The organism is Bordetella genomosp. 9, assembly GCF_002261425.1.
GTDB lineage: Bacteria > Pseudomonadota > Gammaproteobacteria > Burkholderiales > Burkholderiaceae_B > Bordetella_C.
Window position 1 is genome coordinate 571082 of record NZ_NEVJ01000003.1, and the last position, 228946, is coordinate 800027.

General features: G+C 67.5%; 205 protein-coding genes and 1 pseudogene (2 of these 206 cut by a window edge). 112 read left to right on the top strand and 94 right to left on the bottom strand.

From position 1 onward, the window contains the following. Together CAL26_RS13785 and CAL26_RS13790 are read right to left on the bottom strand one after the other, a co-directional pair. Positions 1 to 162 carry the beginning of a transporter substrate-binding domain-containing protein gene (locus CAL26_RS13785; RefSeq protein ID WP_094847472.1) on the bottom strand. Its footprint begins 669 nt before the window's first position, so the window shows 162 of its 831 coding nt (coding positions 1-162); its start codon is at positions 160 to 162; the stop codon falls past the left edge of the window. A gap of 78 nt (positions 163 to 240) precedes the next feature. Beyond that, positions 241 to 3345, bottom strand: coding sequence for an autotransporter family protein (locus tag CAL26_RS13790; RefSeq protein ID WP_143277429.1), 3105 nt, complete (start codon positions 3343 to 3345; stop codon positions 241 to 243). Positions 3346 to 3357: 12 nt separating this feature from the next. Between CAL26_RS13790 and CAL26_RS28100 the strand changes: the two genes are divergently transcribed. Next, the gene (locus tag CAL26_RS28100) at positions 3358 to 3855 is read left to right on the top strand and encodes a hypothetical protein (RefSeq protein WP_143277430.1); all 498 of its coding nucleotides are present in this window, start codon (positions 3358 to 3360) and stop codon (positions 3853 to 3855) included. 367 nt (positions 3856 to 4222) lie between these two features. After that, complete coding sequence (locus CAL26_RS28655; RefSeq protein WP_256988416.1) at positions 4223 to 4627, top strand: CsbD family protein; 405 nt, start codon at positions 4223 to 4225, stop codon at positions 4625 to 4627. A gap of 84 nt (positions 4628 to 4711) precedes the next feature. Here CAL26_RS28655 and CAL26_RS13800 read toward each other — a convergent pair whose 3' ends face one another. The 7 genes from CAL26_RS13800 to CAL26_RS13830 form a co-directional block, all read right to left on the bottom strand. Then, the gene (locus CAL26_RS13800) at positions 4712 to 5728 is read right to left on the bottom strand and encodes an ABC transporter ATP-binding protein (RefSeq protein ID WP_094847474.1); all 1017 of its coding nucleotides are present in this window, start codon (positions 5726 to 5728) and stop codon (positions 4712 to 4714) included. Further along, a complete protein-coding gene (locus CAL26_RS13805; protein WP_094847475.1) occupies positions 5725 to 6732 on the bottom strand; it encodes an ABC transporter ATP-binding protein in 1008 nt (335 codons plus the stop codon). Before CAL26_RS13805 ends, CAL26_RS13800 begins: the two co-directional genes overlap by 4 nt. Then, complete coding sequence (locus CAL26_RS13810) at positions 6732 to 7601, bottom strand: ABC transporter permease (RefSeq protein ID WP_094847476.1); 870 nt, start codon at positions 7599 to 7601, stop codon at positions 6732 to 6734. Before CAL26_RS13810 ends, CAL26_RS13805 begins: the two co-directional genes overlap by 1 nt. Next, the gene (locus tag CAL26_RS13815; RefSeq protein ID WP_094847477.1) at positions 7598 to 8572 is read right to left on the bottom strand and encodes an ABC transporter permease; all 975 of its coding nucleotides are present in this window, start codon (positions 8570 to 8572) and stop codon (positions 7598 to 7600) included. The genes CAL26_RS13810 and CAL26_RS13815 overlap by 4 nt, the downstream gene beginning before the upstream one ends. Before the next feature lie 3 nt (positions 8573 to 8575). Further along, positions 8576 to 10159 carry an ABC transporter substrate-binding protein gene (locus CAL26_RS13820; protein ID WP_094847478.1) on the bottom strand — a complete coding sequence of 528 codons (1584 nt, stop codon included), beginning with the start codon at positions 10157 to 10159 and terminating at the stop codon, positions 8576 to 8578. 74 nt (positions 10160 to 10233) lie between these two features. Beyond that, positions 10234 to 11889: a hydantoinase B/oxoprolinase family protein gene (locus CAL26_RS13825; RefSeq protein ID WP_094847479.1), complete on the bottom strand. Its 1656-nt coding sequence runs from the start codon at positions 11887 to 11889 to the stop codon at positions 10234 to 10236. After that, positions 11886 to 13943, bottom strand: a complete 2058-nt coding sequence (locus CAL26_RS13830; RefSeq protein WP_094847480.1) for a hydantoinase/oxoprolinase family protein — start codon at positions 13941 to 13943, stop codon at positions 11886 to 11888. The genes CAL26_RS13825 and CAL26_RS13830 overlap by 4 nt, the downstream gene beginning before the upstream one ends. A 358-nt stretch (positions 13944 to 14301) precedes the next feature. On the opposite strand from CAL26_RS13830, the gene CAL26_RS13835 reads away from it, so the two are divergent. From CAL26_RS13835 to CAL26_RS13845, 3 genes are read left to right on the top strand one after another with little or no spacing between them, the layout of a single operon-like run. After that, positions 14302 to 14799 (top strand): GNAT family N-acetyltransferase, encoded by a 498-nt coding sequence (locus tag CAL26_RS13835; RefSeq protein ID WP_094847481.1) that lies wholly within the window; start codon positions 14302 to 14304, stop codon positions 14797 to 14799. Between the two features lie 4 nt (positions 14800 to 14803). Next, on the top strand, positions 14804 to 16849 hold the full coding sequence (locus CAL26_RS13840; RefSeq protein ID WP_094847482.1) for a hydantoinase/oxoprolinase family protein: 2046 nt from the start codon (positions 14804 to 14806) through the stop codon (positions 16847 to 16849). 9 nt (positions 16850 to 16858) lie between these two features. Continuing rightward, positions 16859 to 18847 (top strand): hydantoinase B/oxoprolinase family protein, encoded by a 1989-nt coding sequence (locus CAL26_RS13845; RefSeq protein ID WP_094847483.1) that lies wholly within the window; start codon positions 16859 to 16861, stop codon positions 18845 to 18847. Positions 18848 to 18932: 85 nt separating this feature from the next. On the opposite strand, the gene CAL26_RS13850 is transcribed toward CAL26_RS13845, so the two are convergent. Then, complete coding sequence (locus tag CAL26_RS13850) at positions 18933 to 19517, bottom strand: helix-turn-helix domain-containing protein (protein WP_179283360.1); 585 nt, start codon at positions 19515 to 19517, stop codon at positions 18933 to 18935. Between the two features lie 368 nt (positions 19518 to 19885). Here CAL26_RS13850 and CAL26_RS13855 point away from each other — a divergent pair, with 368 nt between their 5' ends. The 10 genes from CAL26_RS13855 (at position 19886) to CAL26_RS13900 (ending at position 32882) form a co-directional block, all read left to right on the top strand. Continuing rightward, positions 19886 to 20239 (top strand): cupin domain-containing protein, encoded by a 354-nt coding sequence (locus tag CAL26_RS13855; protein ID WP_094847485.1) that lies wholly within the window; start codon positions 19886 to 19888, stop codon positions 20237 to 20239. Between the two features lie 5 nt (positions 20240 to 20244). After that, on the top strand, positions 20245 to 21741 hold the full coding sequence (locus CAL26_RS13860; RefSeq protein WP_094849863.1) for an aldehyde dehydrogenase family protein: 1497 nt from the start codon (positions 20245 to 20247) through the stop codon (positions 21739 to 21741). Positions 21742 to 21786: 45 nt separating this feature from the next. Further along, positions 21787 to 23121, top strand: a complete 1335-nt coding sequence (locus tag CAL26_RS13865; protein WP_094847486.1) for an NAD(P)/FAD-dependent oxidoreductase — start codon at positions 21787 to 21789, stop codon at positions 23119 to 23121. 181 nt (positions 23122 to 23302) lie between these two features. Continuing rightward, positions 23303 to 24880, top strand: coding sequence for an ABC transporter substrate-binding protein (locus tag CAL26_RS13870; protein WP_179283361.1), 1578 nt, complete (start codon positions 23303 to 23305; stop codon positions 24878 to 24880). An 18-nt stretch (positions 24881 to 24898) separates the two neighbouring features. Continuing rightward, positions 24899 to 25879: an ABC transporter permease gene (locus CAL26_RS13875; RefSeq protein WP_094847488.1), complete on the top strand. Its 981-nt coding sequence runs from the start codon at positions 24899 to 24901 to the stop codon at positions 25877 to 25879. 8 nt (positions 25880 to 25887) lie between these two features. Continuing rightward, positions 25888 to 26748 carry an ABC transporter permease gene (locus CAL26_RS13880; RefSeq protein ID WP_256988419.1) on the top strand — a complete coding sequence of 287 codons (861 nt, stop codon included), beginning with the start codon at positions 25888 to 25890 and terminating at the stop codon, positions 26746 to 26748. After that, entirely contained in the window at positions 26745 to 27758 is a 1014-nt protein-coding gene (locus CAL26_RS13885) for an ABC transporter ATP-binding protein (RefSeq protein WP_256988420.1), read from the top strand. Before CAL26_RS13880 ends, CAL26_RS13885 begins: the two co-directional genes overlap by 4 nt. A 9-nt stretch (positions 27759 to 27767) precedes the next feature. Further along, positions 27768 to 28703, top strand: a complete 936-nt coding sequence (locus CAL26_RS13890; RefSeq protein WP_094849864.1) for an ABC transporter ATP-binding protein — start codon at positions 27768 to 27770, stop codon at positions 28701 to 28703. Continuing rightward, entirely contained in the window at positions 28690 to 30120 is a 1431-nt protein-coding gene (locus tag CAL26_RS13895) for an NAD(P)/FAD-dependent oxidoreductase (RefSeq protein ID WP_094847491.1), read from the top strand. Before CAL26_RS13890 ends, CAL26_RS13895 begins: the two co-directional genes overlap by 14 nt. Positions 30121 to 30209: 89 nt before the next feature. Next, entirely contained in the window at positions 30210 to 32882 is a 2673-nt protein-coding gene (locus tag CAL26_RS13900; RefSeq protein ID WP_094847492.1) for an excinuclease ABC subunit UvrA, read from the top strand. On the opposite strand, the gene CAL26_RS13905 is transcribed toward CAL26_RS13900, so the two are convergent. The 8 genes from CAL26_RS13905 to CAL26_RS13940 form a co-directional block, all read right to left on the bottom strand. Then, positions 32850 to 33362: a MarR family winged helix-turn-helix transcriptional regulator gene (locus CAL26_RS13905; RefSeq protein WP_094847493.1), complete on the bottom strand. Its 513-nt coding sequence runs from the start codon at positions 33360 to 33362 to the stop codon at positions 32850 to 32852. The two genes, CAL26_RS13900 and CAL26_RS13905, sit on opposite strands and share 33 nt — an antisense overlap. A 41-nt stretch (positions 33363 to 33403) precedes the next feature. Beyond that, the gene (locus CAL26_RS13910) at positions 33404 to 34432 is read right to left on the bottom strand and encodes a hydroxymethylglutaryl-CoA lyase (RefSeq protein ID WP_094847494.1); all 1029 of its coding nucleotides are present in this window, start codon (positions 34430 to 34432) and stop codon (positions 33404 to 33406) included. Then, the gene (locus CAL26_RS13915) at positions 34429 to 36165 is read right to left on the bottom strand and encodes an AMP-binding protein (protein ID WP_094847495.1); all 1737 of its coding nucleotides are present in this window, start codon (positions 36163 to 36165) and stop codon (positions 34429 to 34431) included. The genes CAL26_RS13910 and CAL26_RS13915 overlap by 4 nt, the downstream gene beginning before the upstream one ends. Continuing rightward, the gene (locus CAL26_RS13920; RefSeq protein WP_094847496.1) at positions 36152 to 36952 is read right to left on the bottom strand and encodes an enoyl-CoA hydratase/isomerase family protein; all 801 of its coding nucleotides are present in this window, start codon (positions 36950 to 36952) and stop codon (positions 36152 to 36154) included. The genes CAL26_RS13915 and CAL26_RS13920 overlap by 14 nt, the downstream gene beginning before the upstream one ends. 9 nt (positions 36953 to 36961) lie before the next feature. Then, entirely contained in the window at positions 36962 to 38026 is a 1065-nt protein-coding gene (locus CAL26_RS13925) for a Bug family tripartite tricarboxylate transporter substrate binding protein (protein ID WP_256988421.1), read from the bottom strand. A 70-nt stretch (positions 38027 to 38096) separates the two neighbouring features. Next, positions 38097 to 39293, bottom strand: a complete 1197-nt coding sequence (locus tag CAL26_RS13930) for a CaiB/BaiF CoA transferase family protein (protein ID WP_094847497.1) — start codon at positions 39291 to 39293, stop codon at positions 38097 to 38099. Further along, positions 39290 to 40021, bottom strand: coding sequence for an enoyl-CoA hydratase/isomerase family protein (locus tag CAL26_RS13935; RefSeq protein WP_094847498.1), 732 nt, complete (start codon positions 40019 to 40021; stop codon positions 39290 to 39292). Before CAL26_RS13935 ends, CAL26_RS13930 begins: the two co-directional genes overlap by 4 nt. A gap of 97 nt (positions 40022 to 40118) precedes the next feature. Continuing rightward, entirely contained in the window at positions 40119 to 41069 is a 951-nt protein-coding gene (locus CAL26_RS13940; protein ID WP_094847499.1) for an NAD(P)H-dependent flavin oxidoreductase, read from the bottom strand. Between the two features lie 76 nt (positions 41070 to 41145). Here CAL26_RS13940 and CAL26_RS13945 point away from each other — a divergent pair, with 76 nt between their 5' ends. Further along, positions 41146 to 42429 carry a CaiB/BaiF CoA transferase family protein gene (locus CAL26_RS13945; RefSeq protein WP_094847500.1) on the top strand — a complete coding sequence of 428 codons (1284 nt, stop codon included), beginning with the start codon at positions 41146 to 41148 and terminating at the stop codon, positions 42427 to 42429. Further along, positions 42426 to 43403, top strand: coding sequence for a Bug family tripartite tricarboxylate transporter substrate binding protein (locus CAL26_RS13950; protein WP_179283362.1), 978 nt, complete (start codon positions 42426 to 42428; stop codon positions 43401 to 43403). The genes CAL26_RS13945 and CAL26_RS13950 overlap by 4 nt, the downstream gene beginning before the upstream one ends. Before the next feature lie 13 nt (positions 43404 to 43416). Here CAL26_RS13950 and CAL26_RS13955 read toward each other — a convergent pair whose 3' ends face one another. Both CAL26_RS13955 and CAL26_RS13960 read right to left on the bottom strand, forming a co-directional pair. Beyond that, entirely contained in the window at positions 43417 to 44094 is a 678-nt protein-coding gene (locus tag CAL26_RS13955; RefSeq protein ID WP_094847502.1) for a DUF3313 domain-containing protein, read from the bottom strand. Between the two features lie 98 nt (positions 44095 to 44192). Beyond that, positions 44193 to 44447: a hypothetical protein gene (locus CAL26_RS13960; protein WP_373454478.1), complete on the bottom strand. Its 255-nt coding sequence runs from the start codon at positions 44445 to 44447 to the stop codon at positions 44193 to 44195. Positions 44448 to 44550: 103 nt separating this feature from the next. On the opposite strand from CAL26_RS13960, the gene CAL26_RS13965 reads away from it, so the two are divergent. From CAL26_RS13965 to CAL26_RS13980, 5 genes are all read left to right on the top strand, one after another. Next, the gene (locus CAL26_RS13965; RefSeq protein WP_218831554.1) at positions 44551 to 45255 is read left to right on the top strand and encodes an HAD family hydrolase; all 705 of its coding nucleotides are present in this window, start codon (positions 44551 to 44553) and stop codon (positions 45253 to 45255) included. Between the two features lie 74 nt (positions 45256 to 45329). Then, positions 45330 to 45521 carry a hypothetical protein gene (locus tag CAL26_RS13970; RefSeq protein ID WP_094847503.1) on the top strand — a complete coding sequence of 64 codons (192 nt, stop codon included), beginning with the start codon at positions 45330 to 45332 and terminating at the stop codon, positions 45519 to 45521. Between the two features lie 199 nt (positions 45522 to 45720). Then, on the top strand, positions 45721 to 45888 hold the full coding sequence (locus tag CAL26_RS28345) for a hypothetical protein (RefSeq protein WP_179283363.1): 168 nt from the start codon (positions 45721 to 45723) through the stop codon (positions 45886 to 45888). Between the two features lie 9 nt (positions 45889 to 45897). After that, positions 45898 to 46323, top strand: a complete 426-nt coding sequence (locus CAL26_RS13975) for a universal stress protein (RefSeq protein WP_094847504.1) — start codon at positions 45898 to 45900, stop codon at positions 46321 to 46323. 23 nt (positions 46324 to 46346) lie between these two features. Then, a complete protein-coding gene (locus tag CAL26_RS13980) occupies positions 46347 to 47339 on the top strand; it encodes a zinc-dependent alcohol dehydrogenase family protein (RefSeq protein ID WP_094849868.1) in 993 nt (330 codons plus the stop codon). An 88-nt stretch (positions 47340 to 47427) separates the two neighbouring features. On the opposite strand, the gene CAL26_RS13985 is transcribed toward CAL26_RS13980, so the two are convergent. Both CAL26_RS13985 and CAL26_RS13990 read right to left on the bottom strand, forming a co-directional pair. Next, positions 47428 to 47904 carry a universal stress protein gene (locus CAL26_RS13985; protein ID WP_094847505.1) on the bottom strand — a complete coding sequence of 159 codons (477 nt, stop codon included), beginning with the start codon at positions 47902 to 47904 and terminating at the stop codon, positions 47428 to 47430. Positions 47905 to 48063: 159 nt separating this feature from the next. Beyond that, positions 48064 to 48981 carry a LysR family transcriptional regulator gene (locus CAL26_RS13990; protein ID WP_094847506.1) on the bottom strand — a complete coding sequence of 306 codons (918 nt, stop codon included), beginning with the start codon at positions 48979 to 48981 and terminating at the stop codon, positions 48064 to 48066. A gap of 246 nt (positions 48982 to 49227) precedes the next feature. On the opposite strand from CAL26_RS13990, the gene CAL26_RS13995 reads away from it, so the two are divergent. Beyond that, positions 49228 to 50244 carry a D-cysteine desulfhydrase gene (locus CAL26_RS13995; protein ID WP_094847507.1) on the top strand — a complete coding sequence of 339 codons (1017 nt, stop codon included), beginning with the start codon at positions 49228 to 49230 and terminating at the stop codon, positions 50242 to 50244. A 151-nt stretch (positions 50245 to 50395) separates the two neighbouring features. On the opposite strand, the gene CAL26_RS14000 is transcribed toward CAL26_RS13995, so the two are convergent. Then, positions 50396 to 50869, bottom strand: a complete 474-nt coding sequence (locus CAL26_RS14000; RefSeq protein WP_094847508.1) for a universal stress protein — start codon at positions 50867 to 50869, stop codon at positions 50396 to 50398. 170 nt (positions 50870 to 51039) lie between these two features. Here CAL26_RS14000 and CAL26_RS14005 point away from each other — a divergent pair, with 170 nt between their 5' ends. The 3 genes from CAL26_RS14005 to CAL26_RS14015 all read left to right on the top strand — a co-directional run bounded on the left by CAL26_RS14005 (position 51040) and on the right by CAL26_RS14015 (position 54840). Continuing rightward, a complete protein-coding gene (locus tag CAL26_RS14005) occupies positions 51040 to 51939 on the top strand; it encodes a LysR family transcriptional regulator (protein WP_094847509.1) in 900 nt (299 codons plus the stop codon). A gap of 126 nt (positions 51940 to 52065) precedes the next feature. Further along, positions 52066 to 52677, top strand: coding sequence for a glutathione S-transferase family protein (locus CAL26_RS14010; protein ID WP_094847510.1), 612 nt, complete (start codon positions 52066 to 52068; stop codon positions 52675 to 52677). Between the two features lie 48 nt (positions 52678 to 52725). Further along, positions 52726 to 54840: a 2Fe-2S iron-sulfur cluster-binding protein gene (locus tag CAL26_RS14015; RefSeq protein WP_094847511.1), complete on the top strand. Its 2115-nt coding sequence runs from the start codon at positions 52726 to 52728 to the stop codon at positions 54838 to 54840. Between the two features lie 28 nt (positions 54841 to 54868). Here CAL26_RS14015 and CAL26_RS14020 read toward each other — a convergent pair whose 3' ends face one another. Further along, a complete protein-coding gene (locus CAL26_RS14020) occupies positions 54869 to 55681 on the bottom strand; it encodes an alpha/beta fold hydrolase (RefSeq protein ID WP_373454514.1) in 813 nt (270 codons plus the stop codon). A 75-nt stretch (positions 55682 to 55756) separates the two neighbouring features. Next, the gene (locus CAL26_RS14025) at positions 55757 to 56692 is read right to left on the bottom strand and encodes a LysR family transcriptional regulator (protein WP_094847513.1); all 936 of its coding nucleotides are present in this window, start codon (positions 56690 to 56692) and stop codon (positions 55757 to 55759) included. Between the two features lie 116 nt (positions 56693 to 56808). Here CAL26_RS14025 and CAL26_RS14030 point away from each other — a divergent pair, with 116 nt between their 5' ends. Further along, positions 56809 to 57969, top strand: coding sequence for an acyl-CoA dehydrogenase family protein (locus CAL26_RS14030; protein WP_094847514.1), 1161 nt, complete (start codon positions 56809 to 56811; stop codon positions 57967 to 57969). Between the two features lie 82 nt (positions 57970 to 58051). Here the strand turns inward: CAL26_RS14030 and CAL26_RS14035 are convergent, their stop codons facing one another. Further along, positions 58052 to 58972 carry a LysR family transcriptional regulator gene (locus CAL26_RS14035; RefSeq protein ID WP_094847515.1) on the bottom strand — a complete coding sequence of 307 codons (921 nt, stop codon included), beginning with the start codon at positions 58970 to 58972 and terminating at the stop codon, positions 58052 to 58054. A 129-nt stretch (positions 58973 to 59101) separates the two neighbouring features. On the opposite strand from CAL26_RS14035, the gene nfsB reads away from it, so the two are divergent. Both nfsB and CAL26_RS14045 read left to right on the top strand, forming a co-directional pair. Beyond that, positions 59102 to 59755, top strand: coding sequence for an oxygen-insensitive NAD(P)H nitroreductase (nfsB, locus tag CAL26_RS14040; RefSeq protein ID WP_094847516.1), 654 nt, complete (start codon positions 59102 to 59104; stop codon positions 59753 to 59755). Between the two features lie 69 nt (positions 59756 to 59824). After that, positions 59825 to 60109: an EamA family transporter gene (locus CAL26_RS14045; RefSeq protein WP_094847517.1), complete on the top strand. Its 285-nt coding sequence runs from the start codon at positions 59825 to 59827 to the stop codon at positions 60107 to 60109. Positions 60110 to 60244: 135 nt separating this feature from the next. Here the strand turns inward: CAL26_RS14045 and CAL26_RS14050 are convergent, their stop codons facing one another. The 9 genes from CAL26_RS14050 to CAL26_RS14090 form a co-directional block, all read right to left on the bottom strand. Beyond that, positions 60245 to 61507, bottom strand: coding sequence for a PepSY-associated TM helix domain-containing protein (locus CAL26_RS14050; RefSeq protein ID WP_094847518.1), 1263 nt, complete (start codon positions 61505 to 61507; stop codon positions 60245 to 60247). A gap of 8 nt (positions 61508 to 61515) precedes the next feature. Beyond that, on the bottom strand, positions 61516 to 63909 hold the full coding sequence (locus CAL26_RS14055; RefSeq protein ID WP_373454479.1) for a TonB-dependent siderophore receptor: 2394 nt from the start codon (positions 63907 to 63909) through the stop codon (positions 61516 to 61518). Between the two features lie 132 nt (positions 63910 to 64041). Beyond that, positions 64042 to 65061 (bottom strand): FecR domain-containing protein, encoded by a 1020-nt coding sequence (locus tag CAL26_RS14060; RefSeq protein ID WP_094847520.1) that lies wholly within the window; start codon positions 65059 to 65061, stop codon positions 64042 to 64044. A 5-nt stretch (positions 65062 to 65066) separates the two neighbouring features. Beyond that, complete coding sequence (locus CAL26_RS14065; protein ID WP_094847521.1) at positions 65067 to 65558, bottom strand: sigma-70 family RNA polymerase sigma factor; 492 nt, start codon at positions 65556 to 65558, stop codon at positions 65067 to 65069. A gap of 141 nt (positions 65559 to 65699) precedes the next feature. Further along, positions 65700 to 66416, bottom strand: a complete 717-nt coding sequence (locus CAL26_RS14070) for a hypothetical protein (RefSeq protein WP_256988423.1) — start codon at positions 66414 to 66416, stop codon at positions 65700 to 65702. After that, positions 66413 to 67228, bottom strand: coding sequence for an SDR family oxidoreductase (locus CAL26_RS14075; protein ID WP_094847522.1), 816 nt, complete (start codon positions 67226 to 67228; stop codon positions 66413 to 66415). The genes CAL26_RS14070 and CAL26_RS14075 overlap by 4 nt, the downstream gene beginning before the upstream one ends. Continuing rightward, positions 67225 to 67896: a TenA family transcriptional regulator gene (locus tag CAL26_RS14080; protein ID WP_094847523.1), complete on the bottom strand. Its 672-nt coding sequence runs from the start codon at positions 67894 to 67896 to the stop codon at positions 67225 to 67227. The genes CAL26_RS14075 and CAL26_RS14080 overlap by 4 nt, the downstream gene beginning before the upstream one ends. A 6-nt stretch (positions 67897 to 67902) precedes the next feature. After that, complete coding sequence (locus CAL26_RS14085) at positions 67903 to 69384, bottom strand: AMP-binding protein (RefSeq protein WP_094847524.1); 1482 nt, start codon at positions 69382 to 69384, stop codon at positions 67903 to 67905. Continuing rightward, positions 69381 to 69980, bottom strand: a complete 600-nt coding sequence (locus CAL26_RS14090) for a thermostable hemolysin (RefSeq protein WP_306437096.1) — start codon at positions 69978 to 69980, stop codon at positions 69381 to 69383. Before CAL26_RS14090 ends, CAL26_RS14085 begins: the two co-directional genes overlap by 4 nt. 148 nt (positions 69981 to 70128) lie before the next feature. On the opposite strand from CAL26_RS14090, the gene CAL26_RS14095 reads away from it, so the two are divergent. The 4 genes from CAL26_RS14095 to CAL26_RS14110 all read left to right on the top strand — a co-directional run bounded on the left by CAL26_RS14095 (position 70129) and on the right by CAL26_RS14110 (position 73874). Beyond that, a complete protein-coding gene (locus tag CAL26_RS14095; RefSeq protein ID WP_094847526.1) occupies positions 70129 to 70800 on the top strand; it encodes a response regulator transcription factor in 672 nt (223 codons plus the stop codon). Further along, entirely contained in the window at positions 70797 to 72155 is a 1359-nt protein-coding gene (locus CAL26_RS14100) for an ATP-binding protein (RefSeq protein ID WP_094847527.1), read from the top strand. Before CAL26_RS14095 ends, CAL26_RS14100 begins: the two co-directional genes overlap by 4 nt. A 142-nt stretch (positions 72156 to 72297) precedes the next feature. Beyond that, a complete protein-coding gene (locus CAL26_RS14105; RefSeq protein ID WP_094847528.1) occupies positions 72298 to 72978 on the top strand; it encodes a BON domain-containing protein in 681 nt (226 codons plus the stop codon). Positions 72979 to 73037: 59 nt separating this feature from the next. Beyond that, a complete protein-coding gene (locus CAL26_RS14110) occupies positions 73038 to 73874 on the top strand; it encodes a universal stress protein (protein WP_094847529.1) in 837 nt (278 codons plus the stop codon). Between the two features lie 29 nt (positions 73875 to 73903). Here the strand turns inward: CAL26_RS14110 and CAL26_RS14115 are convergent, their stop codons facing one another. The 7 genes from CAL26_RS14115 to CAL26_RS14145 form a co-directional block, all read right to left on the bottom strand. Then, positions 73904 to 74815, bottom strand: a complete 912-nt coding sequence (locus CAL26_RS14115) for a polysaccharide deacetylase family protein (protein ID WP_143277432.1) — start codon at positions 74813 to 74815, stop codon at positions 73904 to 73906. 52 nt (positions 74816 to 74867) lie between these two features. Further along, the gene (locus tag CAL26_RS14120; RefSeq protein ID WP_094847530.1) at positions 74868 to 76223 is read right to left on the bottom strand and encodes an MmgE/PrpD family protein; all 1356 of its coding nucleotides are present in this window, start codon (positions 76221 to 76223) and stop codon (positions 74868 to 74870) included. A 3-nt stretch (positions 76224 to 76226) separates the two neighbouring features. Then, a complete protein-coding gene (locus CAL26_RS14125) occupies positions 76227 to 77201 on the bottom strand; it encodes a Bug family tripartite tricarboxylate transporter substrate binding protein (protein ID WP_094847531.1) in 975 nt (324 codons plus the stop codon). Between the two features lie 100 nt (positions 77202 to 77301). Next, on the bottom strand, positions 77302 to 78243 hold the full coding sequence (locus tag CAL26_RS14130; protein ID WP_094847532.1) for a LysR family transcriptional regulator: 942 nt from the start codon (positions 78241 to 78243) through the stop codon (positions 77302 to 77304). Between the two features lie 143 nt (positions 78244 to 78386). After that, entirely contained in the window at positions 78387 to 79709 is a 1323-nt protein-coding gene (locus CAL26_RS14135) for a cytochrome c (protein WP_094847533.1), read from the bottom strand. A 12-nt stretch (positions 79710 to 79721) separates the two neighbouring features. After that, on the bottom strand, positions 79722 to 81497 hold the full coding sequence (locus CAL26_RS14140; RefSeq protein ID WP_094847534.1) for a GMC family oxidoreductase: 1776 nt from the start codon (positions 81495 to 81497) through the stop codon (positions 79722 to 79724). 3 nt (positions 81498 to 81500) lie between these two features. Then, positions 81501 to 82235 (bottom strand): gluconate 2-dehydrogenase subunit 3 family protein, encoded by a 735-nt coding sequence (locus tag CAL26_RS14145; protein WP_094847535.1) that lies wholly within the window; start codon positions 82233 to 82235, stop codon positions 81501 to 81503. Positions 82236 to 82466: 231 nt separating this feature from the next. On the opposite strand from CAL26_RS14145, the gene CAL26_RS14150 reads away from it, so the two are divergent. The 8 genes and pseudogenes from CAL26_RS14150 to CAL26_RS14185 all read left to right on the top strand — a co-directional run bounded on the left by CAL26_RS14150 (position 82467) and on the right by CAL26_RS14185 (position 88869). After that, the gene (locus tag CAL26_RS14150; protein WP_256988424.1) at positions 82467 to 83510 is read left to right on the top strand and encodes a hypothetical protein; all 1044 of its coding nucleotides are present in this window, start codon (positions 82467 to 82469) and stop codon (positions 83508 to 83510) included. A 7-nt stretch (positions 83511 to 83517) separates the two neighbouring features. Then, complete coding sequence (ccoS, locus tag CAL26_RS14155; protein WP_086065060.1) at positions 83518 to 83655, top strand: cbb3-type cytochrome oxidase assembly protein CcoS; 138 nt, start codon at positions 83518 to 83520, stop codon at positions 83653 to 83655. A gap of 131 nt (positions 83656 to 83786) precedes the next feature. Continuing rightward, the gene (ccoN, locus tag CAL26_RS14160; RefSeq protein ID WP_256988425.1) at positions 83787 to 85271 is read left to right on the top strand and encodes a cytochrome-c oxidase, cbb3-type subunit I; all 1485 of its coding nucleotides are present in this window, start codon (positions 83787 to 83789) and stop codon (positions 85269 to 85271) included. 10 nt (positions 85272 to 85281) lie between these two features. After that, a complete protein-coding gene (ccoO, locus tag CAL26_RS14165) occupies positions 85282 to 85941 on the top strand; it encodes a cytochrome-c oxidase, cbb3-type subunit II (RefSeq protein ID WP_094847536.1) in 660 nt (219 codons plus the stop codon). Positions 85942 to 85944: 3 nt separating this feature from the next. Then, on the top strand, positions 85945 to 86121 hold the full coding sequence (locus CAL26_RS14170; RefSeq protein ID WP_094847537.1) for a cbb3-type cytochrome oxidase subunit 3: 177 nt from the start codon (positions 85945 to 85947) through the stop codon (positions 86119 to 86121). Further along, the gene (gene ccoP / locus CAL26_RS14175) at positions 86114 to 87175 is read left to right on the top strand and encodes a cytochrome-c oxidase, cbb3-type subunit III (RefSeq protein WP_094847538.1); all 1062 of its coding nucleotides are present in this window, start codon (positions 86114 to 86116) and stop codon (positions 87173 to 87175) included. Before CAL26_RS14170 ends, ccoP begins: the two co-directional genes overlap by 8 nt. Beyond that, positions 87133 to 88551: pseudogene (gene ccoG / locus CAL26_RS14180) on the top strand (cytochrome c oxidase accessory protein CcoG); the annotation flags it as partial. The gene ccoP and the pseudogene ccoG, both read left to right, overlap by 43 nt. Before the next feature lie 21 nt (positions 88552 to 88572). Next, positions 88573 to 88869, top strand: a complete 297-nt coding sequence (locus CAL26_RS14185; RefSeq protein WP_373454480.1) for a hypothetical protein — start codon at positions 88573 to 88575, stop codon at positions 88867 to 88869. Positions 88870 to 88927: 58 nt separating this feature from the next. Here the strand turns inward: CAL26_RS14185 and CAL26_RS14190 are convergent, their stop codons facing one another. The 9 genes from CAL26_RS14190 to CAL26_RS14230 all read right to left on the bottom strand — a co-directional run bounded on the left by CAL26_RS14190 (position 88928) and on the right by CAL26_RS14230 (position 102378). Then, entirely contained in the window at positions 88928 to 89569 is a 642-nt protein-coding gene (locus CAL26_RS14190; RefSeq protein WP_094847540.1) for a response regulator, read from the bottom strand. Beyond that, positions 89559 to 91040 (bottom strand): hybrid sensor histidine kinase/response regulator, encoded by a 1482-nt coding sequence (locus tag CAL26_RS14195; protein ID WP_094847541.1) that lies wholly within the window; start codon positions 91038 to 91040, stop codon positions 89559 to 89561. Before CAL26_RS14195 ends, CAL26_RS14190 begins: the two co-directional genes overlap by 11 nt. A gap of 26 nt (positions 91041 to 91066) precedes the next feature. Further along, positions 91067 to 91480, bottom strand: coding sequence for a response regulator (locus CAL26_RS14200; protein ID WP_086065067.1), 414 nt, complete (start codon positions 91478 to 91480; stop codon positions 91067 to 91069). Next, the gene (locus tag CAL26_RS14205; protein WP_094847542.1) at positions 91477 to 92976 is read right to left on the bottom strand and encodes a sensor histidine kinase; all 1500 of its coding nucleotides are present in this window, start codon (positions 92974 to 92976) and stop codon (positions 91477 to 91479) included. The genes CAL26_RS14200 and CAL26_RS14205 overlap by 4 nt, the downstream gene beginning before the upstream one ends. 157 nt (positions 92977 to 93133) lie before the next feature. Continuing rightward, entirely contained in the window at positions 93134 to 95866 is a 2733-nt protein-coding gene (locus tag CAL26_RS14210; protein ID WP_094847543.1) for a bifunctional acetate--CoA ligase family protein/GNAT family N-acetyltransferase, read from the bottom strand. 37 nt (positions 95867 to 95903) lie between these two features. Next, the gene (locus tag CAL26_RS14215) at positions 95904 to 96371 is read right to left on the bottom strand and encodes a universal stress protein (protein ID WP_179283364.1); all 468 of its coding nucleotides are present in this window, start codon (positions 96369 to 96371) and stop codon (positions 95904 to 95906) included. 60 nt (positions 96372 to 96431) lie between these two features. After that, positions 96432 to 98000, bottom strand: coding sequence for an efflux transporter outer membrane subunit (locus CAL26_RS14220; RefSeq protein WP_256988427.1), 1569 nt, complete (start codon positions 97998 to 98000; stop codon positions 96432 to 96434). A gap of 27 nt (positions 98001 to 98027) precedes the next feature. Beyond that, the gene (locus CAL26_RS14225; RefSeq protein ID WP_094847545.1) at positions 98028 to 101198 is read right to left on the bottom strand and encodes an efflux RND transporter permease subunit; all 3171 of its coding nucleotides are present in this window, start codon (positions 101196 to 101198) and stop codon (positions 98028 to 98030) included. 4 nt (positions 101199 to 101202) lie between these two features. Next, positions 101203 to 102378: an efflux RND transporter periplasmic adaptor subunit gene (locus tag CAL26_RS14230; RefSeq protein ID WP_256988428.1), complete on the bottom strand. Its 1176-nt coding sequence runs from the start codon at positions 102376 to 102378 to the stop codon at positions 101203 to 101205. Between the two features lie 338 nt (positions 102379 to 102716). On the opposite strand from CAL26_RS14230, the gene CAL26_RS14235 reads away from it, so the two are divergent. Next, a complete protein-coding gene (locus tag CAL26_RS14235) occupies positions 102717 to 104036 on the top strand; it encodes a DNA topoisomerase IB (protein ID WP_094847547.1) in 1320 nt (439 codons plus the stop codon). A gap of 65 nt (positions 104037 to 104101) precedes the next feature. Here the strand turns inward: CAL26_RS14235 and CAL26_RS14240 are convergent, their stop codons facing one another. Then, complete coding sequence (locus tag CAL26_RS14240; protein ID WP_094847548.1) at positions 104102 to 104668, bottom strand: type 1 glutamine amidotransferase domain-containing protein; 567 nt, start codon at positions 104666 to 104668, stop codon at positions 104102 to 104104. Between the two features lie 208 nt (positions 104669 to 104876). Between CAL26_RS14240 and CAL26_RS14245 the strand changes: the two genes are divergently transcribed. Beyond that, a complete protein-coding gene (locus CAL26_RS14245; protein ID WP_094847549.1) occupies positions 104877 to 105869 on the top strand; it encodes a Bug family tripartite tricarboxylate transporter substrate binding protein in 993 nt (330 codons plus the stop codon). Between the two features lie 85 nt (positions 105870 to 105954). Here the strand turns inward: CAL26_RS14245 and CAL26_RS14250 are convergent, their stop codons facing one another. Beyond that, a complete protein-coding gene (locus CAL26_RS14250) occupies positions 105955 to 107205 on the bottom strand; it encodes a flavin-containing monooxygenase (protein WP_094847550.1) in 1251 nt (416 codons plus the stop codon). 275 nt (positions 107206 to 107480) lie between these two features. Between CAL26_RS14250 and CAL26_RS14255 the strand changes: the two genes are divergently transcribed. From CAL26_RS14255 to CAL26_RS14275, 5 genes are read left to right on the top strand one after another with little or no spacing between them, the layout of a single operon-like run. Further along, positions 107481 to 108548 carry an ABC transporter ATP-binding protein gene (locus tag CAL26_RS14255; RefSeq protein WP_256988429.1) on the top strand — a complete coding sequence of 356 codons (1068 nt, stop codon included), beginning with the start codon at positions 107481 to 107483 and terminating at the stop codon, positions 108546 to 108548. After that, positions 108535 to 109551 (top strand): NAD(P)H-quinone oxidoreductase, encoded by a 1017-nt coding sequence (locus CAL26_RS14260; RefSeq protein ID WP_256988430.1) that lies wholly within the window; start codon positions 108535 to 108537, stop codon positions 109549 to 109551. The genes CAL26_RS14255 and CAL26_RS14260 overlap by 14 nt, the downstream gene beginning before the upstream one ends. Positions 109552 to 109586: 35 nt before the next feature. Further along, a complete protein-coding gene (locus CAL26_RS14265) occupies positions 109587 to 110204 on the top strand; it encodes a glutathione S-transferase (protein ID WP_094849873.1) in 618 nt (205 codons plus the stop codon). A 16-nt stretch (positions 110205 to 110220) separates the two neighbouring features. Next, a complete protein-coding gene (locus CAL26_RS14270) occupies positions 110221 to 110718 on the top strand; it encodes a type II 3-dehydroquinate dehydratase (protein ID WP_094847552.1) in 498 nt (165 codons plus the stop codon). 34 nt (positions 110719 to 110752) lie between these two features. Next, a complete protein-coding gene (locus tag CAL26_RS14275; RefSeq protein ID WP_094847553.1) occupies positions 110753 to 111712 on the top strand; it encodes a 2-hydroxyacid dehydrogenase in 960 nt (319 codons plus the stop codon). 86 nt (positions 111713 to 111798) lie between these two features. Here the strand turns inward: CAL26_RS14275 and CAL26_RS14280 are convergent, their stop codons facing one another. The 8 genes from CAL26_RS14280 to CAL26_RS14315 form a co-directional block, all read right to left on the bottom strand. Next, positions 111799 to 112620, bottom strand: a complete 822-nt coding sequence (locus tag CAL26_RS14280; protein ID WP_094847554.1) for an ABC transporter permease — start codon at positions 112618 to 112620, stop codon at positions 111799 to 111801. Position 112621: 1 nt separating this feature from the next. After that, on the bottom strand, positions 112622 to 113485 hold the full coding sequence (locus CAL26_RS14285; protein WP_094847555.1) for an ABC transporter permease: 864 nt from the start codon (positions 113483 to 113485) through the stop codon (positions 112622 to 112624). A gap of 154 nt (positions 113486 to 113639) precedes the next feature. Further along, positions 113640 to 114665: an ABC transporter substrate-binding protein gene (locus CAL26_RS14290; protein WP_094849874.1), complete on the bottom strand. Its 1026-nt coding sequence runs from the start codon at positions 114663 to 114665 to the stop codon at positions 113640 to 113642. A 160-nt stretch (positions 114666 to 114825) separates the two neighbouring features. Beyond that, a complete protein-coding gene (locus CAL26_RS14295) occupies positions 114826 to 115584 on the bottom strand; it encodes an amino acid ABC transporter ATP-binding protein (RefSeq protein ID WP_094847556.1) in 759 nt (252 codons plus the stop codon). A gap of 63 nt (positions 115585 to 115647) precedes the next feature. Further along, entirely contained in the window at positions 115648 to 116337 is a 690-nt protein-coding gene (locus CAL26_RS14300) for an ABC transporter permease (RefSeq protein WP_094847557.1), read from the bottom strand. Continuing rightward, positions 116327 to 117031 carry an ABC transporter permease gene (locus tag CAL26_RS14305; protein ID WP_094849875.1) on the bottom strand — a complete coding sequence of 235 codons (705 nt, stop codon included), beginning with the start codon at positions 117029 to 117031 and terminating at the stop codon, positions 116327 to 116329. Before CAL26_RS14305 ends, CAL26_RS14300 begins: the two co-directional genes overlap by 11 nt. Before the next feature lie 25 nt (positions 117032 to 117056). Continuing rightward, on the bottom strand, positions 117057 to 117854 hold the full coding sequence (locus CAL26_RS14310; RefSeq protein WP_256988431.1) for a transporter substrate-binding domain-containing protein: 798 nt from the start codon (positions 117852 to 117854) through the stop codon (positions 117057 to 117059). Positions 117855 to 117911: 57 nt separating this feature from the next. Continuing rightward, positions 117912 to 118694, bottom strand: a complete 783-nt coding sequence (locus CAL26_RS14315) for a maleate cis-trans isomerase family protein (RefSeq protein ID WP_094849877.1) — start codon at positions 118692 to 118694, stop codon at positions 117912 to 117914. A gap of 283 nt (positions 118695 to 118977) precedes the next feature. Here CAL26_RS14315 and CAL26_RS14320 point away from each other — a divergent pair, with 283 nt between their 5' ends. From CAL26_RS14320 to CAL26_RS14350, 7 genes are all read left to right on the top strand, one after another. Continuing rightward, the gene (locus CAL26_RS14320; protein WP_086065086.1) at positions 118978 to 119391 is read left to right on the top strand and encodes a RidA family protein; all 414 of its coding nucleotides are present in this window, start codon (positions 118978 to 118980) and stop codon (positions 119389 to 119391) included. 18 nt (positions 119392 to 119409) lie between these two features. After that, entirely contained in the window at positions 119410 to 120081 is a 672-nt protein-coding gene (locus CAL26_RS14325) for a DUF1028 domain-containing protein (protein ID WP_094847558.1), read from the top strand. Positions 120082 to 120193: 112 nt separating this feature from the next. Continuing rightward, positions 120194 to 121171, top strand: coding sequence for a LysR substrate-binding domain-containing protein (locus CAL26_RS14330; protein ID WP_094847559.1), 978 nt, complete (start codon positions 120194 to 120196; stop codon positions 121169 to 121171). A gap of 39 nt (positions 121172 to 121210) precedes the next feature. After that, complete coding sequence (gene argE / locus CAL26_RS14335; RefSeq protein ID WP_094847560.1) at positions 121211 to 122401, top strand: acetylornithine deacetylase; 1191 nt, start codon at positions 121211 to 121213, stop codon at positions 122399 to 122401. Positions 122402 to 122545: 144 nt separating this feature from the next. Beyond that, complete coding sequence (locus CAL26_RS14340; protein ID WP_094847561.1) at positions 122546 to 122890, top strand: helix-turn-helix domain-containing protein; 345 nt, start codon at positions 122546 to 122548, stop codon at positions 122888 to 122890. A gap of 10 nt (positions 122891 to 122900) precedes the next feature. Further along, complete coding sequence (locus tag CAL26_RS14345; protein WP_094847562.1) at positions 122901 to 124214, top strand: type II toxin-antitoxin system HipA family toxin; 1314 nt, start codon at positions 122901 to 122903, stop codon at positions 124212 to 124214. A 72-nt stretch (positions 124215 to 124286) separates the two neighbouring features. Then, on the top strand, positions 124287 to 125177 hold the full coding sequence (locus CAL26_RS14350; protein WP_094847563.1) for a LysR family transcriptional regulator: 891 nt from the start codon (positions 124287 to 124289) through the stop codon (positions 125175 to 125177). 51 nt (positions 125178 to 125228) lie between these two features. Here CAL26_RS14350 and CAL26_RS14355 read toward each other — a convergent pair whose 3' ends face one another. Then, positions 125229 to 126356, bottom strand: a complete 1128-nt coding sequence (locus CAL26_RS14355) for an iron-containing alcohol dehydrogenase (protein ID WP_094847564.1) — start codon at positions 126354 to 126356, stop codon at positions 125229 to 125231. A gap of 22 nt (positions 126357 to 126378) precedes the next feature. Further along, positions 126379 to 127362: a Bug family tripartite tricarboxylate transporter substrate binding protein gene (locus CAL26_RS14360; protein WP_094847565.1), complete on the bottom strand. Its 984-nt coding sequence runs from the start codon at positions 127360 to 127362 to the stop codon at positions 126379 to 126381. A 223-nt stretch (positions 127363 to 127585) separates the two neighbouring features. On the opposite strand from CAL26_RS14360, the gene CAL26_RS14365 reads away from it, so the two are divergent. Further along, the gene (locus tag CAL26_RS14365; RefSeq protein WP_094847566.1) at positions 127586 to 129013 is read left to right on the top strand and encodes an NAD-dependent succinate-semialdehyde dehydrogenase; all 1428 of its coding nucleotides are present in this window, start codon (positions 127586 to 127588) and stop codon (positions 129011 to 129013) included. Positions 129014 to 129054: 41 nt separating this feature from the next. Here CAL26_RS14365 and CAL26_RS14370 read toward each other — a convergent pair whose 3' ends face one another. The 8 genes from CAL26_RS14370 to mdcA form a co-directional block, all read right to left on the bottom strand. Continuing rightward, a complete protein-coding gene (locus CAL26_RS14370) occupies positions 129055 to 130116 on the bottom strand; it encodes a DNA-binding protein (protein ID WP_094847567.1) in 1062 nt (353 codons plus the stop codon). Between the two features lie 183 nt (positions 130117 to 130299). Further along, complete coding sequence (gene mdcH / locus CAL26_RS14375; protein WP_094847568.1) at positions 130300 to 131229, bottom strand: malonate decarboxylase subunit epsilon; 930 nt, start codon at positions 131227 to 131229, stop codon at positions 130300 to 130302. Beyond that, entirely contained in the window at positions 131226 to 131906 is a 681-nt protein-coding gene (locus CAL26_RS14380) for a malonate decarboxylase holo-ACP synthase (protein WP_094847569.1), read from the bottom strand. The genes mdcH and CAL26_RS14380 overlap by 4 nt, the downstream gene beginning before the upstream one ends. A 4-nt stretch (positions 131907 to 131910) precedes the next feature. Beyond that, a complete protein-coding gene (gene mdcE, locus CAL26_RS14385; RefSeq protein WP_094847570.1) occupies positions 131911 to 132753 on the bottom strand; it encodes a biotin-independent malonate decarboxylase subunit gamma in 843 nt (280 codons plus the stop codon). Positions 132754 to 132755: 2 nt separating this feature from the next. Continuing rightward, positions 132756 to 133601, bottom strand: a complete 846-nt coding sequence (locus CAL26_RS14390; RefSeq protein WP_094847571.1) for a biotin-independent malonate decarboxylase subunit beta — start codon at positions 133599 to 133601, stop codon at positions 132756 to 132758. Continuing rightward, complete coding sequence (locus CAL26_RS14395; protein ID WP_094847572.1) at positions 133598 to 133912, bottom strand: malonate decarboxylase subunit delta; 315 nt, start codon at positions 133910 to 133912, stop codon at positions 133598 to 133600. The genes CAL26_RS14390 and CAL26_RS14395 overlap by 4 nt, the downstream gene beginning before the upstream one ends. Next, the gene (locus tag CAL26_RS14400; protein WP_094847573.1) at positions 133900 to 134799 is read right to left on the bottom strand and encodes a triphosphoribosyl-dephospho-CoA synthase; all 900 of its coding nucleotides are present in this window, start codon (positions 134797 to 134799) and stop codon (positions 133900 to 133902) included. Before CAL26_RS14400 ends, CAL26_RS14395 begins: the two co-directional genes overlap by 13 nt. Beyond that, entirely contained in the window at positions 134799 to 136460 is a 1662-nt protein-coding gene (gene mdcA / locus CAL26_RS14405) for a malonate decarboxylase subunit alpha (protein WP_094847574.1), read from the bottom strand. Before mdcA ends, CAL26_RS14400 begins: the two co-directional genes overlap by 1 nt. Positions 136461 to 136646: 186 nt before the next feature. Between mdcA and CAL26_RS14410 the strand changes: the two genes are divergently transcribed. From CAL26_RS14410 to CAL26_RS14445, 8 genes are all read left to right on the top strand, one after another. After that, a complete protein-coding gene (locus tag CAL26_RS14410) occupies positions 136647 to 137570 on the top strand; it encodes a LysR family transcriptional regulator (RefSeq protein ID WP_094847575.1) in 924 nt (307 codons plus the stop codon). 186 nt (positions 137571 to 137756) lie between these two features. Beyond that, positions 137757 to 138668, top strand: a complete 912-nt coding sequence (gene cynR, locus CAL26_RS14415; RefSeq protein ID WP_094847576.1) for a transcriptional regulator CynR — start codon at positions 137757 to 137759, stop codon at positions 138666 to 138668. Between the two features lie 130 nt (positions 138669 to 138798). Next, a complete protein-coding gene (locus tag CAL26_RS14420) occupies positions 138799 to 139890 on the top strand; it encodes a Bug family tripartite tricarboxylate transporter substrate binding protein (RefSeq protein ID WP_094847577.1) in 1092 nt (363 codons plus the stop codon). Positions 139891 to 139910: 20 nt separating this feature from the next. Next, the gene (locus CAL26_RS14425) at positions 139911 to 140930 is read left to right on the top strand and encodes a succinylglutamate desuccinylase/aspartoacylase family protein (protein WP_094847578.1); all 1020 of its coding nucleotides are present in this window, start codon (positions 139911 to 139913) and stop codon (positions 140928 to 140930) included. Continuing rightward, positions 140930 to 141985 (top strand): Ldh family oxidoreductase, encoded by a 1056-nt coding sequence (locus CAL26_RS14430; RefSeq protein ID WP_094847579.1) that lies wholly within the window; start codon positions 140930 to 140932, stop codon positions 141983 to 141985. Before CAL26_RS14425 ends, CAL26_RS14430 begins: the two co-directional genes overlap by 1 nt. A gap of 102 nt (positions 141986 to 142087) precedes the next feature. After that, positions 142088 to 143242: a UxaA family hydrolase gene (locus tag CAL26_RS14435; RefSeq protein ID WP_094847580.1), complete on the top strand. Its 1155-nt coding sequence runs from the start codon at positions 142088 to 142090 to the stop codon at positions 143240 to 143242. Continuing rightward, positions 143239 to 143544, top strand: coding sequence for a UxaA family hydrolase (locus CAL26_RS14440; RefSeq protein ID WP_094847581.1), 306 nt, complete (start codon positions 143239 to 143241; stop codon positions 143542 to 143544). Before CAL26_RS14435 ends, CAL26_RS14440 begins: the two co-directional genes overlap by 4 nt. 72 nt (positions 143545 to 143616) lie before the next feature. Beyond that, positions 143617 to 144522, top strand: coding sequence for a LysR family transcriptional regulator (locus CAL26_RS14445; RefSeq protein ID WP_094847582.1), 906 nt, complete (start codon positions 143617 to 143619; stop codon positions 144520 to 144522). 100 nt (positions 144523 to 144622) lie between these two features. On the opposite strand, the gene CAL26_RS14450 is transcribed toward CAL26_RS14445, so the two are convergent. The 6 genes from CAL26_RS14450 to CAL26_RS14475 form a co-directional block, all read right to left on the bottom strand. Further along, complete coding sequence (locus CAL26_RS14450) at positions 144623 to 145621, bottom strand: Bug family tripartite tricarboxylate transporter substrate binding protein (RefSeq protein ID WP_256988434.1); 999 nt, start codon at positions 145619 to 145621, stop codon at positions 144623 to 144625. 155 nt (positions 145622 to 145776) lie between these two features. Next, positions 145777 to 146826, bottom strand: coding sequence for a TauD/TfdA family dioxygenase (locus CAL26_RS14455; protein ID WP_094847583.1), 1050 nt, complete (start codon positions 146824 to 146826; stop codon positions 145777 to 145779). A gap of 209 nt (positions 146827 to 147035) precedes the next feature. Next, on the bottom strand, positions 147036 to 147443 hold the full coding sequence (locus CAL26_RS14460; RefSeq protein WP_143277433.1) for a hypothetical protein: 408 nt from the start codon (positions 147441 to 147443) through the stop codon (positions 147036 to 147038). A 187-nt stretch (positions 147444 to 147630) separates the two neighbouring features. Then, positions 147631 to 148617 (bottom strand): tripartite tricarboxylate transporter substrate binding protein BugE, encoded by a 987-nt coding sequence (locus tag CAL26_RS14465; RefSeq protein WP_094847585.1) that lies wholly within the window; start codon positions 148615 to 148617, stop codon positions 147631 to 147633. Positions 148618 to 148660: 43 nt separating this feature from the next. Then, positions 148661 to 149608, bottom strand: a complete 948-nt coding sequence (locus CAL26_RS14470) for an alpha/beta hydrolase (protein WP_094847586.1) — start codon at positions 149606 to 149608, stop codon at positions 148661 to 148663. Between the two features lie 18 nt (positions 149609 to 149626). After that, the gene (locus CAL26_RS14475; protein ID WP_256988435.1) at positions 149627 to 150523 is read right to left on the bottom strand and encodes an amidohydrolase family protein; all 897 of its coding nucleotides are present in this window, start codon (positions 150521 to 150523) and stop codon (positions 149627 to 149629) included. Between the two features lie 77 nt (positions 150524 to 150600). Here CAL26_RS14475 and CAL26_RS14480 point away from each other — a divergent pair, with 77 nt between their 5' ends. Further along, positions 150601 to 151602 (top strand): LysR family transcriptional regulator, encoded by a 1002-nt coding sequence (locus tag CAL26_RS14480; RefSeq protein ID WP_256988436.1) that lies wholly within the window; start codon positions 150601 to 150603, stop codon positions 151600 to 151602. Here the strand turns inward: CAL26_RS14480 and CAL26_RS14485 are convergent. Next, positions 151527 to 152558, bottom strand: coding sequence for an L-dopachrome tautomerase-related protein (locus tag CAL26_RS14485; RefSeq protein WP_094847587.1), 1032 nt, complete (start codon positions 152556 to 152558; stop codon positions 151527 to 151529). The two genes, CAL26_RS14480 and CAL26_RS14485, sit on opposite strands and share 76 nt — an antisense overlap. 108 nt (positions 152559 to 152666) lie before the next feature. On the opposite strand from CAL26_RS14485, the gene CAL26_RS14490 reads away from it, so the two are divergent. Further along, a complete protein-coding gene (locus tag CAL26_RS14490) occupies positions 152667 to 154265 on the top strand; it encodes a histidine kinase famiy protein (protein ID WP_094849881.1) in 1599 nt (532 codons plus the stop codon). Between the two features lie 10 nt (positions 154266 to 154275). On the opposite strand, the gene CAL26_RS14495 is transcribed toward CAL26_RS14490, so the two are convergent. Continuing rightward, the gene (locus CAL26_RS14495; RefSeq protein WP_143277434.1) at positions 154276 to 154647 is read right to left on the bottom strand and encodes a hypothetical protein; all 372 of its coding nucleotides are present in this window, start codon (positions 154645 to 154647) and stop codon (positions 154276 to 154278) included. A gap of 197 nt (positions 154648 to 154844) precedes the next feature. On the opposite strand from CAL26_RS14495, the gene CAL26_RS14500 reads away from it, so the two are divergent. Continuing rightward, complete coding sequence (locus CAL26_RS14500; RefSeq protein WP_306437097.1) at positions 154845 to 155360, top strand: hypothetical protein; 516 nt, start codon at positions 154845 to 154847, stop codon at positions 155358 to 155360. 29 nt (positions 155361 to 155389) lie between these two features. On the opposite strand, the gene CAL26_RS14505 is transcribed toward CAL26_RS14500, so the two are convergent. Further along, a complete protein-coding gene (locus CAL26_RS14505; protein WP_094847590.1) occupies positions 155390 to 156127 on the bottom strand; it encodes a GntR family transcriptional regulator in 738 nt (245 codons plus the stop codon). A 45-nt stretch (positions 156128 to 156172) separates the two neighbouring features. On the opposite strand from CAL26_RS14505, the gene CAL26_RS14510 reads away from it, so the two are divergent. The 5 genes from CAL26_RS14510 (at position 156173) to CAL26_RS14530 (ending at position 161494) form a co-directional block, all read left to right on the top strand. Then, complete coding sequence (locus tag CAL26_RS14510) at positions 156173 to 157312, top strand: mandelate racemase/muconate lactonizing enzyme family protein (RefSeq protein WP_256988437.1); 1140 nt, start codon at positions 156173 to 156175, stop codon at positions 157310 to 157312. A 4-nt stretch (positions 157313 to 157316) separates the two neighbouring features. Then, positions 157317 to 158252, top strand: a complete 936-nt coding sequence (locus tag CAL26_RS14515) for a hydroxyacid dehydrogenase (RefSeq protein WP_094849882.1) — start codon at positions 157317 to 157319, stop codon at positions 158250 to 158252. Between the two features lie 32 nt (positions 158253 to 158284). Next, complete coding sequence (locus CAL26_RS14520; RefSeq protein ID WP_179283365.1) at positions 158285 to 159247, top strand: Bug family tripartite tricarboxylate transporter substrate binding protein; 963 nt, start codon at positions 158285 to 158287, stop codon at positions 159245 to 159247. A gap of 282 nt (positions 159248 to 159529) precedes the next feature. Next, positions 159530 to 160522 carry a site-specific integrase gene (locus CAL26_RS14525; protein WP_094849883.1) on the top strand — a complete coding sequence of 331 codons (993 nt, stop codon included), beginning with the start codon at positions 159530 to 159532 and terminating at the stop codon, positions 160520 to 160522. 234 nt (positions 160523 to 160756) lie between these two features. After that, complete coding sequence (locus CAL26_RS14530; protein ID WP_094847592.1) at positions 160757 to 161494, top strand: class II aldolase/adducin family protein; 738 nt, start codon at positions 160757 to 160759, stop codon at positions 161492 to 161494. A gap of 27 nt (positions 161495 to 161521) precedes the next feature. Here the strand turns inward: CAL26_RS14530 and CAL26_RS14535 are convergent, their stop codons facing one another. After that, positions 161522 to 162256: a GntR family transcriptional regulator gene (locus tag CAL26_RS14535; RefSeq protein WP_094847593.1), complete on the bottom strand. Its 735-nt coding sequence runs from the start codon at positions 162254 to 162256 to the stop codon at positions 161522 to 161524. Positions 162257 to 162452: 196 nt separating this feature from the next. On the opposite strand from CAL26_RS14535, the gene CAL26_RS14540 reads away from it, so the two are divergent. From CAL26_RS14540 to CAL26_RS14565, 6 genes are all read left to right on the top strand, one after another. After that, the gene (locus CAL26_RS14540; protein WP_094847594.1) at positions 162453 to 163421 is read left to right on the top strand and encodes a tripartite tricarboxylate transporter substrate binding protein; all 969 of its coding nucleotides are present in this window, start codon (positions 162453 to 162455) and stop codon (positions 163419 to 163421) included. A gap of 7 nt (positions 163422 to 163428) precedes the next feature. Next, a complete protein-coding gene (locus CAL26_RS14545) occupies positions 163429 to 164571 on the top strand; it encodes a mandelate racemase/muconate lactonizing enzyme family protein (RefSeq protein ID WP_094847595.1) in 1143 nt (380 codons plus the stop codon). A 7-nt stretch (positions 164572 to 164578) separates the two neighbouring features. After that, positions 164579 to 165472, top strand: a complete 894-nt coding sequence (locus tag CAL26_RS14550; protein ID WP_094847596.1) for a fumarylacetoacetate hydrolase family protein — start codon at positions 164579 to 164581, stop codon at positions 165470 to 165472. Next, on the top strand, positions 165472 to 166428 hold the full coding sequence (locus CAL26_RS14555) for an NAD(P)-dependent oxidoreductase (protein ID WP_094847597.1): 957 nt from the start codon (positions 165472 to 165474) through the stop codon (positions 166426 to 166428). Before CAL26_RS14550 ends, CAL26_RS14555 begins: the two co-directional genes overlap by 1 nt. A gap of 110 nt (positions 166429 to 166538) precedes the next feature. Continuing rightward, positions 166539 to 167681 (top strand): mandelate racemase/muconate lactonizing enzyme family protein, encoded by a 1143-nt coding sequence (locus tag CAL26_RS14560; protein ID WP_094847598.1) that lies wholly within the window; start codon positions 166539 to 166541, stop codon positions 167679 to 167681. Positions 167682 to 167788: 107 nt separating this feature from the next. Next, positions 167789 to 169180 (top strand): MmgE/PrpD family protein, encoded by a 1392-nt coding sequence (locus CAL26_RS14565; RefSeq protein ID WP_094847599.1) that lies wholly within the window; start codon positions 167789 to 167791, stop codon positions 169178 to 169180. A 20-nt stretch (positions 169181 to 169200) separates the two neighbouring features. On the opposite strand, the gene CAL26_RS14570 is transcribed toward CAL26_RS14565, so the two are convergent. Then, positions 169201 to 169905 carry an IclR family transcriptional regulator gene (locus tag CAL26_RS14570; protein WP_256988438.1) on the bottom strand — a complete coding sequence of 235 codons (705 nt, stop codon included), beginning with the start codon at positions 169903 to 169905 and terminating at the stop codon, positions 169201 to 169203. Between the two features lie 153 nt (positions 169906 to 170058). On the opposite strand from CAL26_RS14570, the gene CAL26_RS14575 reads away from it, so the two are divergent. The 5 genes from CAL26_RS14575 (at position 170059) to CAL26_RS14595 (ending at position 177287) form a co-directional block, all read left to right on the top strand. After that, positions 170059 to 171498: an FAD-binding oxidoreductase gene (locus CAL26_RS14575; RefSeq protein WP_094847601.1), complete on the top strand. Its 1440-nt coding sequence runs from the start codon at positions 170059 to 170061 to the stop codon at positions 171496 to 171498. Between the two features lie 83 nt (positions 171499 to 171581). Further along, a complete protein-coding gene (gene purB, locus CAL26_RS14580) occupies positions 171582 to 172949 on the top strand; it encodes an adenylosuccinate lyase (RefSeq protein WP_094847602.1) in 1368 nt (455 codons plus the stop codon). 27 nt (positions 172950 to 172976) lie between these two features. Then, complete coding sequence (locus CAL26_RS14585) at positions 172977 to 173999, top strand: Bug family tripartite tricarboxylate transporter substrate binding protein (RefSeq protein WP_256988439.1); 1023 nt, start codon at positions 172977 to 172979, stop codon at positions 173997 to 173999. A gap of 22 nt (positions 174000 to 174021) precedes the next feature. Further along, a complete protein-coding gene (locus tag CAL26_RS14590) occupies positions 174022 to 174888 on the top strand; it encodes a sulfurtransferase (protein WP_094847603.1) in 867 nt (288 codons plus the stop codon). A gap of 50 nt (positions 174889 to 174938) precedes the next feature. Beyond that, positions 174939 to 177287, top strand: coding sequence for a molybdopterin guanine dinucleotide-containing S/N-oxide reductase (locus tag CAL26_RS14595; RefSeq protein ID WP_094847604.1), 2349 nt, complete (start codon positions 174939 to 174941; stop codon positions 177285 to 177287). Here CAL26_RS14595 and CAL26_RS14600 read toward each other — a convergent pair. Beyond that, positions 177187 to 177930, bottom strand: coding sequence for a TetR/AcrR family transcriptional regulator (locus CAL26_RS14600; RefSeq protein WP_179283366.1), 744 nt, complete (start codon positions 177928 to 177930; stop codon positions 177187 to 177189). The two genes, CAL26_RS14595 and CAL26_RS14600, sit on opposite strands and share 101 nt — an antisense overlap. 211 nt (positions 177931 to 178141) lie before the next feature. Between CAL26_RS14600 and CAL26_RS14605 the strand changes: the two genes are divergently transcribed. Genes CAL26_RS14605 through CAL26_RS14615 form a run of 3 tightly spaced genes read left to right on the top strand, consistent with a single transcriptional unit; the run spans position 178142 to position 181200 of the window. Continuing rightward, positions 178142 to 178915 carry an enoyl-CoA hydratase/isomerase family protein gene (locus CAL26_RS14605; protein WP_094847606.1) on the top strand — a complete coding sequence of 258 codons (774 nt, stop codon included), beginning with the start codon at positions 178142 to 178144 and terminating at the stop codon, positions 178913 to 178915. Between the two features lies 1 nt (position 178916). Further along, positions 178917 to 180200: a CaiB/BaiF CoA transferase family protein gene (locus CAL26_RS14610; RefSeq protein ID WP_094847607.1), complete on the top strand. Its 1284-nt coding sequence runs from the start codon at positions 178917 to 178919 to the stop codon at positions 180198 to 180200. Positions 180201 to 180225: 25 nt separating this feature from the next. After that, positions 180226 to 181200: a tripartite tricarboxylate transporter substrate binding protein gene (locus tag CAL26_RS14615; RefSeq protein WP_179283367.1), complete on the top strand. Its 975-nt coding sequence runs from the start codon at positions 180226 to 180228 to the stop codon at positions 181198 to 181200. A gap of 52 nt (positions 181201 to 181252) precedes the next feature. Here CAL26_RS14615 and fahA read toward each other — a convergent pair whose 3' ends face one another. Both fahA and CAL26_RS14625 read right to left on the bottom strand, forming a co-directional pair. Next, the gene (fahA, locus tag CAL26_RS14620; RefSeq protein WP_094847609.1) at positions 181253 to 182572 is read right to left on the bottom strand and encodes a fumarylacetoacetase; all 1320 of its coding nucleotides are present in this window, start codon (positions 182570 to 182572) and stop codon (positions 181253 to 181255) included. A 92-nt stretch (positions 182573 to 182664) separates the two neighbouring features. Next, a complete protein-coding gene (locus CAL26_RS14625; RefSeq protein ID WP_094847610.1) occupies positions 182665 to 183864 on the bottom strand; it encodes a fumarylacetoacetate hydrolase family protein in 1200 nt (399 codons plus the stop codon). Between the two features lie 415 nt (positions 183865 to 184279). Here CAL26_RS14625 and CAL26_RS14630 point away from each other — a divergent pair, with 415 nt between their 5' ends. The 4 genes from CAL26_RS14630 to CAL26_RS14645 all read left to right on the top strand — a co-directional run bounded on the left by CAL26_RS14630 (position 184280) and on the right by CAL26_RS14645 (position 188946). Then, a complete protein-coding gene (locus CAL26_RS14630; protein ID WP_094847611.1) occupies positions 184280 to 184804 on the top strand; it encodes a Csu type fimbrial protein in 525 nt (174 codons plus the stop codon). A gap of 11 nt (positions 184805 to 184815) precedes the next feature. Beyond that, positions 184816 to 185610 carry a fimbrial biogenesis chaperone gene (locus CAL26_RS14635; protein ID WP_256988440.1) on the top strand — a complete coding sequence of 265 codons (795 nt, stop codon included), beginning with the start codon at positions 184816 to 184818 and terminating at the stop codon, positions 185608 to 185610. A 163-nt stretch (positions 185611 to 185773) separates the two neighbouring features. Beyond that, positions 185774 to 187975, top strand: coding sequence for a fimbria/pilus outer membrane usher protein (locus CAL26_RS14640; RefSeq protein WP_256988441.1), 2202 nt, complete (start codon positions 185774 to 185776; stop codon positions 187973 to 187975). Continuing rightward, positions 187972 to 188946, top strand: a complete 975-nt coding sequence (locus CAL26_RS14645) for a Csu type fimbrial protein (protein ID WP_094847612.1) — start codon at positions 187972 to 187974, stop codon at positions 188944 to 188946. The genes CAL26_RS14640 and CAL26_RS14645 overlap by 4 nt, the downstream gene beginning before the upstream one ends. A 17-nt stretch (positions 188947 to 188963) precedes the next feature. On the opposite strand, the gene CAL26_RS14650 is transcribed toward CAL26_RS14645, so the two are convergent. Next, on the bottom strand, positions 188964 to 189293 hold the full coding sequence (locus CAL26_RS14650; protein ID WP_094847613.1) for a hypothetical protein: 330 nt from the start codon (positions 189291 to 189293) through the stop codon (positions 188964 to 188966). A 92-nt stretch (positions 189294 to 189385) separates the two neighbouring features. Then, positions 189386 to 189721: an STAS domain-containing protein gene (locus tag CAL26_RS14655; RefSeq protein WP_094847614.1), complete on the bottom strand. Its 336-nt coding sequence runs from the start codon at positions 189719 to 189721 to the stop codon at positions 189386 to 189388. Between the two features lie 178 nt (positions 189722 to 189899). On the opposite strand from CAL26_RS14655, the gene CAL26_RS14660 reads away from it, so the two are divergent. Then, positions 189900 to 190403: an ATP-binding protein gene (locus tag CAL26_RS14660; protein WP_094847615.1), complete on the top strand. Its 504-nt coding sequence runs from the start codon at positions 189900 to 189902 to the stop codon at positions 190401 to 190403. Between the two features lie 4 nt (positions 190404 to 190407). After that, complete coding sequence (alr, locus tag CAL26_RS14665; protein ID WP_094847616.1) at positions 190408 to 191592, top strand: alanine racemase; 1185 nt, start codon at positions 190408 to 190410, stop codon at positions 191590 to 191592. Here alr and CAL26_RS14670 read toward each other — a convergent pair. Continuing rightward, entirely contained in the window at positions 191507 to 194065 is a 2559-nt protein-coding gene (locus CAL26_RS14670; RefSeq protein WP_094847617.1) for an MFS transporter, read from the bottom strand. The two genes, alr and CAL26_RS14670, sit on opposite strands and share 86 nt — an antisense overlap. Before the next feature lie 124 nt (positions 194066 to 194189). Between CAL26_RS14670 and CAL26_RS14675 the strand changes: the two genes are divergently transcribed. Both CAL26_RS14675 and CAL26_RS14680 read left to right on the top strand, forming a co-directional pair. Beyond that, on the top strand, positions 194190 to 196193 hold the full coding sequence (locus CAL26_RS14675; RefSeq protein WP_094847618.1) for a SpoIIE family protein phosphatase: 2004 nt from the start codon (positions 194190 to 194192) through the stop codon (positions 196191 to 196193). After that, positions 196190 to 197389, top strand: a complete 1200-nt coding sequence (locus tag CAL26_RS14680; protein ID WP_256988442.1) for an ABC transporter substrate-binding protein — start codon at positions 196190 to 196192, stop codon at positions 197387 to 197389. The genes CAL26_RS14675 and CAL26_RS14680 overlap by 4 nt, the downstream gene beginning before the upstream one ends. Before the next feature lie 33 nt (positions 197390 to 197422). On the opposite strand, the gene CAL26_RS14685 is transcribed toward CAL26_RS14680, so the two are convergent. Continuing rightward, positions 197423 to 198919 carry a glutamate-cysteine ligase family protein gene (locus tag CAL26_RS14685; RefSeq protein ID WP_094847619.1) on the bottom strand — a complete coding sequence of 499 codons (1497 nt, stop codon included), beginning with the start codon at positions 198917 to 198919 and terminating at the stop codon, positions 197423 to 197425. A 135-nt stretch (positions 198920 to 199054) separates the two neighbouring features. Between CAL26_RS14685 and CAL26_RS14690 the strand changes: the two genes are divergently transcribed. Continuing rightward, positions 199055 to 200863: a uracil-xanthine permease family protein gene (locus tag CAL26_RS14690; RefSeq protein WP_094847620.1), complete on the top strand. Its 1809-nt coding sequence runs from the start codon at positions 199055 to 199057 to the stop codon at positions 200861 to 200863. Here CAL26_RS14690 and CAL26_RS14695 read toward each other — a convergent pair. After that, positions 200860 to 201267 (bottom strand): GFA family protein, encoded by a 408-nt coding sequence (locus CAL26_RS14695; RefSeq protein WP_094847621.1) that lies wholly within the window; start codon positions 201265 to 201267, stop codon positions 200860 to 200862. The two genes, CAL26_RS14690 and CAL26_RS14695, sit on opposite strands and share 4 nt — an antisense overlap. A gap of 226 nt (positions 201268 to 201493) precedes the next feature. Between CAL26_RS14695 and CAL26_RS14700 the strand changes: the two genes are divergently transcribed. After that, positions 201494 to 202549 (top strand): Bug family tripartite tricarboxylate transporter substrate binding protein, encoded by a 1056-nt coding sequence (locus tag CAL26_RS14700; protein WP_094847622.1) that lies wholly within the window; start codon positions 201494 to 201496, stop codon positions 202547 to 202549. 47 nt (positions 202550 to 202596) lie between these two features. Next, positions 202597 to 203739: a mandelate racemase/muconate lactonizing enzyme family protein gene (locus CAL26_RS14705; RefSeq protein ID WP_094847623.1), complete on the top strand. Its 1143-nt coding sequence runs from the start codon at positions 202597 to 202599 to the stop codon at positions 203737 to 203739. 11 nt (positions 203740 to 203750) lie between these two features. Here CAL26_RS14705 and CAL26_RS14710 read toward each other — a convergent pair whose 3' ends face one another. Together CAL26_RS14710 and CAL26_RS14715 are read right to left on the bottom strand one after the other, a co-directional pair. Then, a complete protein-coding gene (locus CAL26_RS14710) occupies positions 203751 to 204374 on the bottom strand; it encodes a cysteine dioxygenase family protein (RefSeq protein ID WP_094847624.1) in 624 nt (207 codons plus the stop codon). An 86-nt stretch (positions 204375 to 204460) separates the two neighbouring features. Continuing rightward, the gene (locus CAL26_RS14715) at positions 204461 to 205423 is read right to left on the bottom strand and encodes a LysR substrate-binding domain-containing protein (RefSeq protein WP_094847625.1); all 963 of its coding nucleotides are present in this window, start codon (positions 205421 to 205423) and stop codon (positions 204461 to 204463) included. A gap of 140 nt (positions 205424 to 205563) precedes the next feature. On the opposite strand from CAL26_RS14715, the gene CAL26_RS14720 reads away from it, so the two are divergent. The 4 genes from CAL26_RS14720 (at position 205564) to CAL26_RS14735 (ending at position 212837) form a co-directional block, all read left to right on the top strand. Beyond that, on the top strand, positions 205564 to 206547 hold the full coding sequence (locus tag CAL26_RS14720; protein ID WP_094847626.1) for a Bug family tripartite tricarboxylate transporter substrate binding protein: 984 nt from the start codon (positions 205564 to 205566) through the stop codon (positions 206545 to 206547). 18 nt (positions 206548 to 206565) lie between these two features. After that, entirely contained in the window at positions 206566 to 207663 is a 1098-nt protein-coding gene (locus tag CAL26_RS14725) for a mandelate racemase/muconate lactonizing enzyme family protein (RefSeq protein ID WP_094847627.1), read from the top strand. 202 nt (positions 207664 to 207865) lie between these two features. Further along, positions 207866 to 211033 carry a hypothetical protein gene (locus CAL26_RS14730; protein ID WP_094847628.1) on the top strand — a complete coding sequence of 1056 codons (3168 nt, stop codon included), beginning with the start codon at positions 207866 to 207868 and terminating at the stop codon, positions 211031 to 211033. A gap of 244 nt (positions 211034 to 211277) precedes the next feature. Next, the gene (locus tag CAL26_RS14735; RefSeq protein ID WP_094847629.1) at positions 211278 to 212837 is read left to right on the top strand and encodes an ABC transporter substrate-binding protein; all 1560 of its coding nucleotides are present in this window, start codon (positions 211278 to 211280) and stop codon (positions 212835 to 212837) included. Here the strand turns inward: CAL26_RS14735 and CAL26_RS14740 are convergent. After that, a complete protein-coding gene (locus CAL26_RS14740) occupies positions 212827 to 213747 on the bottom strand; it encodes a LysR substrate-binding domain-containing protein (RefSeq protein ID WP_094847630.1) in 921 nt (306 codons plus the stop codon). The genes CAL26_RS14735 and CAL26_RS14740 overlap by 11 nt on opposite strands. A gap of 98 nt (positions 213748 to 213845) precedes the next feature. Between CAL26_RS14740 and CAL26_RS14745 the strand changes: the two genes are divergently transcribed. The 9 genes from CAL26_RS14745 (at position 213846) to CAL26_RS14785 (ending at position 225279) form a co-directional block, all read left to right on the top strand. Further along, positions 213846 to 214994 (top strand): NAD(P)/FAD-dependent oxidoreductase, encoded by a 1149-nt coding sequence (locus CAL26_RS14745; RefSeq protein WP_094847631.1) that lies wholly within the window; start codon positions 213846 to 213848, stop codon positions 214992 to 214994. After that, entirely contained in the window at positions 214975 to 215271 is a 297-nt protein-coding gene (locus CAL26_RS14750; RefSeq protein WP_094847632.1) for a (2Fe-2S)-binding protein, read from the top strand. Before CAL26_RS14745 ends, CAL26_RS14750 begins: the two co-directional genes overlap by 20 nt. Next, on the top strand, positions 215268 to 216668 hold the full coding sequence (locus CAL26_RS14755; RefSeq protein WP_094847633.1) for an FAD/NAD(P)-dependent oxidoreductase: 1401 nt from the start codon (positions 215268 to 215270) through the stop codon (positions 216666 to 216668). Before CAL26_RS14750 ends, CAL26_RS14755 begins: the two co-directional genes overlap by 4 nt. Then, the gene (locus tag CAL26_RS14760) at positions 216665 to 217915 is read left to right on the top strand and encodes an NAD(P)/FAD-dependent oxidoreductase (protein WP_094847634.1); all 1251 of its coding nucleotides are present in this window, start codon (positions 216665 to 216667) and stop codon (positions 217913 to 217915) included. Before CAL26_RS14755 ends, CAL26_RS14760 begins: the two co-directional genes overlap by 4 nt. Beyond that, positions 217912 to 218853 (top strand): ABC transporter permease, encoded by a 942-nt coding sequence (locus tag CAL26_RS14765; protein ID WP_094847635.1) that lies wholly within the window; start codon positions 217912 to 217914, stop codon positions 218851 to 218853. The genes CAL26_RS14760 and CAL26_RS14765 overlap by 4 nt, the downstream gene beginning before the upstream one ends. Further along, positions 218850 to 219728 (top strand): ABC transporter permease, encoded by an 879-nt coding sequence (locus tag CAL26_RS14770; RefSeq protein ID WP_094847636.1) that lies wholly within the window; start codon positions 218850 to 218852, stop codon positions 219726 to 219728. Before CAL26_RS14765 ends, CAL26_RS14770 begins: the two co-directional genes overlap by 4 nt. After that, the gene (locus CAL26_RS14775) at positions 219725 to 220717 is read left to right on the top strand and encodes an ABC transporter ATP-binding protein (RefSeq protein WP_094847637.1); all 993 of its coding nucleotides are present in this window, start codon (positions 219725 to 219727) and stop codon (positions 220715 to 220717) included. Before CAL26_RS14770 ends, CAL26_RS14775 begins: the two co-directional genes overlap by 4 nt. Beyond that, positions 220714 to 221748, top strand: a complete 1035-nt coding sequence (locus CAL26_RS14780) for an ABC transporter ATP-binding protein (protein WP_094847638.1) — start codon at positions 220714 to 220716, stop codon at positions 221746 to 221748. Before CAL26_RS14775 ends, CAL26_RS14780 begins: the two co-directional genes overlap by 4 nt. A 189-nt stretch (positions 221749 to 221937) precedes the next feature. Continuing rightward, positions 221938 to 225279, top strand: coding sequence for a hypothetical protein (locus tag CAL26_RS14785; RefSeq protein WP_143277436.1), 3342 nt, complete (start codon positions 221938 to 221940; stop codon positions 225277 to 225279). Positions 225280 to 225375: 96 nt separating this feature from the next. Here the strand turns inward: CAL26_RS14785 and CAL26_RS14790 are convergent, their stop codons facing one another. Then, on the bottom strand, positions 225376 to 226023 hold the full coding sequence (locus tag CAL26_RS14790; protein ID WP_094847640.1) for a helix-turn-helix domain-containing protein: 648 nt from the start codon (positions 226021 to 226023) through the stop codon (positions 225376 to 225378). Between the two features lie 103 nt (positions 226024 to 226126). Between CAL26_RS14790 and CAL26_RS14795 the strand changes: the two genes are divergently transcribed. Together CAL26_RS14795 and CAL26_RS14800 are read left to right on the top strand one after the other, a co-directional pair. Next, the gene (locus tag CAL26_RS14795) at positions 226127 to 228178 is read left to right on the top strand and encodes a hydantoinase/oxoprolinase family protein (RefSeq protein ID WP_094847641.1); all 2052 of its coding nucleotides are present in this window, start codon (positions 226127 to 226129) and stop codon (positions 228176 to 228178) included. Further along, on the top strand, positions 228175 to 228946 hold the 5' portion of the coding sequence (locus CAL26_RS14800) for a hydantoinase B/oxoprolinase family protein (RefSeq protein ID WP_094847642.1). It continues 1301 nt past the right edge of the window; 772 of the gene's 2073 nt are visible here — the first part of the coding sequence; the start codon lies at positions 228175 to 228177; the stop codon falls past the right edge of the window. The genes CAL26_RS14795 and CAL26_RS14800 overlap by 4 nt, the downstream gene beginning before the upstream one ends.

Genomic DNA, 228946 nt, shown 5'->3' on the forward strand with positions numbered 1-228946 from the left:
CCGCAGGGTTCCCGTCGGCGCGAGCACCTGCTTGATCAAGATCGCTTTCTGTTCCTTCCACGACGCGTTGTACGCCTCCTGCGTGGAATCGAAAGACGAACAGCCCTGGAGCGCGGCCGACAACACGACAACCGTCACGGCCGCAGTACGCCTGGTAAACACGCAATCTCCTTTTCCATGCCTGGCCCGGGCAAGGAATTTAGCATTACCGGGCGCCCGTCCGGGCCTCCGTCGGCGTAATCAGAACCGCCAGGCGACGTTCAAACTGCCCGCGTTCTGCCGATTGCCCCCGCCGAACTGTCCGTTGTAGGCGACGCCCACGGTGGTCGACCGGGTCACCCGCATATCGATCCCCAGTGCCACAACCGCCGCATCCTCCGCGATGGGCGTGCCCGCCACGGTGAACGGGACGCTGTCGCCGAACGCCATGGTGGTGTTCGGGTCCAGGTCGCCGAAGGCATGGCGCCAGCCCGCCATGGCGTGCACGCGGCCCGGCATGCCGGCGGACTCGAAGCGGGCCTCGCCGCGCAGGCCGAGCGTGGTCGTGGTGACGGCACTGCGCTCGCCTTCGCCGTCCAGCGCGGCCGTGCCGCCGGATTCCGCGAAGCCACGCGTGCGCAGGTCGCTGTAGTTCACCCCGGCGAACGGCTGCAGCGCGATCGCGTCGGTCATGGCGATCCTGTAGCCCAGTTCGGTGAAGACCTGGGCGGTGCCGGCGTGATAGCTGGCCTTCAGGTCCTGGTCGAGCCCGGCCGCGGCCGTATCGCGGCGCGTATCGATGTCGTGCCAGGTATAGGCGGCGCCGGCGGTCCATTCGATCTGTCCCGGACCTGCCTGGAAGGCTTTGCCGCCGTAGATCGTGGCGCTGTAGCTGTCGACGTCGGCCGTGGACGAACGATCGTGCACGGATGCGTGGCTGTCCGTGTAGCCGAGTGCGCCGCCCAGGCGCCAGCCGCCACCCACCGCGAGGTCTCCACCCACGAAAAGCCCGCCGTCGGAATCGCGCAGGCGGCCCGCGCCGCCGCCGCCCGCCAGCGTGCGCCAGTTGCCGAATACCTGCGCCCATAGCGGTTGGGCGGCCGAGCGCGGCAAGGCGGCGCCATCGGCCCTCGGGGATGTGCCGGCGTCGCGTTGCGCTGTGGGCGCTCCCGGGACCTGCCCCGCGTAAAGATTGGCGCGCAGGTGATCCATGGGCAGGGTCGCCACCGTATCGGCGATGCCTTGCAGCACCGCGATGGCGCTGGCGTGGACTTCGCCCGACAGGGCATCGAAGGCGGCGGGCGGCGCGCCCACCGGCAGATTGAGGACGCGCGTATAGACCGCGTTGTCCTGCGGCAGTGTCTGCACGGCGTTCGCGACGGCGCGCTGGTTGCCGGTGGCCGCGGCGTCGGCGAAACGGATCGGCCGGGTGCCGCCGCCGTTGCCGTTGCCGCCATTTCCACCGTTGGCGTTGTCGCCAGGGCTGGTGCCACCGTTGCCGGCATCGCCGCCACCGTCGCCGCCATTGCCGGTGCCGTTCCCACCGGTGCCGCCGGCGCCACCATTCCCCGCGTTGCCACCGTTGCCGCCGGTACCGCCATTGCCACCATTACCGCCATTGCCGCCGTTGCCCGGCACCTGCTTCAGCTGCATGCGCAGCGTGACGGCGTTGGCGCCGTAGCTCAATTGCGGATCCAGGAAGGCGTAGTTGCTGGCGACATTCTGGAAGCTCCCGGTCAGGCCACCCGCCGCCGTCACGATGACGTAGTCGCGCGCCGTGCTGAAGTTGCCGTCCGGACCGATATGCACGACCGAGCCGCCCAGGCTTGCCGTCCCGCCCACCGCGATCCGGTCGCTGGCCGACGAGGCCGAATCGACTTCCACCTGGTACACCGAGCCGTTCGCCAGGATCAGGTTGCCCGTGACATTCAAGGTGCCGATGGAGTTGCCCGGCGCGATGATGCCGCCCGAAGCGACCGTGACGCTGCCTATCGTGCCCTGCCCGCCCAGCCTGGCGCCGTTCGCCACGGTAACCGCGGCAGGCAGCACGGCGCCGGCATGCGTCGAATCGCCCACCACGAGCCCGCCCGCCTGTACGGCGAACGCGCCGGAATACGCGCTGACGCCGTTCAGGATCAACAAGGCCGAGCCCGTCTTGGTCAACGCGCCGCTGCCCAGCAGTGCCCCGTTCAGCAGCACGGGTTGTTGCGTGTCCAGCGTACCGCCGCCGGACAGCACTTCCATGGAACGCGTAGAGGCCACCGCGCCCGTGTAGCGTAGTGTGCCGCCATCGAACACCACGGAGCCGGCCGGGTCGCCCAGCGCGCCGTCGGAAGCGGCCGACAATGTGCCGGCCCTCAGCGTCCACGACAGCGCATCGGTACTGCTGCCGGTCAGGGTCCACAGGCTGGCGCCCGTCTTCTCCAGGCGCTGGAAGCCCTGGTAGGCTTTGCCGCTGCCCACGGCGCCGAGCTGGCCCATGTCGAAGGTCGTGCTGGTATCGGTCGTGTCGCCGCCCAGCGCCAGCACGTCGGACGACGGCGTCAGGCCGCCGCTGCTGGTCACGACATTGCCCACGACGGTGGAACCGGCCAATAAGGTCAAGCGATTGTTCGAGCCGCTGAATTCGATGGCATTGGCACGTTGGCCGAAGCTGTCCAGGCCGCCGACGATGGTGCCGCTGTTGGTGACCGCGACGCCCCCTTGCCCGATGACGCCGGCGCCGCCGCTGGGCGGCGGAAAGTTCGGCGATGATCCGCCGCTGCCGCCGACGATGGTTCCGGCATTCACCAGCGATCCGCCGCTGTTGATGAAGCGCACGCCGGCACCGCCAGGACCTGCGCTTCCAATGGCACCGGACAAGGATCCTCCCGCGCCTCCGGCGATCTGCGCGGCAGCCTCGTTCGTGATGGCGGTGCCATTGGCGACGATGGCGTCGCCGCCGGTGCCGCCCAGCGCGGCGACGCCGTTCACCGTCGAGCCGCCCGCGCCGCCGGTGATCACGGCACTGTTCGAGATCGTTCCGCGGTTGGCGAGTACGCCCGCGCCGCCGTTGCCCCCGGCCGCGGTCAGGGAGCCGCCGCCTTGTCCACCCTGGATGGCGCCGGTGTTGTTGAACAGGCCGCCGCCGTCGAGCAGAAATACACCCGCGCCCCCGGACCCGCCGCCCCCGCTGATCCCTACGTTGGCGTCGCCGCCCCTGCCGCCCAGGATGAGAGCGCCGGCGTGCTGGATGGTGCCGCCCGATAGCAGGATCAGGGCGGCGCCACCCCCGCCTCCGCCACCGCCCGTCAGCGTTCCGGCGGCGCCATTGCCACCGATAACCGGATTGCCGGCCGTGTCGAGGACGGCGTTGGGCGCGGTCATGATGAGCCCGCCTTGTCCGCCGCCGCCGCCGCCCCCACCCGCGTTGAAGCCGGCGTCTTGTCCAGACTGGCCGTCTACGCCAAATATGGCACTGGAAAGCACCGAGCTGGCACTGCCATTGATATTCCCGACGTTGTTCGGGGTCAAGCTGTTCCCGCCCGCGCCTCCGGGACCGCCCAGGGACGCGGCGCCGCCGCCGCCGGCGCCGCCCGAGGTCAGGTCGCTACCAAGGACAAGCCCGCGGAAGCCACCCGCCGCAGCGCCGGAGTTACCGCCATTGCTGCCTTCCCCGGCGGGCGTGGTGAGCGTTGCGCCGGCGCCGCCGCCGCCGCCATCCACGAGTGGTGCCGGCACGACTCCGCCCTGCCCGCCTCCGCCACCGCCGCCACCGCCGGCCAACCCACCGGCCCCTCCGCCGCCGCCACTGCCGAAAGTGGCGTCGGCGCCATTGCCGCCTTGCGCGCCGCCCGTCGCGATGTCGCCGGGTGCGGCACGGACGATCGCGGGTGACGTAGCGGAAAGAATGGCGGCGGCCAGCACCAGGCGATGCATGGCGGCCAGGCGGGTGGAAGCGTCAGGATGGCGTCGCCCGGATGCCGCCGCCGGAGAAAAACTATGTGAACGCGAATGACGGGGACAGGCTACGGACCGGCTTTTATTTTTCATATCGCAGAGCGTGGCGGGCATTCCGCGGGTCGACCCGCGACTGCCAGGTTGGACGATGCGGCGGTTCCCGTCCCGGGCGCGGGTGCAGCCTGGCGCCGGCGGTCGATCAGCCGGGGGCGATTGTAAAAGCCCGGCGAGAAAAATGGCGAATTGTTTCAAAGTCCTTTAATTGCGGGGCGCGCGCGGCCGGCCCGCCAAGGACCGCGGCGCCATGCTGTCGCACGAGCGGTGGCAGCCGCGTCCAGATGAAACATTGCCGCACGCCGGCACGGCTGTTGCTGAACAACCGGCCTGCGCCCGTACGCCGCGTCTTCCACGCACGGCGCAGGGTTGTTGCCTGAACCCCTATGTAAGGAGAATCACAATGCTGGAAAAAGCTGAAGGTACCGCGCAAAAATGGGCCGGCAAGGCGCAAGACGCCATCGGCGAGGTCACCGGCGACGCCGGCACCCAGATCAAGGGTAAGGCACGCGAACTGGCCGGGCGCACGCAGGAATCCTATGGCGATGCGCTGAACATGGTGCGCGATTGCGCCTCCAGTAATCCCATCGCCACGGTGGCGGTGGCTGTCGGCGCCGGCCTGCTGCTGGGTGCCATGCTGTCGTCGCGCCGTTAAGCCCGCCCATCCGGACCGGCGCGGACAGGCCCAAGGCCTGCAGCGTCCGCCCCGGCCATCCATGCGCCGCGCCAGCGGCGCATTTCATTCGTGGCTGCCGCCGGTGTGCAGATGGCAGGTAGCGAAATGCCCTGGCGCGAGCTGAGCGCGTGGCGGCGCGGTCTTGCGGCAGATGTCCATCGCAAATTTGCAGCGCGGATGGAAACCGCAGCCTTGCGGCCGGTCGTATGGCGACGGCCGTTCACCACGCACCGGTTCCGCCGCAATGCGCGCCTTGCCCAGCGCGGGCGCGGCTTCCAGCAGCGCCATCGTGTAAGGATGGCCAGGCCGTGCAAATAGCTCCGCGGTCGGCGCTTCCTCGACGACTTCTCCCAGGTACATCACGGCAACGCGGTCGCTGACCCGTTCGACCACGGATAGATCGTGGCTGATGAACATGTAGCTCAATCCCAGCGATTCCCGCAGGTCCTGGAACAGATTGAGTATCTGGGCCTGCACCGAAACGTCCAGCGCGGATACCGGCTCGTCGCAAACGATCAGCCTGGGCCCGACCGTCAAGGCGCGAGCGATCCCGACGCGTTGCGCCTGGCCTCCGGACAACTGACGGGGGTAGCGTTGCGCCATCTGCGCCGGCAGGCCGACCTTGCTCAGCAAGGCCAGCACCTGTTCGCGGCGCTCCCGAACCGACAGGCCCGTATGGACCGTCAAGGCTTCATCCAGGATCTGCCCGACCCTCTGACGCGGGTTCAGGGACGCGATGGGGCTCTGGAAGATCATCTGCACGTGCCGCCGCGCTTCCTTGGCCGCGGGTCCTTGCAGCTGAGCCATGGGCGTTCCGTGCAGCCGCACGTCGCCCGCGTCCGGCACCAGCAGCCGCGCCGCAATCCGTCCCAGCGTCGACTTGCCGCAACCGGATTCGCCCACGATACCGACGGCTTCGCCCGGATCGACGGCCAGGGTCACATGGCTCACGGCATGCACGATGCGGCGGCTCCTGGGCACCGCCGCCGGCATCAGGCCACGCAGCCAATTGGCGCGGCCGAATTTCTTCGACACCTGGTGCAGCGACAGTAGCGGGGTGCCATTGCTTGCGTCCCTCATGTGGCGGGTGCTTCTTCTTCGATCTGCAGCGGCTTGACGCAGCGCACCTGCCGCGCCGCCGACGGCGCGCTCATCGGCACGGGGACATGGCAAGCGGCTTCGGCGTGCGGACAGCGCGGTGCGAAGCGGCATCCCGTAGGCCAGTTGCCCAAGGCCGGGGCCTCGCCGCGGATCTGCGGCAGCCGCGCCATGCCCCGGTTGCTGCTGGGGATCGCCCCGAGCAGCGCCTTGGTATAGGGATGGAAAGGTCGGTCGAGGATTTCCGCGGTCGGGCCCTCTTCCACGATCTGGCCGGCATACATGACGGCGACGCGATCGGCCAGCATGCTGACGACCGCCATATCGTGGGTGATCCAGATCGCCGCCGTGCCCGCCTGCATGCACAATTTGCGGACTTCGTACAGGATCTGCGCCTGGGTCGTGACATCGAGCGCCGTCGTGGGTTCGTCGCCGATGACCACGTCGGGCCGATTGATCATGGCCAGCGCGATGCAGATGCGCTGGCGCATGCCGCCGGAAAGCTGGTGCGGATACGCCCGCATGCGTTCCTTGGGCCCGGATACGTCCAGCTTGACGAGCATTTCCATCGCCAGCTTCTCGGCCTCGGCGCGGGACTTCCGGGCATGCGCGCGCACCACGTTGCAGAGCTGGTCCCCTATCGTCATCGTCGGGCACAGGGCGCTCATGGGGTCCTGAAAGACCATCGAGATACGGTCGCCGCGCAAGGCGCGCATCCGCGTGTCGGATGCGCCGCGCAGCTCGGTGCCGGCGAATCGCACGCTGCCCTCGACGATACGGCCCGGCGGGTCGATCAGGCCCATGATGGACGCGCCGGTGACGGACTTGCCGGATCCGGACTCGCCCACCAGGCAAAGGATTTCCCCCCGCTTCAGCATGAACGAGATCCCGTCGATCGCCCGCCGTGCCTTTCCAGGCGGGCCGAACTCGGTGGAAAGTCCCTGCACCTCGAGGACGGTCGTGGCATCCTGGGTGTTCATCGGCATCAGGATGCCCCCGGCTCGCGCATTTCACGCAGTCGGTTGCCGACTGCGTTCATGCTGAAGATCACGAACATCAGGGTCAGCCCGGGATAGACGGTCAGCCAGAAATCGCCACGGAGCATGAAGGCATAACCGTTAGAGATCAGCATGCCCAGTGAAGGCGACGTGACCGGCACGCCCAGGCCCAGAAAGGACAGCGTCGCTTCCAACAGCACCGCGCTGGCGGTCTGCACGATGATGAGAACGCTGAGCGGCGTGACGCAGTTGGGCAGCAGATGCCGGAACATGATGCGCCAGCCGGAATAGCCCAGGCAGCGCGCGGCCTCGATGTACTCCTTCTTGCGTTCGGCCACGCCCACGCTGCGCACGGTGCGTGCGTAAGTGGCCCATTGCACCGCGATAATGGCGATGACGACTTTATCCGCGCCCGTGCCGAACACCGACAGCAGCACCAGGGCGATCAGGATGGAAGGAAAGGCGAGCTGCAGATCGACCAGACGCATCATCAGGCTATCCATGGCGCCGCCGAAATAGGCGGCCGCCAGGCCGACGGTGACACCGATCAGCAGCGCCCCCACAGTGGCCGCAAGCGCCACCCCCATGCTGGTGCGCAGGCCATAGACGATGGAGCTGAGCACGTCCCTGCCCTGGTCGTCGGTCCCCAGCAGGTGGAAGGCGCCATCCATATCGGCCTCGGCCGGCGGCACCAGCGAGTTGGTGATCGACAATTGCGACAGGTCGTAGGGATTCTGCGGACAGAAATACGGGCCGATCGTGCACGCCAGCAGGGTCAGGACCAGGATAGCCATGGCCACCGCGGGTATCACGCCGCCGCGGCTCAAGCCTAGCCAGGACTTCCACAGGCGCTTCATTCTCCTGCTCCCGATAGCCGGATGCGCGGATCTATCATCGAACAGACCACGTCGACAATCGCGTTGGTGAGCGTCACCAGGATCACCACGAACAGGATGTAGGCCACCACGACGGGACGGTCGGCGTTGCGGATGGAGTCCATGATCAGTTTGCCTATGCCCGGCCAGGCGAATACGGTCTCGGTGACCACCGAGAACGCCACCAGCGCGCTGAAAATCAAGCCCATCACGGTCACGATGGGCACCAGCATGCTGCGCAGCGCGTAGCGCAGCACCAGCGCACGATGCGGAATGCCCAGCGCGCGTGCGAAGCGGATGTGATCCAGCCGCATGGTTTCCTCCAGGCTGGTCTCGGTCATGCGCAGCAGCACGCTCATGGGGAAAACGGACAGCGTGACCGCGGGCATGAGCAGATGCAACCATCCATCCGCGGTCAGGAAACTGGCATGCAGCCCGAAGAATTCACCCACGGCGCCCCGGCCGCCGCTGGGCAGCAGCTGGTAATTGACCGACAACAGCATGATCAGCACCAGCCCCAGCCAGAAAGACGGCACGCTGATGCCGATGATGGACACGTTGGAGATGAGTTTCCGGGCGGCGCGATGGCCGCCATAGCCCGCAAGTATGCCCAACGGCATGCCGACCACGATGGCGATGAGCATCGCGCATACCACCAGCTCCAGCGTGGCGGGAAAACGCTCGACGATCAGTTTCAAGGCCGGCTCGGCGAATACGTATGACGTGCCGAGTTCGCCGCGCAGCGCATGGACCAGGAATAGCCAGTACTGCTCCATCAAGGGCTTGTCCAGCCCGAGCTCCTTGACCGTGCGCGCCACCACGTCCGCCGGCGTCTGCGGATTCACGAGCATGGCCACGGGGTCGCCGATGGCGTACACCGCGATAAACACCAGGATCGACGTCGCCAGCACGACGCCGATCGCCTGGCACAGGCGTCCGATCAGGAACCGCATCGGTTATTTACCCGCCGGACGGACCGTATCCGCGATGGTGGATTCGTTGAAGTAAGGCGTGAAGTCCATGTCCTTGCGAGTTGCCACCGCGACGCTTTGCGCATGCATGGGGATCACCGCGACATCGGCCATGGCCAGCTGCGTGGCTTTTCGTTCCAGCGCCAGGCGCTTGTCGCGGTCCACCGTGACGCGGGCCTCGTCGATCAGCTTGTCCACCTCGGGATTGGCGTAATGGGTCAGGTTCCAGGTGCCCAGCTTCCTGGCCGCATCGTAGCTATGGATGCAGTTCTGCAGCAGATCGATGGCTTCGCCGCTGCCGGCGCTGCTCCAGCTGAGCATGGCCACGCTGCCGCGGGGACCGTCGTGCTTGGTCATCTGGGCCCAGAACACCGCGGGGGGCGCCAGCGCGACATTGGTCTTGATGTTGATGCGCCCGAACATCTGGCCCAGGGTCTGGCAGATGCGCGCATCGTTCACCAGGCGGCCGTTGGTGCAGCGAAGAGTCAGGTTGAAGCCCTCTTCCCAGCCGGCCTCTTTCATCAGCCGCTTGGCCTCGGCCAGGTCATAGCGGGCGGCCGGAATGTCGTCCGAATAGCCGCCAACGCCCTTGGTCACCAGTTGGTTCGATGGGAATGACAGGCCGTTCATGATCCGGTCGCGAATGGCGTCGCGATTGATGGCCAGCGACATGGCCTTGCGCACGCGTACGTCCTTGAAGGGATTCTTGGCCAAGGGCTTGCCATCGTTGCCGGTGACGTCCGGCGTGACGTCACGCTCGGAATCGACGGCCAGGAACACCACGCGATCAGCGGGACCGACGTGCATGGCGAAGCGGCCGTCTTTCTTGATGCGCTCGACGTCGCCCGTGGGTATTCCGTCGGCCACATCGACGTCGCCGGCAAGCAACGCCGCGACGCGGGCGGCATCGTCGGTGATGAAGCGGAACGTCACTTTGTCCCAACGGGCCTTGGTACCGTAATACTGGTCGTTGCGCGTCACCACCAGGCTTTCGCCGGGCTTGTAGCTGGCGAACTTGTATTGGGCCGCGCCGATATCGGCCTTGCCGGAAATGAAGTCAGCCTGGGTGGCGGATTCCGCGACGGCCTTGGGCAGCACCGCAATCTGCGTCATGGCGACGGGAAGCGTCGGATACGGCTTTTCCGTGACGAGCTGCACGGTCAGGTCGTCCGGCGCCTTCATCTCCGTCACGCCGGAAAACAGGCCCGCATAGCTGCCGATGGCATTGGGCAGGGTGCGCGCTCGTTTGTACGAGGCGATGACGTCGGCCGCCGTGACGGGCTTGCCGTCGTCGAAATGCAGGCCCGGGCGCAGCTTGAATTCCCACACCGTATCCGATACAGGTGCGAACGAGGCCGCCAATCCGGGCAAGGCTTCGTTGTGCGGCCCCTGCTTGACCAGGAAGCCCAGGTACTGCCAATAGAACTGCAGGTTGGACGCCGACCACGCGTAATGCGGATCCATGACGACTTCATTCCTGGAAGCGATCTTCAGGTCGGCCCCGTTGGCGGCGCCCATGCCCAGCGCCAGTGCCAAGGCCAGGCTGCCAAGGGCGGATTTGCGTACCATCTTGCTCTCCTTTCCGTCGAATACGGTGGGCTTGCCCGCACGCGATTTCGCCGCGGCGGCGGGTCAGTCCATGTTCAGATATAGCCTTGCTCGATGTCGCGAGCGCGGTCGTCCGCGCTGCGCTTCGCCGGGTCCCCGTAGCCGCCGCCACCCGCGCTGCGGATGACGATCACATCGCCGCGTTTGTACAGTTGCGGCTTGGACTGCACGGCGGTCACGGCCTGTTCCTCCACCATGCCGGGGTTGTAGAGGATCACGCCTTCCGCGCCCCGGGCGCCGCCGTCGGCGCCCCAGGGCGCCGTCTGAGCGCTCGACTGCTGCAGTTTGGCGCTGCCGACCGCGCTGCTGCACAGGATCTCGTAGACGCGCTCGATGCCCAGGCCGCCGCGGTGCATGCCATCGCCGCCGGACCCCGGAATGAGCGCAGATTTCAGGACGCGCACGGGACTGAAGGTTTCCATTACTTCGGCCGACAGGATGCTGCAATTGCCGCCATGCGTGTCCACGGCATTCAGGCCGTCGGCACTCCGGGATCCGCCCATGCCTCCCCCGATGATGTCGAGGATGGCGAAGGGTTTAGGTGTCGGCATCTGCGGGCGGTCATCCAAGCCGCCGGCGCGGAAGATGGGAAAGGAAATATGCGCGCCCGCCGCGCTGCGCCCGGGCACGGCGGGCGCCAACGCCTTCAGGACCGCATCCGCGACGGCCTGCGCGATGTAGTGACGGCTGCCCACCGCCGCCGCGCGGCGCGGATTGAGGATGCAGCCTTCCGGCGCGCTGATCGATACGGGGCGATTGCACCCGCCGTTCTGCGGGATATCCGGCGTCAACAGACATTTGAGCGCGTAGCTGGTCAGCGAGACGGTCGACGACCATGGAACGTTCAGCGCGCAGCGCACCTGATCGCTGGATCCCGCAAAATCGACCGCGATCGCGTTGCCTTCGACTGTGACCCTGGCGCGGACGTGTATCAGCTCGTCGGACGAGATATTGTTCTCGACCAGCGTTTCGGCCTCGTAGGTGCCGCCGGGCAGATCGGCGATGACGGCCCGCGTATAGCGTTCGCCGTAGTCCAGCGTTGCGGCGGCCAGCCGCCGGAATCCGGCGTTGCCGTGCTGCTGGGCCAGTTCGGCAAGGCGTCGCTCGGCAGTGCGGCAGCCGGCGACCTGGGCGCGCAGATCGCCGAAGCAGGCCTTGGGATAGCGCACATTGGATTCGATGAAGGCGCTGATGATGGGGTTCTGGCGTCCTTCCTCGATGAAGCGGACCGGCGGAAAGATCAGGCCTTCCGCGAACACTTCGACGTTGTCGACCACGGTGGTGCCGGGAAACCGTCCGCCGATGTCGATGTGGTGGGCGATGGTGGACGCCACCGCGATCAGCTCGCCGTCGTTGAAAACCGGGCTGAACAAGGTGATGTCCGGCGTGTGGGTGCAGCCCTTGTAGGGATCGTTGCAGATCAGGACATCGCCGGGCTTCCAGGTTTCGAGGGGAATGGCATGGCGCAGGTGGCTGAGCGCCGTCGCCATGGTGCCCAGCTGCGCCGTCACGGTCTCCGACTGCGCCAGCATCTCGCCATCCGGCGTGAACATGGCGGTCGCGTAGTCGTACATGTCCCAGATGATGGAGGAATAGGCGCTGCGCCGCAGGGCGCGCGACATTTCTTCCGCGATGCCGACCAACTGGTGTTGGAAGATGTCGCGGTCTATCGTGGCGGGTTCCTGGCTCATCGCGCTCTTCCTCCGGACGTGATGCGGATCACGCCGTAATCATCGATTTGCGCGGATTGCTCCGGCAGCAGCAGTATGGTGGTATCGCTTTGTGTGACGATGGCCGGTCCGCGCAGCTCATGGCCCGGCAGCAGATCCGCGCGTCGGTACACGGGGCACGGGCGCCGCCGGCCGCCTTTTTCGACCACGATGTTCCGGGTGGACCAGGGCCGCGGCTCGCCAGAGGCGCGGGCGGCGACGCGCTGGAACGAGGGCTTGTCCACGCTGCCGACGGCCTCCAGCCGCAAGTTCACGATTTCTATCGCGCTGTCCGGATCGCTATGCCCGTATGCCTGCCGGTGCTTGGCATGGAACCGATCGGCGACCGTAGCCAGATCCCAAGACCCCTTGTCCGATGCGTCCAGCACCGTCGTGATGACATGGAACTGGCCCTGGTAGCGTAGGTCGGCGTAATAGTGGAACGCGCGGCGCGGCGGCTCGACGCCGTCGCGCGCCAGCGCCGCATCCAGGCGGCCACGCATCTCGGCAAAACGGTCCGACATGGCTTGTGGCTGCAGGTCCTGCAATCCGGCGGAAAACGGCGTCTGGGCATTGTGGCGGATATCCGCGAGCAGGATGCCCAACGCGGCGAAAACGCCAGGTGTCGGAGGAATGACGAGCTGTTCGACACCCAGGTCCCGTTCCATGAACGATGCAAAGATGGAGCCTGCTCCGCCAAACGCCAGCAGGGAGAACGTGCGCAAGTCGTGTCCACGCTCGATGGTCAGCGCGCGGATGGCCTGGCGCATCTGCGAACAGGCGACGGCGATCATGCCCGCGGCAGCGTCCTCGGCGGACATGCCCAGCGGCACGGCGATGGTCGCATGCACCGCGTCGTAGGCCGCCTGTGGGTCCAGCGCGATGTCGCCGCTGGCGAAGTCGCTGGGAGCCAGGAGGCCCAGCACGACCGCCGCATCCGTCAGCGTGGCCTGTGTGCCTCCCTTGCCATAGCAGGCGGGGCCGGGGCGCGAGCCCGCCGATAGCGGCCCGACGTGCAGGGCCCCGGCGTGATCCACCGTGGCGATGGAGCCACCACCCGAGGAGATCGTTTCGATGTCCAGCATGGGCAGGCGCAGCACCTGGTCCTTGATGACGCGCTCGCTGGACAGGCGCGGTTCGCCGTCCACGATAAGCGAGAAGTCGGCGGACGTGCCGCCCATATCGAAGGTCACCATGTCAGGCAGGCCTATCGCCTTGCCCAGCGCAGCGGCGGCGATGACCCCGCCGGACGGCCCGGACAGCAGCATGGTCGCGGGATTTTCGGCAATTGCCTCGGGCGTGGCCACGCCTCCGTCGCTGCGCATCAGCATCAGCGGCGAGGCAAAGCCGATATCCTTCAGCTTGACGGCCAAGGAGTCGATGTAGGTATCGAGTTCAGGACCGACATAGGCCGCCGCCGCCGTGGTATTTGCCCGCAGGTATTCCCCCAACTCCGGATTGATGCTGACCGATGTGTATATCTTCGCCTTGCCGAGGCGCCGCCGCAGCGCCGCGGCCAGCCGCTTTTCGTGGTCGTCGTTCCTGACGCTGAACAACAGCGAGATGGCGATGGCGTCAGGCTTGAGCTCGCACAGCACATCGACGACCCGGTCGATCTCGGTGTCGGTCAGCGATTCGACCACCTCGCCGAACGCACCGATGCGCTCCGCGACTTCGATGATGCGCGAACGCGAAATCAGCGCGGGGGCGCGGCGCGCGGTAAGCGCGTAGTTGTGCTCGCGGCGCTGGGTGCCGATCTCCAGCACGTCCCGAAACCCTTTCGTGACCAGCAGAACCGCGTCCGCGCCCTGGCGCGTGAGCCAGGCATTGGTGGCGATGGTCGATCCGTGTATGAAACCCGCCAGATCGCCGATGGGCCGGCCGGTCTTCTCCAGCATGCGCTGTATGCCCTGGATGATCGCGTCCGCGCTTCTGCCACTCGAAGGGACTTTGTCGATGACCATCTGGCCTGCGGCGGCGTCCACGAGCACCAGATCCGTGAATGTCCCACCGACATCGGAAGATAAATACAACATTGGGAACCCACCCTCTCGCTATCGGCAACCAAAATATTGAACGCCGCGGACGATCCATAACGCGACGGCCCGACGCGAAGTCGCTGCCTTGCAAACGCGTGTCGCCATGGCCTGGGCCGCGGCAAACGCGTGTTGCCCAGGGCCTCGATCTACCGACACTCTAGCAATATATTGAAGAAAGGGTTAGTAGGTGTTTTTACTGATGCGGCGTGCGGATACGCAGGGCGTGCCAGGGCGCACCGCGGCGTACCTGTGCGTGGTGACAACTTAGCGCTTCCCCGTGTTGCTCATTCAATATATTATTCATTTGCGTCGCCACTCGCGCCGCCCTTTCTTTCGCAACCTGCAGGAAGCCGCCATGCTCCCAAATGAAACGCGCATCGCCGAATGGCGGCGCGGGCCGTACGTCATGAGCACCGACCGGGGACGGCTGGACATGGAACGCATCCACCACTTTCTTTCCGAGCAGGCGTACTGGGCACGCGGACTGTCGCGCGACTCCATCAGCCGCTCCGTCGAAGGCTCGATCGCGATCGGCGTATATGCGGACGGCAGGCAAGTGGGATTCGCCAGGGTGGTGACGGACTGCGTGCGGCTGGCCTACCTGATGGACGTCTTCATCGACGACGAGCACCGCGGGCATGGGCTGGGCACATGGATCGCCGAAGCGATACGCACGCATCCAGACCTGACGGCTGTTACGCGCTGGCTGCTGTCAACGCGCGATGCGCATGCCGTCTACCAGCGCGCGGGCTGGTCTCCTGTGGCCCAACCGGATTGGATGATGGAAGTCGTGGCGCCGCCCGCCACGCCGGCCCCTGGCGGTACGGGCAAGCAAACTGGCAACGAGGAATAGAGAAATGGTCTTTCGTGTTGGCGTCGATATCGGCGGCTCATTCACCGATTTCGCGGTCCTGGACGAGCGCGACAATTCCATCCGCACGCTCAAGGTCCTGTCGCGGCCCGATAAGCCCGGCAGCGAAATCCGCACCGGCCTGGCTGCGCTGAAGGACAGGTACGACATCGCCCCGCAGGATGTCAGCTATTTCACGCATGGCACGACGGTCGGCATCAACGCCGTCATCCAGCGCAAGGGCGTCAAGCTGGCGCTGTTCACCACGCGGAATTTCGAGGACGTGCTCGAGCTCGCGCGCTTGAAGATCCCGCACATCCATGACCTGTACTCGCGCCGCCCCGCCCCGCTCATCTCGCGGGACATGGTGTTTCCGATCAGCGAGCGCATCGACAGGGATGGCAAGGTGCTGCAGGAAGTCGACCGCGCCAGCGTGGTCGCGGCGGTCGAAGGCGCGGTCGCCGCCGGGGCGGAGGGCATCGTGGTCTCCCTGCTGCACAGTTATCGCAACGGGGTTCACGAGCAGCGCGTACGGGACATCGTCAAGGAGATCGCGCCGCGGCTCCTGACATCCTGCTCCGCGCAGATCTGGCCCATCATCCGCGAATACGAGCGCACCATCACCGCCATCATCAATGCCTATGTCCAGCCCAAGGTCATCCATTACCTGGAGTCCTTCGAGACCGCGCTGACCGAAATGGGCGTGCCGGTGCCGCCGCGCATCACCAAGTCCAACGGCGGCGTCATGGGCGTGGAACAGGCCAAGGCCGAATGCGTGCAGATGATACTGTCCGGCACGGCATCCGGCGTGATCGGTGCGGGCTTCATCGCCCAGGCCTGCGGCTACCCCAAGCTGCTGAGCCTGGACATCGGCGGCACTTCCGCGGACGTGGCGGTGATCGAGAACGGACGCGCCGAATACGGCACCGGCGAGATCATCGGCGACTTCCACATATTCATTCCCTCTGTCTCGGTGACGTCGGTCGGCCAGGGAGGGGGATCGATCGCCTGGATCGACGATCTGGGCGTGCTGCGGGTAGGCCCTGAGAGCGCGGGTTCGCTACCCGGCCCTGTCTGCTATCAGCGCGGCGGCACGCGTCCCACCGTGACCGATGCCTTCGTCGCCTGCGGCATGATCGGCCACGACGAGCTGGGCTACAACGCGGTCAAGGTGGACGTCGAGGCGTCGCGCAAGGCCATCGGCGAACTGGCCGCCCGGCTGGATATCTCGGTCGAGGAGACCGCGGAAACGATCATCCAGATCGCGATTTCATCCATGTACACCGACGTCTCGGGCCTGATATCGCGTTTCGGCATAGACCCGCGCGAGTTCTATTTCCTGGCCTTCGGTGGCGCCGGCCCCATGATGGCCTGCTTCCTGGCCAGGGAGCTCAATATGAAGGGCGTGGTCGTCCCCCCTACCCCAGGCGTGCTGTCGGCGCTGGGCGGCCTGGTGGCCGACCTGAAGAACGATTTCATCAAGACGCTGTACCAGGAGGTCTCGGCCGCCATCGAGGACCAGGTCAAGGACGCCGCGCGCCAGCTATCCGACGAAGCCAAGGACTGGTTGAGCCGCGAACACGGCGAAAGCCTGCACTTTGAGCTCAAGCTGTCCAGCGATATGCGCTATCGGGGCCAGAGCTTCGAAATCGAGGTTCCCCTGGATATGGCGTGGGTGGAGCGCTTCGACCCTGCAGCGATCCGCAAGGCCTTCGACACGCATCACGAACGCCTGTTCGGCCATTCCGACGCGACCGCGCCCGTGCAGATGATCAACCTGCGGCTGGTCATTTCGTCGCCGACCGCCAAGCCCAGGCTGGTTCCGCTGGCCAAGGGCGCCGGCCAGCCCGCGCCGCAGCGCGGCGTCAATTGCCATATGGATGGCAGCGCCAGGGAAGTGCCGTTATATCGACGGGGCGACTTCCTGGCTGGGCAGTCCCTGTCCGGCCCGGCCATCATCACCCAGGACGACACGACGACCTGCGTGCCGCCGCGCATGCATGTGGAAGTGGACGGCTACGGCAACCTTGTTATCACCCCTGCTTCGAACTGAGTCTCGACCATGGCCATAGACGGACGCAATCTACAGATTCTTGCCAACTACTGCGCGGCCGCCGCGGACGCGATGGCATTCACGCTGATGCGCACCGCGCATTCGACCTTCGTCAAGGAAACCGAGGACTTCTCCTGCCAGATCGTCACGCCCGACGGCCTGTGCTTCGCATCGCCACGCAGCTTCGGCGCGCCCTGGTACAGCGGTATCGACTACAAGCCGGTACTCGACCTGATCGCCGACTACCAGGAAGGCGACATCTGCATCACCAATGACAGTTATGCGGGAAACGTCGCGACGCATTCGCCGGACATCCACATCTGGAAGCCCGTTTTCCATGACGGCCGCATCGCCTGCTTCGTCGTGGGGCACATTCACAACACGGATGTCGGCGGCGCCGTGCCGGCATCGCTGTCACGATCGCTGACGGAGATCGTCCAGGAAGGCATACGCATCCCGCCGCTGAAGATCGTTTCCAACGGGAAAATGGACGAGAACGTCGCCAGCATCATGCGCTTGAACGTGCGCTCGCCGGAGCAGAACTGGGGCGACTTCAATGCCCAGCTCGCGTCGGTATCGATAGGCGAACGCAAGATCCAGGAGATCATCGCGCGCTTCGGCTTCGAGGACTTTTCCGCCGGCATCGAAGGCATACTGGACTACGCGGAAGCCCAGGCGCGGCGCATCATCCGCACCATTCCTGATGGCGAGTACTTTTATGCCGACTATGCCGACGAGGACGGCGACGGCGGGAATCCCTGCCGCATCGCCATCACGATGCGCATCGAAGGCGATACGCTGGAATTGGACTACACCGGATCCGATCCGCAACTGACGTCGTCCCTGAACATGCCCACCGGCGGACGCGAACGCCATCCCCTCGGGCTGGTCGGGGTGACGTACGCGCTTTCCACGCTGGACCCCACGCTATTGCTCAACGCCGGCACCCTGCGTCCAACCCGCGCCATCATGCCCAAAGGCACGGTCATGAACTGCGAAGCGCCCGCCGCGGTCGGCATGCGCTCGCTCACGTGCGCCGTTTCGCAGATCGCGACCCTGGGCTGCTTCTCGCTGGCTGTGCCCGACCGCATGCCGGCGAACTCGCCGGGTGGGAACGCGATCATGAACGTCAAGACCTTCGACGAGAAGAATCGCCTGGTCGTTGCTTCCATAGGGCCGGTCGGCGGCGGCGGCGGCGCCACGCCGCGCCACGACGGGTCGGAAGGCTCCGGGGGACTGTCCGCCTTCCTGAAGAACACGCCGGTGGAAATAAACGAAGTCGAAGTGCCCATCCTGATCCGTCGCTATGGCCTGCACCCGGATACGGGCGGCCCCGGCCGCTATCGCGGCGGCCTGGCGACGGTGATGGAGTTTTCCGTGTCGGCGCCCAACACGATCGTGACGGCGCGCAACCGCAACCGTTCCAACTTCGCGTCCGCCGGCGTATTGGGCGGACGCGCCGGATCCACGTCCACCTTCACCACCAATCCGGATACGCCGCAGGCAGTCGAACACGGCAACAAGGACGTGATTTCCTGCGGGCCCGGCGACGTGGTGCGCGTGATAGGTCCGGGCGCCGGCGGCTACGGCCCGGCCATCGAACGCGATCCGGCGGCGGTGCTGCGCGATTGGCGCTGCGGCTTCGTCAGTATCGACGCGGCCCGCCGCGACTATGGGGTCGCCATCCTGGACGGGGCCGTGGACCAGCAGGAAACGGCGCGCCTGCGATCCGCGATGGCATCCGCTCCGGACGAACACTTCGACCACGGGATGGCCCGCACCGAGTTCGAAGCGCTATGGACTGACGCGCGCTATCAGTTTCTTACGGCATTTCTTGCCGAGAGCCCGGTCATCTGGCGCCATTTCCTGAAAGGCCTGGTTTTCGATGCCGTCGCCGCCGGCAGGCACGGCGATGAGCCGCTGGCGGCGCAGATGGCCGCCATCTTCGCGGACATCCGGGCACAGTATCCGGCCATCGGTGAAGCGTCGGCGGCCTGATCGGTCGAGGCGGCCGCGCGGATCGAGGCTCGCCAATGCCCACTTCCCCGTGCGGGCGCCGCGCCGGGAAAGGCTGCGGCGGCGTCTACAGGTGCGTGTCGAGCCCGCTCATGATCCAGAGCACCCTGGCTTCGACATCGGAAGGATTGGCCAGCGAATGTTCGACGTTGCTGTTGAACTGGAAGCTGTCGCCGACGTCCAGCGTGGCGGTCACCTCGCCCACCGTCAGCTGCACGCTGCCGGCGATCACGTAGCCGGCCTTTTGACCTCCACCCACGAAAACGTCTTCCGTGGCGCTGCCTGGCGACATCTCGATGAACATGAAGCGCAGCGCGTCCGCGGACTGCGGCGACAGCAGCTCCTTGACCAGGCCCGACTCCTTCAGTTCCATCATGGGACGCTGGCCGCGCCGAAGCACGAACGGCGGCGTGGTGGGAGCGTCGTCCTTGGGCTCATCGAAGAACTGCCAGACGCTGATGCCAAGCGCGCTGCGCAGTCTTTGCAGCGTCTTGATGGATGGATTCGAGTTGCCGCGTTCGATCTGGCTGATCATCCCGGCGGACACGCCGGACTTGGCCGCGAGCTCCAGCGTGGATAAACCGCGCTCACCGCGCAGCGACCTGATCCGGTCGCCGAGCCGCTTGGCATTTTCGTCTTCTGCTCGGATCATTTCCTTGGCCAATGAAGAACGAGCGTTGGTTGGGGGCGCCATTTTAATTTTCCGATTGCCGGGATTTTCCGCGAGCCGGACCGGTGGAGCCGGTGGCCGGCGAAGGAGGTTCATTATATTAGTACTTGCCGGCGCACGACAGTTTAATTCTGCCGGCATCCGCGCTCCCCTGCTTGCCACCAGGGAAAATGCCACTCGGCACGCCACACCGATGGACGCCAATTAGGGTTAACGACAGCCGTGAGAACCCGTCCCGTGCATTGTATTCAACATAGTGTGGACATATACTTCAGTTTAGTGAATAAACCGAGCATTGCCGTGCACCGCCATTCAGGCGGCGGCGCGTCGCGCGCTCCAATGGAGAAGAAATGTCGCTGCTCAAGACGATACGTACGGCCGACCTCGGAGAGGGAACGATATCCACAGCGGCGGCGGAAATCCTGCTGGAAGGCTCTCCCACCTTCACCACCTGGAACCAGGATGATGCCAAGGATGGCACGATCCGTACGGGCGTATGGCAAGCCACGCCAGGCACGACGAAGTCGATCAAGGGCGCCAAGTTCGAGTTCTGCCTGCTCCTGGAAGGAGCGGTCGAACTCACCGAAGAAGGCGGCGCGACGGTGACCTACCGCGCCGGCGACAGCTTCGTGATGAAACCCGGATTCATCGGTACGTGGAAGACCATCGAGACGCTGCGCAAGATCTACGTCATCGTCGAATGACCGCCATGACCAGGACCTGCGGCTTCGATCCCGCCAGCGTAGAATTCGCGCGCGGCCACTTCATCGGTGGACAGGTCGTCGAGGACGCCACCGACCATCTGAGCGTCGCACGTCCGTCCGACCTGATCCCTTACGCCGACCTGCCCATCGGCACCGCCGACACGGTGGACCGCGCAGTGACCGCCGCCAGGCAGGCGCTGTCCAGCAGTGGCTGGGCCACGCAGTCGCCGCGTGAACGCGTGCGTGCGATGCGTCGTTGGGCGGATCTGGTCGAAAGCCATCAGGAAGAGCTCGGCCGGCTGGAAGCCCTGGGCTCGACCCGCCCCATATCGCAGGTGATCGCCAGCGACGTTGCCGGCGTGGCGGAAGCCATACGGTTCTTCTCGGAATGGGCCGACAAGCTGGGCGGCGATGTCGCCGCAACCCGATCGAATGACCTGGGCATGATCGTGTCCGAGCCTTATGGCGTGGTGGGCGCGATCACCCCGTGGAATTTTCCGCTGAGCATGGCCAGCTGGAAGGCGGCCCCTGCGCTGGCCGCCGGCAATGCGATCGTATTGAAGCCTTCCGAACTTACGCCCTTTTCGACCGTACGGCTGGCCCAGCTTGCCGTACAGGCCGGCATACCGCCCGGCATCTTCAACGTCGTCCAGGGTACCGGCGCCGTCACCGGCGACGCCATCACCCGGCATCCCGGCATCGCCAAGATCTCGTTCACGGGGTCCACACGCACCGGTACGGCCATCATGACGGCCGCCGCCGAAAGCGGCATCAAGCCCGTCATCCTGGAATTGGGGGGCAAGAGCCCGCAAGTGGTGTTTGCCGATGCCGACCTGGAGCGGGCCGCCGACTGCATCGCCGGCTCGCTGTTGGCGAACGCCGGGCAGGCCTGTGTGGCCGGGTCGCGGCTGATCGTCGAGCGGTCGGCCGAAGCAGCGCTGGTCGGCCTGTTGCAGCGGAAACTGTCCAACATCGTTCCAGGCCACACCTGGAATGCATCGACCGACTACGCGCCTATCGTGTCCGAGATCCAGGCCCGGCGTATCGACCGCATCCTGCAGCAGAGCCGGGACCAGGGCGCCGAATTCGTCATGGGCGGGCAGCGTATCGAGGGATATGGCGGCGCGTGGTACCAGCCTACCCTGCTCACCAACGTCACTGCCGCGACCGCGGCCGTGCGCGAGGAAATCTTCGGCCCCGTACTGACGATACAGGCCTTCGACACCGAGGAAGAAGCCTACGCCCTGGCGGACCATCCGGAATACGGCCTGGCCGCCGGCGTCTACACCCGCGACCTGGGACGGGCGATGCGTGCGATGCGCGCCATACAGGCCGGCACGGTGTGGATCAACCGATATACGCGTACCATGGACTTCATTCTGCCGACCGGGGGCTACAAGCGTTCGGGCATCGGCAAGGACCTGGGCCGGCAGGCGGTCGAACAGAACCTGCGGCACAAGACCGTGCTGATCGACATCGGCGCGGACCAGGCCGCGCGCTGACATCGGCGCGCCCCGCCCAACCCACATATTTGAACAGGCTTTGCGATGCCGATAGCGGTCGATAGCGTCACAGACAGCTCCGTATTCCCCGAACAGGTCGACGTGGTCGTCATCGGCGCCGGCATCATCGGGACCTGCACGGCCTACGAGCTCGCTCGCAAGGGCGTATCGGTGGCCCTGCTCGAAAAAGGCGTCGTCGCGGGGGAGCAGTCCAGCCGCAACTGGGGCTGGGTGCGGCAGCAGAACCGGGACCTGCACGAGCTCGGGCTGGCCATGTACAGCCTGAAGCGCTGGGGCGAACTTGCCCAGGAGACCGGCCGCGACCTGGGCTTCCGGCGCACCGGCATTCTGTATTGCGCACGCGAGCAGGCCGAACTGGACAAGTGGGAAGCGTGGAGCAGGCAGGCACGCGAGCAAGGATTCCATAACGAGCTGCTGACCGCCGCGCAGGCGCGGGCGCGCACGCCGGGCAGCACTTCGCAGTGGACGGGCGCGATCTGGTCGCCCACGGACGGCCGGGCCGAGCCGAGCATGGCGGCACCGGCGATCGCCGAGGCCGCCAAGGCCACCGGCGCGCACGTGCACCAGCACTGCGCGGTTCGCGGGCTGGAGATAGCCGCTGGGCGCGTCCAAGGGGTCTGGACCGAGCGCGGGCTGATCCGTGCGCCCCGTGTCGTAGCGGCCGGCGGCGCCTGGAATTCCCGCTTCTGCCATCACCATGGAATCGAACTGCCGGTGGCCAACATCGGCGGCACGGCCTTTCGCACGCATGCGGCGCCCGACATCCTCACCGTTGGCAATATCAGCGGCCCCGGCTTCGCGCTCAGGCGCCGGCTGGACGGCGGGTACACCGTGGCGCTGCCGGGGCACGGCACGCTCAACATCACGCCGCATGGGCTCAGGCACGCCACCAAGTTCTATCAGATGTACCGGGCGAAGCTGGCCAAGAAACTGAAGTACCGCTTGAACAGCAGCTTCTGGAACGGGCCCGAAGCGGCCGGGAAATGGCGCAACGACGGGCCATCCCCCTTCGAGGCGATCCGGATCCTGGACCCGGCGCCCGACCGCGAAATCGTGGCCACGGCGCTGCGCAATATCGCCCGCGAATTTCCCGCATTGCGCGACGTGCAGGTCGCCGCGGCCTGGGGATCCATGATCGATACCGCGCCGGATCTCGTACCCATCATATCCAAGGTGGATCGCCTGCCCGGCCTGGTGATTGCGTCAGGCTTCAGCGGCCATGGCTTCGGCATCGGTCCCGGCGCGGGACGCCTGGCGTGCGAGCTCGCCACCGATGCCGCGCCCTTCGTCGACGTGCGTGCCTACCGGCTGGACCGCTTCAGCGATGGCTCGGCGATCAGGCGTCCGGAAATGATGTGACGCGCGCGGGCCGCAGGCCAATAGGCGCGTGCCCGCGGCGCCTAGGTAGTTTCACTAAAGTAGTACGAAAAACTCTCCCGGCTCACCCTGTTTCGCCTATATTGTTCAACATACTGAATCGTCCGGCCGTTTCGACAACAATACTGGCGTAGCGAGCGGCCGAACACATAAGGGGATGATCATGAAGCAATTGGTCCGATGCTGGATGGCGGCATTCGCTATCGCTTTCGCGCTGCCCGCCCTGGCGGACGACCTGCGCATCGCCACGCGTACGAGCGAGCCGCCGCTGGATCCGCATTTCATGTGGACCGACGCCAATGTCGGCTACTACATGCAGATCTATGGCGGCCTGACGGCCCAGTCCAACGACGGCAAGGTCCTGCCCTATCTGGCGGAGTCCTGGACCGCGATGGATGGCGGCAAGACCTGGCGGTTCAAGCTGCGACAGGACGCCAGGTTCAGCGACGGGACGCCGGTCACCGCCGACGACGTGGTGGCGAGCTACAAGCGCATGCAGACGCTCAAGGCCAGCGCTCCCTTTACCGGCGCGATCACGGGGCTGCAGGAAGCCCGCAAGGTCGACGACCACACCGTGGATATCGTCACCTCGAAGTCCAACCCCATCCTGCCCCAGCGCGTGTCGCTGATCCAGATCATTCCCGCGAAGATCGCCGCGTCCGCGGCGACCGCCGACTTCTCCGATGGCAAGATGGCGATCGGTTTCGGCCCCTATAAGCTCGTATCGCTCAAGGCCGGTGACAGCCTGGTCATGACGCGCAACCCAGACTTCTTCGGCCCGCCCGCCAAATGGGATAAGGTCACGTATCGCTTCATTCCCGATGGCGGCGCGCGCGTGGCTGCGTTGCTGGGCAAGGACGTCGACATGATCGACGCCGTCCCGCCCGCGCTGGCGGCACGGCTGAAGGATGATGCTTCGGTATCGATGGTGATGGGCCCCTCCAGCCGCGTGCTCTTCCTGACCATCGACACCAACCGTCCGCAGACGCCCTTCGCCTTCGACGCGCAAGGCAGGCCGCTGGCGAAGAATCCCTATGCGGACCCGCGTGTGCGCCAGGCCCTGTCGCTGGCGCTGGACCGGAAAGCCATCGTGGACCGCGTGCTGGGTGGCATGGCCTATCCGGCCAGCCAGATCACCACCAAGGGCTTTGGCGGCTATGACGATACGCTGGCGGTCAGCGCGCCAGATCCGGTGAAGGCCACCAAGTTGCTCGCGGACGCCGGTTTTCCGCAGGGGTTTTCGATGACGATCCACTGCACCAACGACCGTTTCATCGAGGACGCACGGGTGTGCCAGGCGATCGGCCAGATGTTTTCCCGCATCGGCTTGAAGGTGAATGTGCAGACGATGCCGAACGCTGTGCTGACGCCGCGCGCGATGGATCCGAACGGCGAACGCTTCAGCATCGCCATGATGGGCTGGTCCGATTCGTCGGGAGAGGCGCAGGTGTTGAATACCGTGGTGCACACGCCGGATACGGCGAACGGTTTCGGGTCCTGGAATTGGGGGCGCTATTCCAACCCCCAGGTCGACAGGTTCCTGGAGCAGGCCGTCAACCAGATGGATGCGCCGCGCCGCCACGAATTGATGAAACAGGCCATGCGCATGGCGATGGACGACTACGGGTTCATCCCGCTGTATTCGCAGAGCGTCGTCGTGGCCCTGCGCAAGGGATTGACCTATAAGACCTGGGTCACCGAGCAGACGATCGCCGATTCGGTATCCAAAGTGCAACCGTAGAACCCGGCTAGCATACGGATGGCTGCATTTCTCTTGAAGCGCATCGGGCAGGGAGCGGGCCTGCTCGCCGCGATGTCCCTCATCGCGTTCCTGGGGATTTTCGCGCTGGGCAATCCGCTGGCCACCCTGGTCAATCCGGACTCCTCGCCGGAGGTCCTGGCCCGTACCGCCGCGCAGTTGGGGCTGGATCAACCCATGTATCGCCAGTACCTGCGCTTCGTGGGCAATCTGCTGCATGGCGACATGGGCAGTTCGTATATCAACGGCCAACCCGCCCTGGGCCTGATACTGGAGCGTTTTCCGGCCACCCTGGAATTGGCCCTTGCCGCCATGCTGATCGCCACGGCGGTCGGCATTCCGCTGGGCATGTACGCCGGCTGCCGGCCGCGTTCGGTCGTGGGCAGGGGCGTCGGCGGACTGGCGGTGCTGATGGTCAGCGTGCCTACGTTCTGGCTGGGGCTGGCTCTGATCATCGTCTTCGGAATCGAGCAGCACTGGCTGCCGACCGGCGGACGTGGCCAGGTCGGCTCGCTGCTGGGACTGCACACCAGCCTGGCCACCATCGATGGCTGGCGCCACCTGCTGCTGCCCGCCTTCAACCTGTCGCTCTTTCCGATGGCCTTGCTGATCAGGCTGACCCGCGCAGGCGTGATCGAGTCGCTGGATGCGCCGTTCACGCGTTTCGCCCGCGCCAAGGGGCTGGACCGGCGGCGTATCGTGGGCGTCTACGTGCTGCGCAATATCCTGACGCCCATCGTGACGGTGATGGGCATGGTATTCGGCATGCTGCTGGCGTTTTCGGTCGTGACCGAAAGCATTTTCGCCTGGCCGGGTACCGGCAAGCTTGTCATCGAGGCGATACGCACGTCGGATCGCCCCGTGGTGATCTCTTATCTACTGTTCACCGTATCGATCTTCGTGCTGGTCAACATCGCGGCCGACATCCTGTGCGCCCTGCTGGATCCGCGGGTCGCGGCGGCGCAGGGGGTGCAGGCATGAGCCGCCGTATGCCCCGCTTCTTCCGCAGCAAGCTCGCCTGCATCGCGGCGGCCGTGTTCGCCGTGCTTGTGGTGTCGGCCTGCCTGGCGCCTTGGCTGGTCCACCAGGACCCTTATGACCTGTCCCAGCTGGACATCCTCAGCTCCCTGCTGCCGCCCGGATCGCCATCCGATCATGGCTACACCTTTTGGTTCGGCACCGACGACCAGGGCCGGGATCTGTACAGCGCCGTGCTCTACGGCTTGCGGGTCAGCCTGTCCGTCGCCGCCTTGGGTACCGGCATCGCGCTGGTGATCGGCGTGACGATCGGGCTGTTGTGCGCGTATGCGGGCGGCCGCATCGATGCCTTTTTCATGCGCCTGGCCGATCTGCAGCTGGCCCTGCCCAGCGTACTGACCGCGCTGGTGCTGATGGCCCTGCTGGGGCCTGGCCTGGGCAAGGTCGTCATCGCCATCGCTGCGTCGCAATGGGCCTATTTCGCGCGCACCCTGCGCAGTTCCGCTCAGGTGGAAAGCGCCAAGGAATACATCATGGCCGCCCGGACCCTCCGGTACAAGGCAGCGCGCATCATGTTCCGCCACCTGTTGCCGAATTCGCTCGGCCCGCTGGGTGTGCTGGTCGTGGTTGAGCTGGCCGGCGCGGTAGCCCTGGAGGCCACGCTGTCCTTTCTAGGCGTGGGTTTGCCGATAACCGAACCGTCGCTGGGGCTGCTCATCGCCAACGGGTACAGCTACATGCTGGCCCGGCAGTACTGGATCAGCATCCTGCCCGGCGCGGTGTTGCTGGTGCTGCTGCTTTCCATCAACGTGATCGGCGAGCGCCTGCGCCAGGTGAACGACCCGCGCGGCGCGGCGTTGGAGTCGGTATGAACCCTACGGCACCGCGAGAAATGCTGGAAATACTGCGCGTCGAGAACCTCTGCACGGAATTCCGCGGCGCCAACGGCGTGGTGCGTGCCGTCGACGGCGTGGACCTGACGCTGCGGCGCGGCGAGATCCTGGGCCTGGTGGGCGAGTCGGGCAGCGGCAAGTCCGTGACCGGCTACTCGATCCTTGGACTGATCGATCCCCCGGGACGCGTGACCGCGGGGCGCGTCCTGTTCGCGGGCGCCGATCTGCGCACCCTGGACGCCCAGGCCATGCGGTCGATACGTGGACGACGTATCGCCATGGTGTTCCAGGATCCGATGTCGACCCTGCACCCCATGCTGCGCATCGGCACGCAGATGACCGACACCCTGCATGCCCATCAGTCCCTGACCCGTCGCGCAGCCCGCGCCAGGGCCGTGCAGGCGCTGGAGCGCGTGGGCATTCCTTCGCCCGCGGACCGCATGCTGGCCTATCCGCACCAGCTCTCGGGCGGCATGCGCCAGCGGGTGGCGATCGCCATCGCCTTGCTGAACGACCCCGACATCATCATCGCCGACGAGCCGACGACCGGGCTGGACGTCACCATACAGGCGCAGATCCTGGCTGAAGTGCAGAAACTCGTCGCGCAATCGGGCACTGCGCTGATCTGGATCACCCACGACCTGGGCGTGGTGGCCAACCTGGCCGACAGCATCGCGGTCATGTACGCCGGCGCGATCGTCGAGTACGGCGAGGCCCGCAACGTCCTTGCGGCGCCGGCGCATCCCTACACCCATGGCCTGCTGGCCTCCGTCCCCGCGCGCAATCGCGACGAACGCAGGCTGCCGCAGATACCCGGCAGCATCGCATCGGCCGCGGAGGCGCCGGGTTGCCGTTTCCAGCCTCGCTGCGACCGCGCCACAGAAGGCTGCACGATCGCGCCGGCAATGCGCGCCGTCGCGCCGAGCCAGGACGTGCGCTGCGTGCATCCAATGGCAAATGCGGCGATGCCGCTGGCGGCGGAGCGATAAATGGATCGGATTTCCGCCCCCCTGCTGCAACTTCGCGACGTCAGCAAGAATTATGGCGCGGGACGACGCGGGCCGCTGGGCCTGGGGCCGAAGCGCGTTGTGCGGGCGCTGGACGGCGTGTCGCTGCACATCGCGGCTGGCGAGGTACTCGGCCTGGTCGGCGAGTCCGGCAGCGGCAAGTCGACCCTGGGGCGATTGATCGTCGGCCTGGAACCACCCAGCAGCGGGTCGGTCGCATTCATGCCCGGCATGCGTGCGGACGGCGTGCAGATGGTGTTCCAGAACCCGGGCGGTTCCCTGAATCCGCGCCAGCGCGTGCTGGACATCGTGGCCGAACCGCTACGTTGCGCCGGCCAGGCAGACGCCGAAGCCGCCGCGCGAGGCCTGCTGGAAAGCGCGGGCGTACCCGCGCATCTGCTGAAACGCTACCCGCATGAATTATCCGGTGGGCAGTGCCAGCGCATCGGCATCGCACGCGCCCTTGCGCTGGGCCCGTCGCTGATCGTTTGCGACGAGCCGGTATCCGCGCTGGACGTCTCCATACAGGCGCAGATCCTGAACCTGTTCGCCGACCTGCGGGAACGGACGGGCTGCGCCTATCTCTTCATCAGCCATGACCTGCCCGTGGTCGAGCGCATGAGCGACCGCGTCGCCATCATGTACCTGGGCCGTATCGTGGAAGTGCTGCCCGCCAAGTCCCTGGCGGCCGACGCGGCGCATCCCTATACGCAGGCGCTGATGGCCGCCGTGCCGCCGCTGGACGGTACGCGCCGCGCTTTCCAGGCCATACGTGGCGAGATCCCTTCGCCGCTGAACCCGCCCGCGGGTTGCCATTTCCACCCCCGCTGTCCGCACGCCATGCCGCGCTGCCGCGTCGAGACTCCATCGATGCGCCTGCTGGCGCCCGATCACCCCGTAGCCTGCCATCTCCATGATCCCGACTGACTCGTCCTCGCACAGCGAAGTGTCCTGGTGGTACCGCGATGCCATCGCCTATGAGGGCAATTTGCCGGATGCTCCGCCCCTGATCGGGGGGCACCGGTTCGACGTCGTGATCGTGGGCGGGGGCTTTGCCGGCCTCTGGACCGCGCTCACGCTGCTCGAACGGCGCCCCGGCCTGTCCATCGCGCTGATCGAAGCGCGCACCTGCGGCTCCGGTGCCAGTGGCAAGAACGGCGGTATGACGTCGGGCTATTGGTCGCGCCTGGCCAAAATGGAAGCCCTGTTCGGCAAGGAGCAGTCGTTGGCGGTGGCGCGGGCGGCCTCGAAAGCCCAGCAGCGCATCCGCGAGTATGCGCGCGACTGTGGTGAAGATCTTTGGTGGCGGGAAAGCGGCACCCTGCTCGTGTCGGTCCATCCGGAGCATGACACGCGCGCCGCGACATGGGTGCGAAACGCGGCGCGTTTCGGCGTGCCGGAAACGGTCAGCGAACTGAGCAAGGAGGATGTCGCCGGGCTCTGCGTTTCGCCATTGTTCCGAGGCGGCGCCCTGTTCCCCGACTCGGCGCTGATCCATCCCGCCCGCCTGGCGCGGTCGCTGCGGCGCAACGCCCTGGCCAAGGGCATCGCCATTTACGAAAATACACCGATGGTCGGCCTGGACCGCGGCACACCCAATCGCGTCCGCTGCGATAAGGGCGAGGCCATCGCGCCCGAAGTCGTGCTCGCGACGAACATCGGGCTGACCGAAATTCCCGAGATCCGCCGGCATATCTCGATGTTTTCCAGCTATGTCGCCATGAGCGAGCCGGCCGGCGAATTCCTGGATCGCGTCGGTTGGAACGGGGCCGAAGGCATCGTCGATTCGCGCCAGTTCATCCGCTACGCGCGCAAGACGCCTGACCAGCGCATACTGGCCGGCTGGGGCGGCGGCCCCCTGGCGGCCGGCAGCGGCCACCGCTCTTCAAGGCTGTATGGACATGGCGCGTCGCGCGACCGCGTGCGCGGCCTCTTGGGCGAATGGTTTCCGCAGGCCGCGCCGGCGCCGCGGGTGGCCGCCAGTTGGGGCGGCGGCATCGACGTGTCCGCCGACCAGATGCCCTTCTTCAAGACGCTGCCCGGGACGCGGGTGCACTATGCCGGCGGCTTCAGCGGCCACGGCGTGAACGCGACCTGCCTGGCGGGCCAGTGCATGGCGTCCCTGGTGCTGCGGGAAAAAGACGAATGGTCCAGCCTGGCGCTGTGCACGCGCGACGTTCCGTCCCTGCCGCCCGAGCCTTTCCGCTACCTGGGCGCCAGCGCGATCCGCTGGGGCATCCTGGCGCAGGAAGACGCGCTGGAGGCGGGACGCCAGCCCCCCATGTTGGCCGACATGCTGGCAGCCCTGCCGGCCAGGCTGGGGCTGCGCATCGGCCGCCGCTAGGCGGCACGGGGATTGCCCCCTATGGCAAGCTAGCACCTGGGCACGGCGCCTGACCGTCGCGCCCACGGCAACTTGACATAGGAGTACGCATGCCGGATGCCCCTTCCTCCTCCGCCGCGCCCGGCGCGCAGCCCGGCGGATTCGTCGAAGTGCGTGGCGCGCGCGAACACAATCTGCGGGACGTCGATGTCGAGATCCCGCGCAATGCCCTGGTGGTATTTTCCGGCGTGTCCGGATCGGGAAAGTCTTCGCTGGCTTTCAGCACCATCTACGCCGAAGCCCAGCGGCGCTACTTCGAATCGGTTGCCCCCTATGCGCGGCGCCTGATCGACCAGGTTGGCGTGCCGGACGTCGATGCCATCGACGGGCTTCCGCCCGCGGTGGCCTTGCAGCAGCAGCGCGGCGCCAGCAATGCGCGATCGTCGGTGGGGAGCCTGACCACGCTGTCCAGCCTGGTGCGCATGATGTATTCACGGGCGGGCGCCTATCCGGCGGACCAGCCCATGCTGTATGCCGAAGACTTCTCGCCGAATACGCCGCAGGGCGCCTGCCCGGCCTGCCATGGCCTGGGGTACGTGTACGAGGTGACGGAGGCCAGCATGGTCCCGGACCCGTCCTTGAGCATCCGCGAGCGGGCGATCGCCGCATGGCCGCCGGCCTGGCACGGGCAGAATCTGCGGGACATCCTGGTGACCATGGGCTATGACGTGGATCGGCCATGGAAGGACCTGCCGAAGAAGGACCGCGACTGGATACTCTACACCGAGGAAACGCCGACCGTACCGGTCTACGCGGGATTCACGCCGGCGGAAACCCGGGCGGCGCTCAAGCGCAAGCTGGAGCCCAGCTATATGGGCACGTTCACCGGCGCGCGCCGCTACGTGCTGCATACCTTCGCGAATACCCAGAGCGCCCTGATGCGCAAGCGCGTGTCGCGCTACATGGAAGGCCAGCCCTGCCCCGCCTGCCACGGCAAGCGGCTCAAGCCGGAAGCGCTGGCCGTGACGTTTGCCGGCGTGGATATCGGCGAGTTCATGCGGATGCCGCTGGACCAGGCCGCCGCGCTGCTCGAACCCATCGCGCGCGGCGATTTCAGCGCGCATCGCGCCGGGGCCGGCGTCGACGGGGAGGCGACGCGCCGCGACCGCGCGCGGCGGGCACGGTCCGGACGCGCCATCCATGCGGCCGCGCCCGACGTCCGGCGCACGTCCGCACTGTCCGAAGAAAAACGCCTGGCGGCGCAGCGGATCGCCGAAAACGTCGTGGCGCGCCTGGGCTCGCTCCGCCGGCTGGGCCTGGGCTATCTGACGCTGGACCGCGCGACGCCCACCTTGTCCAGCGGCGAGCTGCAGCGGCTGCGACTGGCTACGCAGTTGAGTTCCATGCTGTTCAGCGTGGTGTACGTGCTGGACGAGCCATCGGCCGGGTTGCATCCTTCGGACAGCCAATCCCTGTACGACGCGCTGGACCGCCTGCGCGACGCCGGCAACTCGGTCTTCGTGGTCGAGCATGACCTGGGGTTGATGCGGCGCGCGCAGTGGCTGGTGGACGTCGGCCCGGAAGCCGGCGAGCGCGGCGGCCGCGTGCTCTACAGCGGGGCGCCGGAAGGCCTGCGCGACGTGGCGGAATCCCGCACCGGCCGCTATCTGTTCGACCAGGTGCCGCTTCCGCCCAGCGTCGCGCGGCAGCCGCAAGGCTGGCTGGAGCTCAAGGACATCCATCGCCACAATCTGCATGGCGTCAGCGCCCGGGTGCCGCTGGGCGTGTTGACGGCGGTGACCGGCATTTCCGGATCGGGCAAGTCCAGCCTGATCGCCCAGGCACTGCCGGAATTGGTCGCGCTGCACCTGGGCCACGAACCCGAGGATGACGGCGCGGACGGCGCGCCGGAAGAACCGACGGTCGTCGAAACCACGCGCGGGCATCTGGCGGGCGACGTGGACGTCGTCCAGCGGCTGGTGCAGGTCGACCAGAAGCCTATCGGCCGGACGCCGCGCTCCAACCTGGCGACCTACACGGGGCTGTTCGACCATGTGCGCAAGCTGTTCGCGGCCACGCCGGACGCCCGCCGACGCCGCTATGACGCCGGCAGGTTCTCGTTCAACGTCGCCAAGGGCCGCTGCGAAACCTGCGAAGGCGAAGGTTTCGTCAGTGTCGAACTGCTGTTCATGCCCAGCGTCTATGCGCCCTGCCCGGCCTGCCACGGCGCGCGCTATAACGAGGCCACGCTCAAGGTGCGCTGGAACGGGCGCAATATCGCCGAAGTGCTGCGCATGACGGTGGAAGAAGCCTGCGACTTCTTCGCCGGCGAAGAGCCGGTGCTGCGCTCGTTGCGGCTGCTGCGCGAGATCGGCCTGGGTTATCTGCGCCTGGGCCAGCCGGCGACCGAGCTGTCCGGCGGCGAGGCCCAGCGCATCAAGCTGGCGACCGAGCTGCAGCGCAGCCAGCGCGGCCACAGCCTGTACGTGCTGGACGAACCGACGACCGGCCTGCATGCCTTCGACGTGGACCTGCTGATGGCCCAGCTGCAGCGCCTGGTGGACCTGGGCAACACGGTGGTAACCGTGGAGCACGACATGCGCGTCGTGGCGCAGGCCGACTGGGTGATCGACGTGGGCCCCGGCGCGGGCGACGAGGGCGGACGCATCGTGGCTGAAGGCCCGCCCGCGGCGGTGGCCGGCAGCCCGGACAGCGCCACGGCGCCGTTCATTGCCGCATGCCTGGCGGCGTCATCCGCGACCGCGCCCCGGCGTCTCGCGTGATTTCGCCAGCGTCTTCTGCGCATGTTCGGTAAGGATGTCCAGCGCGCGGTCCAGCACCGCGCGTTCTTCCTCGCTCAGGACCGACAGCAGTTCTTCATTGCGCCTGACCGCGCGCGGAAAGACCTTTCGGTATAGCGCCTTGCCCTGCGCCGTCAGGCTCAGCTGCACGCCGCGGCCGTCGCTTTCGTCGGAATCGCGTTGCAGCAGGCCGCGCTCGATCATGTCCGAGACCGTGCGGCTGGCCTGGCTCTTGTCCAGGTTGATCTCCCGCGCCAGGCCTTGCAAGGACATGGGCGCATGGGCGCCCAGCATGCCGACGATGCGCCATTCCCGCGGGTCCAGGCCGAAGTCGCGTTGATTGGACTCGGCGGCAAGCCGGCTCCACGTGCTGGCCAGGATGTTCAGGCGGAAGGAAATCAGCTCCTTGAAATTGCGCGCCGGCACTTTCGCCGGCGGGGACGACGGGGCTTCGAGGGGCATTTTCGTTCGGGAGACGGATGCGGTGCTCATGATGGCGAAGTCTAATGGATGCCCGGCGCGGACGTGGACGCGGATGCGGATGCAGACGTGGCTAACGCGCCGACGCGCAGCGGGTTGAGGCCGCTGCGCGCCACCCTGCCTTGCAGCGGCCGGCCCAGCGCCTGTTCGCAGGCTTCGACCGTGGACAGCAGGCTATCCAGGTCGATGCCGGTCCCGACGCCCATGTTCTCGAAGAGGTCGACCAGGTCTTCCGTGCAGACGTTGCCGGTATGGCCGCCGCCGTAGCGCACCTTGGCCGGGTGGCCGCCGACCCCGCCGAACGCGCAATCGAAATGGCGAACGCCCGCCTCCAGCGCCGCGACGTAATTGGCCAGGCCGGTGCCGCGCGTGTCATGGAAATGGGCGATGGGAACGACGTCCGGAAATTCCGCCATCGTGCGGCGGAACAGCGCGCGCGTGGTGACGGGCGTAGCGGTGCCCGTGGTATCCCCCAGCGTCACGTGGCGCACGCCCGCCTCGCGCATGCGGCCGACGTCCTCGATCACCGTGTCCGGATCGACGTGGCCTTCGAACGAACAACCGAACGCCATGGAGATCGTACCGATCAGGCGGAAGCGGCCGTCGGCCGCCTGGGCCATCTGGCGGATGTTGGCCCACTGGTCGGCGCGGCTGCGCGCCAGGTTTTTCATGGAGTGCGTTTCAGTGGCCGACACCAGCAGGCTGATCTCGTTGGCGCCGATGCCGGCCTGCGCATCGGCGATGGCCCGTTCCACCGCGCGGACGTTGGCACAGGTGGCCTTGTAGAAGACGCCCGGCCGGCGCGGCAGCGCGCGCAGCATGTCGGTGGCGTCGGCGAACTGCGGCACCACCTTGGGGTTGCTGTAGGAAGTCGCTTCCACCCGCGCGAAACCCATGTCGGCGAAGCGCCGCACCAGGGCGACCTTGGTGTCGGTGGGCAGGAAATCGGGCTCGTGCTGCAGTCCGTCGCGGGCGAAGCATTCGCAGAGCACGACGTCGCGGCCGTCGTCTTCCAGCGAGGGGCTGTGGTCGGCGTTATCGCGGAGATTCATGAGGCCACCGTATCCCGTTCGATTTTCCAGAGCTTGATCGCATATTCGCGCAGCTTGTTCTTCTGCACCTTGCTGCTGCCCGTCATGCCGATGTGCTCGAAGGTATCCACCAGCGCCATATAGCGCGGGACCTTGAAGTTGGCGCAACGCGCCTTGCACCAGGCCAGCAGTTCTTCGCAACTGCCTTGCTGTCCGGGCTTGAGCAGGATGAAGGCGCCGGCGACTTCGCCGAGGCGGGCGTCGGGCACGCCTATCACCTGCGCCATCTGGACCGCGGGATGGCCGTGCAGGATTTCTTCCACTTCCGCCGGGGCGACGTTTTCGCCGCCCACGCGGAACATGTCCTTCAGCCGGCCCACCATGCGCGTGCGGCCGTCGGCGCGCTGCTCGCCCAAATCGCCGGTGCGCAGCCAGCCGTCTTCCGTGAAGGCGCGTGCCGTGGCGTCGGGCAGGTTGTAGTAGCCGCGCATGACGTTCCACCCACGCACCTGGATCTCGCCCCGGGCTGGAGTGCCCCGGGCAGGAGTGCCCCGGGCAGGAGTGCCCCGGGCTGGAGTGCCCTCGTCGCGAGCGCCCGTCATCGCGCCAGGCGGGATCACCACGCCGCTGTCGGGATCCGCCAGCCGCACTTCCACGCCCGGGTGCGGCAGCATATAGCCGTCGCGACGCAGCTCGAACGCATCGTTCCGATCGCTGACCAGCACGTTGGGCGACGCTTCGGATTGCCCGTAGGCGTTGCAGACGTAAGACACCCGCATGACGTCGCGGATCTTCTGCATGACTTCGGGTCCCGCCGCGGCCCAGCCGCCCTTCAGGTGCAGGCGCTCGGGATCGAAATCGGCATGGCCCATCATCATCAGGAAGATGGTGTCGTTGCCGGAGGTCAAGGTGCAGCGTTCGGCTTCCAGCACGCCCAGCGTCTGCTTGACGTCGAACTTGGGCAGGCTCAGCAGGCAACAGCCGGTCACCAGGGTCACCAGCACCGACAAGGTGCTGCCGGCGACGTGATAGAACGGCCGGATGCTGAAGTACCGGTCTTCCGGCGTCACGCCCAGCCGGCGCGCCACGGCGGCCGCGTCGCCCAGCATGTTGTGGTGGCTGAGCATCACGCCCTTGGGAAAGGACGTGGTGCCCGAGGTGTACTGCATCAGCAGCACGTCCTGCGGCGCGACGGCGTCGGCCAGGCTATCCAGCCGAGCGTCGGCAACGTCCTTGCCGGCGGCCAGGAAATCCGCCAACGGCTGCACGCCGGCCGGGCAGCGGCCCTCGCCCACCATGACCGCCCGGCGCAGCCTGGGCAAGGCATCGCCGGGCAAGGCACGATCGATCGCCGGTTCGACCTGGCGCAACAGATCGGTGAAGTCTATGCCCAGGAACTGTTCGGCATACAGCAGCAACTTGACGTCGGCCTGCTTCAGGCAGAACTGCAGTTCCTCGAACTTGAATCGCGTGTTGACCGGCACGGTGACCGCGCCGATCGACGCGCAGGCGAAGAACGCGGCGATCCATAGCCCTGAGTTGCCCAGCATCAGCCCGACGTGATCGCCCTTGCCGATGCCCGCCGTGTGCAGGGCCGCGGCCAGGCGCCGGCTTTCCTGGCGCAATGCCGCCCAGGTCAGGCGTTCGTCCGGGCCGACATAGGCCTCGTGGCGGGACCGTTCCCGTGCGGTCGCGTCCAGCACCCGTGGCAGCGTGACCGGGAGCGGCACGCCTTGATCGTCAAGCAGCCGCATCGCCCTTCTCCTGGACCGCGTCGGACTTCCTGCCGAAGCCGGAGATCGCCTTCTGCCAGTCGCTGTGCCGCAGGTTGCGCTGGATGGCCACCAGCTCGATCGCCATTGCGCCTTCGCGCGTCGTATCCAGCCCGTCGTCGATGCATTGCTTGGTCAGCTGCACGGTGAGCGGATTGGCGGCGGCGATGCGCTCGGCCATGCCGGCGATGGCGGCGTCGAACACCTGTGGTTCGTAGACGTGATTGACCAGGCCCAGCCGCAGCGCTTCCTGCGCGTCCACGGTCCTGCCGGTGAACAGCAATTCCTTGGCCATGCGCCGGCCGACGATGCGCGGCAGGCGCTGGGTGGCGCCCACCGTGCCCCAGCCGACTTCGGGATACTTGAAGGCGGCCTCCGAGGTCGCCAGCACGAAATCGCAGGCCGCGGCGATCTCGCATCCAGAGCCGAAGGCCGCGCCGTGCACGGCGGCGATCAGGGGCTTGGACATCGCTTCCAGCGCGGCATAGGCGGTGAATCCGTCGACGCGGCGCGCCACCATTTCGGCGGGGCTCATGCCTTGCCGTTCCTTCAGGTCCGCCCCGGCGCAGAAGGCCACGCCGCGCGCCCGCAGCACGATGACGCGAACCGCCTCGCTGGCTTCCAGCGCCTCGCAGGCGGCCGTCAGCTCATGGCACATGCGCAGGTTCAGCGCGTTGCGGCTGTCCGGGCGGTTCAGCCACAGGGTAGCGATCCCGGTGGCCTCCTGCAGGTCCAGCTGCAGGGTCTCGAATGCGGGTAGCGTGCTCATGGCTGTCCTTCAATCCTGTAGTTTCATGCCGGTGGCCTTGACCAGCTCGGCCAGCTGCTTGCCGTCGGCGCGGATGTACTCGGTGGCCTGCTGCTTCTGCTGCGGCATCGGGATGGCGTTCTGCGCGGCCAGGATTTTCCGGAACTCCGGTCGGTCCTGCACCGTCTTCAGCGCGTTCGCCAGTTTGTCGACCACGGCGGCCGGCGTGCCGGCCGGTACGGCCAGGCTGTACCAGCTGCCGGATACCATCTCGGGCAATCCCGCTTCCGCGAAGGTCGGCACGTCCGGCAGGTCGGGCGACCGTTCCTTGTTCGCATAGGCCAGCGCGCGCAGCTTGCCCGACTTGATGAAAGGCAGGACCGCGGAGATGTTCAGCAGCCCGACCGGCACCGTGCCGGCCACCATGTCGTTGACGGCCGGCGCGGCGCCCTTGTAGGGCACGTGCACCAGGTCCACCTTGGCGTAGTACTTGAACATCTCCGCCGCGATGTGCGGCGAGCTGCCCATGCCGGCCGAGGCGTAGTTCAGCTTGCCCGGCTGGGACTTCGCCAGGGCGATGAATTCCTTCAGGTCCCGCGCGGGGACCGACGGGTAGACCGTCAGGATGTTGGGCACGTTGGCCACCATGCCGACGAATTCGAAGTCCTCGATGCCCTTGTAGGGCACCTTGGTCGCCGCCGGCGTGACCGTGTGCGCGGCCGCCGTACCCAGCAACAAGGTATAGCCGTCGGGCGCGGCCTTCGCCACATAGGCCGCGCCTATGCTGGCGCCGCCGCCCGGCTTGTTTTCGACGATGACCGACTGGCCCAGGGTTTCGCCCAGCTCCTTGGCCAGCGCCCGCCCGAGCAGGTCGGCGGGGCCGCCGACCGCGTAGGGATTGACCAGCACGATGGCATGCGAGGGGTAGGCATCGGCCGCGTTCGCGGCGGGCAGCAGCAGGCTGAACGCGGCCGCCGCGAGCGATGCGCGCCAGGCCGCCCTCAGCGCGGTGGGCAGCGAACGCCGCGGCGATGCCGGGAGCGACTTCCGCAGCGGGCCCGGCGCTGCCGGCGGGATAAGGCGGGGCGTGTTCATTTCTGTCTCCTTTGTGCTTATCGGCTCGCGGTCCACCGCGCGCTCGGTTCCAATCTCGTGCGTCTCGTGCCTACACCGCGCCGGCGCCGCGCAGGCTGGCGATCTGGCCATCGTCCAGGCCCAGCTTCTCGCGCAGCACCTCGTCCGTGTGTTCGCCCAGCAGCGGCGGCCGGCCCACCTGGGGATCGTCCATGCCGTCGAAGCGCAGCGGCACCCGCAGCCCCGGAAAACGGCCGACCAGGGGATGGTCGAAGTCCACCACCATGCCGCGCGCGGCCACGTGCTCGTTGGCCAGGACTTCGTCCACCTGCAGGATGGGGCCGGCGGGCACGCCCGCCGCATCGCAGCGGCGGCACAGCTCGTCCCGGTCCAGCCGGCGTATCGCCTGCTGCAGGCCGGCCATGATGTCCTCGCGCCTGGCCAGGCGATCGGCGTTGCGGGCCAGGGCGGGATCGGCGGCCCAGGCTTCCAGGCCCAGCAGGTTGCACAGCGGCGCCCAATGCTGATCGCTGCCGGTGATCTGCACCCATTTGCCATCCGCGCAGATGAACGCCGCCGACGGGATGCGGCCCGGATGCTCGGTGCCCAGGCGCTCCGGCACCTCGCCCAGCGTGAACCAGCGCGCGGCGGCCAGCGACAGCAGCCCCACCTGCCCGTCGAACATGGAAAAGTCCACGTGGCAGCCCCGCCCGGTCTTCTCGCGCCCCGCCAGGGCCGACAGGATGGCGATGCACACCCACAGGCCCGAGCTCAGGTCGGCCACCGGCAGGCCCGGCTTGACCGGCCCACCGCCGCGTTCGCCGGTCAGGCTCATGATGCCGCACATGGCCTGGAACACTGTGTCGTAGCCCTTGCGCTTCGCATACGGACCGGTTTCCCCGAAGCCCGTGCAACTGACGTGGACCAGGCGGTCGTTCAGTGGCGCGAGCGCCGCATGGTCCAGGCCGTATTTCTTCAGTGTCCCGACCGGAAAGTTTTCCAGCAGCACGTCCGCCTGAGCCGCCAGGCGCCGCACCACGTCCTGGCCTTGCGCGGAACGCAGGTTGACCGTGATCGAACGCTTGCTGCGGTTGAAGGCCATGTAATAGGCCGACACCCTGCCCCGCTCACCCTGCACGACCGGTTCGAAATCGCGCGTCTCGTCGCCGCTGCCGGGCTGTTCGACCTTGATCACCTCCGCGCCCAGTTCCGCCAGGATCATGGACGCGAATGGACATGCCAGCACGCGCGACAGGTCCAGGATGGTGATGCCTTCCAGCGGTCTCATGCCTTGTCCTTGCGAAAGCCGCGCATCATGACGTTGGCGTCGCGGCCGACTTCCAGCGCCTGGGCCAGGCCCAGGTCGGCCGCGCGGTGGAAAGCGCGCTTGGTCGTGGCCATGGCGATGGGACTCCAGCCGGCTACCTTGCGCGCCAGTTCCAGGGCCGTGTCGACAACCTGTTCATCGGGGACGACGCGGTTGCACAGGCCCCAGGCCTTGGCCGCGTGGCCGTCCAGCGGCTCGGCCAGCGCGACCAGCTCGAAGGCCTGCTTGCGGCCCAGCTGGCGCACGAGATTGGCCATCACCACCGCGGCGACGATGCCATGCTTGAGTTCCGGGTAGCCGAAGCGCACGGTTTCCGACATCACGCACATGTCGCACGCGATGGCCAGGCCGGCGCCCCCGCCCAGGGCGTTACCGCGCACGGCCGAGATCACCGGCTTGTTCATCTGCGAGAACACCAGGTGCAGGCTGGTGGTCAGGTCGGCGCGAGCGCTGACCGCTTGCGGATCCTGCGGCGTCAGCGCTGAAAACTCGGTGGTGTCGGCGCCCGCGCAGAAGGATTTGCCCGCGCCGGTCAGCACCACGGCATGGATGCCGTCGGTGCGATCGGCGGCGCGCAAGCCGTCCAGCAGCTCCTGGGTCAGGCGCGTGTTGAGGGCGTTGTGCTTTTCGGGGCGGTTCAGCGTCAGAAGGCGTACCGCGTCGCGGTCTTCGATGAGCAGGTGTTCCATGGGTATCGTCGTGCGTGTCGCCAGTGGTTGTGTTTCGGGGCATGCCGATCCGGCTGCCATGAGATCGATGCTAAGGGGCGGCGTCGGGATGCGGGGTTCAGGCAGCCATCGCCCGCAGCCTGCCGGTGGCGTCGGCCAGTTCGCGCACCAGTTGAGCCATTACGGCGGCGGCGGGCTCGATGCGTGACACCAGGCCTGCCGACTGGCCCAATTCCACCTTGCCCCACTCGACGTCGCCATCCAGCGCCGCCTGCTTGAGCGTGCTCTTCTTGAACAGCGCCAGGTAGTCTTCCTGCGCGACCTGGTCGCGCTCGGCCGCGAACACCGCCTGCGCGAACGCATTGCGCAGGCCCCGTATCGGCAGGTCGCGGCGCCCCACCAGGGCCGTGTCGTGGACATCCGCGGCCAGCACCACCGCCTTGTAGTTGGCGTGCACGGTCGCCTCTTCGGTCAGCAGGAATCGCGTGCCCAGCTGCACGGCGTCCGCGCCCAGCGCGAGCAAGGCGGCAATGCCCCAGCCGTCGGCCACGCCGCCGCTGGCGATCACCGGGATCGACACTTCCTGCAGGACGCGCCGCACGGTGACCAGGGTGGTGACCTCGCTGGCCGGCGGATGCCCGCCGGCTTCGGCCCCCACCACCACCAGGGCGTCGACGCCCGCCGCCGCGGCCTTGCGGGCGTGCTCCAGCGACGCCACCACATGGATCCACTTCGCGCCGATGTCATGGAACCTGGACAGGTGGGCCTTGGGGCTGCCTTGCGACGCGATCACCACCGGGACGCGGCCGTTGTGCATCGCATCGAGAATGTCGGCGGCGCCCTGGCGATAGAGCGGAATATTGACCGCGTAGGGCCGGTCGGTGCCGGCGGCCAGCTCGGCAAGCACGCGCACGAAGTCGTCCTGCCTTAACGGGCCGGCTGCCAGCACGCCCAGGCCGCCCGCGTTGGAAACCGCCGCGGGCAAGGCGGCGCTGGATGACGCCCAGCTCATGCCTGCCTGCACGATGGGATGCTCGATGCCGAGCATGTCGGTGATTCTTGTGCGCATGGCCCTGGATAACCGTGAAAGTAGTTGATAAACTAAACTAAGTAGTGGACAAAATCAACTATCCGAGAAAATCGGCATGAACAAAATGGAGACAACGGCGGCGGACGCCGATATGGCCCTGCCGCTGGCTGGCATACGCGTGGTCGACCTGACGTCGGCGGTGGTCGGGCCTTATTGCACGCAGGTGCTGGCCGACTACGGCGCGGACGTCATCAAGGTGGAGGAAAAGTCGGGCGACGTCATCCGCTGGATCTCCGGCAGATCGCGCACGCCCGGCATGTCGGGCAAGTTCATGCACATGAACCGCAACAAGCGCAGCGTTTCGCTGGACCTGAAGCAGCCGGCCGGCCGCGATGCCTTGCTGAAGCTGGTGGACAGCGCCGATGTCTTCCTGCACAACATGCGCAGCGCCGCGGTGGCTCGCCTGGGCCTGGACGCGGACAGCCTGATGGCGCGGCGCGCCGACCTGCTCTATTGCGGCATCGTCGGCTTCGGCAGCGATGGCCGCTATGCCGGCCGGCCGGCCTACGATTCCATCCTGCAAGGCGGCACCGCGCTGGCCAGCCTGCTGGCTGGCGCGGACGGCGAACCGCGCTACGTGCCCTATGTGGTGATCGACCGCACGGCCGGCCTGATGGTCGCGCACGCGCTGCTGGCCGCCTTGTTCGCGCGCCAGCGCGATGGGCGTGGCCGGGTGATCGAGGTGCCGATGTTCGAAAGCTATGCGGGCCTGCTGCTGGGGGAGCATCTGTATGGCCATAGCTTCGATCCCCCCACCGATCGCCTGGGCGACCGGCGGCTGCTGGACGCCAATGCGCGGCCGGTCCGCACGCGTGACGGCCACGTATGCATCACGACCAATACGGACGCACAGGTGCACAAGCTGTTCGCGGCGCTGGGACGCGCGGACCTGGCGCAGGACGCGCGTTTCAGCACGTCGCTGGCGCGCATCGAGCACATCTCCGAGTTCTTCTCCATCCGCGCCGAACTGCTGGCGCAACGCGGCACGGACGAGATCGTGCAGCTGCTGCTGGCGCACGATATCCCGTGCATGCCTTGCCACACGCTGGAATCGCTGCTGGCCGATCCGCATCTGGGCGATGTGGGGTTGGTGCAGCCGGGGCAGCATCCGACGCAGGGTGCCATCCGGCATATCCGGCCGACAGTCCGCATGACGGGCTATGAACCGTCCGTGCGGCTGCCGGCGCCGCATATCGGCGAGCATACCCGCGCCGTGCTCGCCGACCTCGGATACGAGACCGAACAGATCGCCGCGCTCTACGACAGCGGCGCCGCGTACACCGCGGCCGACGCGCCGCCGGCGCCGAAACCTATAACCACTCCGGAGACAAAAAAGTGATAAACCTGCAGCGCCGCCGGCTCCTGGCCACCGCCGCCCTGGCCACGGCCGCGCCTCTGGTGCGCGCCGAGGGCGGCTTTCCCGATCATCCGCCACGCCTGATCGTCGGCTTCGCGCCCGGCGGCGGCAGCGATTTCATCGCGCGTGCCCTGGCCACGGAAATCGCCGGGCCGCTGGGCCAGCCGCTCATCGTCGAGAATCGTCCCGGCGCCGGCGGCGCCATCGCGGCACGGGCAGCCGCCACGAGTCCGCCGAACGGCTACACCCTGTTCCTGGGCAGCGCGGCGACGTTCGTGATCAATCCGGTGCTGATGACCGACCTGCCCTACGACGCGGAAAAGGATTTCGTTCCTGTAGGGTCGGTAGCACGCTTCGACTACGTGCTGATGACGCGGCCCAGCCTGCCCTACAAGACGCTGGCCGACCTGGTCGCGCACGCGAAGCAGAAACCGGGCGAACTGACCATCGGTTCCGCCGGCAATGGCTCGAACACGCATCTGGCCGCGGCGGCGTTCCAGCAGGCCGCGGGCATCCAGTTGCGCCATATCCCCTACAAGGGCACCACGCCGGCCCTGACCGACCTCGCGGGCGGCAATATCGATTTGCTGTTCGACTCGGTGCCCACGGTGCTCAGCCTGGTGAAGTCCGGCAAGGTGAAGGGCCTGGCCACCACCGGGACCGCGCGCGAGGCGCTGCTGCCCGAGCTGCCCACCGTGATCGAAGCCGGCGTGCCGGGCTTTACCGCGAGCAACTGGTTCGCGGTGTTCGCGCCGGCGCGCACGCCGGACGATCGGGTGGAACGGCTCAATGCTGCGATGCAAAAGGCGTTGACGGGGGCGGCACTGCGCGAGCAGCTGACGTCCACCGGCAACGTGCCGTTGCCAGGCAGCCCGCAGGACCTGCGGGCGCTGGTGAACCAGGAGCGCGCTTCCTATACGAAACTGATCAAGACCTCGGGCATCAAGATCGAGTGAGCGTCGTCCAGGGCTAGCGCGCCGACACGTACTTGACGATTTCCTGCGATGCGCCGGTGGTCCATGTGTCGATCAGCATCTTCACGCTGTCCAGGCGGACGCCGCCCTGCGCCTCGCGGCTGTTGGCGATTTCCTTGCCGGTGCCGCCACGTACCGCGGCATACAGCACTTCGCTGGTGACGCTATCGGTCACCTGGGTCTCGATGGCGATCTTGGCGTCCTGCGGACGTCCGCCTTCAATGGCGGCCTTGGCCCCCGTGATCACCAGGCTGATCGGAATGTATTGGTACGGCGCCAGCGGCTGGGTCTCGCTGCCCACTGCCGTGATCGCAACCCGGATGCGGGCCACGCCCGGTCCCGGCCGGTCCACCAGCCGCACCTGCTGGCCCAGCTTCTGCCGCAGCGACGTATCGGCATAGGTCCGGATCTGCTCCAGCGTTTCGCGGGATACGTTCTCCGTGGGTTGCGGTTCGGGGTAGTAGGTCACCCGCTCCAGCAGGACGGCCTGGTAGCTGGCGGTCTGGAATTTCGGATTCAGATAGGAAAGCCGCGTGCCGCCGCCCGGCGCGCTGGTCTGGTGCATTTTGGCGTATTCATTGCCCAGGAATCCGGATTCCTTGGGCGGCGTACCCGCGCAACCTGCCAGGACGATCAGTGCGGCCGCCATGCCGCTTGTTTTGAGCATGTTCATGTACGACTCCTCCCTGTGTGGACGGATCGTATTGAACCACCGAACACGCGCTTCCGGCGGAATTAATGCAAGCGTCGCAAGCCACCGCGCCCGTGGGATCAGGGCGCGGTCTCGGCCTCCGGCGTGGTCTTGCGCACGCCCCGGATATTGGTGATCGCCAGGCCCAGCTGCAGGGCGATCAAGGCGTAGGCATCGTCATGCAGGCCCCAGGCGATCCACAGCACGTTGCTGAGCAGGAAGACCCAGAAGCCGGCATTGCGGCGATGCTTGCGCGACGACGCGACCAGCCAGGCCGCGCCCAGCGACGCCGCCATGGCGGGCCATTGCAGCAGATCGATAATTTCCAACGCCATGCCTGTTTTGCCTCGGTGATCCGGGCGGGAATGCCCGTGCCCGCGTCCATAGGCAAGCGGCGGGCCGGGGTTGGCCAAGCAGCCGGCCGGTTACGATGGCGCCATGAAGGCATACTCCCATTACCAGGGCGTCATTTTCGACATGGACGGCCTGCTGCTGAATACCGAAACGCTGGCCGTGCGGGCGCTGGAGGCGGCCGGCCAGGAGATCGGCGTCGATACCCCGCGCGAGTTCTGCGTGTCCCTGATCGGTTCACCCGCCGACGTCTGCCGCCGGCTGCTGCTGGAACGGTGCGGCGGCGACGTCCCCGCGGACGCCTTGTTCGCCGCCGCGACGATCCGCCTGCATGGCTTGATCGACGACGGGCTGCTGGAATTGCGACCCGGCGCGGAGGCGCTTCTGCACCATCTCGACCAATGTGGCCTTCCGCGCGTCGTGGCCACGTCGTCGTCGCGCGAGAAAGCCAGGCACCACCTGACGGCGGCCGGGATCCTGGGCCGCTTCGACGCGATCGTCACACGCGACGACGTCGCGCGTGGCAAGCCGCATCCCGACCTGTATCTGGGCGCGGTCGGCAAGCTCGGCATCGCGCCCGGCCACTGCCTGGCGCTGGAAGACTCCTACAACGGCGTGCGGGCCGCCCATGCGGCGGGCGTACCCGTGATCATGGTGCCGGACGTGCTGACGCCTACGGATGAGATGCGGGCGCGCTGCCTGGATATCCTGCCGGACCTGCGGCAGGTCATTCCGCTGCTGCATGGACGCCCCGCGGCACGGCCGGGAGGCCCTTCCGCCGCGGCGGGGTGACGGCGCATCGAAGGCGCCGACATGGGCATGGCCCATGCTGCGTTTGCGGCTCATACATCTCGCAGGAGCCAACGATGACGCATCCGCAGAACGAGAACACCGACGACACTGGCGCGCAGGCGGACGATCGTTCGCGCGAAAACCAGCGCAGCCATGGCGACGCCCAGCACCACACCAAGAAAGACGGGCACGCCGACCAGCTCGGCACGGGCCAGGACCAGACCAGCAGCCGCCAACATGGGCAGGGAGCACGCCGTCCAGGGTAGAAGGGAAGGCTTGCCGACCGCCATCGAGACGATCGACGCACCTGGATTCGGACCGCCCCTGCACAGACATCGCGCGGGCGAAGTGTCCTACGTCCTGGAAGGACTCCTGGGCCCGGGCTTGATGCCCGGGCTTGATCGAAATCAATGACGTTTGATGGGCGCGGACGGACACTTGCGACATTCAGCAAGGAGACAGCCCATGAATGACGAATCGTACGACATCAACCGCATGGCGTCCCTGATCCTGCACTTCGTGCTGGGCCTGGGCGCCAGCACGGACGATGCGCTGCGGGCGCTGCGGCTGACCGAGCGGATGCTGCGGGACGCCCGCGCCGACGAAGCATACGCGCGTCATCAAACATCATAAGGAACCACCATGAGCTGCGTCCTCATCCCTATCGACGGCTCCGACAATGCGCTGCGCGCCTTGAACTACGTCGTCCAGCACAGCAAGATGTATGAACCGCTGACCCTGCATCTGCTGAACGTGCAGATCCCCATCATCTCCGGCGCCGTGCGCCGGTTCGTCGACCAGGACACGATACGGCGCTACCACCAGGAAGAAGGCGAATCCATGCTGGCCAAGGCCAAGGCCATGCTGGACGAGGCGCATGTGCCCTATGAGGCCCATATCAAGGTGGGCCACATCGCCGAAACCATCGTGGCGGCCGCCGAGCAGCACAAATGCGACCAGATCGTCATGGGCTCGCGCGGCCTGGGCACGACAGCCGGCCTGTGGCTGGGATCGGTCACCACCAAGACGCTGCACCTGGCGCAGATTCCCGTCACTATCGTCAAATAGCCGCGCCCATGGAAGCGATGCATATGGAAGCGATGGTCCTGCGCGCGCCGGGCCAGCCGCTGGTGCGGGAATCGCGACCCTTGCCGCAACCCGGCGCGGGCCAGGTGCGCATCCGCATCGAAGCCTGCGGGGTCTGCCGCACCGACCTGCACGTCGTCGATGGCGAACTGCCCCACCCCGCGCTGCCTGTCGTCCCCGGCCATGAAGTCGTCGGCATCGTCGACGCGCACGGCCCCGACGTGATCGCCCCCGCGCTGGGCATGCGCGTCGGCGTGGCCTGGCTGGCGCATACCTGCGGACATTGCCCGTACTGCGGCCAGGGGCAGGAAAACCTGTGCGACACGCCGCTGTTTACCGGCTACACCGTCGATGGGGGCTTCGCCACCCATACCCTGGCCGACGCCAACTTCGTCTTTGCCTTGCCCGCCGATGCGGACCCCGTGGCGGCGGCGCCGCTGATGTGCGCCGGCCTGATAGGCTGGCGCTCGCTACGGGCCGCGGGCAATGCCGCGCACGTGGGCCTGTATGGCTTCGGCGCGGCCGCCCATATCCTGGCGCAGGTCTGCTGCCGGCAAGGTCGCAGCGTCTACGCCTTCACCCGCCCCGGCGACAACGCCGCCCAGGCGCTGGCGCTGTCGTTGGGCGCCGTGTGGGCCGGAGGCTCCGACCAGACGCCGCCGCATGAGCTGGATGCCGCCATACTTTTCGCGCCGGTGGGCGCCCTGGTCCCCACGGCGCTGGCGGCCGTGCGCAAGGGCGGCCGCGTCGTCTGCGGCGGGATTCACATGAGCGACATTCCGGCCTTCCCCTATCGGCTGCTGTGGGAAGAGCGGCAGATCGTATCGGTCGCCAACCTGACCCGCCAGGACGGCGAGGAATTCCTGCGGGTGGCCGCGGCCGCGCCGATAGACATGCACACCACGCCCTACGCCCTGGCCGACGCGAACCGTGCGCTGGCGGATCTTCGCGGAGGCCGCCTGACGGGCGCCGCGGTGCTCGTTCCGCCGGCGCCTTGAACGCGGGCGGATCGCGACGAGGCCGAGCGTCGGCGACGATCCGGTCTACACGCGTTCAGCAGCGTTCACCGCGTGCACGGCGCGGACCTCAGGCCGTGGCGTCGCCGGCGGCGTGCGCGGCGCGGTCCGGATACAGCAGCACGGGGCGGTCGGCGATGCGGATGAAGGCTTCGGCGACACTGCCCAGCAGGACCCGCCTCACGCCGCGCCGGCCATGCGTGCCCAGCACCACCAGGTCCGCGTTGATGCCGCGCGCCGCTTCCAACAGGCGCTCCGCGACGGTATCGTCGATTTCGCTGCCGTGGATCAGGGTCGATTCCACCATCACGCCGGACTTCGCCACCGCCGCCGTGGCCTCGTCCAGCACCTTGCGCGCGTCCGTTTCGACGGCGCTGGCCAGGGCCGCGGGGTCATAGACCAGCGATGAGTAGTACGCGCTGGGGTACTCCGCCACGCAGATCGCGTACAGCGCGGCGCCTTCCGACGCCGCCAGGCGGGAAGCATGCTCCAGCGCGGCGCGCGCGATCCTGCTGCCGTCCACGGCAACCATGATTTTCCGGTACATGAGGGGCTCCTTGGATCCTTGACGCGGGAGTTCTCATGCTGCGCCGCGAGGCCGCCGGGCGCTGTGATCTGAGTCAAGGGTTATCGGCGTACACGGCATAGGCTGCGTACAGGGCGTACACCGCGTCGGCGGCGTCGGCGGCGACGAAGCCGCGACCGTTCAGGCGTCGGCCGCCCGGGCCCGATGGCAGTCCCGCAGCAGGTCCCAGATTTCGTCGACCACCGTGGCGCCGCCGGCGCGCGCAGCGCGGTACAGGGACACCGGGACATCGACCGTGGGCAGGTCCGGCCCCGCGACCACCAGCGCGCCGGTGGCCAGTTCCCGCGCGATCAGGCGTTCCGGCAGCCAGGCCATGCCCATGCCGGCCAGCACCATTTCCTTGATGCCGGCGACGAAGCCCGATTCCTGGACGATGCGGACTTCGTACCGGTCCATCAGCGGCGGCAGGCAGTGCTTGTACAGGATGGCGCCCATGAAGCTGGGCGCGGGATAGCCCAGCAGCCGCAGCGCCCGCCCCGGCTGCGGCGAGTGCGCCGGGACGCCCGGCGCCGTGGCCGCGCTGACGGCGATCAGCCTGTCGTGGCCCAGCTGCATGCGCTCGGTATGCGGCATGGTGGCCTGCAAAGGGGTATCGGCTTCCAGGCACAGCAGCAACTGCGCTTCGCCCGACGTAAACCGGGCGATGCTCTCGGGGCGATCCTCGGCATCCACGCCCAGCTCGACGGCGGGCGCTTCGCGCTGCACCAGCCGCAGCAGTTCCGGCAGCCAGGTGATGGTCAGGGTGTGCTGCGCCGCCACCCGCACGCGCCGGACTCCCTGCTGTTCGGCCTGTATGCGGTTGCGCAGTTCGGTGGCCTGCATCAGCAGCGCGCGGAATTCGTGCGTATAGCGCTCGCCCACCGGCGTCAGCCGCAGGCTCGCACTGGTCCGGTCGATCAATTGCACGCCCAGCCAGTCCTCCAGCATCTGGATCCGGCGCGAGAACGCCGGCTGCGTGATGTTGCGCAGCGCGGCGGCGCGCGAAAACGTGCCGGCGTTCAGCAAGGCGAGAAAATCTTCGAGCCAGATCAGCTTCATAGGTCCAGGCCCGGTCTATCCGGGCCGCTCAGCGCCCGGCAAGGGACGGCGGTCCCTTGAATCGGGCTTATCAGGTGCCGGCCCGGATGCCGGCCTGGGTGCTGGCCTGGATGCCCGCCCGGGTGCCGACCCTTATGCAAAAAAAACATGGGCGCCGGAAAATATAGCATTGGGCGGCGCTCCAACCTGTCCGTTACTCTCGCCCTTCCCTTACCCCCTTCCCTTATCTCTCCCGGGATTCCCACCATGATGCATCTCGCCGCCTATCCCCGCGTACGCCTGGGCCACTTTCCCACGCCGCTGGAGCCCATGCCCAACCTGTCCCGCCACCTGGGCGGGCCCAACCTGTACATCAAGCGCGACGACTGCACCGGCCTGGCGACGGGCGGCAACAAGACCCGCAAGCTGGAATTCCTGGTCGCCGAAGCGCTGGCCCAGGGCGCCGACACGCTGATCACGCAAGGCGCCGTGCAATCCAACCACGCGCGCCAGACGGTGGCCGCGGCCGCGCGTTTCGGCATGGACTGCAAGATCCTGCTGGAACAGCGCGTCAGCGATGGCGGTGAGGACTACGAAGAATCGGGCAACGTGATGCTGGATCGGCTGATGGGCGGCGAAATCTCCGCGCGCCTGCCCTCCGGCACCAATATGCAGCAGGCCATGGAAGAACTGGCGGCGCAACTGCGCGAGCGCGGCAAGAAGCCCTACGTGATTCCCGGCGGCGGCTCCAATCCGGTCGGCGCGCTGGGCTACGTGGCCTGCGCCCAGGAACTGCTGACGCAGTCCTTCGAAATGGGCCTGCGCATCGACACCGTGGTGCATGCGACCGGCAGCGCCGGCACGCAGGCCGGCCTGGTGACCGGGCTGGCCGCCATGAACAGCGGTATTCCCGTGATGGGCATCAGCGTGCGCGCGGCGCAGGAACAGCAGATCGAGAACGTGTGGAAGCTGACCCAGGCCACGCGCGACTACATGGGCCTGCCCAGCGGCTCCGTACGGCGCGAGGACGTGCTGGTGGACGCCGGCCACGTCGGCGCCGGCTACGGCGTGCCGACCGAAGGCATGGTGGAAGCCGTGCGCCTGGCCGCGCAGCTGGAAGGCATCCTGCTGGATCCGGTGTACTCGGGCAAGGGCATGGCCGGCCTGATCGCACAGATCCGCGCCGGCAGGTTCGGCAAGGACCAGAACGTGGTGTTCGTCCACACGGGCGGTTCGGCGGCGCTGTTCGCCTACCGCTCGACGTTCGACAGCCGCAAGGGCTGAGCCCACGGCGCGGCGATCGGGCTGGCGGCGGCGGTCTGCCCGCGCGCCGCGGCCCGCGGTTCAGCCGGGCATTCCAGGCAAGCACAGCGGGCAAGCCCTCCAGGCAAGCGCATCGGGCAAGCGCATCGGGCAAGCGCGTCGGGCAAACGCCTCAGGCGGGCGCCGCTTCGCCTTCCGGCTCCGGCGGCCGAACCAGCAGCACCGGAACGGGCGCGGTACGCACCACCAGTTCCGCGTCGCTGCCCATGACCAGGCGATTGATGCCGCGGCGGCCGTGGGTGCCCATCACGATCACGTCGGCCTTCCAGTCCCTGGCATGGTCGACGATGATTTCGGAAACGCGGCGGCCGTCGCATTCTTCCAGGTGGCAATCGCATTCCACGCCTTCCGCTTCCAGCACGTGCCTGGCATCCGCCAGGATGCGGTGGCCGTTGCGCAGCATGGAAGGCAGCATCTGATGCACGTAGATTTCCGGCCGTTCGAACCCGTTGGTGTACAGCAGCGTATCCAGGACGTGGATCAGGCGGATCTTGCCTTCGCTCAGCCGCGCCAGCCGGACGGCCTGCTCCAGCGCCCTGCCGCTGGTTTCGCTGCCGTCGACCGGCACCAGGATTTTCTTGTACATCGTCGCTTCCCTATCGTCTGGCCTGGATGCACCGGCCGCGCCGTGGCGGGGTGCACCCCCTCATCCCGCACTGTATCCAGCGTGCCGCGCGCCGTATTGACCTGCGTCAACCGGTGGCCCGATCCGTCACTGGATATACTGCCCCCTATCCCCGTTACCGGAGTCGCCGCGTGGACCGCCTGCACGCCATGAAGACCTTCGTCACCGTGGTCGAGAGCGGTGGCTTCACCGCCGCCGCGCGCAAGCTCGATGTCTCGCTATCGGTGGTCAGCCGCGTCATCACCGAGCTGGAAGCCCATCTGGGCGTGCGCCTGCTGACGCGCACCACGCGCGTCGTGCGGCCCACCGAAACCGGCGCCGCCTACCTGGAGAACTGCAAGCGCATCCTGGGCGATATCGAAGAAGCCGAACTGGCCGCGGCCGGCACGCATGCGGCGCCGCGCGGCAGCCTGGTGGTGACCGCGCCCGTCCTGTTCGGCGCCCGCCACGTGACGCCCATCGTCGTCGAATACCTGCAGCGCTATCCCGAAGTGGACGTCAACTGCCTGCTGCTCGATCGCAACGTCAGCTTCATCGATGAAGGCGTGGACGTGGGCGTGCGCATCGGCGAACTGCCCAGTTCCTCATTGCAGGCCATCCCCGTGGGCCGCGTGCGGCGCGTGGTGTGCGCCGCGCCGTCCTACCTGGCGCAGCATGGCGTGCCGCGCTCCCCGGACGACCTGCTGGCGCACACGCTGATACAGACCACCGGCGTCAGCGCATTGGCCGAATGGCGCTTCATGGTCCAGGGCGAACAGAAACCCCTGCGCTTCACCCCCCGGCTGGCCACCACGACCAACGATTCCGCCATCGCGGCGGCGGTGGCGGGCTTCGGCATGGCGCGCGTGCTGTCCTACCAGGTAGCCGGTGAGTTATGGGACGGCAAGCTGCGCGTGGTGCTCGCCGAATACGAACCGCCCCCCATGCCTATCCAGGTGATCCACCGCGAAGGCCGGCACGCCATGCAGAAGGTGCGCGCCTTCCTGGACCTGGCGATTGATCGGCTGCGCGCGGACAAGTCGCTGAACTGACGCGCATTATTCTCGTTTCAAGAAGAATACCTTCTCCCGTGGGCCGTTTTTCCACGGGCGTGGCCCTCCTATGATTCGTTTCAGCACGGAATTACGTGCGAAACCCGCAAACAAAGGACTGCCACCATGAAGCTCTTCCACCATCCCCTGTCCGGCCACGCCCACCGCGCCCGCCTGTTCCTGTCGCTGATCGCCCAACCCGCCGAACTGGTGGAGGTCGACCTGGCCAACCGCGCGCACAAGCAGCCGGACTTCCTGAAGCTGAATCCCTTCGGCCAGGTGCCTGTCCTGGTCGACGGCGACGTGGTGATCGCCGATTCCAACGCGATCCTGGTCTACCTGGCCAAGAAGACCGGCAAGACCGACTGGCTGCCGGAAGCTCCGGTGCAGGCGGCCGCCGTGCAACGCTGGCTGTCGGTGGCCGCCGGCGATATCGCCTTCGGCCCCGCCGCGGCCCGCCTGGTCACGGTCTTCGCTGCGCCCCTGGACGCCGACGCCGCGATCGCCCGAGCCCATGTGGTGCTCAAGCGCATGGACGACGCGCTGGCGAACCAGCAGTGGATCGCCGCTGATCACCCGACCATTGCCGACGTCGCCCTGTACAGCTACACGGCGCGCGCGCCGGAAGGTTTCGTGGACCTGAAGGACTACGCCAACGTGCGCCGCTGGCTGGCCGGCGTCGAAGCCCTGCCCGGTTTCGTCGAGTTCGAGCGCACGCCCGTCGGATTGGCCGACTGACCGGCCCCGCGCCGAACCCCTGAACGCGTCAACACCCTGGGAGTCATCATGTCCACCGCACCCTGGCACGCCGGCGAACTCGCCCTGCAATCCCGCGTGGGCGTCCTCGCCCGGATGGACGACGTCGGCCGCCGCTTCATACGTGATCACATGCCGGACCAGCACCGGGAATTCTTCGTGCAGCTGCCCTTCGTGGCGCTGGGCGCGGTGGCGCCGGATGGCACGGTCTGGGCGACGTTGCGGGCCGGGCACCCGGGTTTACTGACGTCGCCGGATCCCCGCCGCCTGGACATCGCCATCGAACGGGAAGCCGCCGATCCGGCGGACCCGGGCCTGGAGGATGGCCAGGCCATCGGCCTGCTGGGCATCGACCTGGCGACGCGGCGCCGCAATCGCATGAACGGCGTGCTACGCCATGCGGGCGGCAAACTGTCCCACATCGACGTGACGCACAGCTTCGGCAATTGCCCGCGCTACATCCAGCAGCGCGCGATCGTGTTCACGCGGGACCCCGCCGAACAAAGCACCGTCGCGCCGCAGGTCATGGATGCCCTGGATGCGGAAGCCCGCGCCTTGATCCAGGGGGCGGACACCCTGTTCGTCGCGTCCTACGTGGACCTGCCCGAAGGACGCCAGGTCGATGTCTCGCATCGCGGCGGCAAGCCAGGCTTCGTGCGCCTGGACGACGACGGCGGCATGACGATTCCCGATTTCAACGGCAACCTGTTCTTCAACACGCTGGGCAACTTCATGGTGAACCCGGCGGCCGGCGTGACCTTCGCCGATTTCGAGACGGGCGAACTGCTGCAGATGACGGGCCGCGCCGAAGTCATCGTCGATTCACCGGAGATCGCCGCTTTTCAGGGCGCCGAGCGCCTGTGGCGATTCTTCCCGCGCATCGTCGTGCGGCGCGCGGGGGCGCTGCCGCTACGCTGGGCGCGCAAGGAAGACGGCGCGTCGCCCAGTTCGCTCTTGACCGGCGACTGGACCCAGGTCGCCGACCGCTTGCGCGCCGCCGCCATGGCGCAGAACTGGCGGCCGTTCCGGGTGGCGCGCATCGTGGAAGAAAGCCGCGCCGTGCGCTCCCTGCACCTGGAGCCGGCCGACGGCGCGGGGCCCGCACCGCATCAGGCGGGCCAGTTCCTGCCTATCCGCGTCAGGCCGCCGGGCGCCGAAAAGCCGCTGACGCGTACATACACGCTGTCGGTGGCGCCTTCGGACGCCGGCTATCGCATCAGCGTGAAGCGCGACGGCGCGGTGTCGCAATTCCTGCATGACCACGTGCAGGTGGGCGACATCATCGAAGCTCGCGCGCCCGGCGGCGCCTTCACCGTGGATCCCACCGAAAAAAGGCCGGTGGTGCTGCTGGCCGCCGGCATCGGGGTGACGCCCATGCTGGCCATGCTGCGCCACATCGTCTATGAAGGGCAGCGCAGGCAGAAGATGCGTCCGACCTGGTTCTTCCATTCGGCGCGTTCGATGGCGGAGCGGGCTTTCGCCGACGAACTGGCCGCGCTGCAGGCCGCCGGCCAGGGCGCGGTGCGCGTGTTCCGGCTGTTGAGCGACACGGCGGGCGCGCGTCTGGGTGAGGACTACGATCAGTCCGGACGGATAGACATCGATCTGCTGCGCGCCCGCCTGCCGTTTGACGACTACGACTTCTACCTGTGCGGGCCGGCTCCGTTCATGCAGTCGCTCTACGACGGATTGCGGGCGCTGAACGTGCCCGATGACCGGATCCACGCGGAAGCCTTCGGGACGTCGTCGTTGACGCGGCAAGGCGGGCGGGTGAATGAGGCGACGGCGCCGGCAGGATTGCCGGCGGCGACGGCCGGATCGACGGCTGTCCAGGCAGCAGGCCACCCGGCAGCCCCACCGGTTGCGCGGCCGGCCACCGAATCGGTGCCGGTCATCTTCCTGCAATCCGCCAAGGAAGCGCGCTGGCAACCCGGCGGCGGGTCGCTGCTGGAACTCGCGGAAGAACGCGGGCTGGAGCCGGCCTTCGGCTGCCGTGGCGGCAGCTGCGGAACCTGCCGCACGCGGATCGTGCAAGGCGCGGTGGCGTATGCACAGCAACCTGAGTTCGACGTGCCCGAGGGCGAGGCCCTGATCTGCTGCTCGGTGCCGGCCGCGGGCGGCAAGCCCTTGCAGCTGGATCTTTGACGGCCTCGGCCTGTATCCAGCAATCCCCTCAGGCGGCCGACTTCTGTCCCGGCTGCCGGCCCGCCGCGCGCAGGATCAGCCCGGCGATCCGCTCCGGCTGCGAGATCAGCGACAGGTGGCTGGCCTTGACCTCGATGGTCGTGGCGCCCATGCGCTTGGCCATGAACCGTTCCAGGTCGGGGTTGATGGTGCGGTCTTCGGTGGAGACCGCATAGAAGCTGGGCTTGGAACGCCAGGCCGCCTGGGTGGTCTTGCCGGTCAGCAGCGCCTTGCGGAAGGGTTGCTGCACGGCATACAGCACCATGGCCTTCTTGCGCGGCAGGTCGCCGGCGAAATCCTTGAGGAACGCTTCCTGGCTCAGGCGGCCCTCGTCGCCGTCGAACACGATGCCGGCGCTGGCGGGCGGCGTGGGAAACTTGGCGGCCAGCTGCCCGTAGTCTTCGTCGGCGTCCGGCGCGCGCGCCGCCACGTAGACCAGCGACGCCACGTTGGGATGCACGCCGGTTTCCGTCACCAGCATGCCGGAGAACGAGTGGCCGACCAGCACAGTGGGACCATCCTGCCGGTCCAGGACGCGGCGCACGGCATCCACGGCCTCCGGAAACGTCGTCAGCGGGTTCTGCACGGCGGTGGCATTCATGCCGGCGGCCTGTAGCCGCGCGATCACCTCGGTCCAGCAGGAGCCGTCGGCGAACAAGCCATGCGCCAGCACGACGTTCTTGATCGCTCCCGGGCCCGCGGCGGGCGCGGCGGCGGGAGCCGCCTGCGCGACCCGCAGGCCGGGAAGCAAGGTGGAGGCGGCGGCGCCCGCGAGCGTGGCGGCGAATGCACGGCGATTCATGGTCATGACGGTTCCTCTGTATCAAGATGATCGCCAGGATAAACGCCGACTGCCGCGGGACGTTTCAAATTTTCGTTAGATTTCGGTTTCGCCATCGGCCGAACGATCGGCATCGAAACGCTCACGCCATTTGGCTGCCCTGCCCGCGACGAACTCGATCAAGGTCCGCGCGGCCAGGGTCTGGTACCGCCCCGGCATCCGCAGCAGGAACATGCGGGTGCCGAATACGCTGAGCCGCCAATCGGTCAGCGCCGTGACCACCCGCCCACCGATTTCGTCCGCGACGACGTAATCCGGCACCAGGCCCACGCCCAGGTCCGCCAGGAGGGCCTCGCGCAGGAACTGGAAATTCTCCGATGCCAGCGTGGGATGCAAGGTGAGTTGCCGCCGCGCGTCGCCTCGGTACGCCGATACCCGCAGGTCCCGTCCGGACACGCCGGACGTGATCAGCGGAACCTCCGCCAATTCGTCCAGCGTCGACGGCAGCGGATGGCTGCGCGCGTAGGCGGCGGAAGCACACACGACATAGCGCACTTCCGCCAACTCGGTCGCCACCATCTGCTGCGGCGGCTCGGACATCACCCTTACCGCCACGTCCACTTCGTCGCGCAGCAGATCGTCCACGCGGTTGTCGAACAGCACGTCCAGCGCGATATCCGGATACTCGCGCTTGAATTCGATCAGCCAGCCGGACATGACCATGTGCCCGAAACCGGTCGGCAGGCTGATCCGCAGCGAACCGTGCAGTCCGCGGCCCAGCGAGGCCACGGCTTCCCGCGCGGCGAGCACCTCGTCACGGACGACCCGCCCGTGGCGATAGAGACGTTCGCCGGCTTCGGTGAGCTCGACCCGGCGCGTCGTGCGCCGCATCAGTTGCAGGCCGACGGACTTTTCCAACTGCGCCAGGTGGTAGCTGACGTTGGCGCGGCTCATTTTCAGGTTGCGCGCTGCCGCACTCAGGTTGCCGGCTTCGACGATATCCACGAAAAGCGCCAGTGACTGCGCGTCCAATCCCGCCCCCTTCTGTCAAAGAATATTTGACAGACTGTTCATAGTCTTTGGGATTGTCAAGCACGTCCGGTAGGAAAATAATGCGCGGTATCAGCAGAACCCCGCCGGAGACACCGATGCCCCTGGACCAGGACACCTTCCAACTGTTGCTCGACAGCGTGCAGCGCTTCGTACGCGAGCGGCTGATGCCCGCGGAGGACGCCGTCGAGGAGCACGACGACGTGCCGGCCGACGTCGTCGCCGACATGAAGGAACTGGGCCTGTTCGGGCTGTCCATCCCGGAGGAATACGGCGGCATCGGGCTCAGCATGGCGCAGGAATGCGAAGTCGCCTACGAACTGGGCCACACCGCCCTGGCCTTCCGCTCGGTGGTCGGGACCAACATCGGGATCGGTTCGCAGGGCATCCTGATGGACGGCACCGCTGATCAGAAGGCCGAATACCTGCCACGCATCGCCAGCGGCGAGCTGATCGTGTCCTTCGCGTTGACGGAACCGGATGCCGGCTCGGACGCGGCCTCGATCAAGACGCGCGGCGTCAGGGACGGCGCCGACTATGTGCTGGACGGGACCAAGCGTTTCATCACCAATGCCCCGCGCGCCGGCGCCTTCACCTTGATGGCGCGCACCGACGGCCCTGGGGCGGGCGGCATCTCGGCCTTCATCGTGCCGGCGGGCCTGCCGGGTTTGAGCCTGGGCAAGCCGGATCGCAAGATGGGCCAGCGCGGCACCAAGACCTGCGACGTCGTCCTGGACAATGTGCGGGTGCCGGCCGCCAATATCATCGGCGGCGAGCCGGGCAAGGGCTTCAAGACCGCCATGAAGGTCCTGGACCGCGGACGCCTGCACATATCGGCCGTGGCCTGCGGCATGGCCGACCGCATCCTGCGCGAAAGCGTGGCCTACGCCCGGCAGCGCAAGCAGTTCGGCCAGCGCATCGGCGATTTCCAGCTGGTGCAGGCCATGCTGGCCGACAGCCAGGCGGAATTGCTGGCCGCCTGGTCGCTGGTGCAATCGGTCGCGCGCCGCTACGACGCCAAGCCCTTCGGCGTGACCGATCCGGAAGTCAGCATGCAGGCCGCCTGCGCCAAGCTATTCAGCACGGAAATGGTCGGCCGCGTCGCCGATCGCGGCGTGCAGGTGCACGGCGGGTCGGGCTACATCAACGAGTACAAGGTGGAGCGCTTCTATCGTGACGTGCGCCTGCTGCGCCTGTACGAAGGCACGACGCAGATCCAGCAACTGGTGATCGGCAAGCAGTTGATGAAGTCCGCCTGAGGCGGCCGGCGGCGGCCGGCGGCGCGCGGAAAGCGGCACCGCTGGAGAAAGCCGCGGTTGGCGCAAGCGCAAGGCCCGCGCGTCAGCGCGGCGGCGCCGGCAGCGTCTTCTGCACGGCCTCGCAGCGTTCCTTCAGCAGCCGGTACAAGGCCTGTACGCCGGGCGAATATTGCTTGCGATGCGGGCACACCAACATCAATGGCGCGGACACGCCGCTCAAGTGCGGCAGCAGGATGTGCAGGCGCCCGGTCCGCACGTCGTCGCTGACGTCCATCCAGGACTTGTAGGCAATGCCCTCTCCCGCCAGCGCCAACCGGCGCACCACGTCCCCGTCGTCGCTGTGTATGGTCCCCGTGACGTTCACCGACAGCTTGTTCTTCCCATCCCGGAATTCCCATTTGTCGTAGAGCCGGCTGCTCAGCATGTACAGCAGGCAATCGTGGCTGGCCAGATCGTCCAGCGACGACGGCACGCCGCGCCGCGACAGGTATTCGAACGAAGCCACGAGCACGCGCCGGTTCTCCGGCGCCAGCGGCAGCGCGACGTAGCTGGCGTCCTCGGCCACGCTGTAGCGCACCGCCACGTCCACCGGATCGCGGAAGACGTCGGTGACGCGATCCGAAAAGAACAGCTTCAAGGTCAAGCGCGGATAAGGCTGGCGGAACAGCGTGAACCAGGGCAGCAGCACGTTGCGGCCCAGGTCGGATGGCGCCGCCACCTGCAGCACGCCGCGCAGCTCGCGCTGCTGGCCGTGCAGTTCCTCATGGCCGGCGCGCACGTTGTCCAGGATCGTCTGCGCATGCGGCAGATAGGCTTCGCCTTCGGCCGTCAGCCTCAGGCTGCGGGTCGACCGGGCAAACAGGCGGGCGTCGAGTTCGCCTTCCAGGCGCTTGATGGCGGCGCTGACCTGCCCGGGTAGCAGGTCCGCCTCGCGCGCGACATCGGAAAAGCTGCCCAGGGCGGCGGAACGGACGAACAGGGCGAGGTCATCGAGTTTGATCATTTTCACGAAAACAGTGAAAGGCCTGCTCGATTTTCCCTGTTTTTCGTCAACTGCAGCAAGCGGAACATACGTCCACGGCGAGACGGAACGCTCGCCACTCCGACCCAACGGCACCACAAGGACATCGCCATGGAAACGCTCACCGCCATCCGGAACCGCTACACCACCAAGGCCTACGACACGTCGCGCAAGATCCCGCCGGCGCAGATCGAGCAACTGCTCGAAGGCCTGCGCATGAGCCCTTCGTCGGTCAATTCGCAACCCTGGCATTTCATCGTCGCCAGCGACGACGCCGGCAAGGCCCGCATCGCCAAGGCCGCGCAAGGCGCGTTCGGCTACAACGGGCCCAAGATCATGAACGCGTCGCACGTGATCGTCTTCGCCGCCCGGACCGATATGACGCCTCAGCATATGGAAGCCATCCTGGAGCAGGAAGAACGCGACGGCCGCTTCCAGATCGAAGGCGCCAAGGAAGGCCAGCGCAGGGGCCGGCAATCCTTCGTCGACATCCACCGCTACGAACAGAAAGACCTGCAGCATTGGATGGAAAAACAGGTCTACCTGGCCCTGGGCACGCTGATGCTGGCCGCCGCCACGCAAGGCATCGACACCACGCCCATGGAAGGCTTCGATTTCCGCCTGCTGGACGCGGAACTGGGCCTGCGCGAACGGGGCTACAGCAGCGTGGTGCTGCTATCGCTGGGTTATCACGCCGACAAGGACTTCAACGCCCGCCTGCCGAAGTCACGCCTGCCCCAGAGCGACGTCATGACTTTCATTTGACGCGCATCGCCCATGAACGCCCGGCGGACGTCCGGATCCGGACGTCCGCGCCTCGACCCAGGAATCGCCATGAGCTGCATAGGAAACAGCATCGGCGCTCAGCCGAACAAGCCTGCCCGCTTCGCCCGTTTTGCCCATTTCACCCGCTCCGCCGGGCTCGTCACGCCCCGCCTGCGCGGCTACGCCCTGCTGCTGGCCGCCATCGTTCTGTGGGGCGCGAACTGGCCCGTCATGAAGGCCGGCCTGGCGCACGTCACCCCCATCTGGTTTTCCGCGGTGCGCTTCGTCCTCGGCGCCGCCACGCTGTTAGCCCTGCAGGGCGTGACCGGAACGCTGCGCCGTCGCGCTGCATGAGCCCCTGACCGGCGGACTCGTCGCGGGCGTGGCCGCCATCGTGGCGGGCATCGCGGTCGTCACGATCAGCGGAGGAAGCGGCCGCCGTGGCCGGTGACGTTGATGCCGCCAGCCGGCCCGAACGCACAATGCGTTCTACGACTGGCGCCGCGCGCGCCGCCGGCGCCACCATAGCCAGATGCCGCTGCCGCCCAGCGTGGCCAGCAGCAGGCCCAGCAGCGCGACCGCCCCCTGCCCCGCGATGCCGCCCAATTCGCCGGTGTGCAGGGGATAGATATAGGAATTGATGCGCGTGCCGGGGTCCAGCTCGTTCCAGCGCTGGGCGGCCAGGATCGCGCCGGTGCGCGGATCCAGCCATACGGTGGAACGGCCGTTGGGATGGGGATCGTCGGGCACGCGCATGCGGATGGCCAGCGGGCGGTCGGTGCGCGGCGTGTACAGGAAGTAGCCGATGGCGCCGTCCGGAAAGGCGGCGCGCGCCTGGTTCGCCAGGTCGTCCAGGGAGACGGGCCGCTGCGGTTCCGGGTTCGGTTGCGGTTGCTGTTGCGGCTGCGCCGGCAGGGCGAGCGGCGGCTGTCCCGGCCGCGCCGACGTCGGCGACAACGGCGCAGCCGGTGCGCGCAGTGCCTGCGGCAGCGTGGGCGCCACCGTGCGCGGTGCGCCGCTCAGCCAGGTGATCCAGCCGCCGATCGGCCGCCATGCCAGGTACGCCCCGCTCCCCATGCAAACGGCCAGCAGCAGGCCCGCCAAGACGCCGCCCGTGCGGTGCGCGTCGAACAAGGCGCGGGTGCCACCCTTGCCGAACTCGATCCGCAGCGTAGGCGGCCAGCGGCGTGGCCACCACAGCACCACGCCGGTCAAGGCGAGCAGCAGGTAGGCCAGCGCCGCGCAGGCCAGCACGGCCTTGCCGGCCTGGGCCATCCACAGCGCGCTATGCAGGCCGTAGACCCATGCCACCAGGCCTTCGTCCGCGCCGCGCCGGCCCTGCTCGGCGCCGGTGGCGGGATCCAGGTACAGGCTGCCGCGCCAACTGCCGCGCACCAGGATCTGCAGGGTCTCCCCTTCCTGGCGCGGCGGCGCGAACGTGAAGGACGCGCCCGGGCCGAAGTCGGCCGCGAGACGCTGGCGCAACCCTTCCAGCGAGACCATGCGCACGCCGGGCGACCCGCCCGGTCCACTCGCCCCGCCCGGTCCACTCGCCCCGTTCGGTCCACTCGACCCGCCAGGCACGTTCGACCCGGCGGACGCCGCCTGGAAATACGCCGGATGCAGCCAGCGATCCACCGGCCGCGCCACCACCAGCAGCGACCCCGTGATGCCCGACAGCACCAGCAGCCAGCCCAGGCACAGCGCCGTCCAGCGATGGCATCGCAGCCACACGCGCCGCAAGCTCTGCATGGGCGCGATCAGTACGCCACGCGGGCCTGCACGTACACCATGCGCGGCGCGCCCACCATGCGGCCGCCATTGGTATCGGTGTTGCGCGTGTAATAGCGGCGATCGAACACGTTATTCACGCCGAACGCCAGTTCGCTGCCCTTCCACTGCGGCAACCTGTAGCTCAACTGCGCGTTCCACACGCTGAATCCCGGCACGCGCCCGTTGGTCGCGTCCGCGCTTTCCTTGTCGGTATTGGCCGTATCCGAATACTGGCTGCTCTGCGCGGTGCTGAACACATTGAAGACCCAGTTGCGCACCGTGTAGCGCCCGCCCACCGTGCCGGTCTGCCGCGAGTAGAACGGCACGTCATTGCCTTCGAACTCGCCCGACTTCTGGATGGCGCGCACGTAGGTGTAGTTGGCGTAAAGGTTCAAGCCGGCCAGCGGCCCCGCCTTGTCGAAGTCGTAGTCGACGGCGAATTCCACGCCGTTGTGCGTCGTCGCGCCCAGGTTGCGGAATAACGCCGGGTTGGTGCCCGGGATCGACAGGATCTGATTGTCGAAACGCAGGTTGAACACCGTCAGCTCGGTGTGGACCTGCTCGCCCGTATAGCGGAAACCGGCCTCCACCGTCTTGGCGACTTCCGGCTTCAGCGGATTGGAATCCGACATGGAATTCAGCTGCGTATACTGCACCGCGCCGAAGGACGTACTGTAGTTGGTGTACAGCGTCAGCCTGTCGTTGACCAGGTAGGCCACGTTCAGCGACGGCAGGCCGCGGCTGTTGCGCACCTCGAACGTCGAATCGTCGGCCGTGCCGCTGGGTTCGCGGTCGCTTTCGATCTTTTCGTAGCGTATGCCCGGCGTGACGCGCCAGTTGCCGTAGGCGATGCGGTCGTCCAGATAGAAGGAATGCGCGCGCGTGCCGTTGTCGAACACCTGCGTGGCGCCCACGCGGTCGCCGGTGGCGAGCGACGTGGAATAGCGCCGGTCTTGCCCGGTCTCGCGTATGTAGCGGTAACCCACCGTGACGTCGTGCGTGGTGGAGCCCCACGACAGCCGCTGCGTATAGCGCGGCTCGATCCCCAGCACCTGGTTGTTGCGCGGCTGGAAATCGTTGCGGTTCACGCCCGTGTTGATCAGGGAGCTCTGGCGCGAACTGTCGTAGTGATAGAGGCGCGTCTCGAACTCCTGCGTGTCGGAGATCGTATTCAGGTAGCCGATGTCGACCTGGTCGCGCTTGCCCTTCCAGTAGTCGGTGGGATGCGTGTTCTGGAACGGATCCTGCCGGTATTCGTCCACCGTCAGCCCGCCCGGCGTCATCGACTTCACGTCATAGTGGGCGAACTTGCCGTAGACCTCCGACGTGGGGCTGATCTCGTAGCGCCATTTCAGCGCCACGTCGTTGTAGCGGTCGTGGCTGCCGTCGCGCCATTGCTGGCCGTCCATCCCGGAATACAGCAGCGCCACGCCCAGGCCGTTGTCCATCTGCGTGCCCACGAAGGTGCTGTACTGCGTGTTCGCGCCGCCATGGCTGAAAACGTTGTAGCGGGCCGAGGCATCCGCGGTCAGGCCGTCGCGGGTGGGAATGGAACGCGTCTTGAAATTGATGACGCCGCCGACGTTCTGCGGGCCGTAGCGAACCGCCCCGCCGCCGCGCACCACGTCGATGGACTCGATATTGCCCAGGCTGACGGGCGACAGCACCAGGTTGGGCTGGCCGTACGGCGCCATCGCCAGCGGGATGCCGTCGATCAGCATGGTGGTACGGAAGGAGTTGCGCGGATTCAGGCCGCGTATCCCCACGTGCAGCGCCACCGAACTTCCCGAGTTGCTGGTGCTGCCGCTGATCTGCACGCCGGGCACGCGGCGCAGTACGTCGGCCACGCTGGTCGCGCCGCTGTCCTGGATTTCCTGGCGCTGCACCAGCGTACGGGCGCCGCCGAAGGTCTGCACGCTGTTTTCCAGGCCGGTGCCGAGCCAGTCCCCGCTGACCTGGATGGCTTCCAGCGTGGTGGCGCCGCCGGCCCCGGTCGCGCCGTCGGCCGGATCCGGGCCGCGCACCACATAGCCCTCGCCGGGCTGGGCCACGGCCCTCAGGCCGGTGCCGCGCAGCAACTGCTCCAGCCCCTGCGCGATGGTAAGGCTGCCATGCAAGCCCTGGCTTTCCAGGCCCGCGGTGTCTTCCGGACGGAACGACACCGTCAGATCGGCGGCCTTGGCGAACGCCGACAGCACCTGGGCCAGCGGCCCTCCAGGAATATCGAAGCTGCGCGCCGCAGGCTGGCCCGCGGCCTGCGCGTAGGCAGGCCGGGTGTCGAAAACGGCCGCGCTCGCGGCGCAGACGGCCAGCGCGGAAAACGCGAAACGCGCGGCGGCGCCGCCCACGGGTTTGCCTACGGGTTTATGTGCAGCTCCCACGTCCACTTCCCTCTTGCATCCGGTTCGTTGATGCGCCGTATGCCGAATGGGGAGCGCGAAAAGTGACAGGCGCCCTCGATGGAAGTTGAAACCAATTGAAACCGCACGCGCGGCCGGGCACCTGGGTGGCATTCAGCCCGGCCGGCCGGTTACCGTGACCCAGTACGGCGTGCGGCGGACGATGCGCACGGGCAGCGTCTGGCCCACCACCGCCAGTACGTTGTCCGTGTCGGCGAGCCGGAATACGCCGGACACCCGCAGCCCGGCGACGTCCGGGTCGCAGCGGACCACGCCGGACCGATAGCGCGACAGCTCGGCCAGGAAGGCGTCCAGCCGCATGTTGTCCGCTTCCAGCACGCCGCGGGTCCAGGCGGGCGCGTCGCCGCCCTGCCCGCCCCGGACCGTACTATCTCGCGGCGTACCCCGCCCGGCGCGGAATTCGCCGGCGGTGAATCGCAGCGATTCGCCCGCCTCGACGATCCTGCGCGCGCCATCCGCACGCAGCGTGACTTCCACGCGATGTTCCAGCACGCGCAGGCAGGTCTCATCGTCCAGTTGCCGCACCTCGAAGCGCGTGCCCAGGGCCCGCAGGCTGGCCTGGCCGGTATCGACCAGGAATGGCCGCGACCGGCCATCCACGTCCGGGGCCGTCATCACGTAGATCTCGCCGCGCCGCAGCAGCACGAGGCGCGTGTCCGGCGTGTATCGCACCGCGACGCTGGTCGCCGTGTTCAATTGGACCTGGCTGCCGTCGGCGAGCACGACCTGGCGGTTGCCGCCCACCGCGGTACGGAAGTCGTCCGCCCCGCCGAGCAGCGGCGCGTCGCGGTAGACCAGCCAGGCGGCCGGCAGCGCCGTGCCCAGGACCAGCAGCGTCTTCATCACCGCGCGGCGGTTGACCCGCGCCTGCCGGTCGGCCGTCGACCGCGTCAGCACCGGCACGCCCAGGCCGGGCGGCAGCGCGCCGAACTGGCGGCTCAGGCGTTCCGCACGCTGCCACGCCGCTTCATGACGCGCGTCCATGCGGCGCCAGCGCTCGAGAGCGGCGTAGTCGTCCGGGCCGGCCTGGCCGGAATGCAGGCGCACCAGCCAGCGCGCCGCTTCGCGCACCACCGCGCCGTCCAGCCCGGCCGAAGGTTGGGAGGTCGGCACGGCGCTCAGTCCATCAGGGTCAGGCACAGTTCGAAGCCCTGTGCCATGTAGCGCTTGACCGTGCGTTCGCTGATGCCCAGCCGCGCGGCGATCCGCGCATAGCTCAGGCCTTCCAGCTGTGAAAGCACGAAGACATTGCGCGCCTGCGGCGCCAGCCCGGCCAGCAGGGCATCGAGCTGATGCAGGGCCTGGCGCATGGAAAGCAGCGCCTCCGGCGACACGGCGGCTTCCGCCGGCAGCGCCGCCACGGCGTCCAGCCAGGCACGCTCCAGCGAGCGGCGCCGCCAGTGATCGTTCAACAGGCCGCGCGCGACGGTGGTCAGGTAGGCCCGCGGTTCGCGCAGGCCGGGCATGTCCTCCGGCTTGCGCAGCAGCCTCAGGAAGGTGTCATGGGCCAGGTCGGCCGCTTCGTCGCCGCAGTCCAGCCGCCGCCGCAACCACAGGCAAAGCCAGTCATGGTTGTCTTCGTAGAGGACTCGTAGTGCAGCGGTGGACATGGTCGATCGCCCCGGCAGCGCGCAACAGGCGGGAAAAAGCGATAGCGCGCTGGCAGGGACAGGCAACCATCGACGAATCCGGCGATGATACCAAGAATTATTCTTATTTGGTCAGCGAGAACCCGGTCCACCGCTCCCCGCTCAGGAACGGATCTTGGCCAGGAGGGCCTGGATGTCCGCCCTTCTGCCGTCGTCCGCCACTTCGCGGCCGGGCCGGGGCGGCGCCTTCAGCGCCTTTTCCAGGTACGGAATCGCCTCGGACTTGCGATTGCGGTAGACGAGGTAGTCGGCATAGAAGTAGTTCGGATCGATGCCGTCCGGATTGATCGTCAGGGCCTGCTGCAGCAGCGCCTCGGCCTTTTTGTTGTCGCCGAAGCCGATGGGCCAACCGGGCACCTTGTAGTACAGGACGCCCAGGCTGTTGAGCGCCGAGCCTTCCAGCGCCTTGCTGTTGATCTGGATCGCCGCCTCGTAGTCGGCCTTGGCCTGCTTGGCCAGGTCCAGGGCCCCCAGTCCGCCCTTCGCGCCGGCCCAGGAGCTCGTGATGATGCCTTCCCAGATCAGCGGCTCGGCGCGGCCGTTGTAACGAGCGGTCAGCGTATGGGCCTGCTTGGACAGCGCCTCGAACTTCGCGGCGCGCTGGTCCTCCGGCGTCTTGTACTGGATGACCGCCCATTCGGTCTGCAGGGCATGGATGCCCTGGTCCAGGTCCGCGGGCTCGGCGTGGGCCCGGGCCGAAATGCCCAGCGCCAGGGCGGCGGCCGTCAGCAGCGCGGCCGCCCAGCCGGCCAGGCGCGCCAGACGGTGCTGCCCGTGGCGCTCCGCGTGGCGCGCCGCGAAGGTGGAAACTCGATTCATGAAGATGCTCCAGGGGGTAAGGCGGACGGTTTCAGGGCGCGCCTGTGCTTGGTAAACGCCCCATCCATCCATTTCGGGAAAAGTCCGTTCAGGCGCACGGCCAGCGCTTCGACGGCGCCGACGAAGCGTTGCGGCGATTCGTCGCGCAGCATGCGCATCAGGTCGCGCGCCACCGCGTCCGGCGAGTCGCTGCGCGAGCCGGTCGCCTGGTTGAAAGCCAGCACTTCCGGCGCATTGAACGAAGTCGCGATCGCGCGCGGCGCGTAGTACTGGACGCGCACCTGCGTGTCCGCGAGCTCGCGGCGCAGCGATTCGGTATAGACGCGCAGGGCCGCCTTGCTGGCGCCGTAGGCGGAAAACCCGGGTATGCCCAGGCTGCCCAGCGTCGAGCCTATGTTGACGATCTGCGCGCGCTTGCACGCCAGCAGTTGCGGCAGCATGCCCGCGATCAGCAGCATGGGGGCGACGATGTTGGTGTCGACCACGCGTTGCGCGTCTTCCGGCCGCAGGTCCTGGGCGCGGCCGAAGGCCGGCGCGGCGGCGTTGTTGATGAGCATGTTGGCCTCGCGGGCCGCCGCCGCGTCGATCAGGGCGGCACGGCCGTGTTCGGTCGTGATGTCCACCACCAGCGCGTCGACGCGCCATCGATCGAAAGAGCCGGTGGCCAGCGCATGCGCCAGCGCGAGCAGCGGCTCGGCCGTGCGGCCGACCAGCAGCACGCGCGCGCCGTCGTCCAGCAGGCGGCGCGCGATCGCGCTGCCCAGGCCGCCGGCGGCGCCGGTCAGCACCACGGATGCTTCGCCGGGCTTCATTGCGCGGCCTCCATAACCGGGACACGCGGCAGGCCGCGGAAGATGGCGCCGTAAAGCCGATAAAACATGTGGGCGGCGTGCAGCACGGCCGCCTGGTCGCCGGCATCGTCCAGGCGATCCATCAGGTCGGCGAAGTGGCGCGTATGTTCCTGGTCCAGCGTGCCATGCGAACGCAGATAGCTGAAGGCGGCCGGCGGCAGGGCCAGCGTCTGCTGGATGCGGTCGGCGGCGTTCAGGGCGAGCGCCACGCTGGTGCCTTCCAGCACGTGCACCATGCCGAAGAATCCCACCGGGTTGTTGCGCGCGATGGTGTCGTAGGCGTAGGCCACCATGACTTCGGTATCCGGACCGGGGCCCGCGCGGCGTACCGCGTCGGCATCCTGGCCCAGCGCGCGCAGGTCGTTCAGGATCCATTCGTCATGGCCCGTTTCTTCTTCGATGTATTCGTCCAGGGCGTCGTGCATCCAGGCCAGGCGGTCCGGCATCCGGGCCCGGCAGGCGTGCATCAGGGGCACCGTGTGGCGTACATGGTGATAGGCCTCGCGCAGGAAGGCGACGTAGGACGGCAGCGCGACCTGGCCGCGCAGGCAGTCCTGGATGATCGGGGTCTGCACCAGCGATGCGCGGCTTGCCTGGGTGTCGGCGACCAGCGTTTCGAAAAAGGACATGATGGATCAGGGCGAAGGGGGGAAATGGGTGCTGAGGAAAATATCGCCGTGCCGCGCCGCGATCGCCTCGCGCCGCGGACGGCCGTTGGGCGTCGCCATGCCAGCGGCGGCGGTGAACTCGGCGCGGGCGCGTACCCACACGCCGATGCGGGCGTAATCGGGCAGGCGCTGGTTGGCGCGTTCGACGCCGGCCTGGATGGTCTCGTCATCGGCGCCCGGCAGCGGCCAGACCACGGCGCCCAGGGCCGACTGCCCTTCTCCCAGGACCACGGCCTGGGCGATCCCGGCCTGGCTGGCCAGATGCAGCTCCACCCATTCCGGCGACACATTGCGGCCGAAGCCGGTGATCAGGACGTTCTTCTTGCGGCCGCTGACGTGCAGGTAACCGTCGGCGTCGATATGGCCCAGATCGCCGGTGGGCATCCATGCGTCCGACCAGGGCGCGTGGCCCAGATAGCCCAGGGCATGCGTACCCCCGACCTCGATCTCGCCGTCGGCGGCGACGCGCAGGCGCGCATGCGGCAGCGGCCGTCCGGCCGATCCCGCGCGGTCGGCGCCGGGCAGGTTCAGGGTCTGCACCGAACAGGCCTCCGACAGGCCATAGCCTTCGTAGGCGGGCAGGCCCACGGCGCGCGCTTGCGCCAGCAGTTCCGCGCCCACCGCGGCGCCGCCCACGGCCATGAAACGCAGGCTCGCCGGCGCCGGCGCCTGCGTCGCGCGCAGCCAGCCCGCGTAGGCCCGCAGCATCTGCGGCAGCACGATGACGCTCTGCGCGCCGCTGTCGCGCAGCGCATTGTGGAAGGCGTCCGGGTCGAAGCCCGACGAACCCTTCATGCCGACCTCGCCCAAGGCTCGCACGGCGATCGCGGCGCCCTGCATCAGCGGCGCGTAGACGCCGGCGATGTTCTCCAGCAGGATGGGGAGCGGCAGCGCGATCAGATGGCAGCGTATGCCCAGGAACTCGGTGGCCCGGACCAGGCTGGCCGCGACGTCCAGCATGTTGCGCGCCGCCAGGCACACGCCCTTGGGCGTGCCCGTCGATCCGGACGTAAAGGTGATTTTCGCGGTGCCCGCATGCAGCGCGACCTGCGGGATGTCGCGCCGATACAGGTCCAGCGCCGGCGACAAGGCTTGCGGGTCGCCCAGCGCCAGGCTGGCCAGCGCGGGCCGCATTGCAACGCCAGCCACCACCGCGCCAACGCCCGCGGCGGCCAGGGTGGCGGCGATCTGCTCCGGCGTGAAGAACAAGGGCACCGGCAGATGCACGACGCCGGCGCGCATGCAGGCCAGGTCGTGCACGATCCACTCGGCGCCGTTGTCCATCAGCGACGCCACGGCGCCCACGCCGGTCGCCGCCAAGGCGTCGGCCAATGACGCGACACGGCGATTCAAGGCGGCATAGCAGACCGGCCCCTCCGGCGTTTCGAGCGCCGTCATGGACGCGCGGCCCGGCTCGCGCAATAGTTCGAGAAACTCCAGCGCGCTCATGCGGGCTGCTCCCCGAATCGTTGCAGGATGGTGCGCAGATGGCCGGCGAAGACTTCGGGACCGTGGGCGTAGTAGTCGCCCCAGTCCTGGCGCTCCGTTTCGTCCAGGCGCGCCGCGCTGGCGATGCCCAAGGATCGATGCGCCAGACCCATGCGGGCGAACAGATGGTGCAGCTCCGCCGTCAGCGTGCTGACCGCCCATTCATACCCCTGCCGATGCAGATGGTCCGCGAGCAAGGGGACCAGCCGGCGGCCCGCGCCCGGGCGCATGGCGGCGAAATGCCCGACTTCGACGATGCGCCCGCGGCTGACCGGCACGCCGTCCCGGCGGATGTATTTTTCGACGGGGGCGGACAGGTAGCGCTCCAGGAACAAGGCCTGGCTGGCCGGACGGTAGCCCGCGGCGGCCAGGATCTGGCCGTCGGCCTGCAGGCTGACCAGGACCGGCAGCCACTCCTTCAGCTGCGCGCCATAGCGCTGGCGATAGCGTTGCGCGATATACGATTCGACCTGGTGGCGCACGGGATCGTGCTCAGGATGCACTTGCAGCAGGGGCTGATGCCCGCTTTCCCCTGCCGGCCAAGGTATCGAGGACACCGGTCCCCTGGGCTGCGGCATCAATAATTCCAGACAATGCATGTTTGGTTTCCAATGCGATGCGGCGCAGCATAGGACCCCAACATTAATCGGAAATTAACGGCCCGCCGGTGCTAAGCTGGGCCGCGTTGCGGTGCAAGGAACATGAATGAGAATCCTCATCATCGAAGATGACCCCCTCCTCGGTGACGGCGTAAAAAAGGGCCTGGGGTTGTTGGGCTACGCGGTCGACTGGTTTACCAGCGGCAAGGATGCGGACCACGCCCTGCAATTCGTCAAGTACGACGCGGTGGTGCTGGATCTGGGCCTGCCCGGCGAAGACGGCATGGCCCTGCTGACACGCTGGCGCCGTGCCGGACACAGCCTGCCCATCATCGTGCTGACGGCGCGCGACGCCATCGAAAGCCGTATCGGCGGCCTGGACGCGGGCGCCGACGACTACCTGCTCAAGCCGATCGCGCTGGACGAACTGGCGGCGCGGCTGCGCGCGGTGACGCGCCGCGGCGCGGGCAAGCCCGAACCGGTCTGGCGGCATGGCGACCTGGAATACCACCCGGCATCGCACGAGGTGTATTGGCAAGGACGCCGGATCGATCTGTCGTCGCGCGAAGCCTTGCTGCTGGAATTGTTCCTGACGCATCCGAATCGCGTGCTGACCCGCGACTTCATCCGCGAAAAACTCTACGACTGGGACGCCGACGTCGAAAGCAATGCGCTGGACGTCTATGTCCACCACGTCCGCAAGAAAATCCATCCCAAGATCATCCGCACGCTGCGCGGGTCGGGATACGCGCTGGGCCAGGTGGAAGTCCAGCCATGACGCTGCAGCAGAGACTGATCGTCGCCGTATTGCTGGCCGCGCCGCTGGCCTGGGTGCTGACCGTGGCCGCCACCTACTGGCGGGCGGAACACGAGATCAACGAGCTGTACGACACCGACATGCTGCGCCTGGCGCAGCAGACGCTGGCGGTGGCGCGCCTGCTGCCCGCGGACGCGGCACTGCCGGCCGATCCCTTGCAGACCAGGCTGCCCGACGACCTGGGCGACGCCGGGCTGCGCGATTGGGCCGTGGCGATCTGGCGCGATGCCGGCGAGCCGCTGTCGCTGGATCCGGAGGCCCGGCAGTTCGACCGCCACGGGACGGCGGAAGGTTTCTTCGAAAGCCGCATCGACGATACGCCGTGGCGGCTGTTCTATCTGAACGACCCGGCGTCCGGCACTCGCGTGGCGGTGGGCCAGCGCAAGGGGGAGCGCGACGAACTGGCTGTGGCCTACCTGACCAGCCAGGCCCTGCCCTGGCTGTTGAGCCTGCCGGTGCTCATCGGCCTGCTCGTGTACGCGGTGCGGCGCGCCATACGGCCGGTGCGCGAGCTGTCCGGGCGCCTGGAACGGCGCGCTCCCGATGACGATACGCCGCTGCCCCTGGACGATACGCCGGCGGAGCTGCGCGTCCTGGTGCAGGCCATGAACGGCCTGCTGGCGCGCGTCTCCACGCTCATCGACCAGGAACGCCGGCTGACGGCGGACGCCGCGCACGAGCTGCGCACGCCGCTGGCCGCGCTGCGCGCGCAGTGGGACGTGGCGCGGCGCACCGACGATCCCGCCCAACGGCGCGAGGTGCAGGCCAGCGTCACCCGCGGGCTGGAACGGCTGGACCGGCTGGTCGCCCAGCTGCTCACCATGGCGCGGCTGGACAGCAACCGGCACGTGGGCTTCGGCGCGGCCATCGACTGGCGCTGCGTCGCCGAACAGGCGGTCGGCGATTGCCTGTGGATCGCCAACCGCCGCGACGTCGACATCGACGTGGAATGGCCCGCGGACGGCCAGGCGCCGCTGCCCATCGCCGGCGATTCCGACGCGCTGGTCATCATGCTGCGCAACGTCCTGGACAATGCCGTGCGCTACGGCCCCCGGCATTCACGGGTGCGCGTGACGTTCACCGCGTCGCGCATCCTGGTCGACGACCAGGGGCCGGGCATCCCGCCCGACCTGTTGCCGCGCATCGGCAACCGTTTCCTGCGCGCGGCGGGCAACGAGGAATCGGGCAGCGGCCTGGGCGTGTCCATCGTCCGCCGCATCGCCCAGAACCACGGACTGGCGCTGCGCTTCGAGATGCGCGGCGCCGACAGCGATCTGGGGCCGGGCTTGCGCCTCACGATACTGCGGGGCAGTTGAACCCGGCCAGAACGTCACGAGCGCCCCTACCCCGGCACATCGCGCAACGCTTGACCCATGTCAACGCGGGGACGCCTCCACGGCGCGAGTATGAATGCAGGGTTTCGACCGAAACCCTTACGTTCCTACTGTGGAGCACACCATGGACCAGGACCGCAAGGCGCGCGACGACGAGTTGCGCCAGCACGTGATCGACGCGATGGCGGCCGACCCCGCGGTGGACGCCGCGCACGTCGGCGTCAGCGCGCGGGACGGCATCGTCACGCTGTCCGGCGCCGTCGCGAACTACACGGAAAAATTCGACATCGAGCGCATCGTGCGCAAGGTGCGCGGCGTGCATGGCATCGCCCAGGAAATCGCCGTCCGCCATGCGGCGGACAAGCAGTTGGACGACGACCAGATCGCCGAACGCGCGCTATCCATCATCAAATGGAGCGCCGGCATCCCCGAAGACAATATCCAGGTGACGGTGCAGCACGGCTGGGTCACGCTCGACGGCCAGGTGCCATGGCACTTCCAGCGCATGGCCGCGGAAATGGCCGTGCGCAAGCTGTCCGGCGTGACGGGCATCACCAACCATATCGAGCTGCAGCGCCGCATACGCCCGGACAACGTGCAGCACGTCATCGAAGCCGCGCTGCGCCGCGATGCCGAAGTCGAGGCCGCGGGCATCCACGTCACCCTGCGCGGCGACACGGCCGTGCTGGAAGGACACGTATCGACCTGGCACGAGAAGTCCGCCGCCGAGCGCGCATGCTGGTCGGTGCCGGGCATACAAGGCGTGGAAAACAATCTGGTCATCCGCGCCCATCCCGAAGTTTGACGTGCGGGTCCGGGTGCCAGGCACCCTTTGCCCGCGATCAATGACAAGCGAGAACCATCATGTTGAAACGCATCGCCCTGCACATCGAAAAAGACCAGGCCTGCGCGGGCCGCACCGCCGCCGCGCTGGCGCTCGCGCAGCGCTTCGAAGCGGAGCTGCTGGGCATCTACGTCGACTACACGTGGGTGCATTATCCCTACGGCGAAAGCATCATTCCCAGCGCGGCGTACGAGGTCATGCAGCAGCAGGCCAGGCAGGAGCACGACAGCTGCCACCGGCAGTTCGAGCGTGGCGTGGCCGATCGCGGCGTCCCGGCGCAGTGGCGCTACCCCGGCGGCCGCCCCGACGAAGTCCTGCCCCTGCACGCCCGTTGCGCGGACCTGCTGGTGCTGAGCCAGGCCCATGAACGCGAGACCGACTCCATCGTCGACCCCTACATGGTGGAGAACGTCATCATGAACGCCGGCCGGCCGGTGCTGGTGGTGCCCTACGCCGGCGAATACGTCAGCATCGGCAACCGGATCCTGGTGTGCTGGGACGGCGGGCGCGAAGCGGCGCGCGCCCTCGCGGACGCCGCGCCATTCCTGGCGCGTGCGGAAGAAGTCTGCGTACTGACGCTGGACACCGATTCGGACGCCATGCGCGACCGCGCCACGGTCCCGGGCGACCTGCAGGCCTGGTTCCGCGCCCAGGGCTACGCCGAGCCCCGGTTACTGACGCGCGAAACCGCCGGGCTGGGCTACGGCAACGCCATCCTGAACGCCGCGTCCGACCACAGCTGCGACCTGATCGTCATGGGGCTCTACGGACACAGCCGGATGCGCGAATGGGTGCTGGGCGGCGCTTCCCGGGACATGCTGGACGCGATGACCGTGCCGGTGCTGTTCTCGCACTGAAACCCGCGGGCCGCGCGGCATCCGCGCGCCTACTCGCGATCGGCGTATCCCGCGCTGCCGGGCACGATGCCGTCCGGCAGCGACTCGATGAAGCCGCAGATCTCCCCGGCCCTGGCCAGCCAGACCTGGTCGCGCTGCTCCATGATGTGCTCGATCACATAGCGGAACTGGCGCAGCCGATGCGGCTGCCCCAGGATGAAACTGTGCAGGACGATGCTCATGACCAGGGGCCGGCGCTGGGATTCTTCCAGCATCTCGTCGAACTGGTCGAGCAGGTTCTCGCAGAACAGCTGCGACGGCGTGCGGCGCGTCACGGCCTCCAGCGAATCGTTCAGGTCGTGGGAATACGGCACCGCCAGGATGCGGCCATGCCGGGTGGCGAACCACACCGGCTGGTCGTCCAGCGGCCAGTCCATCATGTAGCGGTAACCGGCTTCCTTGAGCAGGTCCAGCGAATCGTGCGTCTGCGAAATGTAGGGCGCCAGCCACCCCATGGGCTTGCGGCCCTCGTGCCTTTCGATGGCCGCGGTGGCTTCCTGGATGACGGCGCGCTCCTCTTCGTAGCCCATGTCGCCCTGGCGTTCGGAATTGGTGCGTCCATGGCCGACGATCTCGTCGCCGCGCGCGCGAAAGGCCGCGATCATCTTGGGGCAGTAGTCGTAGAGCTCGGTATTCACCAGCAGCTCCAGCGGCAGCTCGTACTTGTCGGCGAATTCCAGCAGGCGCCAGGCGCCGACCCGGTTGCCATAGTCGCGCCAGGCATAGCTGCGCGTATTAGGCTGCGCCTGCGGCGCGCCGTAGTCGTTGCCCAGGCCTTCGCCGAAGGCGAAATGCTCCACGTTCAGCGACAGGTGCACGGCCAGCCGCTTGCCGTCGGGAAAGCTGTAGTCCGGGCGATGCGCGATAGCCGAGTAGTCGTAGCGTCCGTGGGTTTTCAGCATGGGTAGGGTCCGCCTTGCGTCATTGCGACATTGCGTCGGTTGGAAAGCGGACTCACAACGCGAGCCCGGCCGAAAACTCGCCGATATCGGCGATCTGCTCGATCCGCATGCATGCCTCGTACAGGCGTTGCGTCGTGGCCTGGCCCCAGATCGGCTGGCCCAGCGCCATGAACTTTCCCCGCAGCTCCTGCTCGGTGTGGGGCCGCTCGCGCTCGCCCTTGGTCATCTCGCAACGGCCCGTGACGGCGCCCCTGCCCGCCAGGTGCAGGGTGACGTCGCAGCGCTGCCGCCCAGGATACTCCGCCGTGTAGCCGGTGTCTTCCTCCACGAAGACGCGCCGGACCAGGGCCTGGACCGCGGGATTGGCCACGGCGGCGTCGTCGAACGACGCCAGCCCCGACTGGCCGTGGTGCAGGATGGTGGCCAGCGCGTACGGCACCGAAAACCGTCCGCCGAAACTGGTGGTGATGTCCTTGCCGTTCAGCATCGCCGCCAGCTTGTAGGCCTTGACGTCGATGCGTTCGATGGCGGACGGGTCGATGGGGCCGCCCGCCCGCGCCAGCGCGTCTTCCAGCGCGTCGATCGCGCTGTGCACGTAGCGGCCCGTGGGATGCAGCTTGAAGTAGCCCATCTCCATCAGCCATTCCGTCCCGAGTCCTTCCATCACGCGGGCCTCGTCATAGCGGTCCGAGACCACGCCGCCGCCGTACACCGAGCGCACGCCGTCCATCTCCCCCTTGAAGCCCGCCTGCGCCATCTGCACGGCGATCTGCCCCATATAGGCGGAATGGCCCGAGTAGATGTTGCGCACCGTGGAGCCTTCCAGCAGCGTGTTGCGGCTGGTGGCCATGCCCATGGTGGCGGACATGCTGATCAGCTCGCGCATCCGGGCCGCCGGCAGGCCGCGCAGCCGGCCCACCGCGACCGCCGCGCCGATCACGCCATAGGTGCCGTGCGGATGGATGCTCAGGCGCATATCGGCCGCGCGGCTGATGCGCGACGATACCTCGTAGCCCAGGATGGTGGCCAGCAGCAGCTCGGCGCCGGATGCCCCGGTCTCCTGCGCCACGGCCAGGGCGGCCGGCACCACCTGGATGCCGGGATGTCCCTTGGCGAACTGGTTGCCTTCGTCCAGCTCCTGCCAACAGCCGGCGCTGCCGTTCAGCAGGCCCGCGTCCAGCGGGGCGGCGCGCCGGCCCGTGCCCAATACCCAGGCGCGCCCGGCCCCGGCCTGCGCCAGGTGGGCGTCGGCGAACGCCCGCATCTCCGGCAGCTGCATGCCGGACGCCACCACGGGCAGCGTATCGGCGATCACCCAGCGGCCATGCCGCAACGTGGACGCGTCCAGGTCCGCCAGGCGCGCATCGCAGATGAAATCCGCCAGCCTGTCCAGGTAGTGCCGCGCCATCCCCTACTCCACCTTGATGCCGTTGGCCTTGATGACCTCGGCCCATTTCTTCGAATCGCCGGCGATATAGGCGGCGAACTCGCCGGGCGTGCTGGTGTGCGGCAGCAGGCCGGCATCGATCAGTTGCCGGCGCACTTCCGGGTCTTTCAGCACTTCCGCCGTTTCCTTGTTTATCCGGTCGATCACCGCGGGCGGCGTTCCGACCGGCGCGAACAGGCCATACCAGGCCACCGACTCGTAGCCCGGCACGCCGGCCTGGGCGATCGTCGGCACGTCGGGCAGGACCTCCAGGCGCTGGGAAGACGTGACGCCCAGCGCGCGCAGATGGCCGGCCTTGATCTGGGCCACCGCCGGCGCCACCGCCGAGAACATGAAGTCGGTGTTGCCGGCGATCAGGTCCACCATGGCCGGACCGCCGCCCTTGTAGGGAATGTTGGTCATGCGGGTACCCGTCAAGGACATGAAAAGCTGGGTCGCCATGTCATCGGACGCGCCCACGCCGGACGAGCCGAAATTGAGCTTGCCGGGCTTGCCCTTGGCCATGTCGATGAAGGCCGGAACCGTGGCCGCCGGGTTGTCGGGACGCACCACCAGGACGTTGACGCCATCGACCACCGGCGTGATCGGGGCCAGGTCCTTGATGGGGTCGAAGGGCATGTTCTTGTATAGATAGGGCCCGATGGAGATGATGCCGGCGCTGGCCATCACGATGCTGTAGCCGTCCGGCGCCGACTTGACCACGCTCTGCGTGCCCGGAAACCCGGCGGCCCCGGCGCGGTTCTCCACCACGATCGCCTGGCCCAGCCGCGGCCCCAGGCCCTTGGCGAGGATGCGCGCGGTGACGTCCACCGAGCCCCCGGCCGCGAACGGCACCACCATGCGGATCGGCCGCGCCGGCCATTCCTGGGCGATCGCGCCGCCGGACCCGGTGAGCAGGCAGGCGAGCACCGCCCACCCCGCGATAAACGTGCGTTTCATGACATCCCCTTGTCGAAGCTCCGCGATCCTGACGCCGCGGATGTGGGGCACTCTAACTAGACGGCAAGCGCTTGGACAGTCTGTGTTTCGTATAGGGCCATCACGAAAACTGATCGGACAGGCAGGCGTCCGGCCAGCGCGCGTCCTGCACCAGGGTGCGCACGCAGTGGGTCAGCACCAGGCGGGTGCACAGGGCCGCCGGCGACAGCTCGTCGTCGGCCAGGCTGCACAGGACGTTGACGTGGCGGTTCTGCAGGTCGTCGATCTCGCTGAGCGTGAAGCGTTCCGCCGCATCGGGGTAGCGCCGCACCGCCGCGCTGGGCTGGATGGTGGCGCCCAGGCCCGCGTCGACCGACTCCATCAACATGGTCAGCGAATCGATTTCGGCCACCACCATCGGTTTGACGCCGGCCCGCTGGAAGGCGGCGTCGATCTTGTTGCGCAGGCCGTGCGATTCCGTCGGCAGGATCATGGGTATGTCCTTCAAGGCGGACATTTGCGTGATCGGTCCCGCGGCATGGGTGAGGCCATTGCGCGTGGATTGCACCAGGAACAGTTTTTCCTCGATCAGGGGCTGGACGTTCCACTTGGCGGAAACGTCGACGTTGAACAGGATGGCGAAATCCAGCTGCCGGCGTTCCAGCATATCGGCCAGGTGGCCGGACAGGCTTTCCACCATGTGCAGGCGCACATCCGGGTAGCGCTCGCGCATGGCCCGCATGAAGGGCAGCGCCAGCACCGACGCCGTGGTCGGCGCCAGGCCCACGCTGGCCGTGCCGCTCAAGCGCGCCAGTTGCGCCGCCCGACGCGCCTGCTCGGCGTGGCGCAGGATCAGCCTGGCTTCCGGCAGGAAAGCCAGCCCGGCCTGGGTCGCGGTGATGCCGCGCCGGGTGCGGGTCAGCAGGCGCACGCTCAACTCGCCTTCCAGGCGGCTGATCTGCTGACTGAGCGCCGACTGGACGACACCCAGATCCGCGGCCGCGCGGCTCATGCTGCCGACTTCGACCACCCTGACGAAATAGCGGATCTGGCGCAGCTCCATGGACGGTGCTCCGGCGCGGGTGGACGCATACGGCACGGGCTCCGCGATGCGCCTCGTGCCAGACCCGCCGGGCTGCGGTCGGGGAGCCCGATCCTAGCAGAAGCGGGCCGGCGTTGACTGCACCGAGCCGCCCCTGCCCGGCCTTATCGCACCGGCGCGGGCTGCGCCGCCACGGCCTTGCGCACCTTGGCGACCTGGTCGGCGTTGACGGCGGGCGCCTGATTGCCCCAGCTGTTGCGCACGAAGGTCACGACCGAGGCGACTTCAGCGTCGGTCAGGCGATAGTCGAAGCCCGGCATCGCGTACGCCGTGGGCGCCGCGCTCGTCCCCGGCATCTGCGCGCCCTTGAGCACCAGATGGATCAAGGAAGTGGGATCCTTGCTCAATACCGTCGAGCTCTGCGCCAGCTGCGGGAAAGTCTCCGCATAGCCCTTGCCGCTGCTGCGGTGGCAGGCCGCGCAGTTGTTCAGGAAATTGATGGCGCCGTCGCTCTTGTCGCCGCCGGTGCGCAAAGCCTGGCCCGTTGCGGCGTTGTAGGCGAGCTTGGTCTGTCCTTCCTTATCGGCCGGCTTCAGCGTCTTCAGATAGGCCGCGATGGCGTTCAGATCGGCGTCGCTCATGTACTGCGTGCTGTCCCGCACCACCTGCGCCATGCCGCCGAAGGCGGCGGAATGCGCATTGCGGCCGCTCTTCAGGAACGCGACGATATCTTCCCTGCTCCACCCGCCCAGCCCGCTGTTGACGTCGCCGCGCAGGTCTTTCGCCAGCCAGCCGTCCACGACGCCGCCGGACAGGAATTCGGTGCCGTCGGCGTCGGTGCCGGCCTTTTCCTGCAGTGCGAAGCCGCGCGGGGTATGGCAGGCGCCGCAGTGGCCCAGGCCCTCCACCAGATAGCGCCCGCGCAGCACCTGGTCGCCGCCGGCGGCCGCCGCGCCTGCATCGGCGCCGGGCGCCGGCCCGGCGGCGACGTCCGGCGCGAACATCGCCCGCCAGATGCCCAGGGGCCAGCGCATCGACAGCGGCCAGGGAATATCCGCGTCCTTGTCAGGCTGGCTGACCGGCGCCACGCCATGCATGAAGTACGCGTACAGGGCCTTGACGTCGTCAGGCCGGATATGGGCATACGACGTATAGGGCATGGCCGGATACAGGTTGCCGGTCCCCTTGCCCACGCCGTGGCGCAAGGCGCGGTCGAAGTCCTCGTAGCTGTACCCGCCGATGCCGGTGTCCTTGTCCGGCGTGATATTGCTGGAATACACCGTACCGATCGGTGTCTCGAAGGCCAGCCCGCCGGCGTAGGGCTTGCCCCCCGGCACGGTATGGCAGGCCACGCAATCGGCCGCGCGCGACAGATACTCGCCTTGCTTGATCATTTGCGCATCGGCATTGCCCGGCGCGGGCGCCTGTGCCCACGCCTGGGTGGCCGCCAGGGTGAAGGCGGCGGCGACGAAATGGTGTTTCATCATGTTGACGCCTCCTTATGCCTGCACCAGCGGCCCGGGATTCTTCAGATACTGCTCACGGATATGATGCGCGGACCAGTACGCCAGCGCCGCCACCACGCCCGTCGGGTTGTAGCCCATGTTCTGCGGGAACAGGCAGGCGCCCATCACGAAGACGTTGGGAACGTCCCAGCTTTGCAGATACCGGTTGACCACGCTTTCCTTGGGATTGGTTCCCATGATCGCGCCACCCGTGTTGTGCGTGCTCTGGTAGACGCGGGTGTCGTAGTGCGAACCCTTCTTGCGCACGGCGACGAAGTGCTTTTCCGGGTTCATGGCCTTGGCGACTTCTTCCATGCGCTTGCCGAGGTAGCCGATCGTATCGAACTCGTTGTCGTGCCAGTCGAAGGTCATGCGCAACAGCGGTTGGCCGAACGCATCCTTGTAGGTCGGATCCAGCGACAGATAGGCATCGCGGTAGGACATCACCGATCCCGAAATGCCGATGCTCATATAACGCTGGTAGGTATCCTGCACGGCCGCCTTCCAGCCGCTGCCCCAGCGCGGCGCGCCGGGCATGGTGGGCGTCTGCGCGATGGGCCGGCCGCCATAGCGGATATGCCGGATCGACGCGCCGCCGACGAAGCCCAGCGGCCCGTGATCGAACTGGTCGCCGTTCAGGTCGTCCATCGACACGCCGCCCGCCCCGGTGCCGACGAAGGGATTGAGCTGCGTGCCTTTGGGCAGCAGGACATTGACCGAGCCGTTGTTCTGGTACGCGTAGTTCTTGCCCACCGTACCTTCGTTGGTGACGGGATCGTACGGCTTGCCGATGCCCGACAGCAGCAGCAGGCGCACGTTGTGCATCTGGTACGCGGTCAGGATCACCAGATCGGCGGGCTGCTCGACTTCCCGTCCCTGCGGGTCGATGTAGACGACGCCCGTCGCCTTCTTGCCCGAGGAATCCAGCGTGACCTTGAGCACGTGCGAATTCGCACGCAGTTCGAAATTCGGTTTCTTCAGCAGGACGGGCAGGATGGTGGTCTGCGGCGACGCCTTGGCGTACATATAGCAGCCGTAGTTTTCGCAGAAACCGCAGAAATTACAGGGCCCCAGGCGCACGCCATAGGGATTGGTGTACGGTTCGGATGCATTGGCGGCCGGCGCCGGATAGGGATGGAAGCCGACATCGCGCGCGGCCTTCTCGAATAGCTGGGCGCCCAGGGTGTTCGGCAGCGGCGGCACAGGATACTCCTTGCTGCGCGGACCTTCGAGCGGATTGCCTCCAGGTACGATCTTGCCCTGCAGGTTGCCCGCCTTGCCCGACGTGCCGCACACGTACTCGAACTGGGTAAAGAACGGTTCCAGTTCCTCGTAGGTCACGCCGAAATCCTGGATCGTCATGTTCTCCGGGATGAACTTCTTGCCGTAGCGCTCCTCGTAGCGCGTGCGCAGCTGCAATTCCTCGGGCAGCGCCCGGTAGTGCATGCCGTTCCAATGGAAGCCCGCGCCGCCCACCCCGTTGCCCAGCAGGAAGGACCCGTTCTGCCGATAAGGCACCGCAAGGTCATTCAACCCGTGGCGTATCGTCACGGTTTCCTTGGCCAGCTCCTGGTAAAGCTTGCCGCGTATCGAGTACGCCAGTTCGTCGATCACCTTCGGATATTGCGCGTCCGTCGGCGTATCCCGCATGGGGCCGCGCTCCAGCGCCAGGACATTGAGGCCCGCTTCCGTCAGCTCCTGTCCCATGATTGCGCCGGTCCAGCCGAATCCGACCAGCACCACGTCGACTTTATCTCGCTTGATCGCCATGGCTCAGCCCTTTTCGCCGGAGATGGACACCGGTCCGTACGGGTACTTGACGTTGGGCTGGTCGGTCCAGTCCGCGAAGTCCGCCCGGGCGCCCGGGAAACCCACCATTTTCCACCCTGCCATCTGCTTGTTTCCGCCGTAGATGGGGTCCGCGAAATAGCCTTCTTTCGTGTTGGAAAGCAGGAAGTTGAAGAAGGTACGCGACGGCACGTTGTCGAAGGCGATCTTGCCAGCGTCCAGATCCTTCAGGATCTGTTCCTGCTGCGGCTTGTCCAGGTCCCCGAAGACCTTGCCATGCTGCTGTTTGCACCAGGCATCGCACGCGGCGATGCCGTGGCGGTAGACGTCGCGCGGCGTCTGGTTGATCTGGTAGCCGAGCTCCGGCACCACGTCCGGATGAAACGGGCCCTGCATGTACCACAGCTGGCCATGGCCCCATGGGGTTTCCATCTGCCGGTCGATGAATTCCGGAACACCTGCCTGGATGGCGCCGGCACCGTACTGGTCTGCGGGGATCAGGTGATCCACCGCGGCCGTGACGAATTTCCATTCCGCATCGGTGAAGTACGTCGGGCTGTAGGGCTTGGGGGGATGCGCGTCCGCCGCCGTGCCGGTCTGCGCCGGCTGATTCGTACAGCCCGTCTGGCTGACCGCGGCACCCGCGGCCAATGTCGAGGCGGGCACGATGGCCAATACCTGCTGCAGGAAACGCCTGCGCGGCTCTCGCTCTTGCGTCATGAAGCTTCTCCGTGGAAACCGGCGGCGAAAAAGCCTCTATGAACAGCCTTCGGGCCGCTTTTCGCCGGAGCCGGATGCGGCACTTATATCAGACAACGCCTTGCAAAGTCCTAACGGGTTCGCGAAAGGGGTCCGCGAGCGCGGTTCGCGAGCGCGCCCGATCGGGGGCAAGCGGCGCAGGCTTGATCTGAGTCAAGCCGCGCCCCGCCCTGCCGCCCTACGCTGCCTGCCATGCGTCCATACTCCATCTTCGCCCTGCCCGCCGGCCTGCCCGCGACGGCGCGCCGCGCGCGTCGTCATGCGCTGCTGCGCCTGGGGCTGGCCTGGCTGGTCATGATGCAGGTCATGATGCTGGCCTGGCCCGCCTATGTGCGCCACGACGGCCTGGCCGCCGGCAATCTGGCGACGCTGGACTGGGCGATCGGCCTGATGAACTGGACCAGCCTGGCCCTGACCGTGCCGGTGCTGGCCTATTCCGCCTGGCCGCTGTGGCGCGGCGCCGCGCTGCGGCTGTGGCAGGGCCGTGTCGGGATGGACCTGCCGGTGGCCGTCGGCATGGCCGCCGCTTTCCTGCCCAGCGTCCACGCCACCGTCGTCGGCGCGGGCGACGTCTACTTCGATTCCGTGACGATGTTCGTCGCCTTCCTGCTGACCGCGCGCTACCTGGCCTTGTGCGCCCGGCAGTCGCGTCATGCCGGCCGGCGGGACCGCCTGCGGCGCCTGCGCTCGCTGCTGACGCTGTACGCGGACCGGCGCGCCGCCCTCTTCTGCACGCTGCAGCTGGCCGCCACGTTCGTGACCGGCGTGGCCTGGATCTGGATCGACGCCGACCGCTTCCTGCCGGTGACGGTCGCCATGCTGGTCATCAGCTGTCCCTGCGCGATGTCGATGTCGGTGCCATCCGTCATGGCCAGCGCGGACGCCGTGCTGGGCGGACTGCCGGATAACCGGGACGCCGACCTCGCGGTCATCCAGGCCATCCAGGCCCTGGCCACGCGCAAGGCCATGCAGAACCTGTACGGCAGCGCGGCGTTCCACCTGCTGATGATGCCGCTGGCGGCCTTCGGCTGGGTCACGCCCTGGCTGGCCGCGCTCACGATGCTGGCGTCGTCGCTGGCCGTGGCCCTGAACGCCTGGGGGCTGCGCCGGCGCTGGACGGCGCGCACCGCGATGCCCGGCGATTCCCCGCCCACGCCCTGGGCGGCGGTAGCTGACGGCGCCGCGATCGACTTGGCGGGCCCGGCGCGCGACGACGCCTACGCCAAGGTCCGATGAAGGTTCCATGAGCATCCTGCTGCTGCTGCTGCCGCTGTCGCTGCTGTTCGTCGCCGCCATCGGCGGCTTCCTGGCCTGGGCCGTCCTCAGCGGCCAATACGACGAAACGGATGCCACGGCGGGCAAGCTGCCGGACGGCGAGTGACGCTTTCCCGCCACAGCCAGGCCCCGCCACGCACGACCTGCTCATCGTGACGTATTCCGCTTGATCGATGTCAAGCGACCCGGCTTGCCGCTGCACCATCATGGCGCCAACGCAAACCAGGGGAGAAAATCATGAGGGACAGCCCAGCGGCGACGGCCGAAACCTTCAACTACGGCGTCGTGCGGCGCTTCGCGCTGATGACCATCGTCTGGGGCATCGTCGGCATGGCCGTCGGCGTGGTGATCGCCGCGCAATTGATTTGGCCGTCCCTGAACTTCGACACCGCCTGGCTCACGTACGGCCGCCTGCGCCCCCTGCACACCAACGCGGTGATCTTCGCCTTCGGGGGCTGCGGGCTGTTCGCCACGTCCTACTACGTCGTGCAGCGCACCTGTCAGGCGCGGCTGTTCTGCGGCTGGCTGGCCGAATTCACGTTCTGGGGCTGGCAGGCCGTGATCGTGGCGGCCGCGATCACCCTGCCCATGGGCCTGACCAGCAGCAAGGAATACGCCGAACTCGAATGGCCCATCGACATCCTGATCACCCTGGTGTGGGTGGCCTACGCCGTGGTGTTCTTCGGCACCATCGTCAAGCGCAGGATCCGCCACATCTACGTGGCCAACTGGTTCTTCGGCGCCTACATCCTGACCATCGCCATCCTGCACATCGTCAACAACGTCGAACTGCCGGTGACGATGTGGAAGTCCTATTCGGCCTACGCCGGCGTGCAGGACGCCATGGTGCAGTGGTGGTATGGCCATAACGCGGTGGGTTTCTTCCTGACCACCAGCTTCCTGGGCATGATGTACTACTTCGTGCCCAAGCAGGCCGGCCGTCCCATCTATTCCTACCGCCTGTCCATCATCCACTTCTGGGCCCTGGCCTTCACCTATATGTGGGCCGGCCCGCACCACCTGCTGTACACCTCGCTGCCGGACTGGACGCAGTCGCTGGGCATGACCTTCTCGCTGATCCTGCTGGCGCCGTCGTGGGGCGGCATGATCAACGGCATCATGACCCTGCAGGGCGCCTGGCACAAGCTGCGCACCGATCCCATCCTGAAGTTCCTGGTGACCGCCCTGTCCTTCTACGGCATGGCCACCTTCGAAGGCTCGATGATGTCGATCCGCAGCGTGAACGCGCTGTCGCACTACACCGACTGGACCATCGGCCACGTGCATTCCGGCGCCCTGGGCTGGGTGGCGATGATCACCTTCGGCTCGCTCTACTACCTGATCCCCCGGCTGTACGGCAGGGACCGCATGTACAGCGTGCGCGCCATCGAACTGCACTTCTGGGTCGCCACGCTGGGCGTGGTGCTGTACATCGCCGCGATGTGGACGGCCGGCGTGCAGCAAGGCCTGATGTGGCGCGCCACCGCGCCGGACGGCACGCTGGTCTACAGCTTCGTCGAGGAACTGAAGACGCGCGTGCCGTATTACCTGATCCGGCTGCTGGGCGGGACGCTGTTCCTGGGCGGCGTGCTGGTCATGGCCTGGAATACCTGGATGACGGTGCGCTCGGCCGCCCCCGTGAATCCCGCGATTCCCGACGCCGTCCCGGCGCCCGCCGAGGCGCCGCGCGGCGAGCCCGTCGTCGCCACCACTCCCGCTTGAAAGGCCGACCATGACTACCGGTAAGCAATCCTTCTTCTCGCACCACACGCTGGAGAAGAACATCGGCCTGATGATCATCGCCACCATCGTCGTCGTGTCGATGGCCGGCCTGGTGCAGATCATTCCGCTGTTCTTCCAGCACTCCACCACCGAGGCCGAAGCGGGCATCGAACCCTACAGCCCCCTGCGCCTGATGGGCCGCGACGTCTACATCCGCGAAGGCTGTGTCGGCTGCCACTCGCAGCAGGTACGCATGCTGCAGTCCGAAGTCCAGCGCTACGGCCCGTATTCGACGGCCGGCGAATCGGTGTTCGACCATCCCTTCCTGTGGGGCTCCAAGCGCACCGGCCCCGACCTGGCCCGCGTGGGCGAACGCTATTCCGACGCCTGGCATCGGGAACACCTGCGCGATCCGCGCGCCGTGGTGCCGGAATCGAACATGCCGGCCTACCCATGGCTGCGCACCGCCTCGCTGGCCGGACAGAACGTCGCGGCCCGCATGCGCGCCCTGCGGCAGCTGGGCGTGCCATACAGCGACCAGGACATCGCCGACGCGCCCAAGGCGCTGGAAGGCAAGACCGAGGAAGACGCGCTGGTGGCCTACCTGCAGGGACTGGGCCTGGCGGCCCGCAAGAACATACCGGCGCCTGCGCCGTCCACGGGGAAGTGAACCATGGCCTACCTGACCGGAATCATCACCGCCCTCTCCATGGCGACCTTCGTGGGCATCATCGCGTGGGCATGGTCGCGCGCCCGCCAGCCCGCCAACCGCGCATCCGCCCTGATCCCCTTCGCGCTGCCGGAGGAGTTCCACGCCCCGCAAGCCGGCAAAGGACGTCCCCATGAGTGACTTCACCACGCCTTTCTGGGGCTATTTCGTCGGCATCATCGCCATGGTCGGCATCGTGTGGTGCCTGTGGCTGCTGTACACCCAACGCCGCTGGCTGGGCCGGAGTAATGCGCCCCCACGCCGCGCCTCCGGCTTGCTGCCCCCCGAGGGGGCCCTTTTGCCTCGGGGCGGCCCAGCGGCAAAAGACGCCTACCAGCCCGCCGACACCGGCCACGTCTGGGACGGCGACCTGACCGAACTGAACAATCCCGTGCCGCGCTGGTGGACGGTGATGTATCTGCTGATGTGCCTGTTCGCGGTGGGCTACCTGCTGCTGTTTCCCGGCCTGGGCCATTACGCCGGCACGCTGGGATACACCAGCGCGGACGACGTGCGCAGGCAGCAAGAGGCGCAGGACACCGCCACGCGGCCGCTGTACGCGCGCTACGAGGCCATGCCGGTGCCGGAGATCGCGCGCGATTCCCGCGCCCTGGAGATCGGCCAGCGCCTGTTCCTGAACAACTGCGCCCAATGCCATGGCTCGGACGCCAAGGGCGCGCCCGGCTTTCCCAACCTGACCGACGGCGATTGGCTGTACGGCGGCGCGCCGGAAACCATCCTGCAGACCATCACCAAGGGCCGTCACGGCGTGATGCCGGCGTGGAGCGGGACGATCGACGCCCGCACCGCCTCCGACCTCGCCGACTACGTACGGTCGTTGTCGGGGCTGGGCGTGGACCGCTCGCGGATCTTCAACGGCAAGGACGCCTACGCGACGTATTGCGTGGCCTGCCACGGCGTCGACGCCAAGGGCAACCAGGCGCTGGGCGCGCCCAACCTGACCGACGACGTCTGGCTGTACGGCAGTTCGCAGCGCACCATCGAGGCCACCATCCTGAACGGCCGCGACAGCCGCATGCCGGCGCAGGAAGGCGTGCTGACGCCCGCGCAGATCCGCATCCTGACCGCCTGGGTATGGCGGCAATCCAATGGAAACGCCAATGGCGGCGGCGCGGCCTCGGCTGCCGGTAACGCCGGCGACCTTGCCCGCGCCACGGCGTCGGGCAAGCCATGAGCGCCGTCGACGCCAAGATCTACGCCCGCGCCGTCACCGGGACCTTCGCGCGCTGGCGCATCGCCTTCGTGTTCCTGACCCAGGCCCTGTTCTACGGGCTGCCCTGGCTGCAATGGGACGGCCGGCAGGCGGTGCTGTTCGACCTGGGCGCGCGGCGCTTCTACCTGTTCGGCCTGGTGCTGTGGCCGCAGGACATGGTCTACCTGGCCATCCTGCTGTTGATCAGCGCCGTCGGCCTGTTCCTGTTCACCGCCCTGGCGGGCCGGCTGTTCTGCGGCTACGCCTGTCCGCAGACGGTGTATTCGGAGATCTTCGCCTGGATCGAACGCAGGATCGAAGGCGACCGGGCGGCCCGGCAGCGGCTGGACCAGGCGCCCTGGTCGGCGCGCAAGCTGCGGCTCAAGGCCGGCAAGCACCTGCTGTGGCTGGCGATCGCCTGGTGGACCGGCAGCACCTTCATCGGCTACTTCGCGCCCATCCGCCAACTGGCGCATGACCTGTTCACGCTGCAGCTGGGGCCCTGGCAGTGGTTCTGGATCGTGTTCTACAGCCTGGCGACCTGGGGCAACGCGGGCTTCCTGCGCGAATCGGTATGCAAGTACATGTGCCCCTACGCCCGCTTCCAGAGCGTGATGGTCGACCGCGATACGCTGGTGGTGGCCTATGACCAAGGCCGTGGCGAACCGCGCGGCGGGCGTTCGCGGCAGGTCGACGCCCGCGCGCAGGGCCTGGGCGACTGCGTGGATTGCGGCTGGTGCGTGCAGGTGTGCCCCACCGGCATCGACATCCGCGACGGCCTGCAATACATGTGCATAGGCTGCGGGGCCTGCGTGGACGCCTGCGGCGACGTCATGAAGAAAATGCACTATGCGCCCGGCCTGATCCGCTATGCGTCGGAACGCGTGATGACCGAAGGCATATCGCGCGGCGCGGCCCTGCGGCGGCTGTTGCGCCCGCGCACCGCCGTGTACGGCACGCTGCTCGCCGCGCTGCTGCTGGCCTTGGCGGGCGCGCTGTGGCTGCGCCAGCCCTTGCGCATGGACGTGATCCGCGATCGCGGCATCCTGGGCCGCGAGGCGGCCGGCGGGATGGTGGAAAACGTCTATCGCCTGCAATTCATCAACACGTCCAACCTGCCCTTGCAGGTAGCCTTGTCCGCCGACGGGATGGAAGGCATCGTGGTGACCGCGCCGGATGGCACGGCCAGCGTCCACGTCGACGCCCTGGACAACAAGGTGATCGCGGCCGTGGCCCGCGCGCCGGGCGCCGCCGCCGAGCCGGGCGCGCACCGCATCGTCATACACGCGGCCGGCACCGCGCCCGACGGATCGGTCGTGCGCGCGGACGAACCGGCCAGTTTTTTCATTCCGCGATAGCGGGTTTGCCTGGGAGAGGAAATGAAAACGGACGACGCAATGGGCCAGGCAATGGACAACGTGGTGGGCAAGGCGATGGACAACGCGATGGACCGCGCGACCGACAACGCCGCCGCCCCTGCCCGCCCCTGGTACCGCGAGCCGTGGCCCTGGATCCTGATGGCGGGCCCCGCGGTCGCCCTGGTGGGCTGCATGGTCACGATGTACCTGGCGGCCAACCGCTATGTCGATGCGCCGATCACCGAAGGCGCGACGCGTCAGGGGCTGGTCGTCACCAAGACGCCGGCGGCGATCGCCAAGGCGCCGGCGGCGCGGTAGCGCGCATCACGAATCCGCGTCAAGAATCCGCATCACCTGTCCATCACGCCCGCCCGCGTTACATCAACAGGCCGTTCTCCGCGGCGTAGCGCGCCAGTTCGGCGTTGCTGCGCACGCCCATTTTTTCCAGGATGCGCGCGCGGTAGGTGGTGACGGTCTTGGGGCTCAGGTGCAGGACTTCCGCGATGCGCGCCAGGCTTTCGCCCTTGGCGATCATCTTCAGCACTTCGAGCTCGCGGTTGGACAGGGTTTCATGCGTGGCCGCGCTGCCGCCCGCCATCATGAGGGCGAACCGCTCCATCAGCGACGGACTGACGTACTTGCCGCCGGCCGCGGCCTTGCGCACCGCTTCGATCAGGGTCGTGGTGGGACTGTCCTTGGTCAGGTAGCCGGCGGCGCCCAGCTTCAGGGCCCGCACGGCGTAGATATCCTCGGCATAGGTGCTCAACACCAGCACCGCCAGCCCCGGCCGCTCGACACGCAGCGATTGCAGCAGGTCCAGGCCGTTCTTGCCCGGCATCGCAATATCGATCAGCGCGACGTCGAACTCCTGTTCCTTGACGCGTTCCAGGGCCTGCCTGGCGTTTTCCGCTTCGCCGGCGACCTGGATGTCGGCGGCCGAACTGAGCATCAGCCGCACGCCGTTGCGCACCACGGTATGGTCGTCGACCAGCAGGACCTTGATCTGTTCACCGGCCATCGTTATCCGCCAGGGGCAATCGCAGGGCCACGCGCGTGCCGCGCCCCGCCGTGCTCGACACCGTCAATTGGCCGCCGAAATGGCGGGTACGTTCCTGCATGCCCTGGATGCCCCAGGAGTGGCGCTCCGCCGGCGACTCGTCGGCGAAACCCTTGCCATCGTCGCAGATCTCCAGCAGCACCACGCCGTCCTTCACCGCGGCCAGCACGGTGACCAGGGACGCGTCCGCATGGCGCACCACGTTGGTCAGGGATTCCTGCACGATGCGGAACAACATGATGCTGCGGTCGGCGTCGACCTCGGTCGCCGCCGCCGATGGCGCGATGATGCAGTCGCATACCAGCCCGAAGCGGCTCTCCACCTGGCTGACGTGCCAGGCGATGGCTTCCCACACGCCCAGCTGGTCCAGCACGCTGGGTCGCAGATCGTTGATCACGCGGCGCACCGCCTGGATCGCTTCTTCCGTCAGCCTGGCGGCTTCCACCAACAGCGGATCGGGCGTGCCGCCGGCCTGCGCGATGCGTTCGGCCGACACCGATACGTGGGCCTTGATACCGGTCAGGAGCGCGCCCAGTTCGTCGTGGATTTCCTGCGCGATGCGCTTGCGCTCGCTTTCCTTGATGCTTTCCTGGTGCGCCGCCAGCCGCCGCAAGGCTTCGCGCGATTCCCGCAGGGCTTCCTCGGCCAGCTTGTCCTGGGTGATGTCGATCAGGATGCCTTGCAGGAACAGCTTGCGGCCGGCCGGGTCGCGCACGACCTCGGCCTCGTCGCGGAACCAGCGCTCGCGGCCGTCCCTGCCCGTCAGGCGGTATTCCAGCCGCATGGGCGTGCCCTGGGCCAGGTTGCCCGCGATCGCCGCTTCGGCGCGCGTTCGGTCGGCGGGATGGATGGCGGACAGGCGCAGGGTCGGATCCGCCAGCCATTCCTCGGCGGTGTAGCCCAGCGTGCGCACCTGGGGGCTGACGTAGCGGTAGGCGCCTTCCGCGCCCAGTTCGCGCACGTAGGTGATCGCCTGCGTCTGTTCCACCAGCGTGCGGAACATGGCCTCCGCCTGGCGCTTGTCTTCGAGCAGGCGCTGCCCGCGCAGCATCCGCTCGATGGCGGCCGGCAAGGCCGGCAGGTAATGGCGGTCCTGGTCCTTGTAGAGATAGTCGCGCGCACCATGGCGCATCATCTCCACGGCGACGGTGGCGCTTTCTTCGCCCGTCAGCGCCAGTACCGGAATGGGAACCTCACCGGCGCCGTCGGCCAGCGCGGCCAGGAACTCCAGTCCGGTCTGGTCCGGCAGGCGGTAGTCGAGCAGGACGGCGTCGAAGTCCTCCGAACGCAGGCGCTGCAGCGCGTCCTGCGCGGTTTCGGTTTCGATGATCTCGAACTGATGGCTTTGATCGGCCGCCAGGGCGCGGCGGCACGCGATGCGGTCGACCACATCGTCTTCCACCAGCAGGATACGGATGCGCGGCTTGCCCATATCGGCCCTTCTATCGTGCGCGGCGACTACGGCAGTTCACTGATGGTCCAATAAAGATCGATGGACCGCATGACGCCGACGAACTGCCGGTAGTCCACCGGCTTGGCGATATAGCCGGCCACGCTCATATTGAAGCTGTTGATCTTGTCCTGCTGCTCTTCCGACGTCGTCAGCACGATGACCGGCAGGCGCCGCAACTGCTCGTCGGCCTTGATGACGTGCAGGAACTCGATGCCGTTCATCACGGGCATGTTCAAGTCCAGCAGGATGATGCAGGGGCGCTCGTTGCCGGCGTCACGCAGGTACTCGATGGCTTCCTCGCCATTTTCCCGGCGCACCAGCGGGTTCGCGACATTGATTTCCTTGAGCGCCCGCTTGACGGTCATGGCGTCGACCGTATCGTCTTCGACCAGCAGTATGGGACTCGTCGTGGTTTTCATGAAAGCATTTCCGGTTCGGTCGGCGTCGGTCTTGCATCCAGGATAGGCAGGGTGAACGAGAATGTGGTGCCGGCGCCGAGGACGGATTGTACGTAGATCTCGGAGCCGTACATCTCGACGATTTTCTTCACCAGGGTCAGTCCGACGCCGGTGCTTTCGATGCGGTCCCGCGGCGCCAGGGTCTGGAACAACTGGAAAATCCGTTCGTGATGGCGTTCTTCGATGCCCGGGCCGTTGTCGGCCACGGCGAAACGCCACCGCTCGCCGGCAGGCTCGCAGCTGATGCGGACCACGCCTTCCGGCTTGTCCATGTATTTGATTGCATTTGAAAGCAAATTCTGGAAGAGCTGCTGCATCCGGGTGCGGTCCGCGTGGACGACCGGCAGCGGGTTTTCCACGCGCACCTGGATATTCGCCGGCGGCGCCAGCGAATCGACGATTTCGCGCACCAGGACGTCCAGATCGACCGACACACGGGCTTCCTTGATGCGGCCGATGCGCGAGTACTCGAGTATGCCATCGATCAGGCCGCTCATGCGATGTACGCGCCCCACCAGCAGGCGCAGGTGTTCGCGTCCTTCATCATCGAGCTTGTCCGCGTAGTCGGCGACCAGCCAGTTGGCCAGCGAGCTGATGCCGCGCAGCGGCGCCTTCAGGTCGTGCGAGACGATGTAGGCGAAGTTGGTCAGTTCCTCATTGGCGCTGGTGACTTCGCGCAGCAGCTCGGCGTAGCGCGCCTCCGCGCGCTTGCGCTCGGTGATGTCGCGGACCATGCCGGTGAACATGCGGCGATCCCCGACACGCATTTCGGCCACCGCCAGGTCCATGGGGAAGACCTCCCCGCCCTTGCGCATGCCCAGCACCTCGCGGCCGATGCCGATGATCTTCTTTTCACCGGTATCCAGGTAATTGTCCAGGTAGCGGTCATGCATCTCCTGGTACGGGCTGGGCATCAGCATGGAGACGTTGCGCCCCATCACTTCGTCCTCGGTGTAGCCGAATACCCGCACGGCGGCCGGATTGAAGCGCTCGATGCGGCCCTGCTCGTCGATGGTGACGATGGCGTCCACGGCGGTATCGAATACCGCGCGCAGGCGCGCTTCGTTGTCCCGCACCGCCTGTTCCGCCTGTTTGCGCGCACGGATGTCGCGGATGCTGATCATGTGCAGCATCAGGCCCCAGTGCGTGGTCAGCGGCGAGATGCAGATTTCCACCGGCAGCGCGGTGCCGTCGGCGCGGCGGCCGGCGACTTCAAGGACCTCGGCCGTATCCCGCGCCGCCGGATCGCCGTCGCCGGCGCGCTCGCCCAGCATGACGTCGGGCAGGATGTCGTTCAGCCGCACCCCGCCGAGCCCGTCGGCAGGAAGTCCGAACAATTGCGCCGTGGCGCCGTTGCCGATCAGGATGCGGCCCGCCGGATCGGTGATCACGATGGCTTCCTTGGCCGATCGTATAAGCCAGTCCAGGGTCTGGCTTTCCAGAAGGTGGTCTTTCATGCGATGGCGTCGGGGCTGCCGGGAGGGTTGGTTGGACGAATTCAAACGCCCCCGGGCAGCATGGTCGACGAATGCGCCGGCCGCGACGCGGGGCCTGGCCGCGATTTTAAGCGAGCGCGCGCCAGGCCTCGACGTATAAGGTCGCGTGGCCACCCGGTCAACCGATATGGGCGGGATGGGCGGCGGGCGCTGCGGCGGTCGCCGTCCGGCCGTCGGCGCCGTTCAGCGCCAGCTTGACGCGCACCTCCGACCCCATCCCGTGCGGTTCGGCGCTGAAGCCGCAGCGCCGGGCGACCTCCAGCATCGCATCGTTATCGGCCATGACGATCCCGTGCAACACCCCGATGCCGTGCCCGGTGCAGTAGCGCACCAGGCGGGACAGCAGCAAGGTCCCCAGGCCGCGATTCTTGCAATCGGATCGCACCATCAGCGCGAACTCGGCGACATCCTTGTCCGGATCGGCCACCGCGCGCGCCTCTCCGACGATCTGGTCCGCCCCGGAGGCATCCTTGCGCACGGCCAGGAAGGCCATCTCGCGGTCGTAATCGAGCTGCGCCATCCGCGCCAGGTCCCGTTGCTGCAACGGGCCGAACATGCCGAAGAAGCGCCGGCGCAGATCGTCGGGCGTCAGGGCCGCCAGGAAGCGGGCATACAGCGCCTCGTCTTCCGGACGGGCCGGTCGGATCAGGATCGTTCCGTCACCCCATGGCATGCGCTCTTCCAGTTCGACCGGATACGGCAGGATGGACAACCGGTCGGAAGCCAGGCCGGCATATCGCGCCACGCTCATGCGGGCATCGACGGCGACGACGCCCGCCGCATCCGCCAGCAGCGGGTTGATGTCCAGGCTGACGATCTGCGGGATATCGCACATCAGGCGCGATACCTGGATCAGCACCCGGTACAGCGCCGGATGATCGATGGGCGGACGTTCGCGATAGCCCGCCAGCAAGGCCGACACCCGGGTGCGCGACACCATGTCGCGCGCCAGGGGCTCGTTCAGCGGCACCAGGCCCACGGAACGATCGGCGACCACCTCCACGGCGGTGCCGCCCTGGCCGAACAGCACGACGGGGCCGAACACGGGATCCACGGAGGCGCCGACGATCAATTCATGCGCCTGCGGACGCCGCAGCATCTTCTGCACGATGAAGCCCTGGATGGACGCGTCGGGCCGCAGCTGCGCGACCCGGCGCAGCATGGCGGCGGCCGCGTCCCGCACCTGTTCATCGCTTTCCAGGTCCAGCGCGACGCCGCCGACATCGGACTTGTGCGATATCGCCGGGGACAGGATCTTCAATGCGACGGGATAGCCCAGCGCGGCCGCGCTGGCGGCGGCCTGCCCGGCGTCGCGGGCGATTTCGCTGCGCGCCACCGGGATGCCGTAGGCGGACAGCACCGCCTTGGCCTCGTCATCGGTCAGCATGGCGCGGCCCGCCGAGAGCACGCCGGCCACGATCGCGCGCGCCTTCGCCGCGTCGCCGGGCGGCGGGCCGGCATCCGTCGACGGCGTTTCCATCAACAAACCCTGGTTGCGGCGGTATTCCACCGCGTCCAGGAAAGCGCCCACCGCCTGTTCCGGCGTGTCATACGTGGGGATGCCGGCCCGCCGAAAGCGCTTGCGCGCATGCAGCACCGCATCACCGCCCAGCCAGGAGGAAAACACATTGCGCGACGATCCGACGATATGTGGCTGCATCGCCGCCGCGATATCCTCGCTGGGGACGATGGCGGTCGGCGCATGGATGAATAGCACGGCGTCGCTGCCGCGGTCGCGCAGCAGGATCTCAATGGCGTCGACATAGCGGTGGACGGGCGCGTCGCCAACGATATCGACCGGATTGGCGTGCGACCAGGTGTCGGGCAGCACCGTATTCAGCGCTTCTATCGTCGCCGGGTCCAGCGTCGCCAGGGTGCCGCCGCCGCGCACCAGCGCGTCGGTCGCCATGACGCCCGCGCCGCCGCCGTTGGTCAGGATGGCCAGGCGTTCGCCGCGCAGCGGACGCGCGCGGGCCAGGGTCTCGACGGCGTCGAACAGGGCATCGGTGGTATCCACGCGCAGCATGCCGGCGCGGCGGATCGCGGCGTCGTAGACGATGTCCGACCCCGCCAGGGCGCCGGTATGCGTGGCGGCGGCGCGCGCGCCTTCGGCCACCCTGCCCGACTTGACGACCACCACCGGCTTTTTCCGCGCCGCGCGCCGCGCCGCCGACATGAACTTGCGGGCGGCGGTCACCGACTCGACGTACAGCAGGATGGCGTTGGCGTCGACGGTATCGGCCAGGTAGTCCAGCACGTCGCCCAGGTCCACGTCGGCGCTGTCGCCCAGGGTGATGAAATGCGAAAAGCCGATGTTCCGGCTATTCGACCAGTCCAGCACCGCGGTCGCCAGCGCGCCGGATTGCGAGACGAAGGCCAGGCGGCCGCGCAGGGCCATGGCGGGGGCGAAGCTGGCGTTCAGGCCCAGCCCCGGCACCAGCAGGCCCAGGCAGTTCGGCCCGAGTATGCGCAGCAGGTGGGGACGCGCCGCCCGCAGCATGGCGTCGCGCAGCGTGCCGCCGCCGGGCGCCGCGGCCGCCAGGCCGGCGCTCAGCACCACCGCCGCCTTGGTGCCCTTGGCGCCCAATTGCTCGATCAGCGCCGGGACCGTCGCCGCGGGCGTGCAGATGACCGCCAGGTCCGGCGCCTGCGGCAGGCTGGCGACGTCGGGATGGCAGGGCAATCCCCGCACCACGCAATACTTCGGATTCACCGCGTACGTGGTGCCGGCATAGCCGGCCGCGAGCAGGTTGGACAGCACGTGCGCGCCGACCGTATAGGGCTGCTCGGAAGCGCCGATGACCGCGACCGACTGCGGCCGGAACAATGCGTGCAGATTTCTGATGGACATGGCCGCTCCCCCTGGGAATACCGGCGGGCATTGCTCGTCAGGCCGAGGCCGGCTTGGCTTCTTTGTGCGGCACCAGCATCACCGGGCACGCCGACAGGCGCACGAAGCTTTCGGCGACGCTGCCCAGCATGAGCCGCTGGAAACCGCGGCGGCCGTGCGTGCCCATCACCACCAGGTCGGCGCCGGCTTCGGCGGCCGCGTCCGCCAGCTGTTCGGCGATCGTGCCGCTGAGCACGCCCGCGTCGACCATCTTGACCGCGCCCTTCACGCCGGCATCGCGGAACTTGGCCTGGGCCACGTCGAGCACGGACCGCGCTTCTTCGACCATGGCGTCGTGGAAAGGCTCGACGTCGATGAAGGCGGAGGAATACATGGAGCTGGGATACTCCACGATATAGACGGCCAGGATGCGTGCGTCCTCGACGCGCGCCAGCGAGATCGCATGGTCCAGCGCGCGTTCGGAAGTGACGCTGCCGTCGACGGCAACCAGAATGTGTCGATACATGATGTCTCCTTGGGGAAGACCCACTTTATCGGCACCCGGCGCCGCCCCCATTGATATGCGTCAACGCGGGCGATCGTTGCTGGCGACCGCGCCCGCCGACGCGCCAGGCGCCCCGTCCGCCACCCCGGCCGGCGCGACGTCCCAGCCGCCGCCCAGCGCCCGGAACACGCCGACCGCCGCGCGCGCCGATTCGGCGCGCACGCCGTCCAGGTTGTCCCGCGCCACCAGCAACTGCCGATCGGCATCGAGCACGTCGGTCAGCGTGATCGCGCCGGCTTTGTACGCCTTTTCGGACAATTCGCGGGCGCGCGTCAGCGCGTCGACCTCGGCCGCCAGTTCCTGGCGCCGCACCTGCGACTGATTCAGCAGCGTGACGGCGTTCTCGACGTCCTCGGCCGCCCGCAGGACGGTCTGCCGGTACACCGCCAGGGCTTCCGCATAGCCGCCCTTGGCCTGGCGCACCTCGGCGTCGACTTTGCCGAAGTCGAAGATGCGCCAGCGCAAGCCCGCCGTGCCCAGCGGCTGGAAGGAGCGGTTGCGGAACATGCCGTTGGTGGTGATGCTGTCGAAGCCCAGTATTCCCGACAACGACACCTTGGGGTAGTAATCGGAGATCGCCACGCCGATGCGCTCGTTGGAAGCCGCCAGCTGGCGCTCCGCCGCGATCACGTCGGGGCGCCGGCGCAGTACGTCCACGGGGCTGCCGGCGTCGGCCATCACCGGCACGGCCGGGATATCCGACTTCTGCTCCAGGGTCCGCGCGTAAGTGCCCGGCTGCACGCCCAACAGCACGTCCAGCCGGTTCGATTGCGCCTCCAGCGCGATGCGAAGCAGCGGGACGGTGGACCGCGCCTGGCGCAGCAGCGCCTCGGCCTGCGCTACCTCGCGATCGTCGGCCGCGCCCAGCTGGCGGCGCAGCTTCACCAGGTCGAGCAGGCGACTATCGGTATCGATCTGGTCCAGCGCCACGGCGATGCGGGACTGGTAACCGCGTATCTGCACATAGGCATCCGCGGCGTCGGCCGCCACCGTGACGCGGGTGCCGATCTGGCCGGCTTCGGCGGCCTGCGCCTCGGCGCGGGCGGCAGCCGCGTTGCGGCGCAGCCCGCCGGCCAGGTCGATTTCCCAGGTGGCGGCCGCCCCGGCCGTATATTCGCGCTGGTTGCGGTCGTAGCCGGGCAAGCCCCTGGCCAGCGTGCCGAGCGGGCTCTGCAGGCTCTGGCGCAAGGCGGTGGCCGACGCGGTGGCGTCCAGCGTGGGCAGCAGGGCCGCGCCGGCGGCCTGGGCGCTGGCCCGCGCCTGGTCGACGCGCGCCAGGGCGGCCGCCAGTTCCAGGTTCTGGTCCAGCGCCCGCTGGACGATGCCGACCAGTTGCGGATCGTCGAAACCTTCCCACCAGCGATCCAGCGGCGGCGGGCTGGCATGCCGGTCCTGCCGCGCGGCCTGGAGCTCGGTGTGGAACGGCGCCAGCGCGGTGTCGGGCCGGGCATAATCGGGGCCCACGGCGCAGCCGGCCAGGGCCAGCGCGGCCGCCAGGGCAGTGGCAGCCAGCGCCACGGTCGCCAGGCCGGCATGCCGCGTCCCGCGCGGTGCGTATGGGTTGGGGGTCATCGGCGCGAAGTCGTCCATGATCTATCCGTTTTCTCGTTTGACGGTTTACCGGCTGGCGGGCGTATAGGTTTCCTTCGGCGCGGCCGCTTTCCGGCGGCCGAACTTGCGGATGAAGATGTAGAACGCCGGCGTGAACAGCAGACCGAAGACGGTCACGCCCAGCATGCCGAAGAACACGGCCGTGCCCAGCGACTGCCGCATCTCGGCGCCCGCCCCCGTCGCCAGCGTCAACGGCGCGACGCCCAGGATGAAGGCCAGCGACGTCATCAGGATGGGACGCAGCCGCGTCCGCGACGCATGCACGGCCGCGTCCACCGCGGAAGCGCCCTCCTCGTCCTGGTGCTGGCGGGCGAACTCGACGATCAGGATCGCGTTCTTCGCCGCCAGGCCGATCAGCACCACGAAGCCGATCTGCGCCAGGATGTCGATGGGCATGCCGCGAAACGACAATCCGGTGACCGACGCCAGGATGCACATCGGCACGATCAGGATGATCGCCAGCGGCAGGCGCCAGCTTTCGTACTGCGCCACCAGCACCAGGAAGCAGAACAGCGCGGCCGCGGCGAAGACCAGCACGGTGGACGTGCCCGTCTGCTGCTGCTGGAAGGCCAGTTCCGTCCACTCGAAATCCATGCCGCGCGGCAGGATTTCCCGGGCCAGCTGCTCCATGCGGCGCAGCGCGACGCCGGACGCCACCCCGGGCGCCGCGGTGCCCTGCACTTCCGCCGCGGGGTACAGGTTGAAGCGCGGCACACGATAGGGAATCGTGCGATCCTCGATGGACGCGACGGTGCCCAGGGGGACCATGTCGCCGGCATCGTTGCGCGCCTTCAGCCGGGTGATGTCCTGCGCATTGCGGCGGAACTCCCCATCGGCCTGCGCGATGACCTGGTAGGTCCGGCCCAGGTAATTGAAGTCGTTCACATACTGCGAACCCAGATAGACCTGCAGGGTGGAGAAGACGTCCGTGGGCCGCAGGCCGACCTTCTCGGTCTTGACGCGGTCGACGTTGGCGAAGATCGATGGCGAACCCGCGTTGTACAGCGTGAACACGCGCGACAGGGCCGGATCCTGGTTGGCCGCGGCCACCAGTTTCCTGGACGCCTCGACCAGGGCCTGCGGCCCCAGGCCGGCGCGGTCCTCGATCATCATCTTGAAGCCGCCCGAATTGCCCAGCCCCTGCACCGGCGGCGGCGGGATGGTCAGCACATAGGCATCCTTGATGACCGACAGGCGCTTGCGCAGGTCGGCCAGCACGGTATTGGCGTTGACGCCCTTGATATCGTGGCTGTACAGCGAAGGCAGGCCGGTGAACACCGTGCCCGAGTTCGAGGCCACCGTGTTGGTGGTCGCGTCCAGCCCGACGAAGGGCGCCGCATGCTCGATGCCGGGCGTGGCCAGCGCGATGTCGATGACCTGGCGCACGACCTTTTCCGTACGATCCAGCGACGCCCCCGGCGGCAGCTGCACGATGGTGATCAGGTAACCCTGGTCCTGCTCGGGGATGAAGCCGGTCGGGGTACGGGCGAACTGCACGCCCGTCAGGGCGATCAGGCCGACGTAGACCACCAACACCAGCCCGAGTATCCGCGCCAGCCGGCGGGTCAGGCTGCCGTAGCCCATCGACAGGCGGTCGAAACCGCGATTGAACCGGCCGAAACCGGCGTCCAGCATGCGCCGCACGGGGTTGCGCGAACGGTGCCCGGCGTCGTGCGGCTTGAACAGTACCGCGCACAGCGCGGGGCTCAGGGTCAGCGACACCACGCAGGAAATGATCGTGGACGCGGCGATCGTAATGGCGAACTGCCGGAAGAACAGTCCCGAAATGCCGCCCAGGAAGGCCGCCGGCACGAACACCGCGCACAGCGTCAACGCGATCGATACCAGGGCGCCGCCCACCTCGTCCATGGTGCGATGCGCCGCCTGGTAGGGCGACATGCCGGCCTGGATGTTGCGCTCGACGTTCTCCACCACCACGATGGCGTCGTCGACCACGATACCGACCGCCAGCACCAGCCCGAACAGGGAAAGATTGTTCAGGGAGATGCCGCAGGCATACAGGACGATGAAGGACCCGAGCAGCGAAATCGGAATGGCGACCACCGGCACGATGGTGGCCCGCCAGTTCTGCAGGAACAGGAAGACCACGGCCACCACCAGCACGATGGCTTCCAGGATGGTCTGCACCACTTCATCCACCGATTTGCCGATGAAGATGGTCGGGTCGTAGATGATCTTGTAATCCACGCCCTGCGGGAAATCCTTTTTCAGGTCCTGCATGGCGGCCAGCACGCGGTGCTCGACGTCGAGCGAATTGGCGCCCGGCTGGGCGTAGATCAACATCGCCGCCGCGTCGCTGCGGTCCATGAACGCGGTCGAGCCATAGTCCGCGGCGCCGACCTCCACCCGGCCGATGTCGCGCACGCGCGTGACGCGGCCCTGGCTGTCCGACTTGATGACGATGTCGGCGAACTCCTCGGGCGTGGCCAGCCGGCCCAGGACTTCCACATTCACCTGATAGGCCTCGGGCCGCGGCGTCGGCGGCTGGTTCAGCACGCCGGCCGACACCTGCAGGTTCTGCTGGCGCAGCGCGGCCAGGATTTCGCTGGCGTTCAGCTTGTTGGCGGCGGCCTTGTCCGGGTCTATCCATATCCGCATGGCGTATTCGCGGCCGCCCACGAACTGGGCGTCGCCCACGCCGGGGATGCGCGCCAGCACGTCCTTGACGTGCAGCGTGGCATAGTTCGACAGGTACAGCGTGTCGCGGCTCGCATCCGGCGAAAAGATGTGCACCGCCATCAGGATGCTGGGCGTGGACTTGCGCACCTGCACGCCCAGGCGCTGCACGTCCTCCGGCAGGCGCTGCAAGGCGTTCTGCACGCGGTTCTGCGTCAGGTTCTGCGCGACGTTCAGGTCGGTGCCGATGCGAAAGGTCACCGTGATGGTCAGCTTGCCGTCGCCGGTGGACTGGCTGCTCATATAGAGCATGTCTTCCACGCCGTTGATCTGCTGTTCCAGCGGCGTGGCCACGGTGCGCGCGATGGTCTCGGCCGAAGCGCCGGGATAGGAGGTGGTCACCTGGACGGTGGGCGGCACGATTTCCGGGTACTGCGCGACGGGCAGGACGAACAGCGCGCCCAGGCCCAGCAGGGTCAGGAAGCAGCTGACGACGGTCGCGAATCGCGGGCGGTCGATGAAGAAGTGTGCGATGCGCATGGCGTCAATCCTCGGTGCGGTCCGCGGTGGGCTCGATCGCCGCCGTCTTGGTGGCGACCTTGGCGCCCGGCGTCGCGTAGGGCAAGCCGCCGACGATCACCTGGTCGTCAGGCGCCAGCCCGCTTCTGATGACCCGCAGGCCGCTCCTGATATCGCCCACCTGCACGCCCTTGGGCGTGACGGTGCCGTCCTTGGCGACGACCAGCACGATGTGCCGGGACTGGTCCGGCAGCACGGCCGCATCGGGCACCAGGAGCGCGGTCGTGGGCTGGTCCACCACCACGCGCACCCGGGCGAACTCGCCCGGCGTCAGGCGCAGGTTGGCGTTGGGCACCGTGGCCCGCGCGTGTATCGTCCCGCTGGCCCGGTCCAGCACATTGTTGATGAAGTCGAATTTGCCGACCCGCGAATACGCCTTGTCGCCGCCCAGCGCCAGTTCGATGGCGTCGGAGGCCTGGCCCGGATGGTCGGCGCGATAGCGCGACAGGCTCTGGTAGTCCGCTTCGCTCAGATCGAAGTTCAGATAGATGGGATCAAGCGAGACCAGCGTGGCCAGCAGCGTCGTCGGGCTGCTGGCGGCGCGGCTGCCCGCGACCAGGTTGCCGACCGAGACCAGGTGATTGCTGATGCGGCCGGTAAAGGGCGCGGCGATGCGGCAACGGTCCAGGTCGAACTGGGCGTCGTCGACTTCCGCATTGGCGGCGGCGATGGCGGCCTGCGCGACTTGCCGGTCGGCGCGGCGCTGCTCGGAATTCTGGACCGTGCCCGCGGCGCCCTGCTCCAGCGCGACGGCGCGCCGCAACTCGCTGTCGGCCAACGCCAGCCGTGCCCGCGCGGTATCGAGCTGCGCCTTGGCGCGCGCCAGGCGGATCTCATAGGGCTTGGGGTCGATGGTGAACAGCAAGGCGCCTTTCTGCACGACGTCGCCGTCGCGGAAGAAAATACCCGTCAACGTGCCGCCGACCTGCGGCCGCAATTCCAGCTGGTTCACCGCCGAGAACTGGCCCAGCGCGCCCATGCGGCTGTCCAGCTGCCGGACCAGCGGCGTCGCCACGGTCACTTCCGGCAAGGCGGCCGGCGCCGCCGCCACGGCCGGGGCGCCGGACCACAGATAGCTCGCACCTGTGACCACAGCGACGGCCGCCACGGCGGCCAGGGTACCTACATAGAGCGTTTTCACCGCGAAGTCCTTGATAGGCGGCGAAACCGGGTTCCAGCAGCCGGCCGCCGTGATTGATGTGGGGACATCGATAGCGGCAACGGCCTATATAGATGTCACTTGACATCCATAATACCTGACAGATGTCGTTTGACATCCATATCCCTTGCAAGGAAGCGGACTTTTTGTGCAGTGCGATGGAGAAATGCAACAGCGCCCCGGGGCCCCGAGAGCCAGAGCCGCCTGGATCGGCAGGCCGCCGCGCCGGAGCGGCGCGCCACAGGGGAATGGTGCGATCGGGCGAAAGCCCAGGCGGGCACGGCCTTTGCGCAGGCCGGCTTGACTAGCTGGAATCCATCATGCCGACCGCACAGAAGACCGCCGCCCCCCCACCGGCCGTGAGCGCCGCCCGAGATCCCGATGCCGCCCCGCCCGGCGCCAGCCCCTGCTGCGAAGTGGCCGGCCTGGTCTACGTCGACGACCGCGGGCCCGGCATCACGCGCCGCATCTCCGGCGACGTCTACGAATACTACGACCCCAAGGGCAAGCGCATCCGTGACGCCGGGGTCATCGCGCGCATCAACGCGCTGGTGATCCCGCCGGCGTACACGGACGTCTGGATATGCCCGGATCCCGACGGCCACATCCAGGCCACGGGCCGCGACGCCCGCGGGCGCAAGCAGTACCGCTACCACCCGTCCTGGCACGCCGTGCGCGACGCCAACAAATACGAGCAGTTGACCGCCTTCGCCGCCGCCCTGCCCCGCATCCGCCGCAAGGTCGAACGCAACCTGCGCATGCCGGGCCTGACGCACGACAAGGTGGTCTCGGTCGTGGTGCGGCTGCTGGAAACCACCTTCATACGCATCGGCTCATCCACCTATGCGCGCACCAACGGTTCCTATGGCCTGACGACGCTGCGCCGCCGGCATACCACCATCGCCGGCCACCGCATCCGCTTCCGCTTCAAGGGCAAGAGCGGCGTGGAGCACGACGTGACGGTGCAGGACCGCCGGATCGCCGCGGTGGTGAAGCGCTGCATGGAAATCACGGGGCACGAATTGTTCACCTATCGGGAAGCGGACGGCAAGGTGCGCACGGTGGATTCCGGCTGCGTCAACGATTACCTGCGCGAAGCGGGCCAGGCCGATTTCACCGCCAAGCACTACCGCACCTGGGCGGGGTCCGTGCTGGCGCTCGCCGAGCTCAGCAAACGGCCGTGGAAAACCCCGACCGAAGCCAAGCGCAATATGGTGGAAGTGGTCAAGGCGGTGGCCAAGCGGCTGGGCAATACGCCGACGGTCTGCCGGCAGTGCTACATCCACCCGCGCATCCTGGAAGCCTATCTGGCCGGTGAAATGCCGCGCTGCGGCGCCGCGCCGTCCACCCCGCGCGGCCTGAATGCCGATGAACGGCGGCTGCTGCATTTCCTGTCCGCGCCGCCGTCGCGGGCCGAACGCGTGGCCGGCGTGGCGGAAAAGCCCGAAATGCCACTGGACGAGCGGCCGGCCAGTTCGCCCGGGAAGGAAAAGCAGCTGCGCCAGAAGGATCGCGTCCAGGGGATCGCGACGGCCAAGCCCGACGGGAAGCCCGGTACGGCAGGCCGCCGGGGCACCGCGCGTGGTGCGCGTGGTGCGCGTGCCGCCGGCAGCGGCACGGCGGCGCCCGCCGGCGCCTGATCAGGCCGCCTGATCAGGCCGCCTGCTTACGCCGCCCGATTCAGCCGCCCGATTCCGCCGCCTGCTCAGGCCGCCTGCGCGTGGGCGGACTTCGCCACCAGGGCGACGAATTCGCGGTTGAACGCCGGCAGGTCGTCCGGCTTGCGGCTGCTGACCCAGTTGCGGTCGACCATCACTTCCTTGTCCACCCAGGTCGCGCCCGCATTGCGCAGGTCATCCTGCAGGGATGGCCAACTGGTCAGCGTGCGGCCTTTCGCCAATCCGGCGGAGATCAGCAGCCAGGGCCCATGGCAGATCACGCCGATCGGCTTGCCCGCCGCATCCATGCGCCGCACGAAATCCTGCGCCTTGGGATGGCGGCGGATCTCGTCGGCGTTGACCACCCCGCCGGGCAACATGACGGCATCGAACTTGTCCGGTTCGGCATCCACGTCGACGAAGGTCAGGTCCACCTTCACGGTGTCGCCCTTGTCGGTGTGCTTGAAGCCCTGGATCGGCTCCAGCGTGTTCGATACGATCACCGCCCGGCCGCCCGCGGCTGCGATCGCCTTGCAGGGTTCGATCAGCTCGGCCTGTTCGAAGCCGTCGACCGCCAGGATCGCCACGGATACATCCTTCAATTCCTCAGCCATTGCATACTCCATCGAGGTAAGGGTTACGAGCCACGCCGGCGTGGCCGGCGATGCGCCGTCTCCAGCAAACCGGGTGCCGGCGGGCGCAGCTGACGACAGGCTGAAGCGCCTTCTCCATAATCCAGGCACAATCGCGATCGTACGGGCCGAGCCTCAGGCCGAACATCGAAAACGCCCGATGCATCGACAATCAAAACGGAGATATCCCATGAAGACATACGCAACGCGCGTCCTGGCGTCGGCGGGACTCGCGGCGACGCTGCTCATCCAGGGTGCGCCGGCCATGGCGCAGGCCGGCGGCAACTACCCCAGCAAGCCCATCACCATCGTCATCCCCTACGCCCCCGGCGGCTTCGCCGATACGCGCATGCGGCTGATCGCCGCCAAGCTGGAACCGCGGCTCAAGCAGACGGTGATCGTGGAAAACCGGGCCGGCGCCGGCGGCGTGGTGGGCACGACCTTCATCGCGCGGGCCAATCCCGACGGCTACACCATCGGCGCCGGCAACCTGGCGCCGATGGCCGTCAATCCTTCCTTGATGCAGAGCATCCCCTACGATCCCGTCAAGGACCTGGCGCCCGTCATCCTGATCGAAAACAGCCCCCTGGTGCTCAGCGTCAACAACACCGTCAAGGCGAAGAACCTGCAGGAGCTGATCGCGCTGGCCAAGGCCGAACCGGGCAGGCTGACGTTTGGCTCGTCCGGTGTCGGCGGCGCCCACCATCTGTCCGGCGAGATGTTCGCCGAACAGGCGCACATCGAAATCACCCATGTGCCCTACAAGGGCGGCAACCTGGCGTCCACGGACCTGATGGGCGGGCACATCACCATGATGTTCGAAATGGGCTATGCCGCCCTGCCCGCGATCCAGGGCAACAAGGTGCGCCCCATCGCGGTCACCGCCGCCAAGCGGCTGGCGGTGCTGCCGGACGTGCCGACCATGGCGGAAGCCGGACTGCCGGGCTATGAATCCTACAACTGGCAGGGCATCGTGGCGCCGGCGGGCACGCCGCGTCCCATCATCGACCGACTGAACCAGGAACTGAACGCGGTGCTGAAGGATCCGGAAGTCGCCAAGTCCATCGTCGATACGGGCAGCCAGGCGGCGGGCGGCACGCCGGAAGCGTTCGCGGCCTTCATCCAATCCGAAACCGCAAAATGGGCGCAGGTGATCAAGGAAGCCAGGATCGCGCCGCAATAAGGCGCGTCGCCCTGGCGGCGCGCGAGCGGGCGGACGGGCCGGGCGGCCCGCCCGCCCTTTTCACAGGCGGCCCGGGACTTCCGGTTCAGGACTTCTCGTAGGCCAGGTAATCCATATGGATACCGATGTGGTCCGCGATGTACTTGGCGTCATGCCAGACGCCCCAGATGAACGACGACGACCGGTTCGTCTGGTTGGGCAGGCCCAGGAAATAAATCCCTTTCTCCATGGAAATGCCGCGCTTGTGGATCGGGTAGCCCTTCTCGTCGAAGGTATCGATCTCCATCCACGAATAGTCCATCTTGAACCCCGTCGCCCAGACGATGCTCTTGATGCCCGCCTGCGCCAGGTTCAGCGCCAGGATGGGGTGGGTCAGGCATTCCGGGTCGTCCAGCAGCTTCCAGGCTTCCGGCTCCGGCGGCAGGTCCAGGCCGTTCTGCTCGATATAGGCATCGGCCTCGCGCAGCACCTCGAAATAGTCCGCGTCGCCTTGCGCGACGTTGGCGGCCAGGCCTTCCTCGAAGGTCAGGGTGCCGTTCTCATAGCCCTTGGTGATACCCACCAGCGTGATGCCGGCGTGCGCCAGGCGGCGGAAGTCCACAGTCTTGCCGCCTTCGTAGCCGCTGACGGCGAACGCCACGTGCTCGCGCTTCGGCTTTTTCTTGACCTCGTCCCACATGCCCAGGGCGCCCAGCCACCAGCAGTAATCGCGCTGGCGATACGAGCGCGGCGGCCGGTAATGCTCGCCCACCGACAGGTAGACGGTGCGGCCGGCCTGCCGCAATTCCTCGGCGATCTGCGAGCCCGACGCGCCGGCGCCCACGACCAGCACGGCGCCTTCGGCCAGTTGGCCGGGATTCTTGTAGGCCGACGAATGCAGCTGCTGGATGCCGGCGCTGTCCGGGACGATCCTGGGATAGCTGGGAATCTGGAAGGCGCCCGTCGCCGCCACCACGTGTTGGGCCTCGATCACGCCGGCGGAAGTCGTCACGGTGAAACCCGGCCGCTTCTCGTTGCGCGTGACCTTCAGCACCTCCACGCCGGTGCGGACCGGCGCCTCTATCATCCGGGCGTAGTCCTCGAAGTACTGCGCCATGCGTTCCTTGGGCGGGAAGACGTCGGCCGCGACGTCACCGAACTTCAGGCCCGGGAAGCGGTCGTGCCAGGCCGGGCCATTGGCCACCAGCGAGTCCCAGCGCTCGGAACGCCAGCGCTCGGCAATACGCTTGCGTTCCAGCACGATGTGCGGAATACCCATCCTGCCCAGGTGCTCGCTCATCGCGATGCCGGCCTGGCCGGCGCCGATCACCAGCGTATTGGTTTTTTCGACTGACATTTGGAGTTCCTTCACTCACTCATGGATGGCAGGCAGTGTGAGCCAGAACCCCAGGCTTGATAACTTCGATTTTCGGACGCCGGACTTAGGAAAAAGCAAATGGCAGGGGCAAGGGCCCGGCTTTCGTTTTTTCCGATGAACGGCCTCAGCATCCACAAAGGGCCGCCGCCCGGCCCTTCCCGTATTCTTTCCCCATCCATCGTGTCTAAATTGCCGCCGCCATGCAGAACAGCCCCTCTCTTCCGGATCCCTCTTGCGCGGTCAGTCTGGAAGGAGTGGTAAAGAAATACCGCGACCAGACTGTGCTGCACGACGTGTCGATCAAGATCCGGCGCGGCGAATTCCTGACCCTGCTCGGCCCGTCCGGCTGCGGCAAGACCACCTTGCTGAACCTGATCGCCGGCTTCGCCGACGCCGACAACGGCGAGATCTTCATCGACGGCCAGCTGGTCACCGACCTGCCGCCCTATCAGCGCGAGATCGGCATCGTCTTCCAGAACTACGCGCTGTTTCCGCACATGACGGTCGAGCGCAACATCGGCTATGGCCTGCGCATGCGGCGCGTGCCGTCCAAGGAAATCGCCGAGCGCGTCATGGAAGTCATGGCCCTGGTCAAGCTGGACGGCCTGGGCCAGCGCAGGCCGCGCGAACTGTCCGGCGGACAGCAGCAGCGCGTCGCCCTGGCGCGCGCCCTGGTGATCCGGCCCAAGGTCCTGCTGCTGGACGAACCGTTCTCGGCCCTGGACAAAAGCCTGCGCGGCGCCATGCAGGTCGAAATCCGCGACATACAGCGCCGGCTGGGCGTGACCACCGTCTTCGTCACGCACGACCAGGGCGAAGCCCTGAGCATGTCCGACCGCATCGCCGTCATGTCGGCCGGCGTCATCCGCCAGATCGCCAGCCCGGGCGAACTCTACCGCAATCCCCAGGATCCCTTCGTGGCGTCCTTCCTGGGCGACGTCAATATCCTGCCCGCCCATTACCACGGCGCGGATTCCGACGGCATCCACCTGCGCCTGGGCGCCGGCCTGATCCGCGTGCCGCGCGAACGCCTGGTCGGCGGCTCGCACGAAGGGCGCCGCCTGGACGTCTACGTGCGTCCCGAGCAGATCGCGCTGGAAAGCCTGCACGGCAATTCGGTGCTGAGCGGCACCGTCGTCAATCACGTCTTCCAGGGCGACCACATCGACTCTTATATCGACGTCGATATCCCCGTGGCCGGACGCCAGCGCGTCATGGTGCGCAGCGCCGGACTCGACGCCATGCAGCAGTGGCCGGTTGGCGCCGTGGCGGGACTGGTGCTGCCCGATGAAGGAATCAGCGTCTTCAATGCTTCCGCCTGAACCCATGACCGATATCCCCCGCACCATGCAGGCCGTCATCGCCACCCAGCCGGGCGATGCCGGCGTACTGGCCCTGGCCGAACGCCCCGTTCCCGCGCCGGGTCCCGGCGAAGTCCTGCTGCGCGTGCGCGCGGCCGGCGTCAACCGGCCCGACATCATGCAGCGCCAGGGCCTGTCCCGGCCGGCGGAAGGCGTCACCGACGTCCTGGGCCTGGAAGCCTGCGGCGAGGTCGCCGCATGCGGGCCCGGCGTGCCGTCCGCGCTGCAAGGCCAGCGGCTGATGAGCCTGCTGCCCGGCGGCGGCTACGCCCCCTGGTGCGTGGCCCGCGTCGATCACTCGCTGCCCGTGCCGGACGACGTGGACGATCTCGCGGCCGCCGCGCTGCCGGAAGGCCTGTTCACCGTCTGGCACAACCTTTTCGAGCTGGGCCGGCTGCGCATGGGCGAGACCGTGCTGGTGCACGGCGCCGCCGGCGGCATCGGCACGCTGGCCATCCGCATGGCCCACGCCGCCGGCGCGCGCGTCATCGCCACCGCCGGCCGGGCCGAACGCCTGCCGGCGCTGCGCGAGCTGGGCGCGGCCCAGGCGATCTGCTACCGTGACACCGATTTCGTCGTCGCCTGCCAGGATGACACGCGGGGACGTGGCGTGGACGTCGTGCTCGATATGGTCGGCGGCGACTACGTCCGCCGCAACCTGCAGGCGCTGGGCTTCGGCGGGCGCCATATCAGCCTGTCCTTCCTGCAAGGATCGTCGGTGGACATCGAATTGCTGACCTTGATGCAGAAGCAGCTGAGCCTGCACTCGTCCACCCTGCGTCCGCAGACGGCGGCGGAAAAAACCCGCATGGCGATCGAGATCACGCGCCATGTCCTGCCCCTGGTCGAAGACGGCCGGGTGCGTCCCAAACTGCATGCCGGCCTGCCCCTGGCCCAGGCCGCCGATGCGCATCGACTGCTGGAAAGCGGCGAGGTGTTCGGCAAACTCGTGCTGGTGCCCTGATGGCCGCCCTGCCCTCCGCCCCCGAACCCCACGCCATGCAACTCTTCTACGCCCCCACTTCCCCCTACGTGCGCAAGGTCATGGCCTGCGCGCACCTGTGCGGCATCGTCGACCGCATCGCGCTGCTGGACAGCGCCGCCCATCCCATCCGGCGCGATGCCCGCATCGCGGCCCACAACCCGCTGGCCAAGATCCCCACCCTGATCCTGGCCGACGGCGCCGCGCTCTATGACAGCCGCGTCATCTGCGAATACATCGCCGACCTGGCCGGCAACGATCACCTGTTCCCACCGGCGGGACCGCAACGCTGGCGCGCCCTGACGTGGCAGGCACTGGGCGACGGCCTGCTGGACGCGGCCCTGCTGGCCCGCTATGAAATCGCCGCCCGGCCGCCCGAATCGCAATGGCAGGATTGGCGCGCGGCGCAGTTGAAAAAGGTCGAGGCCAGCCTGGACGAACTGGAACCGCAGGCGGCATCCCTGGCCGTGCAACGGCCCACCATCGGTGAAATCACCCTGGGCTGCGCCCTGGGCTACCTGGATTTCCGCTTCGCCGAGCTGGACTGGCGCGCCACCCATCCGCACACCGCGCGCTGGTTCGACGCCTTCGGGCAACTGCCCGCCATGCGGGCCACCACGCCGCGCGACGCCTGACCATCCGAACGCCACCATGAACGCCACCGCCACCGCCGCCCCCGCCACGCCTTCCGCCGGCAACACCACCAAGGTGTGGTTCCTGAACGGCCCCAACGCCAATCTCTATGGCCTGGACGCCAACAAGACCTACGGCTCCGAAAGCTTCCCCATGCTGCGCCAGCGCTGCGAAAACAAGGCCGCCGAGCTCGGTATCGCCCTGAATTTCGTCCAGTCCAACCATGAAGGCCAGCTCATCGACTGGATCCAGGAAGCGCGCGGCGACGCCCAGGGCGTCATCATCAATGCCGCGGGCCTGACCTACACGTCCATCCCCCTGCTGGATGCCCTGTTGTCCTTTTCCGGCCGCATCATCGAAGTGCACATGAGCAATATCTGGAAGCGCGAGCCCTTCCGCCACCACTCCTATATTTCCAAGGCCGCCGACGGCGTGATCGCCGGGCTGGGCGCCGAGGGCTATGAACTCGCCATCGAAGCCATGGCACGCCTGATCCGCCGCCCCGCGCTGGCCTGAACCCGCCGCCTCGCCCCAGACCGAACACCGCCCTATGACCGCCATCCACAACGGGGAATGCTCCGGCTCCCTGGTCTTCTACAGCGAGTTCGACAGCTTCGACGTGTGGAAATCCGCGCTGCGGGCCCAGTTGCCCCGCCTGCGCGTCCTGCATGCCGGCGAAGTCACCGATCCCGCCGACGTCCATTACGCCCTGGCCTGGAAGCCGCCGGAGGGCTTCTTCGACCGCATGTCCAACCTGCGCCTCATCATCAACCTGGGCGCTGGCGTCGATACCCTGGTCGGCCGCAAGGACCTGCCCGCGGGCATCCCCATCACCCGTATCACCGACCCCAACATGGGCCGCATGATGGCCGGCTACGTGCTGTTCGCCACCCTGCGCTACGCCCGCGACATCCCCTGGTTCGAACAGGCGCAGCGGCGCGCCGAATGGGCCTACCGCCATCCGCGTTCGCCGGAGGAAATCCGCGTCGCCGTCCTCGGGCTGGGCGAACTGGGCGCGTATGCCGCCCGCGAACTGCAACGCCAGGGCCTGACCGTGCTGGGCTGGTCGCGCAGCCCGCGCCAGATCGACGGCGTCCAGTGCTACTCGGGCATGGAGAACCTGGACAGCGTGCTGTCCCAGGCCGACATCCTGGTCGTCATGCTGCCGCTGACGCCGGAAACGCGCGAGCTGCTGACGCGCGAGCGCCTGCGGAAGCTGCCCCGCGGCGCATCCCTGATCAACGTCGCCCGCGGCGCCCTGCTCGACCAGGCGGCCCTGACGGAGCTGCTGCAAAGCGGCCACCTGGCGGGCGCCACGCTGGACGTCTTCGAGCGCGAACCCTTGCCCGCTGACGATCCGCTCTGGAAGATGGACACGGTGCTGATCACCCCGCACCTGGCGTCCGTCGCCATCCCCGCGTCGGCGGCCACGCAGATCGCCGAGAACATCGTGCGCGTCTCCAACGGCCAGGATCCGGTCAACCGCATCGATCCCGCGCGCGGCTACTAGGCCGCGGCTGCGCGGCACACACGCACGCACGCATACGCACGGCCGCCGGTGGATCTGCCCGCCGGCGCCGCGCGGCGCGCGGCCCGCTAGCGCGGCTCCTCGATGTTCAGCACCTTCCCCAATCCCAGAAAGCCGTTCGCCACCGCCAGCACCGCCGCGGTCACGAAGATGTAGACCACCGACAGCGCCGCCAGGGTCGGATCGGCGAATTCCCGCACATAGTTGTACATGGACACCGGCAAGGTCTGCGTGCTCTGGGTCGTCACGAACAGCGACGCGGTGAACTCGCTGAACGACATGATGGCGGCGAACAGCCAGCCGCCGAACAGGCCCGGCGCCAGCAGCGGCACCGTGATCGTGAACAGCACCCGCACAGGCGACGCGCCCAGGCTGGCCGCGCTCTGCTCCAGGCGCGCATCCAGGTTCTCCATGGACACGTAGACGCTGCGCAGCACGAAAGGCAATACCAGCATGACGTGGCACAGGATCACCAGGCCATAGCCGCGATCCAGGTCCAGCTGCGCGACCAGGATCAGCAAGCCCAGTCCCAGGGTGAAATGCGGTATCACCAGCGGCGACAGCAACACCGCCTGCAGGACGTTCTTCCCGGGAAACTCCAGCCGCTTCACGGCGATCGCCAGCGCCGTCCCGATCACCAGCGCCAGCAGCGACGCCCATAGCGTCACCACCATGCTGGCCCGGAAGCCATCCTGGAAATCCGGGTAGGTGAAGGCCCTTTCGAACCACCGCAGGGACCAGTTCTGCGGGGGGAACGTCAGCAGCGCCTTGTCGTTGAAGGACGCCATCGTGACCACCACCACCGGCAGCAGGATGAAGGCCAGGATCAGGACGATCAGCAGCGGCGCGCCCACGCGCAGCCACATCGGCACGGTATTGCGTTTCTTCATCTCAATGCACCTGTATGGCCTTGAACCGCCGGGTCAGCCGCCCCAGCAGCATCAGCGACACCACCGTCAGCGCCAGGCCCGACACGCTCAGGCTGGCGGCCAGGGGGAAATTCATCGACGAAAAGCCCAGCTGGTAGACCAGCGTCGAGACCGTCGGCACGCGGCCGCCGCCTATCATCTGCGGCGTCGCGAAGGCGCTGAACGTCCAGGCGAACGACGTCGTCACGCTGGCCAGGATGCCGGGCATCGACAAGGGCAGCGTCACTGTCAGGAACGTGCGCACCGGCCCGGCGCCCAGGCTCTGCGCGGCCTTCGCATAATCGCGGTCGATGTGCGAGATCGCCGTCGCCAGCATCAGCACCACCACCGGGATCGTCACATGCACCAGGGCCACCAGCACGCCCAGATGGCTGAACATCAGGTTCAGCGGCGTTTCGATCAAACCCGCCTTGCGGAGCATGGTATTGATGAATCCGTTGTTGCCCAGCACGATGATCCACGAGTACGTGCGCACGATCTCGCCCAGGAACAGCGGCGTGATCGACACGATCAGGATGAAGGACTTCAGCACCCGGTTGCGCACCCGCACCAGCGCATACGCCAGGGGATAGGCCACCAGCAGGGAAAAAATCGTCGTTTCGACGCTGAGCAGCAGCGTGTTGGCGAACGCGTCCAGGTAGATCGGCTTGTTCAGCGTGGTGAAGTTGGCCAGCGTCAGGCCGCCCACGTCCATCGATCCGGGTATGAACGAACGCAAACTGAACTGGAACACCGTGATCAGCGCCGCCACGATGCACAGCGCGACGACACTCGCGGGGGAAACCAGCCATCCCCTCAATGCCCTTAGCCCGGAACGCTTGTCCATGTATCGATCTTTCCGTCTACGTCTACGTGTGTTGCCCGAGGACTGCCGCGCGACCGCATGGGTCTGCACGCGCGGCCTGGCCGGCCGCGCTGAAATGCGCCGCGTCGCGGCGGCAGACTGCCCGTCGCGACGCGAGGTGTGGCGCCGGTGGCGCTCAGTTCATGATGTTTTCGGTGAACCACTTGCGCCATTCGGCGGTCTTCTCGGCGCGCAGCTTGTCGTCGATCACGATGGCCTGCTTGTCCCATTGTTCCTTGGTGGTGAACACGCCGGGCAAGGCGGCATCCTCGGGCGACACCTTGGCGTTGTCCACCACGGGGCTGGCCTTCTTGGCGGCCACGATCTTGGCCTGCACTTCAGGCGACAGGGCGATATCGATGAACTTGTAAGCCAGGTCCGTCTTGGTGCTGCCCTTCATGATGCCCATCGTGTCCACGCCCAGCACCGCGCCTTCCTTGGGCATCGCGACCTTGATGGGCACGCCCTGGCCGATCATGTAGTAGGCATTCATCGACAGCAGCACCTGCACCGGCGTCTCGCCCGTGGCGATCAGCTGCTGGCTGTTGGCGTCGTTGGTGTAGAAGGCCTTGAAGTTGGGCTTGAGCGCCTTCAGCTTGTCCTCGCCCTTCTGCCAGTGCGCCGCGTCGCCGCCGGACAGCAGGGCCGCGACGGTGATGATGTGGCTGGGATCGAAGTCGGGGGCCGACAGCTTGCCCTTCAGCGCCGGATTCCACAGGTCGTTCCAGCTGTCGAACTTGATGTTCGACGGCACCAGGTCCGGACGGTAGCCGATGGTGTAGACATACGCCCAGCTGCCGATGTGGTACGGGCTGATCTTGGCGCGGTCCACCAGGTGCGAATAATTCTTCAGCTTGCTGGTGTCCAGCTTTTCGTACAGATTGCTGTTGACGTACAGCCAGCCGATATGCGACGTCGTGAACGTGATGTCGCTTTCCGGCTTGGTCGCCAGCTTGGCCTTGTTCAGCCGGTCTATCGTCCCGCCGGTGATGTACTTGACCGGCACCCCGGTCTGGCGGGTGAATTCCTTGCCGATGTTCTCATCGATCAGGTCGCGGAAGCTGCCGCCCCAGGTGCTGACGACCAGGGCATCCTGGGCCCACGCCGCGCTGCCCGCCAGCGTGCTGGCAAGAATACCGACCGATAAAAGTTTTCGAATCATTGCATGCCCCTTGGAATAGGCCCGGTGAAGTGATTGGCGTTCGAAGTCGTTCGCCAGGCTGCAGCCATCATGCGGCAGAGCGCCCGCCCGGACCAAGTCGCCTTTTCCATAGGGATGGCTCAACTTTCCTGACGACGCGGCGGGCCGCTCCCGCGCGCGATCACAAAGCCTGATCCAGGAAACCCTTGAGACGCTGGCTGGCCGGCGCGCCGAAGAACTGTTCGGCGGGCGCGGACTCGATGATTTCGCCCCTTTCCATGAACACGCAGCGATCCGCCACCCTGCGGGCAAACCCCAATTCGTGCGTGACGCAAACCATGGTGATCCCGGTCTCGGCGAGGCTTTCCATGATATGCAGGACGGACCGCACGGACTCGGGATCCAGCGCCGACGTCGGTTCATCGAACAGCATGATGCGCGGCTCCAGGCACAAGGCCCGGGCGATCGCGACCCGCTGCTGCTGGCCGCCGGAAAGCTGCGCGGGAAACTTGGCCGCCTGCTCGACGATGTTGACCTTCCTGAGGTACTCCAGGGCGATGCTTTCCGCCTGCTTCAGGGGAAGCTTCTTCGCGAGCCGGAGCGCGAACGTGCAATTCGCCAGCACCGTCATGTGCGGAAAGAGGTTGAAGCTCTGGAACACCATGCCAAGCTGCCGGCGGACTTTCTCCACGTCCTCGGCGCGCCGGGTGAGCTTGATGCCGCCGACGTGGATGTCCCCGGAATCGTGCTGCTCCAGGTGATTGATGCAGCGCACCAGCGTGGACTTCCCGGATCCGGAGGGACCGCACAGGACGACGATTTCACCCACGTCGATGCGCAGGTCGACGTTGCGCAGCGCATGGAAGGCGCCGTAGTACTTGTTCAGGCCCGCGATCGAGATCGCGGCGATAGTCGAGGCGCTGGCAGGTGAGGCATTCATCGTAGTGGCGTCCACGGTTCAGTCCAGGTGTTGCTATCGGGCTTGATGGCGCCGGCCCTCGGCCTAAGCCGGCGCCAGGTGCCGGTTCAGGGACCGATCCAGCGCGGCGAAGCCCAGGCGCATGGCGTTGGTGATGCACCAGTAGATCGCCGCCGCGGTCACCAATGGCGTGAACGGATCGTAGGTGTAGTCGAAAACGGTATTGGCGGCGGCGGTCAGGTCGACCAGCGTGATCGCGCTGACGGCGGATGTGCTCTTCACCATGATCAGCAGCTCATTCTGGTACGCCTTGAGCACGAAGCGCGCGGCCATGGGAAGTTTCAAGCGGAACAGGATCTGCATGGGCGTCAAGCCCAGCACCGCGCCCGCTTCGATCGTGCCGGCGGGAATGGCGGCCAGCCCGCCGCGTATGATTTCGGCCATGAATCCGGAGTGCGTCAACGCCAGCCCGATCCATGCGCAAACGTATGCGTTGGAAAATAGGGTCCACAGGAAGGTGTCCCGCACGATCGAAAACTGCGGCAGGCCGCTATAGATCAGATAGAGCAATACCAGGCTGGGGACGCCGCGGAAAAACGAAATATAGGCGCCGGCGAGACTCGCGCGCGGCCCCGGCCTGAACCTGGCCAGGGCGACCGGCAGCGCGATCAGCAGGCCCAGCGCCAGCGCCGGCAGCAGCACGATGAAGGTCGTGGCGGTCCCGGCCAGCAGCTTGGGCAGGCTGTCCCAGGCAATGTGGAAATCAAAGTGCATCGGCCTTGTCCTCGCGCGGCGCCGCGGCGATGGTCCGCACGCCACGCCCCGTGTTCGACTCGATACGCGCGGCCACCACGTAGGTCAGCCAGGTCATGCCGAGGAAAAACAGCGATGCGAGCATGAAATAGATAAAGGGTTCCTTGGTGACCCCGGAGGCCAGCTTGGCATAGGCCATGATCTCTTTCAGCCCGATCAGCGAGACCAGCGCGGTGTCTTTCAGCACCACGATCCAGGTATTGGTCATGCCGGGCAACGCCAGCCGCAACACCTGCGGCAGCATCACGTGCAGCAGGATGGCCGGGCGCTTCACCAGCAGGACCTCGGCCGCCTCGAATTGCCCGCGGGGAACGTTCTGGATCGCGGCGCGGATCAGGTCCGCCAGATAGGCCCCGTACACCATGCCCAGCGCGGCGACGGCCGCCATGAACGGGGTGACTTCGACCCGCCCCAGCAGGCCGGCCACCATGTCCGGCCCGGCGTAATAGAACAGGAATGCCACCAGCAGCGATGGCACGCCCGTGAAGATCGACGCATAGACCCGCCACACCAGCCGGGTGGCCAGGCGCGGACGCAGCGTCGCCAGCGCGAAAGCCGTGCCGATCACCAGCGCCAGCAGATAGGCGCAGACGGCGACCTTCACCGTCATCATCGCGCCTATCGCCAGCTGTTGCACGAACCCCATCGAAGGCATGGCGAACATCCCCCGGACGGTGGCGTCAGCGGCAGGCCGCTTCTTCGGGCAACAGCTCGACCTGCATATACTTCTTGCGCAGCTTGGTGAACGTGCAATCGCGGATGATGCTGTCCAGCGCCTGGTTCATGCGGGCCAACAATTCGGGCGTGTCCTTGCGCGTGATCCAGCTCGAACCGGCCTCGCCGCCGCCCGTCCACAGGTCGCCGCCGGCGAACTTCCAATCCTTGCCGGCGGGCTTGGACAGGAATTCATTGGTCCAGCTGATCTTGGGCCCCAGGCTCAGGTCCAGGCGGCCGCTGGCCAGGTCCAGGCGGATCTGGTCGGGATTGTCGTAATACACGATCTGCACGGCGTCGCCGAATTGCTCGGACACATACTTGGCCTGGGCGGATCCGCGCTGCAGGCCGATGCGCAAGCCCTTGAGGCCTTCCTTGGTGAAGGTGTAGTTCTTGTTCGCCGGAATCACGTAGGAATCCGGATTGAAGAGCACCGGACGTCCGAACAGCACCTTCTCCTTGCGTTCCGGCAAGGGCTTGGTCTGGCTGACGACGGCATCCAGTTTCTTCTGCAGCAAGGCGGGAATCAGGCCCTTGAAGTCCATCACGACGATTTCGCAGTCCGCGTTCATGCGCTTGCACATCTCGCGCGCCAGATCGGGTTCGAGTCCGGTCAGCTCGCCGGCGGCATTCACCATGCTGAAAGGGGGATAGCTGCCCTCGTTACCCAGCACCAGTTTTTCGGCGGCTGCCGGCGCCGGTCCGGCGGCGACGGCCATCGTGGCGAATAGCGCCGCGGCTTTCAATAGACGATCGATTTTCATGGGTTCCCCTTGCTGCCTGTTGTTGGTCTGACCGTACCCGCGCGTGCGGGCAAAGCTTCAATCCTTGCCGACGCCCGCGATCCTGCCTTCGAACAGCGACCCGTAACCCGGCTTCGCGCCGGCGACGCCGGTCAATTCCAGGCAGTGCCAGAACGAGGCCTGGATGGCGGAAACGACCGGCTTGCCCAGGCGCTGTTCGAGCGCCTCTATCGCGCCGACGGTCCTGAAATTGGTGCAGGAGACGAAAATCGCCGTGGCGTCGGGATGGTCCACCGACAGTACGTGGTCGTACACCTTCTCCAGGGGCACTTCCGCCAGGGCATGGTCGTTGGAAATTCCCAGGTAGTTGCTTTTCACGACCTGGTGGCCGTTTTCCTCCAGGAAACGGATCGCGCGCTCGTGGATCTCGGACACGTACGGCGTCGCCAGGGCGACCTTGCCGGCCTTGACCTTCTGGAGCGCCGCCAGCGTGGCGGTGGAGGCCGTCGTGATCTTGGGCTGGGGCGCCCAGTGACGCATCTTTTCGATGAGCGCGCGGTCGTAGGCCGTGCCATGCAGGAAGGAGGCGCTGGTGCCCCCGAACAGTAGCACGTCGATGGGCGGCGCGGCGGCCATGCGCGCGGCCAGCTCCAGTTCCGGCGCGTTCATCATTTCCTCGATCCCCTGGACGGTGACCTTGGGCAATTTGACGCGCGCCGTGTGCGTGGATATGCCTGGCGCCGACATGGCCCACATCTCCTCTTCCATCACGACGCTGGACGCGATGTAGATCAGGCCGATGCGAGCCAGGTCGCCGGAACCGTCATAACGGAATCGGGGATACTCCCGCGTACTGGACATGTGCCGCCCCTTTTGATAATCGTTTTGGATGCGGCTAATGATGGGAGAGGCGTTTCCCGCGACCAAGTCGCCTTTTCCTTACGCATGGCTCGCATTTCCTGACGCGCGCCCCCCTGGGCGCCGCCCGCGATGCTCGGAAATTCCGAGTTGGCCCGCCGGAAAAAACAAATAGGCGCGGCCGCCGGTCCGTTCGACCATGGCGTCCATCCAGGCCGCGCGCCCCCGCGCGCCGCCTCCTATCCGCCACCGCCCGTCCCGGGCGCGCACACTCGCAGACGCCGCCATGAAACATACCCGCATCCGCACCTTCAACACCAAGGCCACCTACCCCGAACAGAACCTGGACAACGACCTGTGCCAGGCCGTGGTCGCGCGCGGCAGCACCGTCTTCCTGCGCGGGCAGATCGGCCAGAACCTGGACACCTCCGAAAGCGTCTGCATCGGCGACGCGGCCGGACAGGCCGAGCAGGCCATGTCCAACATCGCCATGCTGCTGAAGGAAGCGGGCGGGGAACTGGAACACATCTGCAAAATCACCATCTACATCATCGATCCGCGCTACCGCGAGCCGGTTTACCGCGTGGTCGGCCGCTGGCTGAAGGGCGTGTTCCCGGTGTCCACGGGGATCGTGGTGTCCGCGCTGGCCCGCCCCGAATGGCTGGTGGAAATCGACGCCACCGCCGTCATTCCGGACTGACATCACCGGAGTTCCGACATGACCTTCTCCATCATCGCGCGCTGCCCGCGCTCGGGCCAGTTCGGCGCGGCCGTTTCGTCGTCGTCGCCCGCCGTGGCGGCGCGCTGCATCCGCGCGCGCGCCGGCGTCGGCGCCGCCGTCAGCCAGAACATCACCGACCCGGCGCTGGGCCCGGCCGCCCTGGACCTGATGGAGGCCGGCCGCACGCCGGAACAGGCGCTGGACGAACTCCGGCAACGCCCGTACATCGACTATCGCCAGCTCATGGCCATCGACGCCACGCACGCGCCGGCGATCCATACCGGCGCAAGCTGCCTGGGCACCATTTCCAGCATCGCCGGCCAACACGCCGCCTGCGCGGGCAATATGCTGGCCACGCTGGACGTTCCGCGCGCCATGCTGGCCGCCTTCGAGCAGGCCCAGGGCTCGCTGGCCGAACGCCTGATGCAGGCCCTGCTGGCCGGCGAGGCCGCCGGCGGCGAGGAAGGCCCGGTCCACTCGGCGGGGCTGCTGGTGGTTGCCGACCTGCCCTGGCCCATCGTCGACCTGCGGCTGGACTGGATGGAAGCCGGCCCCATCGAAGCGCTCCACGATGCCTGGAAAGTCTACGAACCGCAGGTGCAGGACTACATCACGCGGGCCCGCGACCCGCGCGCCGCGCCCAGTTTCGGCGTACCCGGCGACCTCTGACGCGGGCCGGCGCGATTCCCGCATGGCGCAAGCGCGCATCGCTGGTAAGGTTGAGCCTGCGCCCCCCGGCAACCCCGGGGGGCGGCCCGATCCCGTTGCCTAGACCCGGACCATGCTCAATCGCATTTCCCTGCGCCAGATGGAGTACTTCGTCGCGACCGCCAAGCACGGCAGCATCGCCGCGGCGTCCGCGCAGATCCACATCTCGCCGCCCTCGATCTCGGCCGCCATCGCCCATATCGAAACCGAACTGAGCGTCCAGCTCTTCGTGCGGCATCCCTCCAAGGGGCTGGCCCTGACCATCCTGGGCGCGCAGGTCATGCAGGAATGCGAAGAGCTGCTGGAGCGCGCGTCGCGCCTGTATGAAATCGCCTCGGTATCCAGCGACACCCTGCAGGGCGTGCTGCGGGTCGGCTGCTTCCAGTCGCTGGCCGCGATGATCGCGCCCGAGGTGATCTACGGGTTTTCGCGGGCGTTCGAGAAGGTCGAACTGCATATGGTCGAAGGCGACCAGCAGGAGATGATCAACCGCCTGCATACGCTGGAAATCGACATGGCCATCACCTACGACCTGCAGCTGGGCGAGGAGATGAACTTCGAAACGCTGGCCCATCTGCCGCCGCACGTGCTGGTCAGCGAATTGCACCCCCTGGCCCAGCAGATCGCCGTCACGCTGGACGAGCTGGCCGCGCAACCCATGGTGCTGCTGGACCTGCCCATGAGCCGCGAGTACTTCATGTCGCTGTTCGCCAAGGCCGGCCTGGAGCCGAACGTCGTGGCGCGCTCGCGCTCGGAAGACGTGGTCCGCTCCATGGTCGCCAACGGCATCGGCTACGCCCTGTTCAACGTGCGCCCGAAATCCACCCAGTCGCTGGACGGCAAGCGGCTGGTGCGCCTGCGCCTGGCCGGCGAGCACCGGCCCATGCTGCTGGGGCTGGCCACCTACAAGCCCTTGAAGCCCTCGCGCCTGACGCAGGCCTTCATGCAGCGCTGCCGCTCGTACATCTCGGACCAGTACATACCGGGCATGAGCGCGGGCAGCTTTTTCGATCCCTATATCCCGGGCGAGGGCGAGCCGCCGCTGCGGTGAGCCCGCGTCCCCGCCGACCGACATACCATGAGCCCATCGATGAGCAAGCCCGCCCCCACCACCAGCCTCGACCTGCTGCGCGAACTGATCGCCTTTCCCTCGGTCACGCTGACACCCAATGCCGACCTCATGGCGCGCGTGCGCGAGCTGCTGGGCGCGGCCGGCATCGATTCCATGCTGGTGCCGGACCCGGACGACGACAGCCGCTGCAACCTGTTCGCCACCGTCGGGCCGCGCGACCTGCCCGGCGTGATGCTCTCCGGCCACACCGATGTCGTTCCCACCAAGGGCCAGCCCTGGACCACGCCGCCTTTCGAGGCCACGGAAAAGGACGGCCGCCTGTACGGGCGCGGCAGCTCGGACATGAAGGGCTTCGTCGCCTGCGCGGTCATGGCCATGATCCACGCCGCCCGCCGTCCCCTGCGGCGCCCCCTGCACCTGGCCCTGTCCTTCGACGAGGAAATCGGCTGCGTCGGCGTGCGCCACCTGATCCGCGCCCTGGCGGACATGCGCCCCGCGCCTGCCCTGGTCATCGTCGGCGAACCCACGCTGATGAAGATCGGCACCGGCCACAAGGGCAAGGCGGCCTACCGCGCCCTGTGCTGCGGCCAGGCGGGCCACTCGGGCCTGGCGCCTCGTTTCGTCAACGCCATCCACACGGCGACCGACCTGGTCGCCGCCCTGCGCGACGTGCAGCGCGACCTGAGCGTCAGCGGCCCGCGCGAAGACGGCTACGCCATTCCCTACTCGACGATCCACGCGGGGACGATACGCGGGGGCACGGCCCTGAACATCGTGCCGCAGGAATGCGAAGTGAACTTCGAGATCCGCAACGTGATGGAAGACGATCCCGCCGACATCCTGGCTCGCGTGCTGGAACGCACGCAGGCCCGGATGCGCGAAGCCCAGGCCCTGCCCGACGCCGTGCCGCCCCGGGTCGATCTCGTCAACGCCTACCCCGGCCTGTCCACGGCGGAGGACACGCCCGCCGTGCGCCTGCTGGCGTCGCTGCTGCCCGAGGGCACCGCGCGCACCAAGGTCGCCTTCGGCACCGAAGGTGGCCTGTTCCGCCAGCAATGGGACGACACGCCCGTGCTGGTGTGCGGTCCCGGCAGCATCGAGGTTGCGCACAAGGCCGACGAATACGTCGAGATCGCCCAGATCGACGCCTGCGATGTGATGATGGCGCGGTTGACGGACTATCTGTGCATTAATGAATCATTATCCTGATCTATGACTCATTAATACTACAATTTCTGCTGGATATTCTGGCCGAAGCGGCGTTTCGGGGTCTCCGGCCCTGGTTTTGCGTGAATTTCGCACCGGCGACTCATTAATAGTACATACCCCGTTGAAAAGTACTATTATTGAGTCATGAAGAAGAAGATCGAACCCAGCTTCGATGCCGCCGAGGCCCTGGCCCGCCTCGGCGAAAACCTGCGCACCGCCCGCCTGCGCCGCACCGAGACCGAAGCTGCGCTGGCCGCCCGCCTGGGCGTATCCCGCTCGACGATCGTGCGCCTGGAAAAAGGCGACGGCGGCGTCTCGGCCGCGCTGCTGGTGGAAGCGCTGCTCCAGTACGGATTCGATGAACAGGTCTTCGCGCTGGCCGATCCGCAACAGGACAAGGTGGGGCTGCGCCTGGATGCCGTACGCCGGCCCGTCCGCGGCTCCCGCAAGGCCGCGCAGGCGCATCGTGCCGACCCCGCCAAGCTATAGCGCGACGGCCATGAAGAACCGCAAGGACAAAGAGGTCGAAGCCGAGCTCTACGTCTACGTCGACATCCGCGGCGAAGCCGTGCTGTGCGGCCTGCTTACCCTGGACGATGCCGGCGAGGACCGCTTCTTCGCGCAGTTCACCTATGTGCAGTCCTATGTGAACGACCCGCGCGCCTTCCCGCTGGACCCGCTGAACCTGCCCCTGATCGACACCAGTACGACCTTCAGCACCACCAGCCGCTATGAAACCCTGGGCGCGATCTTCGACGCCGCGCCCGACGCCTGGGGCCGCAACGTCATGCGCATGGACAACGCCGGCGCCCGCGTGCCGGAAGACGAGGTCCTGCTGAAAGGCCGCGGCATGGGCGTGGGCGCCCTCTTCTTCAGCGCGCGGCTGCTGACGCCGAACATGCGCAAGGTGTACCGCCTGCCTGAAATCACGCAGGTGGAATCGCTGACGGACCTGATCGCCGATATCGACCAGGGCATCAAGCCCAAGGGCCTGTACCGCGACCTGCTGGGCAGCTCGTGGGACATCGGCGGCGCGCGCCCCAAGACCATCGTGCGGGATGAACACGGCGAAATGTGGATCGCCAAGTTTCCGCGCCGCGGCGAATCCTACGACCGGCAGCGCGTGGAATACGCCAACCTGCGCATGGCCCGCGACATCGGCCTGAACGTGCCGGAAATCCGCCTGGTGGACACGCACCTGGGCGCGGTGCTGCTGACGCACCGCTTCGACCGCGGCCTGCTGCCCGCCCGGGACGCCACCGGGCCGGTGGTGGCGCGGCGCCATTTCCTGAGCGGCGCGGCGCTGATCAGCCCGTCGGTGCAGATCGGCAAGCGCGAGCTGGACGGCCCGCGCGGCAAGGCGACATACTCCTATGCGCGCCTGGCCGACGTGGTCCGCCGCGTGTCGTCCAATCCCATCCACGACCTGAAGGAACTGTACGCGCGCATGATGCTGAACGTGGCCGTCCACAACACCGACGACCACCTCAAGAACATCGGTTTCCTGAAGGACGAAGACGCCGATACCTACCGGCTCGCGCCGCTGTTCGACGTCACCACGCAGGAAGGCTCGGCCAGGCATTATCTGCACGTCGGCGCGCAGGGGCGGCTGAGCTCCTTCGAGAACTGCCTGACCGAATACCGCCGCTTCGGCCTGCGCGGCGAAGAAGCCGCGCGCTCCATCCTCGACCACGTACGCGCGGTGGTCGCGCGGCGCCGGGCTTACTACGAGCAGGCCGGCATGACGCCCGGGGAAATCGAGCGGATCGAATCATCGCTGTCGGCCTGGCATGCCGGCAACGCCGAGCCGTAAGCCTTCGGCGGGCCGGACGCTACACTTGTCGGCCTTGCCGGCATCTGCACCGGCACATCGGGGGAGCAAAAAATGAGTGGCCTGGATATACCAGCCCTGAAAATATTCGTCGCGGCGGTCGAGGAAAAAAGCCTGTCCAAGGCGGCCGAGCGGCAATGCCTGGTCACGTCCGCGGCCAGCAAGCGCGTCGCGGAAATGGAACGGCACCTGAACCGAGTGCTGCTGCACCGCCACGGCAGGGGCGTCGAGCCCACGCCCGCCGGCATGCTGCTGTACCAACGCGCCAAGGCCATCCTGCGCAGCCTGCAACTGGCCGAAGCGGCCGTGGAAGGCTACGCGGTGGACGGCATGGCCAAGATCCGCCTGGCCAGCGTGCCGTCGCCCATCCTGGTCATGCTGCCCGCGCAGATCGGCCGCTACCTGCGGGCCAACCCGAGGATCAGCGTGGACCTGCTGGAGTGCTACAGCTACGAGATCCCGCGCATGGTGGCGGAAGACCGGGCCGACATCGGCATCTACCATGGCCGCCATCCCGCGCCGGGCGTCCTGTCCTATCCCTATATCCGCGATCGCGTCGGCCTGGTGGTGCCGCTGGGGCATCCCCTGGCCCGCCGCCAGGCAGTCCACCTCGAAGACGCGGTCGACTACGACCTGGTGGGATACTTTCCGCGCCATTCCTTCGACCAGTTCCTGGCCTATGTGGACCAGTCGGTGTCGCGGCCGCCGAACGTCCGGCTGCAGGTGTCCAACTTCGAAGCGCGTTGCCGCATGGTGCAGGAAGGCCTGGGCCTGGCCGTGCTGCCGGAAGCCATCGCCAGCAAATACCTGGTCGATATGGGGCTGGCATGGCTGCGGCTGGAAGACGAATGGGCCGAACGGCAGTTCTACATCTGCGTGCGGCACATACGCGATCGGGACAAGGCGGTCGACGAGTTGGTGGACGTGCTGCGGCCGGCGGAATAGCGCGCCGCCCGGCGGGCCGCGCGCCCCCGGTCGCCATGCGCATGGCGCGGCTCAATACGCGGCCCGCAGCAGCGCCAGGTAATCCTGCTTGTCCAGCGGCCGCGGATTGGTCTTGTGGGCATTATCGGCCAGCGACGCGTCGGCAATGGCGTCGAATATGCGCTCGTCCACGCCCAGCGCCTGGAGCCCGGGCGGCAGGCCCAGGCGCCGGTTCAGGTCCAGGAAGACCTGCCGCAGGTCCGCGTCGTCGGGCAGGCCCATGGCCTGGCGCAGCGGCGGCAGCTTGTCCGCCAGCCACTCGCGGTTGTAGCCGATCACGTGCGGCAGCAGGATGGCATTGAGCGTGCCGTGATGGTGGTTCAGCGCGCCCAGCGCATGGGACATGGAATGCACCGCGCCCAGCCCTTTCTGGAAACAGATGGCGCCTTCCAGCGCGCCCATCATCATGTGCCAGCGGCCTTCGCGATCGCCGCCGTCTTCGGTGACGCGCTCGATGTGGGCGTAGACCCGCTTCAGGCCATCCAGCGCGATGGCGTCGGCCGGCGGATTCACGGTGGGCGAGCAGAAGGTTTCGACGCAGTGCGTCAACGCGTCCATGCCGGTCGCGGCCGTCATGTAGCGCGGCAGGCCCAGGGTCAGCTCGGGATCGCAGATCGCCGCCTTGACGACGTTCGGACACCCTACCCCGGCCTTGATGCCGTTGCGGAAAATGATCACCGCCGAGCGGCCGACTTCGCTGCCGCTGCCCGACGTGGTGGGCAGCACGACCAGCGGCGGCGTATCGGCCACCGGGCGCGGCTTGGCGTGGCGATTGCAGTATTCCCACAATGGCGCCGGATCGCCGCACATCACCGCGATCGCCTTGGCCAGGTCCAGCGAGGCTCCCCCGCCGATCGCGACGATCCCGTCGCACTGCTCACGCACGAACATGGCGTGGCCGGCTTCCACCGCGTCTTCGGTCGGGTTGGCCGGCGTGTCGTCGAATACCGCAGGCTGGCGACCGCCCGTGGCCACCGCGCCCAGAGGCTCGATCGCCATCGCGAAGACGCCCGCCGCGATCAGCCCCTTGTCGGTCACGAACATGGGGCGTTTCACGCCGTTGCGCGCCAGCTCGCCGGGCAATTCGCGCCGGCTGCCGTAGTCGAAGTGCACTTTGGTCAGGAACTGGAGGATGGACACGCGGCTTGCTCCCTGGTGAAACTCAATTCAACGACACGCCGGCCTGCTTGATCGCCACGTCCCATTCGGCCAGCTCCTTGTCGATGCGCTGCTGGAATAGCTTCGGGCCTTCGGAGATGATGACCGAGCCCAGCATGGTGGTCAGCTGTTCCTGGACGGCGGGCCGCGCGGCGATCTCGGCCAGGTCGGCGTGGATCTTCTCGACGACCTTGGGCGGCGTGCCGGCCGGCGCCAGGAATCCGTACCAGGTGGCGATGTTCACGCCCTTCACGCCCAGTTCGTCCAGCGACGGCACGTCGGGCAACTGCGGCACGCGCTTGTCGTAGGTAATGGCCAGCGCGCGGATCTTGCCCGCCTTGATCTGCGGCAGCGCGGAGCTGAGCGTGGCGAAGGACATATCGACGGTGCCGCCCATCAGGTCGGCGATCGCGGGCGCGGCGCCCTTGTACGGCACGTGCAGAATGGACGTGCCGGTCTTCTGGCTGAACAGGACGCCCGCCAGGTGCGGCGTGCCGCCGTTGCCCGAGGACGCATAGGTGTATTTGCCGGGATTCTGCTTGAGCACCTGCAGGAACTCCTGGAAGTTCTTCGCCGGGAAGCTGTCGCGCACCACCAGCACATTGGGGGCCAGCGCCAGCAGCGCGATGGGGGCGAAGTCCTTGGACGTATCGAACTGCATGCCCTTGTACATCGCCGGGTTCATCGTATGGTTGCCCAGGGCCACCAGCAGCGTATAGCCATCCGGCGCGGCCTTCGCGACGTAGTTCGTGCCGATCAGCGCGTTGGCGCCGGCCTTGTTCTCGATGACGACCGGCTGGCCCCACTTCTTGGACAGTTCCTGGCCGAACAGGCGCGCGAAGGGATCGGCGGAGCCGCCGGCGGGGAAGCCGACGACCACCGATACGGGACGGTCAGGGTAATCGGCCGAAGCCGGTGCGGCCGATGCCAGGCTGGCCAGCGCCGCCGCGGCGGCAAAGAAATGCTTGAGCGTCCAGGACGGGCCCATGAGTGTCTCCATTTTGTTCTGGTTATGCGGCGCCGGCCTGCTGGCGGCGTCCGTGGCGCCCTGTGCTGCGGGTCAGGCGCCAGACAAGATTATGGGCAGCCCGGCGCGGACTGCATTGAAATTTTGGAACACCGCAGTTCTCTTACGGGCAAAAGTCTTGGCACCCCGCGCTGATACGATAGCCCGTCGCATCGCAGGCGCTGCGGAACAACAGGAGACAACGATGTACGAACAACCCGCCCTTTATATCGACGGCCGCTTCGTCACCGCCGAAGGGCGAGCCACGCAGGCGATCACCAACCCGGCCACCGGTGAGATCCTGGGGCAGTTGCCCCATGCAACCACCGAAGACCTGGATCAGGCGCTGGCGAGCGCGCAGCGGGCCTTCCAGGTCTGGAAGCGCACCTCGCCCATGGAGCGTTCGGCGATCCTGCGCAAGGCCGGCGACCTGCTGCGCGAACGCGTCCAGGACATCGCCCGCAATATTTCGCTGGACCAGGGCAAGCCCCTGTCCGAAGCGCTCGCGGAAACCGACAAAAGCGCCGAGCACGCCGACTGGCACGCCGAAGAAGGCCGCCGCGTCTACGGCCGCGTCATTCCCCCACGCCAGGCCGACGTCCGCCAGTTCGTGGTGCGCGAACCGGTCGGCGTCTGCGTGGCCTTCTCGCCGTGGAACTTCCCGATCGGCCAGGCGTCGCGCAAGGTATTCGCGGCCCTGGGCAGCGGCTGCACGCTGGTCATCAAGGGCCCCGAGGACAGCCCCAGCGGCGTCATCGCCTTGGTGCGCGCCCTGCACGACGCCGGCCTGCCCGCCGGCTGCCTGAACCTGGTCTGGGGCGTCCCGGCTGATATCTCCAACTACCTGATCCGTTCGCCCATCGTCCGCAAGGTCTCGTTCACCGGTTCGACCGCCGTCGGCAAGCAGGTGGCGGCGCTGGCCGCCAGCCATATGAAGCGCATGACCATGGAGTTGGGCGGACACGCGCCCGTCCTGGTGTTCGACGACGCAGACCTGGACCGCGCGGCCGACATCCTGGCCCGCTTCAAGATGCGCAACGCGGGCCAGGTGTGCATTTCACCGTCGCGTTTTTTCGTGCAGCGCGGCGCCTACGACAGATTCGTTGCGCGCTTCGTCGACATCACCGCGTCGCTGAAGGTGGGCGACGGCCTGGACCAGGGCGTGGACATGGGCCCGCTGGTGCATGATCGCCGCGTCGCCGCCATGGAGAGCTTCATGGAGGACGTCCACCAGCGCAAGGGGGAAGTGCTCACGGGCGGTTCGCGCGTCGGCACACGCGGTTCTTTCTTTGCGCCGACCGTCGTCGCCGGCCTCCCCGCCGATGCGCGCCTGATGCATGAAGAACCTTTCGGGCCCATCGCCCCGATCGCGCCGTTCGACACGTTCGAAGACGGCATACGACTCGCCAACGCCCTGCCCTATGGGCTCAGCTCATACGTCTTCACGGAATCGCTGCGCACCGCCACGCAGGCGTCGAATGCCTTGGAAGCAGGAATGGTCAACATCAACCATTACGGCAGCGGCGCGGCGGAAATGCCCTTCGGCGGCGTCAAGGACAGCGGCATCGGCAGCGAAGGCGGCGCGGAGACCTTCGACGGGTATCTGGTCACCAAATTCATCACGCATCGGTAAGGAGCGCCGCGCGGACGACGCCGCGACGGTGTCCGGCCGGGTCAGGCGGACGTCTCGCCGCGGCGGCCGGCGCGGCGGGGGCCCAGCGAACTGGCCAGCGCGTCCAGTTGCCTGTCCTTGCCCGCCAGCCGTTCCGACACGTCGGCCAGCGACTGCCGCAGCTCCGCCTCGCGCCTGTCGGCGACGGCCGCCGCGGCGCGGGCGGCCGACTGCTCGGCCTCCAGCCTGGCGGATGTCGCCGCCAGTTCGGCGCGCAGCGTCGTTTCGCCGCGCAGCGCCTGACGCAATTCTTCCTGCAGCGTGGCGATCGCCGCCTGCATTTCGCCGCGCGCGTGTTCCGCCGCCTGCCTTTCCTTGTCCAGGGACAGGCGTTCGCGCTCCGCCGCCTCGCGTTCCCGCTCCGCCGACTGCCGGTCGCGTTCCGCGGCCTGGCGCACGCGCTCGATCTCGGCCGTCAGGCGCTTGGTGGCCTGGCGTTCCGCATCCAGCTCGTTCAACCAGCGGCGCTCCTGCGCCGCGTGCCGCGCCTCGGCTTGCGCGAGCGCATCGGCCTGCCGGCCTTGCACGTCGACCAATTGGGCGCGCAAGGCTTCCGCCTCGACGCGCGCCTGGGTCGCGGTCTCTTCCGCCATCGCGGCCTTGCGGCGTTCGGTGCGCGATTCGTCGGCCGCCGCGCGGGCGGCGTCCTGGGCGGCGGCCAGTTGCTGGCGCAAGGCTTGCAGGCCGAGCTCCAGGTCCGCTTCGCGCGACTCCAGCCGTACCTGCGCCAACGCCAGTTCCCGCTCCAGCGCCGCCAGCCGATCGCCTTCGGCCGCCAGCCGGGAGGTCTCATCGGACTGCCCTTCCCGCACCAGCTCGTGCGCCTGCGCCAGTGCCACGCGCCATAACTCCCGGGACAGGCGCGCCACGGCATCCGGCACCTCGTCCGGGCCGCTTCCGACCAGGCGCTGGCCCAGCCCCGCGAACCAGGAATTCAGGAAACCCGTAATGGTATTGGGCGAACCGCGGCCGAGCTTCAGGCGGACGCGCTCGATGGTCGGCCGTTCGCCTTCCCGCAGCAGCGCGTCGGCGGCGGCGTGGACGTCGAGTTCTGTGATGGCCATGGATCCTCTTTTCGAAACGGCGCCGCGCGCACGCACCTGCGGCCGCCATCAACAGGCGGCGACCAGGCATTAAGTTGCGATAAGGGAAGTTTATCCACCGTAGACGGACAAACAATACATATATCGTACATCGTATGTATTATTTAGTACACCCTCAGCCAACCGGATCCGTCGCCCCCACCTTCAACGCCTCTGCTCGCGGTTGATCAGCAGGCACAGAGAGTCCACGGAAGTGCTGTCCGCGGCTACGGCCAGGCCATCCGCGAAAGTGGCCCCGGTCAGGCGGGTAAGGACCTCACCGCTCGGCATCTCCACGGCGAGACGCGCGCCGCGCTCCCACGCCGAGCGGACCGTGTCATACCAATTGACTCGACGAGCAAGATTGTTCGCAAGGTCGTCGGAAATAGCGGCAGGGTCATGCAGCCGGCGGGAATGGGTGCCGCTCAAATAAACGATACGCGGGCGTTGCAGGACGACCGTAGAGAACGCGCGGCGCAGGGTGTCGGCGGCGCCGTTCAGCAATTCGCAATGAGACGGCACGCTTACGGCGAGGCGGGTGCATCCGGTTGAACCGGCTGCCGTGGCCAGTGCCGCCGCATGTGTCATGGCGTCGTTCGAGCCTGAGATGACGATCTGCCTTTCCGCATTGATATTGGCCAGGTAGACAGGCTGACCGCCTCCCCGGACCTGTTCCACCAGGGCCTGGACTTGGTCCGCGTCCAGGCCCTGGATGGCGGTCATGCCATAACCCCTTGGATACGCCTCCTCCATCAAGCGGGCGCGCAGGGCAACCAGGCGCAAGGCATCCTCATACGACAAGGCGCCCGCCACCACTGCGGCTGGATAGGCGCCGATGGACATACCGGCGACCATATCGGGCAGTCCTTCCCTCTCGGCAAGGGTTCGGCCCATCGCCACGCCCGCGATCGTCAAGGCGAGTTGAACCGCGACAGTCGAACGCAGCGCCTCCTCGGTCTCGAGCGCCAGAGGATCCAGTTTCAGAACGTCTTCCGCTATCCGCAGCGTTTGAGCCACTTCGGCCGTTGCCGGCAGCCGCGACAGCATGCCCGGCCGCTGCGAGCCCTGTCCCGGAAAAGTAAACAGCACGCTCACGAGGCTGGTTCCACGGTGCGAGCGTGCGTTTCGGCCCAAGGGTCGGCCCAAGGGTCGGCCGTCAGAATCGGGCCGTGGTTCGTCTTCAACAGGACCTGGCCGCGGCGGGCGCGCCATTCATTGAGCGCGAAGCCACCCGAACCGGTCTCGATCTGGATATCGAGCCGGCACGCCACCCGATCCGCCAGGTGGCCCAGGTATTCAACTTCATCCCTGGTCAGCGGCGAGCTTGCACGGATGCGCAAGTCCAGGTCGCTGTCGTGCCTGAGCAGGCTCGTTTTGGTCGCCAGACAAAATCCCGTGCTGCCCGTGGGCCCCCATGGCAGGCCGCAGCGGTCGAGATCGTCTGCCAGGCTCCGCAGCGCGCGCATGCTCGGAAGCGCATGCTGCGGGTGCGTCAGCCAGGCGCGAGTGCGCGCCAGGGTTTCGGGCGTAACGATGTTCAAAATGTGCCCGGGAAGCGTCCAGGCCGCGTAGCGTTGCGACCGGGTGGCACCTCGCAGCCCGACGGGGATATACGGTGAGCAGTGATCACGCCGCACCACCACGGGCCAGGCTGCGTTGCGCCAGTGCGGCCAGATCGGCCGCTCGGCGCCGTGCGGCGCCGATGGTACGGCAGCCGGATCAAGCCACAGTAGATCGTGAGGCCGTGCCAAACCGGGACCGACGCAGCTCATGCTTTCACTCAGCCCATAATTCCTGAAGGCGAGCGCGTACACGGTTCGACATCTGCCGTCCAGGGTGCCCTCTTCGGCTTTCCAGACCCGTTTCCGGGTCCGCGCGTATATCGGCGAGCGCTTCCTCGAGCGTGCTGCGCGCCGCGGCAATATCCGCGGGCGTGGGTGCGCCGGCATGTTGGACGCGCAGCAGACGCCACAGTAGCCCCAGCGACGCATAGCTGGCGATGTCATAAGCCATCGGCGCAATTTCGGCGGCCAGCGCTTCCAGCTGCGTGACCGAGCGCTGTGTAATCCGCGCTGCCGCTTCCTTTCCCATTGCGTGGACCGAAACTTCCGCATCGTCCAGCGCGACCAGCCGATTCGCCTGATAGCCGTGAGCCAGAAACGCGCCCGACATGGCCTTCCCGACCAAGAGCGCAATGACAGGATGCCCCGCTTGGCGCGCTTCGGCATAGGCGGCTGCCGCGCCGGCCAAAGCCTGGTGTATCCCGAAAGCCTCTTCCCGTCGGCCATATGCCTGGCTGACCACGTCCACGATGGCGACGATCGGGCGCTTCAGGGCATGGTCCGCGTCTTCTGTCATGACTTCGCGGACTGCCTGGGCCAGCGACCATCCTTCGAGTAGCCCGACCTCGCCATTGCGCGCTCTGGGGAAGGGGTTGGAAGGGTCTGGCACCACCGCGATATAGCGGGCGGGTGCGTCAGCGAGGGTGCTGTCAACGGCGACCACCGAGGGCAAGCGACCTGAAATGGCGTGGCCGCCCGCGGTGAGCGCGGCGATCCAGATCTGGCCTCGACTCGGTTTGTGTTCCGGGCCCGTGGTCGTGGAAGTGTCGTGGGGCATGGCTAGCGGCTCCCGTTATACAGTGTGCGGACGGCGTCGGCGTCAGGTTGGACGCTTGTGTCAACGGTGCCGAGCCGCGCAAGGTAATCCTCCACGCGGTCGCTGCGCGGCATCCTTTGGACGCCCTCTTCCAGTGCGTTCACGATAGCCCTGCGCACCGCGTCGGCGTCGTCGTCCACATAATCGTCCGCCAGGCCTGATGCGTGACGCTGCTCTCCGCCGGATAAGCTCCAGATGAAAGGACGGTCGCGTGAGTCATACTCCGCGATGCCCGCTTCCTGTTCAATGACCTGGGGACCGTTCAATCCCAATCTTGCCTCGCGGGTCACGACCAGATGGCTGCAAAGCGCCGCCGCGATCGACATGCCGCCGAAGCAACCCACCGATCCCGCGATGACGCCGACCACTGGCTGGTAGCGACGCAAGTCCACGATCGCCGCGTGGATCTCGGCAATCGCGGCCAGGCCCAGATTGGCCTCCTGTAGCCGCACGCCACCCGTTTCAAGCAGCAGGACGGCTCGCGTCGGTATGCCTTTGCGGTTGCTCGCCGCGGCGAGCTCCAATGCGCCGGCTATCTTGGCGCCACCGACTTCGCCCAGGCTGCCCCCCTGGAACGCACCCTCGATGGCCGCGACCACGACGTCATTGCCTGCGATCCGACCTTTCAGGATCACAACCCCATCATCCGATTGGGGAACGACGCCCTGCGGCTCCAACCAGGGAGAGAGCATGCGCTCGAACGGATCGATCAGCTCGCGGGCGGTATGTGCATCCATCAAGGCGTGGGCACGTTCTCGCGCGGTCAGCTCCACAAAACTTCTTCGATCCAGCAGTTCCTGAATGTTCATCCCTGACTCCCGGTCCTGGTATTCAACTGCTCGAATACTTGCTCCAGGCGCATCCGCACCACGCCTGGTGTCGCGCCAAAGTCCCTGATCTCGATCCTGGAGGCCGGCAGCGATGTCCCATCGAACATGCGAGCCAATACCGCGCTCCAGATCTTGCTCATGCCATTTACCGAGGTCGTGATCGCAATCTCTGTCTTGCCAGCGGTGTTCGGCTCAAGCAGGATTTCGAGGTCGCCTGAGCTGACGATACCGGCCAAGACCCGGCTGGCCGCGGGCGCGCCCGCTGAGAACTCGAGATTCAGACGTTCCAATTGATTTCTCCCGTCGAGGTGGCGGTCGCGTCCACGGTGTGTTCATTGCCGAGGCGGTCCAGGAATAGCGCCGCCGCCAAGAGGTCAGCCGCGCCGCCAGGTGAGACATTGCGCTCGAGAAGCGCCATTTCCAGTTCTCGCAGGGCTGTTCGGCCAGGCAGGGTGCCCGCGCCGCCTGCGGCGAGCACGGCTTTCGCGCCGTCCTGCACGCACGCCAATGCCGCCGTTCCGCCTCGCGCCAACACGCAGGTGTCGTCCAGTGTGGCCATCACCGAGAGCAGCGCGTTCAAACGTGCCGCGTTTTCCATGTCGCCGGCCGCGCGCGACCGGCGCAGGGTCGGCAGCGCAACCGATACCACGTGGGGGAAGCCCGCTCGGGCCTGCCCCTTTGCGCCCCCCACGCCGTAGATCAGGCGCGCACGCTCGCCCTTGTGCCCTGTCGTCAGCGGGGCGCCGGGATCTTCGATACGAGCCAAGGCTCCGGCCAGGACGGCGACTTTTTGATGGGCATCGTCGAAGGAGCGCGCGGCCGCCGTTACAAGCAGCCCTATTGCCCAGATCGCACCTCTGTGGGTATTCACGCCGCGTGTCGCGTGGAGCATGGCGCGTTCACCCTCCCGCCCTATGCAGCCAATCCGCCGGCGAAGGACGGGCAGATCGTCGGAATCGAGCGCGGCAAGCGCCATCGTGGCAAATGCGGGCTGTAATGCGCGCGCGGAGGCGCACATCAGCGGCCAGGACAGGTCCGTGTGGGCGCCACTGCTCCGGAAGTCGACGAGGCCAGGCTTGGGCGCCAGCGTGGCTTCATCGATCAAGGCAGCGACCGCCTGCTCCGCAAGGTATTGAGCCACGTCGGTGCGGGCGATGGGGTCCCAGAGCATCGGCATCACCAGCTCCGGAACTTTGCGGGCGGTTTGTAGAGATCGCCGGACCAGCTGACCAGGTCCGCCACATTCTTGGCGGCCAACAGGGACCGGGTGGCCTCCTGTCGATTCACGCCGAGATCTTCCGGCATGGCGATCAGGCCCTCTTTCCGCAACGTCTCGGTCCGTTTACGGTCTTGCGTCATGCCCACTGGCGTGACGCCCGATACGGCCGCGATCATCGCCTTGCGCTCATCCACGGAACGCGCCTTGTAGAGATAGGCAATGCCCTCTTCCGTCAGCACGTGGGTGACATCGTCGCCATAGATCATGATCGGCGCCAAGGGCATGCCGCTCTTGCGGCCGACGTCCACGGCATCCAGGGATTCGACGATGCAGGGACGCCCTCCCGCCTGGAAGGTTTCCACGACCTGCACGACGAGCTTGCGGCCACGAGACAGTGGATCGTCGGTCTCGATGAGATCCAGCCACGCCGGAGTCGGATGCCGGCGGCCACGAGGATCGTGCCCCATGTTCGGCGCACCACCGAAGCCGGCCAGGCGTCCGCGCGTCACCGTCGACGAATTGCCCAGGCCGTCCATCTGCAGGGTGGATCCGATGAACAGGTCCACCGCATACTGGCCTGCGAGCTGGCACATCCCTCGATTGGATCGCATGGATCCGTCATGGCCGGTAAAGAAGATGTCAGGGCGTGCCGCGACGTAATCCTCCATCCCGAGCTCGCTGCCGAAGCAATGCACACTTTCCACCCAACCGGACTCGATGGCGGGAATCAGCGTGGGATGCGGATTCAAGGTCCAATTCCGGCAAATCTTGCCCTTCAGGCCGAGCTTCTCGCCATAGGTGGGCAGGAGAAGCTCGATCGCCGCGGTATTGAAGCCGATGCCATGGTTCAGCGACTGCACATTGTGGCGCTCGTAAACGCCGCGGATCGCCATCATCGCCATGAGCACCTGCATGGGCGTGATGAGACGGGGATCGCGTGTGAACAGCGGCTCGATGAAGAACGGCCTGTCGGCCTGCACGATCAGGTCGATCCAGCTGCCGGGAATGTCGACGCGCGGCAGATCTTTCGGGTCATCCACGATCTCGTTGACCTGAGCGATCACGATGCCATCGTGGAAGGCCGCGGCCTCCACCAGCATAGGCGTGTCTTCGGTGCTCGGCCCGGTATAGAGATTGCCCTGTCGATCAGCGGTATAGCCGGCCACCAGGACGACATTGGGAATCAGGTCGACATAAAGCCGCGCGTAGAGCTCGATATAGGTATGTATTGCCCCGACTTCCAGCAGCCCGTCTTCCAGGAACTGGGAGATGCGGAGGCTTTGCGCGCCGGCGAACGCGAAGTCGAGCTTGCGAGCGATGCCGCGTTCGAACAGATCGAGGTGTTCGGCCCGGGAGACGCTGGGCATGACCAGGTGGAGATTCGATACACGCGCGGGGTCCACCTGCGCCAGCGACCGGGACAAGAAGTCCGCCTGCTTCTGGTTATTCCCTTCCAGCACGACCCGATCGCCCGGGCCGATCACACGCTCGAGCGCCTGGACAATGCTCTCAGGCCGCAAGACGAGGCCATCCGCCAGGTCCTTGATCAATCCGAGGCGACGTTGCTTCTCCGCTCGGCGCTTGCTCCATTGAGGGTCTAATCGGGCACCCGGCTGCATCGTCCACTCCGTCTCGTTGGGGTCGTCACCCAGGCAAGATAGACCTCGGAGGGAAGCTGTTCAATAAAGCTAAGTGGCGTTTCATTACCCAGGGAGTAATAATCGGGGCAAGGCGGCCCTCCCCGCCACTCCAGGCGCCGCCACTCCAGGCACCGAACTTCGCGCACGGGGCTTTCAGGATGGAACATGCAGATAGACGAACAAATCACCTTTCGGAAGCTTGAAATCTTTCTGTCGTTCATCGATCTGGGAAACATGACCCGGGTCGCGGAGGCAACGGGGCTGAGTGTCGTGAGCGTCCATCGTGCCCTGCATTCGCTGGAGGAAGGCGTGCAGTGCCCCTTGTTCCGACGCGACGGCCGCAAACTGATCCCGCTGGCTTCGGCCTATGCCCTTGCCGAACACGCAAAGATCGCTGTCCGACATTGCCTGCAAGGGATAGAAAAAGCGCGACAGGCATCCGGCTTCGCATCGGATCGGCTCAGGGTGGGCGCGCTCTATTCGCTGACGCTTCGCACCATCCCGACGTTGTTGACTGGTTTGCGCGGTCGACGCCCTGAGGTCGAGGTCGATCTTGTGCTCAGTTCCAATCGCGCACTACTGAAAAAGCTAGCGGACGGTGAGCTTGATGCCATCGTGATCGCGGTCGACGAGGCAGGCGTACCGCCCGAGTTACAGAGCGTCCAGGTGTTTGAAGACGCGATGTGGTTCGCGGCGCCGCGGAAATCCCCGTTCGCCAAACGCCACGAGATTGATCTCCGAGAATTCACCGCTGCCGAGTTCGTCAGCCTGAGCGACGACTTCGCGACCTACCATGACTTCGCGCGTGCCTTTCAGATCGCGGGTTTCGAGCCACGCATCACGATGAAGGTCGGGGACATTTTCTCCCTGATCAATCTCGTGAGCGGCGGGATCGGCTATGCGCTGCTGCCCGGGCGGGTCGCCGATTTCAGTACGCAGATCCAGCTTATTCCGTTGGCCGAACCCTATGCGCTGCGACAGCAGATCAGGCTGCTTTTCCAACGGAATCGTGAGCGCGACCCCAACCTGCTGTCGCTGGCCGCGGAGTGCCGGCTGTTTCGGCGCGGCGCGTCGGAAACGGCCGCATGAGCTGGTCCGGGACCTTCCTGCTGACCCCTCCACCGCCTTCATCTTCAGCAGTTCGCCGCACAGGTGCGCCGACGAACCGTTCCCCGCGGAGCCAGGTTCCGGTACCGCGCCGGCGCGATCGCGAGCGGCGCGGAGGTACCATGACGGCACGCCGCGGCCGCGGCGTGCCCCTCGGATTGGATCCGCATGGAACTTCGACACCTCCGCTATTTCCTGGCGATCTGCGAAGCGAAAAGCTTCTCGCGTGCGGCCGAACGGCTGCACGTGACGCAACCCACCCTGTCGCACCAGATTCAGCAACTGGAAGAACAGCTCGGCACCCGCCTGCTGGAGCGGCGCGGCAACCGCACCGAACCGACGGCCGCCGGCGAGGTCTTCCGCGTCCACGCGGCGCAGGCGCTGCAGGATGTCGCCGCCGGCGTCATGGCGGTCCATGAGCTGGAAGGCCTGATCCGCGGCAGCCTGTCGGTCGCCGTCTTCCACTCGTTTTCCAACACCCGCCTGCCGGCGGTATTCGCCGACTACGCGTCGCGCTATCCGGGCGTGCGCATCGTCGCACGCCAGCTATCGCGCCATGACATGGAAAAGGAACTGCTGGGCGGGCGGCTGGATTGCGCGATCGGCTACCTGGAACCCGCCGACGACGCGCAGATCGAGGCGCAGACCCTGTTCGACGAAGCGCTGGTGCTGGTGGTCGGCGCCCGCCACCCCTGGGCCGGCCGGCGCAGCATCCCCATGAAGCGGCTGGCCGAACTATCGCTGGTGTTGCTGACGCCCGAGTTCGGCGCGCGCTCGTACCTGGACGACTATTTCGCCAGCATCGGCGTGACGCCGCACATCGTGCTGGAGATGAATGCCATCGACCCCATCCTGGCGACCATCCGCGATACCGCCCTGGCCACGGTGCTGCCGCAAGGCGCGGTCGGGGACACGCGGCGCGTGCGAGCGGTGCGGCTGACCGAGCCGGTGCCCCGACGGCGGGCGGCGATCCTGTGGCGCCGGCACGGCACCCGGTCCGCCGCCGCGACCCGGCTCGCCGAAATGTTGGCGGCCGAGTACGCCGACCAGGGCAAGCGCAAGCCGCCACGCGCGGGCTAGGCGATATAGCCACCATCGATATCCCGCATCGAAATTAATCATTTGATCTATGGCCTGCCTCGCCGCAGAATGAACTCGCCAAATACATGAGCCCCTAAGGGCCGCTGGCGCAACTTCAAGGGGAAGTGTCATGGTTCTGCTATCCGCGGCCCGCCTGGGCTCGCGCGGGCGGGCGTTCGTCCGCACCGTGTCTCCGTTCATCTGCCGGTCGGCCCGGCTCGGCTTGTTCATTCGCCCGTCCGCCCGCCTGGGCGACCTCGTCAAGCGCCTGCTGCCGGCCATCGCCATCGCCGCCGCGCTGGGCGCGGCGCCCGTGGCGGCCCAGGATTGGCCCAGCCGGCCCATCCGCATGCTGATCCCCTTCCCGCCGGGCGGCGTGTCCGACGTCATGGGCCGCTTCTGGGCGCAAAAGCTGACCGATGCCCTGAAAACCCCGGTCGTCGTCGAGAACCGCCCCGGGGCCGGCACCACCATCGCGGCCAGCATCGTCGCCAAGGCGCAGCCCGACGGCTACACGCTGTACTTCGCCGACGTGACCACGCACGCCATCAATGCCACGCTCTACCAGAACCTGCCGTTCAAGAGCGACAAGGACTTCACGGATATCTCCCTGCTGGCGGCGGCGCCGCTGGCCTTCGTCGTGCGGCCGGACATCCCGGCCAAGACGCTGGCCGAGTTCATCGCCCTGGCCAAGGCCAAGCCCGGCTACCTGAACTATGCGTCTTCCGGCAACGGCACCATCCTGCACCTGGCCGGCGAGACGCTGAAGCGCATGGCGGGCATCGATATGGTCCACGTGCCCTACAAGGGCAGCTCCGACGCGGTGATGGCGACGCTGGGCGGCCAGGCCGCCGCGACGTTCTCGGCCTTGCCGCCCGCCCTGCCGCAGATCCAGTCCGGCAAGCTGCGCCCGCTGGGCGTGACGTCGACCGCGCCCAACAGCACGCTGCCCGACGTGCCCCCCATCGCCAAGACCCTGCCCGGCTTCGACATGGTGCTGTACTCGGGCATCCTGGGGCCGGCCGGCATGCCGCCGGACGTCGTCAAGCGCATCAACGCCGCGGTCAGCGGCATCTTGAAGGAACCGGAAACGCGCCGCTTCTACGAGAGCGTCGGCGCCGATCCGGTCGACATGAGTTCCGCGGCATTCACCACGCGCATGACGTCACTGATCCAGGAAATGGGCGTGGCGGTGCGCGAGTCCGGCGCCGTGGTCAATTGAAACTGTAGAGAGCAAAAACCATGTCCGACACCAACGTCCTACGCATTGCCGGCCTGGAAGTCGCGCCCGGCCAGCGCGCATCCACCATGCTGCACGTCACCCGTACCCTGCGCGGCGATCTTGCCGTCCCGGTCCACGTGATCAATGGCGCCCGGCCCGGCAAGGTCTTCGCCGTGCTGTGCAACGTGCACGGCGACGAGGCGATGCCCCTGCTGTCGGCGCTGCAGCTCTGGCGCGAGACGGATCCCGCCGCGATGCGCGGCGCGCTGGTCATCCTGCCCGTCTGCAATCCGCTGGCGTTCTCCGATTTCCGCCGCGAAAGCGCCGAACAGCGCGAGAACACCGATCTGCACCGCTGCTTCCCGGGCAATGCGCGCGGCTCGGTCACGGAGATGATCGCCCGCGTCCTGACGGACCAGGTGCTGGACCACGTCGACGCCTTGTGCGACATGCACTCCGGCGGCCAGGGCGGCCGCATCCATCAACGTTCCGACTTGAACGAGGATGCCACCGGCGAGGTGCGCGAAGCCAGCCTGCAGCTGTGCCGCGTCTTCGGCACCGGCGTCGTGCACGTCAACTTCCTGCCGCCGTCCACCGCGGTCGGCTACCTGAACAGCACGGGCCGCCCCGCCGCCGGCGTGGAAATCGGCGGCACCTACATGAGCGGTCCCATGACCGAGGAATTCCAGGCGCGCGTGGTGCGCGGGCTGCGCAACCAGATGAAGGCGCTGGGCATCCTCGAAGGCGAACCCGAACTGCAGGGCAAGCAGCACCTGTTCACGCGCCGCGAACGCAAGGAAGCCAATCCGACGCGCGGCGGCTACGTCATTTCTCTGGCCAACCGGGTCGAGGACCTGGGCCGCCGGGTCAAGAAAGGCGAAAAGCTGGGCGTGGTGGTGGACCCCTACACCCTGGAGGAATCCGAGACCCTGAGCGCGCCCTGCGACGGCATCCTGTTCTTCAGCCGCATGTCCGGTCCCGCCGAAGCCGGCGCGAAAGGCTATGCGATCGCCGACAGCGCCGGCGTGCAGGAGCTCTGATGGCAGGCAACACGCTCTATGCCGCGGCGCGCCTGCACGGCTTCTGCGCGGCCGCGCTGCAAGCCCTGCACGTCCCGGCGCCGGATGCGGCGCTGGTCGCCGACTGCCTGGTGGCGGCCAATCTGCATGGCGTCGACACGCATGGCATGGCGCGCCTGCCCACCTATCTGCGCCGCCTGGCGCAAGGGGCCATCAACGCACGGGCCCAGCCGCGCGTGGCGCGCGAGTTCGCCGCCACGGCGGTGGTCGACGGCGACAACGCCCTGGGTCCGGTGGCCAGCCATATGGCCATGCGCGAAGCGATCGAGCGCGCGCGCCGCTACGGCATCGGCTACGTCGCGGTGCGCGCCAGCAATCATTTTTCCTACGCCGCGTGGTATTGCGAACAGGCCGCGGCCCAGGGAATGATGGGCTTGTGTTCGTCCGGCGGCGAGCCCACGGTGGCGCCCTGGGGCGGCAAGCGCGCCTTCTTCACCAATAGTCCCCTGGCGTTCGCGGCGCCGACCAGCGGCGAACCCGTGGTGGTGGACCTGGCCACCAGCGTCAGTTCGCGCGGCAACATCCTGCTGGCCGAGCTGCTGGGACAGCCCATTCCCGCCGACTGGGCGCTGGACGCCGAAGGCCGGCCCACCACCGAGGCCGCCGCTGCGCTGAAAGGCTCGGTGCTGCCCATGGGAGGCGCCAAGGGCTATGCCCTGATCGTCGCGCTGGAGGTGCTGAACAGCGTGCTGGCCGGCGGCGCCATGGCGCCCGAGGTGGGATCGCAGGCGGCGCAGGACGGCCGGCCGGCGGGCGTGACGCATTGCTTCATGGCCATCCATCCGGACGCGCTCATGGATCGCGACGAATACACCGCGCGCATCGACACGCTGTGCGCGCGCACGCTCGCCGCGCCGGCGGCCGACGCCGCCCATCCCATCCGCCTGCCCGGCGACCGCCGCCGCCAGATCGCCGCCGAACGCGCGGCCACGGGCATCCCCCTGCCGGCCAAGCTGGTCGACGAACTGCGCGGGGCGGCCGAACGCCATGCCCCGGCGGCCGCGGGGCTGCTGTGACCGCATCCCGGGCAGGCCGCGCGCGCCGACCGGCCATGCGACCGGCCCCCCGCATCCACGCGGACGCCGCGTGCCCGGACATCCGTCCATTCGAGGATCGCCATGACTGAATTGACCGCCTACACGCGCCCCGACGGGCGCCGCGGCATACGCAACCTGCTGGCCGTGGTCGCCGCCACCGACGCCGCCAACCCTGTCGCGCGCCGGCTGGCCGCGGCCCTGCCCGATTGCGTGGCCATCACGCCGCTCTACGGCCGCGGGCAACTGGGCGAGGATCTCGCCCTGTCCATACGCACCATGGTCGGATTGGGCAGCCACCCCAACGTGTACGCGACCCTGGTGGTCAGCCTGGAACGCGTGGCCGGCACCCGCGTCTACGAAGGTATCCGTGCCGCCGGCACGCCTTGCGAGGTCATGGGCATCCAGGAAGAAGGCGGCACGCCCGCCCTGTTCCGGCGCGGCCTGGACTTGCTGGAGCAATGGCGCGCGCAGGCACAGGCCCAGCCCCGCGAGCCGGCGCGCATCTCCGACTTCGTGATCGGACTGGAATGCGGCGGCTCGGACACCACCTCCGGGCTGGTCGCCAATCCGGCCATCGGCCTGGTCACGGATCGGCTGGTCGACGCCGGCGCGACGGCGATTTTCTCGGAGCCGGTCGAATGCCTGGGCGGCGAAGCGGCGCTGGGCGCGCGCGCCGCCGATGCCGGCGTGCGCGAACGCATCGACGTCACCATCCGCAAGTACGAGGACATCGCCCGACGCGCCGGCGTGGACCTGAACAAGACGAACCCGGCGCCGGACAACATCCGCGGGGGCCTGACCACCATCGAGGAAAAATCGCTGGGCTCGATCTGCAAGACCGGCAGCCGCACCATCGCCGGCGTGCTCGGCTATGGCGAAGCCGCGTCCGCCCCCGGCCTGTACCTGATGGACGCGCCGGCGCCCGCGACCGAGAACATCACCGCCCTGGCTGCGGGCGGCTGCCACCTGATCCTGTTCGCCACCGGCGTGGGCAATTCCATCGGCAACCCGGTGTCCCCCACGGTCAAGATCTGCGGCAACGACCGCACCTGCCGGACCTTCGCCGACCACATCGACGTGGACCTCAGCGCCGTGCTGCTGCACGGGCGTTCGCTGGAAGAAGCGGGAACGCAGGTCTGGGACGCGATGGCCGCCATCATCAATGGCCAGCCGACCTGCTGCGAAGTCCTCGGCGAAACGGAAACCGCCATCAGCCGCATAGGAGAATCCGTATGAACGCCACCGCGAAAATCTGGGTCGTCCATCGCGACGACAACGTCGGCACCGTGGTGGGCGCGGATATCCCGGCGGCGGCCCCGGTTCCGCTGGCCGGCTGCGTGCAAGGCGCGGTCGAGGTCGCCGAGCCGGTCCCCTACGGCCACAAGATCGCGCTGCGGGCATTGCAGGCCGGGCAGGAGGTCGTCAAGTACGGCGTGGTCGTGGGCCGCCTGTCCGAGGCGGTCGCGGCCGGCCGCCACGTGCACGTCCACAACCTGGAATCGCAACGCGGCCGCGGCGATCTGGCGGCGGCCCGCTAGTCCCGCGCCGAAGTGAACGACACCGTGCTTCCACCGATTGTGGGCACGGTGCCGGCAGGCCACACTGCACCGATGAACATCCGGCAGCTCGTCTCATTCGCGCGCGTGGCGCAGCTCGGCAGCTTCGCGGCCGCGGCCAAGGCCCTGCACGCGACGCAGTCCACGATTTCGACGCGCATACGCGAACTGGAGACCACCTGGGGCGTCGAACTGTTCGACCGCTCCCCTCACGGCCTGCAGCTCACCGCCAAGGGCGAGGAAATCCTGCCCTGGGCCAGGCAGATCATCGCGCTGTCCGAACGCATCAGCTTTCACCTGGGCGAGCCGGAAGCCATCACCGGCCTGCTGCGCATGGGTGTGGCCGGCCGCATCGCCCATACCTGGCTACCGCGGCTGATCGCGGCGATCCGCGCGCGCTATCCGCGCGTCCGCTTCGAAATCCGCCTGGGGCTGACCGCGCCCTTGCTGCAGATGGTGCGCTCGGGCGAGCTGGATATCGCGTTCGCCGGCGCGCCCATCACCGACCCCACGCTGGAAGCCGTGTCGCTGGGGCATGACGAATTCGTCTGGATGGCGTCGCCGGGGCTGGAGATTCCCGAGGAACGGACGCTGACGCCGGCGGATCTGGCGCACTATCCCATCGTCGGGCTGTCGCAGGCCTCGCCTCACCACCCGGCGATCGCGCAATGGTTCGGCGCGGCGGGCGTGGAATACAGTCCCTTGATTTCCTGCAGCGACATGGGGGTGGCCGCGAAGCTCATCGCGGCCGGGCTGGGGGTGGGTTTGCTGCATCGTGCCTCGCACCGCAACGAGGTGCTGGCCGGCTTGTTGACGGTACTGGATACCGCGCCGGCCTTTCCACGCCTTGAATTCGTGGCCGTGCACCAGCGCGGCAATACCAGCCCGCTGGTAACGGCGGTCGCGCTGCTCGCCGCGGAACTGAGCGACTTTCCGCGCGAAACGATGCCGCTGACGTGAGCGGTCCTCCGCCGGCCGCGGCGGGGGTCGGCGGAGATCGGGCGGGCTCTGCCCGCCCTGGCCGGCCGTGGCGGACCGCGGCGGACGGTCCTAGCCGAAATCAGCGGGCGGCGGTGCGGATGCCCGCCTTCTGGATCACCTGCGCCCACTTGGTACGCTCGCCCGACATGAATTCGCCGAACGCCGCCGGCGTCATGCTTTGCGGCTCGGTGCCGATGGCGACCAGCTTCTGGCGCACATCCTCGCGCGCGAGGATCTTCGCGGTCTCCTTGCTGAGCATATCCACGATGGCCGGCGGCGTACCCGCCGGCGCGACCAGTCCGTACCAGACCGTCACGTCGTAACCGGGCAGGCCCTGCGAGGCGACGGTGGGAATTTCCGGGACCATGGGCGATCCATGCGCGCCCGTCACGGCCAGCCCGCGCAACTGGCCGGACTTCACCATGGCTGCCGCCGTGGGCATGTTGTCGAAGATCAGGTCGACCCGCCCCGCCACGACCTCGCTGACGGCCTGCGGGCCGCCCTTGAATGGCACGTGCGTCATCTCGATGCCGGCCATGGACTCGAACAGCTCGGCCGACATATGCGGCGACGATCCCGTACCCGCGCTGCCGTAGAAGAGCTTGCGCGTCTTGCCGTAGGCGATCAGCTCCTGCACGTTCTTGACCGGCAGGGACGGGTTGACCAGCAGGATGTTCTGGATGCCGGCCACCAGCGATATCGGCATGAAGCTGCGCGTGGCGTCGTAGGGCAGGTCATCCTGCAAGGCGGGATTGACGGCCAGCGCCGAGCTCGATCCCATCAGCAGCGTATAGCCGTCCGGCGCGCTGCGCGCGGCCACGCCGGTGCCCAGCGCGCTGCCGGCGCCGGGACGATTCTCCACGACGACCGGCTGGCCCAGGTCCAGCGTCATCTGTTCCGCCAGCGTGCGCGCGAGCACGTCGGACGTACCGCCTGGCGTGAAGGGGACGATGATCTTGATGGGCCGCTCGGGATAGGCGCCGGCATGCGCCAGTCCCGCCCATCCCAAGGGAAGGATCAATGAGAACGCCGCAAGCAGGCGCGCGCCGGCGCCGCGCATCGCGCAGGAAATTTTCATGGAATACCCCTTGTATCGTTGTCCGGAAGGCCGGTGTCCATGTCCCCTCGCCTTCGCCGCCGGCGGGCGTGTGCAGCTTTTTACCTGCAGCTTTTTATACCGGGCCGCGTATTCATCCGCGTATCGGCCCTGTGTGCGTCCGCACTGACCGACCATCACCCGTGATACGAGCGCCGTCCTTCGTCGCGCAGCCACAGGCGCAGCAGATGCCGCTTGCGCTCGGGCTCCGGATAATCGACGAAGCCCGTGCGCCGATGGCCGCAACGGCGATTGTCCACGATCTGGATCTGGCCACGCTCGAAGAAGAACTCGCGGTTCCAGCGTTCCTCGCGCATGATGGATTCCAGCGCGTCCAGCGCCTGCAATCCCAGCGGATCCAGCTCCTGCCCCGCCAGGTGATAGCCGCTGAGCGTCTGATGGCGCGACAGTTTGCAGTTCAGCCAGTCGCCGTCGTAGGTGAACAGCGGACGGCTGAGCACCATGGGATCGCCGGGATAATGCTCGCGCTGCCGGTTCGCCAGGAAAGGCTGGTACAGGCGCTCGACCAGTTCGATGGGATGCCGTTTCAGCATCTCGTTATAGACCGAATAGAAGCTGACGATGCTGTTGATGCCGCCCGCCATCGCCGGATGCAGGCAGAACAGGGCCACATAATGCGGCGGGCACAGGTTGTAGTTATTGTCCGTGTGGAAGTTCTGGTCCTTGCTGGTCGTGTCGCCACGCACCGACGTGCTGTAGGCCCGGCCCTGGTCCTTGACGTCGTAGATCATCTTGCCGTCGAAACTCTGCGCCACCGGCCGTGCCACCATCTGGCCCAGCATCCAGTAGATCGCGCGGTTTTCTTCCAGCGAATACCGTTGTACCGGCACCTTGTCCAGGATGACGAAACCCACGCCGTTCTGCAGGATATCGCGAGCGCGCCGCATCATGGCCACGCAGCGTGGCATGGCGAAATCCGAAGGCGTCAGCAGCAAGGTGGGTAGCGGATTGCGGCGCAGCGACTCGACGAAGGCATCGATCTCGGCAAGGCCTTCGTCGTCGATATGGATGATGCCGTCGTCCGCCGCCAGCGTGTCGCGATCCCAGACGATGGGCCCGCCCAGCGGCGTATCGCGTACCAATGGACGGCCTGGCGCCGATGTGTCGAGTATGGTGACTTCCTCGCCTTCGGCAAGATCCCGAGTGCGTTCAACTTGCATTTCCATGAATGCGTTTCCCCTTGGTTGCGGTTCGAGGGGAAGTATAGGAACGCGGACATTCCGGCAAAAACGAATAATTCCGTCGCGGCGGCGACGGGAAATCCGATATCCGGGATTACCAGGAGCGTTCAGCCAGGCGATAAAAAAGCCCACGGTCGCATTGCGCTCCGTGGGCCATGGACCTGCCAGGCGCGAACCGCGCCCTCATTCGGGTATCAGCTGCCAGCCCCCGTGCTGCCGGAGGTATTGAAATTCCTGATCGTGCCGTTGGCATTGAAGAAAATATTCAGGTCGCGATTCGTTTTGCGCTGCTGCGTCTGCGCGGCTGCGCTGCCGAACGAACCGGCCATACCGGACAGGTATTTCGACGCTTCGCCGAGATAGTCCTTGCCATTGACCTGATCTTCGCTATAAGACCAGTAATCGGCGCCGTTGGGCTCTTCATTCTTGTACCGCGCCTCGCCGAAGAGCTGCACCACGTCCGCCTTGGTAGTCTTGTTCGCCACCAAGTGCTGTTTCAGATACGTCATGCTCATTTTGTCTTCGCCGTTGCCGCCATTCATATTGGCGCACGCCGCAAGCGTGGAAACGAGCAACACAGCGATCATTCCGCGAAAAGACATACATACTCCTATTTAGGATTCGTCCGAATCGTAAGCGGGAGCAATTTACTTAATTTTGTTTACGTGTTGGGTAACAATCGTTAACTGGGAATTATTCAAAATTCTAGGCTCCGCCAGTCAGGTCCTCGACGGGGCGGGGATCGCGCTCTAACCGATCCCATAGCCGGCTCTCACAGCGTGCACCGTGTCAGCCCCCATTCTGCCCCATATGGCGGGCGTCGATGAAGGCCGATTCCTTCTTCAGTTGCTCCGCCAGGAAAGCCTTGAACTGGTCGGGCGATTGCGGGGGCGCCGGAAAGATATAGGCGTCGGCGAAGCGTTGCAGCAGGCGGGGGTCCTTGAGGCTTTCCTCCAGCCGGGCCGACAGCAGTTGCAGGCGGTCCGCGGGCAGGCCGGCGGGAGCGACCACGCCGTACCAGGATGTCGTGCTCATGTCCGGCAGTCCCAGTTCCGCGAACGTCGGCGTGTTCGGCAAGGCCGGCAGGCGGCTGGGCCAGGCGACCGCCAGCGGTTTCAGCTTGCCGGACGCGAAATGCGCGGCGAACAGCGGATAGATGTCCATCATCATGTCCAGCGATCCGGCCAGCAGGTCGGTGGACGCGGGCCCGGAGCCGCGGTAAGGCACGTGGACGATCTTCGTGCCGAGCTGCTCGTTCAGGTGCTCCAGCATGACATGGCCGAACGAACACGGCCCCGCGGTGCCCAGGTTGTATTTCTCCGAGCCGTCGCGCAGCACCTTGCGGAAGTCATTGAAGTTGTCCGCGGGAAAACCTTGCCGGACCACCAGGATGTTGGGCATGTTGCCCACCAGCGCGACCGGCGTGAAGCTCTTGATCGGATCGTACGGCAGCCGCTTGTTGCATGAGGGATTGACGACGTGGGTGGAGATAGTCGCCAGGCCTATGGTGTAGCCGTCGGGTTTGCTGTTGGCGATCAATTGCGAACCGATCGCGCCCCCTGCCCCACCCTTGTTTTCGACGATGACAGTCTGGCCGAGTTTCTTGCCCAGGGTGTCGGCGATGATGCGGCCCAGGATATCCGTCGGGCCGCCCACCTCGAATGGCACGACCAGCGTGATCGGGCGGTCCGGGTAGTCGGCGGCCGCCGGGCTGGCGAATTGCATCGTCATGGCCGCCAGCGCGGCGGCACAGGCAAAGCGTCGAGCATGTTTCATATTTTCCCCTTGTCGTGCCGCGCTAAGGCGGCGGATCCAAGTACTACCCGGTGGGCAGTTGCTGCAGCATCCAGGCCACGACCTGCGGCACGTACACCCGCTGCGTCGGATGGGCCGGATCGATCCAGTCCAGGTGGCCGGCGTCCTCGACCGCGATCAAGGTCTTGGGCGCCCGCGCCTGGTCGTAAAGATGCTGCGCGTGCGCGTAAGGAAACTCGTGATCCAGCCGGGAGTGAATGACCAGCAGCGGCCGCGGCGCGATGCGGTGGGCCTGCGCGTCCGGCGCGAAATCGTAGAGCGCGTCCATCGACTCGATGGTGATCTCGCTGGGTATCCCCAGTTTGGCGGGGTCGGCGGCGCGTTCCGCGCCGACCGCGGCCACCAGGCTGTCAAGCCAACCCTGATGTTGATGGCTGGACGCCTGGGTCTCGTTGTCGCGGCCCAGGATCTCCGCGCGCGGCAGACGGCCGGTCTCGCCGGTCATGACCCGGCGCACGCGATCCAGGCGGATTTCCTCCTGCCGCCGCGCCCATGCCGCGTCCGACATGCCGACGCGGCCGTAGCGCAGGCCGTTGGCGACGCCGCTGGCGCAGACCACCGCCTGGATGCGGACGTCCTCCGCGGCGGCCGTGACGGCGACGCCGCCGCCCAGGCCCCAGCCCAGCAGGCCGATACGCGCGGGGTCGACTTCCGGCTGGCATTGCAGGAAGGTGACGGCGTTCCTGACGTCCCTGACCTCTTCCTGCGGAATGATGCGGCCTGGCGTACCCTGGCTTTCGCCCAGGTTGCGATAGTCGAACACCATGCAGACGTAGCCCGCTTCCAGGAAATGAGGCGTCCAGCGGGACGGCACCCATTCCTTGATCGCGAAGCGTCCATGGCAGATCAGCACCGCCGGGCGTTTTTCCCCTTCCCGGTAATCCGGCGGCAGATGTACCGTGCCGGCGAGCTGAAATCCATCGCTGTAGAACCTGACCGACCGCTGCGACATTTCCTTGATTCCCCTGGTTCAGAAATAGAGTTTCCTGGGGTTTTCCACCAGGATCCGGCGCACCGTGGCCTCGTCGGGACACCATGCGGACAAGCCGTCCAGCAGCGCCGCCGTGTCGGGCATATATCGGAACAGGCCCACGTGCGGCCAGTCGCTGCCCCACACCAGTCTGTCCGGCGCGGCACGTATCAGCGCGCCGGCGATCGGCGCGACGTCGTCGACGTGGCCCTCCCGCGGCGACAGCCGGTATGAGCCGGACAGCTTCACATACGTCCTGCCCGCTTCCAGCCGCCGCAGCAGCATCCGGAAACCGGCCCAGCCCGTGCCCAGCTCCGCCGGGAAATGGCCCATGTGATCCAGCACGACGGGGATGGGCAGGCGATCCAGCCGCGGCGCGATATCGGGCAGCGTGCGCAGGTCGACCAGCAACTGCGCATGCCAGCCGTATGCGGCCACCCGGGCCGCGGTGCGTTCCAGCGCCTCCAGGCCCGGGCCGCCGGGGAACAGGAGATTGATGCGAAAGCCGCGCACCCCGGCGTCGTGCAAGGCCGCGATGGTTGCGTCGTCGACCCCCGCATCCAGCACCGCGACGCCCCGCCACGCCGATCCCCGTGACCGCAAGGCATCGACGAGCAGGCTGTTGTCCGTGCCGTACACGCTGGGTTGCACCAGAACCCCATGCGCCAGGCCCAGCGTGCGCAACAGGTCCGCATAGGCGCCAGGCGTGTGTTCCGCGGGGGTGTAGGCCCGATCGCGCACCACCGGATAGCGATCGAACGGCCCCAGCACATGCGCGTGGCAGTCCCAGGATCCCGCCGGGACCCGCATGGCCGGCGCCGCCGCCGGCAAGGGCGCGAGGCAGCGCGGCGCCGCCCGCGCGCCCGGCATCGATAGCTCGGTGTATTGCTCGTCCATGGCCCACCTGATCTTTCCAGGGTCGATTGTGGCGAGTATTCTGCGAAAGAAAAACCGCATGGCGCTCTATATCAGCTATGCGATTCCTCTATGGCTGGAGCAAGCAGGGCATGGACATACAGCGGCTGGATTACTTTGTGCGCGTCTGCGAGGCGGGCAGCTTCACCCGTGCCGCGGCGGAAGTCGGCCTCAGCCAGCCCAGCCTGAGCCGGCAGATCGGCCTGCTGGAACTGGAACTGGGGCAGCGCCTGCTTGAGCGCACCGGCCGCGGCGTCGCGCCGACCGAGGCCGGCCAGGCCTTGCTGCCGCACGCGCGCGGCATGCTGGACCTGGCGCAACAGGCGAAGAACCAGCTCGTCGACCTGCAGGCCCAGCCCACCGGACGGCTCAACATCGGCCTGCCGCCGCGCCTGGCCCGGTCCCTGACGCTGCCGCTGGTGCAGTTCTTTCGCAAGGAATATCCGCGTGTCGCGCTGTCGGTTCAGGAAGGCCTGACCATCCATCTGCGCGAATGGCTGATCGCCGGAAAACTGGACGCGGCCCTGCTGTTCGACCCGCCGGCATCGCCCCAGCTGGCCTGCGAGGTGCTGCTGCGCGAACCGCTGTTCCTGGTGGCGGCGAGCAGCGGGCCGCGCATCCCGGCTCGGGTACGTGCGCGCACGCTGGTCGACCATCCGCTGATTCTTCCGCCCGAGCCCAACGCGCTGCGCGTCCTGCTGGATACGGTAATGAAGCCCTACGGCCTGTTGCTGCAGCCGATCGTGGAGATCGGCTCGGCGCAGACACTCATGACCCTGGTCCGCCGCGGCATCGGGCACACGGTGCTGCCGCAAGGTGCGCTGGCGGCGTATGCGGCGGACGGCGACATCCAGGCGTCGAGAATCGGTCCCGCGCCGATCTCCAGCTGCATCGTGCTGGCCACCCCCCTCGCCCGCCCCTCCACCCGCGTGACCCGCGCCGCCATCCAGATCCTGCGGCAGCTGATGGACGCGAGCCGCACGGCTCAGCCGGCGGTCTCGGGCGAAAAGCAGAACAAGGCGGTGCGCACCGCCGCCGGCGCGCCGGGCTTGAACCAATAGGTGTCCTGGATATGCGAGGCGGTGACGTATATGACGCCATCAGGCCCTTCCGCCATGGTGTCCGGCCAGCGCAACCGCGCATCCTGCACCACGCGTTCGACCCTGTCCCCGGTCCAGCACGTGACCGCATTGTCCGACGGCGACGTCAGGTACAGCATGTCGTGCCGGCTCATCAACAGGCCATCGCTGACATGCGTTTCGCCGACCTTGCGCACGCCGGCCTCGCGCCGTTCCCTCGGGGTGTCCTTGCCCAGCAGCGCGGTATCGATGCAATACAGGCTGCGTCCGGTCAGGGCCTGCCAGTACAGCGTGGCGCCATCGTTGGAAAGCGCGATGCCGTCGGAAGCGAACATCGGCTGGCGGCCGTCGGGGCGCCGCAAGGGCGCGCCGTCGATTTCGACGACGACGTCCTTCTCCAGCTGGGTCGACGGATGGCCGGCCAGGGTGCGGTAGCTCGCGCCGCTTTCCACGTCGACCACGATGATGGCGCCTTCGGCGCCGGAATCCGTCAGATAGGCAGTCTTGCCATCCGGGCTCAAGCGCATGTCGTTCAGGTAGCTGCCCTGCCTGGCCACGTCGGGCGGCACGGGGATGACCCGACGCACGCGATCGTCCGCCAGGTCGATGCAGACCAGCTTCGGCGCGCCCGGCAGCACGCGCTCGTTGCCGGGCGCGCCCGGATCCACCACCCACAGGTTCCCGCGCGCATCGGCATATAACGCCTGCACGCATACAAAATGCTGATCCAGCGACTTCTCGAAGGCGGTTTCATTGCGCCAGGAATTCCATTCCTGGTCCGGATAAGGCCGCAGGCCGCCATCGGGCAGGACTTCGGCCACCGATATCGGGGCGTCCTCGGTCCAGCGCGGAAAGTTGACGAATATCCGGCCGTCCGGCGTGACGGTCACACCCGTCACCTGATGATCGAATTCGGCGATGGTTTTCAATGTCGGCATGGTGGCTCCCGGCTATAGGCGATCCGGGCAGTCCGCAGCACCGGCCGTGCCGGCCGCCCGGGCATGCAAGTTGCATGCTCTGCCGTCCCGATACGGAGTTCGATGATCATGGCGCAACAGGACCCTACGCCGATCGAAAGCAAGGTTGGCAAGACGATCCCCCCCGGCAAGGACATTTTTTTCGCGGCGGTACAGACCACGCGCATGCCCATGCTGGTGACCGACCCCGCGCAGCCGGACAATCCCATCGTTTTCGCGAACCAGGCCTTCGTCAGGATGACGGGGTATGCCCCGGAGGAAATCCTGGGGCGGAATTGCCGCTTCCTGCAAGGCCCTGAAACCGACCGCGAAGCGGTGGCGCAGATCCGCGACGCCGTCGCCAACGCGCGCGAGCTGTCGCTGGAGCTCATCAATTACCGCAAGGACGGCTCCAGCTTCTGGAACGCGCTTTTCATTTCGCCGGTGTATGACGAGGCCGGTAAATTGGCGTACTTCTTCGCTTCCCAACTGGACATCAGCCGGCGCCGGGATGCGGAAGACGCGCTGCGCCAGGCGCAGAAAATGGAGGCCCTGGGGCAATTGACCGGCGGCATCGCGCACGATTTCAACAACCTGCTGCAGGTCATGCAGGGCCATATCGAGCTTATCCGGCGGGGCGTGGACCAGGACGCCGTCGACACGCAACGGGTGCTGCGCAGCGTGGACAACGCGAGCCGCGCGGCCAAGGCCGCTCAAGTGCTAACCCAGCAATTGCTGGCATTCTCCAGGAAGCAGAACCTGAAAGGTCGCGTCATCAACCTGAACGACCTGATCCGCTCGTCCAGCCTCTGGTCGGACAGTACGCTGGGTGACGTCCATGCCGAACACCGGCTGGCGCCTGACCTGTGGAACGTGCGGGTGGACAGCACGCAGGCGGAAGTGGCCCTGCTGAACGTCTACAACAACGCGCGCGACGCGGTGGCACGGATGCCGGACCGGCATATCCTGACGACGACCAGCAATGTCGTTCTCGATGAAGAAGCCAGCCGCAACCACGAAGGACTGCTGCCCGGCCGGTATGTCTGCGTGGAGATCGCCGACAATGGCCACGGCATGCCGGAAGCCATACGCAAGCGGGCGCTGGACCCGTTCTTTTCCACCAAGGACGTCGGCAAAGGCACGGGCCTGGGCCTGTCCATGGTCTATGGCTTCGTCAAGCAATCCGGGGGCAGCATCAGGATCACCTCGGAAGAAGGCGTGGGCACCACCGTGGCGCTCTATTTCCCGGCGGAACAGCGCGCGCCGGAAGACCGCATGAAGCCCGTGCCCGGTCAGATGAAAGGCGGCACCGAGACCATCCTGCTGGTGGAAGACCGCGACGACGTGGCCGAATTGGGACGCGCCATCCTGCAGGATCACGGCTACCGCGTCGAGATGGCGCGCAGCCCGCGGGAAGCGCTGCGGATCCTGGAAACGTCCCGTTCGTTCGACCTGCTGTTCACCGACGTGATCATGCCGGGCGGCATGAACGGCGTCATGCTGGCGCGGGAAGCCAGGCGGCTGGTGCCCGGACTCAAGGTGCTGCTGACCACGGGATACGCCGACAATTCGATCGAGCGCACGGACATGGGCGGATCCGAATTCGAAGTGATCCAGAAGCCTTATCTGCCGGACGATCTGATCAAGAAGGTGCGAAGGATTATCGAAGGGCCGACGGGCGTCAGTTGAAGCCTGCCCCTTAGCGCCGGCTGCGCTTCTTCGTCCTGAGCGGGCGTGGGTAAGGCCACGGCGGCCCTTCGATGGGCGGCATCATGACGGTGCTGATGACCGGCCTGGGCTGCGCTTCACGCCGTGCGGCGTCGCGCTGGCGTATCGCCAGTTCGCGCCTGACCGAAGGTTCGGCTTCCAGCACGACGCGCATATTCGTCAGGCATATCGACGCCTGGTAATCGATCTGCTGGTCGCGCAGGCGGCCGATCAGATCGTAGGCATCGACCAGCCGGCCATGCAGGCGCGCGATCTCCCAAAGCAGCCGACGTACTTCGGGACAGGGATTCGCATCCCACAACGCGCGGAGCTCTTTATGGAAGAGCGCTGGATAGCGTGACATCGGCGTGGAAAAATACTGTATGAATAACCAGTATATACGCGGGATTTCGCCTGGCCATGCGCTTATCCGCGTTGATTTTGAAGGTCACGCAACGACGCGGCTTTCCAGCTCATCCTAGGCCGCTGGGTACAATCGCCACACGCCCGGGCCCCGCGCACTCTGCCCAGCCGCGCCGAGCCCACGATCCGGAGCACATCATGATCAGACGGCTCTTTCTCCTGCTGCCCGTGCTTCTGTGCGGCGCCGCGCAAGCCGGTGAGTCCCTCCAGTCCGGCAAGGAAAACACCCCGATGGAAAAGCCACTGCAATACCAGGTCCGCATGAACGTATCGCGGGCGCTGGCCGATGCCTATCGCACGGGACGTGACACCCCCGCGCTGGACAGGTTGCGCGCCGCGCTGAGTGCGCAGCACGCGACGTTCACGTCGCAGTACGACGCCTTCGCCAGCTATGTCGCGCAGGCGGAAAAGGACGGCACGCAGGACTATCCGCTGTACCAATGGACGCTGGATACGATCCGCGATCCCGCCAAGCAGGCGAAGTACCAGCGCGTGTTCACGGTGTACGTGAATGAGCAGGAAGTCTATGGCGAGCCCGCCGCCGACGCGGTGGTGGCGGAGCTGTCCGCGCTGGGAACGACGGCTGGCATCGAAAGCATCAGCAAGCTGGACACCAATCCGGCCAACAGCCCGCAACCACCGCAGGCAAGGTAGCTCTCCCGCGGCCCTCCGTCCGCCGGTTCCTACGCCTTCAGGTCGATCTCCAGCCGGATGGCATCGCCGCGGTAAGTCACTTCCGCGTAATAGATGACCTCGCCCGCGGCGTCGTGGAATATGCGCGCCACGTGGGCGACCGGCGCGTCCTTGGCGATATGCAGCAGCGACGCGGTTTCGGCGTCCGCCGTCCCGATGGTCAGCGTCTGGTGCGCGCGGGCGATCCGCACACGCGGCAGCTCCAGCATGACCGGGATCACCGCGCGCGAGCGGAATTTCTCCGGCGCCAGGCTGAAAACGGAATGCGCCACGTAAAGGGCGATCACGCAGTAGGCGCGGCCGTCGTTCATGTGCAGGCGCCGCATATAGGCATAGCCTTCTTCCCGGCCGCCGCCTACCGGCAAGGGCCTCGCCGTTTCGTCGATGGCCAGTATGACGGGCGCCAGGCTGCGATAGGTTTCCCCCAGTTCGCGCAAGGAGCTTTCCAGCGGCGCGGTCCGGATGGGACGCACCGTTTCGGTCACGAAGGTACCCTGGCCGCGGTGGCTGGCCAGCAGGCCTTCGGCCACGAGCAACTGCACCGCCTGGCGGGCGGTCAGCCGCGCCACATCGAAGGTTTCCGCGAGCTGCTGCAGCGAAGGCAGCGCGTGGCCAGCCGGCCATTCGCCTTTTTCGATGCGGCGGCGCAACTGGTCCGCCACGGCGACGTAGCGCGGAATCGGCCCCGCGGAGATGGGTTGACGATGGGGTTGACGGTGTACAGACATATATAAGTCTAGTATTATGTACTTTTAGATTTCAAGGGGGTTTGCGTGGATTTCTTCCAAATCGCCAAGCTGGAAACCTTCGTGCTGCGCGTGCCTTCGGATCCCCCGGTGCGTACTTCCTTCGGCATCATGCACGACCGGCCGGCGGTGCTGGTGCGCGTCAGCGACGCCGACGGGCACCACGGCTGGGGCGAAGTATGGTGCAACTTCCCTGCCGTGGGAGCCGAGCACCGGGCCCGCCTGGTCGACAGCTGCATCCGCCCCTTGCTAAGCGGCCGCACCTGGTCTTCACCAGTGGAATGCTTCCAGTCATTGAGCGACAGCGTGCGCATTTTAGCGATCCAGTCGGGCGAGCCCGGCCCGCTGGCGCACGCCATCGCCGGCGTGGACACGGCGATCTGGGACCTGCTCGCCCGCCGCGCCGGCGTGCCCGTGTGGAAACTGCTCGATCCGCGGGGCCAGGCGACGATCTCGGTGTATACGTCCGGCATCAATCCGGATCATCCGGAACGGATCGCCGAAGCCAAGGCGCGCGAAGGCTATACGGCGTTCAAGCTGAAGGTCGGCTTCGGCGACCAGCGCGACGTCGACAACGTCCGCGCACTGCGCGACGCCATGGGTCCAGGGGCCACGTTGATGGTCGACGCCAACCAGGCCTGGACGCCCGCGCAAGCGGAAGCGATGGCGGACAAGATGGCGGCCTATCGCCTGGAATGGCTGGAAGAACCCTTGCCGGCGGATACGCCCTGGGAAACCTGGCGCGCATTGACCGACAAAGCCCCGCTGCGCATCGCCGCCGGCGAAAACCTGCGCGGCGCCGCCGCCTTCCAGGCCGGCATGGAGCAAGGCGGACTGGCGGTCGTGCAGCCGGACCTGGGCAAATGGGGCGGCTTCAGCGCCTGCCTGCCCGTGGCCCGCGCGGTCCTGGAACGCGATCGCTGGTTCTGCCCGCATTGGCTGGGCGGCGGCGTCGGACTGACCGCTTCCATGCACCTGAAGGCCGCCGCCGGCGGCGCCGGCTATGTGGAAGTCGATTCGAATGCCAACCCGCTGCGCGACCTGCTGATGCCGGAAGGCCATGCCGTCCGCGACGGCCAGGTGACCTTGCCGGACGTCCCCGGACTCGGCGTCGAGCCGCCGCTCGATCGCCTTGCGCCCTACATCGTCGCGTCGCATGGGGGCTGACGTCATGACCTCGGGCAAGATCGTCATTTCGGAATTCATGGATGAAGGCGCCGTGCAGCGCCTGGCGGCCGCGTTCGAAACCACCTATCGGCCGGGCCTGTGCGAGCAGCCGGATGAACTCGCCGCCTTGCTGGCCGATGCCGATGCGCTGATCGTCCGCAATCGCACGCAGGTCAACGCGACGCTACTGGCCAGGCAGACACGCCTGAAGGCGGTCGGCCGGCTGGGCGTGGGGTTGGAAAACATCGATCTGGCGTACTGCCGCGCGCAAGGCGTGGACGTATTTCCGGCCATCGGGGCGAACGCCGGCGCCGTCGCGGAATACGTCGTCTGCACCGCCATGATGCTGCTGCGGGGCGACGCCTATCTCGCCACCGGCGAAGTCGCCGCGGGGGCGTGGCCCCGCCCGCGCCTGGTGGCTGGCCGCGAAATCGCCGGCAAGATGCTGGGCATCGTCGGCCTGGGCTCGGTGGGCCGCGCCACGGCGGCGCTGGCGCGCGCGGTGGGCATGCGGGTATGCGCCCACGATCCGGCGCTGGACGCCGGCCACGACGCCTGGCGGGACGTCGTCCGCCATGCGGATCTCGACGCGCTCATGCGCGCAAGCGATGCCGTGTCCGTGCACGTGCCGCTGGTGGACGCGACGCGCGACCTTATCGACGCCCGCCGGATCGCCCTGATGCCGCCCGGCGCCGTATTGATCAACGTCGCCCGGGGCGGCGTCGTCAACGAGGCCGCGCTGGCCGATGCGCTGCGGCGCGGCGGCCTCGCGGGCGCGGCCGTCGATGTTTTCGAAAACGAACCCCTGCCCGCGGACTCCGTCTTCGCGGGCATCCCCAACTTGATCCTGACGCCCCATATCGCGGGCGTCACGGCCGAGTCCAACGTACGTGTGTCTTACGCCATCGCGGACGCCATCGCGCACAGACTGCGCGCCTAGGCCAACCGCCACCCTGAGAGGAGATGAACAGAATGAAAATCGCAGCATGGATCGCCAGCGGCCTGCTGGCCCTGGGCATGGTTTCCGGCGCCCAGGCCGCGGACTGGCCCGATAAGCCCGTCAACCTGATCGTGCCCTACCCGGCGGGCGGCGGCGTCGACCCCGTGGCGCGCCTGGTAGGGCAGAAATTGTCCGAACGCTGGGGACAGCCCGTGATCGTGCAGAACAAGGCTGGCGCCAGCGGCTCCATCGGCGCGGCCTATGTGGCCCGCTCCAAGCCCGACGGGTTGACCATCATGATGTCGGCGACCGCCGAGGTGGTGATCAACCAGTACATCATGCAGCAGATGCCCTATGACCCGGAAAAAGACCTGGTTCCGGTCACCCTGGCGGTGCGTCTGCCCTTCGTGCTGGTCACCCAACCCAACGCGCCCTATTCCAATGTCGCCGAACTGGTGGCCTACGCCAAAAAGCATCCCAACACGCTGACCTACGCGTCGTCGGGCAACGGGACGCCGCAGCATCTTGCCGCGGTCCTGCTGGAACAACTGGGCGGCGTGAAGCTGACGCACATCCCCTACAAGGGTGTCGCGCCGTCGATCAGCGCGCTGCTGGCGGGCGAGGTGAACATCGGCTTCGTCGGCCTGCCGACCGGCCTGCCGCACATCCAGTCCGGGCAACTGAAGGCCTTGGCCGTCTCCGGACCGAACGTCGCCGCCGCGGCGCCCAATATTCCGCCGGTCGCGCAGACGCAGGGCCTGGAAAAGTTCGACCTGACGCAGTGGTTCGGCGTCTTCGTTCCCGCCGGCACGCCGGACGATGTCGTCAAGCGCATCCAGCAGGATGTCGCGGCGGTGCTGCAGATGCCCGACGTGCGCAAGGTCCTGGTCGCCCAGGGCGCCGAGCCCAGCGGCATGCCGACCGCGGACTTCCGCGCCTTCGTCGATAAGGAACGCAAGAAGTTCGCCGACATCGTCAAGGCGGGGAATCTGTAAACCGCGGACATCCCCGCGCTTATACTGGCCAGAGTGAACCGGCCTCCCATCGCGCCGCCGTGCGCTGGGAGGCCGCGTCGTTTCCAGTCCCAGATTCCCGCGGTGGATTTCTTCATGCAGTTTCGACCAGATCCACGCGACGGCATGGCAATGCCGGACGGCGCCACGTCCGGCCAAGGTGTCCAGCCGCGTTCGTCCATTACGCCGAAGGAAGGACGCGCGGCGCCGCCGGCCGATTTCGATTGGAACGAGGACAGCGCAAGCGCGCGGGCCGCCCGCGCGCTGCTGGACGAAGGCGCGTCGCCGCACACGGTGGCGTCATACCGCGCGGCCGTGCGCTATCTCGCGGCCTGGCACGAACAACGGCTGCACGCGCCGTTCGCGCTACCCGTACCGGTACGGACCGTCGTGCTGTTCATCACCGATCACACGCAGCACAGCGGCGACACCGGCTTGATGCATGGGCTGCCCGCCGACGTGGACGCGGCCCTGGTGGCCTTGCGCGTCAAGGCCCGTCCGGGTCCCTTGGCACTGTCCACCATCCAGCATCGCCTGGCCGTGCTTTCCGAAGCGCACCGCACGCGCGATCTGCCGAATCCCTGCCGCAGCCGGGCCGTGCAGACCCTGCTGGCGCGCACCCGCGCGGCCTACGCCAGGCGCGGCGTGCGGCCGTCGAAGAAGCCCGCGCTGACCCGGGAACCCCTGGAGCAGTTGCTGCACACCTGCGACGAGTCGCTGATCGGGCTGCGCGACCGTGCCCTGCTGCTGTTCGGCTGGGCCAGCGGCGGGCGGCGGCGTTCGGAGATCGTCGCCGCGCGCGTGGAGGATCTGCAGCGTACGCAGGACGGCTATGTCTATGTACTGCGCCGGTCCAAGACCCGGCAGGAAGGCGCCGATCATGCGGACATGTACAAGCCTGTGGCGGGACGCGCGGCGCGGGCCCTGGACGCCTGGCTGCGGGCCGCCGGCATCGCGGCCGGGCCGCTATTCCGCCGCGTACGCCGCGGCGGCACGGTGTGCGACGAAGCGCTCACCGGCGAAGCCGTGCGGCGCATCGTCAAGCAGCGTTGCGCGGCGGCCGGCCTGGACGAACACTACGCCGCCCACAGCCTGCGGGCCGGCTTCGTCACCGAAGCGGGACGCCAGGGCGTGCCGCTGGCCGAGGTCATGGCGATGACCGGCCACGCCAGCGTCAATAGCGTGATCGGCTATCACCGCGCCGGCGCCGCCCCGACGCTGCGCGCCGCGCGGCTGCTGGAACCGGACGGGGAATAGGCGATGTGGAACCGGCGTTGGGGAACGGACGTTGCCAAATAAATGCCGCCCAAAAATGCCGCCCAAAAATGCCGACAAACAGGCGCTGACGAATAGACGATTCCGCGGGCATTCCCCGTTCGATGGTACAAAGTCGCGACTGATCTCGATATCGGCCCGAACTGGCGACAACCAGACCAGTGGCGACAACCCGGTTTCCGGCTCGCGCCGGCAGGCCCCACTCATGGAGACACCATGTCCTCGATATCCGACGCGGAAAAGCAGGCCCGGATCGAACTCGCCGCCTGTCATCGGGTGCTCGCGCATCTGGGCGTGAACGACCTGACCTACAACCATCTTTCGGTCCGCGTCCCGGGCGAACCGGACGCTTTGCTGACCAAACAGGGCACGGAAATGTTCGACGAGGTGACCGCCTCTTCGCTGCGCAAGTATTCGCTGGACGGCACGCCGCTGCACGACGGCCCGCCGCTCAGAGCCGGCGCCCTGGTCATTCACGCCGGCATCCTGCAGGCGCGTCCTGACATCCACGCGGTGTTCCACACCCATACCCCCGCCAATATGGGTGTGTCCTCGCAGAAGCACGGGCTGTTGATGGTCAACCAGCACGCCGTCAAGTTCTACAGGCGGCTGGCGTATCACACCTTCGGCGGCTTCGAATTCAATATGTCGCAGCGCGCGCCCCTGATCGAAAGCCTGGGTCCGCATCGCGTGGCGCTGCTGCGCAACCACGGCGCGCTCGTCTGCGGCCGCACGCTGGGCGAAGCGATGGTCGAACACCAGTTCCTGGAAATGGCCTGCCGCGGCCAGATCGCCGCCCTGGCCGGCGGCGCCGAAGTCACGCTGATCCCCGATGAGATCGCCGCCTACGGCGTCACCCAGGTCACCTACGAAGACGCGGCCGCCGCCGGCGCGAAGGACTGGGCGGCCTGCCTGCGCCTGGCCCATCGACTGGACCCCGCGTTCGCCGAGTAGCGAAGCGTTCAGCCCCGCCGGCCGCGTCTACGCCTGGCCGCGCCGCAGCAGTGCCTGGATGTAGTGGCCGGCTTCGAGGATGTCGCAGCGGATGGCGCGCGCCGTGGCGTCGGCGTCGTTGCGGGCCAGGGCCTCGACGGCTTCGGCGTGGTAGTCCATGCGCTTCAGGTACGGGACGTATTCCGGCAGCACCAGGTTCAGGACCGGACCGCAGCGCAGCCACAGGGTTTCGATGGCGTCCTCGATGATGTCCATGCCGCTCAGCGCATAGATGTGGAAGTGGAAGCGGCGATGGACCTCCAGGTAGCCCTGGTGTCCGTCCACATCGATCAGGCGCTTCATGTCGGCCAGCAGGCCGCGTAGCGTCGCGATGTCCTCTGGCGTCGCGTGGGCGGCGGCTTCCTGGGCCGCCCGGCCTTCCAGTTCGGCCCGCATGATCAGCAGTTGGTGCAGCTGGGTCGCGTCGACTTCGGGCACGACCGCGCCGCCGCCCTGCCCGCCCGTGCCGCGCCGCAGGATGCGTTCGGCCACCAGGTGGTTCACGGCATCGCGCACCGGCGTCAGGCTGATGCCCAATTCCGCCGCCACATCGCGCAGCAGGATGCGGTGGCCGGGTTCGTAGCGGCCGGACAGCAAGGCCTCGCGCAGCGCCGCATAGGCCCGATCCCACAAGGTTTCACGCTCGATCGGCTGCAGCGGCGCCGGCTTCACCGGCGTGCGCGCCGGGCCGGCTGCCGCGCCGGCGGCTTTGACTGGGGACATCTCCCACCCTTCCTGGATCGTTGGATCCGCCTATTTTCGCACCTCGGACCGCCAGGCGCTTGCCTCGCGACGGGTCGTCATTCTCCACCAAAACGGCGATTGTTATTTGTTATAACGAATGATAGTATGCCCTGGAAACGTCGGCCAGAGAGCCACGTCACGCGCCGTCCACGGCGCTCATACGGAGGAGACCCGCATGTCCTTGCTAACCCGATTGGCAGGCGCCCTGGCCTGCGCCTGCGCGGTAACGGCAGCCACCGCCGCATCCGACAACTTCCCCGACCGCCCCATCCGCTTCATCGTTCCCTGGAACGCGGGCGGCTCCAACGACATCGCCGCGCGCGAGCTGCAGCAGATCATCGGTGAACAGCAGAAGATCACCGTCGTCGTCGAAAACGCCCCCGGCGCGACGGGCGCGATCGGCCTGGGCAAGGTCGTCGCCGCCGCGCCCGATGGCTACGTCGTCGGCATGGGCACCAGCTCGACGCTGGCGCAGATCGCGCAAAACCTGACCCCGCTGCGCAACGAACAGTTCGCCCACATCGCCCGCGTATCGACCGACCCGCTGATGCTGCTCGTGTCCAGGGATGGACCAGCCAACCTGGAGCAGTTCCTGGCCCACATGAAGCAGAACCCCGGCAAGGTTTCCATCGGCACGCCCGGCACCAACAACCTCAACCACATCTTTGCCGAGATGACGGCGCGCGCGGCCGGCGTGGCCTACGTGAACGTGCCCTACCCCGGCGGTTCGCGCGTCATCGCCGACCTGGCGGGCAAGCAGATCCAGGCCGCGGTGCTCAAGCCTTCGGAAAGCAAGCCGCAGATCGACGCCGGCTACGTCAGGCCCATCGGCGTCTTCGGCAACGAGCGCCTGCAGGTCTATCCCGACGTCCCCACGTTCAAGGAGAAAGGCTACGACGTTTATCCCTACGGGCCGCTCGTGCAGATGGCCTACGTCGTGGCGCCGGCCGGCGTGTCGCCCGAGGTGCGCAAGCGCCTGGTCGACATCTTCTCCAAGGCCATCCAGAGCGAGAAGTTCAGGACCTTCGCGCAGCAGAACGGTTTCCTGGTCGACGACATGAAGGGCCAGGCCCTGGACGACGAAGTCCGCAACGTGCAGGCCACGCTGAACAGCGTGGCTACCAAGGTATTCAAGCCGCAATGAGGAAACAATGAGCACGATCAAGAAAGTGACCTGCCACGTGGTGGCCGCGCCCGTCGAACGGCCCTTTACGTCCTCGCGCGGCTGGCTGTACAAGACGCGCGGCTCCTGCATCGTCGAAATCGAAACCAGCGACGGCGTGGTCGGCTGGGGCGAGTGCTACGGCCCCGCGCAGGTGTCGCGCGCCTATATCGAATCGCAATACGGACCGCGCATCGTCGGCCGCGACGCCTTCGACGTCGAAGTGATCTGGGAAGACCTCTACAACCGCATCAAGGACTACGGCAATTCCGGCATGGCGATCTCGGCGCTCAGCGGCATCGATATCGCGCTGTGGGACATCATCGGCAAGGTCTGCGGCAAGCCGGTCCACAAGCTGATCGGCGGCGCGCACCGCACCGAAGTGCAGTCCTATGCGACGGGCCTTTACTTCATCGACATGGATCGCCTGATCGAAGAGGCGGTGGAAGAAGCCAGGGACTACGTCGACCAGGGATTCCAGGCCATCAAGATGAAGATCGGCCTGGGATCGCCCAAGCTGGATATCCAGCGCGTGGCGGCGGTGCGCGAAGCCATCGGCGACGATATCCGCCTGATGGTGGACGCCAACCACTGCTTCACCGTGCCGGCCGCCATCCGCCTGGGCCGCGAACTGGAACAGTTGAACGTCGAATGGTTCGAGGAGCCGATCTCGCCGGAAGACCTGGACGGGTATGTGGAAGTGACGCGGGCGCTGGACATGGCGGTGGCCGGCGGGGAAAACGAATTCACCCGCTGGGGCTTCCGCGACATCGTGACCCGCAAGGCCATGGACATCGTGCAGCCGGACGTGTGCGCGGCCGGCGGCATCAGCGAATGCCGCAAGATCGCCGCCCTGGCGCTGGCGCACGGCGTGGAGTGCGTGCCGCATGCCTGGGGTTCGGCGATCGGCCTGGCGGCCACGCTGCATTTCCTGGCCGCCCTGCCCGACCAGCCGCCCAGCTTCCGCCCCATGCCGCCGCTGCTGGAGTTCGAGCAGTGCGAAAACCCCTTCCGCGACCTGCTGACCGTCGAACCCATCGTGCAGCAGCGTGGCGTGGTGCGCATCCCCACCGGCGCGGGACTCGGCATCGAGGTCAAGCGCGAGGTGCTCGACCGTTACCGCGTGGCCTGAGATCCCTATGCGATTCGTATCCTTCCATCGCGGCGATGGCCGTGTGGTGCCGGGTTTCATCGACGACCGGGCCGGCGAACCCTGCGTCGTGGACGTGACGCTGCCCGGCGGCGACGCGTGGGCCGCCGCCTTGCCGGCCGACATGCAGTCCTGGGTCGAGATGGACCTGGAGCGGCTGGCGGCGCGGCTGCGCGACTGCGCTTTTTCCGCGGCGGCGCGCATCCCGCTGGCGGACGCGCGGCTGGCCGCGCCGCTGCCCCGTCCGGGCAAGATCGTCGGCGCCGCCTTCAACTACCACGACGCCCTGAAGGAACGCGGCATGCCGCCGCCCGATACGCCGGTGATCTTCATCAAGTCGGGACGCACGGTGATCGGGCCCGGCGACCCCGTGCGCCTGGCGCCGGACGTGGGCAACGTCACCTACGAAGCGGAGCTGGCGGTGGTGATCGGCCGTACGGCCCTGCGCATCGACGCGGCGCGGGCCATGGAGCACGTCGCCGGCTACCTGACGCTGAACGACGTCAGCGCCAGCGATATGGTGCGCGCGGACAAGGCCTTCGTGCGCGGCAAGAACCAGCCCACCTTCTGCCCCTGCGGCCCGTGGATCGCCACGCCCGGCGACGTGCCCGCGCCCGGCGCGCTGGGCGTCACCTTGACGCTGGACGGCACGGTGCGGCAGTCGGGCAATACCGCGGACCTGGTATTCGGCATCGCCGAGCTCATCGCGTATGCGTCCACCCAGATGCCGCTGGATCCAGGCGATATCATTGCCACGGGCACGCCCGCAGGCGTAGCCATCTCCCACCAACCCGCGGCATGGCTGCGGCCCGGCTCGACGATGATCGCCGAAGTCCAGGGCCTGGGCGCGCTGCGCACCCCGATTCTTGCAAGCGAGTCCTGATGAACGCCAAACCCATCGTGTTGCTGACCAGCGCCATCCATCCCGACGAACACGCCCGCCTGGCCGGGCATGCGACTGTGCAGGTGGCGCCGGACGCCAAGCCCGCCACGCTGAACGCCGCGGCCGCCGATGCGGTGGGCATCATCGTGCGCAATCCCCTGCCGGCCGATATCTTCGACCACGCGCCGCATCTGAAGGGTGTAGTGCGCCACGGCGTCGGCCTGGACATGATTCCGATGGATGCCGCCAACCGGCATCGCGTGCCGGTCGCCAACATTCCCGGCGCCAATACGGCGTCGGTGGTCGAGTACTGCCTGGCATCCATACTGCATCTGCGGCGGCGGCTGGCGCAGGTCGACGCCATGCTGCGCACGCAGGGCTGGGCGCCGGCGCGCGCCTTCGGCGAAGCCGGCGACGAGTTGGCCGGCGCCACGCTGGGCATCGTGGGCGTGGGTGCGATCGGCAGCCGCCTGGCCGCGTTGGCGCAGGCGCTGGACATGCGGGTGCTCGGCTTGACGCGGCGTCCGGAAACCCTGCCTGCCGGCGTGCAGGCGGTCGACAAGGCCACGCTGATGCGCGAGGCCGACGTGATCGTGCTGGCCTGCCCCTTGAACGAACAGACGCGCGGCTTGATCGACGCGCAGGCGCTGGCGCTGGCCAAGCCGGGTGCGCTGCTGATCAATGTTTCGCGCGGCCCCGTGATCGATACGGCCGCGTTGACGGCAGCCTTGCGCGAGGGCCGCCTGGGCGGCGCCGCGCTGGACGTGCATGACGTGCAGCCGATCCCCGCCGACGCGGAAATCCTGCAACAGTCCGGGGTATTGCTGACCCCGCACATGGCGGGCTCCACCACCGCCAGCATGCGCCGCATGAGCCGGGGCGCCGTGGATGAAATGCTGCGCATCCTGCGCGGGGAAGCGCCGCTGAACTGGGTGAACAAGGCCGAAGTCGCCTAGCCGCCGCGCGCCATGTCGACCGGGCAAGGACAGCGGCGGCGAAGGCGATGAAGGCAAAGGCGAAGCAAAAGACGAAGACGAAGAAAACGAGAGGACGACTGGAGGAACACATGCGCATCACCGACATCAAGGCCGTACCTATTTCCTTTCCCGTGCCGGAAAACAAATCCGTGCGGCTGGGCATCGGCCGCAGCGTCAAGCGCGACGCCGTGCTGGTGTGCGTGGACACGGATGAAGGCGTCACCGGCTGGGGCGAAGCGCACCATGGGCGCTGTCCCGGCGCCATCGCCAGGCTGATCGACACCACCATCCGTGAACTGGTCCTGGGCATGGACCCGCGCGACGTCAGCGGCGTCACCGCGCGCGTGCTGAAAATGCAATTCGCCAGCCATGGCATGGGCGCCGCATCCGCGCTGGCGCTGAGCGGCCTGGACCTGGCCCTGTGGGATATCCGTTGCCAGCTGACCGGCTGGCCGCTGTACCGCCTGCTGGGGGGCGCGGCCAAGCCCATCAAGGCCTATGCCGGCGGCATCGCGCTGGGCTGGCAGGCGCCGGAAAGCCTGGCGCAGGAAGCGTTGGGGCTGGTGGAGCAAGGCTACCGGGCGCTGAAGCTGCGCGTGGGCGATACGCCCGCGCGCGACATCGCGCGCGTGCAGGCCGTGCGCGCGGCGGTGGGCGCGGACGTCGACATCCTGGTCGACGCCAATACCAACTACAGCATCGAGGACGTGCGCCGCGTGATGCCGGCTTACGAGGATTGCCAGGTGATCTGGCTGGAAGAACCCTTCCCCGCCCATGACCACCAGGCCTACGCCACCGCCGCCAGGCTGGGCCGCGTGCCGCTGGCGGCCGGCGAAAACCACTACACCCGCTACGAGTTCGGTCCCCTGCTGCAATCGGGCAGCGTGGGCTACGTGCAGCCCGACCTGTCCAAGGTGGGCGGCGTCACGGAAGCGATGCGGGTGGCGGCCATGGCGGCGGCGCTGAAGCTGTCGGTGAATCCGCATACCTCGGCGACGGCCATCAATATGGCGAACTCCATCCATTACCTGTGCGCGGTGGACAACCCCGGGTATTTCGAGGCGGACGTCACCGCCTTGAACCCGTTCCGCGATGAGATGATGGACCGCGCGCCCTACACGCTGGACCAGAACGGCTGCGTGCAGCCGCATGAGGGCGTGGGCATAGGCTTGCGCATCGACGCGGCATTCCTGGCGGCGCATCCGCTGATCGAAGGGCCTTGCTACGTGTGAGGAGACTGGCGCGCATCTGGACGGCGGCCTATGAAGCACGGCATCTGGACGGCGGCATAGCTATTTCGTAGAATGAAATCAATTTCATTCTACGAAATACCGCCGCGATGCATCCCATTCCCGAAGACACGCTGGTCCGGCACGTCCTGTCGCTGCAGACGCGCCCGGTTTCGCCGGCCACCCGGCAGCGCCTGGCGCAGGCCCTGCTGGACTGGTACACCGCGGGCTGGTCCGGCATGCCGCTGGATGCGGCCAGCCGACTGCGCGGACTGGCGCTGCGGTGCCACCCAGGCGCCGGCACGGCGGCGGTGTTCGGCGGCACGCCCGACGGCGGTACCGGCGCGGGCATGAACGCCATGGCGGCCGCGTTCGCCAATGCCGGCATCGCGCACCTGCGCGAGATCGACGACGCGCATCGGGCGGCCATGCTGCATCCCGGCATCGTCGCAGTCTCTCCCGTGCTGGCCCTGGCGGCCGAACGGCACGTCACGCAGCGGCGCGCGGCCGACGCCATCATCGCGGGCTATGAAGTATCCCTGCGCGTGGGCGAAGCCCTGGGCACGCGGCACGCGGCCAATTTCCACGCCACCGCGACCGCGGGCGCGCTGGGCGCCGCGGCGGCCGCCGGCGTGGCGTTGGGACTGACGGCCGGACAATTGCACCACGCGCTGGGCATCGCCGCCACGCAGGCCGCCGGCCTGTGGCAGCTGGTGGACGACAATGCGCACGAATCGAAATCGCTGCATCCGGCCATGGCGGTGCGCAACGGGCTGACGGCGGCCCATGCCGCGCAGGCCGGATTTCCCGGCGCGCGCGCCTTCTTCACCGGCAAGCGCGGCATGTATGCCCTGCTGGCCGGCGACGGCGACATCGCCGCGCTGGACGGCGCATGCGACGCGCCGGAGCGCATCAACACCGCCACCATCAAGGCCTGGCCCTGCTGCGCGCAGTTGTTCACGCCGCTGGATGCGGCGCAGGAACTGCGGCAGGAACATGCCGTGCGGGCCGAGGACATCGCCGCCGTCGAAGTGACGATATTCCCGCACGCCCTGAAGATCGCCGGCGTGCACTGGCCTGCCAAGCCGGCCGAGGCGGCCTTCTGCCTGCGCTACGTCGTGGCGCGCGTGCTGATGACGGGGAGCCTGACCATCGAGGACATGGAAGCGCCCGACCTGGATTCGGCGGCCTTGCTCGCGCTGGCCGAGCGGATCACGGTGAAGACCGACGAGCAGTTCCAGCAGGTGTTCCCCCGCAAGCGGCCCGGACGCGTGACGCTGTCCATGCGGGATGGCAGGACCCTGAGCGCGCTGCGCGAACTGCGGCGCGGCGATCCTGAGCTGCCTTATGACTGGGCCGGGATGCTGGCCCGCATGCGTGCGTTCGCGCCCGCGATGGACGACCGCGCGGCCACGGCGATCGCCGCCTGGTGCGCGCGCCTGGCCGATCCGGCGCATGACGCCGAACGCTGCGATCCCGATCCCGCTCTGTTCACCGTGTAGGGGCCGGTAGAGACCAGCGTTCAGCGCGGCACCGTCGCCGAAAACCCCTGCGCGGCCAGTTCGGCGCGCACGATGTCGACCGCCTTCAACTGCGCCTGCTGGTTATGGCGCGACGCCAGTCCCAGCACCACCATCGAGCCGATGAACGTGCCGTCCGCCTCGAACACCGGCACCGCCACCGAGGCCATCTCGGCGACGCGTTCGGCGCGCGTCATCGCGTAGCCCTTTTCGCGTATGGTCTTCGCCTGCGGCGTATCGCCGCCCGTGAAGGCCAGCAGGATGTGCGCGGAAGATCCGCCGTCCTTCAGCGGGATCCTGGTGCCCACTTCCACGTGATGCCGGACCTCCTGCAAGGTGTTCTCCCGGTACAGGCAGATGCGCTCGTCGCCGCTGCGCACGTAGAGCGCCGCGGTTTCGCCGGTCTGCCGCACCACATTGCGCAGCACCGGCTGGATGCGCGCGCCCACGTCGAACGTCTGCCGGTACAGCATCCCCAGATGCAGCGTGGCCGGTCCCAGCGCGTAGCTGCCGCTCTCGAAGCGGTGGATGAGGCGCGCGCGCACCAGCACGCCCAGCAGCCTCAACAGCGTGGCCTTGTCCAGGCCGGTCCGTTCGGCGAGCTCGCCCAGCGACAGCTGCAGCGCGTCGGCGCCGAAGCTTTCCAGGATGCTGATGCCGCGTTCGAGCACGCCGACAGGCGGCGTAGGGATGTTTTTGCTTGACACGTTGAATCCCTGCTCCTATATTTTCGCTCAATAAAACCTATTTTAACCAATGAAACGACAGCGCGGTATCGCAATTACCGCCCTGTCCGCATCAGGAGACAAGTATCGCTTGCGGCGGCGCCTGAGCGGCCCGCGGCGAACGAGACACCCGCCATGGCCGAACAACCCTCTTCCCTGCTGGCCGCCCTGGCGGCTGTCGTGGGCGATGCCCACGTCCTGACCGCGGCGGCCGATACCGCCCCCTATGTCGCGGAATGGCGCGGCCATTATCCCGGCATCGCGCGGGCCGTCGTGCGGCCGGCCGATACGGGACAGGTCGCGGCGGTCGTCCGCCTGTGTGCCGAGGCTGGCGTGCCGGTGGTGCCGCAGGGCGGCAACACCGGCCTGGTAGGCGGATCCACGCCCGACGACTCCGGCGGCGAAATCGTCATCAGCCTGGGCCGCATGACGGCGGTGCGCAATGTCGATCCCGCCGGCAACAGCATGACGCTGGAAGCGGGCTGCACCATACTCGCCGCGCAACAGGCCGCGGCGGAGTACCGCCGGCTGTTTCCGCTTTCGCTGGCATCCGAAGGCAGCGCGACCATCGGCGGCGCGCTGTCGACCAACGCCGGCGGCGAACAGGTGCTGCGCTACGGCAATACCCGCGACCTGGCCCTGGGCCTGGAAGTCGTGCTCGCCGATGGCCGCGTCCTGGACGCCCTGACCACGCTGCGCAAGGACAACACCGGCTACGACCTCAAGCAGCTTTTCATCGGCGCGGAAGGCACGCTGGGTATCGTCACCGCCGCCGCGTTCAAGCTCTACGCCATGCCGCGGCAGACGGTCACCGGCTGGGTGGCGCTGCCCGAGCCGCGCGCGGCGGTCGACCTGCTGGCGATGCTGACCGACGCGGTGGGCGAACGCGTGACGGCCTTCGAACTGCTGGGACGCGAGGCGCTGGACCAGGTCCTGGCCCACGCGACCGCCGGCATGCGCGATCCGCTGGGCGGCAGCTATCCCTGGGCGGTGCTGTTCGACGTATCCGAGACCTCGGCCGCCCTGGACCCGACCGGGCCGGTGGAAGAAGTCCTGGGGCGCGCGCTCGAACAGGGCCTGGCCACCGATGCCGCATTGGCGGCGTCCGGCCGCCAGGCGCAGGAATTCTGGGCCCTGCGCGAACACGTGCCGGAAGCGCAGCGGCTGCACGGCCCGTCGATCAAGCACGATATCTCCGTGCCCGTCACGGCCATCCCGAACTTCATCGACGCCGCGGGCACGGCCTTGCGCGACGCCGTGCCAGGCATACGCATCGTCTGCTTCGGCCACGTCGGCGACGGCAATCTTCATTACAACCAGAGCAAGCCCGCCGGCATGGCCGACGCGGCGTTTCGCGCACGGGCGCCGGACATCCACGACATCGTCCATGGCATCGCCGCGCGCATGCACGGATCCATATCCGCCGAGCACGGCATAGGCCGGCTCAAGCAGGACGCCTTCCTGCGGCACAAGTCGCCGGTGGCCGTCGACCTGATGGCGCGCGTGAAAGCCGCGCTCGATCCGCAGGGCCTGTTCAATCCCGGCCGGGTCCTGCCCCGCGCCCGGCAGGCCTGACGCTTCCCTTTTCCAACGTTCCGATTCAACGTTCCTTTTCAACGTTCCCTTCCAACGTTTCTTCTTCTCCCTCGAGGTCGACGATGCCAGTTTCAGTATTCGACATGCAATCGCTCCAGCATCTGTGGAGCACGGATGAACTACGGGCCATTTTCTCCGAAGAAAATCGCGTGCAGAAATGGCTGGATTTCGAAGCCGCCCTGGCGGCCGCGCAAGCGGAGCTGGGCATCATCCCGGCCGCGGCCGCGCGCGAGATCGCTGAAAAAGCCAAGGTGGGGAACATCGACATCGGCAAGATGTCCGCCGAGATCCGCCGTATCAAGCATGCGCTGGTGCCGGCGCTCAGGCAGCTGCAGGCCTGCTGCAGCGCCGAGAACGGCGAATGGGTGCACTACGGCGCCACCACCCAGGACGTGGTCGATACCGGCGTGGCGCTGCAGCTGAAGGAAGTCCATGCGGTGGTACTGCGCGACGTGCAGGCGGTCGGCCGGGAACTGGCGCGCCTGGCGCGCACGCACCGGGACACGCCCATGGTCGGCCGCACGCACGGCGTGCAGGCGCTGCCCATCACCTTCGGCCACAAATGCGCCGTGTGGCTGGACGAGATGGGCCGGCACCACCAGCGCCTGAAGGAATGCGAACCGCGCGTGCTGGTCGGCATGGTGGCGGGCGCGGTGGGCAGCCAGGCATCGCTGGGCGAACAGGCCGCCGAGGTCGAAGCGCGCACGCTGCGCAAACTGGGCCTGGGCGCGCCGTCCATCAGCTGGGCGTCGGCGCGCGACCGCTTCACCGAATACGCCAACCTGCTGGCCATGATAGGCGCCACGCTGTCCAAGATCGGCAACGAACTCTTCAACATGCAGCGCAACGAGATCGCCGAAGTCGAGGAAGCCTTTTCCGACGGCAAGCTGGGCTCGTCGACCATGCCGCACAAGCGTAACCCGACCTCATCCGAAAACCTGGCGGCGCTGTCGCGGCCGCTGCGCTACAACGCGAGCCTGATGCTGGAAGGCATGGTGCAGGAAGGCGAACGCGACGGCATCGCCTGGAAGATGGAATGGAAGGCCCTGCCCGAGTGCTGCGTCATCGCCGGCGCCATGCTGTTCCAGGCGAAGAACCTGTTGGCAGGATTGCGGGTCGACGAAGCCGGCATGGGCCGGAACCTGGACCTGATGCGCGGCTATCTGTTGTCCGAACGCGTCATGCTCGAACTGAGCAGCCGGGTCGGCAAGCAGACCGCGCATGAATGGATATACGAAGCCTCCATGGACGGCATCACGAACAAGCGGGATTTCGCCGACGCCATGCGCCAGCACAAGGCGCTCGCCGGCCTGCTGGGCGAAGACGAGATCCGCCGCCTGACCGATCCCGCGGGCTACCTGGGCCAGTGCGGCGCGTCCGTGGACCGGATGCTGGCCGAGCAGGAAGCGGCGGGCTGGCTGCGCGCCTGACATAAAACATAAAGAGGAGACAACACCATGGATCAGGATCATCCGGCCTTATCACCGGCCCGAAGGCGCCTGCTGCTGACCGGGGCCCTGGGGGCCGCCGGCATGCTCGGCGCCGGCATCTCCGTGTCGCGCGCCAACGCGGCGGCGACCGCCTTTCCCGAACGGCCGATCACGCTGGCCGTCGGCTTCCCGCCGGGCGGCGGCGGCGACCTGTACGGCCGCCTGATCGCCACCGCCATGGGCCGCACGCTGAAGCAGACCGTCGTGGTCGAGAACAAGGCCGGCGCGGGCGGCAACATCGCGGCCGGGCTGGTCGCCAAGTCGCCGCCGGACGGCTACACCATCCTGCTGGCGATGAGCGGCAACCTGGCGGTGTCGCCGGCGCTCAAGCCCGCCAGCCTGCCCTACAAGGTGCCCGACGACTTCGCGCCGATCGGCCTGATCCTGGAAGCGCCTCACGGCCTGTTCGTCTCGCCGAATTCGAAGTTCAAGACCGCCCGGGAATTGCTGACGGCGGCGAAGACCAAGGAAATGACGTTCGCCTCCACCGGCGCCGGCGGCGCCGCGCACATCGGCATGGAGCGCATCAAGGAGCTCGGCAAGCTGAAACTGCTGCACATCCCCTATCGGGGCTCCGGGCCGGCCATCACCGACCTGCTGGGCGGCCAGGTGGACATGTTCTTCGCCACCGCGTCGCCGCTGATGCCGCAGGTGCGCCAGGGCGCCCTGCGCCTGCTGGCGGTGTCCGGCGAGCGCCGCAACCCCAGCCTGCCCGACGTGCCCACCTTCAAGGAGCTGGGCGTGGATATGACGCTGACGCAGTGGTACGGCCTGGCCGCCCCGGCCGGCACCCCGCCGGATGTCCTGCGCGTGCTGTCGACCCACCTGAGCAAGGCGCTGACCGATCCGCAGGTGCGCGAGGTCATCCGCCGCGACGCCGCGGTCGAGCGCGATCTGCCGCTGGACCGGTTCACCGCCTATATCGACCGCGACATCGCGCAGTACCGCACCGTCGCCACCCCCGACCTGTTGAAGCAAATCGGCGCATAGCGCCGCGAAGGATCACCGACACATGCCATTCGCTACCCTGATCTCCGTCCAGGAGTTGGCCAAGCTGCAAGCGCGCGACGACGCCCGCCTGCTCATCGTCGATTGCCGCTTCGACCTGATGAACCCGACGGCGGGAAGCCAGGCCTACCAACGCGCACATCTGCCCGGCGCGCACTATCTGCATCTGGAACACGACCTGAGCGGCGCGGTTACCGGCCGCAACGGCCGGCATCCGCTGCCGGACCGCGCGGCCCTGGCGGAACGCCTGGCGGCGCTGGGCATGAACGGCGACACGCAGCTCGTGGCCTACGACGACGCCGGCGGCATGTATGCCGCGCGCCTGTGGTGGCTGGCGCGCTGGCTGGGCCATCGGGACGTCGCCGTGCTGGATGGCGGCATGGCCGCCTGGACGGCCGCCGGCCTGCCCATGACCGACGCCGCCACGGCCGTGCCGCCCAGGCCCGGCAACCTGCGCGCCGGCACGCCGCTGGTGGACACCGTGTCGCACCAGGACGTCCGCGACAACCTGCGCACGCGCGAACGGCTGGTGGTCGACGCCCGCGCACCCGACCGCTTCCGCGGCGAGAACGAAACCATCGATCCGGTGGGCGGCCACATCCCGGGCGCGCGCAACCGGCTGTTCCGCGACAACCTCGATGCCACGGGACGCTTCCGCGCGCCGGACGAACTGCGCGACGCCTACACCACATTGCTGGGAGGACGCCGGCCGGACCAGATGATCAACCAATGCGGCTCCGGCGTCACCGCCTGCCATAACCTCCTGGCCATGGAAATCGCCGGCCTGGCGGGCGCCGCGCTGTATCCTGGCTCCTGGAGCGAATGGTGCGTGCAGGATGGCGCGCCGGTCGCCACCGGTCACGCCGAATGAACGACGATTGAACGAAGACTGAACGACGATCGAACCCCGACTGAACGCCGATGAAACCTGATTCCCCATCCGATCCTTCCTGGGCCGCGATGCGGCCGCACAGCGCACACTGGGGCGTGTTCCAGGCTGCCTGGCGGGATGGCGCCCTGGCCGTGCGGCCGCATCCCGGCGATCCCGATCCGAATCCGCTGATCGACAACCTGACCGATGCCGTGGGCCATCGCGCCCGCGTCACCACGCCGATGGTGCGGCGCGGCTGGCTGGAGCGCGGTCCCGGGCCCGACGACCGGCGCGGCCGCGACGACTTCGTCGCCATGCCTTGGGACGAAGTGCTGGACCGCCTGGCCGCCGAGCTCGTGCGGGTGCGCGATCGCCACGGCCCGGAGGCGGTGTTCGGCGGCTCCTATGGATGGTCCAGCGCGGGCCGCTTCCACCATGCGCAGAGCCAGGTCCACCGATTCCTGAATACCGCGCTGGGCGGCTACGTGCGTTCGGTCAACAGCTACAGCGCCGGCGCCTCGGCGGTCATCCTGCCGCACATCCTGGGCAGCATGGACGACGTGGCGCGCCGCAACGTCACGTGGGAGCAGATCGTCGAGCACACCGACGTGGTGCTGTCGTTCGGCGGCATGGCGTTGAAGAATTCGCGCGTGGCCAGCGGCGGCATCAGCCGCCACATCGAGCGCGAGTCCATGGCCCGCGCCGCGGCGCGCGGCTGCCGCTTCGTCTCGATCAGTCCGCTGCGCGGCGATATGCCGCTGGAGTCGCACGCCGAATGGCTGGCCATCGTGCCGGGCACGGATACCGCCCTGATGCTGGCGCTGGCCTACGTGCTGGCCACCGAAGGGCTGCACGAGCGCGGATTCCTGGCGGCGTACTGCGACGGTTGGGAAACCTTCGAAGCCTATCTGCTGGGACGCGCCGACGGCGTGCCGAAGACGCCTGCATGGGCGGCGCCCATCTGCGGCCTGTCCGCCGACGCCATCCACGACCTGGCGCGATCGCTGCCCGGCAAGCGCGTGCTGGTCACCGTGGCCCATGCGCTGCAGCGCGCCGAACACGGCGAACAGCCGATCTGGATGGGCGCGGTGCTGGCCGCCATGCTGGGCCAGATCGGCCTGCCGGGCGGCGGCTATGCCTATGCCCTTGGCACCCTGGCGCATTACGGCAAGCGCATGAACGCGGTGCCCATCGCCGCCTTGCCGCAAGGCGCCAACGGGGTCAAGGCCTTTATTCCGGTGGCGCGCATCGCCGACATGCTGCTGCATCCCGGCGAGCCATTCGACTACAACGGCAAGCGCCACACCTATCCGCACATCCGGCTGGCCTACTGGGCCGGCGGCAATCCCTTCCATCACCATCAGGACCTGGGACGGCTGGCGCGGGCGTTCCGCACGCTGGATACCTTCGTCGTCCACGAACTGGGCTGGACCGCCACGGCGCGGCACGCCGATATCGTGCTGCCCTGCACGATGACAGTCGAACGCGAGGATATCGGCGCCGCGCCCACCGATCCGCTGATGGTGGCCATGCACAGGATCGCGCCGCCGCATGGCCAGGCGCGCGACGACTACGACATCTTCGCCGACCTGTCCGAACGCCTGGGCACGCGCCAGGCCTATACCGAAGGCCGCACCAGCGGCGAGTGGCTGCGCCATTTGTACGAACGCACGCGCGCCGCCCTGCAGGAACGCGGCCTGGATGCTCCCGATTTCGACACCTTCTGGGCGCGTGGCGAACTCGTGCTGCCGCAGCAGGACGACGACGGCGGCATCCTGCGCGCCTTCCGCGACGACCCGGCGGGAAAGCCGCTGCCCACGCCCAGCGGCCGCATACAGATATCGTCGCCCACGGTGGCGGGCTTCGGCTACGCCGATTGTCCCGGGCATCCCGCATGGCTGCCCGCCAGCGACGCGCCCAGCGGGGATCATCCGCTATACCTGGTGGCCAACCAGCCGGCCACCCGCCTGCACAGCCAACTGGATTTCGGCGCGCACAGCGCCGCCAACAAACGCCGTGGGCGCGAAGTCTGCACCATGCATCCGGCCGACGCCCAGGCCAGGGGCATAGGCGAAGCGGACATCATCGAGCTCTACAACGAACGCGGCAGCTGCCTGGCCTGCGTCACGCTCAGCGATGGCGTGCGGCCCGGCGTGGTGCGGCTACCGACCGGCGCCTGGTACGACCCGGCCCCGGCGCGGGACGCGTCGGCGCGCCCCTTCTGCATGCACGGCAATCCCAACGTGCTGACGCGCGACGTCGGCACGTCGGCGCTGGCGCAGGGTTGCACCGGGCAGCTTACCGCCGTGCAGGTGCGCCGCTACGATGGGCCGACGCCGCCGGTGCGCGCTTACGACCCGCCGGCGGCCGCTCGGGAGGTACCGCAAGCCGCGTCATGATCTCGCCGGCATGCCGGGGGCCGGCGGCGATGCCGCTCAACAGCAGCGACATCGAAAAGTGGATCACCTGCTCGACGTCCACCGGCCTGTCCTCGGCATTCATGCGATCGCCGATGATCAGCGTCGCCAGCCCGTGCTCCACCGACCACGCCGCGTGCGTCACCAGCGTCATGTCCGCGGCGGTCCAGCCATGGTCGCGCGCGTAGTCGCGGAACGACGCCGCGAATAGCTCGAAGGATTCGTTGCTGGCGTCGGCCAGCTCCGCATACTCGGTCTTGCCCAGTACGCGCGGCCCTATCATCAGGTCGAACAGGCCCTTGTGATCCTGCGCGAAGCGGACGTAGATGCGCATCATCTCGTAGGCGCGCGCCAGGCTGCCGTCCACCCGCGCCAGGGCCTGCCTGCGCAGCACGATCAGGTCGCGGAAGCCGCTGGCCGCGATGGCCGCCAGCAGGCCTTTCTTGCCGTCGAAATGGCGTGACGGCGCCGCCTCGGACACGCCCACCGCCCGCGCAAGCTGCCGCAGGCTCATATCGTGGACGCCGGCGGTCTCCAGCTCGCGCCGCGCCTCGGCGATCAGGGCGCTGCGCAGGTCTCCGTGATGATAGGGCGCCGGCGCGGCGCTGCTGCTCTTCTTTGCCAACTGGGCGTTCCTCTGTCTGACCATCGCTCGACTGTAATCCGCGCTGCATTTTATCCACGGCCGCGATCGCCCGCATTGCGCGGGCCCGCGTACTTACCCTGACTTGCGGCTAAAGTTAACGGTGTTATCATCCGCCATAGTTAATGCTGTTAACTTTAAAACGCCGGCGGCCCGCCACCCTGCATGGCCCACCGCCACCCGGAGACACCGTATGGAAGATATCGTCCACAGGGAAGTACGCGGCAACGTCGCCGTGCTGACCATGAATTACCGTCCCTACAACCTGTCCGGCCCGACCCTGAGCGGCGCGCTGATGGCCAGGCTGCGCGAGGCGGTCGACCAGGGCCAGCGCGCCGTGCTGCTGCGCAGCGGCCTGCGCCATTTCTCCGCCGGCGCGGACGTCGACCTGTTCGACGAACGCATCGAACGCGAAGGCCGCGCGCGCCTCGACCCGATCGAGGTGCTGAGCACGTTCGAGACCCTGCCCATCCCCATCGTCGTCGCCGTGCATGGCGTCTGCCTGGGCGGCGGGTTGGAACTGGCGCTGGCCTGCGATTACATCGTCGCCGCGCAGTCGTCCAAGATAGGTTCCGTCGAAGTCGCCCTGGGATTGCATCCCCTGATGGGCGGCATCCAGCGCCAGGTGCAGCGCCTGGGCATGGCGCGCGCCAAGGAAATGTCCATGCTGGGCCGCCGCTACGACGCCGCGACGCTGGAGCGCTGGGGCCTGATCAACCTGGTGGTCGCCGACGACGAACTCGAATCGGCATCGCTGGCCATCGCGCAGGAACTGGCCAACGGCCCCACCGTCGCCCACGCCGCCACCAAGCAGCTGGCGCGGATCGCCGCCAACGACGGCATCGAAGCGGCCGATCGCGCCATGTTCGAGGAGCAGAAAGGCATATGGGCCTCGCAGGACCTGAAAGAAGGCCTGAAGTCCTTCCGCGCCAACGGCCCCGGGCTGGCCATCTTCGAGGGGAAATGACATGACGGGTCCACTCTCCGGCCTGAAGGTCGTCGATTTCTCGCGCGTGCTGGCCGGCCCCCTGTGCGGCCGCACGCTGGCCGACCTGGGCGCCGACGTGATCAAGATCGAGCCGCCGCGCCCTGACGTCTCGCGCGGCGCCGTACCATCGGGCAGCGGCATGTCCGGCTACTACGCGCAGCAGAACATCGGCAAACGCAACATCAGCGTGGATCTGAACGTGCCGGGCGCTTCCGAGCTGATCGCCCGCCTGTGCGACGACGCCGACATCGTGGTGGAGAACTTCCGCGCCGGCACGCTCAAGTTCTTCGGGCTGGACTACGAATCGCTGTCCAAGCGCAATCCGCGCCTGATCTACGTATCGATCACCGGCTATGGCCAGGGCGGGCCGTGGGCCTCGCGCATGGCCTATGCCCCGACGGTGCAGGCCGAATCCGGCTTCACCCACAATTCGCTGCGCCACTTCGGCGCCAACCTCACGCGGGAACAGACCGACGCGCTGTCGCATGCCGACGTGTACGCCGGCCTGCAGGCCACCATCGCGGTGCTCGCCGCCCTGGCCAAGCGCGAGAAAACGGGTCGCGGGCAGTACATCGACGTCGCCATGGCGGCGGTCCTGCTGTCGACCAACGAACGGGCGCACCTGGATATCGAAGGCGTGGATACGGGCGCCGAACCTGGCATCCTGGGCGCGACTGACGGTCCCTTCTTCACCGGCCCCGCCGGCGAACGCTTCGTCGCGGCGCAGAGCCTGGTCGGCAGCCTGACCTTTCCGAATTATCTGCGCGCCATGCGCCGGCCGGACCTGGCGCGCGACCCGCGTTTCGCCACGCCGGAGCTGCGCCGGCAGAACTATGCGGAGCTGCACGCCCTGATCCAGACCTGGATCCTGACCTTCCGCGACCTGGGCGCGCTCGACGCCCAGCTGGACGAATCCAAGATCGCCATCGGACAGGTGCGGTCGACCAAGGAGCTGTGCGAATCCGAGTGGGGCGAGTACTGGGGCGCCGTGCGCACCGTATCCGATCGCCGCGGCGGCAGCTACAAGCTGCATGGCCATCCCTGGCGGTTTTCCGATGACGACCTGCCGGCCGAACCGCGCGAGCCGGCCTTCCGCGGCGAACACAATGCCGAGGTCCTGGCGATGATGGGCCTGGACGATGGCCAGATACGCGAATACGCCCAGCGCGGCATGTTCCTGGCCGACCCGGCACTGTCCCCACCGCCGCCGCCCATGCCGCCGGATGCCCCGGTCCGGCTGGTACAAGGCGCCAAGGCCGCATAAAACAACGACACTGGAGGAGACAACCATGATGAAGCACACGATGCGGGCGGCCCTGGCCGCCGTCGCCCTGGCGGCCCTGGCCAGCCAACCCGCCGCGGCCGCCGACGCCCCGCACTGCGCCGCCATCCGGCTCTACGTGCCCTACGCGGCGGGCGGCGGCACCGATGTCTCGGCGCGCCTGATCGGCAGCAAGCTGGGCACCGAACTGAAGATCCCCGTCATTATCGAAAACCGCCCTGGCGCGAAATCGGTCATCGCCTATCAGGCCCTGCTGCGCGACCCACCGGATGGCTGCGCCTATCTATACGACAATTCCTCTCACAGCCTGCAGGCGGTGTACAAGGGCCTGCCCTACGACCCGGCCAAGGACTTCCGGCCCGTCGCCATGGTGGCCACCGCGCCCAATGTCTTCGTCGTCAATCCGAACTTCCCGGCCAAGACCATGAAAGAGTTCATCGCCTATGCCAAGGCCCATCCCGGCAAGGTGACCTACGCGTCCTTCGGCGTGGGCAGCACGTCCCACCTGAGCGGCGAGGTCCTGAACTCCGCCGCCGGCATCAACATGGTCCATGTGCCATATCGCGGCTCGGCGCCCGCGGTGGCGGACCTGATGGGCGGCAATGTGCAGGCCATTTTCGTCGACCCGCTGACCGCCAAGCCCTTGATGGACACCGGCAAGGTGCGCGGGCTTGCCGTGATCGGCGCGCAACGCGTGCCGTCTTCGCCCGACCTGCCTTCCATGGGTGAACTGGGCATCGACGACCTGTCCGTGCCGGGCTGGTGGGGCGTATTCGCCAGGGCCGGCGTTCCCGATGCCGTCATCCAGGATATGTCGCAACGCCTTGCGCGTATCGCCGCCGATCCGGAGGTGAAGGAAAAAATGGCGGCCCTGGGCGCGCAGGCCTACTCCGGCACCACCGCCGATTTCGCCGCGACCATTGCCAAGGACGCCGCGCGCTGGCAGAAAGTCGTGCGGGAAAGAAACCTGGTGCTCGAGTAGCGTCAACTGCTTGACGCCGACGTCGGTGCCGGGGTTCTGGTCATAGAAGCCCTCAGGGCTGGCGACCGCCAGCGCGCGGCACGACCGCGCCCGCGCACACGCCGAAGCCGATGCCGGCATAACCCTCGCGTTCGCAGCGGCCCCGCAGCGCGAGCTCGTCGCCGTCTTCCAGGTATCCTCGCGACTCGCCGTTTTCCAGCCGCAGCGGTAAGGTGCCGTTGGTGGTGCGCTCCAGCAGGCAGCCGCTATCGACCACATCCGCGCCCGATACCGTACCGCTGGAAATCAGGTCGCCGGGCCGCAGGTTGCAGCCATTGCTGGCGTGATGCGTCAGCATCTGGAACAGCGTCCAGTATTGGTCCGCGAAGCCGGGCCTGGCGATCACTTCCGCCGCCCTGCCCTGGCGCCGCATCGCCGCGGTCGACAGGGACACCTGCAGCTGGATGCGGATGGCGCCATCGGCCGCATGGCCGGCGGACGTCAGGGCCGGGCTGATCGCCGGCTCGTCGGCGGCCCGCGGCGGCGGCGCGGTGCGGAACGGCGCCAGCGCCTCCAGCGTCACGACCCAGGGCGACACGCTGGTCATGAAGCTTTTCGCCAGGAAAGGCCCCAGCGGCAACGCCTCCCATCGCTGCATGTCACGCGCCGACCAATCGTTGACCAGGCACAAACCGAAGACATGGCTCGCGGCATCATCCAGCGATATCGGCACGCCCAGCGCGTTGCCCGGGCCGACGAAACAGGCGACCTCGGCCTCGAAATCCAGCGCCGCGCAAGGCCGGTAGACGGGGCCCGCCGCGTCCGGCCCGGTCTGGCCGCTGGGCCGGACGCAATCGGTGCCGCTCACCACCAGGGACGACGCACGGCCGTGGTAGGCGATGGGCAGATGGCGGAAATTCGGCGCCAGCTCGCCGCCGGGACGCAGGGCGCGCGCCGCGCGGCTCGCATGGTGGATGGAAGTATAGAAATCGGTGAAATCGCCCACGAACGCCGGCAATTGCATGCGCGCGTCGGACACCGGCAGCAGGCATTCCTCCGCCAACGCCGGTGTGGGATTGCGTGTCGACAAAAGTTCGAAGACCGCGCGCCGCAGCCGCGAACTGGCCGCCTGCCCCAAGGCCATCAGCGCGTTCAGGCGCGGCTCGCGGATGGCGTGGGCGGTGGCGTCGTCGACGTCCAGCAAGCCGCGGTCGCGCGCCGCCGCCAGGTCGAGCACGCAATCGCCGATCGCGACGCCGATGCGCGGCGCCGCGTTGTCCCGTGTCGCGTAGACCCCCAGTGGCAGGTTCTGCAAGGGGAAGTCCGTACCGGGGTGATTGGCGCTGTCGACCCAGCTGCGCCGGTCGGGATCATGGGTCTGGTTCAGTTGCATGGCGGGCTCCCCGCTATCGGACGCCCCGGCGTCGAGGGATAGCGACGAGCAATGATAACACCGTTAACTTTGAAGCGGGATGGCGGCGTTGCCTAGCGCAGCAATCCTCGCCGCGCCAGGTTGGCGTACAGCGCGCGCACGCCGAACGTCCAGGGTGGGATCTCCGTGCATTTCTCAACGGTGTTGAGCAGCTTGCCCAGCCCGGGCGATGCAATCGTGACGCGATCCCCCGACTTGTGGGTGAATCCGCTGCCCGGGGTGCCCCGATCCTGGATGGGAGAAAACATGGTGCCCAGGAACAGCATCAAGCCATCCGGATACTGGTGATGCCGGCCGTAGGTCTGCGCCACCAGCTCCAGCGGATCGCGGCTGATTTCCCGCATGTGGCTGACGCCGTTCAGCACGAAGCCGTCGTCACGCCCTTCGATCAGCAGCGACACGCTGTCGTCGCGCACGTCGTCGATGCCGTAGTGCGCGTCGAACAGCCGGATGAAGGGACCGATGGCGCAGGAGCCGTTGTTGTCCTTGGCCTTGCCCAGCAGCAAGGCGCTGCGGCCTTCGATGTCGCGCAGGTTGACGTCGTTGCCCAGCGCCGCGCCCACGGTTTCGCCGCGGCTGTTCACCGCCAGCACGATTTCCGGTTCGGGATTGTTCCACTCGGAGGCCGGCAGCAACCCGACTTCGGCGCCGAAACCCACCGCCGACATGGGCTGTGATTTGGAAAACACTTCGGCGTCGGTGCCGATACCGACTTCCATGTACTGCGACCAGGCGCCCTTGGCGATCAAGGTTTCCTTCAGGCGCAGCGCCCCTTCCGAGCCGGGCTTGATGGCGCGCAGGTCGGTGCCCAGGGTTTCCTGCAGGTTCGCGCGCATGGCCTGCGCCGCGCCCGGGTCGCCGCCCGCGCGCTCTTCGATCAGCCGTTCCAGCAGGCTGACCGCGAAGGTGACGCCGCAGGCCTTGATCGCCTGCACGTCGCAGGGCGCCAGCAAGGTCATGGCCGACGGCGACGCCGCGGCGTCGCCGCCGCCATGGCGGATACTGGCCTGCAGCAGCGGGCCGACCGGTCCCAGCGATTCGCCGGGCGCGGAGCGGGCGATGTCGGCCGGATCCGGATGATCCAGCAGATCGGCCATGGTGGGCACCGTGGCCGTGATATCGAATACCAGCCCGTTGCGCACGGCCACGATGCTGGGGCCGTCGATCGGCGCGGGACGCCAGACCCGGCCCACCAGGGTGGCGCGGGCCGCGTCACTCGGCAGAAAGTCCTGGCTGTTGTTGTCGTTGGTCATGATGTGCGTTCTCCTCCTACCGTGAAGTCGCCGAAGCTTATCGGCTACGGCGCTCCCGTGTCCATGCCTGCGCGCCGGCTGGTCCACGCTTGCGCCTTTCTCCGAAAAGCCGATCTCGCACTGGCCGCCTGAAATCCTCGCCTTATTGCAGAGCAGCCCACTGCAATAGTATGCAATCAAGTACAATTTCAGAATGTAAGTCGGCGCTAATTACCTCGAAGGCAACTGGTAATTTATTGAAGTCAATTGCGCTGTTTAGTGGCGTCTCAGCAGCAATTTGTTGTCAATTGCGATCCCGATCGGTGACAAATTATCGGCCAAGCGACCCACTCATATCGACAAGGGCGCCAGCCGCCGCGGGACCAGCATAAAAAGGTGAACTGGCGTGGCGCCTATCGATCGCCAGGAGACAGCCATGAAGCCCGTGCGCAAAGCCGCGACCGTCCTGGTCGCCTGCCTTTATTCCGTCGCTCCGGCCGCGAGCATCGCCGCCGTTTACACCAACGGCACCGCAACGGCGAATTTCGCGGTCACCCTGACCATCGCGGCGAATTGCACCATTGCCGCCACCCCCCTGAATTTCGGCTCGACCGGCGTCCTGGCCGCCGCGGTCAACCAGACCACCACGCTCAGCGTGACCTGTACCAACACCACGCCCTACAACATCGGGCTGGACGCCGGCACGGTGACCGGGTCCTCGGTGGCGGCTCGCCTGCTGGCTGGGACCCGGACCGGCAATACCGCCACCACCGTGGGATTCCAGCTGTACCAGAACGCTGGACGCACCACGGTGTGGGGTAACACGCAAAGCACCGACACGGTGGCCGGTACAGGGACCGGAACGGCGCAGACACTGACTGTTTATGGGCAGGTACCGGCACAGGCGACACCGGCGCCGGATACTTACCAGACCACGGTCACCGCGACGGTGTACTTCTAGGTCGCCCCGCGATGCGGTCCTTGTTCAGCTTCGCCAACGTCGGTTCCACGTCCATGCTCTCGAGCGCCACGCGGCTTCGGGTCGTCTGGCCCCGCATCGCCTGCCTGCTGTCGGCGTGCCTTCTGTCCGCGGTCATGCCAGCCCGCGCGGCGAACCTGCAGATATCGCCGATCACGGTAAGCCTGGGACCCGACGAGACGGCCACGGCGCTCACGCTGGTCAATGAAGGCGACCAGCCCCTGTACGGACAGGTACGCGCCTTCGACTGGGATCAAGCCAACGGCGAAGACGTGCTCACGCCGGCTCGCGACCTGATCGCCAGCCCGCCGTTGATCGAAATCGCACCCGGGGCCCAGCAGATCATCCGGCTATTGCGCACCGCGCCCGGACCGGTCGCCTCGGAACATTCGTATCGCGTGCTGGTGGACGAAATAGCGCCGCCCGACCAGGCGCAGGCCAGCGGTGTGACGGTCAGGCTGCGCTACTCCATTCCAGTGTTCGTCGGCAGCAGCGCGGACGGGCAGCCGGCACTGAGCTGGTCGCTTCGCAAGCAGGCGGACGGCTGGTCGCTCGAGGCCATCAACAGCGGCACGCGGCGGGCGCAGATCAGCGCCGTGCAACTGAGCAGCGGCGGCCGCACGTATGACATCAATAACGGTTTGCTGGGCTATGCACTGGCTGGGCGAGCGCGACGCTGGTATCTGCCGCTGGACGGCGGCGCCGCATTGTCCAACCCCGTGCGGTTGCGCGCGCGCGTCAATGCCAACCCGGTGGAAGCCAGCGTAAACACGACCTCCGCGCGTTGACGTGCCGGCCCGGCTGATGCCCGCGTCCGGTTCCCGCGTCGACGCGCGCCGGCGGTGGGAGCGATGGCTGCCCTGTCTGCTCGGCGGCGCCTGCCTGGCACTATGCATCCCGGCGCGCGCCCAATCGCCGTCCTCGCCGGCGGCACACGAGGTCTATCTTTCCGTGAATATCAACGGTCAGGCCACCACGCTCATATCGCGCTTCCGCGAGTTGAACGGCCATCTGTTCATCAGCCCCGGGGACCTTGCCAGCCTGGGCCTGAAAACCGGATCGGCGGCGCCGCTGCCCGACCGCGACATCGCGCTGGACGCGATCGCGGGAATACGCTACCGCTACAACCCGGGACAGCAAACCGTGGACATCGAGGCGCCGAATCGCCTGCTCAAGGCCTATAGCCTGGATACGCGAGGCCTGGAGCCGGCCGCGCCAGCGGCGTCGGGCACCGGCCTTCTGCTCAACTACGATGCCTATGGCCAGACCGGCACCAACGACAGTCTCGCGGTGTGGAGCGAAGAGCGCTATTTCGGTCCATCCGGCGTCTTGAGCAATACCGGGATCGCCTATCTGTACGGCCCGTATCGCGATTACGTCCGCTACGACACCTCGTGGTCGCATTCGGACCCCGCCACCCTGCGCACGACCCAGTTTGGCGACACCATCTCGTCATCATTGCCCTGGTCCCGCTCGGTGCGCATGGGCGGCCTGCAGTGGAGGCGGAACTTCGGCCTTCGGCCCGACCTGGTCACCTTCCCGTTGCCCGCGTTGAGCGGCACGGCGGTAGTTCCTTCGGCCATCGACGTCTATATCAACAACATCCGCCAGTACTCCGGCAACGTGCCGGGCGGTCCCTTCGTCGTGAACAACGTACCCGGCATCACGGGTGCCGGCGTGGCCAGCATCGTCACCCGGGACGCCCTGGGACGTCCGGTATCGACATCGCTGCCGATCTATATCGATTCGCGCCTGTTGGCGCAGGGCCTGTCCAGCTATTCCGCGGAAGCGGGATTCCTGCGCCGCGATTACGGCCTGCGCTCCTTCGACTATGACAGCTCGCCGGCGGGCAGCCTGTCAGGACGCTACGGCGTGAGCGACGCGCTGACCGTCGAAGGCCATGCCGAATCGACGCCAGGCATGTACAACGCAGGCGGGGGCGCATTGGTCCGCCTTGGCACGGACGGCGTGCTGGACGGTTCGCTTTCCGTCAGCGCGGGCCGCCAGGAGGGCGCCCAGGCCGGCGTCGGCTACCAGTACATCCGGCCGGATTTTTCCTTCGACATCCGCACGCTGCGCAAAATCGGCAATTACGGCGACCTCGCGTCCAGCGACGGCACGCCCACACCGGACGTCGATGATCGCATCACGTTCTCGATACCGATCGGCAAGCGCCAGACTGTGTCGTTGAGTTATATCGGCCTTGCCTATCCGGGCGTGAGCAAGTCCGACATAGGCTCGATCTCGTACGCCGTGAACCTGGGCCAACAGATCACGTTCAATGTCAACGCCTTCCAGGACTTCAGTGATGCCACGAATACGGGAGTGTTCCTGAGCCTGAGCATCGGCCTGGGCGACAACACGGTGGCCAGCCTCAATGCCGGCGAACAGAACGGCCGTTCCACCTATACCGCTGGCGCCGTGCGCACGCCCGACTACGGTGGAGGCTGGGGCTGGGGGGCGCAGGCCGGCAGCACCGGGGCCATCGATTACCAGCAAGGCTGGGGGCAATACCTGGGACGATATGGACAGGTCACGGCCACCGCGCAGAACCTGGGCGGCCGCAGCGATGCGTCGCTGGACCTGAATGGCGGGGTCGTCCTGATGGGCGGCCACGTGGAGGCATCGCGCCAGATCTACGACGGCTTCGCGCTCGTTTCCACCGATGGGATCGGCGGCGTGCCTGTATTGAGCCAGAACCGCGTGATCGGCGCCACCAGCAGTGACGGCTACCTGCTGGTCCCCAATCTCAACGGCTATCAGAACAACCAGATCGCCATCGACAGCCTGAAGCTGCCGCCCGACACCCGCGTGGAGGCCACCGAAATGGACGTGGTGCCGCAGGCGCTTTCGGGCGTCACCGCCAGGTTCGCGCTGAGCCGGTATTCGGCTGCGTCCATCGTGCTGCGCGATCAGGACGGCAAGCCGCTACCCGTCGGCACGCGCGTGCATCACGACCAAGGCGGCCAGGACACCATCGTCGGCTATGACGGGATCACCTTTGTCGACCACCTGCGGTCCGACAACAGCCTGCGGCTGCAGGGCAAGCAATTCCAATGCGAGGTGCGCTTCGCTTACCGGCGCCCGGCCGACGGCTCGCTGCCCACCATCGGCCCGCTCACTTGCGTCCGGCGCCCCAGGATGTCGCCATGAGCCGCCTGCCCTTGCTGCTGTGCGCGATCGTGGCGCTGTGCACATATAACGCGTCGGCCGACGCGCAGACATGCTCGGCGGCGATGACGCCCATCACGTTTCCGGCCGTCAGCCCGATACGCGGCGCCCCGGTCAGCACAACCGCGACCCTCACGGTAACGTGCAACTGGACGTTGGTGAGCCTTGCGCCAAACGCGCTGGTATGCGTCAACCTGGGCACCGGCAGCGCGTCGATCAGCCAGAACCCTCGTACCTTGGGCAATGGCGCCAACCGCCTGCAATACCGCGTGGCGGGCAATACCGCCTACAGTCCGTTATGGGGCTCGACGGCGACGTCCACGACACCGATCTCGGTGACGCTCGCCAAGCCTGCCTTGGGTACCAGCGCGTCGGCTAACGTAACGGTGAACGCACAGGTGTTGGGGAACCAGTTCACGGTGCCCACCGTCAACAATGCCACCACCGCCTACACCGAAAGCTTCGGCGGCACTGCAACGGTGAACTACGGTTATTACCTGCTGGGCGCACCCACCTGCGCGTCGCTGGCCGCGGGCGGCACCTTCACGCCGACGATCACCGCCAACGTCATCAACGACTGCACGATATCCGCCACGCCGATGAATTTCGGTACGCAAGGTCTCTTGGACCGCCAGGTCGACGCGGTCAGCACGCTCAACGTGCAATGCACCAACAGCGACGCGTATCGGATTGCCTTGAATGGCGGCAACAACGGCACGGTCACCAACCGCCGGATGCTGCGCGCCGGAGGCACGCAGACGGTGGACTACCAGCTCTATACCGACAGCAGCCGATCGATTCCTTGGGGGGATGGCACGGCAGGCACGGCCATGGTCGAGAATACAGGGACGGGCGCGAGCCAGTCCGTGACGGTGTATGGACGCGTCCGAGCGCAGACAAGCCCAGTGCCGGGCGCCTATGCGGATACCGTCACTGCGACCATCTACTTTTGACCAGGCGCCGGGGCCTGTCAGAACGTGACGACCCAGAACTGCCGCCTCGCGTTCGGGCTCGGCGCGGCGGGCCCTTCTTCGCGTCCGGTGCCGGCATCGGCGATCACAGGCGCATCGTCGACGAGCAAAACATTCGCGGGCTCATCGTGCAGGCAGGAAATGCTGGGCGCCGCCGCGGCGGAAAATTCGGCCGCGCTGCGCACGTTGCACTGGGTCGATATGGTGAACTGCACCGACATGCTCGCCAGCGTGGTCGCACCCGCGCCGACCAGCAAGCCCGCGCCCAGGCCGAACAGGAAGGCGCCTGCGGCGAGGCGGCGCGCGAGGAACTGCATGATCTGGGGCATCGGGATGGTTGGACGGCGTTGGGGCGGGACGAATCGCCATTATCCCAGAATACTTATGTTACAAATCGCCGCGATGGACACGGGCTGCGTTACTAGGCCATCAGGTCCAGCGCGTCGTCGCGCGCGTCCACTACGGTCAATATGGACAGGAAACCGCTGATGTCGAAGACTTCGCGGACGTGCGGCTGGATGCTGCACAGCGCCAGCGCCCCGCCCTTCTGCTTCAGCCGCTTGGCGGCCAGCAGCATGACGCGCAGGCCGGCGCTGGAGATGTAATCCAGGCTGGACAGGTCCAGCACCACTTTGTTTTCGCCATTGTCGATCTGGCGCAGCAATTCCGATTCGACCGCCGCGGCGTTGGCGCTGTTGATCTGGCCTTGCGGCGACACCACGAGCGCGGGACCGACCTTTTCGATTGCAAGAGTCATGGATTGCACTTCCTGGATGGATAATCGCGTGATGGACGCCGTGCGCCGGCTTGCCGCGGATTGTGCGGAATCATACGCGAGCGCACGCTGCGCGGATATGTCCGCGCCACGGGTCTGGATTACGGCTTACGGCGGGCTTGGTGCATACTGGCGCCTGCCTATCCACGTCGATATCGCCATGGCCAACCCTTCCGATATGCTGCGGCTCGTGCCCGGCCACGATACCGTCGGGCCTGCCATGCAATGGCTGGAGGCGATCGCCGAACGCGAGTCCTGGCCCGAGCGCAGCCGCTTCGCGTTGACGCTCAGCATGGACGAAGCGTTGACCAATGTGCTGTCGTACGCGTTCGGCGCGAGCGCGGCGAACGCCGGCACGGATGCGGCGGCCACGGCCGCGGACGCCGCGGACGCCAAGGACGTCCGGACGGGTCCGGCGTCCGCCGCCGCGCCGGCGGTGGTGCTGGCCTACCGCCGCCTGGGCGACGACCTGTGCCTGGAGATCGCCGACAATGGCCGGCCCTACGATCCGACGGCGTGGTCGCCGGCCCCGCTGGCCCGCACGCTGGACGAAGCCATGCCCGGCGGCCAGGGCCTGCGGCTCATGCGCCACTACCTGAAAGACCTGCGCTACCGGCGCGACGACGGCTGGAACCGGCTGACGCTGGTCGCCGGGCACGGTTAGCGCCATGGACGGCAACGCCATCGGTCTGCGCGTGCATGCCCGGGTGGACGCCGCCGCGATCGCCCACAACCTGGCCGCGCTGCGCGCAAGGCTGGGACCGGCATCGGCGACGCGCATCTGGGCCACGGTCAAGGCCGACGCCTACGGACACGGCCTGCATCGCGTCCTGCCCGGCCTGGCCGGCGCCGACGGCCTGGCGGTCAGCCAGCTGGCCGACGCGCGCGCCTGCCGCGCCGCCGGCTGGAACGGCCCCCTGCTGGTCCTCGGCGGACTGCTGGACGCGGAGGAAGCACAACGCCTGGCCTTGCCGGACTTGCACCTGGCCTTGTCGCACGACAGGCACATCGACTGGCTGGCCGGCGTCCCTTCCTGCGCCGCGCCGCCCTGGATCTGGCTGCGCTACGCGGGCGATATCGGATACACGGGCTTCGATGACGCCGGATATGCCGAGGCCTATCGGCGTTGCGCGGTACTGGCGCGCCAGGGCCGCATCGCGGGCATCGGCCATTTGAATCACTACGGCCGCGCGGAACAGCCCGATGGCATCGCGCAGGCCGACGCGCGTTTCCAGGCCCTGATACGCGATCTGCCGGGTCCGCGCAGCTTCTGCAATTCGGCGGCGCTGCTGCGCCATCCGGACGCCGCGCGATCGACCGATTGGGTCCGCCCAGGCATCGCGTTGTATGGCGCCAGCCCGCTGCCCGATATCGACGGACCGGCGCTGGGGCTCATACCGGCGATGTCGCTGCATACACGCATCATCGGTATCCGCGACGTCGCCCGGGGAGAACGGCTCGGCTACAACGGCAACATCGTCGCGGCCGCGCCCATGCGCGTGGGCATGGTGGCCAGCGGCTATGGCGACGGCTATCCGCGCCGCGTGCCCGCGGGCACGCCGGTGCTGGTCGACGGCCATACCGCGGCCATGCTGGGCGCGGTGACGATGGACCTGATCCCGGTCGACCTGACCGGCCTGCCGCCGGTCGCCATCGGCGCGCCCGTCGTGCTATGGGGCACGCCCGAGCTGCCGGTCGAAAAGGTGGCGCGGCATATGGGCACGATCGCGGCGGAACTCCTGACGTCGCTGACGCCACGCGTCCCCGTCATACCGGTGCCAATGGCCGAGCCGGACGACCTGGAGCAAAAATCAAAAATATCAGGGTCGCCGCCAGATAGACCACGCCGGTAATGGCCAGGCTGGCGCCCATGCCGGCGGTGCCGAACAGCGCGCCCACCATCAGCGGACCGGCCATCTGCCCCAGCTTGTCGGCCGCGCGCATGACGCTGGTCGCGCCGGCCGCGCCGTAATCCTGGACGTCAGGCAGCGCCAGCATGTACGGCGACTGCGAGGCGCCGGCAAAACAGCTGGCCAGCGCCAGCAACAAGACGGCGAGCGCCGCGGCCGGCAGGCCGCTGTTGAAGTACAGCCCCAGCATGCCGACGCTGCCGATCAGGCCGCCGAGCACGATCCAGCCTTTTTTCGACGGCGACCGGTCGACCAGCCGGCCCATCATGGGCCCGATGTAGATAACGCATAAGCCATAGATCATCAGTACCCGGCCGATACTGGACGCCGCCACGCCGGCGGCCTCCAGGTAGAGCGGCAGCGCGAAGGACAGCAGGCCGACCTGCGCGATGGAAAACGGGATGACGCTGCCCAGGAGCAGCAGGCCGAAATCGCGCGTGAGGACCAGCCGCGCGGCGCGCGCCACGGGCCGGGGCGGGTCCGCACGGACCGACAAGGGAGCGCGCTGCATATACGGCCGCATCAGCACCAGGACGCCCAGGACCGGCACCATCATCATCACGGCGCTGATGCCGAACACCAGCCGGAAACCCAGCTGTTCCATCAGCATGGCGCCCACCGCGGCGCCGGTCAGGTGTCCGGCGAACAATCCCGCGATCACGCTCGTCATATTGCGTCCGCGGTACATCGGACTGCTGCGCGTGACGATGAAGCCTTGCAGGCCCATCCATGCCAATCCGTACCCCAGCCCGACCAGCCCGCGCGCGGCGGCGAACATCGGCAGATTGGCCGCCAGCGCGCAGGCCAGCATGCCGGCGAAGGATACGCCCAGCCCGATCAGCACCGGCACTTGCCAGCCCTTGCGATCCGTCAGGCGGCCGGCCAGCAATGCCGTCAACAGGCCGCATCCCATCTCCACCGAAATCGGCAGCGCCAGCAGCAGATTGGCCGGCAGTTCCAGGCCGCCCGAGGGCAGGCTGCGCGCATAGAGCGGCAGGAAACCCAGCGGCATGGCCCAGGCGAACAGGAAGCCGAACATGACCGGCCGGGCGATGCGGCCGATGTCGGAGGTATTGCGCAAGCCCGCCGGCGCGCTGTCCTCTCCTGGCATACGGAAGCCGCGATTCAGCAGCAGCGACAGCAGCAGGAGCATTTCCACCGCCGCGACCAGCGCGACCGCGACGACGGTCGCCGCATCCAGCATGCGGCTGCGCACGCCGCGCGCCAGCACATCCTCGGACAGCCGGACCACCAGGCTGCCCCGCGCCTGCGGATGCGACGCGCCCTGGCCCAGGGGCAGCACCAGCGTCAGGTCATCGGCGTTTGCCTTCGACGGCGCATCGGTTGCCGGCAGGCTGCCGCGGGCGTCGGCCCGATTGAGTGTGCGGCCATCGGCGGCGACCAGATCGATCTCGCGTATCGCGGGAAAGGTCGCGGCGAGCCGCTGGAACGGGGCTTCGATGCCGCGCAGCTTGTCCAGGTCGATGCCATAGCCCAGGATGCGATCCAGGTCGTGTTGCAGGCCGTCGGCCAGGACGGCGACATTGCCGCGCGTGACACTCAGCCAGCCTGTCCGGAAGGCGTTCACGGTATAGGCGGCATAGATGCCCTGCGCCAGTACCAGCGCAACCAGCGGTACGACGAAGCGCGACCGGCCGCCCGCCACCAGGGTATTGAGCGGCACGACGTAGCGGAAGACGGCCGCCAGCGCCAGGCCGACCGCGGCCGTCACCGCCAGCAGCACGGCCAGGTTGCGCAGCAAAATGGCATGCGCGGCGGCGCTGTCGCGCGTGGCCGACACGACCAGCGCGCCCGTCGCGTCCAGGTCCGGCACGATCGCGCCGGGCGTGGGGCTACCCGGCGCGGTTGCGTCCGGCGCGGTTGGGTCCGACGCGGTGGCGCTCGGCGCAGCGGCGCGCGCCGTCTCCGCGCCGCCACGCAGGCGCACCGCGACGGTGAGCAAGCCGTCGTCCGTGCTCATCAACGCGCCCGAGGCGCGCCGCGCGACGCCCTCCGGCAAGGGCTCGGACACGGGCTGGAACAAGGCGCGCGCCAGCGCCGCGGCGCCGGCGGGTTCGCCCACCGACGCGACTCCGCCGCCATCCGGCAGCGACACCCCCACGCCGACGATGTCGCCGGCATCGTGGGTGCCGTCGCTGAGCAATTGCCGCAGGCCGAAGAACTGCGCCAGCGGCTTACCCAGCCGCAAGCCGTTTTCGATATTGCCGGCGATCTGCTGCGCGGCGACTTCCACCCGGTCGGCCGTGGTATCCGCGATCAGCCGATTCAGGGCGGACAGGCTCAACGCGCCGATCAGCGCTTGCGCCAGCAGCAACATCGCCAGGCAGGCCAGCGTGACTTCCAGTACGGGGCGGCGGCGCAAGCCGTCCAAAACACGCTGCAGCGGCTCGCGCATCGATGATCCCAGGGCCAAAACTGACACACACGACTGACACACACAACGCGTTGAATCTTATTTACACTTGTCGAGTTTTGCATCAGTTTTTTGAGGTGCAATCACAATCTTTCCACCGGCGCCCATGTTCTCGCGTTCCCTGCGCAACAAGATCTTCCTTCTGGTCGTCGCGATCCTGCTGGTGGTGGCAGCGTTCATCATGCTGACCAGCCGGCGCGACGTCACGCGCACGGTATCCGCCAGCGAGCAGCATGCGGTCAGCAACATCATGGACCTGATCCAGCGCGACATCGAAGCGCGCTGGTCCGCCCTGCTCGACGACAAGGTCAGCATGGTGCGCAACGGTCGCCGCCAATTGCTGCAAACCGGCAACATCGTGGCCTCGGTGCTGGCCGGCTACGCCGACATGGCGGACCGCGGCGTCGTGAGCCTGGGCGCGGCCAAGGGCATGGCGCGCGCCTGGGTCAACCACCTGAACCTGGGCCAGCGCAGCTACGCCTTCCTCTACGACGCCCAGGGCCAGGTCCTGGCCAGCGGCAATCCCGCCATGATCGATGGCGATCTCTCGGGCATCACCGATTTCAAGGGCCGTCCCCTGGCCAGCGCGCTCTACGAGGAAAGCCATACCTCCGGCTACGGTTTCGCCATCTACCGTTGGCCGGCCGGCGACGCGCGGGACCCCGAGCCGCGCTACGCCTACTTCGGCTACTTCCGCCCATGGGACTGGGTCATCGCGATCAGCGACAGCGTGCAGGACGTCATCGAACAGGTCGACACGCGCCGCGAGCAGATGCGCAGCGCCCTGCGCGACACCCTGTCGCGCCTGACGCTGGCACGCTCAGGTTTCGTTTTCATTACCGCGGACGACGACGAAGCCGTGGTGCCGCCGCCCGCGCGCGCCGCCGGCCTGCTCGATACGCGCGACACCCGCAGCGGCAAGACCCTGCGCGAGCTGCTGCGCGGCGTGACGGCCACGGAGTCCACGCAGATCATCGACTTCGATGCCGGCCGCGATGCGCAGCACATCGAAGCCCTGCGCTTCAAGCCGCTGGGTTGGACGGTGGTCGCGGTGGTGCCCGAAAGCGACTTCGCCGCGCCGGCGACGGCAGTGCTGAACCGGCAGGCCATGATCTTCGGCCTGACGCTGTTGCTGGCGCTGCTGTGCGCCTGGCCGGTGGCGGCGCACATCGTGCGTCCGTTGCGCACGCTGACGCGCTATGCGCGAGAATTGCCCAAGCAGGACCTGACCGCGCCATCGGCGGTGCCGACGCATATCGCCGACCTGCCCCGGCGGTATCACGACGAAACGGGCCGCCTGGCGGCGTCTTTCCTGTTCATGGACAAGCGCCTGCGCGAAAACGTCGCGCGCCTGATGCAGGAAACCACCGCCCGCGAGCGTTTCGAAAGCGAACTGAACATCGCGCGCGCCATCCAGCTGGGCCTGCTGCCCGTGCCGCTGCAGACCGAGGTGCTGGCACGCGCCGACCTGTATGCGGTCATGCAGCCCGCCAAGGAGGTCGGCGGCGACCTCTACGATTATTTCCTGCTGCCGAACGGCAAGCTGTGCCTGGCGATCGGCGATGTGTCGGACAAGGGCGTGCCGGCCGCGCTGTTCATGGCGGTGACCCGCACGCTGATCCGCGCCACGGCCGAAGACGAGACCGATCCCGCCGCCATCATGGCGCGCGTCAACAATCGCCTGTCGGAGAACAATCCCAACCTGATGTTCGTGACGCTGCTGCTGGGCGTCCTGGACCTGGACACCGGCGAGCTGCAGTGGGCCAACGCGGGACATCCGCCGCCGGTGCTGGTCGGCGCCGACGGCGGCGTCCGCCTGCTGGAAGGCCGCAGCGGTCCGGCCTGCGGCGTCCAGGAAGACCTGCACTATCGCACCCTGACGGCGCAACTGGACGCGGGTGAAACCCTGGTCGGCTATACCGACGGCGTCACCGACGCCACCAACGCGCTGGGCGGCCACTATGGCGCCGAGCGCATGATCAACACGCTTGCCCGCCCGGGCGCCGACGCCACCCGCCTGACCGAACGCCTGCTGGACGACATCCACGCTTATGCGAAGGGCGTCGAGCAGACCGATGACATCACCCTGATCGTGATACGCCGTCCATGATGAAACGCCTGCTCTGCCTGATGATGTCCTGGGTGCTGGCCCAAGCCGTCGGCGCCCAGCCTGCCCCGCCTACCACGCCCGCGCCTTCCCCGGCCGCGGCGGTTACGCCGTCGGCCGCGCCAGCGGTGCAGGTCTTCCCGACCACGCTGAAGCCGCGCGCGGACGGCCGCAAGTGGCGCCTGGGCTATTTCGAAAGCGGCGACTACAGCGAATACCCGCGCACCCTGCGCGTGATCGTCGCGGGCCTGCAGCAACTGGGCTGGGTGACGGTGCCGGCCATACCGGACGGCCTGAGCGGCCACCAGATCTGGCAATTCCTGGCCGACCATGCGCGCAGCGACGTATTGGAATTCGTCGCCGACGCGTGGTGGCAGCCCGGCAACTTCGACGCCAGCAAACGCCCCGCCGTGCGGCAGGCCATCCAGGACCGTCTACGCCAACGCGGCGATATCGACCTGATCATCGCCATGGGCACGCTGGCCGGCCAGGACATGGCGACGCTGGGCGCGCCGGTGCCGACCGTGGTGGCGTCGACCAGCGATGCCGTCGGCGCGCACATCGTCAAGAGCGCGCAGGACAGCGGCCTGGACAATCTGCACGCGCGCGTGCAGCCGGAACGCTACCAGCGCCAGGTCCGGCTGTTCCATGACATCGTGCCGTTCAAGACCCTGGGCCTGGTGTACGACGACAGCCCCGAAGGCCGCACCTATGCCGCCGTCGATGCCGTCGAACAGGTGGCGCGCGAGCTGCACTTCACCGTGCGCAGCTGCAATGCGCGCGCCAACGGCATCCCGCAGGAAGAAGCCACGCGCAACGCGCTGGCCTGCTATCGCGAAGTCGCGCCGCAGGTGGACGCGGTCTACGTGACGGTGCACCGCGGCATCACGCCCGACAGCGTGGCCGACGTCGCGCAGATACTGCGCCAGGCCAAGGTGCCCAGTTTTTCCATGCTCGGTTCCGAGGAAGTCAAGAAAGGCATCCTGATGAGCCTGGCCCAGGCGGATTACTCGTACGTCGGCCTGTTCTATGCCGAAACGATCGCCCGCATCTTCAACGGCGCGCGGCCGCGGCAGTTGAACCAGATCTGGATAGACCCGGCGAAGATCGCGCTGAACCTGGAGACCGCGCGCATCATCGGCTTCGATCCGCCCGTCGATATCCTGCTGGCGGCCGACGAGGTCTACGAGCGGCGCTGAGCCCGCACGGGCACGGCGCTTTGCGTGCCGGTCTCAGGCGCCCGGCACGCGAAGCGCGCGCCACGCGTAAACCGCGCGCAGTTTTTCCGCCACGCCGCCTGGCGTGCGCGTCCAGAGCGCCAGCAGCCGGTCCGCGCCCGTGCGCCCGCTGGCCAGCACGTGGTCCGCATAGGCCAGCCAGTGCCGCTCGGCGGGGGGCAAGCCCTGCCCCGCGACGGCCACGACGTCGCCCGCCAGCGCGCGCACGCGCTCGTCATCCAGCGCCGAGCGAATGGCCGTCGTGCGCATGCCCCGCAAATCCAGCCAGCCCCAGTCGCGCACCAGGTCTTCGGCCGCGTCCAGGTTGCGCAGCAGGCCCAGCTGCAGGGCCGATGCCGCCATCGGCGCGCGGCCGGCGACCTCGGCGCCGGCTTCGTCGCAAAGCTGGCGATCGGGGAACACCGCGCCGGGCGCGCGTCCTTCGATATAGCCATCCACGCCCAGGCTGGCATACAGCGCTTCGATGCCTCCCGGACGCTCCCACGCCGCCAGCAGGTCCGGCAACGAGGGGCGGCTGGACAGCCTGTAGCGATAGCGCGCATCCAGGAAATGCGCGAATTGGGAATACTCGAAGTGCCCGCCGTGCGGCTTCAGCGTCACGCGTTCGCCGTTGTCGGCGCGGCGTCCTGTCCACGACGCCGCGCGCAGGAAACGGCCCAGCGAAGGATGGCCGTCCAGGTAGACGCTGGCCGCCGACTTGTATTCATCGTCGCCCTCGTCCAGCGCCAGCGGCAGCCCACGGCTGACCGTATCGGGCGCGAACATCCAGCGGAAGTAATCGCCCAGATCGGCGAAGGGCCGTTCCGGCGGCTGCTGCAGCCGGTGGTCGCCGGCGAACCGCGCATGGCGGAACATCCGGTCCCACAGCAGCATGCGGTTTTCCTTCAGGCCGGTCACCCGGCCGTCCTGCAAGGGACTATTGGCGAACAGCGCGACGAAGGCCGGCGCCAGCGCCACGATGACGTTCAGCGCGCGCGCGGCGCTGGCCACCGGCACGGCGGTGCAAGGCCCGTTCTGCGCCTTGGCGTCGATACCGACCCGATGCAGCCAGCCGCGGTGGCCCACGAGTTCGGCGTAGATGGGACGCGGCACGCGCATGCGCAGGTAGTGGTCCGTATCGAGCGCGGCGGCCGGATGTTCGGCGACGTTCAGCACCGCGGCATCCTCGGCGGCCAGCGCGGCGCTGACGTCCGCCAGTTCCGCGCGGACCGCCGCGGCCAGCCGGTCCAGGCCGCCGGGGCCGCCCGCCACCGGCGCGAATGCCGTTTCCAGCAGGTTGTAGCCGTTGTCGTAACCGCTTTCGCCCAACGGCCCGGCGGCGGCGATGGCCCGATCGCCCACCATGGTAAGGCGGATGTCCTCGCCACGCCCCCGCTTGATGGCGGCCAGCGCGAGGGGATAGCGCTCGGCCGCATGGCTGGCGCCGCTGCCGCGGCGAACCACCACCATTTCCATCTCCAGGCCGAGCCTGGCGCCCGCCGGTTCGCGCATACCCCGCTCCCTGCCCCGACATCATCGAAGACCCGTCTCGCCAACAGACGGGGTTTTACTGATAATACGAGCTGAGCAGCCTGTCCAAAACCTGAATAAACACGGGCGCGATGCCCGAAGGTCGGCCCACCCGCCATGTCACTGCGAACGCTCCTGCGCCTCCCGCACGTCCATATCAACCGCCGGCCGCCCGACCTGATGTACGCCGTGAACGAGCGGCCCCCGGTGGGCACGCTGCTGGGCCTGGCCGCGCAACACACCGCCACCGCCCTGGCCTTCGTGGCCTATGTGCTGGCCACCGCCCACATCGCCAACCTGTCGCAGGAAGCCACGCAAAGCCTGGTCACGGCCACCGTGCTGGGGATGGCCATCGCCACCATCCTGCAGGCCTATGGCGGCAAACTGGGCGCGGGCGCGCTGATCATCCATCTGCCCGACCCCATCGTGATGATCGCCGCGGCGTCGGTGATCGCCGTGCAGGGCGGTGGCGTGCTGGCGGCCATCGGCCTGGCCAACGGCGTCGCGGGGCTATTGGTGGGCCAGGCGATACCGCGCCTGCGCGCCTTCTTTCCGCCCACCATCGCCGGCGTGGTGGTCTGCGTGACAGGCATTTCCCTGATCGAGCCGGCCTTCCGCCATGCCACGGGCTTCGCGCCCGCCAAGGCCATCGCCGGATCGCGCCTGATGATAGACGGCCTGGATATCCTGATCAGTTGCACGACGCTGGCGGTCATCGTGGCCCTGTCCGTATGGGGATCGCGCCGCACCAAGCTGTTCGCCCTGCTGGCCGGGCTGATCGCGGGCATCGTGCTGACCGGCGTGCTGGGCCGCCTGAGCGGCGGCGAGCTGCTGGAAAACGCGCCCTTCTTCGGCCTGCCCCATGTGCCCGCGCCGGACCTGCACCTGGATCCCGCGGTGCTGGTCGCCGTGGTGCTGTTGGCCATCATGGTGCAGCTCGATACGCTGGGCACCGTGGTGCTCATGAGCAAAATGGATGACGCCGACTGGCGCCGCGCCGATATGCGGCGCGTCAGCGGCGGGATACGCGCGGGGTCGATTTCCAATATCCTGGCGGGCTTCATGGGCGGCCTGCCCAGCGGCACCTCGTCGGCCAATATCGCCCTTTGCCACATCAGCCGGTCCACCACCCGCTACGCGGGCCTGGTGGCGGGCGGCCTGTTGGCCCTGGTCGCCTTCCTGCCGAAGTCCACGGTGGCCCTGACCTTGATCCCGACGCCGGTGGTGGGCGCGGTGGAAACCTACGCGGCCGCCTATCTGATGGTGTCCGGCATCGAGCTGATCGCATCGCGGGCCATGGATGCGCGGGGCACCTTCATGGTCGGCCTGTCGATGGTCGCCGGCGTGGGCACGATCCTGCTGCCGGACGTGGCGGAACAGGCGCCGGCGTCGCTGCGCATCCTGGCCGAGAGCGGCGTGGTGGTGGCGGGCGTGGTCGCCATCCTGTTGAACCTGCTGTTCCGCCTGGGCGTTTCGCAACGCGCCGAAAAGAAACTGTCGCCGCTGCCCGAAGACGCCAGCGGGACGCCCATGGACCTGGGCACGGCCATCGTCGATTTCGTCGAAGCGTCCGGCGCACGCTGGGGCGCCCGGCGCGACGCCGTGCAGCGCGCCGCCGAAGCCGCCCTGGAAGCGGCGGAAGCCATCATGGCGGCCGGCGGCAACCGCACGGTCACCGCCATCCGCGGCAGTTTCGACGAATACAACTTCGACGTGGAACTCACCTACACCGGCGAGCCCTTGCAGCTGGGCGCCGCCGCGCCGGTCTCGCCTTCCCTGCTCGACACCAGCGACGAAGAATTCCAGGCCGAGCTCGACCGCACGCTACGCGGCGTATCGACGGTCCTGCTGCGGCGCCTGGCCGATCGCCTGACCACCGGCAGGCGGGACGGCCGGTCCTTCCTGCGCCTGCACTTCGACCATTAGGGCTGGCCTTCCGCGGCCGGCACGTCGTCGAGCGGCGGCATCCAGTCGACGCGGCGCTTGGCCCAGATCTGCTTGCCGGGCCGGCCCAGTTCGTTGCGCTGGTCCAGCGCGCCCAGGCGCAGGGAATAGCTGGCTGGATTGTCGACGGCGCTCGAATAGACCGGCGATCCGCAGTGTTCGCAGAAGGCATGCACCCGGCGGGCGCCGCTATCCGCGGTCTTGATGTAACGGCGCGGTTCGCCCTTGACGATGCGGAAATGCTCGGCCGGAGCGGGAATGGAAACGCGGAAGATACTGCCGCTCATGCGCTGGCAGTCGTTGCAATGACAGATCGAGGCGGCGGCCGGGTCGACTTCCGCTTCGTACCTGATCGCGCCGCAATGGCACTGGCCCTGGACTTTCATGCTCGTCTCCTGTTGGCTGGGATAGCGCGCGCCTGCCGTGGCGCCCGGTACATCATAGTCGCGCCCGGCTGGCGGGTGCACCGCCGCGCCACGCGTGTCCGCGCCCAGCGCGGCCGCCGGCAGTGCATTTGATCCTGGCGGTGTTGCCGCTGATAATCCAACCAGGCAAGCCGCCCGGCATCGCGGACATCGCGCTTGCACCCACGACAATAAACAGGAGACTACGATGAACCATGCATTGCGCGACGCCCGGCGTCATCCCCCACGCGACGCGAGAAGGCTCGCGTTGCGCGCCATCGCCGCAGTCGCCACGCTCGCCACGTGGGCCACGCTGGCGGCCGCGCCCCTTGTCGCGTCCGCCGCAGCCGCCGCGGACGCCTGGCCCAGCCAGCCGATCCGCCTGGTCGTGCCCTTTTCGGCCGGCGGCGCCGTGGACGCCTACGCGCGCATCGTCGCGCCGGCCCTGTCCAGGGAGCTCGGCCAGAGCGTCGTGGTGGACAACCGCCCCGGCGCCAGCGGCATCATCGGCACGGAAGCCGTGGCGCGGGCGCCCGCCGATGGGTACACCCTGCTGGTGGGCAATATCGCGACCTTCGCCATCAACCCGGTGATCTACAAGAACAACCCCTTCGATCCGCTCAAGCAGCTCGCGCCGATCACCAAGACCGTCGTGGTGAACTACGTGCTGGTGGTCAATCCCGACAAGGTTCCCGCGCGCACCGCCGCGGATCTGATCACGTATGCCAAGGCGCATCCGGGAAGCTTGAGCTACGGCTCCTCGGGCACCGGCAGCATGCAGCAGATGGCGGCCGCGCTGTTCGAGGCGCGCACGCAGACCAGGATGCTGCACGTCCCCTACAAGGGCACCGGCGCCGTGCTGGGCGACCTGGTCGCCGGCCACGTCGACATGATCTTCGCCGACCAGGGCACGATGATGCAGCAGGTCAAGGCGGGCAAGCTGGCGGTACTGGGCGTCGGCGGCCTCAAGCGCGTGCCCGAGTATCCCGATATTCCCACCATCGCCGAAGCCGCCAACCTGCCCGGCTTCGAGGTCGTGGCCTGGCAGGGCCTGGCCGGTCCGGCGAAATTGCCCGCCGACATCGTCGATCGCGTGAACCGCGCCATCAACAAGGTGCAGGCCGAGAAGGACGTCCACGCCAAGCTGATGGAAGCCGGCCTGGTGCCGGATGCCGGCACGCCCGAGGACTTCCGTCGCTACATCGCCGCCGAATTGCAGAAGTGGGGCAAGGTGGCCGGCGATCTGGGCATCAAGGCGGACTGAAGACGGTGGCGGAATGATGGAAAAGACGAAATGAAGGAAACGGCGGAATGACGATAGCAAGCATCGAATGCCATGTGTACCGCGCGCCCATCGCGACCCCGGTGCGCGCCGCCGTCGGCAGTTTCAGCAACCGGCCCGCGGTGTTCCTGCGCGTCGCCGCCGCCGACGGCGCCTGGGGCTGGGGCGAAGTCTTCTGCAATTTCCCGCCGGTGGGGGCGGAACACCGCGCGCGGCTGGCGCGAGACATGGTCGCGCCCATGCTCATCGGCATGCCCAGCGACGATCCCACCGGGGTGTGGCGCGGCCTGTGCGACCGGCTGCGCCGCGTCGCGATCCAGGCTGGCGAACCGGGCCCCTTCGCGCAGATCGCCGGCGCCGTCGACCAGGCCTTGTGGGACATGCGGGCGCGCCGCGCCGGCCAGCCGCTGTGGCGCACGCTGGCCGCCGTCGCCGGCACCGCGGATACGGCCGACGGGCGCGTGCTGCCCTACGCCAGCGGCATCGGCCCGGACAACGTCGCCGACACCGCGATGGCCAAGCAGGCCGAAGGCTATGCGGCGTTCAAGTTCAAGGTCGGGTTCGAAGCGGCTCGCGATCTTGCCAACTTCCGTGAGATCCGCGACGCGCTGGGACCCGCCGCGCGCATCATGGTCGACGCCAACCAGGCCTGGGATCCGGACGTGGCCACCGAACGCGTGGCGGCCTTGGAAGCCTTCGCCCCGTACTGGGTGGAAGAACCCATGGCGGCCGACGAGTCGCTCGCCGACTGGCGCCGCCTGGCGCGCGGCACGCCGCTGGCGCTCGCCGCCGGCGAAAACCTGCGCGGCCAGGCCGAGTTCGAGGCCGCCATCGACAACGGCCACCTGCGCTTCGTCCAGCCCGACGTCGGCAAGTGGGGCGGCATCTCGGGCTGCATGGCCGTGGCGCGCTACGCGCGGATCGCGGGCCTGACCTTCTGTCCGCATTGGCTGGGCGGCGGCATAGGCCTGGCGGCATCGATGCACCTGCGCGCGGCCTTGGGACCGGACGGCATGGTGGAAGTGGACTCGAATCCCAACCCGCTGCGCGAAGCCGTGTGGACCCTGTCGCAGGCCACGAACAAGGACGGCTGGATCACCCTGCCGGATGCGCCCGGAATCGGCATCGAACCGGACCTCGCCGCCCTTGAGCGGTATCGCGTCGCGTTCTGAAAGCGCGGGCGCTAGCGGCCCGTGCCGATGCCCGCCCTGACCTGCGCGGACCTGTCCCAGATGTTCGGCACGTGCGCGGCCGAATAACCGGATACGAAGGGCTTCGCAGTTCCGGACGCCGGATCGAACACGCTGCGGCGCACCGCGCCGATGTTGGCGCCGTACATGTGCACGCTGACCGACACCCGATCGGCATGCGCATTGCGAACCTGATGGATATCGCCTTCGGCGGGCGACAGGGCTTCCACCGTGCCGGGCGTCAGGCGCACGGGTTCTCCGGCGGGCCGGTATGCCGTGCCGTCCGGCGCCAGTTCGAACCGCTGGCTGACCTCCTCGCCACGCAGCATGCCGACATAACCCCACACCGTGTGGTCGTGCACCGGCGTGGCCTGGCCGGGTCCCCACACGAAGCTGACGATACAGAAGCGCTCGAGCGGATCGCAGTGCAGCAGATACTGCTGATAGTGTTCGGCATGCGGCACGGCGCAATCGGCGGGCAGCCAGTCGTCATGGCTCACAAGTTCGCGGAACGCCGCGCGCAGCTCGGGCCCGGGCATTCCGGCGGCACCGCGCGTGTCCGCGCGCCGCGTCGCGGCCGCGATGAAGCCACGCAATCTGTCGATGCCCATGTCCATTCCTGTCTCCTTGTCGTGATGATCCCAAGCCCGCGCGCCGCACCGAAACGCGACGTGCGGCATACATGCCTTGCGCGGCGGCGGCGTCAGCCGCGCGGCCGCTGCTGGCCGCTGGGGGCCAGCCTGCGCATCGTAGCAGCCGTGGCGCCGCCTTCGCGCGCGCTTTCAGCCGGATACAGCTCCTGCACGATTGCCAGGAATTCACGCAGCAGACGCGTTTCCGCGCGGGCCTTGGGCGTCGCCAGCACCAGGCGATTGCGGATGGCGGGCGGACCGATCTGCGCGGTCTGCAGGCGCAGGCGCTTGCCGCCGTGCAGCAGCATGCTGGCGGGCGCGGCGGTGTAGCCCAGGCCGTCGCTGACCAGTTCGAGCAGCGTCAGGACGACCCCGGCTTCGGCGACGATGTTCAGTTCGATGCCGCGCCGCGCCAACGCCGCGTCGACCTGCGAGCGCATGGCGTTGGAACGGCCTGGCAACACCATGGGATATCCCGCCAGCGCGGCCAGCGACACCCGCTTGGGCAAGGCCGGCGCGCTGGCCGGCCCGACCAGCAGGAAGCTTTCGCGCGTCAAGGTGCGGTAGGCCAGTTGCGCCGATGGCGGCGGGTCGTACAGCAGCGCGACGTCCAGCCGCCCTTCGATCAGCAGTTCCCGCAGATGCAGGCTCAGCCCCTCCGAGATCGCGACCAGGGCGCGCGGCAGGCGCTGCCGCATCCTGGCCACCATGGGCGAGGCCATCGACAGCGCCACCTGCGAAGGCAGTCCCACCGCGAGCCGTCCAGACGGATTGCCGTGCAGGTCGCGCAGTTCGTCACGCGCCTTGCGGGCGGATGCCAGCATGGCCCGTGCGTGCGACAGCAACGCCGCGCCGGCTTCGGTCGGGGTGACGCCCCTGCCGTTGCGGACCAGCAGGCGCTGGCCAAGGTCGGTTTCCAGCAAGGCGATCTGGTGGCTCAGCGTGGACTGGACCAGGTTGAGCGCGATGGCGGCGCGCGTGAAGCTGCCGGCGTCGGCCACGGCGACGAAATAATTCAACTGCCGAAGATCCATGGCGTCCTCCCCTGACCTACTATCGAAATCAAGCATAACTGATATCGACTTCCTGCCCATCCGACGGCGTCGCGCCGGCGACATAATCCCTGGCGACAAGAGCCCGGCCGCAGTCCGGGCAATACGAGAGGAGTCAACCCATGCGCCTGCCCATGCGCCCGATACTCGCCGCGCTGACGGCCCTGTGCGCGGTTTCCGCCGCCCACGCCGCCGACGCCGGCAACTACCCGAACAAACCCATCACCATCGTTGTGCCTTACACGCCCGGCGGCGGCGTGGACACCGTGACACGCATCCTCGCGCCCCTGCTGTCCCAGCGTCTGGGGCAACCCGTACTGATCGAAAACCGCGCCGGCGTGTCCGGCATGGTCGGCTCGCAGATGGTGGCGCGCGCCAAGCCTGACGGCTATACGCTGCTGGCGGGCAACACCACCACCAACGTGTCCAACCTGTTCGTCTACAAGCAGCTGCCCTACGACCCGCGCAAGGACTTCACGCCCATCGTCATGGTCGATCGCGGTCCTTGCGTGCTGGTGGTGCCGCCCGACAGCAAGTTCAATTCGGTGCAGGACATCATCAAGGAACTGAAGTCGCAGCCGCCCGATACGCTGAACTACGGCACCAGCGGCAACGGCAGCTTCCACCACATGTCGGCCGCCCTGTTCATGAGCATGACGCATACGCAGATGCGGCAGATCGCCTACAAAGGCAGCCCCAACGTCATGACGGACCTGATGGGCAAGCGCCTGGACATGGCGTTCGAAGTGATCCCGGTGGCCGAACCGCTGATCAAGGCGGGCCGGCTGAAGGCGCTGGCCGTCACCAGCAAGACCGAAATGGCCGCCCTGCCGGGCGTGCGTCCGGTCGCCGACCTCGGCCTGCCCGGTTTCGAGATGGTGGCCTGGAAAGGCATCTTCGCGCCGGCCGGCACGCCGCCGGCCATCGCCGACCGGCTGGGACGCGAGCTGTCCGCCGTCGTGCGCATGCCCGAGGTCGGCAAGCGGCTGGAAGCCCTGGGCGTGATCGCCGACGGCCGCCGCAACGAAGAGTTCGGCAAGGTCGTGCAGGCCGATATCGCCTACTGGGGGCCAATATTGCACGACGCCGGGGTGGTACCCGAATAACGCTCACCGCATCCTCATATGAAAATCACCCACCTGGACCTGAAGGTGGTCAGCATTCCGCTGCCCACGCCCATCCCCAGCGCCCGCATCGTCATCAAGACGGCGGACTGCGTCCTGGTCACCCTGCATACCGATGAAGGCGCCACGGGCGAAGGCATGGTCTTCACGCTGAACGGACACCGCCTGTCCGTGCTGCACGAAACCCTGCGCAGCCTGGAGCCGCTGGTCATCGGCCTGGACCCCGCCATGAGCGCCGCCTTCTGGCAGCGAGCCTGGGCGGATATCGCCTTCCTGGGCCATCGCGGCGCCACCGTGGTCGGCATGTCGGGCATCGACATGGCGCTATGGGACCTGCGCGGCAAGCAGGCTGGCCTGAACGTCAGCCGGCTGATCGGCGCCTGCCGCGACACGCTGCCCATCTATCGCAGCGGCAGCCTGCGGCTGTCATCGACCATCGACCAGTTGCAGGCCGAAGCCGCCGGCTTCGTCAAGGACGGCTACCGCGCCATGAAGATGTCGCTGGGCAAGCCCGCCATCCAGGAAGACGTCGACCGCGTGCGCGCGGTGCGCCAGGCCATCGGCCCGGGCATACGGCTGATGGCCGACTGCAACCAGCAGTTCACGCCCGACCGCGCGATCCGCCTGGGCCGCCGCTTGGAAGAGTTCGAACTGGGCTGGATAGAGGAACCGGTGCCCTACCATGACCACGCCGGCGAGGCGGCCGTCGCGGCGGCCCTGGATACCCCAATCGCCAGCGGCGAAAGCGAATACGCGCGCTTCGGCATGCTGGACATGCTGCAACGCAAGTCCGCCGACATCCTGATGCCCGACCTGCAGCGCATGGGCGGCCCCACGGAGTTCCTGAAGGTCGCGCACGTGGCGGAGGTCTTCAACACGCCGATCTCCCCGCACCTGTTCACCGAAATGAGCCTGTCGCTGGCCGCCGCGTTGCCCAACGCCATGATCGTCGAACACATGCCGTGGTTCGCGCCACTGTATGGCGCGCCTATCGAGCTGGATGCCGACGGCAATGTCAAGGTGCCCACCGCGCCGGGCTGGGGCTACGCCTTCGATCCGGACGCGGTTGCGCGCTTCGCCACCGGGAACTCGCGGTAAGGCGGCAGCACCCACGGCATCGATTCGGTGTTGAATCGATAGCCGAAACACTGCCATGCCGATTACCACCTCTTATTCCTCCGCGGTCCAATCCCATCTCCCCCTTCAATCCCAGCGTGCACCTGAAACGCCGCCCGAAGCCGACGCGTTCGCGCAATGGCCGGCCGGCGCAGCCGCGCCCGACGCGAACCATGCACAAGCCATGGATTGGAACGCGGTGCTGGGACCCGCGCCGAACAGCACCAACGAGATCTATTACGACGGCCTGACGTTGCGCAATGCCTATGGCAAACCGCTGGACAAGGTGGTCCAGGTCATGGAAACGCGCATCGCCAAGGCCCTGCGGGCGCGCGGCGTCGGCGATGCCGCGCGCCTGGCGCGCGAACTCCGGCGCACGGCCACCGCCGACCCCACGCTGGCACTGCACCCGCCGCCCGACGTGGCCTATGGCAGCCCACGCTGGGTCGCCTTGTGGACCGGCCTGCACACGCTGTCGGAGCAAGGCCTGCCGACCGACGGACGTAATCCCGATGACCTGGTTGAAATCGGCCGCGCCGCGATCGCCGTGCGCGCGGCGAAAGACGAAACGACGGCCGAAAGAAACCCGCTGCTGGGGATAGACATGGGCGGCCTGCTGCTAATGGCCCACGCCGCCGGCAAGCTGGACCTGCGATCGATCGCGGACGGCAAAGCCGAACTGCGCCCCGAGACGCTCACCGATTTCTACAAGGAAGCATTCAGCGACGACCTGCGCCTGCTCGACGCGCTATGCGATCTGGCGCGCCTGACGCCGCCTACGGGCAAACAGCTGGCCACCGAAAACCTGCGGGCGGCGCGCATCGATCCGGAACTGGAGATCGACGTCGATACGTTGGCGCTCCCCGCCGCCTACGGGCCGCTGGAACTCACCATCCCGCTGCCCTTCGCGTACAAAAGGCAATCCATCGTCGATTTCTATGTGTCGCGCGAAAGGCTGGACCTGAACGTGCCACCCACGCCGACGCGCGGCGAGGCTACCCCCACCATCTACGCCGCACCGGGCCCGGTAACGCAGGCCCGCGCCAGGCTGGCGAATTCGCTGAAAGACGAGTTCGATCGGGCTTACGACAAGTACACCGCGGCGGCGGCCGGACACGTCGCGCGTATCATCGATGCGTCCATCTCGCGATACGGCAAACGGCACGGCATCGACGCCGCGACGGCTTCGATCACTGTCGGCCGCGCGCAATGGCGTTCGAAGACAAGCATGCCGTCGATATCGGGCGGGCCGCTGACGCCCGACCTTAAAAAGGAATGTCAGGACGCCCGGGGCTACTTCATTGACATCGGCACCCCGACCGGCCGGCACAGGTATTTCCTGCCGCTGGCCACCGGCGCGGAAGTGCCCGTGCCGACGGGCGCCAGCCTGGCGGACTGGATCGAGGACCATCACGCGCTGGTCTTCGGCGCGCAACCGCAACCGCCGGCGGAAGGCGTGGGCGGCCGCATCATGGAAGAAATTCTCCTGAGCTCTTCCTATGACGTGAAGCAGCTGGCGTCCGGGAAGCAAACCGAGCTTGGCCGCGCGATCGAAGCCGCCTTGCCGGCCACCCTGGAGCAAAAGCGCGCGGATGCCTACGGCTCCAGCATCATAGAGACCGTGCGCGAATTGGAACGCGGCCTGGTCCCGTTCCGCGGCACCTATCTGGCGATACGCGACGAACGCTACGATGACCTCGCCACCAGCATCCTGCTGGATTCCCTGGTGTTCCTGCCCTGCCTCGGCGAAGGAATGGCGCTGGGAATGCGCGCCGGCGAAGCCCTGGCCGCCGGTCTCGAAAAGGCGACTGCCGCTTACGTGCGATCGGGCCTGATGCAGGCGTTCAAGGCGGCACTGGGGGAAACCGGATCGCGCATTCCTGGCCTGGGATGGCAGGCGGGCAAGCTGCTCTGGAACGTCGGCAGGAGCGCGACCTTCAACCCCATGGACATCCTCGCGCTGGCGCGGGGCGGCGGAAGGCTGACCGCCAAGGGTCTGCGCGCCGTCGTCGGGCGGCTGAAGGGTGCACGTCCCGAACTGGCCGCGGAACTTGCCGAAGCCGCCAACAAGCTTCGGCGGCCGCTGCCCGCGGCGGTCCTGCAACGCTACCGCATCGCCGATACCACGGTTACGCAGACCCTCGCCAAGGCGCGTGCGGCCGAGGATGGCACCATCATGCTGGGCGCCAGGCGCTACGCGAACGTCGACGGCAACTATGTGGAACTGGTCCTGGACCACCCGCTCAGCACGCCTGGCCAGCCGGTCTGGCGCATCGCCGACGCACCCTTGCCCGGCACGCGCGGCGGCGCGCCGCGACTGATGTGGGACAAGGCACGGCGCGTGTGGCGCGAGCCGGACGACCTGCCCTTCGTCAAAGGCGGCGGCGCCGGCCACAGCACCGGCGGCGCCAGCAATGGCGCGGACAGCCTCACGCGCAAAGTCGACGACGACGCCGTCAAGGCCCTGCGCGATCGCCGCATAGCCGATCCGACGGAAGTAGCCGGGATGAAAATACTCGGCAGGACGGAAACGGTACAGACCACCGAGCAGGTGCTGCGCGAGGCGACGGACCTCACGCATTACCCGTGGTGGGAAGAAGAACTGGACCAGTACTTCAGCATATCGGTCGTCGGCCTGAAGGACTCCGCCTACGCCAGGATCGACACCAGCCTGGTGGAGGCTTCCAATGCCGCCCGCATGGAAGAAGGGATAGCCGACAACATGCGCGGGTTTTTGCACGGGCTCTACGCAAGGTCGGAAACCTTCCGCGGACTGGCGAATCGAGCACGCGCCACGGGGCGGATCAGGAAAGGAACCGGCTGGTTCGGCAACGACCCGGTCCGCCTGAAGGTTCATCCGCCCTCGACGCTGAAAGACGGGCAATCGCTCACCACGATCGATATGAACGTGAAGTTGACGGGCGGCAGGCCCACGGAGATCAATGTGCCCGACGTACATGCTCCGCCCTTCGCGCCTAACGGCAAAACCAGTGGAATCATGCTTTCCAGCGGCAAGGAAGGCGCTGTGCCGAGCCCATCCGTCATCGTCCACGAGATGATGCACGTCCTGACCGGCAAGATCGATCCGGTCGGCGACTCCAATGCCGAACGCGGCGTCGTCGAATACCTGGCGCAGCGCGTACTGGATGAGGCCGGAATCGCCATGCCGAAACGGCTGTCCTATAGCCGCCTGGGTTCGGATTACAAGGGAGACGACGTTCGGCGGCTCCAGTATTACGTCAAGACGCAGGACGATTTTCTGAACCAGCTTTTTCCCAGGCCGGTTGCGCCACCCGCCCCGTGGGATCCGGGCGCAGGCTACGAACGCTGGCTGACCGTGAATACGGCCTGATACATGGCGCCGTACAGGGCCGGAATCGCCGGCCAGCCGGACTATTTTGTAACCGCGGCTAGTCCGTATTAACCATTACATCAGGACGAACGCCGGCGGGTCGCCCCAGTGGAACGATCGGCGGCCAGCCTCCGCCTATAACCCTGTGGAATAGCTTCAGTCCCTGAAGGACTTTGACGCTATGGGTGGCACGGGACTACCTTGCGTACCGTCTAGTGACCGCTAGCCGCTTCCAAGGGGAATCATGAAACGTCCTGCACTGTCCGTCCTGGCCATCGCCCTGCTTGCGCTGGGTGCCACCGCGAACACGCCGGCACGCGCCGACGACAGGCCCGAGCTGCGCATCAGCTCGGGCGCCGCCGATAACGCCACCCTGGATCCCCATCGCGCGACGTCCACGGTGGACAAGGGCGTGGTGTCCGAGATGTTCGACGCGCTGGTGCAGTTCCCGCCTGGCAGCGCCGATCCGAAGACGCTGGAACCCGACCTGGCCACCAGTTGGGAAGCATCGCCCGACAGCAAGACCTGGACTTTCCACCTGCGCAAGGGCGTGCAGTTCCACGGCGGCTACGGCGAACTGAAAGCCGAGGACGTGGTGTACTCGCTGCAGCGCGCGGCCGACCCCAAGCGTTCCAGCTTCGCGTCCACCTTCGACCTGCTGGACAAGGTGGAAGCCGTGGACGACTACACCGTGCGCGTCACGCTGAAATACCCGGACGCGGCCTTCCTGGGCCGCGTGTCCAACTATCACGGCGGCAATATCGTCAGCAAGAAAGCCGCGGAGAAGCTGGGCGACAAGTTCGGCGCCGGCCCCATCGGCACCGGCCCCTATGCCTTCGCGGAACACGTCACGCAGCAATACGTCAAGCTGGTGGCCAACGACGCCTACTTCCGCGGCAAGCCCAAGGTCGGCGCCATCATCTACCGCATGATTCCTTCGGACAGCGCGCGCGAACTGGCGTTCACGTCCGGCGAGATCGACATCATGCAGGGCAAGCGCGAGCAGCGCTGGGTGGAACGTTCGCAGAAGCGCGGCATGAAGGTCGACATCTTCGATCCCGCCGAATTCCGCACCCTGCACATCAACCGCACCATCAAGCCGCTGGACAACCTGAAGGTGCGCCAGGCCATCGCCGCGGCGGTCAACGTCGACGAGATCGTGCGCTACGCCGGCAAGGACGTCGCGGACAAGGGCTGTTCGGTCGTCCCCAACGGCTACCTGGGCGAAGATTGCAGCGCCGGCGGCTACACCTACGACGTCGCCAAGGCCAAGCAGCTGCTGGCCGAGGCCGGTTTCCCCAACGGCATCCAGATCAAGTCCGTGGTGTCGAACATTTCGGCGCAGCAGCCCATCATGGAAATCGTCCAGGCGCAGCTGGCCAAGGCCGGCATCAAGCTGGACATGGAAGTGGTGGACCATGCCACCTACCAGGCCAAGAGCCGCCAGGACCAGAGCGCCCTGGTGTTCTACGGCGCGGCGCGCTTCCCCAACGCGGATGCCTACCTGAGCGAGTTTTACGATTCGTCCGCCGCCATCGGGGCGCCGGCCGCGCAGTCGAACTTCTCGCACTGCTCCGTGGCCGATGCCGACATCCGCGCGGCGCGCCAGGAGCCGGACGCCAAGAAGCAGCTGGCCCTGTGGAAGGACGCGCAGGTCAAGATCCACAATGACGTCTGCGCGATCCCCCTGTTCGGATTGAAGCAGGTCTGGGCCCACGGCAATGGAGTGGACTACGGCTACACCCTGAAGGGCGCGCTGAATCTCCAGCCGCCGGTCACCGAGGCCACCACGGTCAAGCGATAGCCCTGCGCAGGTCGCGCGGCACCTGCGCGGCGACCTCGCGCGCGGCTTCGACGAAGCCTTCGACCAGGCCGGCGTTGCGCGACGCATGCATCGTGCAGAGCTGGAAGTGGAACATCACTTCCGGCTCGAACCGCCGCAGCACCAGGCGATTTTGAAACCCATCGGCAAACAGCGGATGAAACAAGGACACGCCCAGGCCCGCCGCCACGAACTCGCATGCGGTTGGCGCCGTATTGGTATCCAGCACGACGTTCAGCGGCACGTCCACGTGTTCGAACGCGGATCGCACCAGCTGGTGGGTCTGGCTATCGCTGCCGAACGCGATGAACGGCAGGCCGGACAGGTCGCGCGGCCGGATCACGCGCTTGCGCGTCAATTCGTGGTTGGCCGGCAAGGCGCACATCAGCGGCTGCTGGAACATGGGCTCGCGGTCGATGTAGGGATTGTCCACGCGGCTGCCCACCAGCGCCACGTCGATCTGCCGGGTCGCCAGCCAGTCGGCCAGGAACTGCGAGCCCCGCGTCTGGATGTTGACGCGGACGTCGGGATGATGGCGCAGGAAGGTCATGGTCACGCGCCGGATGAACGACCCGGACAGCGCCGGCAAGACGCCGACGAACAGCGTGCGCTGCTCGTCGCGGCGGATGGAGTCCACCGCCTGTTCCACCTGGCGCAAGCCGGTGAAGATCCGGTCGATCTCCTCGTACAGCCGCATGCCGTGCGGCGTCGCGGCCAGCTTGCCGCGCACGCGGTCGAACAGATGCAGCGCGGTTTCCGCTTCCAGGTGCGCCAGCAGCTTGCTGACCGCGGGCTGCGAGACGCCCAGCACCGTCGCGGCCTGGCTCACCGTGCCATGCTCGATGACCGCCTTGAACGCTTCGATCTGCCGCAGATTCAGCCTCTGGCTCATTCCCCTGCCCCCATAACCCGTAAGAAATCCATGCCGCCAATGCCTGTCGCAGGTTATAGCTTAACCGCACTCCCGCCGCATCGTTCCGGAGATCGCGCATGAATCGCAGCTACGACTTCATCGTCGCCGGCGCCGGCATGGTCGGATCGGCCATCGCCATGGGCTTGGCCGGTCTGGGCCGCCGCGTGCTGATGCTCGACGGCGCGGATACCGACTACCGCGCGGCCAAGGCCAACTTCGGCCTGGTATGGGTCCAGGGCAAGGGCTACGGCAATATCCCGTACCAGCGCCTGTCGCATGAGGCCGGCCGGCTGTGGCCGGACTTCGCGCGCGACCTGGAGCGCGAAACCGGCATGACGCTGCAGTACGAGAATCGCGGCGGACTGCATTTCTGCCTGGGCCAGAACGAATTCGAGGATCGCGCCGCGCGCATGCGGCAATGGGACGCCAATACGCCCGAACTGCCCGCCTCCATCGAAATGCTGGACGCCGGCGAACTCACACGCCGCTTTCCCACGCTGCGGCTGGGCCGCGACGTGTCCGGCGCCAGCTTCTGCGACCGCGATGCGCACGTCAATCCGCTGCGCCTGCTGGCGGCCCTGCAGTCGGCCTATCTGCGCCGGGGCGGCCTGCTGTACAGCCGGCGCCCGGTGACGGCCATCGAACCGCAGGCGGGCGGCGGCTTCGCCGTGCTGGCGGCCACCGGACGCGACGGCGCCGCCCCCGAACGCTACGAGGCCGCCAACGTCGTCATCGCCGCGGGCCTGGGCTCCGCCGCGCTGGGCGGCATGGTCGGCCTGGACGTTCCCCTGCGGCCGCAGCGCGGGCAGCTCCTGGTCACCGAACGCCTGGCGCCGATGCTGCCGCTGCCCGCCAGCGGCGTGCGCCAGACCGGCGAAGGCACGGTGATGATAGGCGTCACCCAGGAAGAAGTCGGCTACGACCTCAACACCACCACCGACGCCGCCGCGCGCATGACTCGCAAGGCCCTGCGCGTGCTGCCCGACCTGGCCGCCGCGCGCCTGGTGCGGCAGTGGTCCTGTCTGCGCGTCATGACTCCCGACGGCCGCCCGGTGTATGCCGGGTCGGCCCAGTATTCCGGCGCGTGGACCGCGCTTTGTCATTCCGGCGTCACGCTGGCGTCTTTCCATGCCGGGCCCCTGGCCCGTGCCCTGGATCACGGCGCGCTGCCGGCCACTCTGGATGCTTTTCACCATGAGCGCTTCGATGTTTCGCAAGCTGCATGAACCCGGCGCGCAGGCGCTGACGGTCTACATAGACGGCGCGGCCGTGTCCGCCGAGCCCGGCGAATCCCTTGCCGCGGTGCTGCTGCGGCAGGATACCGCCGCCACGCGCACCACGCCCGTCAAGGAAAGCCCGCGCGCGCCCTACTGCATGATGGGCGTGTGCTTCGACTGCCTGGCCATCGTCGACGGCGTGGCCTCCACCCAAACCTGTCTGGTCACGGTCCAGGAAGGCATGCGGGTAGAACGCCAGTTCGGCAAGCGGAGCGTGCTGCCATGATCCGTGAATTCGATGCAGTGATCGTCGGCGCCGGCCCCGCCGGCATGAGCGCCGCCATCCGCCTGCGCGCGCATGGCATGAACGTGCTGGTGGTGGACGAACAGCCCGCCCCCGGCGGACAGATCTGGCGCGCCGTCGAAACCGTGGCCGCCACGCCCATGGGCGACTTGCTGGGCGACGAATACCGCGCCGGCGCGCCGCTGGCGGAGTCCTTCCGCCGCTGCGGCGCGGTCTACGAACCCGGCACCCAGGTCTGGCAGATCGAACCCGACTGGCATGTCTACATGACGCGCGCGGGCCAAGCCGAAGTGGTGCGTGCCCGACAGATACTGCTGGCGACCGGCGCGCAGGAACGTCCCAACCCCTTTCCCGGCTGGACGCTGCCCGGCGTGCTGACGGTGGGCGCCGCGCAGATCCTGCTGAAGACCGCGCGCCAGGTGCCCGCGCAACCGGTCTGGGTGGTGGGCAGCGGCCCGTTGGTCCTGCTGTACATGGCGCAGCTGCTGCGTGCCGGCGGCCGCATCGCCGGCTGGCTGGATACGTCGCCGCCGGATGGCTTCCGCCGCGCCCTGCCTTACCTGGCCGACGCGCTGCGCCGCGCGGGCGAGATCGGCAAGGGCCTGCGCTGGCTGCGCGAGCTGCGCCAGGCCGGCGTGCGCCGCCTGCGCGGCGTGCGCGGCTTCCGCGCGCTGGGCGACGGCCGGCTGCAGCAGATCGAATACGTGACCCGGAACGGCCGCACCGTGCGCGAGGATGCCCAGGTGCTGCTGGCGCACGAAGGCGTCGTGCCGTCCATCCACATGGCCCGCGCGCTGGAATGCAAGCTCGCCTGGAACGAACAGCAGGCCTGCCTGGCGCCGGTCCTCGATGCCTGGGGGCAGACCAGCCGCCAGGGTGTCTACGTGGCCGGCGACGGGGCCGGCATCGGCGGCGCCACCGCGGCCACCGCGCGCGGCCAGCTGAGCGCGGTGGGCATGCTGCTGGGCGCGGGCAAGCTGAGCCAGCCGGAGGCCGAACTGGCGGCCGCGCCCCTGCGCGGCGCGCTGGCCGAGATGCTGCGCCTGCGCCCCATGCTCGACGCCATGTATCCGCCCCGGCCCGGCGTGTTCTCGCCGTCGGACGACACCATCGTCTGCCGCTGCGAGGAACTGACGGCGGGCGATATCCGCAAGGCGGCCGAACTGGGCCAGCCCGGCCCCAACCAGATCAAATCGTTCACCCGCGCCGGCATGGGCCCCTGCCAGGGCCGCCAATGCGGCTACACCATCGCGCACATCCTGGCCGAGAAGCAGCAGCGTCCCGTGGCGGAAGTCGGTTTCTACCGCATCCGCCCGCCGCTCAAGCCACTGACGCTGGGCGAACTCGCCAGCCTGGACACCGGGGACGCCGCCAAATGAGCAATCGAGTCTACGACGCGATCGTCATCGGCGGCGGCCTGCACGGCCTGTCGGCCGCCATGCACCTGGCGCGCCGGGGCGCGCGCGTAGTGGTGGTGGAAAAGCACTGGGTCGGCCGGCATGCGTCCGGCGCCACCGCGGCCGGCGTGCGCACCTTGAATCGCGACCTGCGCGAGCTGGACCTGTCGCTGGAAGCCATGGACATGTGGCACGGCATGGCCGGCCTGGTCGGCGACGACTGCGGCTTCCACGCCAACGGCCAGGTTTGCGTGGCCGAACATGCGGACGCGCTGGCCAAGTTGCAAACGCGGGTGGACGGCCTGCGCGCGGCCGGCTACACACATGAGGAACTCATCGGCCCGGGCGAGTTGCGGCGCATCCTGCCGGAACTCAGCACCCATTGCGTCGGCGCGTCCATCGCCCGGCGCGACGGCGCCGCCGATCCGCATCGCGCGCTGCGCGCGTTTCGCCGCAGCGCCATGCAGGCGGGCGTCGAACTGGTCGAGCACTGCGGCGTCGTCGCCATCGAGCGGCAAGGCGCGGACTGGCGCGTGGTTGGCGACGCTGGTCCGGACGGTGCGGCGCGGACATGGACGGCGCCGGCGATCGTCAATGCGGCCGGCGCCTGGGGCGCGCGCATGGCGGCACTGGTCGGCGATGACATCCCGCTGGCGACCAAGTCTTCGATGATGATGGTCAGCGAACGCCTGCGGCCCTTCATCAAGCCGGTCGTCTCCATCATGGGCCGCTCGCTGTCCTTCAAGCAGTCCGACCAGGGCACGCTGGTGATCGGCGGCGGGCTGCAGGGCATACCGGACCTGGACAAGGAAACCTCCACCGCGCGCATGGGCGTGCTGGCCAAGGGCGCGAAAGCGTCCACCGACCTGTTCCCCGCGGTGCGTGACATACGCATCGTGCGGGTCTGGGCCGGCCTGGAGGCCAAGACGGAAGACCTGCTTCCGGTGGTCTGTCCATCGCCCGGCGCGCCGGGCGTATTCCATGCCTTCGGCTATTCCGGCCACGGCTTCGAGCTGGTGCCCGTGGTCGGCGCGGCGCTGGCTGACCTGGTGCTGACCGGCAAGACGGCCCGCGCGATCCAGAACCTGGACGCGCGCCGCCTGATGCCCGACGCGCCCAAGGATGCCGGCACGCCCTGGGTCGTCGACGCGCCCAGGCCCGCGCCGGAAAAGGTGCCCGCGCCCACCCAGAGCGCAGCGCAAAGCACGGTACAGGGAGCCCCATCATGATGCGCTATGCCGTCAAACGCCTGCTGCTGGCGATCCCCACCCTGCTGGCCATGCTGACGGCGGTATTCGTCCTGGTGCGGCTGGTGCCGGGCGATCCGGCGGCGGTCATGCTGGGCGACCAGGCCAGCGCCGCGGCGCTGGCCGCGCTGCGCGAGCGGTTGGGCCTGAACCTGCCCGTGCAGATGCAATACCTGCACTTCCTGCGCGACATGCTGTCGGGCAATTTCGGCGTGTCCATGGCCAGCGGCCGCACCGTGCTGCAGGAAGTCGCGCTGGTGCTGCCGTGGACGCTGCAGCTGACGGCGGCGTCCATCCTGATCGGCGTCGTCTTCGGCCTGCCGCTGGGCATCTGGGCGGCGCTGCGGCGCAACGCCTGGCCCGATTACCTGGGCCGGGTGCTCTCGCTGACGGGCCTGTCCTTTCCGGCCTTCGTCTCGGCCATCCTGATGCTGCTGGCCTTTTCCATCCAGCTGCAATGGTTCCCGGTGATTGGCAGCACGGTCGCCGGCGACTGGACCGCGCAGCTGCGCGGACTGGTGCTGCCGGCCTTCAACCTTGGGTTGATCATGACCGCCTACGTCATGCGCGTCACGCGCTCGTCCATGCTGGGCGTGATGGGCGAGGACTATGTGCGCACCGCGCGCGCCAAGGGCGTGCGCCCGCTGCGCCTGGTGCTGCGCCATGGACTGCGCAACGCGCTGATCCCCATCGTCACCGTCGTCGGCCTCTACTTCGGCACACTGATCGGCAACTCGGTGCTGACGGAAATCGTCTTCAACCGGCCGGGCCTGGGCAAGCTGATCCTGGGCGCGCTGAACACGCGCGACTACACGCTGCTGCAAGGCCTGATGGTGGTGTTCGCGGCCTGCGTCATTTTCGTCAATCTGCTGACCGACCTGGTGTACGGGATGGTCGACCCCCGGGTGAAATACAAATGAGCGCCGTCACCGCACCTGCTCCGACCGCCGCGCGCCCCAACGCGCTATGGCTGGCCCTGCGCCGCAACCGCCTGTCGTGGGTAGGCATAGGCCTGCTCGTACTGATCGCGCTGGTGGCGATACTGGCGCCCTGGCTGGCGCCGCACGACCCGCTGCAGCAGAACATCGCCTATCGGCTGGAACCGCCGTCGGCGGAGTTCTGGCTGGGCACCGACAGCTACGGCCGCGACGTGCTGTCGCGCCTGATCTACGGCGCCCGCGTGTCCCTGCTGGTGGGCTTCGTCGCCATCCTGATCGCCATGAGCATCGGCGCGTCGCTGGGCATCCTGGCCGGTTATGTCGGCGGCCTGGTCGACCAGTTCATCATGGGCCTGGTCGACGTGCTGCTGTCCTTTCCCACGCTGCTGCTGGGCCTGATGGTGGCGGCCATGCTGGGCGCCAGCCTGGAAAACCTGATCATCGCCATCGCCATCACGGAAATCGCCCCCTTCGTGCGGGTGGCGCGCGCGCCGACCATCGCCTTGAAGCAGCGCGACTTCGTCGAGGCGGGACGCGCGCTGGGCTATGGACCGCTGCGCTTGATGGGCGTGCACATCCTGCCGAACATGATTTCCGACGTCGTGGTGCTGGGCTCCCTGTGGATGGCGTCGGCCATCCGCACCGAGGCCTCGCTGAGCTTCATCGGCCTGGGCGTGCCGCCACCCGCCGCCACCTGGGGCGGCATGATCCGCGAAGGCTTCGAGAACATCCTGGATGCCTGGTGGCTGACCGTATTCCCCAGCATCGCGATCCTGCTCACGGTGCTGGCCCTGAACCTGCTGGGCGACGCGCTGCGCGACGCCATCGACCCCAAGCTGCGCTCGGAGCACTCATGACCACCACGGACGCCGTATTGGAGCTGCGCGGCCTGCGCACGGAATTCCGCATAGGCGGCGCCTGGCATGCCGCCGTGCGCGACGTTTCCCTGTCGGTGAACAGGAACGAAACGCTGGCGGTGGTGGGCGAATCGGGCAGCGGCAAGAGCGTGACCGCGCTGTCCATCCTGCGCCTGCTGCCGTCCACCGGCGCGCGCCACGGCGGCGGGCAGGTGCTGCTGGAAGGCAAGGATCTGTCGGCCCTGCCGGAAAAGGACATGGCGCGCCTGCGCGGCGACGCCATCGCCATGATCTTCCAGGAACCGATGACGTCGCTGAATCCGACGATGACGGTCGGCGACCAGATCGCCGAAGCCGTCCGCCAGCATCGCCGCATTTCCTGGCGCGAGGCGCGCGACGTTGCCTTGCAGGCGCTGGAGGAAGTCAAGATTCCCGCGGCGGCCAGCCGCTACGACGACTACCCGCACCAGTTCTCCGGCGGCATGCGCCAGCGCGTAATGATCGCCATGGCGTTGGCCTGCAAGCCCAAGGTGCTGCTGGCCGACGAACCCACCACGGCGCTGGACGTCACCATCCAGGCGCAGATCCTGAGCCTGCTGGCCGACCTGAAGACGGCGCGCGGCATGGCGGTGGTCTTCATCACCCACAACCTGGGCGTGGTGGCGCAGATCGCCGACCGCGTGGCCGTCATGTACGCCGGCGAGGTCGTCGAAACCGCCGACGTCGACACCCTGTTCGCCCATCCCACCCATCCCTATACCGAGGCCCTGCTGCGCGCCATGCCGCGCGTCGACGCCGATGCCGACGCGCTCGACCCCATCCCGGGCAGCGTGCCGCCCATCACCGGCATTCCGGCGGGTTGCGCCTACGCGCCGCGCTGCCCGCTGAAACAGGCGCGCTGCGAGGCCACGCGCCCGACATTGGCAACGGTAGAGGGCGCGCATCAGGTGCGCTGCCTGGTGCGCGCGCCATCGGAAGGACAATCATGAACGACATCGATCTCCCCGTGCGGGACGGCAGGGATGCCGTCGGGACCGACGACGCCCCGCTGCTTCAGGTGCGCGGCCTGGTCAAGCATTTCCACAGCGGCGGCGGCCTGCTGGGCGGCCGCAAGCAGACCGTCCATGCGGTCAACGGCGTGTCCTTCGATGTGGGCCGAGGCCAGTCGCTGGGCCTGGTCGGCGAATCGGGCTGCGGCAAATCGACGGTGGCGCGCCTGCTGCTGCGCCTGATCGAACGCGACGCGGGGGACATTCACTTCGACGGCCAGGACGTGGGCGCGGCCACCGGCGCGCAGATGCGCGCGCTGCGCCAGCGCATGCAGATCGTCTTCCAGGATCCCTATGCATCGCTGAACCCGCGCCGCACCGTACGCCAGGCGCTGTCCGAGCCGCTGTACGTGCACGGCATGGGCGACGCGGCGCGCATCGAGGCCAAGATATCGCAGACCATCCAGGAAGTGGGCCTGCCGCTATCCGCGCTGGATCGCTATCCGCACGAGTTTTCCGGCGGCCAGCGCCAGCGCGTCGGTATCGCGCGGGCGCTGGTGCTGGACCCGCAATTGATCGTCGCCGATGAACCGGTGTCCGCGCTGGACGTATCGGTGCAGGCGCAGATCCTGCAGCTGCTGGAACGCCTGAAACGCGAGCGCGGCTTGTCCTTCGTTTTCGTCTCGCACGACCTGGGCGTCGTGCGCCATTTCTGCGACACCGTCTGCGTGATGTACCTGGGCCGCATCATCGAACAGGGCCCCACGCGGCAGGTACTGGACGCGCCCCGGCATCCCTACAGCCGCATGCTGCGCGATTCATCGCCGGTGCCCGATCCGCGGGCCCGTATCGCATTGGCGAAGATCACCGGCGAGATCCCATCCCCGACCCGGCTGCCGCCCGGCTGTACCTTCCACCCGCGCTGCGCGCAGGCACGGCCGGACTGCGCCGCCCGCATTCCCGAACTGGAACAACGCGCCAGCGGCGATGGCCGCCGCGTCGCATGCTTTTACCCGCTTACCGAAGAATAGATCGGTATCCGGGTTGTCGTTACACCACGCCCATATCGCTGGAAGACCGCGGTTCGGTCTGATACATCGAATCTCCGGGAGCTCCCGCCAGGCCTCGCGTACTAAGGCGCCTGTCGGTGGCGGCCCGTATCGATTCGCGCAACGGTCGGACCGCGCACGGCTTACCAGCAGATTGGAGTGGTATTCCCCTTGAGCAACATCAGCATTGCCGCCGCCCGCACGGACGCGGCGGACTTCAGTACAGGCATCCCGTCAAATCCCCACGCATCGACTGCGCCACAGCGAGCCGGGAACGGATCGATTCAGGAAGAAGCCTCGCGCAGCGCCTTCGAGTTCTCCAGAATTCCGGAGTCCGTCCGGCCCGCCAGCCCTGCTTCGGCGCTAAAGCACAAGCCCGCCGCGCAACACGCTCCACCCGATGGTCATCAACAGATGTTGTTCCAGCTTGGCAGGCAAGTAGCAGCCGCGCTCGGGCTCGACCCGGGGCAATACCGAACGGAGGAATACATCGCGCTGGCCGAGGAAACCATGCGGGACCACCTCCTGTCGGGGAACGCCCAGCATCTGCCCCTGCTCATCGGCATGGCGCGCGGCGCCGGCAAGCTGGACAACGCGGACCTGGACACAGGTGATGGCGATCGTATCGCTGAGCAGATCAGCGCCTTCCTGGAATCCGCGTTCAAACAGGAAATAGAGCTGAGCAACGTGGCGCTCGACCTTGCTCAAGCCCCGCCGCCCTTGACGCGCAAGGAGCTCGCGGACGCTTTGCTGCGCGAAGCCGGCATCGATCCCCAGGCCTACCTGGCCGGCTCGGACACACCTTACGCATATGAAGGGATCGCCGCCTTCACGCCACCGCTCATCGTCAACAGCAAGGCTGCCGAGTACTACTTCGACCACGATGCGCTGAGCGCGGACGTTATCGCAAAAATGCGGCTGCTAGGCGGTGGCAGACCCACGGCCGACGACGTGCGGCGCATCCTCGCGCGACTGCCCGCCTCGCTGGACGCGGAATTCGGCAAGCAGTTCGATGCCCGCACGGCTCGGACGGCCGCACTCTGCTCGCAATGGCTGCGGTCCCGGCTGTCGGCATATGAACGGGATCATCACGTTGACCTCCATGCGGCCAATGTAGCGGTGTCGCGCCCCAAGCTGCAGTATTACGCGGAAGAGGCCCAGGTCTACAACCACACCTACTCGACGTACGACAAGCCGCATAGCGAAATCCCCGCCTCGGGGTTTTTCGTGACGTGCCGGTTCGAAGGCGCGCCGCCCCGTCATCTCTATATCGCGGCGAACGGTACGCTGCGCACGCTCGCCGCGCATGACGATCCGGTGCGCTGGATAAGCCAGAATCAGGCAGACCTGTTCGCCTCTCACGCCACACCCGGCGTCCGCGGCATCAAATCGCGCGTGATCATGGAGGAAACCGGCGCGGGACCGCACGCCGCGATGGCGAAATGGCTGCCTTCCGCTTTCCGCAAAGAGGCTGAACGCCAGCGGCAGGCCGCGCGCGGCCAGACCGCGACGGAGATAGGGACAGAGATGCTGCTCGACATGATTCCCGGCTGGAACGTCGCGAAGGCGATCCGCGACGGCGATTGGCGGTCGGCCGTCCTGCACGGCGCACTGACTGTGGCGGACCTCCTGCCGTCGGTCATCTCCGGGATAAGATGGGCCGCCAAGGCGGTCAAGGTCGCCAAGGTGGCCAGCCAGGGCGCCACCATAGGGCTGCGGGCCGTGACGCATACGGCGCCAACACTGCGCGAGAGCATCAAGGCGGTTTTGAAAGGCGCAAGCACGCACATCAGGGCGGGCTTGCGGCCCTTGGATCTGGACCGGGTAGCCATGGCGATTCGATCCGCCTCCCCCCGGCTTGCCTCGGATTTGCGCGGCATGGCCGCACGGACACGCGGCGCCGCGTTGCCGGCGGGCACGTGGAAGATCGTCAAAACGCCCATCGACCCAACTGCCGCGGCGGACGCCATCAGGCCCACGCCCATTGTCAAGGCGCGCAGCCAGAACGGTGCCGGACTCGAGCTGCTGCCCTATGGCGGCGATGGACGCGCCTATACCCGCTTCGATGCCTCCGGCCAGCGGGTGGGCGCGGTGCTGCTGACGGATGGCACCGGCGTGCTGCATGAAACGCTCCCCCTGGATGCCTTGCGGCGCTACCGCGTCAGCGCGCCCGATACATTGCTGGCGCTCGCCACCCGACCTACGGGCGCCGATGGCACCGCATTGCTGGGCGACGTACATTACGTGCGCATCGGCGAGGACTATATGCAGGTCGTGGCGGACGCTGCCACCTCCACTGCTGACCGCCGCATCTGGCGCGCGGCGCCGCCCGACGACGTGCCGCCCGACGTCGTCGCATATCGCCTGGTGCATGACTCGCGGTCGGGAATGTGGCGACGTCCGGATCCCCCCCAGCTGAAAGGCGGCGGTCCGCGGACGGCACGGACCGGCGCCGCCGCGGGCAAGGCCGAGACCAGCACCGGCGGTAGGGCCGCCACGGCGGGATTGAGCCCCAGCAATCAGGACCGTTACCAGTTCATGGAAACCATGTGGAGGAATATCGCCGGCGGTGCCACCGAGAAACAGCGCGCCTGGGTTGCGCTGCTGCTGATGCGCATCGGCAACACACCGCGCGGCGACGCCATCCTGCGGGCCTTGACCGCATGGCGCAAATACGTCGGCGAAACACCGCAGGTCGCCTTCCGGCAGCCGGGCTTGAAAGGCGTTCCTGACAAGGTCTCGCAGGCGCTCAGCACAACGAAGTACTGGGCCATCGACCCGGCGACGCTGTCCGGCGCTCCGTCGGAAGCGGTCCTTGATGCGGCGACAGATGAATTGGCCAAGATCTACGACAAGATGACACGCCTGTCCCGCCACGACAGTTCCGGCGGCACGCTGGCACTGCGCAGCGATCCTGTAGGCCGCGCGCTCGCGGACGGCAAGGTGCGGCTGCGCAAAGACCTGGATGACCTATGGGGTCAATGGGCCAGCGATGAGTCGATCCCGGCAGAACGGCACATCAACGACACGCACGTCCAGAGGCTGCCATATCGCGACAACCGGCAACGGCTCATCGACGGCTTGCGGCTCCAGACCCAGAAAACCAAGCTGCTCGGGGGCACGCCGGAAGAAGACCTGAAGCGATTGATCCGAGGGCAACCCGTGCGAAATCCGCAGCTGACCAGCCCCTATCTTGAAATTACCCTGCGCACCGCCGATGACCTTCCGCCATTGCCCAGCGATATGGAGCACCTGAAACTGCGCATCGCCGATGATGCTCCCGCCATGGGCGCGAGTGAGTCCGTCGAGATGTCCAGGTTGCCTCGCGACAAATACACCGTGATGAACACCAAGGGCGATATTCTGAATGACCCCGACGCAGTACCGAAGGAAACGCCCGCGCTCGGGGAACTTCTTCCCGATGGCTTGCGCGTGCTTGTCGTGGAGGGGGACGGCAGTTCCGTCACCGCGCACGCGCTGGGACCGTCGATCGAAGTCACCTATGCCAGGTAGCGAGCCAGCCGGGATTCCTGTCACTTCAAACCGACGCTCCCACGAGTCGCCGCGCCGGCGCCCACGGCAAAAAACAGCCGTCTAAAAGCGGCAGGCTCACACGTCGCCCAGGCGCATCAGGCGCCGGACCTGCTCGCGCTCGGCCCTCAGGATAGCGAGCAGGTCGGTTTCAACCTTGTCCAGCGGGTATTCGTCATCGTTCACGGACAGTCCCAGCGACAGGCTGCGCGCCTGGCCCGTGAACAGCGGGATGGCGAGCGTCGTGACCTTGCGATCCGTGTACCGTGCGATCGCCCATGCGTCCTCGGCCATGTCCAGCGCCCGATAGAGCGCGCTGGTATCGGGCATCGAGTTGCCGACGCGCAGATTCACCACGACGATCTTGCGCCGCTCCGAATCCGAACTGGCGCGGGCGATGATGATGACCTCGTCGCGGCCCTTCTCGCCGATGTTGACGGTGCCATTGCAGCGGTTGGCCAGCGCCTGCAGCGATGACTGGATGAACTCATTGACGCCCGTGTTGGCCAGCGCGGCGAAGCCGATCTCCAGCAGCTGCGGAGTCAGCGACCACAGCGTGCCCTCCTTGCGTACATAGCCCTCTCCCTGCAGCGTGTTCAACAGACGCAGCACGGTGGAATGCGGCAAGTCGACCGCCTTGGACAAGGCGGTTAGGGATTGCCCGGGTCCGCCGCGAAAACCACGCAGGATGGCTAGACACCTCTGGACCGACCTATTATCATTCATTTGACCACTACATGAAATTGTTGTTCATCTAGTGAACATTCTAGCCTGGCTTCCGGGTATCCCGCAAGCGGCTGGGCGTTCCGCAACACAGACCGGGGGCAGCATGGGCTACAGAGTAGGCGTCGACATCGGCGGCTCTTTTACCGACTTCGCCGTGTTCGACGAAGACACGGGCGACATCAAAAGTCTCAAAGTCTTTTCCCGCCCGGACCAGCCGGGCGAGGAAGTCATCGCCGGGGTGCGCATGCTGGGCGAGCGCTACGGCATCCAGCCGGCGCAGATCAGCTACTTCACCCACGGGACCACGGTCGGCATCAACACCGTCATCCAGCGCAAGGGGCTGAAACTGGCGCTGTTCGCCACCGAGAACTTCTGCGACGTGCTGGAACTGGCGCGGCTGAAGACGCCGGACATGTACCACCTGCTGTCGCGGCGGCCCGAACCCCTGATCAAGCGCAGCATGGTCTTCGGCATCGCCGAGCGCATGGCGCCCGACGGTTCGGTTCGCAAGCCGCTGGACGAAGCCAGCGTCGAGCGCGCGGTGCGGGCGGCGCGGGACGCCGGTGCCGAAGGCATCGTCATATCGCTCCTGCACGCCTACCGCAATCCCGCGCACGAACAGCGCGTGCGGGACATCGTCGCGGCCATCGCGCCGGAGCTGCCGGTGTCCTGCTCCAGCGAAACCTGGCCCATCATCCGCGAATACGAACGCACCATCACGGCCGTCATCGGCGGCTACGTCCAGCCGCGCGTCGCGCATTACCTGGGCTCGCTCCAAGCCGCGCTGAAGAACGCCGGCGTGCAGCCGGAACCGCGCCTGACCAAGTCCAACGGCGGCGTGATGACCGCCGAACAAGGCAAGCGCGACTGCGTGCAGATGATCCTGTCCGGCACCGCCGCCGGCGTGATCGGCGCCAGCCACGTCGCGGCCACCGCCGGCATCCCGCGCTGCCTGAGCCTGGACATCGGCGGCACCAGCGCGGACATCGCCGTGATCATCGACGGCAAGCCGCAGTACGGCGTCGGCGAGCTGATCGGCGACTTCCAGATCTACATCCCCTCGGTTTCCGTGTCGTCCGTCGGCGAAGGCGGCGGCTCCATCGCCTGGGTCGATCCGCTGGGCGTGTTGAAAGTGGGTCCTGAAAGCGCCGGTTCCCGCCCCGGCCCCGCCTGCTATCGCCGCGGCGGCACGCGGGCCACCATCACGGACGCCTTCGTCTGCTGCGGCTTCGTCGGCCATTCCGACCTGGGCTACAAGGCCGTCGAAGTCGACGTCGAAGCCGCGCGCAAGGCCGTCGGCGAACTGGCCGGCCAACTGGGCCGCGGCATCGAGGAAACCGCCGAGGCCATCATCCAGATCGCCGTGTCGGGCATGTATACGGAGGTCAGCGGCCTGGTGTCGCGCTATGGCATAGACCCGCGCGAATACGCCGTGCTGGCCTTCGGCGGCGCCGGCCCCATGCTGGGATGCTTCCTGGCGCGGGAGATCAAGGTCAAGGAAATCGTCGTCCCGCCCTCGCCCGGCACGCTCAGCGCGCTGGGCGGCCTGATCGCCGACTTGAAGAGCGACTTCCTGAAAACCGTCTACGCCGACCTGACGCCGGACAACCTGCAAAGCGTGCGGCAGGAATTCGCCACGCTGCGCGAGCGCGCCCAGCAATGGCTGCGCCACGAGCAAGGCCACGTCGACGGCGCGGAATACGTGTACTCCGCCGAAATGCGCTATCGCGGGCAATCCTACGAAATCGATACCGTCCTGGATCCCGCGCACATCGAAAGCGCCGACATCCAGGCGGTCGCGCGGGCCTTCCACGACGCGCACCGGCAGTTGTACGGCCACGCCGACGAACAGGCCCCGGTGCAGGTCGTCAGCCTGCGCGTGGTGATCTCGGGCAACAGCGACAAGCCGCGCTTCCCCCGCCACGAGCCGCGGCCCGGCACGCCCAAGGCCGACCGCAAAGTGCGCGTCTGGCTGGACGGCGGTTTCCAGGACGTGGACCTGTACAGCCGCGGCGCGCTCGCCGCCGGGCACCGGTTCGACGGACCGGCCATCGTCACGCAGGACGATTGCACCACCGTCATCCCCGCCGGCCACGTATGCCATGTCGATGAATATGCCAATCTGCGCATCGCTTTCGAAGGAGACGCATCATGACCGTGGATAACTTCCGCCTGCAGGTCCTGGCCAACCACTGCACCGCCGCCGCCGAGGCCATGGGCTATACCCTGATGCGCACGGCGTACTCCACCTTCGTCAAGGAAACCGAGGACTTCTCCGCGCAGCTGATGACGCCGGCGGGCAAGACCTTCGCCTCGCCCAAGACCTTCGGCGCCACCTGGTACACCGGCCTGGACTACGGCCGCGTGATCCAGATGTTCGACGATTACCGCGAAGGCGACATCTACCTGACCAACGACCCCTACAGCGGCTACGTCGCCACCCATACGCCCGACATGCACGTATGGAAGCCGGTGTTCCGCGACGGCCGGCTGGTGTGCTTCGTCGGCAGCCACATCCACAATACCGACATGGGCGGCGCGGTGCCCGCGTCCCTGTCCCGCACGCTGACCGAGGTGCACCAGGAAGGCCTGCGCATTCCACCCATGCTGCTGATGCGCGATGGCGTCCTCGACGAAAAACTGCTGCGCATCATGCAGGTCAACGTGCGCATGCCGGACCAGAACCACGGCGACCTGAACGCGCAGATCGCCGCGCTGACCGTGGGCGAACGCAAGGTGCACGAAATCATCGACCGCTTCGGCGTCGAGGAATTCATGCAGGGCGCCGAAGCCATCCTGGACTACGCCGAGCAGCAGACGCGCGCGCTGATCCGCGACATCCCCGACGGCGACTACGCGTTTTCCGAGTTCGCCGACGAAGACTCGGTGAACGGCTATCCCTGCCGCATCCACATCACGCTGC

Coding starts and splice junctions, on each gene's coding strand:
- CAL26_RS13790 (WP_143277429.1), bottom strand. CDS start 3,345: ATGACCGCGCCCAACGCCGTCCTCGACACGGCCGGCAATCCGGTTATC.
- CAL26_RS28655 (WP_256988416.1), top strand. CDS start 4,223: ATGCTGTCGCACGAGCGGTGGCAGCCGCGTCCAGATGAAACATTGCCG.
- CAL26_RS13800 (WP_094847474.1), bottom strand. CDS start 5,728: ATGAGGGACGCAAGCAATGGCACCCCGCTACTGTCGCTGCACCAGGTG.
- CAL26_RS13805 (WP_094847475.1), bottom strand. CDS start 6,732: ATGCCGATGAACACCCAGGATGCCACGACCGTCCTCGAGGTGCAGGGA.
- CAL26_RS13810 (WP_094847476.1), bottom strand. CDS start 7,601: ATGAAGCGCCTGTGGAAGTCCTGGCTAGGCTTGAGCCGCGGCGGCGTG.
- CAL26_RS13815 (WP_094847477.1), bottom strand. CDS start 8,572: ATGCGGTTCCTGATCGGACGCCTGTGCCAGGCGATCGGCGTCGTGCTG.
- CAL26_RS13820 (WP_094847478.1), bottom strand. CDS start 10,159: ATGGTACGCAAATCCGCCCTTGGCAGCCTGGCCTTGGCACTGGCGCTG.
- CAL26_RS13825 (WP_094847479.1), bottom strand. CDS start 11,889: ATGAGCCAGGAACCCGCCACGATAGACCGCGACATCTTCCAACACCAG.
- CAL26_RS13830 (WP_094847480.1), bottom strand. CDS start 13,943: ATGTTGTATTTATCTTCCGATGTCGGTGGGACATTCACGGATCTGGTG.
- CAL26_RS13835 (WP_094847481.1), top strand. CDS start 14,302: ATGCTCCCAAATGAAACGCGCATCGCCGAATGGCGGCGCGGGCCGTAC.
- CAL26_RS13840 (WP_094847482.1), top strand. CDS start 14,804: ATGGTCTTTCGTGTTGGCGTCGATATCGGCGGCTCATTCACCGATTTC.
- CAL26_RS13845 (WP_094847483.1), top strand. CDS start 16,859: ATGGCCATAGACGGACGCAATCTACAGATTCTTGCCAACTACTGCGCG.
- CAL26_RS13850 (WP_179283360.1), bottom strand. CDS start 19,517: ATGATCCGAGCAGAAGACGAAAATGCCAAGCGGCTCGGCGACCGGATC.
- CAL26_RS13855 (WP_094847485.1), top strand. CDS start 19,886: ATGTCGCTGCTCAAGACGATACGTACGGCCGACCTCGGAGAGGGAACG.
- CAL26_RS13860 (WP_094849863.1), top strand. CDS start 20,245: ATGACCAGGACCTGCGGCTTCGATCCCGCCAGCGTAGAATTCGCGCGC.
- CAL26_RS13865 (WP_094847486.1), top strand. CDS start 21,787: ATGCCGATAGCGGTCGATAGCGTCACAGACAGCTCCGTATTCCCCGAA.
- CAL26_RS13870 (WP_179283361.1), top strand. CDS start 23,303: ATGAAGCAATTGGTCCGATGCTGGATGGCGGCATTCGCTATCGCTTTC.
- CAL26_RS13875 (WP_094847488.1), top strand. CDS start 24,899: ATGGCTGCATTTCTCTTGAAGCGCATCGGGCAGGGAGCGGGCCTGCTC.
- CAL26_RS13880 (WP_256988419.1), top strand. CDS start 25,888: ATGCCCCGCTTCTTCCGCAGCAAGCTCGCCTGCATCGCGGCGGCCGTG.
- CAL26_RS13885 (WP_256988420.1), top strand. CDS start 26,745: ATGAACCCTACGGCACCGCGAGAAATGCTGGAAATACTGCGCGTCGAG.
- CAL26_RS13895 (WP_094847491.1), top strand. CDS start 28,690: ATGATCCCGACTGACTCGTCCTCGCACAGCGAAGTGTCCTGGTGGTAC.
- CAL26_RS13900 (WP_094847492.1), top strand. CDS start 30,210: ATGCCGGATGCCCCTTCCTCCTCCGCCGCGCCCGGCGCGCAGCCCGGC.
- CAL26_RS13905 (WP_094847493.1), bottom strand. CDS start 33,362: ATGCCCCTCGAAGCCCCGTCGTCCCCGCCGGCGAAAGTGCCGGCGCGC.
- CAL26_RS13910 (WP_094847494.1), bottom strand. CDS start 34,432: ATGAATCTCCGCGATAACGCCGACCACAGCCCCTCGCTGGAAGACGAC.
- CAL26_RS13915 (WP_094847495.1), bottom strand. CDS start 36,165: ATGCGGCTGCTTGACGATCAAGGCGTGCCGCTCCCGGTCACGCTGCCA.
- CAL26_RS13920 (WP_094847496.1), bottom strand. CDS start 36,952: ATGAGCACGCTACCCGCATTCGAGACCCTGCAGCTGGACCTGCAGGAG.
- CAL26_RS13925 (WP_256988421.1), bottom strand. CDS start 38,026: ATGAACACGCCCCGCCTTATCCCGCCGGCAGCGCCGGGCCCGCTGCGG.
- CAL26_RS13930 (WP_094847497.1), bottom strand. CDS start 39,293: ATGAGACCGCTGGAAGGCATCACCATCCTGGACCTGTCGCGCGTGCTG.
- CAL26_RS13935 (WP_094847498.1), bottom strand. CDS start 40,021: ATGGAACACCTGCTCATCGAAGACCGCGACGCGGTACGCCTTCTGACG.
- CAL26_RS13940 (WP_094847499.1), bottom strand. CDS start 41,069: ATGCGCACAAGAATCACCGACATGCTCGGCATCGAGCATCCCATCGTG.
- CAL26_RS13945 (WP_094847500.1), top strand. CDS start 41,146: ATGAACAAAATGGAGACAACGGCGGCGGACGCCGATATGGCCCTGCCG.
- CAL26_RS13955 (WP_094847502.1), bottom strand. CDS start 44,094: ATGAACATGCTCAAAACAAGCGGCATGGCGGCCGCACTGATCGTCCTG.
- CAL26_RS13960 (WP_373454478.1), bottom strand. CDS start 44,447: ATGGCGTTGGAAATTATCGATCTGCTGCAATGGCCCGCCATGGCGGCG.
- CAL26_RS13965 (WP_218831554.1), top strand. CDS start 44,551: ATGAAGGCATACTCCCATTACCAGGGCGTCATTTTCGACATGGACGGC.
- CAL26_RS13970 (WP_094847503.1), top strand. CDS start 45,330: ATGACGCATCCGCAGAACGAGAACACCGACGACACTGGCGCGCAGGCG.
- CAL26_RS28345 (WP_179283363.1), top strand. CDS start 45,721: ATGAATGACGAATCGTACGACATCAACCGCATGGCGTCCCTGATCCTG.
- CAL26_RS13975 (WP_094847504.1), top strand. CDS start 45,898: ATGAGCTGCGTCCTCATCCCTATCGACGGCTCCGACAATGCGCTGCGC.
- CAL26_RS13980 (WP_094849868.1), top strand. CDS start 46,347: ATGGAAGCGATGGTCCTGCGCGCGCCGGGCCAGCCGCTGGTGCGGGAA.
- CAL26_RS13985 (WP_094847505.1), bottom strand. CDS start 47,904: ATGTACCGGAAAATCATGGTTGCCGTGGACGGCAGCAGGATCGCGCGC.
- CAL26_RS13990 (WP_094847506.1), bottom strand. CDS start 48,981: ATGAAGCTGATCTGGCTCGAAGATTTTCTCGCCTTGCTGAACGCCGGC.
- CAL26_RS13995 (WP_094847507.1), top strand. CDS start 49,228: ATGATGCATCTCGCCGCCTATCCCCGCGTACGCCTGGGCCACTTTCCC.
- CAL26_RS14000 (WP_094847508.1), bottom strand. CDS start 50,869: ATGTACAAGAAAATCCTGGTGCCGGTCGACGGCAGCGAAACCAGCGGC.
- CAL26_RS14010 (WP_094847510.1), top strand. CDS start 52,066: ATGAAGCTCTTCCACCATCCCCTGTCCGGCCACGCCCACCGCGCCCGC.
- CAL26_RS14015 (WP_094847511.1), top strand. CDS start 52,726: ATGTCCACCGCACCCTGGCACGCCGGCGAACTCGCCCTGCAATCCCGC.
- CAL26_RS14020 (WP_373454514.1), bottom strand. CDS start 55,681: ATGAATCGCCGTGCATTCGCCGCCACGCTCGCGGGCGCCGCCGCCTCC.
- CAL26_RS14030 (WP_094847514.1), top strand. CDS start 56,809: ATGCCCCTGGACCAGGACACCTTCCAACTGTTGCTCGACAGCGTGCAG.
- CAL26_RS14035 (WP_094847515.1), bottom strand. CDS start 58,972: ATGATCAAACTCGATGACCTCGCCCTGTTCGTCCGTTCCGCCGCCCTG.
- nfsB (WP_094847516.1), top strand. CDS start 59,102: ATGGAAACGCTCACCGCCATCCGGAACCGCTACACCACCAAGGCCTAC.
- CAL26_RS14045 (WP_094847517.1), top strand. CDS start 59,825: ATGAGCTGCATAGGAAACAGCATCGGCGCTCAGCCGAACAAGCCTGCC.
- CAL26_RS14050 (WP_094847518.1), bottom strand. CDS start 61,507: ATGCAGAGCTTGCGGCGCGTGTGGCTGCGATGCCATCGCTGGACGGCG.
- CAL26_RS14065 (WP_094847521.1), bottom strand. CDS start 65,558: ATGTCCACCGCTGCACTACGAGTCCTCTACGAAGACAACCATGACTGG.
- CAL26_RS14070 (WP_256988423.1), bottom strand. CDS start 66,416: ATGAATCGAGTTTCCACCTTCGCGGCGCGCCACGCGGAGCGCCACGGG.
- CAL26_RS14075 (WP_094847522.1), bottom strand. CDS start 67,228: ATGAAGCCCGGCGAAGCATCCGTGGTGCTGACCGGCGCCGCCGGCGGC.
- CAL26_RS14080 (WP_094847523.1), bottom strand. CDS start 67,896: ATGTCCTTTTTCGAAACGCTGGTCGCCGACACCCAGGCAAGCCGCGCA.
- CAL26_RS14085 (WP_094847524.1), bottom strand. CDS start 69,384: ATGAGCGCGCTGGAGTTTCTCGAACTATTGCGCGAGCCGGGCCGCGCG.
- CAL26_RS14095 (WP_094847526.1), top strand. CDS start 70,129: ATGAGAATCCTCATCATCGAAGATGACCCCCTCCTCGGTGACGGCGTA.
- CAL26_RS14100 (WP_094847527.1), top strand. CDS start 70,797: ATGACGCTGCAGCAGAGACTGATCGTCGCCGTATTGCTGGCCGCGCCG.
- CAL26_RS14105 (WP_094847528.1), top strand. CDS start 72,298: ATGGACCAGGACCGCAAGGCGCGCGACGACGAGTTGCGCCAGCACGTG.
- CAL26_RS14110 (WP_094847529.1), top strand. CDS start 73,038: ATGTTGAAACGCATCGCCCTGCACATCGAAAAAGACCAGGCCTGCGCG.
- CAL26_RS14115 (WP_143277432.1), bottom strand. CDS start 74,815: ATGCTGAAAACCCACGGACGCTACGACTACTCGGCTATCGCGCATCGC.
- CAL26_RS14120 (WP_094847530.1), bottom strand. CDS start 76,223: ATGGCGCGGCACTACCTGGACAGGCTGGCGGATTTCATCTGCGATGCG.
- CAL26_RS14125 (WP_094847531.1), bottom strand. CDS start 77,201: ATGAAACGCACGTTTATCGCGGGGTGGGCGGTGCTCGCCTGCCTGCTC.
- CAL26_RS14130 (WP_094847532.1), bottom strand. CDS start 78,243: ATGGAGCTGCGCCAGATCCGCTATTTCGTCAGGGTGGTCGAAGTCGGC.
- CAL26_RS14135 (WP_094847533.1), bottom strand. CDS start 79,709: ATGATGAAACACCATTTCGTCGCCGCCGCCTTCACCCTGGCGGCCACC.
- CAL26_RS14140 (WP_094847534.1), bottom strand. CDS start 81,497: ATGGCGATCAAGCGAGATAAAGTCGACGTGGTGCTGGTCGGATTCGGC.
- CAL26_RS14145 (WP_094847535.1), bottom strand. CDS start 82,235: ATGACGCAAGAGCGAGAGCCGCGCAGGCGTTTCCTGCAGCAGGTATTG.
- CAL26_RS14150 (WP_256988424.1), top strand. CDS start 82,467: ATGCGTCCATACTCCATCTTCGCCCTGCCCGCCGGCCTGCCCGCGACG.
- ccoS (WP_086065060.1), top strand. CDS start 83,518: ATGAGCATCCTGCTGCTGCTGCTGCCGCTGTCGCTGCTGTTCGTCGCC.
- ccoN (WP_256988425.1), top strand. CDS start 83,787: ATGAGGGACAGCCCAGCGGCGACGGCCGAAACCTTCAACTACGGCGTC.
- ccoO (WP_094847536.1), top strand. CDS start 85,282: ATGACTACCGGTAAGCAATCCTTCTTCTCGCACCACACGCTGGAGAAG.
- CAL26_RS14170 (WP_094847537.1), top strand. CDS start 85,945: ATGGCCTACCTGACCGGAATCATCACCGCCCTCTCCATGGCGACCTTC.
- ccoP (WP_094847538.1), top strand. CDS start 86,114: ATGAGTGACTTCACCACGCCTTTCTGGGGCTATTTCGTCGGCATCATC.
- CAL26_RS14185 (WP_373454480.1), top strand. CDS start 88,573: ATGAAAACGGACGACGCAATGGGCCAGGCAATGGACAACGTGGTGGGC.
- CAL26_RS14190 (WP_094847540.1), bottom strand. CDS start 89,569: ATGGCCGGTGAACAGATCAAGGTCCTGCTGGTCGACGACCATACCGTG.
- CAL26_RS14195 (WP_094847541.1), bottom strand. CDS start 91,040: ATGGGCAAGCCGCGCATCCGTATCCTGCTGGTGGAAGACGATGTGGTC.
- CAL26_RS14200 (WP_086065067.1), bottom strand. CDS start 91,480: ATGAAAACCACGACGAGTCCCATACTGCTGGTCGAAGACGATACGGTC.
- CAL26_RS14205 (WP_094847542.1), bottom strand. CDS start 92,976: ATGAAAGACCACCTTCTGGAAAGCCAGACCCTGGACTGGCTTATACGA.
- CAL26_RS14210 (WP_094847543.1), bottom strand. CDS start 95,866: ATGTCCATCAGAAATCTGCACGCATTGTTCCGGCCGCAGTCGGTCGCG.
- CAL26_RS14215 (WP_179283364.1), bottom strand. CDS start 96,371: ATGTATCGACACATTCTGGTTGCCGTCGACGGCAGCGTCACTTCCGAA.
- CAL26_RS14220 (WP_256988427.1), bottom strand. CDS start 98,000: ATGGACGACTTCGCGCCGATGACCCCCAACCCATACGCACCGCGCGGG.
- CAL26_RS14225 (WP_094847545.1), bottom strand. CDS start 101,198: ATGCGCATCGCACACTTCTTCATCGACCGCCCGCGATTCGCGACCGTC.
- CAL26_RS14235 (WP_094847547.1), top strand. CDS start 102,717: ATGCCGACCGCACAGAAGACCGCCGCCCCCCCACCGGCCGTGAGCGCC.
- CAL26_RS14240 (WP_094847548.1), bottom strand. CDS start 104,668: ATGGCTGAGGAATTGAAGGATGTATCCGTGGCGATCCTGGCGGTCGAC.
- CAL26_RS14245 (WP_094847549.1), top strand. CDS start 104,877: ATGAAGACATACGCAACGCGCGTCCTGGCGTCGGCGGGACTCGCGGCG.
- CAL26_RS14250 (WP_094847550.1), bottom strand. CDS start 107,205: ATGTCAGTCGAAAAAACCAATACGCTGGTGATCGGCGCCGGCCAGGCC.
- CAL26_RS14260 (WP_256988430.1), top strand. CDS start 108,535: ATGCTTCCGCCTGAACCCATGACCGATATCCCCCGCACCATGCAGGCC.
- CAL26_RS14265 (WP_094849873.1), top strand. CDS start 109,587: ATGCAACTCTTCTACGCCCCCACTTCCCCCTACGTGCGCAAGGTCATG.
- CAL26_RS14270 (WP_094847552.1), top strand. CDS start 110,221: ATGAACGCCACCGCCACCGCCGCCCCCGCCACGCCTTCCGCCGGCAAC.
- CAL26_RS14275 (WP_094847553.1), top strand. CDS start 110,753: ATGACCGCCATCCACAACGGGGAATGCTCCGGCTCCCTGGTCTTCTAC.
- CAL26_RS14280 (WP_094847554.1), bottom strand. CDS start 112,620: ATGAAGAAACGCAATACCGTGCCGATGTGGCTGCGCGTGGGCGCGCCG.
- CAL26_RS14285 (WP_094847555.1), bottom strand. CDS start 113,485: ATGGACAAGCGTTCCGGGCTAAGGGCATTGAGGGGATGGCTGGTTTCC.
- CAL26_RS14290 (WP_094849874.1), bottom strand. CDS start 114,665: ATGATTCGAAAACTTTTATCGGTCGGTATTCTTGCCAGCACGCTGGCG.
- CAL26_RS14295 (WP_094847556.1), bottom strand. CDS start 115,584: ATGAATGCCTCACCTGCCAGCGCCTCGACTATCGCCGCGATCTCGATC.
- CAL26_RS14300 (WP_094847557.1), bottom strand. CDS start 116,337: ATGCACTTTGATTTCCACATTGCCTGGGACAGCCTGCCCAAGCTGCTG.
- CAL26_RS14305 (WP_094849875.1), bottom strand. CDS start 117,031: ATGCCTTCGATGGGGTTCGTGCAACAGCTGGCGATAGGCGCGATGATG.
- CAL26_RS14310 (WP_256988431.1), bottom strand. CDS start 117,854: ATGAAAATCGATCGTCTATTGAAAGCCGCGGCGCTATTCGCCACGATG.
- CAL26_RS14315 (WP_094849877.1), bottom strand. CDS start 118,694: ATGTCCAGTACGCGGGAGTATCCCCGATTCCGTTATGACGGTTCCGGC.
- CAL26_RS14320 (WP_086065086.1), top strand. CDS start 118,978: ATGAAACATACCCGCATCCGCACCTTCAACACCAAGGCCACCTACCCC.
- CAL26_RS14325 (WP_094847558.1), top strand. CDS start 119,410: ATGACCTTCTCCATCATCGCGCGCTGCCCGCGCTCGGGCCAGTTCGGC.
- CAL26_RS14330 (WP_094847559.1), top strand. CDS start 120,194: ATGCTCAATCGCATTTCCCTGCGCCAGATGGAGTACTTCGTCGCGACC.
- argE (WP_094847560.1), top strand. CDS start 121,211: ATGAGCAAGCCCGCCCCCACCACCAGCCTCGACCTGCTGCGCGAACTG.
- CAL26_RS14340 (WP_094847561.1), top strand. CDS start 122,546: ATGAAGAAGAAGATCGAACCCAGCTTCGATGCCGCCGAGGCCCTGGCC.
- CAL26_RS14345 (WP_094847562.1), top strand. CDS start 122,901: ATGAAGAACCGCAAGGACAAAGAGGTCGAAGCCGAGCTCTACGTCTAC.
- CAL26_RS14350 (WP_094847563.1), top strand. CDS start 124,287: ATGAGTGGCCTGGATATACCAGCCCTGAAAATATTCGTCGCGGCGGTC.
- CAL26_RS14360 (WP_094847565.1), bottom strand. CDS start 127,362: ATGGGCCCGTCCTGGACGCTCAAGCATTTCTTTGCCGCCGCGGCGGCG.
- CAL26_RS14365 (WP_094847566.1), top strand. CDS start 127,586: ATGTACGAACAACCCGCCCTTTATATCGACGGCCGCTTCGTCACCGCC.
- CAL26_RS14370 (WP_094847567.1), bottom strand. CDS start 130,116: ATGGCCATCACAGAACTCGACGTCCACGCCGCCGCCGACGCGCTGCTG.
- CAL26_RS14380 (WP_094847569.1), bottom strand. CDS start 131,906: ATGAGCTGCGTCGGTCCCGGTTTGGCACGGCCTCACGATCTACTGTGG.
- mdcE (WP_094847570.1), bottom strand. CDS start 132,753: ATGCCCCACGACACTTCCACGACCACGGGCCCGGAACACAAACCGAGT.
- CAL26_RS14390 (WP_094847571.1), bottom strand. CDS start 133,601: ATGAACATTCAGGAACTGCTGGATCGAAGAAGTTTTGTGGAGCTGACC.
- CAL26_RS14400 (WP_094847573.1), bottom strand. CDS start 134,799: ATGCCGATGCTCTGGGACCCCATCGCCCGCACCGACGTGGCTCAATAC.
- mdcA (WP_094847574.1), bottom strand. CDS start 136,460: ATGCAGCCGGGTGCCCGATTAGACCCTCAATGGAGCAAGCGCCGAGCG.
- CAL26_RS14410 (WP_094847575.1), top strand. CDS start 136,647: ATGCAGATAGACGAACAAATCACCTTTCGGAAGCTTGAAATCTTTCTG.
- cynR (WP_094847576.1), top strand. CDS start 137,757: ATGGAACTTCGACACCTCCGCTATTTCCTGGCGATCTGCGAAGCGAAA.
- CAL26_RS14420 (WP_094847577.1), top strand. CDS start 138,799: ATGGTTCTGCTATCCGCGGCCCGCCTGGGCTCGCGCGGGCGGGCGTTC.
- CAL26_RS14425 (WP_094847578.1), top strand. CDS start 139,911: ATGTCCGACACCAACGTCCTACGCATTGCCGGCCTGGAAGTCGCGCCC.
- CAL26_RS14430 (WP_094847579.1), top strand. CDS start 140,930: ATGGCAGGCAACACGCTCTATGCCGCGGCGCGCCTGCACGGCTTCTGC.
- CAL26_RS14435 (WP_094847580.1), top strand. CDS start 142,088: ATGACTGAATTGACCGCCTACACGCGCCCCGACGGGCGCCGCGGCATA.
- CAL26_RS14440 (WP_094847581.1), top strand. CDS start 143,239: ATGAACGCCACCGCGAAAATCTGGGTCGTCCATCGCGACGACAACGTC.
- CAL26_RS14445 (WP_094847582.1), top strand. CDS start 143,617: ATGAACATCCGGCAGCTCGTCTCATTCGCGCGCGTGGCGCAGCTCGGC.
- CAL26_RS14450 (WP_256988434.1), bottom strand. CDS start 145,621: ATGAAAATTTCCTGCGCGATGCGCGGCGCCGGCGCGCGCCTGCTTGCG.
- CAL26_RS14455 (WP_094847583.1), bottom strand. CDS start 146,826: ATGGAAATGCAAGTTGAACGCACTCGGGATCTTGCCGAAGGCGAGGAA.
- CAL26_RS14460 (WP_143277433.1), bottom strand. CDS start 147,443: ATGTCTTTTCGCGGAATGATCGCTGTGTTGCTCGTTTCCACGCTTGCG.
- CAL26_RS14465 (WP_094847585.1), bottom strand. CDS start 148,617: ATGAAACATGCTCGACGCTTTGCCTGTGCCGCCGCGCTGGCGGCCATG.
- CAL26_RS14470 (WP_094847586.1), bottom strand. CDS start 149,608: ATGTCGCAGCGGTCGGTCAGGTTCTACAGCGATGGATTTCAGCTCGCC.
- CAL26_RS14475 (WP_256988435.1), bottom strand. CDS start 150,523: ATGGACGAGCAATACACCGAGCTATCGATGCCGGGCGCGCGGGCGGCG.
- CAL26_RS14480 (WP_256988436.1), top strand. CDS start 150,601: ATGCGATTCCTCTATGGCTGGAGCAAGCAGGGCATGGACATACAGCGG.
- CAL26_RS14485 (WP_094847587.1), bottom strand. CDS start 152,558: ATGCCGACATTGAAAACCATCGCCGAATTCGATCATCAGGTGACGGGT.
- CAL26_RS14490 (WP_094849881.1), top strand. CDS start 152,667: ATGGCGCAACAGGACCCTACGCCGATCGAAAGCAAGGTTGGCAAGACG.
- CAL26_RS14495 (WP_143277434.1), bottom strand. CDS start 154,647: ATGTCACGCTATCCAGCGCTCTTCCATAAAGAGCTCCGCGCGTTGTGG.
- CAL26_RS14500 (WP_306437097.1), top strand. CDS start 154,845: ATGATCAGACGGCTCTTTCTCCTGCTGCCCGTGCTTCTGTGCGGCGCC.
- CAL26_RS14505 (WP_094847590.1), bottom strand. CDS start 156,127: ATGTCTGTACACCGTCAACCCCATCGTCAACCCATCTCCGCGGGGCCG.
- CAL26_RS14515 (WP_094849882.1), top strand. CDS start 157,317: ATGACCTCGGGCAAGATCGTCATTTCGGAATTCATGGATGAAGGCGCC.
- CAL26_RS14520 (WP_179283365.1), top strand. CDS start 158,285: ATGAAAATCGCAGCATGGATCGCCAGCGGCCTGCTGGCCCTGGGCATG.
- CAL26_RS14530 (WP_094847592.1), top strand. CDS start 160,757: ATGTCCTCGATATCCGACGCGGAAAAGCAGGCCCGGATCGAACTCGCC.
- CAL26_RS14535 (WP_094847593.1), bottom strand. CDS start 162,256: ATGTCCCCAGTCAAAGCCGCCGGCGCGGCAGCCGGCCCGGCGCGCACG.
- CAL26_RS14540 (WP_094847594.1), top strand. CDS start 162,453: ATGTCCTTGCTAACCCGATTGGCAGGCGCCCTGGCCTGCGCCTGCGCG.
- CAL26_RS14545 (WP_094847595.1), top strand. CDS start 163,429: ATGAGCACGATCAAGAAAGTGACCTGCCACGTGGTGGCCGCGCCCGTC.
- CAL26_RS14550 (WP_094847596.1), top strand. CDS start 164,579: ATGCGATTCGTATCCTTCCATCGCGGCGATGGCCGTGTGGTGCCGGGT.
- CAL26_RS14555 (WP_094847597.1), top strand. CDS start 165,472: ATGAACGCCAAACCCATCGTGTTGCTGACCAGCGCCATCCATCCCGAC.
- CAL26_RS14560 (WP_094847598.1), top strand. CDS start 166,539: ATGCGCATCACCGACATCAAGGCCGTACCTATTTCCTTTCCCGTGCCG.
- CAL26_RS14565 (WP_094847599.1), top strand. CDS start 167,789: ATGCATCCCATTCCCGAAGACACGCTGGTCCGGCACGTCCTGTCGCTG.
- CAL26_RS14575 (WP_094847601.1), top strand. CDS start 170,059: ATGGCCGAACAACCCTCTTCCCTGCTGGCCGCCCTGGCGGCTGTCGTG.
- purB (WP_094847602.1), top strand. CDS start 171,582: ATGCCAGTTTCAGTATTCGACATGCAATCGCTCCAGCATCTGTGGAGC.
- CAL26_RS14585 (WP_256988439.1), top strand. CDS start 172,977: ATGGATCAGGATCATCCGGCCTTATCACCGGCCCGAAGGCGCCTGCTG.
- CAL26_RS14590 (WP_094847603.1), top strand. CDS start 174,022: ATGCCATTCGCTACCCTGATCTCCGTCCAGGAGTTGGCCAAGCTGCAA.
- CAL26_RS14595 (WP_094847604.1), top strand. CDS start 174,939: ATGAAACCTGATTCCCCATCCGATCCTTCCTGGGCCGCGATGCGGCCG.
- CAL26_RS14605 (WP_094847606.1), top strand. CDS start 178,142: ATGGAAGATATCGTCCACAGGGAAGTACGCGGCAACGTCGCCGTGCTG.
- CAL26_RS14610 (WP_094847607.1), top strand. CDS start 178,917: ATGACGGGTCCACTCTCCGGCCTGAAGGTCGTCGATTTCTCGCGCGTG.
- CAL26_RS14615 (WP_179283367.1), top strand. CDS start 180,226: ATGATGAAGCACACGATGCGGGCGGCCCTGGCCGCCGTCGCCCTGGCG.
- fahA (WP_094847609.1), bottom strand. CDS start 182,572: ATGCAACTGAACCAGACCCATGATCCCGACCGGCGCAGCTGGGTCGAC.
- CAL26_RS14625 (WP_094847610.1), bottom strand. CDS start 183,864: ATGACCAACGACAACAACAGCCAGGACTTTCTGCCGAGTGACGCGGCC.
- CAL26_RS14630 (WP_094847611.1), top strand. CDS start 184,280: ATGAAGCCCGTGCGCAAAGCCGCGACCGTCCTGGTCGCCTGCCTTTAT.
- CAL26_RS14635 (WP_256988440.1), top strand. CDS start 184,816: ATGCGGTCCTTGTTCAGCTTCGCCAACGTCGGTTCCACGTCCATGCTC.
- CAL26_RS14645 (WP_094847612.1), top strand. CDS start 187,972: ATGAGCCGCCTGCCCTTGCTGCTGTGCGCGATCGTGGCGCTGTGCACA.
- CAL26_RS14650 (WP_094847613.1), bottom strand. CDS start 189,293: ATGCCCCAGATCATGCAGTTCCTCGCGCGCCGCCTCGCCGCAGGCGCC.
- CAL26_RS14655 (WP_094847614.1), bottom strand. CDS start 189,721: ATGACTCTTGCAATCGAAAAGGTCGGTCCCGCGCTCGTGGTGTCGCCG.
- CAL26_RS14660 (WP_094847615.1), top strand. CDS start 189,900: ATGGCCAACCCTTCCGATATGCTGCGGCTCGTGCCCGGCCACGATACC.
- alr (WP_094847616.1), top strand. CDS start 190,408: ATGGACGGCAACGCCATCGGTCTGCGCGTGCATGCCCGGGTGGACGCC.
- CAL26_RS14670 (WP_094847617.1), bottom strand. CDS start 194,065: ATGCGCGAGCCGCTGCAGCGTGTTTTGGACGGCTTGCGCCGCCGCCCC.
- CAL26_RS14675 (WP_094847618.1), top strand. CDS start 194,190: ATGTTCTCGCGTTCCCTGCGCAACAAGATCTTCCTTCTGGTCGTCGCG.
- CAL26_RS14680 (WP_256988442.1), top strand. CDS start 196,190: ATGATGAAACGCCTGCTCTGCCTGATGATGTCCTGGGTGCTGGCCCAA.
- CAL26_RS14685 (WP_094847619.1), bottom strand. CDS start 198,919: ATGCGCGAACCGGCGGGCGCCAGGCTCGGCCTGGAGATGGAAATGGTG.
- CAL26_RS14690 (WP_094847620.1), top strand. CDS start 199,055: ATGTCACTGCGAACGCTCCTGCGCCTCCCGCACGTCCATATCAACCGC.
- CAL26_RS14695 (WP_094847621.1), bottom strand. CDS start 201,267: ATGAAAGTCCAGGGCCAGTGCCATTGCGGCGCGATCAGGTACGAAGCG.
- CAL26_RS14700 (WP_094847622.1), top strand. CDS start 201,494: ATGAACCATGCATTGCGCGACGCCCGGCGTCATCCCCCACGCGACGCG.
- CAL26_RS14705 (WP_094847623.1), top strand. CDS start 202,597: ATGACGATAGCAAGCATCGAATGCCATGTGTACCGCGCGCCCATCGCG.
- CAL26_RS14710 (WP_094847624.1), bottom strand. CDS start 204,374: ATGGACATGGGCATCGACAGATTGCGTGGCTTCATCGCGGCCGCGACG.
- CAL26_RS14715 (WP_094847625.1), bottom strand. CDS start 205,423: ATGGATCTTCGGCAGTTGAATTATTTCGTCGCCGTGGCCGACGCCGGC.
- CAL26_RS14720 (WP_094847626.1), top strand. CDS start 205,564: ATGCGCCTGCCCATGCGCCCGATACTCGCCGCGCTGACGGCCCTGTGC.
- CAL26_RS14725 (WP_094847627.1), top strand. CDS start 206,566: ATGAAAATCACCCACCTGGACCTGAAGGTGGTCAGCATTCCGCTGCCC.
- CAL26_RS14730 (WP_094847628.1), top strand. CDS start 207,866: ATGGATTGGAACGCGGTGCTGGGACCCGCGCCGAACAGCACCAACGAG.
- CAL26_RS14735 (WP_094847629.1), top strand. CDS start 211,278: ATGAAACGTCCTGCACTGTCCGTCCTGGCCATCGCCCTGCTTGCGCTG.
- CAL26_RS14740 (WP_094847630.1), bottom strand. CDS start 213,747: ATGAGCCAGAGGCTGAATCTGCGGCAGATCGAAGCGTTCAAGGCGGTC.
- CAL26_RS14745 (WP_094847631.1), top strand. CDS start 213,846: ATGAATCGCAGCTACGACTTCATCGTCGCCGGCGCCGGCATGGTCGGA.
- CAL26_RS14750 (WP_094847632.1), top strand. CDS start 214,975: ATGTTTCGCAAGCTGCATGAACCCGGCGCGCAGGCGCTGACGGTCTAC.
- CAL26_RS14755 (WP_094847633.1), top strand. CDS start 215,268: ATGATCCGTGAATTCGATGCAGTGATCGTCGGCGCCGGCCCCGCCGGC.
- CAL26_RS14760 (WP_094847634.1), top strand. CDS start 216,665: ATGAGCAATCGAGTCTACGACGCGATCGTCATCGGCGGCGGCCTGCAC.
- CAL26_RS14765 (WP_094847635.1), top strand. CDS start 217,912: ATGATGCGCTATGCCGTCAAACGCCTGCTGCTGGCGATCCCCACCCTG.
- CAL26_RS14770 (WP_094847636.1), top strand. CDS start 218,850: ATGAGCGCCGTCACCGCACCTGCTCCGACCGCCGCGCGCCCCAACGCG.
- CAL26_RS14775 (WP_094847637.1), top strand. CDS start 219,725: ATGACCACCACGGACGCCGTATTGGAGCTGCGCGGCCTGCGCACGGAA.
- CAL26_RS14780 (WP_094847638.1), top strand. CDS start 220,714: ATGAACGACATCGATCTCCCCGTGCGGGACGGCAGGGATGCCGTCGGG.
- CAL26_RS14790 (WP_094847640.1), bottom strand. CDS start 226,023: ATGAATGATAATAGGTCGGTCCAGAGGTGTCTAGCCATCCTGCGTGGT.
- CAL26_RS14795 (WP_094847641.1), top strand. CDS start 226,127: ATGGGCTACAGAGTAGGCGTCGACATCGGCGGCTCTTTTACCGACTTC.